We start from the raw sequence: 230,686 nt of genomic DNA on the forward strand, positions 1-230,686 counted from the left end.
TTCTAAGTTGCGTATATGCATACTTACTCCAGGCTGTGAAAGGTTTAATAATTCTGCTGCACGGGAGAAGTGTTTCTGTTCAACGACAGTAACAAAAATTTTTAAAATGTCTACGTTCATATAATGGGCTCCTTTCTTTTTCTATCATCTTATCATAAGTATTTCTAATGATAGATATTTGGTATTGGTATTAAACTTATTATAGAAACTCTCTTATAATGTAAGTAGAAAGAACATGCATGTTCCAATACGATTATTGGAGTGGTTCAAAATGGAACAAACACTTGTTATACAAAAGAAGAAGCGTTTTGGATTTTCGCAAGGAATTGGGATTACATTATTAATCGCAATTGCCGCGAAATATTTAGCAGAGCTTCCATTTTTAAATATTATGGGACAATTAGTAATTGCTATTCTAATTGGGATGGTTTGGCGCGCTGCAATTGGAGTCCCTCAAGATGCGATTGCAGGGACGAACTTTGCGAGTAAGAAGTTGCTGCGCTTTGGAATCATCTTACTTGGAATGCGATTAAATCTTGTTGATATTGCGAAGGCAGGGCCGAAAGTATTGGTCATCGCAGCGGTTGTTATTACATTTACGATTTTCGTTGTATATGGACTAACGAAAGTATTTAAGGTAGAAAAGAAACTTGGGATTTTAACAGCATGTGGTACAGCAATTTGCGGGGCGGCAGCGGTCGTGGCAATTGCGCCGCAAGTGAAAGCAAAAGATGATGAAACGGCAGTTGGGGCTGCAATTATTGCTATTTTAGGTACGATATTTACGCTTATTTATACGTTATTATATCCAGTGCTTGGCCTATCTCCATATGGTTACGGTGTATTCTCAGGGGCCACGCTGCATGAAATTGCTCATGTTATCGCAGCTGCGGCGCCAGGAGGAAGTACAGCTGTAGACATCGCAGTTATCGTGAAGTTAACGCGCGTTGCAATGCTCGTACCAGTAGCAATTTTAATTGGATTATGGTTTGGAAAGAGTGAAGGAAGCAAGGAAAAAAGATCGTGGCGTGATCTTCCGATTCCGTGGTTCATTTTCGGATTTTTAGCGATGAGTGCAGTGCATTCGCTCGGGATTATTCCAGAAGTTGTTGCGGGATACATTGTTGTCATTGCTTATATGCTAATCGCAATGGCGATGGCAGGACTTGGTTTAAATGTAGAGTTTAAAACGTTCCGTAAGTTAGGAAGCAAAGCGTTCGTGGCGGGGCTGATTGGCTCGGTTTGCTTATCGGTTCTTGGATACGTTCTTGTATATGCGCTAGGATTTATGTAGTAGAGGAGAAAGCTGTTCCCGAAGGTATTTGGGGACAGCTTTTTCTTATGATTATAGTAGCGCTACGGATGTCGATATTTGTCGGTAAGTCGATATATTTAAAAAATCGCCGATATAAATGGAGTTGCGCTGATATATTTAAAAAATCGCTGATATAAATTGAATTACTCTTGTACTTCGTTAGAGTAGATGTTTAATGAAATATTTTTCTAAAATTTGTAAAGATATCTTTACTTATAACTGGAAAATATTTATAATTTAAGTAAAGATATCTTTACTTTTGAAGGTGGAGCCTATGGGTGTGAAAAATAAAATAAAAGAGTTAAGAAAGCAAAATCATATAACGCAAGTTGAAATGGCAAAGGCGATGCAAGTGACGCGGCAGACGATAGTGGCGATTGAAAACCATCATTACAATCCGAGTCTAGAGTTATCTTTAAAAATCGCCAAGTATTTTGGAGTGAAGGTGGAGGAAATATTTACGCTGGAGTAAGGAGAAAGAAAATAAATGATAAGCTTGAGAGATTTCAATTAGAGTAAACGTTTAAATATATAAGGATTGGTTTTGATTTATTAATTAGTATCGCATCAACGAGCGTGTTAGCAACAAAGAATAATAGATAGAAAAAGGGGAACTGGGATGGGATTACCGGTATTATGTGTCGCTACGGCTATTTTTGCTTTGTTTTGGGGAATGCAGAACTTCTCTCGTAATCCAGTACCGAGTATTTGTATTATGCTTGGCACTGTAGGTTTATCATATTATTTATTAGTGTCAGCTCATTATCATAAAACAGCAACGAGTGTTGTCGTTGGAGCACTTATTTTATTTTGTGGGCGCGCTGTACAAAAAGGATTACTTCCGTAAAAGCTGTTTATACGAAGAGTATAAACAGCTTTTTGTATTTTTTTAACAAAACGCTTGAAAGTTACGTAACGTCATCTTTTATAATGAGAGGGAAGAGGTGATGGTAGTGATTTCAATACAAGAATTGACGAAAGAAACAGGGGTTACAGTACGTACACTACGTTATTATGATCAAATAGATTTATTAAAGCCGAGCGGAAAAACAGAGGGTGGACATCGTTTATATAGTGAAGCTGACGTAATACGTCTCCAACAAATTTTATTTTTAAAGGAAATGGGATTTTCATTAAAAGAGTCTGCGAATATGTTAGTAAAAGGTGAGCTTAACTTAAAGGATTCGCTTGAAAAACAACTTCGATTTGTACAGGAAGAACAAAAGAAATTCAATCGAATGGAGCGCGTTTTACAAGCAGTTGTTTATTCGGTAGATGTGGAGGGAGAGCTCGATTGGAAAGTTATGTTTGAACTGATCCAGCTTTCGAAACAGTCTTCTCGTATACGTGAAATATTTCAAAATGATGTATTTTCAAAGGAAGAACAAAAATTGCTTCATAATTTGCCAAATATGAGTGAAGAAAATCCGAATGTTTTAGAGTGGGTAGATTTATTAAAGCAATTTCGCACTTTTATGAAAGATTGTAAAGAAACTGCAAATGATGAGGTACAACGGGCAACGAAGAGATTAATGCAGAAGTGTTTAGAAATGGCCAATGGTGATGAAGCATTTTTAGATAAGTTATGGGAAGTTAGAAAATCGAAGGAAGATTCACAGAAAATGAGCATGTATCCAATTGAAGAAGAACTTTTATTATATATGGATGAAGCTTTTCGTATATATGATGAAAAGGAGAAGGATAAATGAGTATACTTGCAGAATATCGTTGGTATTTTTTAATTGGGGCAGAAATTGTATTTTGGTTATCAGCTATCGGTTTCTTTTTACTCCGTTACGGATTCCGTTTGAAGAAGGCAAGCTTTATTATGGGGATTGTACTACTCATAAATGAAGTATTTATTTTAACTTTAGGGGTAGTGGACTATTATCAAACAGGAAAGTTCTCTAACTTTCAAATCATTACGGTAATTATTTTATTGTATGCAGTTTTCTACGGGAAAAAGGATTTAAAGAAGCTTGATATATTTGTACAAAAATCAGTTGCGAAATGGCGTAATGAACCGGCGCCTATTATTGAAGAACAGGTAGAATTAACAGGTATGGCCTATGCAAAGCAGGAAATAAAAAATTGGGTATTACATCTTGTTTTATTCGTTGGTGTGCACATATTCTTTTTCTTCGCGTATGGATTTATTCCATTTGAACAATGGGGTAATTGGTTAGAATCGGGAATCGTTTTAAATAAAGCTGCAAGTCGCGTGAGTCAAGTGTGGGCGATTATATTTTTAGTTGATACAGCGATTTCATTTTCATATGTGATTTTTCCGAAGAAGGAGAAAGGAAAAGAAAAGCTACTTTCATAGTTGAAAGTAGCTTTTCTGGTATACAAATAATTTTTATAGGAGGGGATGACAATAGGAAAAAGAACCAGTTTTATAAGTCTATTTCTCTTTAGTTTAGTAGCATGTTCACCATCTAGCACTACAATTGATAAGAAGAATGATGTCATTGTAAAGGAAGCAGGAATTCTCAATCTAGATAAATTTGAAAAGTTCGTTTTGAATGTCGAGCAAAGGGAAGTTGATAAAATAAGAATTGTACAGTATACCCTTGAAGGGGACCCGATTTTTCAAACGTTAGAGTATAGTGGGAACGATATATTTTATGTGTCAGATAATAGAAAAGACAAATTTGCTGGGAAGGATAAAGGGTTATATAAAGATAGTTGTAAAAGTATTATTAAAGAGCAGCGCGAATCAGAAAGTACTTATCGGCTAATAGATTGTATGAATGAAGCTGGGCGCAATGGATATGACTTAGTATATGTACCTAAAAAATAGAACTAGTAGAGGAAGGAGGTATTTACTCCTTCCTTTTTTTATGTGTATATTGTCGAAAACTTTACCGAATATCTGTTCGTTTTTTTAGGTTTTTTATAGGTATTCGTGGTAAAATAATAATACAGATTTTTATGAGGAGGTCGGATTTTCTTGGAACGTCAATTTGAAATTGTCTCAGCGTATTCCCCGCAAGGTGATCAGCCGGTAGCTATAGAGAAGCTTGTAGAGGGAATTAATAGTGGAAAGAAAAAGCAAGTGTTGCTTGGAGCGACAGGAACGGGTAAGACATTTACGATTTCAAATGTCATTAAAGAAGTGCAAAAGCCAACACTTGTTATGGCTCATAATAAAACGTTAGCAGGGCAGTTGTATAGTGAGTTGAAAGACTTTTTCCCGAATAATGCAGTTGAATATTTTGTTAGTTACTACGATTATTATCAGCCAGAAGCGTATGTGCCGCAAACAGATACGTTTATTGAAAAAGATGCGCAGATTAATGATGAAATTGATAAATTGCGTCACTCGGCAACGTCTGCATTATTTGAACGGGACGATGTAATTATCGTTGCGAGTGTTTCGTGTATATATGGCTTAGGTTCTCCAGAAGAATACCGCGAGCTAGTTGTTTCGCTTCGAGTTGGTATGGAAAAAGACCGCAATCAATTGCTTCGTGAACTTGTTGATGTACAGTATGGACGTAATGATATTGATTTCAAGCGTGGTACATTCCGTGTACGCGGAGATGTAGTTGAAATCTTCCCGGCATCACTTGATGAGCATTGTATTCGAATTGAATTTTTCGGTGATGAAATCGATCGTATTCGTGAAGTAAATGCGTTAACAGGTGAAGTATTAGCAGAACGTGATCATGTAGCAATCTTCCCAGCATCTCACTTCGTTACACGTGAAGAGAAAATGAAGGTCGCTATTGAAAATATCGAAAAAGAATTAGAAGAGCGTTTAAAGGAGTTAAATGATAACGGTAAGTTGTTAGAAGCGCAGCGTATAGAGCAACGTACACGTTATGATTTAGAAATGATGCGCGAGATGGGCTTTTGTTCAGGTATTGAAAACTACTCCCGTCATTTAACACTTCGTCCAGCGGGGGCAACGCCGTATACGTTATTAGACTATTTCCCGAAAGATTTCTTAATCGTTATGGATGAGTCGCACGTATCAGTACCGCAAGTAAGAGCGATGTATAACGGTGACCAAGCACGTAAACAAGTGCTTGTGGATCATGGATTCCGTCTGCCATCGGCTCTAGATAATAGACCGCTTATGTTTGATGAGTTTGAAGAGAAAACAAATCAAGTTATTTATGTTTCAGCAACGCCAGGACCGTACGAGTTAGAGCAGTCACCAGAAGTAATAGAACAAATTATTCGTCCAACAGGACTTTTAGATCCGCCAATTGATATACGACCAATTGAAGGGCAAATTGACGATTTATTAGGAGAGATTCAAGATCGCATTGCAAAAAATGAACGTGTATTAATTACGACTTTAACGAAGAAAATGTCAGAGGATTTAACGGATTACTTAAAAGATGTAGGAATTAAAGTTAACTATCTTCACTCTGAAATTAAAACGTTAGAACGTATTGAAATTATCCGTGATCTTCGCCTCGGTAAATTTGATGTACTTGTCGGCATTAACTTATTACGAGAAGGATTAGATATTCCGGAAGTATCACTTGTAGCTATTTTAGATGCTGATAAGGAAGGGTTCTTGCGTTCAGAACGTTCATTAATTCAAACAATCGGTCGTGCCGCGCGTAATGAAAACGGCCGCGTTATTATGTATGCAGATCGTATAACGAAATCTATGGGAATTGCGATTGAAGAAACGAAGCGTCGTCGTAGTATACAAGAAGCTTACAATGAAGAGCATGGTATTACGCCGAAAACGATTCAAAAAGGCGTTCGTGATGTTATCCGTGCAACGACAGCTGCTGAAGAGACAGAAACATACGAAGCAACTCCTGCTAAGAAAATGACGAAAAAAGAGCGCGAAAAGACAATTGCGAAGATGGAAGCAGAGATGAAAGAAGCAGCAAAAGCGTTAGACTTCGAGCGTGCAGCTGAACTAAGAGATTTACTATTAGAATTAAAAGCGGAAGGGTGAAAAAAGTGAGTAAGAGCAAGGATTTTATCGTTGTAAAAGGTGCTAGAGCACATAACTTAAAAAATATTGATGTAACCATTCCGAGAAATCAGCTTGTCGTTGTAACGGGATTGTCTGGTTCGGGGAAATCATCATTAGCATTTGATACGATTTATGCAGAAGGGCAGCGCAGATACGTAGAATCATTATCTGCGTATGCGCGCCAGTTTTTAGGACAAATGGATAAGCCGGATGTGGACACGATTGAAGGATTGTCACCAGCGATTTCAATCGATCAAAAAACGACGAGTCGTAATCCACGTTCAACTGTCGGAACGGTAACGGAGATTTATGATTATTTACGTTTATTATTTGCGCGAATTGGTACGCCAATTTGTCCAAATCATGGGATTGAAATTACATCACAAACAGTAGAGCAGATGGTAGACCGTGTTCTTGAATATCCTGAACGTACGAAATTACAAGTGTTAGCTCCTATCGTGTCTGGGCGTAAAGGTGCACATGTGAAAGTACTTGAAGATATTAAGAAGCAAGGATATGTTCGTGTACGTGTTGATGGTGAAATGCTTGATGTATCTGAGGATATTACGTTAGATAAAAATAAGAAGCATTCCATTGAAGTTGTAATTGACCGTATTGTTGTAAAAGAAGGAATCGCAAGCCGTCTTGCTGATTCACTTGAAAGTGCATTAAAGCTTGGCGGAGGCCGAGTGTTAATTGATGTAATGGGAGAAGAGGAACTTCTATTTAGTGAACATCATGCTTGTCCGCATTGTGGTTTTTCAATCGGAGAATTAGAGCCGCGTATGTTCTCATTCAATAGTCCGTTCGGAGCATGTCCTTCTTGTGATGGACTTGGTTCAAAGCTAGAGGTAGATTTAGAGCTTGTTATCCCGAACTGGGATTTATCATTAAATGAACATGCAATTGCACCTTGGGAACCGACAAGTTCACAATATTACCCGCAACTTTTACAATCTGTATGTAATCACTACGGCGTTGATATGGATGTGCCTGTGAAAAATATACCGAAAGATTTATTTGATAAAGTGTTGTACGGAAGCGGGGAAGAGAAGGTTTATTTCCGCTATGTAAATGAATTTGGTCAAGTAAAGGAAAATGAGATTTTATTTGAAGGTGTTATTCCAAACATTGAACGTCGTTATCGTGAAACGAGCTCCGATTACATTCGTGAGCAAATGGAAAAGTATATGGCAGAACAAGCTTGTCCGAAGTGTAAAGGTGGACGCTTAAAGCCTGAGAGCTTAGCTGTATTTGTTGGCAATAAAACGATTGCTGACGTAACGAAGTATTCAGTTCAAGAAGTACAAGAATTCTTCTCGAATGTAGAGCTAACGGAGAAGCAACAAAAAATAGCTCATTTAATTTTAAGAGAAATTCAGGAGCGCGTTGGGTTCTTAGTGAACGTTGGTTTAGATTATTTAACGTTAAGTCGTGCCGCAGGAACTTTATCAGGTGGTGAGGCGCAGCGTATTCGTTTAGCGACGCAAATTGGTTCTCGTCTAACTGGCGTACTTTATATTCTTGATGAACCTTCAATTGGTTTACACCAGCGTGATAACGATCGTCTTATTCGTACATTGCAAGAAATGCGCGATTTAGGTAATACGTTAATTGTTGTTGAACATGATGAAGATACGATGATGGCTGCTGACTATTTACTTGATATAGGGCCTGGTGCAGGTATTCACGGTGGACAGGTCGTTTCAGCAGGGACGCCGGCTGAAGTTATGCAAGATGATAATTCATTAACAGGGAAGTATTTAAGCGGTAAAGAGTTTATTCCAGTTCCACTTGAAAGACGTAAAGGTGATGGACGTAAAGTAGAGATTGTCGGCGCAAAAGAGAATAACTTAAAGAATGCGAAAATGTCATTCCCGCTTGGTACGTTTGTAGCGGTAACAGGGGTATCTGGTTCTGGTAAAAGTACGATGATTAATGAAGTACTATATAAATCGCTAGCTCAAAAGTTATATAAAGCGAAAGCGAAGCCAGGTACTCATAAAGAGATTAAAGGTCTTGAACATTTAGATAAGGTAATTGATATTGATCAATCACCAATCGGTCGTACACCACGTTCTAATCCAGCGACGTATACAGGTGTATTCGATGATATTCGTGATGTGTTTGCACAAACGAATGAAGCGAAAGTGCGCGGATATCAAAAAGGACGTTTCAGCTTTAATGTAAAAGGTGGACGTTGTGAAGCGTGCCGTGGTGATGGAATTATTAAAATCGAAATGCACTTCTTACCAGACGTATACGTTCCGTGTGAAGTTTGTCATGGTAAACGTTACAACCGTGAAACGTTAGAAGTGAAATATAAAGATAAGAATATTTCTGAAGTGTTAGGGATGACAATTGAAGATGGAGTAGAGTTCTTCGCTAATATCCCAAAAATTAAGCGTAAACTTCAAACGCTTGTAGACGTTGGGCTTGGTTATATGAAATTAGGTCAACCAGCAACAACATTATCTGGTGGGGAAGCACAGCGTGTGAAATTAGCCTCTGAATTACACCGTCGTTCTACAGGACGTACGTTATACATTTTAGATGAACCAACGACTGGTTTGCATGCGCATGATATTGCACGTCTTCTAGAAGTGCTGCAACGTCTTGTTGAGAGCGGTGAGACGGTACTTGTAATTGAACATAATTTAGATGTGATAAAAACAGCTGATTATATAGTTGACCTTGGACCAGAGGGTGGAGATAAAGGTGGACAAATCGTTGCTTCCGGAACGCCAGAGCAAGTAGTGAAAGAAGAGCGCTCGTACACAGGTAAATATTTAAAAGAGATTTTAAATCGTGATAAAGCAAGAATGAAAGAGAAAATAAAAGAAGTAGAATTATCGCAATAAGTTTATTGATGAAAACCGGGTGGAAATGACGCTCGGTTTTTATTGTATAGGGGGAGAAGATGAAGTTTTTAGAGGTGTTAAGGAAGAAAAATATGAAAGTAAGAGAGTTTCGAAGTTGGGGTGTATATTTTCGAAAGCGCTGGGAGGATCACTTTGCAAATCATTTAAGTGATGAAGAAAAAGAAGACATTTTTCTTTATGGAGATAAGTATGGATGTGGGTATCTTTGGCACATATTTAGTTATGAGAAAAAGAAGTGTTTAGAGGGTAAAGAAGCAAAGAACGCGTTTCATAATGAAGTGAAAAAGGATTGCTACATTTTCTACCAACACTGTGATGAGGTACTGTTAATAAAGGATGCGAGTTTGTTACATATGGATGATATATTGTGTGAGAGGGACGATATGTATAAAGGTGATATCTATATTGTAGATAAGGAGTTCACTTGGACTTTTGTAAAAACTCATGAACATAGATGGTGCGGCCCTTATTTTACTAAGAAATGTTAGTAGGTATACAAGCATGAAAGATAGAATAAGTTGATATAAGTGTTCGTATCATACTTGCGTTTCTTATCTATTAGCGTATGATGAAATATATATGTTTAAAAGGATGTGTAACGAAATGAGATGGATTGTATCACTTCTTGTAAATAGCGTTGTGTTAATCGCTGTATCGGGACTTTTAAAAGGGATTGCACCAGATGCATTTTACGTAGCAAATATACAAACTGCAATTATTGCGAGTATTATATTGGCGGTTTTAAATGTGTTCGTAAAGCCATTTTTAATTTTAATTACGCTACCAATTACTGTTGTAACTTTCGGCTTCTTCTTAATTGTTATTAATGCGATTACGTTAAAAATAGCAGATTCATTATTAGGAGATGCTTTTAATATATCAGGATTTGGTGTAGCGATTGTTGCGGCAATTTGTATTTCAATTTTTAATATGATAATTGAAAAGGCAATTGTTGAGCCTCTATATGAAAAAAAGAGAAAGTGACAAAAAGAAAAACATTTCATTATTCGTATGAAATGTTTTTTTCTATTTATTAGAAACCGTATTTCTTGTTTTCAGAAAAAAATGGTACAATATCCGATAGAATGGAATTTCACATCAAACGAGACTGAACCCGCAGCGGAGTGGAGGTTTATACATATGCCGAAAGTAAGGACAAAAGATTTAATTGAACAATTTCAATTGGAGTTAATTAGTGGTGAAGAAGGTATTCATCGTCCAATTGATACAAGTGATTTATCACGACCTGGAATTGAAATGGCAGGATTTTTTACATACTATCCAGCAGATCGTGTGCAGCTTCTTGGTAAAACGGAGCTTACTTTCTTTGACACGTTAACGTCAGAGCAAAAACAAGAGAGAATGAAAGCGCTTTGTACTGAGGAGACGCCATGTATTATTGTAACTCGCAATCAAGATGTACCAGATGAGTTATTACAAGCATCACGTGAATCAGGTATGCCTTTATTACGTTCTTCTCAAACGACAACGAGATTATCAAGTCGTTTAACAAACTATTTAGAAGGTAAGTTAGCACCAACAACAGCTGTTCATGGTGTGTTAGTAGATATTTACGGCGTTGGTGTTTTAATTACAGGTCAAAGTGGTGTTGGTAAAAGTGAGACAGCTCTTGAGCTTGTAAAGCGTGGTCACCGTCTTGTTGCGGATGATAGTGTAGAAATTCGTCAAGAAGATGAAGACATGTTAGTCGGAAGTTCACCAGATTTAATTGAGCATTTATTAGAAATTCGTGGTCTAGGCATTATTAACGTTATGACGTTATTCGGTGCAGGGGCAGTGCGAAATTATAAGCGTATTACACTTGTTATTAATCTTGAAATTTGGGATCAAAAGAAAAATTACGATCGCTTAGGTCTTGATGAAGAGAAGATGAAAATTATTGATACAGAACTTACGAAGATTACACTTCCAGTTCGTCCTGGTCGAAACTTGGCTGTTATTATTGAAGTAGCAGCGATGAACTTCCGTTTGAAACGTATGGGAGTCAATGCAGCACAGCAGTTCTCTGAACGATTAATGAGTGCAATTGAGTTAGGAAATCAGGAGTAAACTTTGGAGAGGGAGGTCATATACATATGCTGTTAGCTTCTGTACCACAGCTTGACCGTGTAGCTATCCAACTTGGGCCGTTTCCTGTGTATTGGTACGGGATTATTATCGGTACAGGTGTGCTATTAGGTCTTTGGCTGGCAACTCGCGAGGGAGAAAGGCTAGGTATTCCAAAAGATACATTTGTTGACCTTGTATTAATTGCAGTACCGATCGCTATTCTTTTTGCGAGAATGTACTATGTTATTTTTGAATGGGAATATTACGCACAAAATCCGAGTCAAATTATTAATATTCGTCAAGGTGGTTTGGCGATTCATGGTGGTTTAATCGGAGCTGTTATTACCGGAATTCTTTTTGCGAAGCGACGCGGGGTTTCCTTCTGGAAGTTGGCTGATATTGCTGCACCAAGTATTTTACTAGGACAAGCAATTGGCCGATGGGGAAACTTTATGAACCAAGAGGCGCATGGTGATGAAGTAACGAGACAGTTTTTAGAAGGTCTTCATTTACCGGATTTCATTATTAATCAAATGTATATTGAGGGTGTGTACTATCATCCGACGTTTTTATATGAATCATTATGGAATTTTGCAGGTGTAATTTTACTACTTGCATTAAGAAAAGTGAATTTACGTCGCGGGGAGTTATTCTTCACATATTTAATTTGGTATTCAGTAGGACGCTTCTTCGTAGAAGGCTTACGTACAGATAGTTTAATGCTAGGACCACTTCGTATTGCACAAGTAATGTCAATTGGACTTGTTGTTATTTCTATTATTTTCATTATTGTGAGACGAAAAATGGGGCAAGCTGATAAAAGATATTTAGAAAATTAGAGACAAGTAGCATCTTATTATAAGATGCTGCTTCTTTCATATTCAGGAAGGCGAAAGGACTAAGGCGATGAGAATAAATACCGTGTTATTTGATTTAGATGGAACTTTAATTAATACAAATGAACTTATTATTTCTTCGTTTTTACATACTTTAAATACATATTATCCAAATCAATATAAGCGTGAAGATGTGTTGCCATTTATCGGTCCATCTTTGCATGATACTTTCAGCAAGATTGATGAAAGTAAGGTTGAAGAGATGATTACTAGCTATCGCAAATTTAACCATGATCATCATGATGAATTAGTAGAAGAATATGAAACTGTATATGAAACAGTTCGAGAGTTGAAGAAGCAAGGTTATAAAGTTGGTATTGTTACAACGAAAGCGAGACAAACCGTTGAGATGGGATTACAGTTGTCAAAGCTTGATGAATTTTTTGATGTTGTCGTGACAATTGATGATGTAGAGCATGTGAAACCACATCCGGAGCCACTTCAAAAAGCGCTTGAATTATTAGATGCAAAACCAGAAGAGGCATTGATGGTTGGGGATAATCATCATGATATTGTCGGTGGTCAAAATGCGGGGACGAAAACAGCTGCGGTTTCATGGACGTTGAAAGGTAGAGCGTATTTGGAGGCTTACAAGCCGGACTTTATGCTAGATAAAATGAGTGATTTGCTACCGATTTTGTCTAATATGAACCGTTCATAAAGGTTCAAGTAAGTTAGTAGAGGAGCGAGCTAAGTGCGACGGACAACGCGCTATCCTGTTTCAGGAGAAAATTCGTTATGGAATGTGTATAAAACAGTATCTTTTTGGAAGGTAATGAAAAACTTTATTATTATCCAAATTGCGCGTTACACGCCATTTTTATCCGTAAAAAATTGGTTGTACCGCACTTTTTTACGGATGAAAGTAGGAAAGAAAACATCATTTGCGCTTATGGTAATGCCGGATATTATGTTCCCAGAAAAGATAACTGTGGGAGAGAATTCGATTATTGGCTATAACACAACGCTTTTAGCACATGAATATTTAATTCGTGAATATCGACTTGGCGAAATCGTCATTGGAAATGAAGTAATGATTGGAGCGAATGTAACAATATTACCAGGTGTGAAAATTGGAGACGGTGCGACTGTCTCAGCTGGCACACTTGTTCATAGAGATGTACCGAGCGGTGCTTTCGTAGGTGGAAATCCAATGCGTATTATTTATACGAAAGAGCAAATGACCGCAAGAGAAGGTTCATGGTGAAAATGTAACATTTCTCCTCTTTTTTTATGAATAAAAAGGAAATAATTGAGTATAATATACTGTTTTGTTTTTTACGGAATCGTTTATACTTATAGATAGAAGAATGTGTGAACGAAGAAAACAAAAAACTGGAGGATATATGGGGAAAAATCAAAGGATATATAAGGAGAACGGACAAGTTATCTCTTTTAATCAATTAGCGGACTTCTTTTATAAAAAAGGGATGAGAGCTTACAAAGGACAAAAATTGCAAGATGCAATTAAATATTTTCGAAGAGCGGCACAAAGTGAGAAGGAGCCGTTTATTTTATGTCAATTAGCATCAGTATTATCTGAGGCTGGTGAATATCAAGAATCGAATCAAATCTTCTTAAAGTTAGTTAGATCTAATCCAGAACTTGAACAGTGCTATTATTTTATTGCAAATAATTATGCATATATGGGGTTATTTCAACAGGCTAAGAAATATGCAGATCGTTATTTAGAAGTTGCAAAAGAGAAGGAATTCGTAGAAGATACATTAGAACTTCTTGAGATTATGGAAGAAGAAGCAATGGGTGCGGAAGAGATTGAAGATGAAGATGATTTAATTGTTATGCAGGAAGAAGCGAATCGCTATATTCGTAATGGACAATTGGAAGAAGCAATTGCTACATTAGAAATTGTTACGAAAGATTATCCGGAATTTTGGTCAGGTCATAATAATTTAGCCATTGCACATTTTCAATCTGGTAATGTAGACAAAGCACTGAAGTTAACAGAAATGATTTTAGAGAAAAACCCTGGTAATATACATGCGCTTTGTAATACGCTTATTTTTCTATATTCAATTGGAGAGCATAAACAAGTAGAGGCATTAGCGGGACAGCTAGTTTCGGTATATCCGATTTCATTTGAACATCGTTTGAAACTGGGAACTACACTCGCAACAATTGGTTATTTCGAGCATGCATATAAGTGGTTCAAACTATTAAAGCGTCAAGGATATGAGGGAGACGTTAGTTTTTATTATTGGTTTGCATATTCTGCGTATATGGTGAAAGACCAGCAACTAGCTGAAAAAATGTGGCAATATGTCGTGGAATTACATCCTGATAAAAAGGGAAAAGAACCGTGGAATGCGCTGAATTTAGCAGATGAAGGGCAAAACGTGTTATTTGAAGAATTACGAAAATCATTTCAGCAAAGTGCGACGCTAGAAGAACAAATGCTAGCTTTATATTTAATGAATGAATTGTCAACGCCGGAGAAGGTTGGATTCTTCTTTGATATAACGCAAGCGAAGAACGGTGTTCCCATCGTATCGCAACTTGCAAAGTACTTCTTTTTACTTAATAGTCATAAGAGTATTCCAGCTGATTTACAGCAATTTGAGCAGTGCGCGAGAATTGCGGATGCATTATACAATTATACGAAAAAAGATGATGAATTAATTGAAGAGTGTTTACACTTTTGGTTTTGTACGTTCATACGTTTATATACATCTGGAGACATATTTACAAATGTGTACGGCTGGTCAGCTGCGATTGAATACATTGTACGCGGCGAACAAGGAAATAAAATGACACAGTCGGAGCTTGGAGATGTATATAATGTATCTGTAGCGACTGTCCGAAAGTATGTGCAAGCTGTTAAGCGTACGCACACATAAGATAAGCAAATCATTGGGAAAAAAATGATGCTAACAGTATAATGAGGGTAACTTAATTGTGTAGGAATGGATAGGAGTGAATAGTGTGTCAGAAGAAAAAATTTATGATGTCGTTATTATTGGTGCAGGACCAGCTGGTATGACAGCTGCAGTATATACATCTCGTGCAAATTTAAGCACATTAATGCTTGAGCGTGGTATTCCAGGTGGCCAAATGGCAAACACGGAAGATGTAGAAAACTACCCAGGTTATGAGTCTATTTTAGGACCAGATTTATCAAATAAAATGTTTGAGCATGCGAAGAAATTTGGTGCTGAATATGCATACGGTGATGTGAAAGAAGTCATCGATGGTAAAGAATACAAAACAATTATTGCTGGTAAAAAAGAATATAAAGCACGTGCAATTATCGTTGCAAGCGGTGCAGAGTATAAAAAAATTGGTGTACCGGGTGAAACAGAACTTGGCGGCCGCGGTGTATCATATTGTGCAGTATGTGACGGAGCATTCTTTAAAGGAAAAGAGCTTATCGTAATTGGTGGCGGAGATTCTGCTGTTGAAGAGGGTGTGTTCTTAACACGCTTCGCATCAAAAGTAACGATCGTTCACCGTCGTGACACGCTTCGTGCACAGAAAATTTTACAAGACCGTGCTTTCCAAAACGAAAAAGTAGATTTCATTTGGAATCACACTATAAAAGAAATCAACGAAGCAAGTGGTAAAGTAGGAAGTGTAACACTTGTGGACGTAAATAGTGGAGAAGAGAAAGAAGTCAAAACTGACGGCGTATTCGTATACATCGGTATGTTACCTTTATCAAAACCATTTGTTGAACTAGGTATTACAAATGAAAATGGTTACCTTGAAACGAACGAGCGTATGGAAACGAAAATCCCTGGTATTTTCGCAGCTGGTGATGTTCGTGAAAAAATGCTTCGTCAAATTGTAACTGCAACAGGTGACGGTAGTATTGCAGCGCAAAGTGCACAACATTACGTAGAAGAATTATTAGAGGAATTAAAAACTGTATCAGAAAAATAAGGGATAATATACCTTTTGAGAAGAAAGCTACCGACAGGAGCTTTCTTCTTTTTTTGTGTGAAAATGTCAAAGTTTTGTCAAAAAATATAAGGATTATAAGCTTTCTTATTGATATACTGGACTTTACGGAAAAAATCACTATAAGAAATGAGGAATTTATTCAGTATGGAATGGCGTAATATATATCGTGGATTTTGTATGGGCGTTAGTGATTTAATTCCTGGTGTGAGCGGCGGTACAATCGCTGTTGTGTTAGGGATTTATGAACAATTGCTTGCGGAAATTAGTGGATTCTTTAGTCGTGAATGGAAAAAACATTTAGGATTTTTAATTCCCCTTGCAGCTGGTGTGGCAGCTGCATTTTTAACGTTAAGTCACGTTATTAAATATTTACTTGCAAATCATTATGAACCGACTCAATTTTTCTTCCTCGGTTTAATTATTAGTATATTACCGATGTTAATGAGGGAAGCTGATGCAAAGTCGTCGTTTAAAGGTAAGCACATCGTTTTATTAATAGTTGCAGCAATTCTTGTTGCGATTACAGCTTTCTTTAAACCAGATAAGGCAGCAGATCCGATTACGACGTTAACAATTTTAAATGCAATTGGTTTATTTTTCGCAGGATGGATGGCTAGTATGGCCATGCTGCTTCCTGGGATTAGTGGATCGTTTATTTTATTAATTATTGGTGTGTATCCAACAGCAATTAACGCTTTAACTACACTTAACTTACCTTTAATCGTGGTTATCGGTGCTGGTGTTATGGTTGGATTTGTTGTAAGTAGTAAAGGTATTAGTTTTTTATTAGATCGTTATAAAAGTATGACATTTGCGGCAATTATTGGACTTGTAATCGGTTCGATTGTAATTGTATTCCCAGGGATTCCGACTGGTGGATTTTCAATTATAAGTTCAATCATTACCTTTATTTTAGGATTTGCGATTGTTACTTATTTCGGTAAGAAATAAGGGCTTTAATCCCCTTGGCGATAAAAATCGTTAAGGGGATTTTTCATGCTATTCATTAAAAGTATAAGCATTTACATTGCTTGTTATAGAAAGCTTTTTAAAATTGCTGAGTAGCATATGCTTAGCGAAAGAGGACTGGCTCCTTCGTTGTAGCAAACTGTTTTTGATAGTATAATGAAAGAAGTATGCAGTGAGGAATTTTACTGCAAGTAGCTGAGGTGAAGAAACATGCAAAGAGTGACAAACTGTGTGTTAATTAGAGATAATGAAGTACTCTTACTCCAAAAACCTCGCCGAAATTGGTGGGTTGCACCAGGCGGGAAAATGGAGCGTGGTGAGACTGTAAGAGATTCCGTTGTTCGCGAATATCGCGAAGAAACAGGTATTTATTTGAAAAATCCAGCGTTAAAGGGGGTCTTCACCTTTGTCATCCAAGAAGGTGATAAAGTTGTTTCTGAATGGATGATGTTCTCCTTTTTAGCGACAGATTTTGCAGGAGAAAACAAACTAGAGAGCGAAGAAGGCATCATTGGTTGGCATACATTTGATAAAATTGATGATTTAGCAATGGCGCCAGGAGATTATCACATTATTGATTATTTAATTAAAGGAAATGGCATAATCTACGGTACATTTGTATATACCCCAGATTTTGAGTTGCTTTCATATCGATTAGATCCGAGTTAAACCGTCAAGGAGAGGATACGATGACAGAGAATAATGATATAAAAATGGTAATTATTACAGGGATGTCTGGAGCTGGAAAAACAGTAGCTTTACAAAGTTTTGAAGATTTAGGATATTTTTGTGTAGATAATTTACCACCGATGTTATTGCCAAAGTTTATTGAGCTTATGGCGGATTCAAAAGGGAAAATGAATAAAGTGGCACTTGGTATTGATTTACGTGGCCGCGAGTTTTTCGAACATTTATGGGGAGCACTTGATGATTTATCAGAACGTACATGGATTATTCCTCATATTTTATTTTTAGATGCGAAAGATAGTACGCTTGTAACTCGTTATAAAGAAACGAGACGTTCGCATCCACTTGCACCAACTGGTTTGCCATTAAAGGGAATCGAAGCAGAGCGCAATTTATTAACAGATATGAAGGCACGAGCGAATATTGTGCTTGATACATCGGATTTAAAACCAAAAGAATTACGTGAAAAAATTGTTCACTTGTTCTCAACAGAAACTGAGCAAGCATTTCGTGTAAATGTTATGTCATTTGGATTTAAGTACGGTATTCCAATTGATGCAGATTTAGTATTTGATGTTCGTTTTTTACCAAATCCATATTACATTCCACACATGAAGCCATTAACAGGACTAGATGAAGAAGTTTCTTCGTATGTACTGAAATTTAATGAGACACATAAGTTTTTAGAGAAGTTGACGGATCTGATTACTTTCATGCTGCCTCATTATAAAAGAGAAGGCAAAAGTCAACTTGTAATTGCAATTGGATGTACAGGTGGACAGCATCGTTCTGTTACGCTTACAGAATACCTTGGGAAACATTTGAAACCAGAGTATAGTGTTCATGTATCTCATCGTGATGTGGAGAAGAGAAAGGGCCATTAAGGGATGAAAAAAGAGAGAAAGCCTAAAATTGTCATCATGGGAGGCGGAACTGGACTCTCTGTTTTATTAAGAGGATTAAAGCAATATCCTGTTGATATTACAGCAGTTGTTACAATCGCTGATGATGGTGGTAGTTCGGGTAGATTACGTGATGAGCTAGAAATTCCACCTCCAGGTGACATCCGTAACGTACTTGTTGCGTTATCGGATGTAGAGCCACTGGTGGAAGCTTTATTTCAGCACCGTTTCACAACAGGAGACGGACTGAAAGGTCATGCGTTAGGAAATCTATTGTTGGCAGGTATGACCTCGATTACAGGCGACTTTTTCCATGCAATTACAGAAACAAGTAAAGTATTAAATGTCAGAGGACGTGTATTACCAGCAGCGAATCAAAGTGCGGTACTTCATGCGGAACTTGAAGATGGAGAAATTGTAACAGGTGAATCAAAGATTCCTTATTACGGAAAGAAGATTAATCGCGTCTTTTTGACTCCAGAAGATGTAGAGCCATTGCATGAAACGTTGGCTGAGATTAAACGAGCTGATTTACTTGTTTTCGGCCCAGGAAGTTTGTATACGAGTATATTACCCAATTTAGTTGTTAACAAAATTGGAGACGCTGTTCTTGCTGCAAAGGCGAAGAAGGTATATGTATGTAACGTTATGACACAAGCGGGTGAAACGATGGGATATACTGCTTTTGATCATGTGCAGGCGTTACACGATCATTTAGGGCAACCATTTATCAATACTGCAATTGTAAATAACCGTGAGATTCCTTGTGAATTACGTAAGTTATATGATGAAGAAATGTCTACACCAGTTGTAGTGGATGAAGAACGTTTTGTTGAAAATAATATTGATGTTATTCAAGAGGGATTAGCGAAGTATGATGATCATGTTGTAAGGCATGATACGTTAAAGTTAGCTTCGATTTTATATTCATTGTTATAAATATGCGTTGCCTCGTTTGAGGTAGCGCTCCTCATTCATATAGGACAAGAATTTTGTTCCGCAATAATCGTATAAGGAGGTGTTGACTGTGTCATTTGCATCAGAAACAAAGAAAGAGTTGACGAATCTTGAGATGAAGGAATGCTGTGAGAAAGCAGAATTATCAGCGCTACTTCGAATGAACGGGTCGCTTTCTTTTTCAAACCGTCGTCTATCTATCGATATTCAAACGGAAAATGCGGCAATTGCAAGAAGGATTTATACGCTTTTGAAAAAAGGATATGACGTGACGGTAGAATTGCTTGTTCGTAAAAAAATGCGCTTGAAGAAAAATAATGTATATATTGTGCGGCTTGTTGAGAAGTCTCGTGAAATATTAGCTGATCTTCATATCGTTCGAGATGACTTTTCATTTATTCGAAATATATCACAAGAATTGATTGAGAAGAAATGTTGTAAACGATCGTATTTACGCGGAGCATTTTTAGCAGGTGGTTCAGTAAATAACCCAGAAACATCATCTTATCATTTAGAAATCTTTTCGTTATATAAGGAACATAATGATGCTATATGTGAACTGATGAACGGATTTGATTTAAATAGTAAGACGCTGGAGAGAAGAAAAGGGTACATTACGTATTTGAAAGAAGCAGAAAAAATTACAGAGTTTTTAAATATTATAGGTGCTCATAATGCACTTTTAAGATTTGAAGATATTCGAATCGTACGTGATATGCGTAATTCTGTAAATCGTTTAGTGAACTGCGAAACAGCTAATTTAAATAAAACAATTGGTGCAGCACTAAGGCAGATTGAAAATATTCGTTACATTGATGAGACAGTTGGTCTTGATATATTGCCGGATAAACTACAAGAGATTGCACAATTACGAAGAGATTATCAAGATGTAACATTGAAAGAGTTAGGTGAGATGGTATCCGGGGGGAAGATTAGTAAGTCGGGTATTAATCATCGTTTGCGTAAAATCGATGAAATTGCAGAGAAATTACGCGCGGGGGAAACGGTAGCAAAAAAATAAGAGGTTAAAGGGGAAATGGAGCTGTGGTTCAAAAAAGAGTTCAGGTTTCATTAAAAAACGGTTTACAAGCACGTCCGGCTGCGTTGTTTGTACAAGAGGCAAATCGCTTTCATGCAGATATCTTCATCGAGAAAGATGGAAAGACAGTAAATGCAAAGAGCATAATGGGGATTATGAGCTTAGCAATTGGAACTGGAAGCATGATAACAATTACAACAGAAGGTTCAGATGCAGAAGAGGCTTTAGAAGCATTAGCTGCATATGTACAATAAAAAGCTATCGCGTATATGCGATAGCTTTTTTGTTTTGTTGTCTGTACGAATTAGCGGGGAGGGGTATTTAAGGAGAATGTGCTTGTCGAGGATTGTCGGTAAGTCGATAAGTGGTGTCGAAACGTCGATATATTAAAATAATCGCCGATATAATCGGAGTTACGGTCGATATATTTGAAAAATCGCTGATATATTTAGGTAAATACCAGGGTGGGTATCCAGACGGAGGTGCATGATAATAAAAAAGCGCCCTGTAATAGGGCGCTTTTTTATGTATCTAGCTTCAGCGGCTAGAATCTCCGGTTGTTTCGCCCCTTCATTCGAGGCAAAAAGCGCCTCGGAATCAGGTGCTCCATCGCCCTGCGATTCTAAACGAGCCGCTTTCGCTTTAAATTAATTAACGATTTGTAAAGATTTTATCGATTAAACCGTATTCTAAAGCTTTTTCTGCTGTCATGAAGTTGTCGCGGTCTGTGTCGCGTTGTAGTACTTCAAGTGGTTGACCAGTGCGGTCAGCAAGAATTTGGTTTAGTTTTTCACGTAAGAATAGGATACGTTTTGCAGCGATTTCGATTTCAGTCGCTTGACCTTGTGCTCCGCCAAGTGGTTGGTGAATCATTACTTCACTGTTTGGAAGTGCATAACGTTTTCCTTTTTCACCTGCTGCAAGTAAGAATGCACCCATAGATGCTGCCATACCGATACAGATTGTTGATACTTGTGGCTTAATAAACTGCATTGTATCATAGATTGCCATACCTGCTGTGATAGAACCACCAGGGCTGTTGATGTAGATGTGAATATCTTTTTCTGGATCTTGAGATTCCAAGAATAAAAGCTGGGAAACGATTGAGTTAGCTACGTTGTCATCAATTGCACTACCAAGCATAATGATGCGGTCTTTTAATAGTCGAGAGTAAATATCGTAAGCGCGTTCTCCACGATTTGTTTGTTCAATTACTGTAGGAATTAAATTCATCTGTTATTTCCTCCTTATAAAGCTTTCTTAGTCTTATAATACAATTATGGTCAATAAAGGTCAAACGAAACCACTTTAAATCAAAAAAATATGTAGTTGTACCATGAAATATTCGCTATGTTTTCGAAATTCCCTGCTTATGTATCTTCAACATCATAACCGAATTACATAAATTTAAACGTTATGAAAACTGGAGAAAAAAGAAAAGAACGCCTTTTAACTGAAGCGTTCTTTCGATAATTAGTCTTTTAAAAGATAGGTTACTTTATTTAAAATCTTTTCGATTTGTTTCGCGTTTTTACTATACATTTCGCTTGCTGATTTCGACTTTGTTTCTAGGGAAAATAGTTCAAGATCAGCATGACATTTTTTTAAAGATGCTAATAATAAAGGTTTGTTTTGAGGAGAAGGCATTTGGAGTTTGTCATTGTAAATGTCGATAGTAAGTTGTCCGTATGAATCCACTTGACCGAGGAAGACATTTTCAATAACAACACCGAGTTTTTCTAATTCTGAATGTAGCCAAGCGCGGTTATGTCCGCTTGCTGAAAGAGGTTCATCTAGTACATTTCCATCCATAATAACAGTTTGTGGTTCTTTCTCGTTTGGTACTTTTAAACCGATATCTTTTGCTGTAAGTGGCTGGGAATCTTTCTTTAATAATACATTTAATTCTCCGCTCGGTTCTAAGACAGCAAATTCGACTTCAGCTACGCTGAACGCACTTTTTCCACGGAGAAGTTCCAGTAATTCGTCACTCGTATATTTTTCTTTCTTTAAGTTATCTTCGAGTATCTTTCCGTCTTTTATTAATACGGTAGATTTCCCTTCAAAGAAGTCCCGAGCTGTTTTGTTCTTTAAAGAGAGGATTCCTGTTAAAAAAGGTACCACAGCGAAAATGAGTATCGCAAAGACGCCGTGAAAAAATTTTGAATCGAGCCCTGTAGATACTTGGGCAGCGATGTCACCAATCGTCATTCCGGCTATGTATTCAAAAAAGGAAAGCTGAGAGATTTGTCTTTTGCCTAACCATTTCGTAATAGCGAATAAAATAATTAATATGAATACAGAGCGAAGAATGACAAGTGTCCATTCCGGCAGGTGAGACATAGTCGTTTCCTCCAGTCTACTTAAAACCCTTTATATTGAGGTTCTTCACGTTCTAATACTGAAATTCTATCCTTTAAATCAGCGATGACGCTGTCCATTTCTAACATACATTCATGAAATACGCGTTTTGATTCTTCGTCTTGTGAATTTAATGAAAGGGAGCTTAAACTTGCTTGAGCGCCCCTTACACTAGCAAGGCAAGTTTTTACGCTAGCGATAACAGTCATATAAACACCTCTTATCCTTTCGGTTTGAATAACAATGCTCCAATGAAGCCGAAAATAATAGCCGCTGATACACCGGCGCTCGTTACTTTAAACATGCCGGTAATAACGCCAACGATGCCATGTTTTGCAGCTTCTTCCATTGCGCCATGAACGAGGGCATTACCAAAGCTTGTAATAGGTACAGTTGCCCCGGCTCCAGCGAAATCAATTAATGGCTCATACAAATTAAATCCATCTAATATAGCTCCAGCAACAACGAGTGTTGCCATTGTATGAGCAGGTGTTAGTTTGCCGACATCAAACATAAGTTGGCCGATTACACATATAAGTCCGCCAATGACGAAAGCCCAGAAAAAAATCATTGCGTTGCACCTCCAAATTCAATCGAAACGGCGTGAGCGATACACGGAATCGTTTCTTCTTGTTGGAATGTAAGTGGAGATAGTAAAGCGCCTGTCGCAACGACAAGTATTTTTTTGAACTCTCCTCTTTTCATTCGGTTTAATAAATGACCGTATACGACTGTTGCGGAACATCCAGGTCCGCTAGCACCAGCTATGACAGGTTGTCCTTCTCTATAAATGATAATTCCGCAATCTTGAAATTGTTCGCTCGTTACTTTCGTTCCGTGTTTATGTAGTAAGTCATAAGCAATTTCGCGTCCTACATGTCCGAGATCGCCTGTTACGATTAAATCGTAGTAAGAGGCATCAATTTGACGTTCACGTAAATGGGCTTCAATTGTATCAACTGCAGCTGGAGCCATTGCGCCTCCCATATTAAACGGATCCGTTAATCCCATATCAACCACTCGGCCGATTGTTGCAGAGGTTACTCTTGGACCGTGTCCAGTATCGCTTAAAATAGCGGCTCCTGCTCCGGTTACTGTCCACTGTGCAGTAGGCGGCTTTTGTCCACCGTATTCGGTAGGGTAGCGGAACTGTTTTTCTACAGCTGTATTATGGCTTGAAGCTCCAGTTAATAAATATTTTGCACCTTTTGCATTTACGATACTTGCCCCAAGTGCTAAACCTTCCATAGAAGTAGAGCAAGCCCCGAATAATCCGAGATAAGGAGTCCCAAGTGTGCGGCAAGCAAAGCTTGTTGGAGTAATTTGATTAATTAAATCTCCTGCGAGTACGAATTGAATATCATCTTTACGAAGCTCTGCTTTTTCAGTAGCGCGACTACAAGCTTCTTCGAATAAAATCTTATGTGCTTTTTCATAGGAATCTTGTCCGAGCCATAAATCTTCATGAAGGATATCGAAGTCTTCTGGGATGTTCCCCTTTGCTTCAAATGGTCCACCGACAACCCCTGTTGAGATAATGACTGGTTTGTTTTCAAATACCCACGTTCGGTGTCCTTGTAACATTTATAGCCCTCCCCATTGAACGAGAATAGTTTTAATAAGCGCGATGACGAAAGCGGAAAATACACCAAATAAAATAACAGAACCAGCTAGTTTAAACATATTGCCACCAACGCCAAGGACAAATCCTTCCGTTCGATGCTCAATACATGCGGCAATAACAGAATTACCAAATCCAGTAACAGGTACAGCTGTACCAGCACCGGCAAACTGTCCAAAACGATCGTATATACCAAATCCAGTTAGTAACATGGAGATGAAAATGAGCGTTGCGACTGTTGGATTGCCTGCTGAGCGTTCAGTGAAATCAAAATATGTGATGTAAAAAGTAGAAATGAGTTGTCCGATGAAGCAAATAAAACCACCGACGAAAAAGGCTTTTATACAATTTTTTAAGACAGGTCGTTTCGGTTCGCGTTCTTGTTCGAATTTTTTATACTCCTGTTGTACAGGGGTTAAGTTTTTATCTTTACTAGACATTGCAATCCTTCCTTTTCTTTTAAAAAGCGTTAAGTGTTAGACTCCATTTTTTTACCAATGAATTTTAATTGTTTATTAATTTCATCTTTAGATACTTCTTTTTCCTTAATTTTTCTTTCGAGTTTTTCGAGTAACATAAAGATTTTTTTATCTGTACTGACACGAACATCGAAAGTAGGGTGCTCATCACTTAGTTGCTTTTGAAGTTTGCTGCGCAACGGCTTTAATCCAAACCTTTCGTGATGCTCAGGTGTAACTGCTATGTAGAGATCTAAATTTGAATTCACTGCTGTGCTTTTTATAATTTCATCCATAGCGAGAGCTCTTTTCTTCGCTCCTTGTGATATAGATTGATTAAAGGATTCCGTACTCGTCTTTGTTAACTTTGGGCCTTTTTCTTTCTCCGTTCGTTTTGCTTCTTCTTTCACTTTTTTATCTAAAGGACTATTATCACATCCGGTAAAAGAGCTAAATAGAAGTGCAAATAATGCGGTTATGAGGCCGAGTTTTCGCATAATTATCATTCCATTTCTATTGCAATATGTAATGTGATAGAAAAAGGATGACTGCATATCATCCTTTTTCTATTTCACAGCAAGATTGATTCGTTATTGCTGTGAGTATTGTGGTTCTTCTTGTTGGACTTCTTCAACACGTGGGTTTAAAGAATCGATAATCGTTTGTGTTTGCTGCGCAGCTGTTTGGAAAAGTTGCTTAGCTTGTTGGTTATCCGTATCAAGAGCGAATCCCTCTAAGCTAGCTTGTGCACTTTTTAATCCAGAAACAGTCTGCTTTAATTTTGTAATTACAGTCATTGAATGAAGCCCCCTTTGGAATATCAATTCAAAGATTATAATTTGTGAGTTGGGGAGAATTTATGATTGGAAAATTTAGGGGTGGAATGGATTTTATATGCTTTTAGCTAAGATGCATAAGGTATTACGGGGATATTTTTATTGATTTAGATGGATTTTATTGCTATTATTATGAGAAGAAAATGAAGTGTTTTCTATAATCATGCGCCCATAGCTCAGTCGGATAGAGCGGTGGTTTCCGGTACCACGTCTGGTATGGATAAGGAAGCTAATCGAGGGTTAGGCGCTATATAAAGCCGTTTGGTATTGTTTTTAACGCTTAACTTGAGCGAGAACAAACCGCAATTGTCCTACGAAGGCATTAGCGAGTTAGTGTCGCATAGTTAGGACATGCTACGGACTGTTAAATGAGAATAATGAAAATATATTTACGGAGAGCTTCCGTCTGAAAAAATTCAGATAGGGGGCTCTTTTTTATTATGTTAAAAAACAGACGAGTTGTAAAAAGACGAAGAGAAATAGTTGATTTTATCGATACTACCGAAGAATTAAGCACAGAAACGGTGATAAGAATTGTTACGCAGGCTTTTCAAGCGGAAGGGTTCAGAAAGCGTACCATCGATGATTACACAAAGCTTTTTCATTATTTTATGCGAGAGTTAAACATCGAAAAGGTTGAGATTATTACCGCGAAGCACGTGCAAATGTATATTAATAAATTACTTAGTCGGGAATTAGCTCCCGCTACTATAAATATTCGCATATCAGCATTGAAATCGGTTTTTAAGCGACTACATGAACAGGGATATATCAAAAGTAATCCTGCAGTGGACTTCGTGAAATTGCGTACTGATGAGGCACCGATCTTTACGCTAAATAATAATCAAATCAAGCGTCTCTTTCGTGTTGTAGATAAGACTACCTACGCAGGTTATAGAGATTACTGTGCTATGTTGCTTATGTTACATTGTGGTCTACGTGTGAATGAGGTTAATCAGTTAGAAGCTAATGATTTAGATTTTGATAACCTTACGATTATGTTATCAGGGGCTAAGAATAAGAATCGAAAAACTAGAGCCGTTCCTATGACAAAGAAAATTGCGGAAGAGCTACGAATGCTTATCGATGAAAGTCGGGAGTATTTCGAAGGCACTACAAATGTTTTTCTTACGCAAGATGGAAATTCGATAGATAATGATTTGTTGCGTAAGCGTATGTATCGCTATGGGCAGTTAGCGGGGCTTTCAAAAGAATGCCGTCCATCACCGCATAGTTTGCGTCATACTTTTGCTACGAACTTTTTGCGAAATGGTGGAAGTGTTAACGCACTAATGCGAATTATGGGGCATGCGGACATTACAACAACTATGCGATATGTTCGTTTAAACGACGAAGCAGTAAAAGAACAATACGAGAAAGTAGCCGCCAAGAACGACTACGGAGTATAACAACGAAAAAAGCCTCCAACCGCCATTGGAGACTCAAAACTATACATATCGAAACTAAATAACGGACAAGCCGTATCAGTCCGACCATCTACTTTGCATTCTATCGAAAAAATTCGAAGATTGCAAGGCGTCTTTAGTAATGTCTTTTTTAGGTACTGATGCGGTAAGTCAAAAAGCGGAAGCCGTACCGCTTAAAAAACGTAAAAGGTGAGCGAGAGCCGACGCAAATAAATCAGCGCTATACAACCAACATGTATCCCCTTCCGCATGCGTATAGGCTAGGTGATTGCGACCATTAACGGCAAGGAGTGGCAATACGTTGTTCTAAGGAACAGGGTGTATTATCGGGCTTAATCGTAAGATTGGGCGCATATTGGGACGTATGGATATGAGATAGTGTGTGCGAAAGTGCAGGGACGGAAGGGGCGTTACTACGATACACTACAAGCGATCCGACGCTAGTAAAACGCCTTACCCCTTATTTGCATAGATACTACGAAATTATGACAAAGTTTAAACGCTTTGTTATTTTTTATCGATGCGAATAGGGGTGAAAACTGCGCCCAACTCAACCTAGCTTCGCTCACCTCGGCTAGTCGCCGTCCACCGATTGTCAATAGCGTAAATTCGATATTGAACGCCACTAGCGGAAGTGAGTTGAATATCGGAGGGTACAGGTGCTATAAGAGGTGGAAGACTTACATATGGAAAGCAGACTTAATATAAGACAATACGCAAATAAAGGCGAAGACATAAGCGCAACATTAAATAGAATAGCGATACTGGCTAAAGAAGAAGTGGAAGATTATTACACTGGAATATGTGATAATAAGTATGTAGAAAAAATCGAAGCTCATTACATACCGTTGATTGAACGCTTAGCTAAAAATAATTGGTATAAGACAAATAACGAGGTACACTTTATCGATGATTGTTTTCGTAGGATAAGATATGCGATTAGAACTTTTGATATAAATAAGGGCGATTTCGATAAGAGGGTTAAGTGTTTTATTTATCAGGCTTTACGTAAATATTGTGGAGAAAGAGGAAAAAGAAGAACGGTACTAACACTTATAAGTGATATAAACGTACTTGAAACGCTAGAGGTTTGTGCAGAAAATGCGGAAGAGAAAGCGATCTGCAATATAATGACTACCCGAGATACTTACGCAAAGCTATATGAAAACATATGCAAGAAGAAAATAGATTTTATTGTACTAGATACTATGATACATACGGCAGAGAATTACAATAGGGTTACAGAAGCCGAAATCTCTAGAGTATTATCGAAAAAGACGGGGCGATCATTTGATTCCGCTAGAAGTACGGTGAGAGGATTTAAGCAGAGAATCCGAAAAAGAAATATTAGAAAGGAAGATAGGGCGTGAAGGATAGAAAGAAAGAGAAAAATACAAGGGTGAATCTGTTAATAGTTGCATTTGTATTGCTGGTTGTTACAAAGATAATTGGAAACGTCATTATAGGTGGGGTAGCAGTATTGTTTGCGATGGCTGTAGTCGCATCGGTTATTACTGCGAGAATAGGGGGCTTTATGCGGAAGAAGAAAGAAGAAGAAGAAGAAGAAGAAGAAGAAGAGGACATATAAAGATTTGGAAAAGATGGAGGAATTATGCTATGAGGAACAAGCGTAAAGAGAGATATTTAATTATATTCGCATTTTTATTTATGTGCGCAGCGAAGGCATTCGGAAACCTATATGTAGCAGCATTCGGTGTTGTATTTGGATTATCGGTAGGTTTGGCATGTGTTACTGAGATGGTTGGCGATTTTATACGCAGGAGGAAAGGAGAAGGAGACGCCTGATGAATTGATTTAATAAAGATTGTGGTGAATACATAAAGGGTAATATCGAAGTATGTTACGTATGGGAATTTGAGTGTCCTTTTTGAAATCTACTATTAATATATAACAAATTAACATAGGTTGATTGATATGCATTAAAATACACGGGGGAATTACTATGAAGCCATTGAAGAAAGTAGTTTTATTAGGTGTGGCGACAATGTCAATCTTTAGTGCTTGCTCTACGAAAGAAAAAGCGGATTATGAGCCATATAAGAAACAAGAATCTGTTGAAACTGCGCAAGGAGAAGAGGAAACATCCAATCCGTCTAAGGTCGAGAGGATTGAAGATGAACCTACGAAGGATGAGAAACCGCAACAAGTGGAGGAATCCACGAAGGAAGATGCGGAGATTAACGACAGACGTCCATATTATAAAGATGCAAATAACGACGCGCCAACCGTATCACTAGAACAGTATGACGGCATCAAGGTCGGAATGTCTGCGAATAAAGTCAAGGAGATAGCGGGAATGCCTAGATTCATCGAGAAATATAAGTCGTTCTCTATCTACGGATATTTAGGGCGTGGTGGAGAAGGCACGATGACTATAACGTTTAATCCTGATGGTAGTGTAACGAAGAAAGAGCAAGATGGTCTTAGAAATACTCAAGTTAATGAAAATAGTTCAACTGGTAATGGTGACCGTAATTCTAAACCTGCTACGAAATCTAGTACTAAAATTCCGAACGATTACTGCGGACATGGGCACGATGAAACGAAGGAACCAGAGCATGACTGCGATAAGATTATTGATGAAGAGGCACACCGAAGACATCTAGAGCAACAGGAAAGAGAATATGAAGAACAGCAACGTAAGGAAGCGAAAAAATACCAAGATGAAATGACTGAAGAGGATAAGGCGAGAATCTTACGTCAAGAAAAACGTTGGAATACGCCTAGCGGTGGTATTGGTGCTACTTGGCAAGATGAATTAAAAGAAATAGAAGAGAAGGAAGCGCAAGAGAATGCACAACAATAGCACATTACAACGGGCGGTGGGAACTGATTTTTTGTGACTGGCGGAATAAAAGGGGGATGTATAATGGACGTAATTTCAAAATGGACTAATCATCATATGAGCATTAGGGGAAGAAAAAATTTGGTTTCCTCTGATGAAATGTGGAGTGAAAAGTTTATAGATTTACAAAATAATAAAGGTAATTTAGAAATTGTTAAATCAAATACTTTGCTATTCAGGGTTCATAATGGTGGGAATGATGAGCCAGATTATGATGATTATGATGATCGGGGAGAAAATCAAAACGAGGAGTATGCGTATAATTATAATAACTGGCTAGATGAGAATAATGTTGAGCGTATTCGTTTTGATAATCATTGGGTATCATTTACAAAAAGTGTAGATGTTATCGGTTCAAATTATTTTGGTGAAAATGGACGCAGAGGATTTGTTATAGTGATTTCTTCTGATAAGGCAATTGATATTTCTTCTTTGAGAACTAGAGGATTCGATGAGCAAGAAGTTGTTGCTCCAATGGATAGAAAAACACTAAGAGAAATATTGAATTTCAAAGACTTCATAAAGAAGTATGGTACTGGAAATTCTGATTATGAAAAAAGCGAAAAATACCAAGACGAAATAAAGGGAATGGAGATTCAGAAATAAAATAACGTAGCCGACGCAAAAGAACGCATAATAGCAAAGGCAAAGGCAAAGGCAAAGGCAAAGGCAAAGGCAAAGGCAAAGGCAAAGGCAAAGGCAAAGGCAAAGGCAAAGGCAAAGGCAAAGGCAAAGGCATTTGCGTCGGTATATGTGTAGCGAGAGTATTGCGCATGTGCAACGCCAGTTGTTGTTAAGTTGTTGTTAATTGAGCGTTTTGTATTGAAATGTTGCTTAGAGCAACGTTATAATAGGAATATGGATGCATTGGCAGTGCATTGTAAAAGCAGAGGCTAAAGCAAAAGTATTGCAAACGCAAACGTAAAAAGCAGACGCTTAAATGTATACAAAAGCCAGAGCGTTTTATAATATGCAGAATATTTACTGGCATTTAAGGAATACTATATAAAGAAAAAAGTCTCTCAAGTGCTACCAACACTGAAAGACTTTAGATAAAAATATTACTTCTTTCCTTTGCTCATGTTAATCATTCCCATAACAACCATGAGTAAAGAGCAAACCGCAGTAACGGTGATTGCATCCATATGTATTCACCACCTTACGAAGCTTGTCGTACTACCAATACGACGGGCTTTTTTCGTATATTCGTATTATAACCCAACTTGGTTATAGATTCCAAAAGTTATTTTCTATACAAAAAACTAAATCTTTATTTTGAAACTAATAGGAACAAGCCTAAAGTAATCATGAACTACTATGCTTTGAGGTATGCGAAATTGTATAATAATTTCCTAACACTTCTAAGCGAAGCGGTACGCATTAATTTGCGCCCACTTCGTTTTTTTGTTTTATTGTTTAGTAATGTATCTCGCCATTCTTTCTATAAATTACCAATAATTAGGCGATATGCAAAAGCTGCTTTTTACTTTCTCATTTTTTCTTTTCTTGTCAAAATATCTTGTTTATAAAATAATTTATCGCGAGTTGTCTCTTTAATCGGTGTTATTTTCCCCTCTTTTACCAATTTGTTTAAATACTGTCTAGAACACCCGAGAATATCTAATGCTTCCGATGAATTTAAAATTTCATCTTGTATAAATTTTGTTAGTTGTTCTTTTGTTTCAAATTTAAACATTCTTCTTCTCCTTTATATACAGGATAATTATATTAACCAACATTAAAAATACAGCTATTCCAGTAAAAATAATGTAGATATAACTCCCCGTATCTAGATTGTTATAATCAAGGGTTGTTAAAACAAAAATTAAAAATATAGCAACAGGGACATTTGTCCAGATGAATTTTTTCATAATTAGTATGAATGTGTTATAATCTTAGGTATAGGAGAGGCTTCTCTCTCCCTGTGGTTACTTTGAGTCGTCTTCTTGGTGGGAGCGACTCTTTTCTCTTTAACCTTGTAGTATATGTATCTACACTGTTTTCACTTAGTAATGATAACTGGCTCAAGGCTACTATTACAGCACCTAAGACTATCCACAAATTCATGCTTTCACCTCCATTTCCTTATAACCTTATTATACAATATAGTTGATATGAGGCAATTGATTCGTATGCTTTTTCCTTAAGTTGATTAAAAACGCAAGTAGCGAAAATCTATTTCTCTTAAAAGAATACTAAATAAATGATAAAAGGGTGCTAGGTTGATTAGTCTATTTACTATTTTCCACCTTTCCCGCATTTGTTTCGTACCTCTGTTTATTTATATTTCATACTGTATAAATCGAATGTTAATATTAATGTAAACTCGTGTAATATTTCCGATGAAACGGCGAATCCCTTGCGAGAGTAAGGTTTACGTTGGTTACGTCTAGTGAAGATAGTTACAACCGTTTACGTATATACGACCTCATAGGGATTGGTACACTTCGCTACATTTCGGTAGTTATCGCTAGTGATTTATGATAGATTGCGTATAGTGAGCGTTTTACATCAATACATATGTGTAGTACTTTGTGTAGATTTGTAGTTATAGCTATACATCAGCAGAAGCTGATTGTGGAGGTCTATTCGAAATTTCAAGGGGTGAAGAAGTCAGCACATAATAAAAAGACACCGACCTATTCTGTCGATGCTTCTTGCTGGTCACGTTGCTTTCTAGCGAATCGTTGTAGCGTACTCATGCTAATACCCGTTGCTTCCGATAGCTGGCGGAATGAGTAGCCCATTTTCTCTTTCATACGCATAGCTTCGACTAGTTTTTTATCTGAATGCGACTTCGGGCGACCTTCCTTGTAATTCGGATTCTGTCTAGCTACTATTTTACCTTCTTGTGTTCTTTCTAAGATTAGGTTGCGCTCCATTTCTGCGACTGCTAATAACGTTTGTAAGAAGAATCGCCCCATTGTCGTATCTTCTAGTAGTCCTACGTTGAGAACGTGAACCCTTATACCTCTTTTGAATAGCGCTTCAATTATCTCGATACCTTCCTTTGTATTACGTGCAAGGCGATCTAGCTTCGTTACTGTCAGTGTATCTCCTTCGCTTAATACTGTGAGTACCTTCGATAGTTCGGGGCGATCTGTAGTCGTTCCCGTGAACTTTTCCGAATAAATGACATCGCATCCTTCTACTTTTAACGTTTGTAGTTGTGATTCTAAATCTTGAGTTACCGTTGAGACACGAGCGTATCCATATTTCATAATTAATCCGTCCTTTCTGCGCCATCACTTTTGACATAGAGTTACGACATAATAAGATGATGCTATATTACTACACTTTAAAATCTGTGTCAAATCTCGAGAGTTATGACATAAATATGATGACATTGCACCAATTACCCACGGACTTATAAGAATAGAAATACCCCGCTATATGTTTTATATTTTCACAAGTCTGCACATCATTCGACCAATAGCCCGCATCATATTACCAAACCATCGATACATAATTGCAATACCCCGACGCATTTAACCCGTCATACCATACCGCCACAATGCGCACCATATAGGCTCATATAGGCGCTTCTATCTGCGTATGTCGTAAGTATTCTAAGTAATTAACGACTCGTTCGCGAAGTCCTAGACGTTGCTAAATGATGACCTATTCCGTAATACACCACGCCAATACCATCGGCACACCACACGATACCACGGCGGTATGATACGATACCACAACGCAATGATGTGATAAGGCAATGGCGTGAAGAGTTACGTTGTGTTTGCGCGAAGAACTTCGATTGAATTATTCTGCTGAGAACTTTCGTGGAGAAGGACTTCGAAACTCAAGGGGTTGAAAAAGAATGCGACGAAAACTTTATGCAATCTTTTATTCATCTTCTTCGAATCGAATGCGAAAGAAGAATGCTTTCAAATCAACGTTTCTTTTAATGCATAAAACTTTTATCGAAATGAATGTTCGTCGAAAGTGCGAAGAAAGTTATTAAATCAACGTTTCAAAACAACTTCCGAAAGTAACACAAAGTCCTTCTGTTGCATTCGTTATTCATTCGATTGAATATCGCATTCACCAAGCCGACATCCCATTCCCCGAAATCTCACAACCCCCAAGCCCACCGTCAACACCCCCTGAAGCAAGCCCCTACAAAAAGTACCCGCAATTTTTGAACTGAGGGCGTTGTTCTTGACGCAATCACTTACGAAATCCTTCCGCATATCTATTAACAATATTACGCAATGTATTGGTGTTTATATATACGAAGGGACAAACAATCTTATTAACGGACGTAGCGTCCTTATTATATTGTAACTGACGCATTGCGTTAGATTACTATCACTGGTGACGGCTTCCCCACCGTCCCTCTTTCTTCTATATAAAGAGTATCGGCGCTTCGCTTCGAGTGTTCGCACTGCTCTCACTATCAACTATATTACTGCGTTATTTATTAAAGAGATTATCGCATTCTACAAATAATACTGGGAGCGCTAGCGAGTAGTGATGGAGCGCAATCTTTCTATTTGTGCGTAGTCATAATTAGTTATCAGTCGTTGTTATGTAGTTGATGCGTAAAAATAAACATACCCAAGATATACAATAATAAGAAGGGATTCAGACCTATAAACAGCGAAATCCCTTGTGGGAGTAAGAGTGAAGTCACTTTTGTACATTGCACATTTTGGGCATGATTTGAGTATTTTGTTGCACATTTTGGGCATCTGTTTACACCAGCCTATAGTGTATATCTGATTGCTTATGAATAAAAAGTAGCATATTTTGTGTAATTTCCACACGATATACAAAAAACACTCCTTTGGACGGGTTAATAAGTGTAAGGGATTAAACATCTTTTATAAACCACCACAAAGGAGAATGGACAATATGGACTTAAATAACTTAGGAAATCAACTAATAACAACGGACGGCGAAATTATCGATATAGAGTCGTTAAAAGTAGCGTTAATCAACGGTGTGATTAAAGCACAGAACCGCCAAAAGGACGGTTATAAAAAGGCGTTACGAAAAAAGAAAACACGAGATGGACGTGCATTCGCGAAGGTAGCGAGAGCGATCTCAGAGCAAAACGATGACCTGAAGGGCGCAGATTTAGGCGTACTACTCGATTTAATGCAACATATCTATTATGAGCGTGGCGGATTATTAATGAATAGTAGCTGTCGTGGAAGGCGTGAACTCGACCCGATGACGATTAAAGATATTATGAACGTTACGGGGAAAAGTCGCAGGGGTATCGACCAAATTATCGCTAGACTAGAAGAGAAAGACATCGTAATTGTCGATAGAACTAATAAGACTGCGAAATATTATCTAAACGAAAAATACATCGCTTGCGGAAAAGGCGACATGGAGGATGATTATGTAATGGTATATAAAACGCACACGAAACGAATCATGGACAGATTAGCGGACGCAGAAAAAGGAATCATATTTAAACTATTACCGTACATTCATATGGAATCCTGCCTACTCGTTGAAAATCCAAGTGAGCGTGACTTAACGAAGATTGAGCCATTAACTATGAGCCGTATCGCAGAAGTTACGGGATTAAGTAGGAAATCAATCACGAATCGCTTAAAAACAATGATTAATGCGGGGGCTATCGCACGAATCGAATGTAGCAGAACTGCTTACTCAATTAACCCACGTGTAGCATGTCGAATCCCTAGTGAAGACGTACCAAGTGATATTATGATGCAATTCGATATCTTAGAATCTAAAGTTCAAAACTAATAATGCGGAGGGCTTAACGGCTCTCCTATTATTTAAAATAAATTAAAGAACTTTGCGTTAGGTATGCAAATAAATGGCTGTTAGCCACCGATACAGTATGAAGGGGTAAAAATACTTTATCTAAACTTAAAACATATAAAATACATGGTTTTTATATTACTAACTTAACTTTGCTCTGTGTTCACCTGCACTGAGCTGATTCATAGGGGGACAGGTATGTCAATCCTGTCTCCGCCTCCATTTTAATTTGGAACCATATCAAGTATATGGTAGTAATATCAATCGATTAAATATAAGGAGTTGATAGAAAGTGAGCGAAACAGCTAAACGAGCAAATGCGAATAGGATACGTCTCATCAGAAAAATCCTTGGTATGACTCAAAAGGAGTTCGCAAAGCAATTCGGAGTACAACCACTTGCAGTAACTCGGTGGGAAACTGCGAAGCAGGTCCCTAACGGTTACCGAATGCGTAAAATGGAACAATTAATCGGTAGTAATAACTTATATAAGCTAGACATTCTTATTAGGGATATAGCGACAAAAGGTGCAAGACAGGCGGTATCATCAGAAATTAAAAAGCTGAAACAGGAGGGGAGCGATCAAAATGACGAAGTCAACGAACGTAAATCGACCGATTCTAGTAACGAATATTCATAAATTACACGGTAAAGAGTTTCTAGTTTCGTATGTCTATGATTTTGGTAAACAAGTAGCTGAATTCGTAGTGCCAGTCGATGAAGTGCGTCATTTACCAACACAATTCCGAGAGTACGTACATAAGAACTGCAAGGCGCATAATCCAGCGTTTGATTTATTAACCTGCACCGAAGAAATATTCAAAATGTGTATCAATGAAACGGATGTCTCACAATTCTTCAAACATAAGTCGGAAGTGAGCGAAACATTCCGCACAATGGAACATCCGAAAGTTACTAATGCGTTATGTAGTATTTACGAATTAGTACCCCCTGAAGAAATACCAAAGAAGAAAGTATCTAAAGCAGAGAAATTCTTCATTAAAGTATTAAACAAAGTAGCGGAAACACTTAATAAACTGACTAAATTAATCAAAGGAGATGTTGAGTAAAATGGAACTAATGCGTTGGGATGGGAAAACTAGATGGCTATCGAAGAACACTAAGGAGAATGAGTTTGACGCGAAATACAAAAAGGCTGTAGCAGAAGCCAAAGAATCCGTGAAAAAAGCGACCGAGAATTACGAAGCTATCTTATTGAAAGAGTTTGCAGGTGATGATGTAGTTGCTGATAAAAAGAAAGCGTTGGTGTCCATTGAAAAGGCGAATAAGATACTAAAGATCGCCGAAGACGAATTAAAAAAAGCAGAGGAATATTCGTCAGTAAATCTAAGGGATAACATGACTATCGATGAGTTAGCGGATAGTTGGTGGCAATATAGAGCTGAAGTTCGTGCGACACAATTAGCGCCGATTATTGAACGGCAAAGAAACGCATTGAAAGAGTTTTATGAATCCCTAATAGAGTATGAGAAATTCGCAGATAAATATGAAGAAGACCACAAGTGGGCTAGTGACTTAACGCGTAGAATTAGAGGGGAGAAGGGCTATTATTCCCTAGGCAGGATAACAGATAGGCGCGATATTATATATCCTTCTGACAAAGAGTTAGAACTAGCACGAGTACAGAGACGTGTACCAACTAGATTACTAAAAGGAGATGAATAATATGAACTCAATGAATCTAAATGAAATGAGAGCAGATATTCTTAATAAGTTACGAAATGGTGTGGAATTAACACAAGGAGACATGACAAGCGCAAGCCGTGTTGCATCAAGTAGTGGGCATATTAACGATAAGGTTACATATGTAACGGTTAAAAATACGTTACAGTCTCAATTAAAGAAAAGGGGTAAGTAAGGTAAGTACGATTTAAACAAATAAAGAACAGCGATTAGGACGTTATCCGCAGAGGGTAGCGTCTTTTTGTTGCATTTAAACAATGAAGGGAATGAGGAATATGTCAGCATCAGCAGGTGAAGTCAGGGCAAGGCTTGTCCTAGATAACGCTCAATTCCGTGCAGGGGTTGCACAATCTCGTGCGGATATGCAAGGACTCGACAGAGGTTCTCAAAGTACATCGAAAGGAATGTCAGCACTAGGAAAGGCGTCGGCTATCGCAGGAGTTGCGATGGTGGGCGCTATTGGTGCTTCGATTAAATCTGCGATGAACTTCGAGCAATCTATGGCGAAGGTTAAGGCGATATCAGGAGCAACGGATAATGAGTTCGCTCAATTAACGAATACAGCGAAGCATTTAGGTGCTACCACACAATTCAGCGCAAGTCAAGCAGCGGAAGGTCTATCGTTTCTATCGATGGCAGGATTCAAAGCGCAGGACAGTATGGACGCACTTCCATCCGTTCTTAACCTTGCAGCGGTCGGCGGAATCGAACTCGGAAAGAGTGCCGATATCGCATCGAATATCATGACAGGGTTCGGATTGAATGCGAAAGACACCGACAAGGCAGTCGACGTTTTAGCGAAGACAATGACAACGGCGAATACCGATCTTGACCAGTTAGGTATGGCGATGAAATATGTAGCGCCAGTTGCGAAGTCATTAGGATGGGGAATCGAAGACTCGGCGACAGCAATTGCGAAGATGTCCGATGCTGGTATTCAGGGTTCGCAAGCAGGTACGTCATTGAGGGCAGCCCTACTATCGTTAGCGAATCCGACAGGACAAACCGAGAAAGCATTCAAGAAATTAGGGATTTCCGTAGTAGATGCGAATGGACAGTTCAAACCACTTCCTGAACTAATCGGACACATCAGCGGAAAGATGGAAGGAATGACAGATGCGCAGAAAACCGTAACCGCAGCCCAGTTAGTAGGGACGGAAGCATCAGCAGGTTTCCTTGCATTATTAGACCAAGGACAAGGTTCATTACAAAAGTACAAGAACGAACTAGAACTGTCAGGTGGAACAGCCGAACGAGTAGCGAGAATTCAGCAAGAAACACTTCAGGGGGCATTTACGCAACTACAATCCGCAACGGAAGGCGTAGCAATTGCAATAGGTGAAGCAATGCTTCCTGCGTTCACGAACCTAGCAAGCGGTATGACATCGATGGTCGGCGTTCTCGGAAAGCTAGACCCGCAATTCGTATCATTCGGATTAACACTCGGAGCAGTTACGGCAGGAACGGCGCTTATCGGTGTCGGAATCTACAAAATAATTACCGCAATGAGAGCATTATCTGTCGCTATCGTAACGAACCCAGCTACGATGTGGATTGCAGGTATCTCAGCAGGTCTTGGAGTACTGATGGCTGCGATGGTGCATGGCAAGAGCGAAGCGGAACAGTATAAAGCGGTCAGTATGGATACGTATAGGGAAATCGGCGAACAAGCACGTACAGTCGACGACTTAGCGACTCAATTCGATGAAATGCGTGGGGAAATCAACCTAAGTAATGACGAGTTACTTCGTTACAGGGACGTAATGAAAGAGGTTGAGAGAGTTGAAAATCCTGAAAAGAAAAAAGCACTAGTTGATGAAATGGATAGACTCGCTAAAGCGTCAGGTGTATCGCATGAAGAATTGAAAAAGTTCTTAGGCGTCAATGACGAAATGATTGCGAAAGCACCTGCCACGGCGCAAGCATACAGCAAAAACGGCGAAGCTATCGCATTAAGTGCGGACGCAGCTCGTGAGTTGGTTTCCGCCCTTAAAGAGAAGCAGAAACTCGAATTAGACCAGCAGTTAAACCAGTCGTACAAGAACCAAGCGAAAGACCTGAAGGACTACGCGCAAAATGTCAAGGAAGGAAACGAGAAAATCGCCAATCGTAAGAATCTCGTTAAAGACGTAGAAACGCAACAGAAGAAAGTAAATGAACTAGAAGCAAAGTACAACGAAGCGGTTGATAAAGGACAAAAAGGTAAAGCGCACATGCTCAAGAAGGAGTTGTCTCATGAAGAAGCGATCTTGGGCAAGAAGAAGGAAAAGATAGATGCGAATGAACTCGCAATCTCCCAGCACCGTACCGAGATTCAATCGATTGTAGACAAACGAAAAGAAGCGGAAAACATCGTACGTACTCGTGTAGCTGAAGCGATGCAAGCAACGAAAATCTCGTATGAAGTCGGAAAGGAAGTCGAAGCAATCGATAAGGCTCTCGAAGGTCATAATAAAACGATTGCATCTTACGAGAAGAAGCAAGCCAATCAGCAGAAGATTACCGAGAAACAACAGGAAGAGTACGAGAATGCGGTAAAGAATAAGGGTGTGTTAGAAGAGACAAAGAACTCTATCGGAGAGTTGCGAGAGAAGCATGCGAAGAATACCGAAGAGTACGATAAGCAACTCGAAAAGGCTGGGAAGTTGAACGAGAAGACGAAAGAGCCTGTCGATAAGAAGGTGAATCTCGAAACTGACGAAGCTAAGTCGAAGAACAAAGAAGTCGAAGGTGAAATCGAAAAGCAGAAAGACAAAAAGATGGGAGTGGACGATAAGCAAGCACAAGACGGTATCAAGAAAACCGAGAAAGATATCGAGAATAAAAAGGATAAGAAAATGGGCGTCGATAAAAAGGACGCTGAGAAGGGAATCGCCGATATCGATAAGAAAGCGGTAGCCGAAAAAATCAAGAAAATCTTCGGTAACACGACAGCAGCGAAGCTACTTATCGACCTTCTCGACAAGCAAGCAACGGCAGAGAAAACGAAGAAAGTCAAGGCAGACAAGTCGCAAGCTGACTCGGCAATTGCGGATACTGACCGCAAAGCCCTAGCAGAGAAAGTCAAGAAGATTCTCGGTGACGGTAAGATGGCGGACGCAGTAATCAAAGAACTCGATAGTAGTGCGGAGAAGAAAAAGACAAAGCCGATAGATGCGGATACGTCGAGCGCAGATTCAAAGCATGAGACATTAATGGGCAAAATCGTGAAAACAGCAACGAAGCGAATCTCACTGGAATGGCTGGGCGATCTTAATCCGCTAAAGTACTTCCATTCAGGTGGAACGGTCGGTGCATCTCCTTCGAATAGGTCTACTCGACCAAAGTATCACAGTGGCGGGAATCCTCGTGGACTAGTCGGCAAGGGAGCGAAGTTCGACGAAGTAGATGCGAGATTACTGAAGAACGAGATGGTACTTACGCAAGCACAACAGTCGAATCTATTTAACTTCATTCGTACTGCGAATCGACCTTCGACAATGGGCGCAGTAGCGCCGAATAAAGGTGGAGGACAGGTCGGAAATACTATGATGACTGTAAACGTCAATGTCGCAGAAATGAATGTACGTGACGACCAAGACTTACCGAAGTTGGCGAAAGAAATCAGTCAAGAGATGGCTAGAATGGAACGACAAAAATCAAGAGCGAGGGGGCAATGGTAGCAGGGGAGAAATGGCGATGCTTAACGGTGTCGCCTTCTTTTTGGCGAGAAGAAGGTCGCCGAGAATCGCAATTCTATCGATTTATCTTTTATTTCGTGGGTAGTAGGGTATCTAATTGCGTCAGAATCGCACCCTAAAGCTCGTGTAGAAGAGATTTTTATGCTTGCCTATTAGGATAGCGTCAGGATATAATATCCATATGTAAAGAAGCGAACGTCTATGTGTTGGTGTTCGTATCCTACGTTTAACTTTCGATAAGAACAAATCGGAAGAAGACGGAGGCAAACCGTTGATATTATCATAATCTCATGCGCCCATAGCTCAGTCGGATAGAGCGGTGGTTTCCGGTACCACGTCTGCCGGGGGTTCGAATCCCTCTGGGCGCGTTATATAAGCTTTAATATTATTTTGTGCAGAAGCCCTTTGTGTGGTAAGTAAAAATACCACGTGCAAAGGGCTTTTTTGATGTTATTGTTAGCCTATTATTGTTTATTTACTGTTGAATCCGGAGCTGAAATTCCTAACTTACATTTTGTAGGTTAGGAATTTTTTATTTTAAAAATGTTAAAAATATGCAATTTTGCGAAGTTACCTAAAAACTTTGAATCTTGTAAATTTATAACTGTAGAGAACAACAAACAAACAAATAAATAAATAGAAAAATAAAAGGAGGAATGAAATGGTAAAGAAATTTAAATTTACAAAAGAGGAATTAGTAGCAGCATGGAAAGACCCACAAGTAAGGGAGAAATCAAAGGATTTACCGAACCATCCATCAGGGAAAGTACTAAACGAATTAAGTGAGGAAGAGTTAGCGGAAGTCCAAGGAGCATCAGATGTGCAAGTAGCTACAACACCGATGTGTGTAAGGTTAACGGTTTTACCTGCAACATCAATTAAACTTTGTAAATAAAAATAAAAAAACAAAACGAGAGGATGAATGAAATGTCAAAAGGATACAAGTTCACAAAAGAAGAGTTAGTAGAGGCGTGGAAAGATCCACAAGTAAGAGAAAAGCTAAAAGACTTACCGAAACACCCATCTGGAAAAGCGCTAAATGAATTAAGTGAGGAAGAATTAGCGGAAATCCAAGGGGCATCAGATGTACAACCAGAAACAACACCACTTTGTGTGGGAGTAATTATAGGATTAACAACGTCAATTAAGATTTGTAAATAAAATAAAAAAACAAAACGAGAGGATGAATGAAATGTCAAAAGGATACAAGTTCACAAAAGAAGAGTTAGTAGAGGCGTGGAAAGATCCACAAGTAAGAGAAAAGCTAAAAGACTTACCGAAACACCCATCTGGAAAAGCGCTAAATGAATTAAGTGAGGAAGAATTAGCGGAAATCCAAGGGGCATCAGATGTACAACCAGAAACAACACCACTTTGTGTGGGAGTAATTATAGGATTAACAACGTCAATTAAGATTTGTAAATAAAATAAAAAACCAAAACGAGAGGATGAATGAAATGTCAAAAGGATACAAGTTCACAAAAGAAGAGTTAGTAGAGGCGTGGAAAGATCCACAAGTAAGAGAAAAGCTAAAAGACTTACCGAAACACCCATCTGGAAAAGCGCTAAATGAATTAAGTGAGGAAGAATTAGCGGAAATCCAAGGGGCATCAGATGTACAACCAGAAACAACACCACTTTGTGTGGGAGTAATTATAGGATTAACAACGTCAATTAAGATTTGTAAATAAAATAAAAAACCAAAACGAGAGGATGAATGAAATGTCAAAAGAATACAAGTTCACAAAAGAAGAGTTAGTAGAGGCGTGGAAAGATCCACAAGTAAGAGAAAAGTTAAAAGACTTACCGAAACACCCATCTGGAAAAGCGCTAAATGAATTAAGTGAGGAAGAATTAGCGGAAATTCAAGGGGCATCAGATGTACAACCAGAAACAACACCACTTTGTGTGGGAGTAATTATAGGAATAACGGCATCAATTAAAATTTGTAAGTAGATAGGTTTCATTCGAAAGGGGTGTTCATCTCCTTTTGAATGAAACAGATTCCAATATTCGAATGCGAAAAATCGAATGTTGGAATCTGTTTCCCCTGAAGGGGGCCAATTTATTGGAATATGGATTTTAAAATAAGGAAGGGGATTAAATTATTATGTTAATTCACTCATATATAAATGAAAAGGCATTTGCGAAGAGTCTTAATTTGAAAGAGCGTTATAAAACGCTAAAGAGTAGAAGAGATTTATTATTATCGGAGGATTTAAATTTAGCCCAATTAAATAAATGGATAGATAAAATGTTTAGAAGTAATAAAGCTGATTTTGATTTTAAATTAAAAATGAATGAAATGACAAAAGAAGATTTTGCGAGTTTAATTGAGAAAATCCCTGAATCAAAAGAGCATTTATATATAGATGAATTAAATGAACATGTGAATTTGCGCGTGTTAGAAATAGGAATAGAGTTGTGTGAAAGTAAGCCATTAAGTTCAGAGGAAGATTTAGGGTTTATAGAATTTGTTAGGCCGTTTGCACTTTATGCAGCCGAAATGATAGATAGTTCGTTGAAATATAGATTAAATAAGATACGTTATGAGCATGAAGAGATTAAAGAAATGCTAGTGCGATCTTTAGTAGAAGAGTTATTAAATAATGCGGTGCGATCACTAGTCTTAGAATTTAATATTGCAAAACTAAGGGAAGAACTAGTAGGAGAGACTCCAGAAGAGCGATTTCTTTCCTTTGTCAGAGAGAAAGCTAGAAATAAGGAGAATTTAATTGCGTTCTATGAGGAATACGCAACATTAACACGAAGGTTAATTTTGAGAACAGAGTATTTTATACAAAATGTTCAAATGTTACTATTTCGTTTGAATGAAAATTGGCTACAATTACAAAAAGAATTTCAATTGCAGGATGTATCATTAAGCGAAATTAAGGTTGGATTAGGAGATACACATCAAGAAGGGAAAACAGTTGTTCAGCTTGTATTCTCTTCAGGTAAAGAAATTTTATATAAGCCAAAGTCTATGGAAATTACAAAATCGTACCATGCATTTTTAGAATGGATGAATGAGGTAAGTGGAAGTATACAACTTCCATCATATAAAGTTTTAGACTTTGGTGAATATGGATGGGAAGAAAAAATATTGTATAAACCGTGCTCTTCTAAAGAAGAGGTGGAGCGCTACTATTTACGTTTTGGTAAGTTGATTGGTTTAATGCATATGTTAAAAGGTGCTGATTTGCATTTTGAAAATATAATTGCTCATGGAGAGTATCCATACATTATTGATTCGGAGACGATTTTTCATCAATATCCAAAACTGAATTTTCCGGATAGTGCGGAAGTAAAATTGAAATATGAACAAAGCGACTCAGTGATAGGATCTGGATTGTTACCGCAAGCTATGTTTCAAAACATCGATGGAAAAGGTATAGATTTAAGTGCTTTAAATGGAAAAGAGCAAGATTTGCCGTTTAAGGTGTTGGCTTTAAATCAAAATAGTAAGGATGAAATGGAATTTACTATGAAAGAAGCCAAAAGTCAAAGTGCTAAAAATCTACCGAAACTTGGAGTAGAAGAAATTTATGTAGAGGATTATTTAACCTTTATTATTGATGGTTTTCAGGAAATGTGTAAATTTTTTATCGAGTATAAGGAAGAGATTTTATCAGAAAGAGGACCTTTAATTATATTTAAAGAAAATAAAATTCGCATTGTTGCTAGGGCGACTCAACAATATTGTAATTTCTTACAAGAGTCTACACATCCAGACTATATGAGAGATTCAATTTTGTTGGAACAATTATTTGAAAGAGTATGGTATTACCCATATGAAAATAAGGAACTGGTCATTCATGAGATTCAAGACTTATTACGTGCGGATGTTCCTATATTTACGACTTTTACAGATTCACGAGATCTATATAGTAGTACAGGTGAAAGGATGGAAGACTTTTTTAAGGAGAGCGGTTATGAGCAAGTATATAATAGAATTTATCATTTTGATGATAAGGAATTGGAAAAGCAACGAGGATGGCTGAAGTTGGCAATACAGGGAAATAGAGATGTTGATATTAAAGTGGGAAGAAAAGGGGAGTATAGAAGTGAATTGTTAGAAAATCATCAGGAGACAATCTTGCAGGAAGCTATAAATATCGGAGAGGCTTTAGTAGAGAATGTAGTATTATCAGATGATAAAACAACGGCTTCATGGTTACAAGCAAATGTTATTCACGACAAGTGGTATGTTGCCCCTATGAAGCAAAATTTATATGACGGTTTAGGTGGCGTAGCACTATTCTTATTGTATCTAAATAAGGTTACAGGAAACGAAAAATATTTAGAGGTTGCTCATAAGGCGTTGAAGTCAGCGATGAACCCTTTATCGAAAGCGAAGGGGCTTCTATCGACATTCTTGGGTAAATATTCATTGTTATATCCATTAGCACATTTTCAATCTATAAGTCCTAGAAAAGAATATCAGGATTTTTTAGAAGAAATAAAAGTAGAATTAAAAGAAAGGCTCAAAGAAGAAGAAGAGTTTGATTTGTTAAGTGGCTCAGCAGGAGTTATTCAAGTGGCCCTTAATTTATTTGAAATGACAAAGGATCAAGATTATTTAGATCTTGCTGATATGTACAGTAAGCATTTGGTGGAAAATGTATCAATATTAGAAAGTGGAGTAGCGTGGAAGAATAAACATACTAACAGTTATTTAGGCGGTTTTTCTCATGGGACGAGTGGTATCGCTTGGAGCTTATGGCGTTCAGGGATTATGAATAGGAATCAAGAATATATTGATTTAGCTAAAAAAGCATTTGCTTATGATCGATCATTGTTTGAAAAAGAAGAAAGTGCGTGGAAAGACACAAGAGAGAGTGAGAAGAAGTGCTTACATCAATGGTGCCACGGTTCCACTGGAATAGGATTGAGTAGAGTTTTAGTAAGAAGCTATGAAGAAGATGTAGAAATGGACGAAGAAATTCGAGTGGCTGTAGATAATGTACGAAAGTATGGATTTAAAAATAATGATACATTATGTCATGGGAATATGGGGGACACGGAATTACTATTGGCTGTTTCACAGTTATATGGTAATAAAGAATTGTATGAACAGGCGTTACAAATTGGCATACAAGTTATTAATAATTATAGAGAAACTGGTAGTTATCAATGTGATGCACCAGATGATATTCAATCATTTGGTATGTTTGTAGGGATAGCAGGAGTTGGTATGCAGTTGTTAAGACTATTACAGCCGAATGAAATTCCATCCGTTATGACATTAGAAAATGTAAAAGGATAAATGAAAAGACATTCTACCTTTTGGTAGAATGTCTTTATTATACATTTACATTTATTATACCTTTTCGAACAGCTTCAGCTAATGCTTCAGAGCGAGAACTCACCTTGAACTTTTTAAACAGTTTCGTTAAATTATATTCAACAGCCCTAGAACTCATATATAATTCATCTGCAATTTGTTTATTACTTTTTCCTTTCGCGATGGATTCAAGAATTTCTAATTCTTTTTGTGTAATTGTAACATGGCTTGATGCTCTTTTCGTATCTAAGTTATCAACAGTCATATCTTCAACTCGAAGTTGTCGCAATAAAGAAATTGGAATTAAAGTATACCCATTTAAGACGGCCCGAATAGCCATTAATAACTCTTGCTGTGATGCTGATTTGCTAACAATACCGCTAATACCAGAATCTATTAATAAATTAAATTGTGATAAATATTCGAAGCCTGTGTAGAGAATGATTTTGGCATCTGGTTGTATGTGTAAAAGTTTTTGAGCCACATCAAGTCCACTATAATTAGGCATGTTCATGTCTAAAAGATATATATCAAAAGGTGTTTTTGAACTTTGAGAAATTGCTTCCTGTTCGTTTAAAATGTATGTTGCTTGAATATCTTCTTCTAATTCGATCATATTTTTCGTACCTTCACCCACTATTTGGTGATCGTCTACAATCAAAACGTGTATCATTTTATTCACCTCGGTATAGTAATATTTACTTGTAGTCCATTTCCTATTTCTGAAATAAGCTGAATTTCGCCTCCTATTCCTTGAACGCGCCCTTTGATTCCAGATAAACCCATATGTTTATTTGAAGAATAGGGGGCTTGGGTATTAAAACCGATGCCGTTATCACGATAGTCTAGATAAATACAATTATTTTCTTCCCATAAAAATATATTAATTAAGGTTGCATTAGAGTGCTTATCAGCATTATTTAATAATTCTTGGATAATACGATAAATAGATAAAATTTTATCAAATTCGTAATGATTCTCCTGTATTGAGTCATATTCAAATTGAATTCGGAAATTAGTACGTAGTTGCATTTGTGCTAATAGCTCTTTAAGTGCACCTATAAGTCCAATTTCAGATAGAAGAGCAGGTTTTAATTCATTACAAGTGTCACGAATTTGTTGAATAACATCAAACATACCGAATTTTATTTTTTCTAATTGTCCCTGCAATTCACCTGGTACAGTATGTTCTTTTAATACGGTTTCTAGTTTACGATACCAGACAATTTGGTCTTGCAGGGCAGCGTCATGAAGATCCGCAGCAAGCCGACGCCTTTCAGTTTCTGAGATTTGAAATAGTAGGCGCGAAAGAGTTGCTGAGTGTGTTTTATTTGCTATGCTTTCTTTTTCTAAAGATTGAATGATTTGGTTAACTGAATTTAGGTTTTCATAAACTAGACGTACATATTTTACGATAGCAATAAACCAAGTTTTTTCATTGATATTAAATTTAATATTGTTGGTTTTATTTCCAACCCAAATGTAATGCTTTGTGTTTTGGGTAGAATATAAATAAATACCGATGCATCCGTCATCTTCTAATAAATCATTTATATACCCTGATTCCATTCCCCATTGTTTCTTTTTCGAAAGATTAAATTTTTCTGTTTCTCCGTAACTTTTATAACAATTGTATGTATTTTGTTTTGTATCAAACTCAATAAATTGTATAAAACACGGTTTTAGTAGGGAGATAATTTCATTCATAAATTTTTTCTCTAAATCTTTTACTTTCATAATGGAAGAAAGTTGTTGTGCGAATTGATCAATACTTACATGTAAATTGGTTTTGCTTCTGAATAATTGATTGCGAAATGTGAAATCTAATCGTTCTTTTATTACAAGAAACAGTATGTTTAAAGGGAAAATGATAATGAAATTTTGCATGAGTCTAATAAAGAATCGTTCGTCAGGATTAATACCCCAGCTTATAATTAATGTAATAATGATAGTTGGAAGTAATGAAAGCAAAGAGTAGTACCGAACACGATCAAACATAAAATCAATATCAAAGATTTGCTTTGTTAATATTAAATAAAAGTAGCCAATTGGAATGCAAAATAGGAATAATGCTGCAATATCAGCCCTAATAATGGCTGCATTAAATAATATCCTTGGAAGAGCATATAGCATTATAAATGGCCCGAAAGAAATACATTGGATAACTAACATAAATTTAAAAAAAGGTCTGTGTAAAGTATTTCTATATTTTATGTATCCTTTTAAAAGGAAATATACACTTAAAAGAATACTAAAACATAAATAAGCTAAATCTGTATAAGCGGAGACTTGTTGCAAATTTGGAAGAAAGGTAACGGATAATAAGCCGGTAGTAATAACGGTCATGTATAGGAAAATGTGAAATCTAATCACATTTTTATGTATAATAATAATTTCCTTCCGCTTAAACAGCTGATATAAAAATAAAGTAAGAAATAAAGATACACTTTGAAAAGAGATACTTATAATTAAGAGTCCGCCAAAATCAGATTTACTAGATATAGAAGAGGCGGAAAGGCTAATAGAGGTTGCTAATAAAAAAAGCATAAAATAACGCTCTTCTCGCCTTATAGCTTTATTTCTATAGACAATAAAGCATAAGCTTAAAATGGTCAGAGAAAAAATCATTGGTAGATATAATGTAATAATTAGCTCTTCGTTGTCTGAAGTAGCTGTTGTGCTATAAGTAGAAATCCTATCATTCTGTATAGTTTGAATTTCAGTTGCATTTAAAAATTGATTTTGGTACCGCTTGAAAACCCCTAAATAAGGATTCGCCCCATCCACTTTGTAAATTTCATCACCTGCTTTTAAGGCTGTTTTTGCAGCCCAACCCGACGTATCAATTTGACTGATTGTATATGTATTATGTTTTTCTTTAGAAGCGATAATGCCACTGTAAGGCTGATAAAACTTGTAGAGAATGTAACTTTGTATAATTAAGTAAAAAATTATTAATGAAATTACGAAATAAATTGGACGTTGTTTAATCATTGCTAGAATTACCTCACTATCATATATAATTTCGGAATCCCGCAATAGGATTGCGGATAATAGCAAAAGAATATGTAATAATATAAAACTATAAAAATTGGTGGGGTGAACGATATATGATTAGAGAATTAGTTGAACGTATATTAGAAGATATTCAATTTAAAAATGTGTGTAGTCAAGGAACAATAGCCATTGATGGTATATCAAAACAAGAATTAGAAATTATTTTAGGTACTTTAAATAAATCGTCTTTACTTAGTAAAGCTGCTGAGACATGGAAGTAAACTAAATCAGAGTATCAATTAACCTATCCTTATTTGCTTGACTGAGTGAAAGTTGTTCGATGTATCCTTTTGATTTGTATACATATAGGTTCTGCATAACGGAGCAGTACTCCATTGATCCACCGTACAGTAATATGTGTTTTAAAGAATCTAATGTTTGATTATTTAATTCATCATATTGTATCTCTTGATTAAAGAACTTTTTTATAAGTATAAAGTTATCATTTTTACTATTTAAATAATATAGTATTGGTAAAGTTTTCTTTAAATTAAGAAAATCATTTTTCTTATCCCATTGCATAATATCACGCATGTCGTTTTTTATTTGATTAATAACGCCTATACATAGTGCGTAGTTTTCAATTAAAGAACGCTGGATAGGGTTGATATTCCCTGTTCCTAATAAGCATGCAAGTTTAATTAGATATCCAGATTTGTGAGTTACCATATCAATATAATCTTTCTCGGAATGGATTTCATTTTTAAGATCTAGTTGTTGTCCATTAATAGAGTTTAAAATAGAAGAGTGTATTTCATTTTTGAGCCAGTTTTTCATTTGAATTGAAAGGGAAGCCTTGTCAATTTCTTGCAAACAAATAAGTAAAAATCCCATAATTATATTGAGATTTGTGGCAATTGGATGTTTTGTCCAAGGTCCTTCTAAGAAATCTTCGTCTTGAATATCATCCATAATATCTAGAGCGAGCATAAGTAATTCTATAATTGTTAGCAGTAATTGTTTTTCCTCTTCATTTTGGTTATCTTGAAATATTTCATAATGTACGAGAGTGATGTTAGCAAAACGAGTAGAATCATTGAATTTGTATTCAATATATTCTGAAGAACATTGACGTAATGTAGATTCGAAAAAATGTCCATAAACCAGTTTTTTTGCACGCAAAATTAATTCATTTTGTAATGAATAAATCACTCGCAGCTCCCCTTTTGTAAAAATTCGGAATATTCCAATTGTAACATAAGAGGGACATCTTCACAATTAAGCATATCGCAAATGCGATGTGTTTTTTTTATGAAGATGTTGCGGAGAATCCCGCTAATTTGTTTGCGGTAACTACAACATGCATTGCGGACAATAACGTTTAAAAGAAGGATATGATATGAGTACAGATTAAGACAACACAGTTTAATAAACGAGAAAAAATAATCTAATATGGATTGAGAATAAAGGAGGAGAATGATGAAGAAAGTTTTAAGTGGTCGAGAAAAAGAAGTAGCTGTGTTGATTGCACGAGGTTTGAAGGATGTTGAAATAGCAAGGGAGTTATTTATTAGTAGAAGGAGAGTGGGGGAATTAGTAGCCTCAATTAAAAGAAAGTTAGAAATACATTCAAGGGTCCAAATTGGAATAGCTGCATATTTTTTAGGATTAATTACATTTGAATTTAATTTTAATCATGGTAACCATGAGGGTGTTGCTATGATTAATAGTTAAAGAGATAGGGGGGAATAAAATGACAAAGGTGCCCTTTATAGAACAGATGGAACATAGCGAATGTGGATTAGCCTCATTGGCGATGGTCTTTAGTTTTTATGAAAAGCATGTTTCGTTAGCTGAATTAAGAGAAGAGTTTGGTGTTCCAAAAGGTGGTACATCTTTATACCAGCTTATGCATATTGCTAGGAAAAATGGTTTTCAAGTAAAAGGATATAAAGCTGAATATGAAGCTTTAAGTGAAGTTAAATTACCAGCAGTTATCCATTGGGAACATAAACATTATGTAGTCCTAGAGAAAGTGACAAAAAAGGGGGCTATAGTTATAGACCCTGCTTACGGAAGAAATAAAATCTCTAAAAAAGAAATGGAGGAAAAGTATTCTGGATTTGTATTAACACTAGAACCAGATGAGTCATTTCAAAAACAAAAAGGTGTCTCTCATTTGCAATTCTTTTTATCGTTTGTGTTAGGGAAAAAGAAATTAATAGCTTTAATTGTATTAGCCTCTTTGATAATTCAGGCTTTTGCGCTGGTGATTCCATTTGTCACAAGTTGGATGACTGACCATGTAATTATTCCGAGAGATCCGAGCTATATGAATATGATAGGTTACAGCATTTTAGTATTGCTAATAAGTTATCAAGTATTTGCTTCGTTAAGAGGTTTCCTAATAGCGAAGTTGCAAACGGCAATTGATATGTCTTTAATGCAAAGTTTTATAGAAAAACTATTAAGTCTTTCTTATAACTTTTTTGAGAATCGCTCTATGGGAGAACTGTTATTTAGAGCAAATTCCAATGTATATATTAGACAAATATTATCTACTAAGGTAATTTCCTTTCTTATAGATGGAATTCTGCTTTTCACTTACTTATTTTTCATGTTTCGTTATTCGACCTTATTAGGATTCGTTGTGTTAGCAGTTGGGAGTGTTATATTCGCCCTACTTGTCATGAGCACGACTGTTTCTAAGAAGTTAGCTGATAAAGAGGTTTCGGCTCAAGCTCAAGTTCAAAGGATTTTGTCTGAGAGTATTAATGGGATTAGTGACGTGAAGGTTATGGGATTGGAAAAGCAAGTATATAAAGAATGGCAAGAACGCTTTGGTTCTCAGCTTATTCATGCAGAGAAGAGATCTATATGGACGGCATTGATGAATACATTAGCGGGTTCTATTCAATTTATCTTACCGTTGTTTCTACTTTGGTTCAGTGGACAACAGGTGCTAGCTGGAAATATGACATTAGGAAGTGTACTCGGCTTTAATGCGTTAGCGATTTCGTTTATAACTCCGATTATTTCCATTGGGAGTGGCTATGGTGAATTGATTTATATTAGCTCCTATATTCAGCGGATTTACGATGTAATGCATGCAAGATCGGAGAGAGAGGTCAATCAATTTTCAGGAATTAAGAAACTGAATGGTGATATTGAGTTTGACAATGTTTCTTATCGTCACAATTATTTCAGTGAAGATGCAATTCAGAATGTTTCATTTAAAATCAAAGCTGGTGAGAAGGTCGCAATTGTTGGGGCGTCTGGGTCTGGAAAAAGTACAATTGTAAAAATGCTTCTCGGACTATATACACCAACGAATGGGAAAATTCGATTTGATGGGATTGAAAGTGAAAAGTTAAATTTGAAATTTTTAAGGAAATCAATAGGGGTTGTTTTCCAAGAAGCGAGATTGTTTAACAAAACGGTAGGAGAAAATATCATTGCGCAAAGGAAAGGGGTGCCTCCGAATGGAGTAATTGAGGCATCGAAGCAAGCGAATATATTAGAAGATATTATGATGCTACCATTAAATTTTCAAACGATGGTATCTGAATTTGGAGTTAACTTCTCTGGTGGGCAAAGGCAAAGATTAATATTAGCTAGAGCATTGGTAACAAACCCATCTATTCTAATATTAGATGAGGCGACAAGTGCACTTGATACATTGTCTGAAAGAGTTATTGATGAGAATTTAACTGATATGTTATGTACAAGGATTGTCATTGCACATAGGTTAAGTACGGTTAAGAATGCAGATAAGATTATTGTTATGGATAAGGGAGCAATTGTAGAGATAGGATCACATACAGAATTACTTGAGAAGCAAGGGTATTATTATCAATTGTCAAAAGCTCAGGAAGTAAAAGGAGGGATTAAAAGTGAAAGATTGGCCTAAATATCGAAACACTATAGCGAAAATAGGTGCTGGAATTACAGTAGGATTATTATTAAACCTTCCTATAGTTGGAGTTAGTACGATAAGCGCTGAAGAAATGAAACATAATCAAATTAAAGAAAATTCGTATGTGTTTACATTGAGGCAAGGTGAAAATACGGATGAGATGATAAAGGAAATTAGAGATAAATATCCCGATTTAAAGCTAGAAGTAATAAAAGAAATTAAGATGCTGAATATCGAAGGTGATAATTTAGAAAGAGTGCAAGAAGCGAAGCAGTATTTATTAAAAAATTATAAAGGGATAATTGAAAAAGCAGGTAGAGAGGATGTAGTGGAATTAAAGCCGCCCGCTATAGTAAAGAAACCTTCGAATATAACAAAATACGCACCTTCACAACTAGAACAAGAAGAGGTCGATTATAGCAAATGGAAATGGGATGTCGATAAGGTAACAGAAAATGGAGAGAGCTATAAAATTGAACAAGGAAATCATAGTGTAAAGATTGGTGTTATTGATAGTGGGATTGATGTAAATCATCCTGCGCTAAAGGGAAATATAGTTAGTCAGGGGAAAATTTTAGTTCCGAATGTAGAATCAATTGAAGATAATATTGGTCATGGAACAATGATTGCGGGGTTAATAGCTGCTGATGGGAAAATAAAGGGAGTAGCGCCCAAAATTGGGATTGTACCATACAAAGTATTTCAAGGTAGTTCTGCGGATTCAAGCTGGATTATTAAAGCTATTGTAGAGGCTGCAAATGATGGTATGGATGTTATTAATTTAAGTTTAGGAACATACAAGTCCATTAAAGATCCAGAAGAAGGAGCTGTGTACTTAGCTTATAAAAGAGCAATAGAGTATGCGAATAGTAAAGGGAGTTTGCTAGTGGCTTCCTCTGGAACAGAAGGATTCGATATTTCAAATCCTTTTCAATTAGCTAAGCAAAGAGGATATGAAAACGACTTGCAACTTCATATGCCAGGAGGTTTACCGGGGGTAGTAACTGTTGCGGGAACAAATAAAGATGATCGATTAGCTTATTACTCTAATTATGGAACCAATGTTGATATTGCAGCTCCATCAGGAGATTATGGATCTTTGTGGGAAAGTGAAAAAGTGGGAGATGAAACAGCTATGGTATTAACCACATATCCTACAAACCTTCCGCAATCCCAGCTAAGTGAATGGTTAGGGTTTGATAGAGGGTATGAGCTAATGATTGGAACGAGTCTAGCAGTTCCTAAAGTGTCTGCTACAGCCGCGCTTGTAATTGCGGAATATAAAGAAAAATTTAGGCTGAAGCCTAGTAATGGATTTGTTAAAACAAGGTTATATCAGGGGGCCAAACCCGCATTAGATGACGGAAAAAAGTACTTTGGAAAAGGTATTGTAAATGCGAAGGGTGCACTTGATTTTCGAAATACAAATTTCAAAAAATGGGAGAGATAAAGATGAATTTTAAAAAGTTTTTACTTATGATTGGTGGAATTGCTTTAGGGATGGCAGTTATTTACTTTATTAAACAGTAAAGGGGATGTTATATATGGCATTTGAAATTCAAGGATTAAATAAAACATTTGGTGAATATAAAGCCGTTAATGATTTAAATATACGTGTAGAAGAAGGTGGAATTTTAGGGATGCTGGGCCGAAATGGTGCTGGTAAGACGACAACGATTCGTATGATCTTAGATTTAATCAAACCGGATAGCGGCCAAATTCTATGGAATAATCGCCCTTTTTCAAAGAAAGACCTATCTATTGGCTATTTACCAGAAGAGCGTGGATTATACCCGAAAATGAATGTAGTGGAGCAATTGGTGTATTTCGGCAAGTTAGAAGGAATGCCAGCTAATCTTGCAAAAAGGCATGCGTTACAATGGCTAGAAAAATTAGAAATGACACCACATTTAAAGAAGAAAACAGAGGAATTGTCAAAGGGAAATCAACAAAAAATCCAATTGATTTCAGCGATATTGCATAATCCGGAATTCATCATACTAGATGAACCATTTAGTGGATTGGATCCTGTAAATGCAGAGATGTTAAAAAATGTTGTGCTTGAGTTAATTGCGCAAAGAAAAACGATTATTTTTTGTAGTCATCAAATGGACAGTGTAGAAACGTTCTGTGAGGAAATTTGTATTATGAAAAACGGTCAACTTGTATTATCGGGTGCTTTGTCAGATATTAAGAAAAGTTATCAATATAAATATATGACGTTGCAAACGGAAGGGGATATTGAACCTATTCTTAAGAAGAAAAATTTCAATTTTGAAAAAGTTAATCGTACGTTCATGATTAAAGTTAATGATGGAGAGGATGCATTTTCGCTGCTTGAAGATATTAAAACTAAACAATATATCCGAGATGTTTCTATTAAAGAACCTTCTTTACATCAAATCTTTGTTGAAAAGGCGGGTGCATAAGTAATGAGGAATTTCTGGATTGTTTTAGGGCAAACATACTGGGACCGTGTGAGAACGAAAATATTTATTGGGATGACATTGTTATTAATAGGAGGAGGGATATTCTTATTCTCTTTTCCAACTTTAGTACAAAAGTTTTCTGGGGAGAAAGAAAAAGCAAAGGTTGTATTTATTTCTGAAGCACCCAATGTTACGGTGGATCAATCTAATCTTAGTAAAGCTCTGCCAGAATGGGATTGGTCTTTAGGAGATAAAACAAAATTAAATCAATATAAGCAACAATTGTTAGATAAGAAAGTCGAAGCGCTCTTTATATTAAAAGAGGGTGCGGGTGCTGAACCAGTATTAGATTACTTTATGAAGCTAGATAATCCTAAGTTGATTCAAAGTGCACAGGTATTTGTACAAAATCAGTATTTTCAAAGTGCGGTAGTTAAGCAGCAGTTATCAGAAGAGGCTGTGAAATCATTGACGATGAACGTGCAAGCGACAAAGCAAAACTTAAATAATGAAGAAACAAGTTCATTTTTACTAGTATATTTATTAGTAGCGATTATGTACTTAGCGATCACTTCATATGGAAATGCTATCGCGACAGCAGTTGCATCAGAGAAAGCCTCACGTGTTATGGAAGTGATGGTTACAAAAGTATCTCCTGTCCATATGGTTTTCGGGAAAATTTTAGGAGTCGGTCTTGCTAGTTTGACACAGTTATTTATCTTCTTCTTTAGTATGGCGCTATATATTAAATCTGGAATTTTTAAGGTATCGGATTCGTTTTTTGGAGTGAATATTGATGTAAATATGATTACAGGTGAGCACGCTGCATATTTCTTGTTATATTTTGTTCTCGGTTACTTCGTTTATGCGGCACTTTTCGCAGTGTTTGGTTCTATGGTAAGCAGGCCAGAAGAATTATCTGGAACAACGATGCCAATTACTCTTATATTGATGGGAAGCTTAGTGGTGGAGTTATTAGTAGTACTTGATAACCCTGAAGGGCTAGTATCAAGAGTGACATCATATGTACCGTTTACAGCTCCAATTAGTATGGTAGTTAGGATTATTAATGGATCCGTTGGGAGTTTAGAAATTATTACATCTATGGTTGTATTATTAGCTAGTATCAGCTTAATTGCTATGTTTGCAGCGAAGGTCTATCCGAAAGGCGTGTTAAGAAGTGGTAAGAGCCTTAAATTTAGTCAATTGTTAAAAAATAATTAATTGTAGGGGGGAATAAATAATGAGATTTTTTTCGAAAAGAAAACAAAAAATGATGGATAGTAGTGGCGAGAGAAGCGTGAAAAAAATAGTTGAGTTGTCTGTGGAAGAGATGAGGGGAATTCAAGGAGCGTCTAGTGAATCAAATGATTATCTCTATGATTCCTATGTAATTAGGAATCAAAGTTCCTTAGCGTTGAATAAAAGGTTTCTTCCTTAATAAAAATCACAAAAGAGTAGTTAGGCATAGTGAAGCGTCACTATACCTAAACTGCTCTTTTTATTTTGGAATTGAACAGAGAGAAATTTAATGTTGTTATATATAAAATTAAGAGTTACTATTAGTATGTGGTTATAAAGAAGTTTATCCCGCATTAACGGGCAGTCCGACCCCCACCTCAAAATTCAGCGGAAGCAAAGAAGTTAGGTGGGGGTCGGACTGCCCGTAAAAGCCCGATTGGTAAGGGCTAATAATCAGTGGGGATGGACAAAACCCCCCACTGATTAAAGTTTCACTTTATTATTTTCTTTCAATATTATTCAAATTTCGGTTGTAAGTTGTAAATCTCATTAATACATATAAATTAATAATATTTTGGAATGGGTGTCTGCGTGAGGATTCTCCTTTTACCAAACTTATTGTACAATAGAAACAAGGGGGAGATTAGTTTGAAGGCAAGTCTTTTACAAGAACAAAGCTTACGTTTGGCAATGACACAAGAGTTAAGGCAAGCGATTACAATGCTCCAGTATAATGTACAAGAATTATCTGAGTTTTTGTATGAGCAATCGTTAGAGAATCCCCTTATTGAGTTAGGTGGTTTTGAGAGGGAGAAGAAAAAGAGCTCTAACAACAGTAAAAGTACCAGCAAACAAGTCGAGAATCAGATGGAGATCTACAGTGTGGATTCTACAACGATTCAGCAACATTTATTAAATCAAATACAGTATTATAAAATAGATGAAGAAGAGCGAAAAGTAGCTTCTTTCATTATTATGAACATGGATGGAAATGGATATTTACAAGAAACGAATGAAGAGTTAGCAGAGCTCCTTTCTGCACATATTCATGTAGTCGACCGTTCTGTAGAGCTTGTCCAATCACTGGAGCCAGCAGGGGTAGGGGCGCGTAATATTCAGGAATGTTTAACCTTGCAATTGAAGCGCTTACAAAGACGTAATGGATTAGCAGAAGAGGTTGTAGAAGATCATTTCGCTTATTTTGTGAAGAAAGATTGGCGAAAGCTCGTTCAAGTGTTGAAGTGTAGTAATGAGGAATTGCAGATTGCGGTAAATTGTATAACGTCATTACAACCAAAACCAGGTCTTGCGTTTTCTTCAGATAAACCACTTTACATTGTACCTGATATGGCGGTGAAAAAAGATGGCGATCGCCTCGTTTTACAAATGAATGAGAGAAATATGCCGAGAATTGAAATTCATTCCGAATATAGTGCGCTTCTTAATAATAGTGAAAGTGAAGTAGCATCTTACGTATCAGAAAAGTATCAGCATGTGCAGTGGATTATGCGCAGTTTGAAGCAGAGAAAACAGACATTGCTGCAAGTAATGACTATTATTATGGAAAAACAACGTGATTTCTTCTGGAAAGGTCCAGAGTATTTAAGACCTCTCGCTTTAAAAGAGGTAGCGGAAGAGTTAAGTGTGCATGAATCGACAATTAGTCGTGCGACGCGAAATAAATATGTGCAAACACCACACGGGTTATTTGAGATGAAATCGTTCTTTAGCAATGCCGTTTCGACGACTGAAGATGAAGCAGTTTCTACAAAACGTGTAAAACAATTTATTCAAACGCTAATTGGGGCAGAGGATAAGAAAAAGCCACTTTCAGATCAAAAGATTTCAAAATTATTAGAAGAAGAGCATGAAATTGTTATTTCTCGAAGAACAGTGGCGAAGTATAGAGAACAAATGCATATCCCAGCTTCGTCATTACGAAAAACGATCGGATAGGTGAAGAAGATGAAAGTTGTACTGTATACTAAAAAAGATTGTGGCCTTTGCGTGAAGGCAAAACAAGTTTTACAGGAAGTACAATGTGAATATTCTTTTCAAATCGAGGAAATAGATATATATGAAGATAATGACCTTTTAGAAAAATATCACTTAATGATTCCGGTTGTAGAAATGGACGGAAAACAAGTAGAATATGGTAACATTCACAAAGGTGTCATAATAAACTATATAAAGAATGCAGTTAAGAGTTGAATAAGTTTCTATCTCCTGTTACAATAATACACGTAGCAGGGATTATTTTTTTAACCTATGTGGGACACAAAATGTCACTACGGGACGTAAAGTGACCACGAGGGAAAATGAACCGATGTAGTGAGGAGAAAAGATATGCGCTCATGGATTCAGAACACAAAAAAATTATTACCTGATCTGCTACCTGTTATGCAAACGAGAATGCAAATTCTTCAATACATTAGGCTCATGCAGCCGATTGGAAGAAGAAACTTATCAGCAAGTCTCGGTATGACAGAACGAGTATTGCGAAGTGAAGTTCAAGTTTTGAAAGAACAAAACTTAGTTCACGTCGCTTCTTCTGGAATGACTTTGACAGAAGAAGGAACAGCTTTAGTTCTTGCTTTGGAAGACTTTATGAAAGAAATTTCCGGGTTAAAGGTTTTAGAAAAGCAACTTAAGGAAACATTAGACTTGGATGAAGTTTTCGTTGTCCCTGGTGATAGTGATGAATCACCTTGGGTCAAACTGGAGATGGGCCGTGCTTGTGTGACTTGTATAAAAGACCGTCTGACAGCGAATAATATCGTTGCTGTGGCTGGAGGAACTACGCTAGCTGCTGCTGCGGACATGATGCAACTTGATTGCAAAGATTTACATATGCTGTTTGTCCCAGCACGTGGTGGAATTGGAGAAGGTGTTGAATTAGAAGCCAATACCATTTGTGCCAAGATGGCGCAAAATACGATGAGTAATTATCGCTTATTGTATGTTCCAGACCATGTTAGTAGCGAAGCATATGCGTCTATTGTGACAGAGCCTTCCGTGAAAGAAGTTCTTGAGTTGATTCGATCTTCCAATATCGTCATTCATGGAATAGGTGATGCGTTAACAATGGCACGTCGCAGAAGTACTTCAGAAGCAGATTGGTTAAAGATTCAGGCAAGCGAAGCAGTTGGCGAAGCTTTCGGTTACTACTTTAATGAAGAAGGAAATGTTGTTCATAAAGTAAGAACAGTTGGTATGCAACTAGAGGACTTACAAAATGTATCTCATGTTGTTGCAGTCGCTGGAGGTTCTTCAAAGGCAAAAGCAATACAGGCTGTAATTAAACAAGGGCACACTTCAATTCTAATTACAGATGAAGGTGCAGCAAAACAGTTAACAAAGGGTTTTACCCTTTAATATAATCCCCCAAGGAGGAAATTCAAATGACTAAAATTGGTATTAATGGATTTGGACGTATCGGACGTAACGTATTCCGCGCAGCTCTTAACAACTCTGAGGTAGAAGTAGTAGCAATCAACGACTTAACAGATGCTAAAACATTAGCTCACCTTTTAAAATATGACACAGTTCACGGAACTTTAAATGCAGAAGTATCTGCTAACGAAAACAGCATCGTTGTTAACGGTAAAGAAATTAAAGTTATCGCTGAGCGTGACCCAGCTCAATTACCATGGAGCGACTACGGAGTAGAAGTAGTAGTAGAATCTACTGGCCGTTTCACTAAAAAATCAGATGCTGAGAAACACTTAGGTGGATCAGTTAAGAAAGTTATCATCTCAGCTCCAGCTTCTGACGAAGATATCACTGTAGTTATGGGTGTTAACCACGAACAATACGATGCAGCTAACCACAACGTAGTATCTAACGCTTCTTGTACTACAAACTGTCTAGCTCCATTCGCTAAAGTATTAAACGAAAAATTCGGCGTAAAACGCGGAATGATGACAACAATTCACTCTTACACTAACGACCAACAAATCTTAGACTTACCACACAAAGATTTACGTCGTGCTCGTGCAGCAGCTGAAAACATGATCCCAACATCTACTGGTGCAGCTAAAGCTGTAGCATTAGTATTACCAGAACTTAAAGGTAAATTAAACGGTGGCGCTGTACGTGTTCCAACTGCTAACGTTTCTCTAGTTGACTTAGTTGTTGAACTTGACAAAGAAGTAACAGTTGAAGAAGTAAATGCAGCATTCAAAGCAGCAGCTGAAGGCGAATTAAAAGGTATCCTTGGATACAGCGAAGAGCCATTAGTATCTATCGACTATAACGGATGTACAGCTTCTTCTACAATCGATGCATTATCTACAATGGTAATGGAAGGTAACATGGTTAAAGTACTTTCTTGGTACGATAACGAAACTGGTTACTCTAACCGCGTAGTAGACCTAGCAGCTTACATGACTTCAAAAGGTCTTTAATTCTTAATTATATAAGTTATCAATGACAAAACGAGGGAGAGGGTTTGTTCCCTCTCTCTCTTCTTTCGTTTTAAAAGCAAATGTGTTAAGCTTTTGAGTGGGTTTTGTCAATCCTAACTAGTAGTCGGAGGGAAATCCAATGAACAAAAAATCAATTCGTGACGTAGATTTAAAAGGTAAGCGTGTATTTTGCCGCGTTGATTTCAACGTACCTATGAAAGAAGGCAAAATTACAGATGAAACTCGTATCCGTGCAGCTCTTCCTACAATTCAATATTTAGTAGAGCAAGGTGCGAAAGTTATTTTAGCAAGTCACTTAGGCCGTCCAAAAGGTCAAGTAGTAGAAGAAATGCGTTTAACTCCAGTAGCAGCACGTTTAGGCGAGCTTCTTGGTAAAGACGTTAAAAAAGCGGACGAAGCATTCGGACCAGTTGCACAAGAAATGGTTGCAGAAATGAACGAAGGCGACGTATTAGTTCTTGAAAACGTACGTTTCTATGCGGGCGAAGAAAAGAACGATGCAGAACTTGCGAAAGAATTTGCAGCACTTGCTGACATCTTCGTAAACGATGCATTCGGTGCAGCTCACCGTGCTCACGCTTCTACAGCAGGTATCGCAGACTACCTACCAGCAGTATCTGGTCTGTTAATGGAAAAAGAGTTAGATGTACTTGGTAAAGCACTTTCTAACCCAGAACGTCCATTTACAGCTATCATCGGTGGTGCGAAAGTAAAAGATAAAATCGGTGTAATTCGTCATCTATTAGACAAAGTAGATAACTTAATCATCGGTGGTGGACTTGCTTACACATTCGTTAAAGCTTTAGGTCATGAAATTGGTCTATCTCTATGTGAAGACGACAAGATCGAACTAGCTAAAGAATTTATGCAACTTGCAAAAGAAAAAGGCGTAAACTTCTACATGCCAGTTGATGTTGTAATCACTGAGGAATTCTCTGAAACTGCAACAACTAAAATCGTTGGTATCGACTCTATCCCTTCTAACTGGGAAGGCGTGGACATCGGTCCTAAAACACGTGAAATTTATGCAGATGTAATTAAAAATTCTAAGCTTGTTGTATGGAATGGACCAATGGGTGTATTCGAAATGACTCCATTCGCAGAAGGTACAAAAGCAGTAGGACAAGCATTAGCAGATGCAGAAGATACATACTCTGTTATCGGCGGTGGTGACTCTGCAGCAGCTGTTGAAAAATTCGGTATGGCTGATAAAATGAGCCACATTTCTACTGGCGGCGGTGCGTCATTAGAATTCATGGAAGGTAAAGAGCTTCCAGGTGTAGTTTGTCTTAACGACAAATAAGTAGCAGCCAAAGAAAAAGGACGGTGCAAAGCATGCGTAAACCAATTATCGCAGGTAACTGGAAAATGAATAAAACTCTATCTGAAGCAGTTAGCTTCGTAGAGGAAGTTAAAGGTCAAATCCCAGCAGCTTCAGCTGTTGATGCAGTAGTTTGCTCTCCAGCTCTATTCTTAGAGCGCCTTGTAGCAGCAACTGAAGGAACTGACTTACAAGTAGGTGCACAAAACATGCACTTCGAAAAAAATGGTGCATTCACTGGCGAAATTAGCCCAGTAGCACTTAGCGACTTAAAAGTTGGCTATGTAGTACTTGGCCACTCTGAGCGTCGTGAAATGTTTGCTGAAACAGATGAGTCAGTAAACAAAAAGACTATCGCAGCATTTGAACATGGTTTAACACCAATCGTATGTTGTGGTGAGACTTTAGAAGAGCGCGAAAGCGGAAAAACATTTGATCTAGTAGCAGGTCAAGTGACAAAAGCACTTGCAGGTTTAACAGAAGAGCAAGTTAAAGCAACTGTTATCGCTTATGAGCCAATCTGGGCTATCGGTACAGGTAAATCTTCTTCTTCTGCAGATGCAAACGAAGTATGTGCGCACATCCGTAAAGTTGTTGCAGAAGCTGTTTCTCCAGAAGCTGCAGAAGCTGTTCGTATCCAATACGGCGGTAGCGTAAAACCAGAAAACATTAAAGAGTATATGGCACAATCTGACATCGACGGCGCTTTAGTTGGCGGTGCTAGCTTAGAGCCTGCTTCGTTCTTAGGTCTTCTGGGGGCGGTAAAATGAGAAAGCCAACAGCTTTAATCATTCTTGACGGTTTCGGACTTCGTGAAGAAACTTACGGGAATGCTGTAGCACAAGCTAAGAAACCTAATTTTGATGGCTACTGGAACAAATTCCCTCACACAACGCTTACAGCTTGTGGTGAGGCGGTAGGTCTTCCAGAAGGTCAAATGGGTAACTCTGAGGTTGGTCACTTAAATATCGGTGCTGGCCGCGTAGTATATCAAAGCTTAACACGCGTTAACGTTGCAATTCGTGAAGGTGAGTTCGATAAGAACGAAACTTTCCAAAATGCAATTAAAAGTGTAAAAGAAAAAGGTACTGCACTTCATTTATTCGGTTTACTTTCTGACGGTGGTGTGCACAGTCACATGAACCATATGTTTGCTCTTCTTCGCCTAGCAGCAAAAGAAGGCGTGGAGAAAGTTTATATCCATGCCTTCTTAGACGGCCGCGATGTTGGACCACAAACAGCAAAAGGTTATATCGATGCAACGAATGAAGTAATTAAAGAAACAGGAGTAGGACAATTCGCGACTATCTCTGGTCGTTATTACTCTATGGACCGTGACAAGCGTTGGGATCGCGTAGAAAAATGTTACAGTGCTATGGTGAATGGTGAAGGCCCTACTTATAAATCAGCAGAAGAGTGTGTAGAAGACTCTTATGCGAACGGTATCTATGATGAATTCGTATTGCCGTCTGTAATTGTTAACGAAGATAACACGCCAGTTGCAACAATCAATGATGATGATGCAGTTATCTTCTATAACTTCCGTCCAGACCGTGCAATTCAAATTGCTCGTGTATTTACAAACGAAGACTTCCGTGAGTTCGATCGTGGTGAAAAAGTACCTCACATTCCAGAATTCGTATGTATGACACACTTCAGTGAAACTGTAGATGGTTACGTGGCATTCAAGCCAATGAACCTTGATAACACTTTAGGTGAAGTTGTTGCGCAAGCGGGATTAAAGCAACTTCGCATCGCGGAAACTGAAAAGTATCCGCACGTTACATTCTTCTTTAGCGGTGGTCGTGAGGCTGAATTCCCAGGAGAAGAGCGTATCTTAATTAACTCACCGAAGGTTGCAACGTATGACTTGAAACCTGAAATGAGCATTTACGAAGTAACGGACGCTTTAGTAAATGAAATCGAAAATGATAAACATGATGTTATCATTCTTAACTTTGCAAACTGTGATATGGTTGGCCATTCTGGGATGATGGAACCAACAATTAAAGCAGTAGAAGCAACTGACGAATGTTTAGGAAAAGTTGTAGAAGCGATTCTTGCAAAAGATGGTGTAGCACTTATTACTGCTGACCATGGTAATGCTGATCAGGAGTTAACTGCTGATGGCGGTCCTATGACAGCTCATACAACTAACCCGGTTCCTTTCATCGTTACAAAAAATGATGTAGAGCTTCGTGAAGGTGGTATTTTAGGAGATATCGCTCCAACAATGCTTACACTTTTAAATGTGGAACAACCGAAAGAAATGACAGGTAAAACAATTATTAAATAATTTGCTTATATAAAAAGGAGAGAATTTATTATGTCAACAATTATTGATGTTTATGCTCGCGAAGTCCTTGACTCTCGTGGTAACCCAACTGTAGAAGTAGAAGTTTACACAGAAAGCGGCGCTTTCGGACGCGCTATCGTACCAAGTGGTGCATCTACTGGTGAGCACGAAGCAGTAGAATTACGTGACGGTGACAAATCTCGTTACCTTGGTAAAGGTGTTGTTAACGCAGTAAACAACGTTAACGAAATTATCGCTCCAGAAATCGCTGGTTTCGATGTAACTGACCAAGCTGGTATCGACCGTGCTATGATCGAATTAGATGGCACTCCAAACAAAGGTAAACTAGGCGCTAACGCTATCCTTGGTGTATCTATGGCAGTAGCTCACGCAGCAGCTGACTTCGTAGGTCTTCCATTATACCGTTACCTTGGTGGATTCAATGCAAAACAATTACCAACTCCAATGATGAACATCATCAACGGTGGTTCTCACGCTGATAACAACGTTGACTTCCAAGAGTTCATGATCTTACCAGTTGGTGCTCCAACATTCAAAGAATCAATCCGTATGGGTGCTGAAGTATTCCATGCACTTAAAGCTGTATTACATGACAAAGGTCTTAACACTGCAGTAGGTGACGAAGGTGGATTCGCTCCAAACCTTGGTTCTAACCGTGAAGCTTTAGAAGTAATCATCGAAGCTATCGAAAAAGCTGGTTACAAAGCTGGCGAGAACGTATTCTTAGGAATGGACGTTGCTTCTTCTGAGTTCTACAACAAAGAAACTGGTAAATATGACCTTGCAGGCGAAGGCCGTACTGGCTTAACTTCTGCAGAAATGGTTGATTTCTATGAAGAGCTTTGCAAAGACTTCCCAATCATCTCTATCGAAGATGGTTTAGACGAAAACGACTGGGATGGTCACAAATTATTAACTGAGCGTATCGGTGATAAAGTACAATTAGTTGGTGACGATTTATTCGTAACTAACACTCAAAAACTTGCTGAAGGTATCGAAAAAGGTATCTCTAACTCAATCTTAATTAAAGTTAACCAAATCGGTACTTTAACTGAGACTTTCGAAGCTATCGAAATGGCTAAACGTGCTGGTTACACAGCAGTTGTATCTCACCGTTCTGGTGAAACTGAAGATGCTACAATCGCTGACATCGCAGTTGCAACTAACGCTGGCCAAATCAAAACTGGTTCTATGAGCCGTACTGACCGTATTGCTAAGTACAACCAATTATTACGCATCGAAGACGAACTAGGCGAAATCGCTGTTTACGATGGTATCAAATCTTTCTATAACATCAAACGATAATTGTAGAAAATAAACGACAGACCGTGAGAAATCACGGTCTGTTTTTTTATGCTAAAATTGTTCACCCGTCATAAGTGACATGAAATGTTTGAAGAAGCGGTTATAGTCAAAATCAATTGCGATTTGATGAACCGGCCAATCAATAAATGGCTTCTGGTTCACTAGAGAGCGAAATTCCCCTATGCTTGCTCCTTGTGCAGAGGATTCTGTCATGACAACAATAGGTGATTTATGATACGTGAACATAGAGTTATCAAATAAAGCGAGTATTGGCATTGTGTCATGGAAAGGGCTGCCTTTTAAATGTGGTAGGGCGTCTTTATAATATCCGTAGTAATAATGATCGAATAAAGGTTTGAGAAGTGGGGCTTTTCCTTTTGCTTCAATATACTCTGCCATTTCTGGTGTAATGACGGAATATTGGGTAACGTTTAATGGGTATATGTACATGTTAGCTGTAGATTGAAGGACTATATTAGCAGCAGTAGGATCGCCATAAAAGTTTGCTTCGGAAATAGGGGTAACATTACCAGGATGTAAAAAGGCACCGCCCATTACGTAGTAAGATTTAACTTGCTTCATTAACTGTTTACATACGATGAATAAAATTGCTAGGGAGGTAAGTCTTCCTAAACTTACAATGATTAATTCATCTTTATACTGTTCAATAAGAGGAATGACTTCAAAAAAATTCTCCATTTCTCCGTTAGTCACATTCACCTTTGGAATAATTGGACCGAGCCCCTGTTTCCCATGTACATCCGTAAAAAACGCAGGTGGGGCACCTGTAAGGGGACGTTCTGAACCACCGAATATCTTGATATTTCTATTCTTTGTTTCGTTATTAAAAAAATGAGCATTTTCTACGGCCATTTTTTTTGGAACATTGCCGTAATCAGCAACGATACCGACGATTTCTATTTCATCGATAAAGAATGCTAAGAGGAGAGCCATCGTATCATCAATCCCAGGATCACAAAAAATGAGAACTTTTTTGGGCATATGTTCACCACCTATCTTGTTTATCCGGTACAAATCCGCTTGGTGAGGGATAATAATTAATGGGGATGAGGAAAACCTCAATGATTAAAGTTTCACTTTATATATATGTAAGTTTAAGGATAAAAAGATTATTTTATTGAAATAATAGTCTTTTAAATTCAGAAAATAAAAACTTTTTATATTAGGTCAAGGTTTTTGACGTAATTTTCGTTTGAAAATGCAGTCATATCAAGGTTGTAAGCGTATAACATAGGCTGTTTTTGCTGTCAAGTTGATAAATTGCAGCTTTTTACAATTTATACTATGATAAAGATATTAACAGAAGATCGTATAAACATGAGGGATGATGAACATGAAATTTACAAAGATTCTTGTCCAAATTGCTGCTCTTTACGTGTTTTATATGGTTGGAACTTGGGTGCAAGAAATGTTAAATATTCCGATTCCAGGAAGTTTGATTGGAATGTTCCTCTTACTTGTTTTACTTAGCCTAAAAGTTCTTCCAGTGAAATGGTTCGATTTAGGAGCAGAAACACTCGTTGCTATTATGCCGTTTTTATTAATTCCGCCAACGCTTGGCCTAATGAATTACGGTGCTTTTTTTATGAGTAAAGGAATTTCTCTTTTCATTACAGTTGTAGCGAGTACATTTTTAATTATTATTGTCGCAGGACATACAGGACAATATCTTGCGAATAGGAAGGAAAGAGAGTCGCGATGAGCCAAATATTAATCGGAGTCGGTTGGGTTCTTTTTACGGTGCTATTATATCAATTATCTAAAAAAATCTATAAATTATTTCCAACACCATTCACCATTCCAATGCTTGTAGCAACTGGATTAATGGCTTTCCTATTTATCGTGCTTGATATACCATATCAACATTATATGGAAAGTGGTGGTGGCTGGATTGCAAAGCTACTTGGACCCGGTGTTGTAGCATTTGCAATTCCTCTTTATAAACAACGTCATGTTCTGCAAAAATATGTTGTACCGATTGCTGGCGGGGTATTAGTAGGTACAACAGTTGCAATCGCTAGTGATTTTGCGATTGCTTCACTTATGGGAACGGATAAAAGCTTAATCTTATCGTCATTACCAAAATCGGTGACAATGCCAGTTGCGATGAGTGTTTCTGAACAAGTTGGTGGTGTACCTTCCTTAACAGCAGCTTTCGTTGTTATCGCAGGTATTACTGGAACGATTACAGGCCCACTTTTATTAAAATGGAGCCGTGTTACAAACTCAGTTGGTAAAGGTATCGGATTTGGATGTGCTTCTCATATTATGGGCGTGATGAGAGCAATGAAAAATAATGAGCATGAAGGTGTTATTGGATCGGTAACAATGACATTAACAGCAATTTTGACATGTTTACTTGGACCGTTATTTGCGATGATGTTTATGTAATAGAAGAAAAGCGAGAGCGCCTCTATAGCTCTCGCTTTTCTATAGAATTTATGCTACAGTTACAATAACTGAATCTTTGTAGGAGGTACGCCAAGTGCATACGTTATTATCAGTTTTACTTATTATTGTATCGATTTTAATGATTGTTATGGTACTTATGCAATCTAGTAATAGCTCAGGCCTTTCAGGTGCAATTTCAGGCGGTGCGGAGCAATTATTTGGTAAGCAAAAGGCACGTGGAATTGAAGCGGTATTAAACCGTATTACAATTGTTTTAGCTGTATTGTTCTTTGTATTAACAATTGGTGTTACGTACTTCAATTTATAGAATTGAAAGAAGAAGCGTTAGTGAATGGTACTAATGGTTCTTCTTTTTTTGTTTTACTATTTGAAAGATGTTTCTAATTAGATTATAGAAATACAAATATGGTACACTAGATATAGAAAGAATACGACTAGATTACAGAAGAGAAAGAGGAGAAATACATGATGAAATTAGCATCTCCGAAACCATTTACATTTGAGGGTGGAGACCGCGCTGTTTTATTACTACATGGATTCACAGGGAACTCAGCTGATGTACGTATGTTAGGGCGTTTCTTAGAAAAGAAGGGCTATACTTGTCATGCGCCAATTTATAAAGGGCACGGTGTACCACCAGAAGAGCTTGTTCATACAGGGCCTGAAGATTGGTGGCAAGATGTAGCGGAGGCATATCAGCTTTTAAAAGATAAAGGTTTTGAGAAAATTGCTGTTGTTGGATTGTCACTTGGCGGCGTATTTTCTTTAAAATTAGGTTATACAGTACCGGTTTTAGGTGTAGTACCAATGTGTGCACCGATGTATATTAAGAGCGAAGAAACGATGTACCAAGGTATATTGGCATATGCCCGCGAATATAAAAAACGTGAGCAAAAATCACCTGAACAAATTGAACAAGAAATGTTGGAATTCCAAAAGACACCGATGAATACATTAAAAGCATTACAACAATTAATTGCTGACGTACGTAACAATGTGGATATGATTTATGCGCCAACATTTGTTGTACAAGCACGTCATGACGAAATGATTAATACAGATAGTGCTAACATTATTTATAACGGTGTAGAATCTACGTTAAAAGACATTAAATGGTATGAAGACTCTACGCATGTCATTACACTTGATAAACAACGTGACGAGCTACATGAGGATGTATATAACTTCTTGGAGCAACTAGATTGGTAAGATCTAGTTGCCTCTTTTTTTCATAAGGAATTTTTTGTGAAAACTGTAAAAATCATAAGGGGAGTATTGAAGTTTCACTTTATACATCCCCTATCTTTCGGATACACTAAATAATATAAGGTTTTAAAGGAGGTATTTTTGCTTGGAAGAAATCATACAAGAACATATTGATAAGTTGTTATTATTTATGAGAGAAGAAGCGTATAAACCGCTAACGATACAAGAGTTAGAAGAGGCATTTGGGATTGAAGGTTCTGAGGGCTTTAAAGATTTCGTAAAGGCACTTGTAACGATGGAAGAAAAGGGACTTGTTATTCGTACTCGTAGCAACCGTTACGGTCTTCCTGAAAAGATGAATTTAGTAAGAGGTAAGTTAATTGGACATGCACGTGGTTTTGCATTCGTTGTACCAGACGAGAAGAAAACGGGAGACGATGATCTTTTCATCCCGCCTACAGAATTAAACGGTGCACTTCATGGCGATACAGTATTAGCACGCCTTAGTTCTCAATCGAGCGGTTCGCGTCAAGAAGGTTCAATTGTACGCATTTTAGAGCGTGGAACGAAAGAACTAGTTGGTACATATACAGAATCGAAAAACTTTGGATTTGTTATACCTGACAATAAGCGCTGGACGAGTGATATCTTTATCTTGAAAAGCGCATCAATGGGTGCTATAGAAGGTCATAAAGTAGTTGTGAAAATTACGAGCTATCCAGAGAATCGTTTAAGTGCAGAAGGTGAAGTTATTCAAATTCTAGGTCATAAAAATGATCCAGGAGTAGATATTTTATCTGTCATTCATAAACATCATTTACCTTTAGCATTCCCTGAGGAAGTGATGGAGCATGCAAACAGTGTACCAGAAACGATTTCAGAAGAAGATTTAAAAGATCGCCGCGACCTGCGTGATCAAATGATCGTAACGATTGATGGTGCAGATGCGAAAGACTTAGATGATGCTGTTACAGTAACGAAGCTTGAGAACGGTAACTACAAGCTAGGCGTTCACATTGCGGATGTAAGTCATTACGTTCAAGAAGGCTCTCCAATTGATGTTGAAGCAGCGGAAAGAGCGACAAGTGTGTATCTTGTTGACCGTGTAATCCCGATGATTCCGCATCGTCTATCTAACGGTATTTGTTCATTAAATCCGAAAGTAGACCGTCTGACATTATCTTGTGAAATGGAAATCAACAACTTAGGTGATGTTGTTAAACACGAGATTTTCCAAAGTGTGATTAAAACGACAGAGCGTATGACGTATGCTGACGTAAGAAGCATTTTAGAAGATGAGGACGAAGAGTTAATTAAGCGTTATGAGCCGCTCGTACCGATGTTTAAAGAGATGGGGCAATTGGCACAAATTTTACGTGAAAAACGTATGCGCCGTGGTGCAATTGACTTTGACTTTAAAGAAGCGAAAGTATTAGTGGATGAAGAAGGAAAACCGACTGATGTTGTTATGCGTGATCGTTCTGTTTCAGAGAAGTTAATTGAAGAATTTATGCTTGTTGCGAATGAAACAGTAGCAGAGCACTTCCACTGGATGAACGTACCGTTTATGTACCGTGTCCATGAAGATCCGAAAGAAGATAAGCTTGAGCGTTTCTTCGAGTTTGTAACGAACTTCGGATATGCGGTAAAAGGACGTGCGAATGAAGTGCACCCTCGTGCGCTGCAACAAATTCTTGAAATGGTTCAAGGACAGCCAGAAGAAGTAGTTATTTCAACAGTTATGCTTCGTTCTATGAAGCAAGCTCGTTACGATGCGGATAGTTTAGGACATTTCGGTTTATCAACTGAGTTCTACACACATTTCACATCACCAATTCGTCGTTACCCAGATACAATCGTTCATAGATTAATTCGTGAATACATTATTAATGGTAAAGTCGACAACGAAACGCAAGCAAAATGGCGTGAAAAATTACCTGAGATTGCAGAGCACTCTTCTAATATGGAACGCCGTGCTGTTGAAGCAGAGCGTGAAACAGATGAGATGAAAAAAGCAGAGTATATGGTTGATAAGATCGGTGAAGAGTATGACGGTATGATTAGCTCTGTAACAAACTTCGGTTTATTCGTAGAGCTTCCAAATACAATTGAAGGTCTTGTACACGTTAGCTACTTAACGGATGATTACTACCGTTATGACGAGCAACATTTCGCTATGATCGGAGAACGTACAGGAAACGTATTCCGCATCGGTGACGAAATTACAATTCGCGTTATTAACGTAAACAAAGACGAGCGTGCAATCGACTTTGAAATCGTTGGCATGAAAGGCACACCTCGCCGTAAGTTCAAAGATCGTCCAGTCGTTATCGAGCAGCCAAGAACAGGCAGAAAGAAACGCGGTGGACGTAGCGAGCGCAGTAATGAGCGCGGCGGTGAACGTGGCACAGGTAGAAAATTTGACCGTGGTGGTAAAGGAAAAGGAAGAGGATCTGCATCCGCATCCGCTTCTGCTAGCCAGCCAGGAAAAAAAGATGGTAACGGTAAGAAGAAAAAAGCATTCTTCGAAAACGTACCAGGATTCAAGAAGAAAAAGAAAAAGCGTAAGTAAGAAAAGAGTGGCTTCGCTTTGATGAAAAGCGGGGCCTTTTCTTTTTTCTTCGTGGCTTAAGAGCGAGCCACTTTCGCTTTTTGTTGGAATCCAGCTACAGTGGCTAGAATGTTCGGCGGCTTCACTTCTTCCCCAGAGGCAAAGAGCGCCTCAAGGTCAGAAGCTCCATCCACCTCACATTCTGAACGAGCCACTTTCGCTTTTAATGGAATCCAGCTACAGTGGCTAGAATGTTCGGCGGCTTCGCTTCTTCCCCAGAGGCAAAGAGCGCCTCAAGGTCAGAAGCTCCATCCACCTCACATTCTGAACGAGCCACTTTCGCTTTTAATGGAATCCAGCTACAGTGGCTAGAATGTTCGGCGGCTTCGCTTCTTCCCCAGAGGCAAAGAGCGCCTCAAGGTCAGAAGCTCCATCCACCTCACATTCTGAACGAGCCACTTTCGCTTTTAATGGAATCCAGCTACAGTGGCTAGAATCTGTTGGCCATTTCACTCCCTCGGCCGAAGCAAAAAGCGCTTCTCTGTCGGGAGTTCCAATGTCCAAAGATTCTGAGTGAGCCACTTTCGCTTTTAATTGGAATCCAGCTACAGTGGCTAGAATGTTCGGCGGCTTCGCTTCTTCCCCAGAGGCAAAGAGCGCCTCAAGGTCAGAAGCTCCATCCACCTCACATTCTGAGCGAGCCACTTTCGCTTTTTATTAACATTTGTTACAATAGTAAAAATAGAGGAGGGACGTTATATGCCAAAGGGTACAGGTAAGGTTATTGCACAGAATAAAAAAGCATTTCATGATTATTTCATCGAAGAAACATACGAAGCAGGGCTTGTCCTTCAAGGAACGGAAATTAAGTCGATTCGCGCTGGACGCGTAAACTTGAAAGATGCGTTTGCACGTGTACATAATGGTGAAGTATGGGTTCATAATATGCACATTAATACGTACGAACAAGGGAATCGTTTCAACCATGATCCACTTCGTACGAGAAAATTACTTCTGCATAAAAAAGAAATTGATAAACTAGCGGGCGCTGCGAAAGAAACAGGTTACGCATTAGTTCCACTTAGAATTTATTTAAAAAATGGATTTGCAAAGATGGCACTTGGTTTAGCAAAAGGTAAGAAGCAATACGATAAACGTCACGATTTAAAAGAGAAAGAAGCTAAACGTGAAATTGCACGCGCGTTCCGTGATCGCCAAAAGATGTAATACAGATATTTACATTTGTAAAATGGAGCGCGTATGTTATAATAACTTATGTAAGGTTGTTGCACATTGAAAAACAGCTCTTAGTAGCTATCACGATATTTTCTTCGTATGCTCCATTTTTATCATGGGGACGTTACGGATTCGACAGGGATAGTTCGAGCTTAGGTTGCGAGTCGAGGGGATCGGCCTCGTTAAAACGTCAAAGCCTATAATTGGCAAACAAAACAATCTTTCTTTAGCTGCTTAATTGCACTAAAGGTTCCTCCCTCCATCGTCCATGTGGTAGGGTAAGGGACTCAAACTAAGTGGACTACGCCGGAGTTCGCCGTCTGAGGACAAAGGAAGAGAATAACCAGACTAGCAACTTGGAAGCCTGTCGATAGGCCGAAGAGTTCGCGAAATGCTAATATATCGACTACACTCGTAGAAGCTTAAGTGCCGATATTTTTGGACGTGGGTTCGACTCCCACCGTCTCCACCAATACATATTTGGTGGTTTTTTATTTTGTATGATATGAACCATAATTTTGCCAGGTTGGTGAGGTTATGGTTCTTTTTGTTTGTGGTTTTATAGAATGCTGAAGTCGATGGGACGGTATCCCTGAAAGAGAGAATAAAAAATGGTTATTGATGATAAGCGGGTAGATACTATAGCAGATTGTAAACGCTCAATTGTTAAGTAGTTATTATTTTTTTACTTTATTCGAATCTTCATATGTTTTGTGTTTTTATCCATACCTATTGTAAGATTATATAGAGTTCTCCTAATAAACTGTTTTAATGGATTATTTAGGGGTTTTAAATTTATAAATCTTAAATTATTTTTTCGGGATAATTTTTTTATCTAAATAATTTATATTGAAGTAGAGGTGAACCATCGGTGAAGCAGGTGTTGGTGATTAAAAATGAACGGTCTTCAGCAAAGAAAATCGTAAGCGGTCTAACGCAAGAAGGCTATTTCATTTTAAAACTTCACAATGAAAACGAAGGTTTAAATATAATATATGAACAAGATTGGGATATTATCATATTGGATTGGGATTCATTAAGTATATCAGGACCAGAAATTTGCAGACAAATACGACTTGTTAAAACGACACCGATCATTATTGTGACCGACAATATTTCTAGCAAGGATTGCGTAGCAGGGTTACAAGCAGGAGCGGATGATTATATTAGAAAACCATTTGTGAAGGAAGAATTAGTAGCGAGAGTTCAAGCTATTTTAAGAAGAAGTGACTATAACCAGCAAAATGAGACAAACTTTTTTCAGTTTAAAGATCTCTTTGTTGATGCATCTAGCAATATTGTGAAAAAAGGTGGCAAAAATCTCTCGCTTACGAAGCGCGAGTACGATTTACTTGTATTTTTAATTAAGAATAAAAATACGATATTAAGCCGTGAAATGCTTTTGAATCAAGTTTGGGGATATGACGTAGTAGTAAATCCGAATGTAGTAGACTTATATATTGGGTATGTAAGAAAAAAGCTAAAGTGCGAGAAGAAAGATAGATATATTCAAACGATACATGGCAGAGGCTATTCAATGGTTGAATGATAAAAATAAGATAATAAAGTAGTTTCTGTGAAATATTAGCTATTACTGCGCGTATTTTGTAAGGGAAGGTCTCTGTCCCGTATTTGTTGAGAAAGTATTTAATGAAGGTTAATCAACAGTCCTGACCGCACATATTACTTTTTATGCCTGATTTTATGAATTCACACCATTCACAAGATTTTCACAGAATTAATGACTATACTAATTAACAGGATGTTCAAATGAAAATGATTATCAATAGCGATTCAATTGAATAAAAGTTACTTTCTAATTCAATCTATGGATGTCATCATTTTCGAAATAAATCACACTATAAGGAGTATACATATGAAAAAATCTATGCTTTTAAAATTAGTGAGTATTCTAGCAATTTTTACTTTAATGTTAGTGGCTTGCTCAGATTCAAGTAAAGAAACTTCGAAGGCTAATAATAAAGATAATGGTAGTGATAAGCCAAAAACGGTTGAAATCACTGATGCTCATGGAACTGTTAAAGTACCTGTAAACCCAAAGAATGTAGTTGCTTTGGATAACAGAACTTTTGAAACTTTATCTGATTGGGGAATTAAATTAGCGGCTGCTCCAAAGGATATCATGCCTGCTGATTCAGCATATAAAAAGGATGAAAAAGTTCAAAATATTGGGAATCACCGTGAACCAAATCTAGAAATTATTGCAGCGGCAAACCCTGATCTTGTAATCGTTGGTCAAAGATTTGCTGATCATTATGAAGAAATCAAAAAATTAGTGCCAAATGCAGCTGTTATTGATCTTAATTTTGATGTTTCTGAGAAGGCTACTAAGCCTGGAGAAAACTTAGTAAAAGGACTTAAAGATTCTACAACTACTTTAGGTAAAATCTTTGCTAAAGATAAAGAAGCTAAACAATTAGTAGCTGATTTCGATAAATCTATTGAAAAGGCAAAATCTGCTTATAACGGAAAAGATAAAGTTATGAGTGTTATCGTTACTGGTGGAAATATTGGCTTTGCTGCGCCGCACTCTGGTCGCGTTTGGGGACCTATGTATGACATTTTCGGTTGGACTCCAGCATTAGAAGTTTCGAATTCTACTGCAGGTCATAAAGGTGATGACGTTTCTGTTGAAGCTATTGCACAAACAAATCCTGATTGGCTTTTCGTATTAGATCGTGATGCTGCAACATCTGATGCAGCTAAGTCAACACCTGCTAAGGATGTTATTTCTAAATCACCTGCTCTTCAAAACACAACTGCTGTTTCTAAAAAACAAGTTATTTATGCACCAGAAGATACTTACACAAATGAATCAATTCAAACTTATATAGAGTTATTTGGAAATATGGCAAAAACTTTAGCTAAGTAGTGTAAAGGGGTACGAAACAGTGTCAAAAAATATGATTTCTAGGGTTGAGAATATTTCTCAACCCCAGTTTTATAATCAAAATAAAATATGGACAAAACCTTTTATAATAGCAGTTATAGTTGTTATAATTTTAGGGATTATATCACTGTTTACTGGAGTTTATGATATACGTGGACAAGAGGACGGAATGGAGATGTTTTTCATCACTCGTGTTCCAAGAACGTTTGCATTAATGCTTACTGGAGCTGCGATGGCGATGGCAGGGCTCGTCATGCAACTTATTACACAGAATCGCTTTGTTGAACCTACTACAACGGGGACTATTGAATGGTCAGGCTTAGGCCTGCTTTTTGTGTATTTATTATTTCCTGCCCCGACTTTAGTTCAAAGAATGACTGGTGCAATCATTTTTTCTTTTATAGGAACTATGATTTTCTTTCTATTTTTAAGAAGAGTTAAGCTTCGTTCGTCTTTAATTGTTCCGATTATTGGATTGATGCTTGGAGCAGTAATTTCTGCAGTGTCTACTTTTTTAGGACTCCTTTTTCAAAAGACGCAAAGTATTGAAACTTGGTTTGTAGGTTCATTTGCTAACATTCAGGTGGGAAGATATGAATATTTATGGCTGATTGTTATCATTACTTTTCTTATTTTTATGTATGCTAATAGATTGACTTTAGCTGGACTAGGAGAAGATGTCGCAACAAGTCTTGGAGTTAATTACAATAGAATTGTTCTTTTTGGGACTGCTCTTATCTCGGTTGCAGTTGGAATTGTTGCAGCTGTTATTGGACACTTACCTTTCTTAGGATTAATTGTGCCAAATATCGTTTCAATGTTTAGAGGTGATGATCTTAGGAGTAATTTACCTTGGGTTTGTGTGATCGGAATGGGATCAATAACTGCCTGTGACATCATTTCTCGAACAATTATACAGCCTTTTGAATTACCTGTTTCTTTAATACTTGCAACAGTGGGAGCAGTCGTGTTTATTACTATTTTATTGAGAAAAAGAAAACCAAGGAGGCTACGATGATCACATTAGAATATAGAAAAAAAGAAAATGTCGAGATCGATTCTAGCCTTCATAATGAAAGTAGATCAGCTAGCGCTTTTCGGTCTAAGAAGGAAGCAAGACGTTATTGGATTTTACTGATAACATTGATTGCTTTAGGTCTTCTTTCTTCATATGGACTTTTAGTTTATAACAATCCAGTTCCGATAGATTCACCTTCTTTTATCCCAGTCGTTAAGAGAAGGATAGTAGCTATTGTTGCAATGATTATTGCTGCGGTTTGCCATAGCTTGTCGACAGTTGCTTTCCAATCTATTACGAATAATAAAATTATTACTCCTTCACTTTTAGGTTTCGAATCACTTTATTCAGCAATTCAAACGAGTACAGTATTCTTCTTTGGTGCTAGTGCGTTAATAAATTTTAATGGAATTGGATCATTTTTATTCCAAGTTGTTGTTATGGTCTTCATGAGTTTAATACTTTATGGATGGTTACTTTCCGGTAAATACGGGAATTTACAACTTATGCTTTTAGTTGGAATTATTATTGGTACCGGGCTAAATTCTGTGTCAACTTTCATGAGAAAACTACTTGCGCCTTCAGAATTTGATATTTTACAAGCAAGATTATTTGGTTCTGTTAATCATGCAGATCCTGCATATTTTCCTATTGTAATTCCTATGATCATAATTGTAGCGGTATTAATTTTTGCTCATTCTAAGAATTTGAATGTTTTGTCACTAGGAAAAGATGTTGCTACTTCTTTTGGAGTTAAATATCAACCTAGTGTAATTTATACGCTTGTATTAGTAGCTATTTTGATGTCTATTTCAACAGCTCTAATTGGGCCACTTACTTTCTACGGCTTTTTAGTAGCAACTTTGAGTTATCAGGCAGCGGCAACTTATGATCATAGATATATTTTTCCGATGGCTTTTGCTATAGGATTTTTAATAATGACGAGCGCATACTTTTTAATGTATCATGTATTCCATGCTCAAGGTGTAGTTTCAGTTATTATTGAATTATTTGGTGGAATTATATTCTTAACTATAGTTTTAAGGAAGAGGGCTTTATGATAAAAATTGATAATGTTAAAAAGTTCTATACTGATAAGGTAAAAATAGGACCTTTGGATATTGAAATACCAAAAGCAGGCTTTACTTCTTTAATTGGACCAAATGGCGCTGGAAAGTCCACGACACTTTTGATGATTGGCAGACTTTTAGATATGGATGAAGGCCAAATTCAGGTAGCAAATATGGATGTTTCTGAATCCAAATCAAAAGACTTAGCAAAAGTTTTGACTATATTGCGACAAGAAAATCATTTTGTAACTAGACTTACAGTTAGACAATTAGTTGGATTTGGGCGCTTTCCTTATTCAAAGGGAAGATTGACTAAAGAAGATGAGGTTATCATTTCTAAATATATCGATTTCTTAGATTTAACTAGTTTAGAGAATAGATATTTAGATGAGCTTTCTGGTGGTCAAAGACAAAGGGCATATGTAGCGATGGTATTGTGCCAAGAGACGGAATATGTACTTTTGGACGAACCTTTGAATAACCTTGATGTTGCTCGTTCTGTTCAAATGATGGAGCATTTAAGACGTGCAGCTAATGAATTTGGACGAACAATTTTGACTGTTATGCATGACATAAATTTTGCAGCTAAATACTCGGATAAAATTTGTGCTATGAAAGATGGACAAATTGCTGCTTTTGGAACAGTAGAAGAGGTTATGGACTCAACACTTTTGACAGATATTTTTGAAACAAAAATAGAGATTATTAATGGTCCTTATGGGCCGATCGCTGTTTATTAGTTATAAAATGTGAAAAAATACTGTAGCTTGCGTAGATTATGCAAGCTACTCTAGGTGAAGTTGCTGTCTGTATTTTATAGGCAGCGGCTTTTTTATGTGACTACTCATAAAATGCAAAAGAATGCTTCACCTTTTCAAATATGTACTAAACGAAAAAAATATCCCTGTATAACTTTTTAAAAGAATTCAGCTTGTTTTTTGATATGTAATATTGCATATCAGAGTGTATTGATAAAAGTGTAAGGGGTCACTATAATGAGGGCATAAAGATAAATCACATTTTCGTAGCAATAAAAAGGAGGAAATAATATGGAAATCGCAATGGCAGTTTTAAAATTTGTAGGTGGCGTAATCCCGTTAATTCAAGAACTTTTAAAAGCATTTATGTAAGTTTATTAGTTAGCTATCATTTATCAATCATTATCATATTTTACTAAAAAAAGAACGGGGTGATTTTTCTGAATATTAAGAAAAACACTAAAAGAAGAAAGTTCCTTGCATGTTTATTAGTTAGTCTATGCACTATTAATTATTCATCTATTTCCTTCGCAGAAACACAAGCAAGTAATGTAACTGATGTAACCAAAAATGCTAGTGGCATTAATACTGGTATAGCAAATCTTAAATATAATAATCAAGAGGTTTTAGCTGTAAATGGTGATAAAGTAGAAAGTTTTGTTCCGAAAGAAAGTATCAATTCAAATGGTAAATTTGTAGTAGTGGAACGTGAAAAAAAATCACTTACAACGTCACCAGTCGATATTTCAATTATTGATTCTGTAGTGAATCGCACGTATCCAGGAGCTGTACAACTTGCAAATAAAGCTTTTGCAGACAATCAACCAAGTTTATTAGTGGCTAAGAGAAAGCCTTTGAATATTAGTATAGACTTACCGGGCATGAGAAAAGAAAATACAATCACTGTCCAAAATCCGACATATGGTAATGTAGCTGGAGCAGTAGACGATTTAGTATCTACTTGGAATGAAAAGTATTCTACAACACATACGTTACCTGCAAGAATGCAGTATACGGAATCTATGGTTTATAGTAAATCACAAATAGCAAGTGCTCTTAATGTTAACGCTAAATATCTTGATAACAGTCTAAACATTGATTTTAATGCGGTTGCAAATGGAGAGAAAAAAGTGATGGTAGCGGCGTATAAGCAAATATTTTATACGGTAAGTGCTGAACTACCTAACAATCCATCCGACCTTTTTGATAATAGCGTTACTTTTGACGAGTTAACTCGAAAAGGCGTAAGTAATTCGGCTCCACCTGTTATGGTTTCAAATGTAGCTTATGGTAGAACGATTTATGTAAAATTAGAAACAACATCTAAGAGCAAAGATGTACAAGCTGCTTTTAAAGCCTTACTTAAGAATAACAGCGTTGAAACAAGTGGACAGTATAAAGATATTTTTGAAGAAAGTACCTTTACTGCTGTAGTATTAGGCGGAGATGCGAAAGAGCATAACAAGGTTGTTACTAAAGATTTCAATGAAATCCGAAATATCATTAAAGATAATGCTGAATTAAGTCTTAAAAATCCAGCATACCCAATTTCATATACAAGCACTTTCTTAAAAGATAATGCAACTGCTGCTGTTCATAACAATACAGATTATATTGAGACGACAACTACAGAATATTCAAGTGCTAAAATGACACTTGATCATTACGGTGCTTACGTTGCTCAATTTGATGTATCTTGGGATGAATTCACATTTGACCAAAAGGGTAACGAAGTACTAACACATAAAACGTGGGATGGTAGCGGAAAAGACAAAACGGCTCATTACTCTACAGTTATCCCTCTTCCACCGAACTCAAAAAATATAAAAATTGTAGCAAGAGAATGTACAGGTCTTGCATGGGAATGGTGGAGAACAATTATTAATGAACAAAATGTTCCATTAACAAATGAAATAAAAGTTTCAATTGGAGGAACAACATTATACCCAACAGCTAGTATTAGTCATTAAGTATAAAACAAGCGTCCTATAAGTAGGGCGCTTTTTACTTGGTCACAAATTTTATTTTGTATCGGTATGTTTTTAAGTTTTGTAAATCATCAACTATAAGGTGGGAATATTGTGCAGACGAAAAGCTACATGTTTTTCGTCTTTTCGTTCTCTTGCTTAATAAGAAAGATCCTGTAACTCAGTACAGGATCTTTAATCAAACGTTTTTAAAAGCTAAATTGTGGTTTCATATCACCTTTATAAGGTTCATGTTCAACAAATATAGTTATATCCTTACCAGCTTGGTCTTTACCAGTTCTCTTATACGTAAATTTATTCTTATTTAGTTCAGTAAGTTCAAGAGCAGCACCGTATTTGTTATTTCCAATTGAAACATGGGCTCTTATTTTATTTTCGTGTACAACATCGAAGTAGCCATAATCACCGCGGCTTTGACCTGTTTCGCTATTGAAAAACTCATATTTATTAGATTTGTCATCAAATTTTGCTAGACTTATAAAATTCGAATTAAACTGTGTTACATCGTTACCAGCTTCGTCTAATACCTTTGTTCCGTGCCAAAGGGTACCGCCCAAAATTTTATCTCCATCAACGTTTTTAACAATATCTCCTGTAGTCGTGTTCAGCTGCTTGTCCGGATCAGTGAAAGAAAGTTCTTTTTCTTTATATGGAACATGTTCAACGAAAACTTCTACATCTTTACCGTTAGCGTCTTTCCCTATTCGTTTATAAGTAAATACATTTTTATTTAGTTTTGTCATGTCAACGACAGCTTGATACTTCATTGATTCTGAAATTAATATTCTCTTTTTCCCATCATTTGTGATAAAGAAAGTTCCTTTATCGCCACGACTTGCACCTGTTTTAGCATCAAAAAATTCATATCTGCCGGACTTCGCATCATATTTTGCAAGACCGATGAAGTTTGCATTCTCTTTTGTTAAGTCATTCTTATCTTTGTCATACACTCGTGTACCTTGCCAATTTGTCTCGCTAAGAATATTAGCCATTTTTTGCCCTTTAGTTAATTTATTTTCCTTGTTTGTTTCTTTAGCAACTTGTTCTTGCTTTTGTTTCCCATGATTTTCTTCAGCTTTAGTACCAGCACACCCTGTTAATGCTAATGTGAATCCGAGCAGTATGGATGATAGTGTTTTTGTTTTTTTGTTCATGTTTTATCGTCTCCTTATTTTATGATTTTAGGTAGTACGGTTAGCGATTATAGTAGCAGTGCGTCATATATAAACTTAATTGCTACGTTTCTTATGTTAATCCCCGACTATAAACTGCCTCTAAATAAAACATTAAAAAAAGATAAACTAATTCCTAAAATTTGTTCATACTTATAAAAAGGTTTTTTACATGGGGTGAATGTAAGTCTCTCATTTTGAAACTGGCGTAATCACATTGGGGTATACACATTATGCTTACAGTGCGATTTTAGATGTGGTGTTATACTGTGTATAAGATTTTATGTGCGTATGTTGTGTCGGTTTTTGTCGGTAAGTCGATATATTTCGAAAATCGCTGATATATTTGGAGTTGCGCCGATATATTTCGAAAATCGCCGATATATTTGGAGTTGCGCTGATATATTTGAAAAATCGCTGATATATTTTGGAGGGGGATAAAAATGATTGTGAAAGAGCGGAAACTGCCCGTATATTTGCTGCAATTAGAAGCTTTACTTAGAAGATTGCCTGCTCATCATCCAAAAAGGAATGTGGTGGTTGAAAGTCTAGCGAAATTTATGGCCGGCTATAAAGGAGAGCAGGCGATTGAGTATCCACTTAGTTTTTTACCCGAAGCAGAATACCATATTTTACATGATATTAGGTTATTTGATCAAAAACATTATTTCCAAATTGATACTCTCATAGTTTCATCTTATTTTCTTCTTTTTCTTGAAATAAAAAATATTATTGGTACATTAATTTTTGATGCAAATTTCAATCAGCTTATTCGAATAGCAGATGGTACTACGGAAGAAGGATTCCCAGATCCGCTTTTACAACTGAAACGGCAAGAGATGCAACTGAGAAAATGGCTGAATCTACATGATTTACATAATATTCCGATTGAATTCCTCGTTGTAATTAGTTCCCCTCGCACAATTATTAAAACTTCAGATGAAATACTGTCTAGTAAAATTATCCACAGTGCAAATTTACCTAATAGAATAAAACAGATTAAAAATCAATATAAAGAAAAAGTGATTGATAATATAAATGGACTTATAGGCCAGATTATGAATGAGCACATTCCGCAACGTCAAAATGTTCTTGCGCAATATAAAATTAAAAAAGAGGAGTTGCTAAAGGGTGTACAGTGTGAGGAATGTTTTACAATGGCAATGTTAAAAGAAAAGCAGGGATGGCGTTGTTCAAACTGCAATAGTATGTCTAAACATGCTCATTTACGTGCTGTACAAGATTACACACTTCTGTTTAGTATAATAACTACTAATAGCGAATTGAGGGAATTTCTTAATATGGAATCTAGTTCTGCGGTTAAAAGACTCCTCCAAACAATGAATATCCCCTTCACTGGCAACAACAAAGGACGAATATATGATTTAACTTCTTTCCAATCGTAATTTTGCTATAATAAATAAGTACTTATACGAAGGGGAGTCTAAAGAGAAAATGAAGTCATTTAATATCGATCATGTTATAGCTAGTGTTTTGCAATGGATATTAAATATAGCCTTAATTATATTATCCATTGTGTTATCAATTTTCTTAGTGAATGAGACAATTACGTTCGTGCAGTATATTTTTTCGGCAAAAGAGTATACGTCTTATAAATTGGTTGAAAGTATCATCGTCTATTTCTTATACTTCGAGTTCATTGCATTAATTATTAAGTATTTTAAATCGAATTATCATTTCCCGTTACGTTATTTTATTTATATCGGAATTACGGCCTTAATTCGATTAATTATTGTGTCTCATGAGGAACCGATGGAGACGTTATTATACGCAGGAGCAATTCTTGTTTTAGTTATTGCTTTATACATATCAAATATGAGAGATTTGAGAAAAGAGTAGTAGTGCAGACATAAGTTTGCACTACTTTTTTACATCTTGACCTTCAAGTTGCTTGAAAGTTTACAATGAAATTAGGGCGTTTGAAATCGAAAAAAATTGAGAAATTAAGTGAAGAGGTTTCTTTTACTTGGAGGTTATAGGAATGAATCAGGAATTGAAGTTACGTCCATTAGAACGAGAAGATTTAAAGTTTGTACACGAACTGAATAATAATGCGCATATTATGTCGTATTGGTTTGAAGAGCCGTATGAGGCATTTGTGGAGCTGCAAGACTTATATGATAAACATATACATGATCAAAGCGAACGCCGATTTATCGTTGAGAAAGACAATGAAATGGTTGGATTAGTTGAGTTAGTAGAAATCGATTATATTCACCGTAGAACAGAATTCCAAATCATTATTGATCCGAATTATCAAGGATATGGTTATGCAGTGGATGCGACGCGTTTAGCAATGGATTACGCTTTTTCCGTACTAAATATGCATAAGATTTATTTAGTTGTGGATAAGGAAAATGAAAAGGCAGTACATGTTTATAAAAAAGTTGGGTTTATGGTAGAAGGTGAGCTTATCGATGAGTTTTTCGTTGATGGTAACTATCATAATGCGATAAGAATGTGTATGTTTCAGAAGCAATATTTTGAAAACAAGTAGTTGAAAGATTCGGAAGTAATGTTGACGCGTCGTAAAACCGTATGCTAAAATCCTTTTTAAGTATTAAGGAAGGTGCATAATATGCTTTATATAAAATTTGTAAAACTCATTAGAAAACTTTGCTCCGCACAAATGTATACGGTGAAGCGTTGTACGGAGCTTAATCAAGGGGCATAAATCCCCTATATTCATCGGCTGAATAACTTTTCTAAAAAAGTATAGTTTATCTATGCTTATTTCGTTATGGTTTTTCAGCTGGTGTATAAAATAGATTAAGGGGCCATAGACAATGCTTTGTCTATGGCCCTTTGTGTATATTATTCCGATGAGTCTTTACTATAAATTGGAGTAGTATAGGAAAAACCACGAAGCAGAGGGCTAGTGTCGAATGACGCTATCTCTCTGCTTTTTTTAATTTCAGGAAAAGAGGAATAAAAATGTGTTTACTTAAAGTGGAAAGTTTATCACATAGTTTTATAGATAAAGTATTATACGAAAATGCTTCTTTTGATTTGCATAAAGGGGAGCATATGGGAATTGTTGGACAGAATGGTGCAGGAAAAAGCACATTAATGAAAATATTGGTGGGGGAAATTATTCCTGATAAGGGAGACATAAAGTGGCAACCTAATATTCAAATTGGACATCTTGATCAATACGCAGAAATTGATGAGGGTTATACCATTTCACAATATTTAAAGAGAGCCTTTTATGATTTGTATGAAATGGAAAAGAGAATGAACAAGTTATATGAAGAAAGTGCGATGACTGGAGATGAAAATCAACTATTGAAAGCGGCAGAAATTCAAGGACTGCTCGAGGCTCGTGATTTTTATTCAGTAGATAGTATTACGAATAAGGTGGCAGCCGGTTTAGGTATTGATGTGATTGGGATGAATCGTGTGATTGGTGAATTAAGCGGAGGGCAGCGTGCAAAGGTAATTTTAGCGAAGCTCTTATTAGAAGAGCCTAATATTTTATTGCTAGATGAACCGACGAATTTTCTCGATAAGGAGCATGTGGAGTGGCTTGCTAATTATTTAATGAATTTTGAAGGAGCGTTTATTGTCGTATCACATGATTTTGATTTTCTGGAAAAGGTAACTTCTTGCATATGTGATGTAGAGTTCGGAACAGTTAAGAAGTATTACGGCAAATACTCAGATTTTGTAAGACAAAAGGAGCATTTGCGAAAAGATTATATTCGCCAATATTATGCACAGCAAAAGAAAATTGAAAAAACGGAAGAGTATATTCGTAGAAATATTGCTGGGGTGAATTCAAAAATAGCGCAAGGTCGTAGAAAACAATTACAGCGTATGGAAAGAATTGCGCCACCAAGTTTTACTCATAAACCGTCTATTCATTTTCAGGAACTTCCCATTTCAGTTCAGACAGTTCTTGAAGTAAATAATCTTGAAGTTGGTTACGACTTCGCTCTCTTACCAAAGTTGAATTTTTCAGTAATGGGTGGGCAAAAACTTGTCATTACAGGTTTCAATGGAGTAGGGAAATCTACTTTATTAAAAACAATCGTTGGAAATATTGCTAGTATTTCTGGAGAGTTTCACTTTTCAGAGCAAATAAAGATTGGATATTATGAGCAAGATTTAAATTGGAGCAATGATTCTTTAACGCCGCTTCAAATTATTTCAGAACAGTTTTCTAAACTGAATATGAAGGAAATACGCCATCATTTAGCTGCGTGTGGAGTGAAGGATACGCACGTTTCGCAAGAAATTCGTACGTTAAGTGGTGGTGAACAATCGAAGGTGAAACTGTGTGGATTATTACTATCACCTTGTAACTTCTTAATTTTAGATGAGCCGACAAATCATTTGGATGCAGAAGCGAAGGAAGCTTTGCAAAAGGCGTTAATTAAGTTTAAGGGCAGCATTATACTCGTATCTCACGAAGCAAGTTTTTATCTTGATTGGGCAGATAGCATCTTTCATATAGAGACGGGATTAGTTAAGGGGGTGTGAAACATATGAGTGAAAACAATTGGAAAACGAAAATTATATTATTTTTGACCGCTCAAACTATTTCGTTGTTCGGTTCCTCTCTCGTGCAATACGCGATTATATGGTATATCACCCTTACAACATCATCAGGAGTGATGTTGACTATTTCAACTGTTTGCGGTTTTCTACCACAAATTGCGATATCTTTGTTTGCAGGTGTTTGGATTGATCGTTATGACCGTAAAAAGATGATTATGTTATCGGACGGGATTATAGCGATTGCGACGTTAGTCTTAGCAATTTTATTTTTAACAGGATATAAAAGTATTTGGTTACTTTTTATTGTGTTACTCATTCGTTCAGCTGGAACAGGAGTACAAACGCCAGCTGTGAATGCATTAATTCCGCAAATCGTTCCGAAAGAGTATCTTATGAAAGTAAATGGAATAAATAGCAGTATTACATCTTTAATTATGTTTCTTTCTCCAGCAGCAAGTGCTGCGATTCTTTCTATTGCCAGCATTGAAACAACATTTTTTATTGATGTTATTACAGCTATGATTGGAATTAGTATTATGTTTGTCATTCATGTGGAAGGACATGTGAATGTAGAAAGTAAGCAAAAATCTAATCTACAAGGAATTAAAGAAGGGTTCACTTATTTAAAAGAAAATGTATTTATTAAAAGGCTAATCGTTTTATTGATTATCGTCATGATTTTAATAAGTCCAGCTGCTTTTTTAACACCTTTAATGGTAACTCGTTCTTTCGGGGCCGAAATGTGGAGACTTACTGCTAGTGAGATGACCTTTAGTGCGGGTGCGGCAGCTGGTGGCGTATTGATTGCAGCGTGGGGAGGTTTTCGTAATCGTATGCATACAACAGCGCTAGCTTGTGCATTATATGGACTGCTTATGATTGGACTCGGAATAGCACCGATATTTATTATGTATTTAGTCTTTAATTTTTTAATTGGTATAACAATGCCGTGCTTCAATACACCAGTTACTGTGTTATTGCAGGAGAAAGTAGAACCATCAATGCACGGACGGATGTTTAGCCTTGTACAAATTGCGAATTCATGCGCGCTTCCTTTAGGAATGATAATATTTGGTCCGTTGTCGGATATGTTTAGTGTAGAGATTTTGTTAATTTATGCTGGGATATTCGTGCTATTTTGCGCAATGTATATTGTATTAAGTAAGAGGTTTGAAGTGTAAATATTTATAATTTAGAAGGTTTGCGAAGTGATTTAAGATGCTTTGCAAACCTTTTTGTTGTTTGTTTAGTCAATAATTATTTATTGTTTAACAATAAATAATTATTGACTGTTAATTCTTTTTTGGATAATATGATGGTAAGAATCTAAGGGGAATTACATAAGTAGAGGAGAATGTGAAATGAAAAATAAATACGTAGTAGCTATTTCTTTCATGATTTTAGCGATTATTTCTTTAACGATACATGCTTCAAACAGTAAAGTAGGAGCGGATGGATTCCTTGAAGAACCTTTCTTTTTCCTAGTACCGATAAGTTATATATTGTTCCTTAGTGGTATTGGTATATTGCTATTTGGATTTATTACTTCAAAGCTGAAAAAGGGCAATAGATAGGGACAAAACACTCACTATGAAATAGAAACATACCATATGGAAGAAAAAGAATAAGTGAGATGAATCATGATGAATCATTATTTTTATAATGGTAGACAAGTAGGGGCAGCTATTACGCTGGCTGGGGCACAAGGGACAATTCATGCTGTGAATCAAACTATTCAAATGCAGCAACAAGCATATTTTGCACAAATGATGCAAAGTCAGTATATGCCCTATTCACAACTTCCGATGCAAATTGTACATTACGATGTACATCCAGCTGGTTTATTTTCCATTCCATATGGCGGGACATATTTCTTATGAAAGAAAGCGACTCAATAGAGTCGCTTTTTTTATATTCCGCCTAGCTTCATTCCAAGGAAGGCGAAGAGGATACCAATTATGTAAGTAGCACTTAAATATAAAAGGAAGATGTATAGCTTTTTACGATTGAGAAGCTGAACAGATTCTAATTTAAGCGTAGAAAATGTAGTGAATGCGCCCATAAATCCAGTACCTAATAATAGTTGCCAGCCTGTAGTAACTCCGTTGCCGATTATATATCCAAGTAAAAATGCCCCTGTTATATTAATAAGGAATGTAGCAATTGGAAATTGTGTTTTATTTCTTTTCTTAAACCAATTGCTAATTGCAAATCGTGTAATCGCACCGAAAAATCCTCCTGTTGCGACTAATAAAGCTTCTATCATGAGTAATCACCTTCCGTAAGAGATTTCTTAATTAAGAAATCTCCAAGTGTATAGCCAAGGCCAGACATAATGAGGCCACCAAGTATGCTACATGATACATATAAGAAGGCTATGCTCCACTCAGAATGATTGATTAATTGCACAGTTTCTACACTAAATGTTGAAAAAGTCGTAAAGGAACCGATGAATCCAGTTCCGATGCCTGTGATAACCTCTGAAGGTAAGATGTTTAGCCGAGCGATATAAGTAGTTAGCCACGCTAAGAAAAAGCAACCGATTAAGTTAATGAGTAATGTTGCCAATGGAAATGAATGATGCCAAAATGTGTTGATATTAAGACCTAAATAATAACGAGAAAGAGCTCCTAATATACCAGCAATGCCGACGATAATATAAATCAATTTTCTCACCTCTTTAAATAGCTTGCTCAAAAAAATAGACTCCTACCAGTATCCATACTGGTAGGAGTCATTAGCTAAGCAGCGTTTATGGCGAACTCCATCGCCTATGATTATTACATATAGTGTACTAAATATACCGTTTAATTTCCAGTGAGGAGGAGGGTGTAACTTTTCTTTTTTTGATGTCTGAAGGCTTTTTAAGTAATTAAAATGGGATCGATTACTTATCAACTAAATATAGTGATATACGGTTTTAATTATGATAAAATGTTTCTTATGTGTGTCGTTTTGTTTTATTTGACTGAAAATAAAGAAAAATAAATTTGCGTGAAAAGGAGTCATTTATTTGAAGAAATTTTTAAAAATCGTATTTACATGTGTTTTAGTAGTAGCGGGCATTGTAGGAGGATTTCTAGCTTATATGACACTTACTAAAGAACAGCCTGCTGATGTTATAAGCTTGAAGGTGGAGAATAATAAGGAGCGCGTATTAGCGACTGGGAATGAATTTAAAGTTACAACATTTAATATTGGATATGCTGGGTTAGATAAGGATCAAGATTTCTTTATGGATGGTGGAAAGGGATCTGGTTCAAGTAGTAAAGAGCAAACGGAAACTAATTTAAAGAATATGCTTTCGTTTTTACAAAATGAGAATAGTGATTTTGCGCTATTACAAGAAGTTGATATAAAGTCACTTCGTTCATTTGATGTAAATGGACATGAATTTTTGAAAAAAGGATTACCTGATTATGTTTCGTCATTTGGCAAGAACTACGATACGAAATGGGTTCCAGTGCCAATAACAAATCCAATGGGATATGCGGAGGCTGGATTAAGTACGTTTTCTAAATACACTGTTCAAGAAGCGAAGAGGTTCCAGCTGCCTGGAATGGAGCCTTGGCCAAAGCGTTTGTTTGATTTAGATCGAGCAATTGTGGAATATAAAATTCCTGTTAATAATGGAAAACATGTTAGACTCGTAAATTTACATTTGTCTGCTTATGATGAAGGCGGGAAAATTAGAAAACAGCAAGTAGAGTATTTAAAAGAATATATGAACAAGCATTATGAAAATGGTGATTACGTAATAATGGGTGGAGATTGGAATCAATTGGTTTCGAACGCTCAATTAAGTGATCCGAAGTTCGTGAAAGAGCGTCCTGAGTGGTTAGTAGAGTTACCGAAGGACTTTACAGACGGTGGCTTTAAGTGGGCTGTAGATCCGTCTGTTATGACTGTAAGAGATGATGTAAAGAAATATGTAGAAGGTGAAAATTTCGTCACTATTATTGATGGCTTTATCGTTTCACCGAATGTAGAGATTGTAAATGTACAAGGGAAAGATTTAAAGTTTGAAAATAGCGATCATAACCCAGTAAGTGCGGTATTTAAACTGAAGTAATTGATATGTATAAGTAGAAGGTGGGGCTTCATATGGAGTGGTTAAAGAGGACTTGTTTTTCTAACCTTGAGAAAGAATCACAGAAAAATCATTTATTACTGTTTATAACGATTTGTAGTTTCTTCCTTGGGATAATCGCGATTGGGTATTATGGATATATTTTTACAGAGAGAGCAATAGCATTTTGGATTTGTGGTATTTCTGTCGTTGCATTTGGAACGCTTTTTACTTTTATAAAAAGTATGGAATCAGTGTATAAATATATCATGACATTTATGTTGCTTACAATGTCTTACATTATGGTACAAGCTTTTAATGAAAGCCCGGCTGTATTTCAAATGGTCTATTTTACATTAGCTGTTTCACTTATTTACTTAAGTGAGCGCCTCATTTTAATTCTTGGCGGGATAGCTGTTGTGATCACATTTATCCTTTGTAGCTATTGGCCGGAGCAATTTTTTGCTTATACAGCCTCGTCTGAAGCTGCTAATTTCGCAAGTTTGTTAGCGATTGTAACAATCGCTATGTGGGGCGTCACGAAAATCGGTTCTAATCTGCTCCTTCGTTTAAGTGATGAGAAGCAAGAAGTAATGAGAAAAGCTCAGGAGTTAGAAGAGACGCAAAGACTTATTGAAGAAACAGTTGTGAAACTAGATAGTAATTTCAATCATTTAAGACAAAATATGAACACGTCGATGGAATCGATGAGTGAAATTAATTTTGCCTTTGAAGAGGTGGCAGTTGGTACACAATCACAATCAGAGATGATGTATCGTTCGGTAGAAGTATTGAATGATATGGAGGGAAATATTGAAAAAATCATCTCTCAAGTAAGAACTGCATCGGCTCATGTGGATGAAAGCTTAGAAATTTCAAAAGGTAGTGTACATACTCTAAGAAATTTTGAAACTAACATGAGAAGTTTAAATGATGTTGTTTCACAGTCTGGAATTATATTTAGAGATTTAATGATGCAATCGAAACAAATTAATGAAATTGTAGATGTAATAACGAATATTTCAAGTCAGACGAGTTTGCTAGCTTTAAATGCAAATATTGAAGCTGCGAGGGCAGGCGAGCATGGAAAAGGTTTTGCTATTGTAGCGAGTGAAGTGTTAAAGCTTGCTGAAGAATCAAATCGTTCTGCGGGAAGAATTCAAGGGATTTTGAAGGAGTTTAGTAATCAAGCAAGTAAGGTAGAAGTGCAAGTAGAGAAGTCAGAAAGAGTACAAGAAGAATGTAACGAAATGTTAGCAAGCGTTTTAACAAATGTAACTGATTTAGGGAAGTTTATTGATGCGATTAATGAAGTAATGCGAGAGGTTGTTGTTCAACAAGAAAGTTTCCAAGTTAAAACGACGAATATTGTAAAGGATGTTACGCATGCTTCTAACGTAATTCAGCAAACTTCTACAGCTACAGAAGAAGTGCTAGCGAGTGTGGAAGAAGAAAAACATCGAAATGATACGTCAGTGAAGACGTTACAAACTGTTAGCGAGCAAGTGAAGTTGTTAGAAGATATTTTAGAAAAGTAATATTGCTTAGAAAGAGCACGAGTGATGTGCTCTTTTTTCATTGAAACGAATACTTGATAGGAATTTAATTGCTTTTCTGCGCGTTTTCTGCCAAGCTTAAGGAGATAAAGTGAGACTAGTACATACTGATTATTAGCCCTCACCAATCAAGCTATCCGCAAATAGCGGAATAAAATACTTCAAAGAAAGAATTATATAGGTGACGCATATGATCGAAGTTAAGACTTCTGAACTTAGTGATGGAGAATTTAATAGAGGTGTATTTGCAACTCGTGATATTAAAAAGGGTGAGTTGATACACGCAGCACCAGTTATCTCTTATCCGAATGAACAGCATGAACATATTGAGAAAACGTTACTTGCTGATTACGCATTTGAGTATGGAATCAATCATACGGCAATCCTTTTAGGATATGGTATGTTATTTAATCATTCATATACACCGAATGCAACGTATGACATCGTTTTTGAGAATCATACATTTAACTTCTATGCTTATAAAGATATAAAAGCAGGAGAAGAAATTTTAATCAATTATAATGGTGAAGTTGATAACGATGAGCTGTTATGGTTTGATAAAGAAAAAGAAGAGAACGAAAAGTAATATAAAGAGTATAGAAAGAGCACATTCTGTGGGATGTGCTCTTTTTTATTGATGTAAATAAAGTAAAAAGTACAAAAAAATACCACTTTCTTTTTATATGGTATAGTAAGATACTGAGGGATAGTGTTTTGAAAAAGTCACATATTTTACAAATTGTTGTCTTTCTGATGACATGTCAAGTTTAGTAGTCCATTTGGGTTGCTTTATTATGCAATATATATTTTAATATGATTGGCACCTCTTATAAATTAAGAGGTTTATAGGTGTCTCGAATTGATTTTGGGTACACTGTATCCACCACTTTAGGTTCTTTCATGTACGTGGGGATATTATGGGCCCGTATAACGGGATAAAATGAATATAGAAATAGAGGAATCGTAAAATGAATATGCAAGAGGTTTATAAATATTTAAGTACGGTATTGCCTGAAGGACATGTTAAACAAGATGAAATGTTAAAGAATCATACGCATATTAAAGTTGGCGGAAAAGCAGATGTTTTTGTTGCGCCTACAAATTATGATGAAATTCAAGAAGTTATTAAATATGCGAACGAATATAATATTCCAGTTACGTTTTTAGGAAATGGATCGAATGTCATTATTAAAGATGGTGGAATTCGCGGGATTACAGTAAGTTTAATTCATATTACAGGTGTTACTGTAACAGGAACGACGATTGTAGCACAGTGTGGTGCAGCAATTATTGACGTATCACGTATTGCCTTAGACCATAACTTAACGGGTCTTGAGTTTGCTTGTGGTATTCCAGGTTCAGTTGGCGGAGCATTATATATGAATGCTGGTGCATACGGCGGTGAAATTTCGTTTGTATTAACAGAAGCTGTCGTAATGACAGGTGATGGAGAGCTACGTACTTTGACGAAAGAAGCATTTGAATTTGGATATCGTAAGAGTGTATTTGCGAACAACCATTACATTATTCTTGAAGCGAGATTTGAACTTGAAGAAGGTGTACATGAAGAAATTAAAGCCAAAATGGATGATTTAACGTTTAAACGTGAGTCAAAACAGCCTCTAGAATATCCTTCATGTGGTAGCGTATTTAAGCGTCCACCAAATAACTTTGCTGGTAAGTTAATTCAAGACTCAGGACTACAAGGTAAGCGAATTGGTGGAGTAGAAGTTTCTTTAAAACACGCTGGATTTATGGTGAATGTTGATAACGGAACAGCACAAGATTACATCGATTTAATTCACTTCGTACAAAAGACAGTTGAAGAGAAATTTGGCGTGAAGTTGGAGCGAGAAGTAAGGATTATTGGAGAAGATAAAGAATAACGAAATACGTATGAAGATATGAATTATTTTAAAATAACATTTGGGTATTGTTGACAATTTGTTTTCAATTCAATATAATGGCTAATAATTTAACAAATAACATACGTTGAAAGAGCCCAGTAGCAGTTTGTCACTGTTAACGAGAGAGCTAGGGGTTGCTGGAACCTAGCACAAACAAACTTGCGAATTACACTCTGGAGTATCTTAGGTAATGCTAAGCGGACTAGCAATCGATATTATTGCTAAGAGTGGTATGAGTAGCTATGCTATTTATGCAAACTGGGTGGTAACACGGTGAATAATCGTCCCTATGTCTATCGTAGACATAGGGGCTTTTTTGTTTTTTTAAAATAAAGGGGATGACAAAAGATGAATATTATTGATGAATTAGAATGGCGCGGCGCCGTTAATCAGCAGACTGACGAAGAAGGCTTACGTAAGCTAGTAGAAGAGAAAAAGATTTCACTATATTGCGGAGTTGATCCAACTGGTGATAGTATGCATATCGGACATTTGATTCCGTTTATGATGATGAAGAGATTCCAATTAGCTGGCCATCATCCTGTTATTTTAATTGGCGGGGCAACAGGAACAATTGGTGATCCGAGTGGACGACAATCAGAGCGTCAGCTTCAAACGTTAGAAGTGGTTCAGCATAATGTAGATGCGTTAACAGCACAAATGAAAAAGCTATTTGATTTTGGTGGAAATAGCGAAGTGAAGATGGTAAATAACTATGATTGGACACATGAAATAAATATTATTGAGTTTTTACGTGATTACGGGAAAAACTTTAGCATCAATAGCATGTTAGCGAAGGATATTGTAGCAAGCCGTTTAGATACAGGTATTTCTTTCACAGAATTCACGTACCAAATTTTGCAAGCGATGGATTTCCACCATTTATACACGAAAGAGGATGTTCAGCTGCAAATTGGTGGTAGTGACCAATGGGGAAATATTACGAGTGGTTTAGATTTAATTCGTAAGTTAGAAGGTCATGAGGCGAAAGTATTCGGATTAACGATTCCGTTATTATTAAAATCGGACGGTACGAAGTTTGGTAAATCAGCGGGTGGTGCGGTTTGGCTTGATCCTGAAAAAACGACACCGTTTGAATTTTACCAGTTCTGGGTAAATACAGATGACCGTGACGTAATTAAATACTTGAAATACTTTACGTTCTTAACGAAAGAGCGTATTGATGAATTAGCAACGAAGGTAGAAGCGGAACCTCATAAACGTGAAGCGCAAAAAGTGTTAGCGGAAGAAATGACGAAATTTGTTCATGGAGAAGAGGCGTTCCTGCAAGCTGAGAAAATTACAGCAGCGTTATTTAGCGGAGATATTAAATCGTTAACAGCTGATGAAATTGAACAAGGCTTTAAAGAAATGCCAACATTCCAGTCTTCAAAAGAGACGAAAAACATCGTAGAGTGGCTAGTCGATTTAGGGATTGAACCATCTAGACGACAAGCACGCGAGGACATTAATAATGGTGCGATTTCTATGAATGGTGAGAAAGTAACAGATGTGGGTACAGATGTTACTGTAGAAAATTCATTTGATGGAAGATTTATTATTATTCGTAAAGGGAAGAAGAACTACAGTTTAATTAAATTGGGATAATGAGTAAGGCTGGAAAATATATCGGCGATTTTTCGAATATATCGACCGTAACTCAAATTATATCGGCGATTTTTGAAATATATCAGCGCAAATCCGAATATATCAGCGATTTTCCCAATATATGAATTTACCGACAAAAAGCGACAATAAGAGCTGTTCCGAACGGGACAGCTTTTATTGAAAAAGTCAGTATATTTAGATAAATTTAAAGGGTATATAATTTTTTTGACGAATAAATAAGTTAGAGAAAATTACGGATAAAAAATAGCCCGAACCATGCAGGGCATGATTCGGGCTTATATTCAGCTTAGTAAGCTAAGCTGAATAGACCTTTAATGTGTGATAAGTAACGAACGTTACTTGCTTCTTTCATTAATGATGCTGGTAAGCCTTTAAGTGGAGTATTGCTTGCTCCAATTGTAGCAACCGCATCTTTACGTCCTAGACTAGCAAGTGTTCCAGAGTTTACAGGTGCGAACTCTTCCAATGCTTTGCCTTCTAGTGCTGCGTATAAGTTGTATCCAATTAACTCACCCATTTGCCAAGCGATTTGTGCAGTTGGTGGGTATGGACGTCCGTCTGGAGCGAAGACAACAGCGCTGTCTCCAGCAACGAATACGTCTTTGTGAGAAGTAGATTGTAGGTATGCATCAACTGTTGCACGTCCACGGTTAACTTCAAGACCTGATTCACCGATTAATGGGTTACCTTGTACGCCGCCTGTCCAAACGAATGTGTTAGCAACAAGTTTTTGACCGTCTTTTAAGTCGATTTCATTGCCAGCAACGTTTGTTACAGGAAGACCAGTTAAGAATGTAACACCGCGTGCTTCTAGGCTAGTAGTTGCACGTTCGATTAAGTGGTCTGGTAATACTGGAAGGATTTTTGGACCTGCTTCAACAAGAAGAAGTTTCACTTCTTTTGGATTTACGCCGTGGCTTTTTGCAAGTTTAGGCATAATGTCAGCAAGCTCACCAACTAGCTCAACGCCAGTTAATCCGCCACCACCGATTACGATTGTAGCATCAGCTTCGTTTTTCGTTTTCGCGTATTCACGAATACGGTCTTCAACGTGTTTGTAGATTTTGTTTGCATCAGCAGCCGATTTTAATACCATGCTGTTTTCTTCTAGTCCTGGAATACCGAAGTAAGCAGTTTTACTTCCTAAAGCAACTACAAGTGCATCGTAAGATAAAGTAGTGCCACCAGCTAGTTTGATTTCTTTGCTATCAACTGAGAATGACTCAACTGTTGCGATTTTAAGATCGATGTCTTTCCCTTTGAAAAGCTTTGTAAGTGGCATTGCAACTGCTTGCTCAGACACGTTACCAGCTGCAAGGCGGTGTAGTTCAGTGATGATTTGGTGTGTTGGGTATTGGTTAATCACTGTAACTTGTGCTTCTGATTTGCTGTAATATTTACGTACGTTTAAAGCGGCAAGAAGACCGCCATAACCAGCGCCTAAGATGACAATTTGTTTTGACATAGTATGATATCCCCCGTCTTTACTAATTGTTGTTATAAGTTAAATTATTTATTGTTACGTTCTGCACTAATTTGAAGATATGCGTTCACAAAGCGGAACATTTTTTGTGCTTGTGGATCTTTTAGTAATTTTAACAGACCGAATAGGCCGATAACTTCGTTGCTTTCTTCAGCACGATCTTTCGCTTCGATTGCAGTTGCAGCCATGCTTTTCACTGTATCTTTTACAGGTTCTACAAGCTCTGTAATTGCACCAACAGTGTCGCTTTTTAATACTTCATCAGTAGCAACAGTTTGAGCGAAGTCATAAGACTTAGTTAAAATGTTAACAAGCTCAGTTAATTTTGGAAGCTGTTCTACTAGTGTTGTTAATGATTCTTGTACCTCAGGTTTTAACAACTGATCAAGTACATCAAGTTGTCCTTGGCTAGCAGAAATTTGTACAGTTTCTTGTTCTGGCTTTGTTTGAGTCATAGTTTCTGGCATCTCCAATTCTCCTTTACGATAGCAATACTCTTATTTTTTATAAGTAAGATAGTAAACGTTTACGAAACTTTATACAAAGTTTCACAAAACACAATAAAATGCCTTTAAATTTATGACAGCAAGTAAGCTGCAAACATAAATCTAAAACCATAACGTCTTACCTATTATTTATGAACTGTCCGATACATGGCTTGTCCGCATAATGGAAAAGCTCCGTTACCGGAAAGTGTATATAATATATATCCTATATTATATACTATATACACCTATGTTAACATAAAAATGATTCCTAATTATTTGATATTGAGTGTATAACGTAGTGCTGACAAGGTATGAAAGCGTATAAAATATTTTGTTCCAGTTAGAAATGTATATACATATAAAGAAAAAAAGGAAAAAATGAACAAATTCATGTTCGTTTTTTCCTTTTTCCTATTATTCACCTTCTACAATTAGCATCGATGTGTTACCGCTTTTTTCAAGATGGCATTCGCCCCAAGTACAAAGAGAATCAAGAATGGACTCTAAAGACCAACCGTATTCTGTAAGTGAATATTCTACTTTTGGTGGTACTTGATTGTATACCTTTCTTTGAATAACCCCATCGTCTTCTAATTCACGTAATTGCTGAGTTAACATTTTTTGTGTAATCCCAGGCATTAAACGTTTTAGTTCACTCGTTCTTTTTGTGCCTTTCGTTAGATGACAAAGGATAACAACCTTCCATTTTCCACCGATAACCTCTAAAGTCGCTTCAACGGGAATATTGTATTTCTTCATATAAAAATCTCCTTTGATGAATGTAGATTTAAGTTCTCCAACAAAAGAAGCTAAACAATTAAATGTTACTAAAAAGTGCCTATAGCACTTTAAAGTACGTACTTTTTATCATGTTGAATATGTTCCATAATAGCATACGTAAGAGAGAAATGAGTAGTACGGTACTAAAAAGTGCCTATGTTACTTTTGGGTACCTATCGTACTTTTAAGTGCGTTCTTCAAAAAAAGAGTAAAGCCATTCATAATAGCATATATCAACAGTAAAGTTATTTTTGTAGAAGATAAAAAGGCCTTTTTATCATACTATTATGATTGGATTTCTCGCATTAAGGAGGAGTTCAATTGAATTCATATACAGTATCTTCTTCGGTTATGCAGACGAATCGGAGAAGTATGTTTGCTTTATTAGCACTAGCAATTAGTGCGTTTGGAATTGGTACAACTGAATTTATTAGTGTCGGCTTATTACCATCTATCTCAGAGGATTTACATGTTTCTGTTACAACAGCGGGGTTAACTGTTTCTTTATATGCATTAGGAGTAGCGTTTGGTGCTCCAGTATTAACGTCATTAACAGCTAGTATGTCGCGAAAGACGTTATTAATGTGGATTATGATTATTTTCATTATTGGTAATGGAATTGCGGCGGTAGCAACAAGTTTTACTGTGTTACTTATTGCGAGGGTTGTATCTGCATTTGCGCATGGTGTTTTTATGTCAATTGGATCTACAATTGCGGCTGCGCTTGTACCTGAGAATAAACGTGCAAGTGCAATAGCATTTATGTTTACTGGTTTAACTGTTGCGACTATTACAGGTGTACCAATTGGAACATTTATCGGTCAACAATTTGGCTGGAGGGCCTCGTTTATTGTTATTGTGGCCATTGGAATCGTTGCTTTAATCGCCAATAGTATGCTAATTCCTTCTAATTTAAAAAAAGGTACGTCTGTATCATTTCGCGATCAATTTAAGCTGATTACGAATGGAAGACTGTTACTTGTATTTATTATTACTGCATTAGGATACGGGGGAACGTTCGTAACATTTACGTATTTATCTCCGTTATTACAAGAAGTAACAGGATTTAAAGCAAGTACCGTTACAATTATTTTGTTAGTATACGGAATTGCAATTGCGATTGGGAATATGGTCGGGGGAAAATTATCAAATCATAATCCGATTCGAGCGTTATTTTACATGTTCTTTATTCAAGCGATTGTATTATTTGTTTTAACATTTACAGCGCCATTTAAAGTCGCTGGATTCATCACAATTATTTTCATGGGACTATTCGCATTTATGAATGTTCCAGGGCTACAAGTGTATGTTGTTATATTAGCTGAGAGGTTTGTACCTAGCGCTGTTGATGTAGCATCGGCGATTAACATTGCAGCATTTAACGCAGGAATTGCTCTTGGTGCTTACTTGGGCGGTATTGTAACGAACTCGTTAGGATTAATTCATACGGCTTGGGTAGGTGGAATTATGGTAGTAGGTGCTGTTGTTTTAACTGCGTGGAGTATGACATTAGAAAAAAGAGATCAAGTAAAATAAAAGGAGAGAAAATAAAATGAAAAACTTACAAAGTAAAACAGTATTAAATAATGGTGTAGAAATGCCTTGGTTCGGTTTAGGTGTATTTAAAGTAGAGGATGGACCAGAACTTGTAGAAGCAGTGAAATCGGCGATTAAAGCAGGATACCGCAGCATTGATACAGCTGCAATTTACGGAAATGAAAAAGCTGTAGGTGAAGGAATTCGCGCAGGTATAAAAGAAGCAGGCATTTCTCGTGAAGATTTATTCATTACTTCAAAAGTGTGGAATTCGGATCAAGGATATGAAACGACACTTGCTGCATATGAAGAAAGCTTAAAAAAATTAGAGCTGGATTATTTAGATTTATACCTTGTTCATTGGCCTGTAGAAGGGAAATACAAAGATACGTGGAGAGCGTTAGAAACACTTTATAAAGAAAAACGCGTACGTGCAATTGGGGTAAGTAATTTCCAAATTCATCACTTACAAGATGTAATGAAAGATGCAGAAATTAAACCAATGATTAACCAAGTAGAATACCACCCTCGTTTAACACAAAAAGAATTACAAGCTTTCTGTAAAGAACAAGGTATTCAAATGGAAGCATGGTCACCACTTATGCAAGGTCAATTATTAGATAATGAAAAATTACAAGAAATTGCTGAGAAACACGGTAAAACAACAGCGCAAGTTATTTTACGTTGGGATCTTCAAAATGGAGTAATCACTATTCCAAAATCAACGAAAGAACACCGCATTATTGCAAATGCCGATATATTTAATTTCGAATTAACGAAAGAAGATATGGAAAAAATCGATGCGTTAAATCAAAATCACCGTGTTGGTCCGGATCCTGATAACTTCGATTTCTAAGATTAAAGTAAGAAAGAAGAGTGCGTAAAAGCACTCTTTTTTTGTGCATAAAAATAGTTTCTAAATAAATACTACTTAGTATTAAGTTTGTGATAAGGGGCTGTAAACATGAATATAAAGCAATCGTTCAAGATTTTAGCTATGTTTTTAAGTGTTTTATTTGTGTTATTCCCGCTTCAAAAAGCATTTGCAGAAGTTATGGACCATACAAAGTATGAAATGAATTGGAGTTATAGTAAGTCAAAGAAGAAACCAATTCGAACAGAGCTTATTAAAACCGCAGATGGCAAAATTGCTTTTTGCTTAAATGTAGATTTGAAATCTCCAAGCGGTCAAGATTTACCGGAAATGGGGAAAGTGGATATTAACGTATACCGTGTACTATTGAATGGATATCCACAAAAGAGTCCACAAGAATTAGGTGTTTCTGATTGGAGAGAAGCACATTACGCAACGCAGCTTGCAGTGTGGAATGCGTTAAAACAAATCGATATTAATGATTTAGATTTCCGCAATAAAAATGTAGAGAAAGTAACGAAAGACATCGTTGCAAAAGCAAGCGCTAGTGAAGAGTTACAAGAAATTACGATGAGTGTAACTCCTACAGAAGAACAAGAAGCAGTATTAAAAAATGATTTCTTTGAAACAGGTTTATATACAGTAGAAACAAATGCAAAAAGCGGAACGTATAAAGTGCAAGCAACAGGTGCGCCAGCGGGCGTGAAATTTGCAAATGAAAAAGGCGAAACAAAAACAGAATTTAATGTAGGAGAAAAGTTCCGCATTTTAATTCCGAAACAAACACCAGCTGGTGGATTTAGCTTTAAAGTATCAGGAAATTTAACGAAATTACAAGGGATTGCGCATAAAGGTACACCGACTATTCAAAATGCAGTAGTATTACTTGAGCGTAGTGAAGAAAAAACAAGTCCAGAGTTAGCGGTAAGTTGGAAAAAGGCTGAGGCTCCAAATAAACCAAATAAGCCATATACTCCAAATGAACCGCATAAACCGAATCAAAAGAGATAATGAAAAAGCATTGGCATATGCCAATGCTTTTTCATATGAATTCTTTAAAGGTATATTAAGATAATAATTAATCGAGTGAAACACTATTCTAATGTTTGAAAAAGTATTTAAAAATAATAAAATATGGAGAAATCTAAACGTTACAATAAATGGATTTTATTCACGAAATTGTAACATTATTCTAATTAGAGAGGCTATCAAACAAAGTGTAAAGCGTGTACAATTCAGTTGGAAAAACTACCTATAGATGGTCATATATGAATAAAATGTAAAATGCTATTACTGTTTTTATTTTTAGATGTATAGATGACAATACTGAAAAATATCTTTTACTATTCTCTTTTTTATGTAGCAAGAGAACTCATCACAAATAGAGAGAAGTGAGGAGGGCATATTACATAAAAATTTTACAATGTAAGAAAGCGAATACATGGAGGGAAATGCGGTAGTAATAGATACAGGTGCGCGAGGTGTTAGTCTATTCATTAAATGTTTTTATAAAAATAATAGGATTTTTTATTAAATGGATATATAGGATAGTTTCTCTAAATAAAGGAACAGGGGACACAGATTATGTCAAAGAAGAAAAAGAGTAGGGTATTAGTAGCTGGTATATGTATATCTACATTATTATCACCAGTAGCTTTCGAAGCATCGAAAGGATATGCCGCACCTTTGGAAGAGAATAAGGGCGGGAGTTTAGAAGAGGTTCAAGAGAATAAGTTTGAGCAAAGGGTATTTCAGTTGCCGGGGAAAGGGAATGTGGAAGAAGAGAGAGAGCGATTAAAACAGAAATGGAATTTATCTGCTAATGAACCAACTGGAATTTATGCAAAACCTAATGAAGAAATTACGATTGAAATACAAGGGAAAGATTCTATTAAAGCTTTTATCGGAACGAGATCTTATGATGTAGAAGGTTTTAAAGAGTTTGATTTGAAACCAGGTAAAAATGTAATTAAGTCCCCTAATGGCGGAATCTTATATTTTTATAATTTAAATGATAGTGGCGAGGTAACTGCAAAAGTTGAAAAAGGTGGTAGTCATTTCCCGTTATTTATACTAGGGAAACATACGAAAAAAGATTGGGATGAAATGCTGGAAAAGTATAAAAATCCTTACGCAGTAGAATTAAAGGGAGAGAGAAGTTTAGTTACTGCGAGTTATGATGCTGTGAAAAACCATATGGGAGATACAGACCCAGTAGAGTTAATGAAATTGCATGATAAGATTATTAGAATGGAGAACGCAGTGGCAGGTCTATCTGAAGATGTTACTGGAGTTGCAAAGTCTCCAAGCCATTATGTGCAGTTTGTTGAAAAAAGAATCCCAGAAGAAAAGGATCACATGTTCGCTAAGCACTATCATACTGGTTATGTCCCAGATGTGATGGATAAGGTGTTGAATACAGAAGAACTCACAAATAATGGATGGGGACCGTGGCATGAAGTCGGTCACTTACATCAACAAGCCCCTTGGCAGTGGACAGGTATGGGAGAAACTACAGTCAATATTTATAGTCTAGCTGTGCAAACGGCTCTTGGAAATAAATCACGGATGGAAATAGATGGACGTTATGAAAAGGCATTTGCATATTTGAATCAACTAGATGAGGAGAAGAATTTTGATAAATCAGATCCGATTATTATGTTCTGGCAGTTGCATTTAGTGTATGGAGATCAGTTCTATCCGAAACTGCATCAAATGTATAGAATAATGTCTGATGCAGATTATCCACCATTAGACACAGATCAAGTTATTACTACAGATAGAGAAAAGAAACAACAGTTTATTTATGTAGCTTCCAAAGTAGCGGGGCAAAATTTAATTCCATATTTTAAGAAATGGGGGTTACATGCAGAGTCTTACACTGTAGAAAAAGTGCATAAAATGCAATTACCTGAACCGAAAAATGAAATATGGTTATCGAGAGATAGCTCTCCTATTCGTGAAGAACAAGTAAAACCATATAAAGTACCTTACGGTGAAGCTGTCAATACGGTACCAGATGTTGTAATAGGGACAGGCTCAGGAGAAGAATTAGATGAGAAAAAAGCAAGTGAGCTAGTACAGAACTTGGGTGAAAATGTAAAAGTATCTGGGAAAATCAGATGGTCTAAACAGGAAACTGGAAAACAAATTGTATATGTAGAAATTATAGATGAAAATGAAAATGTCAATTCGATTCCTGTTTCTGTGAATGGTGTATACGGAGATAGTATGTTATTTAAAACATATTGGAACACAAACTCAGTTTTAACCTTACAGCATAAGGATAAGAAATTTAATGCGACATTAGTAAGGAACATATTGGAGCATAGTTATCGAAACCAAAAATATGTAGGTGTTACGATTTACGATGCAAATGGAAATGAAAAGAAGAGTGTTTCCGCGGAAGGGCATGAAGGATTAAAAAATTTCGTGAAAGAGTTAGATGGTATGTCGTTTGAATACGGGGACATGGTGAAGGTATACCATATCCAGCCTCAATATTTAGAATGGTACGATGATAATAAACTCGTAGACCAAGGAGAAGCTAAAAACAAAAAGGAAAAATTATTTAAAATTACCCCACAAGGATATGAATTAATAGATGGTTTACAAGAAGTCACAGCAGTACCGCAAAAAGTGGTAATTGGAACAGACGCTGAAAAATTAGAAGCAAAAAACTTTGTTCAAGTGAAAGACGGAGAAGTAGTAGGTTTTGTAGAAAAGCCAAATACAACAAAAATCGGAGAACAAAAGGTAAAGGTGGAAACGAAAGATCGCTTTGGGAATAAAAAGGTAACAGAAGTTTCATTAGAAGTGATTTACGGTGATAGTATTATGTTTTTTGGTACAAGGTATGGAGGAACAAACATTAAATCGGTTGTCACGTTAAATCATGAAGAAAAGAAATTCAGTACAACCGATTCAGAAGGTCCAATGCATACTTTATTTGCGGATGAGAAATATATGGCGATGACTGTATATGATAAAGATGGAAAAGAGAAGAAAGCTTTATCGGTAAAAGCATCTGAAAATACAAAAGGATTTGCGGAACAATTTAATGGAATGGTCTTTGAATACGGGGATATAGTAAAGGTTTATCAGAGAGAATTCGATCGTTTTAAAGTATATAAAAAGAATGAGTTCGTAGATACAAAGTATGGTGTAAATGAAGTATTCTTTAAAATTACAGAGCAAGGTTTCGAGAGAATCGAAGCTCAGCAACAAGTAACGGCAGTACCACAAAAAGTGGTAATTGGAACAGATGTTGAAAAATTAAATGCAAAAGACTTTGTTGAAATAAAAGACGGAGAAGTAGTAGGTTTTGTAGAAAAACCGAATACAACGAAAATTGGTGAACAAAAAGTAAAAGTAGAAACGAAAGATCGTTTTGGTAATAAAAAAGTGACAGAAGTTCCTGTGGAAGTGACATATGGAGATAGTTTAGTATTTAAAGGTCTCAATTATAGTACTGATATTAAATCGATTGTAACAATGCAACACGATCAGCAAAAGTTTAGTGCCACAGCTGATTCAAAGCAAGTGCATCATTACTTTAAAGAAGAGACGTATTTTGAATTTACATTGCTAGATCAAAATGGAAATGAGAAAAAGAAAGTAACTGTAAAAGGTGTTGAAAATGCGGAAGAATTCGCAAAATCAATTAATGGCTTAGGATTCGATTACGGTGATGTTGTGAAAGTATATCATGCAGAATCAGACCGCTTTAATTGGTATCAAAATAATAACTTTGTCGGTCAAGGTAAAGCGAAGATAGAAAAAGAATTACTGTTCAAGGTAACTAAACAAGGTTTTGAGAGAATGGAAGCTCAACAAGAAGTAACAGCAAAACCGCAACAAGTAGTAGTCGGAACGGAAGTAGAAAAGCTAGATGCAAAAAACTTTGTTGAAGTAAAAGGTGGAGAAGTAATCGGTTTTGTAGAAAAACCAAATACAACTACACTTGGAAAGCGAACAGTAAAAGTAGAAACGAAAGATCGTTTCGGAAATAAGAAAGTAACAGAAGTGCCAGTAGAAGTGATTTATGGAGATAGTATTATGTTCTTTGGTACATGGCATGGTGGAACGAATATTAAATCAATTATCACATTAAATCATGAAGATAAAAAATTAAGTACAGTAGGTTCAGATGGGCCGGTTCATACTCAATTTAAGGGTGAACAATATATGGGTCTCTCTGTGTTTGGTAAAGATGGAAAAGAGAAGAAGCAAATGATCTTAGAAGGAATGGAAAATACAAAAGCATTTGCGGAACAATTTAATGGTATGACGTTTGAATATGGTGATGTAGTAAAAGTATATCAAGCGGAATTCGATCGATTTAAAGTGTACAAAAAGAATGTAGAAGTGAATGCACAGTATGGTGTGAATGATGTATTCTTTAAAATTACAGAAAAAGGTTTTGAAAGAACAGAAGGTATGAAAGAAATAAAAGCTTAAAAGTAAGAAAATCTCGTAAAACATTATGTTTTACGAGATTTTTTTGTTATTCAGCTTCAGAAACTACTGTGAAGCGTTCGTTTACATGTTTTGGGTTTTCAATTTCATCAAGTGCTGCAACTGCGAAGTCTTCGTAACTTACGTAGCTATCACCTTTTGCGTTCACAAGAAGGTTGTCTTTACCAGCTTTATAAGAACCAGTACGTTTTCCTAATGCGAATAGTGCAGAAGGGCTGATGAATGTCCAAGTGATGTCATTTGTTTGTTGTAAGATTTCTAAGTTTTTACCTTGGTTTTGAGCTGTTGCAAGATATTCTTTCGGGAAACCTGGTGTCTCAAATACACGTGTTGTTTTCTCTTCGTCTACAAATAAGCTTCCAGCGCCTCCAACTACAAGTAATTTTGTATTTGGTGCACCTTTCATCGCTTCAATTAGTACGTTTCCTGCATCTACGTGAAGGTGTTCTTGTCCTGCTGGAGCACCGAATGCATTTACAACTACATCGAATGCTTGCAAGTCGTTAGATGTAAGAGAGAATACATCTTTCTCTAAAACTTTTACATTGTCTTCCTTAATTTTTGCAGCGTTTCTTACGATTGCAGTTACTTCATGTCCGCGATCTAATGCTTCTTTTAAAATACGACTTCCTGCTTTACCATTTGCTCCGATGATTCCGATTTTCATAATAAATCCCTCCAAAGTGTTTTGTTAAAGTGTATATCTGAAAGTAAATGAATGTGTTGTAATAAGGTTTGTTACAACCTGATGTAATCATTATAGTTACAGGTAGACACTTTTGTCAATGGGGTAGTTTGTAGATTTATTTTTTGTTTTAGTATGCACAGTTAGAGGGAGGGTAGTCAGTCATAAAGATATTGTTACTGTGAACCTGGCTAATATTTGGAAATTGCAAATTGTCGAAAAATGTTGATTTTTGAATGTTTTTTAAATATAATTCGTTTTATGGAGAAAAGGAGGGGTTAATTGTATGAATATTTTGGAACAATTCGTTTCGTCAACGAATACAATTCTTTGGTCATATATTCTTATTGCAATGTTAATTGGTTTAGGTCTTTATTTTTCTATTAAATTGAAATTCGTACAAATTACTCATTTAGGGGAAATGATTCGTTTAATGAGTGATGGGTTAACTGGAAAGACGCGTAAAAAAGGCAGTGTATCTTCTTTCCAAGCATTTTGTATGAGTTCTGCAGCTCGTATTGGTATAGGTAACTTAGCTGGTGTAGCGTTAGCTATTTCTATGGGAGGACCTGGAGCAGTATTTTGGATGTGGGTTATTGCGATTATCGGGGCTTCTTCAAGTTTCGTCGAAAGTACGCTTGCACAAATTTATAAAATAAAAGATGGCAGTGGATTCCGTGGTGGTCCTGCTTATTATATGGAAAAAGGTTTAAATAAACGTTGGATGGGGATTTGGTTCTCTATTCTGATTACAATTAGTTACGGTTTAATTTTCAACTCAGTACAAGCAAATACAGTTACATTAGCGTTTAAAAATGCATTTGGTATTGAGCGTTACGTTGTTGGGATTGTATTAGCAGTATTAGTTGCGGTTATTATTTTTGGTGGTGTAAAAAGTATTGCGCGTATGTCGGAAATGATTGTTCCGCCAATGGCAATTCTTTATATTGCAGTAGCGATTTTCGTTGTTATTAAAAACTTCTATTTACTACCAGATGTGTTTACAGAAATCTTTAAAGGTGCATTCGGTTTAGATTCAGCTGTAGGCGGTGGTATCGGTGCTGCGATGAAATATGGTATTCAGCGCGGGTTATTTGCGAACGAAGCAGGTATGGGTAGTGCGCCGAACGCGGCAGCAACAGCTGATGTAACGCATCCAGCCAAACAAGGTTTTATTCAAACAATCGGCGTTTTAGTAGATACATTCTTAGTATGTACATCAACAGCATTTATCGTACTATGTTCTGGTGCATATAAAGCAACGAACTTAGAAGGTATTGAATTAACACAAAATGCATTAAGTTCACAAATTGGCCCATGGGCGAGCAGTTTCTTAGCGATTATTATTTTCTTATTCGCTTTCAGTTCACTTCTAGGAAACTACTACTATGGTGAAACAAATATTGAATTTATTAAGCAAAGCAAAACGTGGTTAACAATTTACCGTATTGCGGTAGTTGGAATGGTATTATTCGGTTCTGTTGCGACGCTTCAAGTTGTATGGAATATGGCAGACTTATTTATGGGTCTAATGGTAATCACGAACTTAATTGCGATTACACTTCTTGGTCGATTTGCGTACGCAGCATTAGCAGACTATGTAAGGCAAAAGAAACAAGGGAAAGATCCAGTCTTCAGTGCAGATTCTATTCCTGGTTTAACGAATACAGAGTGCTGGGATAAGCCAGTGGTAACAGATAAAGAAAAAGCAGTGTAATTGAAAAGGTGAGCATCGAGGTAAATTCGATGCTCGCCTTTTTTGTTGTAGTAAATGATAAAAAGGGTGAGGGGTAATTATTAATATAACTTTTTTGTTTGTTCCTCTCGTTATTTGTGGGGAACGTACTGTTTTAAAAGTATGGCTGGTCGAAGAGGATAAGAGATTGAGTATTGGATAAATGCATGTAATAGCTATATTTTTATGAAAAAAACACGTATGTTAAGATAGCTAACGTATTCGTGTCATAAAACCTAACATAAAGTTCTTGATTACTAAAAGTTTTTAGAATATAATTTTCTTATTGTTAGGAAGAGGGGGCAATGCAAATATGGATTTTTTAGCTAGGGTAATTGGGGATGTAAATAATATCCTTTGGTCATATGTCATTATTGCGATGTTAATTGGGTTAGGGCTCTATTTTTCATTTCGTGTGAAATTTGTCCAAGTTCGTTACTTCGGTGAAATGATTCGATTACTTGGGGATGGAGCAAGCTCGAAAACGAGGAAAGCACAAAAAGAGAAGAGCGGCGTATCATCATTCCAAGCATTTTGTATGAGTACAGCTTCTCGTGTAGGTACTGGTAACTTAGCTGGTGTAGCTATCGCAATTTCAGCGGGTGGTCCAGGAGCAGTATTTTGGATGTGGTTAATCGCGGTAATTGGGGGTGCTTCTGCATTTGTAGAGAGCACATTAGCGCAAATTTATAAAGTGAAAGATGGGAATGCATTCCGTGGGGGCCCAGCGTATTATATGGAAAAGGGTTTAAAGAAACGCTGGTTAGGTGTTGTGTTCTCTGTTCTAATAACAGTAAGTTTCGGATTAATTTTTAATGCTGTACAGTCTAATACTGTAGCGGCTGCCTTTGATGGGGCATTCAAAACAGATAGTAGGTTAGTAGGTCTTGTTATGGCTGGTTTACTTGCCGTTATCATTTTCGGCGGAGTAAAACGAATTGCTCGCGCGGTTGAAATGATTGTTCCAGTAATGGCAATTATTTATGTAGCAGTGGCATTATTCGTTGTTGTGACAAACATTACGGCAATTCCGTATGTATTTAAAGAGATTTTCTTACATGCTTTCGGAATTAAAGAAGTAGTAGGCGGAGGATTAGGAGCTGCGATTTTACTAGGGGTAAAACGCGGATTATTCTCAAATGAAGCAGGTATGGGTAGTGCGCCGAACGCAGCAGCGACTGCGAACGTAACGCACCCAGTTAAACAAGGTTTCATTCAAACTTTAGGGGTATTTACAGATACATTATTAATTTGTAGTTGTACAGCATTTATTATTCTTTTATCAGATGTGCATAATGCAGCTGATTTAAATGGAATTCAATTAACGCAGCAGGCGTTAAGTCAACATATCGGTCCATGGGCTTCTATATTTGTAGCAGTTGCAATCTTCTTGTTTGCATTTAGTTCATTAGTAGGTAACTACTACTATGGTGAAACAAATATTGAATTCTTAAATGGAAGTAAAGTGCTATTAACAGCGTACCGCATTGCTGTACTTGGTATGGTTATGTTAGGATCTGTAGCGACAATTCAAATCGTTTGGGATGTAGCAGATTTATTCATGGGTATTATGGCTGTTATTAACTTAGTGGCGATTGTATTCCTCTCTAAGTATGCTTTTGCGGCATTATCAGATTACGTAAAGCAAAAGAAACAAGGGAAAGATCCGGTATTCTATGCGGATTCTATTCCAGGTTTGAAAAATACAGAGTGCTGGGATAAGTCAGCAGTAGCTGATAAAGAAAAAGCAGTATAATGAGGTGAGCATCAAGTGAAACTTGATGCTCATTTTTTGTTTTATCCAGTTGTTTATAGATGGTAAAAGACGAACATTTATGAGTATTTCATAATTAAATGTAATTTTTTAAAGAAAAGTGCGGATATGAGTTGTGATTTATGTTAGAATGGAAAATGCCTTTGAAACAAGAGTTTTCATGACATTTACTATCCGATCGAAGGTTACGGAGGAGAAATGGAAAGTTCGGATTATTTCTTGTTTTGAATGGTCAGACGTTCAACGTTAATGAAGAGTTAAATGGAGGATTTTATTAATGAAGTTTGTTATGTTCCTTGTAGGATTACTCGTTGTATTTGTACTCGGTTTTCTTATAAGTGCCGATCGAAAGAAGATTAAGTATAAACCAATCGCAATTATGCTTATTATTCAGCTAGCATTATCTTATTTCTTATTAAATACGCAAGTTGGTTATATTTTAGTAAAAGGAATTTCAGATGGATTTGGCGCACTTCTTGGATATGCGGAAGCTGGAATCGTTTTCGTATTTGGTGGTCTTGTTAATAAAGGAGAGGTTTCATTCTTCTTAACAGCGCTATTACCAATCGTATTCTTTGCGGTTTTAATCGGAATTCTGCAACACTTTAAAATTTTACCGATATTTATTCGTGCTATTGGTACGTTGTTAAGTAAAGTAAATGGTCTAGGAAAACTAGAATCATATAATGCAGTAGCAGCTGCCATTGTTGGACAAGCAGAAGTATTTATTACAGTAAAAGATCAATTAAGTAAAATCCCAAAACATCGTTTATATACATTATGTGCATCTTCTATGTCGACAGTGTCGATGTCAATCGTTGGTTCTTATATGAAAATGATCGAACCGAAATATGTAGTAACAGCACTTGTATTAAATTTATTTAGTGGTTTCATTATCATTCATATTATTAACCCGTACGATATTACAGAAGAAGAAGATACACTGAAATTAGAAAATAAGAAAAAACAATCATTCTTTGAAATGCTAAGCGAGTACATTATGCTTGGTTTCACGATTGCAATTACAGTAGCAGCTATGTTACTTGGTTTCGTAGCATTAATTACAGCAATTAATAGCTTGTTTGATTCAATGTTCGGTATTACATTCCAAGCTATTTTAGGATATATTTTCTCACCATTAGCATTCGTAATGGGTATCCCGCAAGCTGAGATGGTAACAGCGGGACAAATTATGGCAACAAAATTAGTATCAAACGAGTTTGTTGCAATGCTTGATCTTGGAAAAGTAGCTGGTGATTTATCGGCTCGTACAGTTGGTATCCTTTCTGTATTCCTTGTATCATTTGCGAACTTCTCATCTATCGGAATTATCGCAGGTGCAACGAAAGGTATCGATGAAAATCAATCAAATGTTGTATCATCATTTGGTCTACGCCTTGTGTACGGTGCGACATTAGTAAGTATTCTATCAGCGATTATCGTTGGTGTTATGTTATAAAAAAAGATGGTCCTAGCTCATAGCTAGGGCTATTTTTATGGTAAATTTGCATGAAAAAACCAATTTATTAGGAATATATTAACATATAAAAATCTTTTAAAATTTATATTGCATTTCGTCTAGATAACGCTTACAATTTGATTTGTAGGTGGTATCAATTTCAGACTTTCAATTATGGTAGGAGAGAAGAAGCTACCTTTTATAAATTGCAATTTATGTAAACGCTTACTGATTTTAGATGACAGTTGAATAGTTTTAGGGGTTTTAAATTTTTTTAACAACAATGGTCAGACGTCATTCGTTATACGTTATACGACCAATAACTCGTGGGAGAAGTGGAGGATTCACATATGAAGTTCGTAATGTTTCTAGTCGGTTTACTTGTAGTGTTTGTACTAGGTTTCCTTATCAGTTCAGATCGTAAGAAAATTAAATATAAACCAATTGCACTTATGCTTGTCATTCAATTGGTACTTGCGTATTTCTTACTAAATACAAAGGTCGGATTCGTATTAGTAAAAGGAATCGCAGATGGATTTGGCGCTATTTTAAAATTTGCGGAAGCTGGGGTTAATTTCGTATTTGGTGGTCTAGCAAACGATGGACAAGCACCATTCTTCTTAACAGTATTATTACCGATTATTTTCTTAGCAGTATTAATCGGGATTCTGCAACATATTAAAGTTTTACCGATTATCATTCGTGCAGTCGGTTTCCTATTAAGTAAAGTTAACGGTTTAGGAAAACTAGAATCATATAATGCGGTAGCAGCTGCAATCGTTGGTCAAGGGGAAGTATTCATTACAGTAAAAGATCAACTAAGCAAATTACCGAAAAATCGTTTATACACACTTTGTGCATCTTCAATGTCTACAGTATCGATGTCAATCGTCGGTTCTTATATGAAAATGATTGATCCAAAATATGTAGTAACAGCACTAGTATTAAACTTATTCAGTGGATTCATTATCGTTCATATCATTAATCCATATGAAGTAAAAGAAGAAGACGATATTTTAGAATTACAAGAAGACAAGAAACAAACATTCTTTGAAATGTTAGGCGAATATATTATGCTTGGTTTCTCAATCGCTGTAACAGTAGCGGCGATGTTAATCGGTTTCGTAGCATTAATTACAGCAATTAACGGTGTATTCGATTCAATTTTCGGAATCACGTTCCAAAGCATTTTAGGATATATCTTCTCACCATTAGCATTCGTAATGGGTATTCCAACATCAGAGATGCTACAAGCAGGACAAATTATGGCAACAAAATTAGTAACGAACGAATTCGTTGCAATGCTTGACCTTGGTAAAGTAGCTGGTGATTTATCAGCTCGTACAGTAGGTATTTTATCTATCTTCCTTGTATCATTTGCGAACTTCTCATCTATCGGGATTATCGCAGGTGCAACGAAGAGTATCGATGGCAAACAAGCAAACGTTGTATCATCATTCGGTTTAAAACTTGTATACGGTGCAACGTTAGTAAGTATATTATCAGCGATTATCGTTGGGGTTATGCTTTAATAAATTAAGAAAAGCAATGAGCGTAGGCTCATTGCTTTTTTGTTTAACTTGCTTTATCCAAGTCTCTTTTAAAACGTGGTTTCTCTAAATAAGTTCCCAGTCTCCACGCATATTCCACTGGCCCCATTCGGTATTTTTGGAGCCAATAGGTGCTAACGAATAATTGAATCGTATAAATTCCGATGGTTAAAAGAATACCGAAGAAATAGCCAATTTTCTCGTATAAGCCAAATCCATATGCGTAAAAAATGGTTGTTGCGATAATAGATTGCGCTAAGTAATTACTAACGGACATTTTCCCCATGTTCGCCATGTATGTTAGTAGACGGGTTGCTTTTTTGTAATGGAATAATAAAATGATTGTGCTTCCGTAAAAGAAGGTCATAGTTACTGGTGTAAGGCCATCTTGTAACATAATTAAAAGCGGGTGCTTTACGAACATAGCTAAGATTTTAATTGTAAAAGAAAAGAGACCGGTGGCAAACCATATTTTTTTGACAGCAGGTATATGTTTATTGACCTCAAATAACCAGCCTTTTTTCCCTACATACATTCCGAGTAGAAACAGTGGAGACATAAAAATTATTGCGAAAACTGATATGAAAAATAATCCGAATGCACCGTCAATTCCCATGTAATCAAAAGGATTTTCAGTCAATCTAAAGTTGACGTGATCCATATAGCTTCCAGTTTGATGGACTTTATGTTCTTTTTCGGTATAAGGTGCAAAATCATTTATATTTGTAGATGGATCAGTTTGATAAGACATAAGTGTAATAAGTGCGAGTAGAATAATCGCCCAAATGAGCAAAGTTTTCGGTTTTCGATTGATGAACATCATTAAGAAAATCCCAATTATTCCGTATGCAAATAAAATATCTCCCTCCCAAACAAAAGTGCCGTGAATGTAGCCGAGTAGTAAAAGAATGATAATACGTCTTATGTATGTGGGGAAGAATTTTTTTCCTTTTGCGATAATACTTTTTTGTAACAAAATAATGCTAAGCCCAAATAGAAAAGAAAATAGGGATATAAAGTTATGTGTGCCGAAGAATTGAATAAACCAATTAGCGCCTTTATCAAGATCGCCGAATAGATAAGTTGGTTTTTCACTGGTGAAGAACCCGAATTGAATTAATGTCATATTGACTAGTAAAATGCCAAACAAAGCGAAACCACGAATTGCATCAACAGCTTCTACACGTTGATTCATTTTTCCTCTCCTCGTATATTCGTTTTTATATTGAAAATAATACCATTTTATAGCTGGCACTATGTCAAATATGAGGAAATTTAAGGTGATTTTAAGATAGAGAGCAAACAAAAAAATCACCTTAATACATGTATTAAGGTGATTGAAATATTATTCAGCTGGAGGCGTAAATGTACGTTTCTCTAATTCAGCATCTAGCATAAACAGTGCGTTTGAATCGCTTGTAATACGTTTTAATTTTTGAATGATGCTATCGAATGAAGCTTCTTCTTCAACTTGTTCGTCAACGAACCATTTTAAGAATGTAATTGTTGCATGTTCACGCTCGTCCCAAGCGATATCAGATAAGTTGTAAATACGTTTCGTTACTTCACGCTCGTGCTCAAGTGCGACTTCAAAAGCGTTTAATACAGATTCGTATTCGTTATTCGGATTATCAAATCCAGTAATAATAGCGCGCTCTCCGCGGTCATTAATATAGTTGTAAAGCTTCATTGCGTGGAAACGTTCTTCTTCAGCTTGTACAAGGAAAAAGTTAGCGAATCCATCATAGCTCTCAGCTGTACAGTAAGCAGCCATTGCCATATAAGCATGGGCAGAGTAAAATTCAAAGTTCATTTGTTCATTTAATGCGTCGTGCAATTTTTTTGATAACATAAAATCCCCCTTAGTATTGTGACAAGAATATTATACCATAATTGATAATATTCTCATTTAGATACTTCGAACCTTTTCGAAAGCTTTGTGACGTGTGCATCCATAATGTCTTGTAAGTCTAAATCATATTTTTGCGAAAGAATAATAAGGTTAGATAGTACATCGCCAAGTTCTTCTTTTAGTTCTTGTTTTAGCTCTTCTTCTGTTTTCGCATCTTCATCAGGGCGATCGCGGCCAATTTCAATAGCACGAACGACTCGTGAAACTTCCCCAACTTCCTCGGTTAAGAAATTTAAGCGAATAAAGGCATTATACTGTGACCAGCTTCGTTTTTCGTAAAATTCCTCAACCCATCTTTGAAATGCAACGATATCCATTTCTTCCTCATCTCCTCAATATGTTGTACAATGTTCATTGTATCATAACAATATATAGTTTCGGGGTGTAGGGATGAGAAAGATTTGTGTGTTTGCAGGTTCTAATTTAGGGGAGAGACCAGAATTTAAAGAGCAGGCAATTCAGTTAGGTAAAATGTTTGTTGAGAACGACTATGAGCTCGTATACGGTGGTTCATGTGTCGGATTAATGGGAGAAGTAGCAAACGAAGTTCTTCGTTTAGGTGGACGTGTAACAGGTGTTATGCCGCGCGGTCTATTCCGAGGAGAAATTGTGCATACAGGATTAACAGAATTAATTGAAGTAGAGACGATGCACGAACGTAAAGCTAAAATGGCAGAGCTTGCAGATGCTTTTATTGCGCTTCCAGGCGGATACGGAACGTTTGAAGAACTATTTGAAGTTGTATGTTGGTCACAAATTGGTATACATAATAAGCCGGTTGGTTTATTAAACATAAAAGGTTTTTATGGACCAATTTTGCAAATGGTTGAACGTGCAGCAGAAGAAGGATTTATGAATCCATCAAATAAAGAATTGATCGTTTCAGCAGAGACAGCAGATAAACTAATTCATGCAATCCAAAATTATGAGCGTCCTGTTTTGGGAACGAAGTGGAAGCAACTATCATAGCAAATACGGAAACACATGTCGTTTTAATTTAAGATGGCATGTGTTTTTAATTTGGTTAAATATGTTAATTTTTAGATGTAATGTTTTTGGAAAAGGAGAAAGAGATGGAGGAGTTTGTGTATTTAAGACCGGTTTTTTAAAGTATTTTAGCAGCATCTATTCTTGTTATGCTAATTGTTTTGAGACAGAAGAAAGAGTTGATTAATGAATTTTCACTTTGAGTTATCTCGGTATTGTGTATCGGTGTTTCCGCGATAACGTTGTTTATGTCTGGATTCATCGTTGATGAGTATAATCTAGGTGGAGATTCACAATCGTTTTGTATGTTTATTGCGATTGGTTGTATTAGTGGTCTGAATTTCATTATTTATTACAGAAGGCAATAAAAAGAGGCATTCCGTATTACTTTGGAATGCCTTTATTATTTTGATTGCTTTGTTTTTTATACAGGTACCAGCCACCCCAGCCGCCACCAATTGCTACGACAACGAGGAAAGCATAGTCCTTAACCTCGACACGTATATTGAAAATATTAGCTATAAGTAAGAGAATCCCAACTGTTATTAACGCAAAAAATGCTCTAATTAAGTAGTCTTTCAACTGAACCACTCCCGTCATTTAAGTAGTAAATGATGAATTTGGAAAAGCTAAAGGGTGTTGCCTATATTTTAACATAGATGAGATTGTAATATATTGATAAGAGTAGGGGAGAGGTGTTTGTTAATATTGTCGTGATTTGTCGATAAGTCGATATAATTGAAAAATCGCTGATATATTGGAGGGAATCGCCGATATAATTGGAAAATCGCTGATATGTTGGGGGGAATCGCCGATATATTGGAAAAATCGCTGATATAAATTTCATGTACCAGCATGCGCGATCAATCTATAGAAAAAAGCGACTCTGAACGAGCCGCTTCCGCTTTAAAGTAATATCCAGCTCCGGTAGCTAGAATGTTCGGTGGCTTCGCTTTTTCCTGCGAGGCAAAGAGCGCCTCTACGTCAAAAGCTCCATCCCCCTCACATTCTGAGCAAGCTACCTCCGCTTTTAAGTGATATCCAGCTCCAGCGGCTAGAACAGTCGGTTGTTTCACTCCTTCATTCGAGGCAAAAAGCGCCTCGTAATCAGGAGTTCCAACACCCTCCTGTTCTGAACGAGCCGCTTCCGCTTTTAATTATTATTGATTCAAGAACGCACGTAGCATCCAAGCGTGTTTTTCTAGTTCTGTGTAGATGCCTAGTAGTAGGTCAGATGTCATTTCATCGTCAGAGTCTTGAGCGATTTCCATGCCTTTTTTCAGTTCGACTAGCATCATTTCGTAGTCTTTCATGATTGCTTCGACCATCCCTTCTGCAGTTTCTCCGTATGCTGCTTCTTGAATAGAAGATAGTTCTAAGTATTCTTTCATTGTTGCTACTGGTTTGCCGCCAATTGCTAAAATACGTTCTGCAATTTCATCGATGTGAGTAGCTGATTCTGTGTAAAGTTCTTCGAATTTCTCGTGTAATGTGAAGAATTGAGGTCCTTTTACGTACCAATGGAAGTTGTGAAGTTTTGTGAATAAAACGCTCCAGTCTGCTACTTGTTTGTTTAATACTTCGATTACTTGTTTGTTCATTATGATCAATCTCCTTTTGAGTTGTTATGTGATATCAATTACTAATTTATAATTATTATAATCTAGTAATCTCTATAAATCAACCCTTTTGCTGGAATTAATTTGAACAAATTATGAACTGTTGTAAATAAAAGGCCCTATTACGGTGAAGTAATAGGGCCTTTGTTTGTTAAACAGCCTTTTGTTTTTCTTCTACATCTTGCCCATCCCAACACTCTGTATTCTTTAAGCCAGGGATAGAGTTTGCAACGAAGACAGGATCTTTTCCTTGTTTCTTTTGCTTCAAATAGTCTACTAATGCAGCGTAAGCAAATTTGCTAAGGAATGAGATGGCAATTAAGTTTGTGAATACCATTAGTCCCATGAATAAATCAGCTAAACTCCAAACTGTTTTAAGAGCAGCGATTGATCCGAAGAATACCATTCCGACAACTGCAACACGATAAATCATTAACCATGTTTTACTTTCTTTAATGAATGCGATATTTGTTTCACCATAATAGTAGTTTCCTAGAAGTGAACTGAAAGCGAATAGGAAAATAATAATCGCTAAGAAAGTGCTTGCCCACGGTCCAATTTGTGAACTTAATGCGTTTTGTGTTAATTCGATACCTTCTAAATTTGATCCTTTGTAAAGTCCAGAACATAATACGATAAATGCTGTTGATGTACATACTAAGAATGTATCTACGAAAACGCCTAACGCTTGAACAAGCCCTTGTTTTACAGGGTGAGATACATCAGATGTTGCGGCTGCATTAGGAGAACTACCCATTCCCGCTTCTGTAGCGAATAAACCGCGCTGAATTCCGAACTTGATTGCTGCTCCAATACCACCAGCGATGGCTTGGTCTAAACCGAATGCACCATTAAATATTTCTATAAAAATGCTTGGTAACATACTGAAGTTGTTAATAACGACAAAAATAGCCACGCCGATATAAACGATTGCCATTGGCGGAACAATCATTTCTGTAATACGTGAAATGCTCTTAATGCCACCAAAAATAATAACTGCAACTAATAAGGCTAATAGAGCTCCTACGATTGTTCGCTCTAGTCCAAAAGCATTTTCAAACGCTATTGTTACTGTATTCGCTTGCACTGAATTGAAAATTAATCCGTACGCAACTGTAATAAGAAGTGAGAACCAGACGCCCATCCAGCGTTTGTTTAACCCTTTTTCCATGTAATATGCTGGTCCACCACGGAACCTACTGCCATCTTTTACTTTATAAATTTGCGCAAGTGTACATTCTACAAAACTAGTAGCTGCTCCGATAATTGCGATAAACCACATCCAAAATATTGCGCCAGGTCCACCCATTGAAATTGCTAATGCTACACCAGCTAAGTTTCCGATACCGATACGTGCTGCTGCACTTAAGCAAAATGCTTGGAATGGTGAGATGCTATCTTTCTTTTTTTCTTTTCGATTAAACCCTTTACTAATTAAGCTGACCATCTCACTGAAATGAGTAATTTGGACAAATTTTAATTTAAAAGAGAAGTAAAGACCGAAGCCGATTAGCATTGCAATAAGAATATATGACCATAAAATATTATTCGTTACCTCAAGGAATCTGCTAAAGATATCAACCATATAATACACTTCCTTTTTTTCGTAATAAGAAAATTATATGCAAAAAATATACGAGAATCAATTTTTCTAAAAAATTATGTTACTTAAAACTTTTTTATGTTATGATTATGTTACATCGTAATATTTTTAGAATTATTTACATTTTAAAAAACTAAATTTAAAGCGAGAAGGTGGGGATAATTTGAAAGAAGATTCTTTATGGAAAGTAAGCCTTCAGAGTTTGAAAATGAGAAGTAATATATTTTTTATCATTACATCTTTAAGTATCTTTTTAGGGTCCACTTATTATTACAATAAAAGATTTCCAAATCACAAATATCCTGATTGGTTAGAATTTCTAAAGTTGATTGGATGAATAAAAGACAGAAAAACAGAAAATTAAAATAAATAAGTTATGGAGGAGCTAAAAATGAATATTAGAGAAAGTGAACTTCCGGGTATTGGTTATAAGTTTCAAATCGTTACGAAAGGTAATGAAAAGATGGTAATTGTCATTCATGATGATGGTCGTAGAGAAATGTATCATTTTGATTCAGACCATGAAGAAAGCATCTCAAGTATTTCACTACGTGACTCAGAGGCAAGACAAATCGCTGCAATATTAGGTGGAATGGTATATAAGCCTAGGGCGTTAGAAAATGTTGAGATGGTTTTTGAAGGTTTAGCGATTGAGTGGTTCAAAGTGGAGAATACAGCTCCAGCAATCGGAAAAACAATTGGCGATCTTGAAATAAGAAAAACATATAGCGTAACAATAATCGCGGTTATGAAGAAGAACATGAAGAAGCTATTTAATCCAGGACCAGAAACAGTAATTGAAGAAGGAGATATGCTTGTAGTTTCAGGTGAGAGAGAAGAAATTAAAAAAATCATTAATGAATTACTTTCAAATAGGGGGGACTGATTAGATGGATACGTTAATTTTTGAAGTTGGTACAGCTTTAGTTTTAGTGGCAATTGCAGCAGTAATTGCTGGAAAATTTAAATTCTCAGTAATTCCTTTTCTAATCGTTCTTGGAATGTTAGTAGGACCGCATGCACCGACAATAGGTGTTATCGATCTCAAATTTATTGAAAGTGCAAGTGTAATTTCTTTCCTTGGACGGATTGGGGTTCTATTCCTTCTATTCTATCTAGGATTAGAATTTTCAATGAAAAAACTAATTAAATCTGGACGCTCTATTGCGATTGGCGGAACGATTTATATTTTAATTAACTTTTCACTTGGTTTGTTATACGGATTTATAATGGGATTCCCATTACTAGAAATCTTAATTATTGCGGGTATTATTACGATTTCTTCTAGCGCTATCGTTGCTAAAGTGTTAGTGGACTTAAGAAGAACTGGTAATAATGAAACCGAATTAATTTTAGGAATTATTATGTTTGAAGATATATTCCTTGCTGTATATTTATCAGTTGTTTCTGGTTTAGTACTTGGGGATCACGCTTCCTTCTTAGGTGCCCTTACTTCAATTGGAATTGCTTTAGGATATATGCTTCTATTCTTTATAGTAGCTAGAAAGGCTACGCCGTTATTAAATAAATTGCTCAATATTAGCTCAGATGAAATCTTTATTATTGTAGTATTTGCTTCTTTATTCTTCATTGCTGGTTTTTCAGAAACAATTCACGTTGCAGAAGCAATTGGAGCACTTCTTCTAGGATTAGTTTTCTCTGAGACAGAGCATAGTGACCGAATTGAACATCTTGTTGTTCCATTTAGAGACTTTTTCGGAGCTATTTTCTTCTTCAGCTTCGGGTTAAGTATTGATCCGTTCTCATTAGGCGGAGCGATATGGTTAACGTTAGGTGCTGTCCTTCTTACAATAATCGGAAACTTTGTAGCAGGAATGATTGCAGGAAGACAAGCAGGATTATCTCATAAAGCATCAACAAATATAGGATTAACCATCGTTTCAAGAGGAGAGTTCTCCATCATTATGGCTAATATCGGTATCGCCGGTGGTTTAATGTCAGTACTGAAACCATTTTCAGCACTATACGTGCTTATACTATCCATTTTAGGCCCACTTCTGACAAAGGAGTCGAAGAATGTATATAAATTCTTAAATAAAATCTTTAAGTGGGATACGAAGACTAACTAAATTAAAAAAATAAAAGTACAAGATATTTCCTGCTTGTACTTTTATTTTGGTGATGAAAACAGTAAAGAGAGGTAAATGATGTTAGGAGAGTTGATTCATTCGGTTTTAGTTTTTTTAGAAGGACTTGGTTATTGGGGAATTATGCTTGGATTAATGCTAGAGGTTATTCCAAGTGAAATCGTATTGTCTTATGCAGGCTATTTAGTATCAACAGGAAGCATTACATTTTGGGGCGCTGTCGCGTTCGGTACAATTGGTGGTGTAATTGCACAACTATTCATTTATTGGATTGGTCGATATGGAGGAAGACCTGTTCTTGAGCGATATGGAAAATATATTTTAATTCAGAAGAAACATATTGATTATGCTGAAGATTGGTTTAATCGTTATGGAACTGGCGTTATCTTTACCGCACGTTTTATTCCGGTTGTGCGTCATGCTATTTCGATACCAGCGGGTATTGCGAAAATGTCACATGCTAAGTTTATTACGCTAACTACATTAGCTGTTATTCCGTGGTCAATTGTGTTTGTATATTTAGGTTTTAAATTAGGAACAGAGTGGGAAAGTATTAATAAAGTTGCGGGGCCATATGTGAAATACTTTGCACTTGCTGCTATTGTTAGTGCAATTGGTTATTTTGTATTAAAAAAAATGATGAAAAAAAAGTGATTACAGAAAAGGAATCTATGTCGACATAGATTCTTTTTTTATTGGCATTTTTTCAAGGATGAAAGAATACGTTTAATATTTACTATATTGTGGCATACATATAGGAAAAGGGAGTTTGGAAAGGGGAATAAAGAAAAATGGAACTCCAGTTTCAAAATGTATATCAACAGGTAGAGAATTGGTATGTGTTGGATTCGGAGCTTCCTTGGGATGTCAAAAAGCTGAGAGAGGATTTGTGTTCTCTTATTGAAGTATGTAAAACACCCGTTATTTTTTGTGATACGTGTGATGCAAATGATGTACTTCTATCATTAGGGGAAGAGGAAGAAGAGTTCCTATTCCCAGTAGGTGGTTTTTATCATAAAGAAAAGAAATTAATTTTCGTTTGTATGTGGGAAGAGTATGAGCAAGTTCTCAAAACGCTACTGCATGAATTTCGCCATGCGATGCAACATAAGAGAGATATATTGTATGTGGGAAGTGAACGGTACGAAGAGCGGTGGATTGAAAAAGATGCGAGGAAGTTCGCGGAGAGGAAATTGGATGAATATAAGAGTAGAAAGTTAATGTAAAGCATAGTGGAGAAATAGCCCTGTGCTTTCTTTATGCTTATTAAAAATAAGTATTTGACTTTTATTAAGTTTAGTTCTAAACTAATGATATGAAACGAGCGAGGTGATGAAATGAAAACAGAAGATAGACTAGGGCTACTATTATGGTTTCGTTTGTCACGCTTTTATAATAAGAGTATTCGTGAGACGAATCAGCATTTGAAAAGATGGAATGTATCTGCCGCCCAGTTTGATGTGTTAGCTCAAGTTGGAGGGCATGATCGTTTAACGCAGCAAGAACTTGGAAATAAGCTATTTGTTACGAAAGGAAATGTAACGCAGCTTTTAAATAAAATGGAGCAGCTTGAGTGGATTTTGCGTGAACAAGAGGGTACTACGAAATATATTTCTTTAACAGAAAAGGGAAGAGCTTTATATGAAGAAATCGTCCCACCTCAAGAAACGTTCCAAGCAGAGAAGTTTCATAATTTAAACATAGAGGAACAAAAGCAATTATTAACACTACTAAAAAAGTTACAATAAGAAAAAAATTTAAAATAAATCTCGAATTCGAGATAGTATGAGGTGAAGGATATGTTTAGAAAAATTGATCATAAAAATATGGGCAGAGCAAATCATGGTTGGTTAAATACACATTTTCATTTTTCTTTTGCCAATTACTATAATCCAAATAACATGAACTTCGGAGCGTTACGTGTTATTAATGATGATCTAGTAGCGGCGCAAACTGGTTTTGATATGCATCCACATCGTGATATGGAGATTATTTCTTACGTTGTAGATGGTGCTTTAACACATGAAGACAGCATGGGAAATCGCGGAACAATTGAGCGTGGACATGTTCAATATATGAGTGCTGGCACGGGCGTATTTCATAGCGAGCATAATTTAGGCGATGAAACGCTGCGTTTATTACAAATTTGGATTTTACCAGACCGTGCAGATCATAAACCAAACTATGGTGAGTTTAAATTTGATTGGAGCAAGCGTGAAAATGAATGGTTCCACATGGTATCTTCAGTAGAAGGAAATGCACCAATTCAAATTCACCAAGATGCGAATTTATATTCCTTATCATTAGAGGCTGGAAAAGAAATTCATTTTCCAGTGAAAGAAGGCCGTCAATTGTATCTTGTACAAATTGAAGGAAGCAGTGTAATCAATGGTGAAACGTTTGTTATGCGGGATGCAGCAGAATCTGTAGAAGAAGATATTCACATTCAAGCCAAAGAGCAATCTCATTACTTAGCAATTGAATTGAAAAAACAATAAAAGGTTTATAGGAAAGAGGACATCCGATAGATGTCCTCTTTTTTGATTGGAATTGTCTGAAAAATGTTTCTCAAAATTTTGGTAGAGGTATCAGCTGGGAAAATAAGAATTGTATAAAAGTGTCAAAAATCTTTATGGGAATGGGGAATGTTATAGTGAAAAAGCAAGTCATTTCATCAGCATTAGCGTTAACTGTTATCGCCGGGGGATTTGGAGCGTTTGGGGCAACGACAACGAAAGCGGAAGAACAAAAAATTCAATATCATCAAGAATTTAAAACACCTGCATACATAGGTGAAGAATGGAAAGCACCGGAAGGACTAGATAAAAAAGAGACAGTCTTTCAATACTTAGAGAGTAAGAAAGATATGTTTAAATTAGCAGGAAATATTGAAAAGCATTTTAATATCGTTGGGGAAGAAAAAGATGCTGAATCTGATACGACACATGTGAAGCTAGTTGAGAAACATAATAACATTCCTGTGTACGGTTCTGATCAAACTGTTACACTTGATAAAGAGAATAATGTAAAAGCATTCTTCGGACAAGTTATTCCGAATTTAGATGATAAAAATATTCCTGCAGCTGCAAGCATTACTGCGGAACAAGCAGAAACGATTGCAAAGGCAGATATTGAGAAAGAAATTGGTAAAGTAAAGAGTTATGACGGTGTGAAAAAAGATTTATTTGTATATGAAAAGGACGGTAATTACTATCTTGCATACTTAGTTAAGGCATCGATTTCAAAACCAGCTCCAGGATATTGGCATTATTTTGTTGATGCAACGAATGGAAATGTTATTGAGAAATATAACGCTGTAGATAACATTACTGGATTTGGTTACGGAGTATTAGGTGCTAGACAATCATTTGAAATTGCTCAAGATACGAAAACAGGACAATTCAACTTGTTTGATGGTAAACGAGGACAAGGTGTTCATACATTTGATGCAGAAAATATGGACGAGAACTGGTTTAATTTATTCTCACAATGGCTTGGATATACAGGAGAAGAAGTTGAAAGTAAATCTAAGTTCTTCGAAGATAAAGCTGCAGTTGATGCGCATGTAAATGCGGGAAAAGTATATGATTACTACAAAAAGACATTTAATCGTAACTCTTTCGATGATAAAGGTGCGAAGCTTATTTCAACTGTTCACGTAGGTACAGCTTGGAATAACGCAGCTTGGAATGGTGTGCAAATGATGTACGGTGATGGCGATGGAAAAACATTCATTCCATTATCTGCTGGACTTGATGTTATCGGTCACGAATTAACGCATGCTGTAACTGAACATACAGCAAACCTTGTTTACAAAAATGAGTCAGGGGCGTTAAATGAATCGTTATCTGACATTATGGGTGTTATGGTTGAGAAGAAGAGCTGGGATTTAGGTGCTGACATTTATACACCTGATAAACCAGGCGATGCACTTCGTTCATTAAAAGATCCAGCGTCTATTCCAAACCCATTAAAACCAAGTGAAGGTTACCCAGATCACTATAGTAAACGTTATACTGGAACAGCTGATAATGGCGGCGTTCATATTAACAGTAGTATTAATAATAAAGCTGCTTATTTAGTATCTGAAGGCGGAGATCATTACGGCGTGAAAGTAACTGGAGTGGGCCGTGAAGCAACAGAAAAAATTTACTACCGTGCGCTTACGAAATATTTAACTGCAAACTCTGACTTCAAAATGATGCGTCAAGCGGCACTTCAGTCAGCTGAAGATTTATACGGTAAAAACTCTAAAGCTGTACAAGCTGTAACGAAAGCTTATGATGCAGTAGGTGTAAAATAATAAGAGAAAAGACCTGACATCCTAGTCAGGTCTTTTCTTTATCCCGCTATCCGCAAATGATGAAATTTCCACTTTATTTAGTCGCGAATACCTAATGCGATTTTTGCCATACGTGACATACGTTCTTTCGACCAGGGCGGATTCCAAACGACATTTACTTCTATTTCATTAACTTCAGGTACGTTTGTTGATAATACTTTTTTAACGTCTGATACGATTTGCCCAGCCATTGGACAACCGATAGAAGTCATAGTCATCGTAATGACAGCATTATTATTTTCATCTGCTGTAACGTCATACACTAATCCAAGATTAACGATATCAACACCTAGTTCAGGGTCAATAACAGCTTCTAAATTGGCAAGTAATTTATTTTCAAATGCTTCTTGTGACATAAGCAGCCCCTCCTACACTTTAATGATATCGATTCTCATTATAACGGAAATGAGCATAATGTGCAGGAAATGAGCTCAAAAAAATATCCCTCTTTCAAAGAAGGGATATTTTTGAACATCTATTCTGTTTTAAAATGAGATACGAGTTGATCTAACTCTTCAACTGTTTGTTTCATTTTTCTAGCAGTTACTGTCATTTCATTCATAACAATAACTTTCTGTTCAGCAGATTGTGCCGTTGCGGCAGTTTCGCTGGATACTTCAGTAGAGATAGAAGCGATGTTATTAAGTGAAGCATTCATTTCTTCAGCACTTGCAGCCATTTCTTCAGCAGTTGCTGATATATCTTGCATTTGAGTAGATACTTTATTTACTTGTTCCACAATTGTTGTGAAAGAAGTACCAGCTTCACGAATAACATTGATACCTTCAAATGCTTCAGAACGGCCTTGAGACATCATAGAGCTAGCAGTTTCTGTATCATTTTGAATTTGATGTAGTAATTGATTAATGTCTGTTGCAGCTGTTTTAGATTGTTCAGCAAGTTTTCGAACTTCGTCAGCTACGACAGCAAATCCTTTTCCGTGCTCGCCAGCACGAGCTGCCTCAATAGAAGCATTTAAAGCAAGTAAGTTTGTTTGCTCAGCAATATTAGAAATAGATTGTACAGCAGTATCAATATATTTCGTATGAGTGATTAGACGTTCAACCACTTCTGACGTAGCATTTACAGCTTTGTGTATTGTTGTCATTTGTGAAACAGATTTTTGGATAACCGTACTTCCATCGCTAGCATGTTCAGATGTGGCAACAGCAAGTTCCGCTACAGATGAAGCAGATTCAGCGATGCGCTGAACACTTACTGCCATATCATCCATTGCAGTTGAACTTTCTTCCATACTAGAAGTTTGTGATTGAATACTTGCATTTAAGTTGGACATCGAGCTTTGGACTCTTAATGTCGCCTCACGTGATGTATTCGTTTTTTCTAGCATATTTTCAGAAGCGGTTTGTACTTCCACTGATGTTTTTTGAACACGATTAATGATATGTTGTAGGTTTTCTAACATTTTATTAAATGATGTTGCGATAGCACCTATTTCATCGTTGCTATTTACTTGTAGACGTGCCGTTAAGTCACCTTCTTGAGAGGCTAATTCTTTTAGTTTCGTGTCAATTTGTTGAATTGGTTTCACAAGTTTACCAGAGAACCACCATGCAAGAATAATTGCAGCGACAATACAAATAACAAGTGATAAGAAAATAACATATTCAATTAAGAGTGCAGATTGGTCAATTTTTTCAATAGATTGTTCACGTAATTTAGCTTGTTCATTACTGTAATTTGTGAAGTCACCAATTACTTTATAGACCGTTCCGTTTTCTGAAGAAGCTACTTGTAAAGCTTCTTCCCATTTTTGTTCTTTTGCAAGAGTGAATACTTTTTCTTCAATGAACTTTCTCCAAGTAGACCCTAATTCCATTGTGCTTTTTACGGACGAAGAAAGATTTGGATTAGAAAGAAGTTTATCTTTTGAATCTTCAAGACGTTTACTCATCTGATTAAACTTGTCTAATTCGACTTGATCATGTTGTAGTAAATAACCCCTTAAAGCAGATAGCTGTACTTGATAAGCGTCTCCACGTTCTTTCAATTCTGTTGCCAGTGGAGAAATTTCTTTTTGTAATGTTTCAGCTTTACGAGATTGGTCAATAGCAAAAAATAAAATAAAAGCTAAGGCGATGCCAAATAAAGCGCAAATCGTTCCCATCATGAACATAAGTTTTTTTCTGATACTTACAAAATTCATATAATTAAAAGCCTCCTTTGTGAAATCTTAGTATTAGAATTAATAAATGTAAAAAATTGAAAGAAAGCTTTACTCCAGTTGGAATAAAGCTTTCTTATTTCCTTTAGGAATTATAGCAGACGGAATGAGAGATAGAAAGAGATATTTTAAAGTGAAAAAGGAGAACCTGTAAAACTTTCTTTCCTATACCTTTGAGCTCGTGTCATTTTCACTTTAAGCGTTTGTTTTGAAATGAGAGACGAGAACTTCAAGTTCTTGTACGATTGTTTTCATTTCAGATGATTTGTTAGCCACGATACTCATTTTGTTTACTTGATCACCAGCTGAATGTGCTGTTTGTAATGTTTCTGCAGCAACTTCATTTGAAATAGAGGCGATATTATTTAAAGCTGCGTTCATTTCTTCAGAGCTTGCAGCCATCTCTTCAGCAGTTGCAGACATTTCTTGCATTTGCGTAGAGACTTTGTTAATGTGGTTAACAATTTCTGAGAATGAAGATCCGGCAGTACGAATAACAGTAATTCCTTCAGAAGCTTCTGCTTGACCTTGTGTCATCATGTCATTTGCTATTTTAGTATCGGCTTGAATTTGATGCAGTAAATGGTTAATGTCAGTTGCGGCTAGTTGAGATTGTTCAGCAAGTTTTCGAACCTCATCAGCAACAACAGCGAATCCTTTTCCATGTTCACCAGCACGAGCTGCTTCAATAGAAGCATTTAAAGCGAGTAAATTTGTTTGCTCGGCGATATTCGAAATAGATTGAAGTGCAGTATCGATATGATTTGTATGTGTAATGAGTCGCTCAATTACTTGTGATGTAGCGTTAACAGCTTCGTTAATTGTGTGCATTTGTGTAATAGATTTCTCAATGACTTTATTCCCATCATCTGCTTTTTCTGAAGTTGTGACAGCTAAACTAGTAACAGAAGAGGCGGACTCAGCGATACGCTGAACACTTGTTGCCATGTCATCCATTGCAGTTGAACTTTCTTCAATGCTAGAAACTTGTGAACGAATATTGTGTTCAAGAGCATTCATAGTTTCTTGGGTCCTTGCGGTATTTTCCATAGAAGCAGTCGTTTCGATAAATACATTTTCGGAAGCTTCTTTTACACTTGTTGATGTTTGTTGAACTTGTTTTATTATATGCTGTAAGTTAGTGAGCATTTGATTAAAGGAATTTGCAATGTCACCTATTTCATCTTTACTTGTTACGTGTAATCTAGCCGTTAAATCTCCATCTTGAGAAGCTAATTCTTTTAACTTCTCATCAATTTGTCGAATTGGTTTAACGAGTTTACCAGAGAACCACCATGCTAATAAAATAGACGTTAATGTACATGTAATGAGTGAGAAGAAAATAATATATTGAATAAGTGATGAAGAAGACTCGACGTCAGCAATTAATGCGTCACGTTTCTCATTCTCTTCATTTGTATATTTATTAAAACGATCTAAAAGATCATTTACATAATCTGTTTGTGCTAAAGCAATTTTGGATGCTTCGTCCCATTTTCCTTCACGAGCAAGAGGTAGTACCTCATTATCTATGACGCTACGCCATTTTCCCCCCATTAAAATAGCTTCTTTCATTCCTTCTGGGAGCTTCTTGTCACTTGTTACTTTCTCTCTAGTATCAGCTAATTTTTTCCCTTCTCGGTTGAACTTATCTAATCCTTTTTGATCATGTGATAGTAAATATTCTTGTAAACCAGCAACTTGTGCTTGGAACCAATCGCCACGTTCTTTTAAAATCGTCGCTCTTTTTGATACATCATTTTTTAACGTTTCGATTTCACTTGCTTGATTCATGGCGAATGAAAGAATAACTATAAGAGCAATGCTAAATAAAGAAGAAATGCTTAAGAGTGTGAACAGTAGTTTTTTTCGAATACTAACATATTTCATCGTTACCCCTACCCTCATTTAAACTATTTATTATGATTTATGGATATTCAAAACGAAATTAATAAAAACATTATTATGAAGTTATTAATCTGTTCAATGAAAATTATAGCAGATAATGGAAGGAGTCAGATTGGTATTAGAAAAAGTTCTTAAAATGTATACATTTGCATATCATAAAATTCATAAATAAATATTAGAAATGCTATTGAAATTTGAAATGACATCATGTATACTTCTAATTAGTTGATAACGATTATCAGTATCAACTAAAACATTACTCTTCGTTATGTTGGTCATACCCCTTTTTGACGGCGTAAGTCAGAGACGAAATGTTGAAATATCTTGTGTCCTATTCTACAGAATTATGGTAATCTCCAACCTCAACTTATATGCGTGAGCATGCAAAAAGGATCCTATCCGTGAAGGGATCCTTTTTTGCATGCTGTCGCAATTATTGTATATAGACCAGGGATACGTTCTTCGATTCCTTCCGGTGCAGTAGAAGGGAAGAGCCATCTTTGATGAGGTCCGTGTTCTTCAACTAGTTTTTCAATTTTAAAATGTTCTTCCGCGAGTGTTGTAATAATTTCTCCTAACGTCCAGCGACGGATGGTTGTTTTAGGTAGCGATTCTTTCTGTGCTTCTGTAAGAAGGATGCTATAAGCAACATCATCTTCAATTAATTCTTTATCGAAATAATTTCCACTTGCTCGAAATGATGGATGGTCTACTCCTAATAGCTTTGTGTATATTGGATGGTAATCGCGAAGGATAAGTATTCCACCGGGCTTTAGTAGTTGAGAGATTGTTGTAAAAAGTGGTTTTAAATCTAGAAAGTAATGAAGTACACCAAGTTCCAGTAATACGATATCAAATGATTTGGAGAGATTTACATCTAGTACATCAGAAACGATGTAATGAATAGAGACGCCTGCGGCTTCCGCAAGTTCATTTGCATATTTTGCATTACTTGCTGAAATATCAACAACTGTTACGTCAGCTCCTAAAAGAGCGAGTGCGACAGCTTTATTTCCTTTTGAGCCGAGTAAATTAATAATACATTTTCCTTTTGGAGATTGTATGTAAGGTAAATAATGTGCTACTTCGCGCGTGGGATCTTTCATGATTTTTTTCGCATAATCAGCTGGTGCCCCGTGGCGATTCGTCCAAGCTTCATAAGCAGCTGTATTCCAGCTTTTTTCATTTATAGTGCTTAGTTGTTTTTGGTTCAATGTTATCACTCCTTTTGTGAACGTATAGTTATTCGGCAGAGGGATGGGATTTCCTTTTCTTTCTGAATAAAAGTTTGATTTTTCTGTTATTAAGTCGTACAATACTTTTTATACGTAAAAGCGTTGAAAAGGAAAAGTAGGATGAACACATTCTTTCCAGAGAGCTTCGGTAGCTGAGAAGAAGCAAGAATATTCATTTGAACAATGGCCTTTGAGCTTCGTCCTGAACTTATCAAATGATAATAGTAGGCGGCGACGAGAGTTGGTACTCGTTATCAAAACCACAGTATAAGAGCATATAGCTCCGTACTTGTTAAGGCTAATTATGTGAGTAATTGGCGAAATAAGGTGGTACCGCGACTGTTTATACAGCCCCGCCCTTATCTTTTTTAAGATAAGGGCGGGGCTTTTTATATTTAAAAGGAGGAATGTAAGATGAGTATTTTTATTGGAGGCGCTTGGCCGTATGCAAATGGTTCGTTACACCTTGGCCATATTGCGAGTTTGTTACCTGGAGATATTTTAGCGCGTTATTACAGGGCAAAAGGTGAGAATGTGCTGTATGTTTCAGGGAGTGATTGTAATGGAACACCGATTGCAATTAGGGCAAAACAAGAAGGTGTGACAGCGAAAGAAATTGCTGATAAGTATCATGAAGAGTTCCAGCGATGTTTTCGTAGCCTTGGTTTTACTTATGATTGCTATACACGTACAGATAGTGAGCACCATCATGAAACGGTTCAAAATGTTTTTTTACGTTTATTAGAAGAAGGACATATTTATAAAAAAACAGTGGAACAAGCGTATTGTGAAACGTGTACGCAGTTTTTACCGGATCGTTATGTAGAAGGAATATGTCCACATTGCCATGAAGCAGCAAGAGGAGATCAATGCGATGCGTGTTCAGCTATTTTAGATCCACTCGATTTGTTAGAAAAGAAATGTAAGTTATGTGGTAGTACACCATCCGTACAGGAAACAGAGCATTTCTATTTTGCGTTGCATACATTTCAGCAGAAAATTAAAAAAGTTGTAGAAATCGCAAAAGAAAAAGGAACATGGCGTGATAATGCAATTCAATTAACAGAAAGATATGTAAAAGAAGGGTTACAAGATAGGGCAGTATCAAGAGATTTACCAATTGGGGTACCAATTCCAGTAGAAGGGTATGAAGATAAGAAAATTTACGTATGGATTGAAGCAGTGACAGGCTATTATTCAGCGAGTAAACATTGGGTTGAAGAAACAGGGAAAGATGATCAAGAGTTTTGGGCTAGCGAAGCGAAAACATATTATGTGCACGGAAAGGATAATATTCCGTTTCATTCCGTCATTTGGCCAGCGGTATTACTTGGAATAGGGGAGGAAGCAATCCCGCGTCATATCGTTTCGAATGAATATTTAACAGTTGAAAAAAGAAAATTATCTACAAGTAAAAACTGGGCAGTATGGGTGCCTGACATATTAGAACGCTATGATCCAGATTCTATTCGTTACTTTTTAACCGTCAACGCACCAGAAAATCGCGATACTGATTTTTCATGGCGGGAATTTATTTACAGTCATAATAGTGAATTATTAGGTGCATACGGGAACTTTGTGAACCGGACATTAAAGTTTATTGAAAAATATTATGGTGGTATCGTGCCGAAAGGAAGTATTGAAGTAGAGCTGAAAGATAAAGTAGAAGGATTATATAAACAGGTAGGAGAGGCGATTGAGCAAACTAAATTTAAGGTGGCGCTAGAGACAGTATTTGATACAGTACGTTTTGCAAATAAATATTTTGATGAAAAGCAGCCTTGGAAACAAAGAGAAGATGATCCAGTTTCATGTGAAGAAACGATTTATAACTGTGTGTATCTTATCGCTAATTTTGCCCATCTCCTTGAGCCATTTTTACCATTTTCAAGTGAAAGAGTTCGAAACACATTGTCGATTGTGAAACGAAATTGGGAACCGCAAAATACGTTGCCAAGTAGAATTGATAGCGTACAGCCATTATTTGAGCGAATCGATGTAAAACAAATTGAGCATGAGATAGAGAAGCTGTATGGAGCGGTAAAATGAGATAGAGAAAAAGACCTTTCAAGTAAATGAAAGGTCTTTTGTTATGCAGTATGGTTCTCTTTCTTATCTTTCAAAAAGAAAAGTACAGCAAGGATTACAAGAATAATAGCTGCAATATCATACGTTATTTTAAATGTAGTATTAAAGTTTAAGTACTCTACGAAAGGAGTTTTCACTGCTCCTGCATATATACAAACGGGAACGAGAAGTAAATCGTAAAATTTCCTTTCTTTCATATATCTTATTAGGAAGAAGATACACATAATAGCAAAAAATATGATGCTTAAAATAGTCATTTATACCTCCAGATAAATTTACTTATTTTAATTGCAGTTATATCTTTTATATAAATTCTGTATTTTTTCAAGCGCTATGCACGCGATTGTGTTTCCTTTCTTTCCTAGCCGTAAGCAGCTGAGGAGTGAAGATCCCAACCAATATAAAAATAATACCAATCCACTGCATGAACGTTACGACTTCATGTACAAGTGTAATAGAAGCGATAATAGCAGTTGGTAATTCAGCTGCACCTAATATCGTACTAAGCCCTGTTCCAACCTTTGGTACACCGATTGAAAAACAAATGACAGGTACAACAACGCCGAATAATCCGAGGAAGAAAGCATATTTCCATAGACCGGCTTGCAAAGCACCGTCTGTTAAAAAGGTTGGCGGAAAGAATAGGCATACGATAAGAGTAGCACTTGTTGTCATAAGAAAGCTTTTTGTATAAGGCGGAACATCTGTAGCGACGCGTCCGCTTGCAAAAACATAGAATGAAAAAGAGACAGCAGCTAATAGCCCAAAGATAATCCCTTTCGTAGAAAAACTTTGTCCGAGGCCTTCAAATACACCACCTGCAAACAATGTACCAGCAAATAAAATAAGGATAGATATGATCTTATCGCGACTTGGAAATGTTCGATTTGCAATGGCTTCGATAATGACACCAATCCAAGTGAACTGAAAGAGTAGGACGACAGCGATAGATGCGGGTAGTTCTTCTACAGAAATAGCATAAAAAATCCCAGTCATACTCATTGTTGTTCCGACGGTTAGTAATGAAAAAAATTGTTTTTTTGTTACTTTATGACGTGAAAAGAAAAGAACGAGTAGAAATAGTCCAATCCATCCGAAGACATATTGTCCCCCTAGTAGTTGATGTGCTGAAAATCCATTTATGAATCCGAGTTTGAAAATAGTTGAAAGTATGCCGTAGCTGCAAGCACCGAATAAAACGAGCAATGAATATTTAAACTTTTCCATAAAAAAATCCTCCTTTTAAGTAATAAAAAACGCCCGCTATCCAAATAAGGATAACGGGCGAACGAAACAGAGTAAGACACTCTACAAAATTCCGCCACTCACACATGAAGTATGAGTTTGGGATATGTAATTATAGTAAATGTTACATTGCTTTTGGGAATACAATGGAGCATTTTACACCTTGAGCTGTGTTTTGTATCCCGTAAGGAAACTGATGTTTATCTAATATTTGTTTCACGATATATAATCCAAGACCACTACCTTGTACTAACCCGTGTTTATCAGGATTTGCGCGATAGAAAGGCTCAAATAAATGAGCAAGTTTATCTTCATCAATTTGTGAACCTGTATTTAATACTTCTAATGCGTAACCATTTGGTTTTTCATAAAGCTTTATATATACGTGTTGATGGTCAATTGTATAATGAATTGCATTTGAAATAATGTTAAAAATAGCAGTTTGAATAAATTTAGGATCAGCTAAAATTTGTACGTCGTGTTTAATATTAGATTGTACATTTAATTGTTTTACAGATACAAAGTAATCTACTTTCTTCATAACATCCTCAATAATATTAGATAAAGAAATGACTTCTAAATTCGGTTTAAATTGAGGGTTTTGTATTTTGGATAATTCCGACATTTTTTCCGTTAATATGTTAATGTCTTGCATCATCTCGTAGGAACGTTTCAAATACTTATCTCTATCTTTATAAGCTCCAATTCCGTGAATCATGCCATCTAGTTGTCCCATAACGGCTGCGATTGGTGTTTTTAATTCATGGGACACCATAGACATAAATTCTTTACGAGATTGTTCTAATTGTTGTTCCTTCTTGAGCTCGTTTCTTAAATCTTGATTGCTTGCATGTAAATTCTTCACAATATTTGGTACTTGTGAAGCAGCTACTTGCAAATTAAAATCTGTTTGATCTGTATTTTTGTTAAGTAGCTTTTTATCTGAGAAATCAAGATTCATAATATCTTTTAAAGCATCGCTCATATATTGAAAAGGTTTGGCAATTAGTTTTGTATAAATTAAAGATCCGAGTAGTGATAATGCAAGCATTGTCGCGCCAATATGTGGAGCTAATTGCTGCAACGCATCTGCTAACTTTGGATTATCCTTTGTATCATTTGTTTTACTTGCTGCATTTTGTGTATGTAAGGCATCATTATTAGCAGCTTTCTTTTCTGCTTCTGTAGGCGGATTAGAAGTGCTATTTTTCCCCGAAAGATTTTGTGTATGTTCTTTTGCCTTTACAGTTTGGCTAGGCTGCAAAAGGTGATTGATAGCTGTAGAAAGAGATTTATAATCTATAATAGAAGATTGAAAATTAGAAATGCTCCCCTCTGACACAGCTTTATTTTGCTTCGTTTTACTTCCGTCGTTTTGCTTATCTGAATCGGCCTGTTCTGTAGTCGGCGTTCCATTTTCTTTCGCAAAACGTTCTTTATCGTAGTTTGAAGCTAGAAAGTAAATAATTTGATAAAGGCAAAGTGATAAAAGAATACAAAATAATAAGGTTTTGATGAAAATACTTTTGGTGATGTTGTCTTTGCTACGATTCGATTTTGTAGCCAATGCCTTTCACCGTTTTAATATAAGGAATTCCTAATTTTTTTCTTAAGTTTTTAATATGTGTATCTATAACTCTTACATCACCATAATGTTCATAGCCCCATACCTTATTCAACAAATCACTTCTTGATAATACTTTTCCTCGATTTTGCAGTAAAGTATAAATAATTTCAAATTCTTTTGTTGTCAATTCAATTTGATTACCATGAACATAAGCTGCATATGCTGTAGAGTTTAACATCAATTCATGGAATTGTAGTATAGTTGCAGCTTCTGCTTCCTTCGTTGCTGCCCTTCTTAATACAGCCTCTACACGCTTAATAAATACAGTGTAATGGAACGGTTTCGTAATATAGTCATCAATACCTAATTCAAATCCTTTAATTTCACTTTCTTCATTATGTAAGCCTGTTAACATAATGATTGGTACATCAGATTGTCCTCGCATAATTTTACAAATACTATAGCCATCTATATCTGGTAACATTACATCGAGGAGGACAAGATCGTATGAATTTTTTTGGAAAAGAAGAATACCTTCTGTTCCAGCACCAACTACATCAACTGTAAAGTTTTGTGCCATTAGAAATTCACGAATAAGTTCTTGTATATCTGGGTTGTCTTCAATCACCAGTATATGCGTCATAGTAACACCTCCTAAATAACGCTTTTTACTGCAATATTCGAATTCATCATTTTTCGAGTGACTCAGATTGTTTATACATATAATAAGCCCCCGCTATAAAATAATCATGAAGGTAGCAAGGGGAATAGTTTAGTGTTACTGAATAGTTCAGAATTACAGTAGTTCTATTATAGTATGTATTATAAAATTTATAAAACATTATAACTGTATAATTTTAATATCTACGTTTATCAATGTTTAGATATCAGCTAATCAAATCTATTCCTATTATATATGTAAATACAGTTGTTTTGCTACTGTAAATGAATAAATAAAATAAGCCAAGACATAAAATTCTTGGCTACACATAAATCTTGTTTTTAGGCTATTTTACAGTGACAGTAGCTTGCTGCTGAACGCGCTCAAATAACCAGTGTATATCATTGTTATACATACGAATACAACCAAGTGTTGTCCATTTGCCGATTGCTTGATTATTGTTAGTTCCGTGAATCGCATAAGTTGTTCCGTAAGTTCCTGCCATATTTAATCCGAGCCAACGGTCACCAAGTGGATTACGTGGATCGCCGCCTTTAATTTTGCCTGTATAATAAGGGCGGTTTTTAATTTTATTTACGATTTGAAAAGTGCCTTTAGGTGTAGGTGTTGCAGCTTTTCCAGTAGCGACAGTAAAACTTTTTATAAATTTTCCATCCTGATAATAATCCATTTTATTTAACTGAGTGTCTACAATTAATTGATCTTTCGTTGTAGCTGCCTCTGCACTAGCGAATGGAAGAGTTAAAAATCCTAATGATAATAGTGCGCTTAATAATAATTTTTTCATTGTTATTCTCCTTTTACTATCGTAATAGTCTTACATACAATGAAGTTGTAATCCTCGTAATGCTTTATTTACATTTTCATCTAATGTTTCAAAGAATGTAGTGATTTTGCTGTTGTGTTTGTTGTTATCAATAAGTAATCTTTCATTTAATAAAAGCTCACCACGTAGTCCAAAACTTTGAACTTGAATATTTAGCTCATCTTCATTTTCAGAAATGATTGGTAAGAAATAGTGAAAAGCTTTTGTTGGAATGATGTAGCTTTTGCCAATCATGCTTTCTTGATTTGAATTAATCCATTTTTTCGTGACAATTTTAATATTCTTTTTTGAAACGATAAAAGATAGTGTTGTAGATTTTGTTAAACTTACGTCAAATTCACTTGTTTCACATATTTGTAAATTAAAAACGGTTTCATTTTGATGAGATTCAACATTTGTATTAATAAAATCGTGCATTTTATATGCTTCCATTTCGTATTCACCCTTTTTTCAATTTCGAAAAACGACTTATATTTATTCAAATTAATGCTTAGTCATATATTGGTTAAATTTTTCAACAAATTCCGATATAATCTTACAATACGTATATGAAGCTAATATGAAGTTAGCATGAGTTTGTGATGGTTTTTTATTGAGAACAAAATAAGAGAGGTTTTTTAGTGTTAAAAAATGGATAAAATCTGCATGTTATTAATGCGCCTTTTCGCTATTTCGACTTGGAAAATGATTTTTATTATTTAATAAAGAACGAAAAACATTAGTGTGACCCTTACAAAAATGTAATAAAAATGTAAGCTATTGTGATAGTTATTTCGACAATTTTTTTATACAATAATAGTAAGAAGTTGTACGTGATTGAAAGGAGAGATGACATGGAATGGATTCATGAATTATTTCAGCAATACGGGTATTATGTTGTACTTGTCGGTTTGCTGTTAGAATATATTGCACTTCCGTTTCCGGGAGAGCCAACATTAGCATATGCGGGATTTTTAGCACATAAGGGTGATTTAAGTTTACCGATTTTAATTATTCTATCCTTTATTGGGACAAGTGTAGGAATGACGATTCAATACTTTTTAGGAAATAAATTAGGTATGCCTTTCATTCAAAAGTATGGGAAATACGTATTTTTAACACAAAGAAAAATTGACTTAACGAGAATGTGGTTTGATAAGTATGGGTACTTCCTAATTTTTATTGGTTTCTTTATTCCTGGTGTACGTCATTTCACAGGATACTTTGCAGGAATTATTAATTTACCATTCCGTCGTTTTGCCATTACAATTTATTCAGGCGCTCTATTTTGGGTATCATTCTTCTTAATCGGTGGTTACTGGTTAGGTGGAAACTTACATGATATCTTTGGAGTGCTAGAAGGTCATATCGGTAAAATTATTTTTGGAGTTATTGTGATTGTAGCGGTTACGTTAGGTATTCGTTTCCGTAAGCAGTTAAAACGAGTATTACTACAAAACGCAAGCTAATATGAAATCCATTCTATGTCAGAATTTAGGAAGGCAGTGCAAAAGCACTGCCTTTTTTATTTTATTTTTAAGACTATGTTTAATGCACATTTTACATTCTTTATAGGAATTTGATACAGGATAAGAAATAAGTGTCTTGTCAATTATTATAGTCGTAATGACAATTATAATTGACAAATATAAGGATATTATTTACAATTTTAATTAAATAAATGAAAAAGAGGGAAGACATGAAGCTTCAAAATCGAGTGAGGGAATTGCGAGCAAAGCATCGTTTATCACAAGGGGATTTAGGGAAAGCGATTGGATCATCACGGCAAACGATTAGTTTAATTGAGCGTGGGGATTATGCACCATCTATCGTATTGTCGTTAAAAATCGCACAAATTTTCAATGTACCGGTGGAGGAAATATTTACGTTAGTAGAGGGGGAAGAGGACGATGAAGAGTAAGCGAAAAAAACAATTTGATTCTGTGGGGAAAATAGCATTAAGTATGATAGGAGGATTTTTAACGTCTTATATAGCTTTAAATTTACTCTCGGATGAACCGAGAAAATTATCATCCAATACATTTATGGGTATATGTACTATTTTTGGAATTTTAATGATGTACTATACTTGGAAGAATACACGTATGTTAGCAGAGGCACGCGATGAAGAAGAGAGCGTACAAGGCAGAAAATTAGGCATTATAAGTATATATTTACGTGTAGGTGATATAGTTACGCAGGCATGGTTTGTATATGCAGTTATTACATGTAGACGTGCACTGTTGCAGGATACAAATGTTTCATTTGCGGTGTGGAATTTAGTAGCTTCTATTGCTTGTTTAACTACTGTAGTAATTATCGGACTCATAACAAAAAATCGTTATAATAAGCTATATCCTGAACAAGGTGTAACGTATATGGAATCTATGAAAATGTGGACGAAAAACGCAGATGAAGGATTAAAGCACATTGTGCATGAGGCTGGATATAAAGCATATGAATTTACGAATACAATATTGGCATATGTATGGTGGGCTGCCGTTATATATACAGCTGCTAGTAATATCGATTTTGTATTAATTGGCTTAATCTCATTTATTTGGATATTGCATCTTGGGAAGTTCATGTACGAAATGCAGAGGAAAATGATTTATTAAGGGGAGAAAAAGGTGGATATTTTAAGAAGGCCAGCTGGCTCAATGACAGTGGCGCTAATTCTGTCCATTTTATACGGAGTAATCCGAGCTGGGAAATTAGAAGTAATTTTGAACCTATGGGCAATAGTTGGAATTTTTTTATTAGTGTTAGCCATTCATGAGCTAGGACATGTAGTATTTGGTGTAATAGGTGGTTTAACATTTAAATTTATGACAGTAGGACCCATTACTATTCAAAAAGAAAAGGGAAAATTACGCATTCGAGAAAATAAATTATGGGCTTACTTTGGAGGCGTTGCAACACTAGTACCACCTTCTATAGAGACACCGAATCTTTCGAAAAAGTGGGCATGGCTCACTTTAGGTGGACCGATTACGAGTTTACTGTTTGGTATTACTTCCGGTTACATATACATGGTGAGTTATTATCAATATCTTTTATATTTTTCCTTTTTCCATTTTGCAATCTTTGCGGTTACAATTGTGCCGATAAAAGGAACGCTTATGAGTGATGGGATGCAATTTCTTATTTTAATTAAAGATGATGAAAGAGCTAGAAATCATTTATATGAGATTCAAATATCGAGTGAGTTATTTAGTTATAAAAGACCGAAAGATTGGGATGAAAGATTAGTAGAATTGAGTGAGGAGAAAATAAAAGAGAATAAAGGGATAAGAGAGATAATGAGTAGACTTATGCTTGTCTTTTTTGCTCGTGCAGATCAAGAGGGAATGGAAAGAGCGATACCGTATATAGAAAGAATTGTTCAACTACCTGTAACGAAAGAAAATAAGTTTTTCGTTAGTAGTTTTCATAGTTGGTATCTTTTATATAAAGCCCTTTATGAGATGGATAGTCTTTCTTTGCAAGAAGCAAAGGAACATGCAAAGGCTATTACAAAAATGGACTTAAACGGATATTATCGTACACAAGGAATTATCAAATATTTAGAGAATGATCTAGAAGCTTCCCATACTTATATGAAGAAAGCTGATAAAGAATTAAAGAGCGCCGAGAAGAGTGAGATTGGATATTTACAATTAGAAAGAGAATGGTTTGAGCAGTTGAAGGTGAGGGTATCTTACGATGGATGAGGTATCCTCTTTTTTATATGTCATCTTATGCCGTTCCATAAATAGCCTGGGGCGAGTAAAATGAGATAAGAAGAGCAAAGCTTGGAGGAAGTAAATATGGAAATTTTATCAATTATTTTGATAGTCTTGCTCATTTATGTTGTTTTTAAAGTGGCATATGTAGCATTAAAGATACTCGCGATCCTATTAATTATCTTTTTAATCGTAGAGTTCGGCAGTAAGTTGCTTGGGGGATAGGGTATATTGTGCGTTTCGAGTGTCGAAGGTTGTCGTTAAATCGATATCTTGTGTTGAACCGTTGATATAATGAAAAAATCGTTGATATAAGTGGAGAAATGATCGATATATTTGAGAAATCGTTGATATATTTTAGTGAATACGAAGTGGGGTATGTGGAAAAGAAGTTGCCGTTGGGTAGCTTCTTTTTATTGTAGTGGCAGGGTATAGAGCATAAATAGGTTGCCGAAAATTGCCGGTAAGTCGATATCCTGTGTCGAATGGTCGATATAATGAAAAAATCGCTGATATAAGTGGAGAAATCGCCGATATATATGGAGAATCGCTGATATAATCCGGTTGGTACTGGATGGGGTATGTGAGAAAGAAGTTGCCGTGAGGGTAACTTCTTTTTATCGTGATGCGGGGATATGCAAAACAATATAAAAAGCTGGAAGAGTATCTTCCAGCTTAAGAGTTACTTTCAATTTGACGACCGCTATCTTCTTCAGTGTCTTGTAATAGGTTGAATACGTCTGCTAGGCAGAATGCAATGAACCAAGTCCATAGACCGTGGAAGAAAGCTGAGCTTAATTGAAGTGGTAATGTATAGTTTGTCATTGAGTAGGAAATACATCCACCAACGATTCCGATCATTGTTAATAACATTGTTTTTTGAGCATTTTCTTCTGGATTGAAGAGGAAGTAAATGTATCCGCCTAAAATTGAAGCGCTTACAAGTGTTTCGATTCCATTAAAGATGATATTCTCTCCAAGCTGAGTGTTTGTCCAGAAGCAGATTGTTCCGCCGATAATAGCAAACAGGACAGCTATTGTATATCGTATATATTGATTCATATGTTCATCTCCCTATGTAATAAGATGATTTGGAAGTCAAAAAGGTAGGTATAGTATATTGAAGTGAGTTTTAATTGTACGTATCTTTTTATAAAAAGATCATTGAAGAGTAACTAAGATGATCGGTTGTTTAAACCGTTACGTGTATGGTGTCTGAAATATACCCGGCTGTTCGTTTCTTTTTGCTTGTAAAATAAGAGAAACTTCCAAGTCTATATACTCTTTTTTTTGTGAGTCTGCTTTCATTATAACACATTTAGGGACATAATAATAGAATTATCTGATTTTGTAATAAGTGTAAAAAATAAAAAGCGTAAGGAAATACCATTAACGGTGCAGTTTAGTGGAAGAAGGATTTTAATTTATTATGATGAAATATGTAATCAAGGTGAGATCTAAGAATGAGGCTTAAATACTATAAAAAATGTTTTATAGCATGAATGTAAGGGAGGAGAGCTAACTTGGAGTTCACAACAGAAAGATTAATAATTAGACCTTTTAAGAGTACTGATTTACAGGATGTATTTGCTATTTATAATAGTGATGATACATGTAAGTTCCTATTACATAATAAGTGGACTCATGAAGACATGCAGAAAAGATTTAATAAGAAGCTAGCAAATAATGTACTTACTAAAGAAACAATATTAAGTTTGGCAGTTATATACAAAACTAAAGTAGTTGGTGATTTATCCGTATGGTACACAAATATGAAAGACACTGTTGAGATTGGTTATAGTTTTGCAAAGGAAGTAGCTGGGAGAGGTTTGGCAACAGAAGCAGTAAGTAGTTTGGTATTGAAATTATTTAATGAATGTAATGTACATCGTATACAGGCTAATCTTGATGCACGTAATACAGCTTCACAAAAATTGTGTGAACGAATAGGCATGAGAAAGGAAGCCCATTTCATACAAGATTTTTGGAATAAAGAGGAATGGACAGATAGTATTGTATATGGAATGCTATCCTCCGATTTGTAGTAATAAACTTAGTGATTTTATTATGCTAAAAGGTACGTTAGTTGAATAACAAAGGGCATAACATATTATATATGACTAATATGTTATGCCCTTTAATTTATTAACCTGTTTTATATGCGTTTGAAACGGCCGACAATTTCAACTGTTTCAGTAATGTTCATAAATGCTTTGTTATCCACTTGACGGATAATACGTTTCATTTCGCCTAACTCATAGCGAGTCACGACAGTGTAAATCATTTTTTTCTTATGGTTTGTATAGCCGCCGACAGCGTCTACCATTGTCACCCCGCGTATGCCGTGATGTAGTAGTGCGCTTTTTATTTCCTCGCCTTTTTCTGTAATAGTCATTATCGTTAATTTAATATGTTTCGTATGCACAGCGTCGATAACTTTGCTGACTACAAATCGACTAATTAACGTATAAAGTGTAATATCCCATCCGAAAATAAAACCTGCTGCTACAAGTAAGATTAAGTTGAATACAAATATGATTGCTCCAATTGAAACATCTCGATATTTCGCTACAATCAATCCAACAACATCAAAACCACCTGTTGAAGAAGCAAATCGGAATATAATTCCTGAAGCTGCTCCGCAGATAACACCACCGAATACAGAAGAAAGTAAAATATCGTCTGAAACTTGGTGTACCGGGATAATGTTCATCGCTAACGATGACACAGCTACAAAGTAAGCTGTTAAAAAGGTTGTCTTCTTGCCTAAGTAAAAGTGACTTAAAATAAGAAGAGGAATGTTTAGTAAAAAGATAAGTGCACCGATATTGTAGTGCATTAAATAACCGATAATCATCCCTACACCAGCGAATCCACCGCTAATCATATTATGCGGGATAAAAAACATATTCATAGAAATTGCATACAAAATAGAAGCTATAAAAATAACAACCAACTGTATCATAAATTCTAAGTGAAATGTTTTAGCTGCTGGGAAGGATAAAAAGGCGGTGTCGGGAACGTAATCGGCGTCTCCTAGTTGACCCATAGTATGTTTCATCTCCATATTCATTTTTGATTACAAGAAGAGAATAAAGGTTTTTTCAAAAACTGGCAATAGTTTTATTATAATACAAAAATTTTATAAATTTCTAATAAATCAAGCCTATTCATTGATGTGTGTGAATATGCTAAAGAAAGCGAATACAACGTTTCTTAATTATTGTTTTCTTGAGAAAATATGCAAAATACTTTTTTTGAAAATAAAAGGAAATAGAGAATATTTGCCCGATGTGCTAAAATGACCTTATTAAGGATGTGAAGCGATGGAATTTTTATTGCAGGATGCAATTCTATATATATCGTTTGTAACGACAGCACTTTGCTTATTAGAAGTTTTCTTCCTTGCTAATGTTTCTCGCTTTGTGCGTCAACAAGCATCAAGCGGTAGACAAAGAGCTTTTACGTTAGTTGATACATGTGAAGATAGTGCGGGAAATGTACCGCTATTTTCAATTTTTTATAAATATGGAATGATTCGTTCCGTACGCAGACAAGAATCAAGTGAAGAGAATGATGAGGTTGGTCCGTATACACCAATGTTTCGCTAAATAATTACGAAACATTGGAGGAATGAACATGTTAAAATCATACCGAGCTGCGCTCATTAGTTTATCAGTAGTACTTGTTTTTGTTTTATCTGGCTGCAGTAATGCAGGCACAATTGATTCACATAGTACGGGGATATGGAACCATTATTTCGTATATCCAATCTCGTATATGATTCAATTTGTTGCTCATCATATACCGGGAGCTAGCTTCGGGGTTGCTATCATTATTATGACGCTCGTTATTCGTTCAGCCATGATTCCATTAGCTGTTTCGCAATATCGCAGCCAAGCGAAAATGAAGAAAATGCAACCTGAATTGCAGAAGCTAAAGAAAAAATACGGTGATGTAAGCAAAGACCTTGAAAAACAAAAGCAGTATCAAAAAGAAATGTCAGAACTAATGAAATCAGGCGGTTGGAATCCACTTGCTGGTTGCTGGCCAATTTTTATACAAATGCCGATTTTCTCTGCTTTGTATTATGCGATTAGCAGAACGGAAGAGATTCGCACATCTTCGTTTTTATGGGTGAACCTAGGACATGCAGATCCATATCATATATTACCGATTATTGCAGCGTTAACGACATTTATTCAGATGAAAGTTTTCCAATCGAATATTACACCTGGAGAACAAGTGCAGATGCTAAAGATGCAGCAAATTATGATGCCAGCAATGATTCTATTTATGGGGTTTGCGGCGCCATCAGGACTTGTGTTGTACTGGATAACAGGTAACTTATTTACAATGACACAAACAATTGTATTAAGAAAAATAATGGAACGTGAAGAGTTACAATTACAAAAAGTATAGAGAAACACCGCTCATTACGAGCGGTGTTTTTTATTTCAATCGTTAAGGAAATTTTAAGAAACCAATATTACTATTGGCGTTGTATACGAAAGTGTACATGCTTTAGAAATATGAAGGAGGAAATTTCCTATGAAGAAGAAAACAGTTGGTTATTTAGCGATTGCAGGTGCTTTATCATTCGGAATCATTGGAGGAGTCGGTGTTCCGGCATTCGCGGCAACAAATACTCCAAAAGCTGAGCAAGCGACAAAAACAGCGAAAAAAGATTTAGATGACGCTACAAAACAAAAAGTAAAAACGATTATGGACGATACAAAGAAACAGTTACAGGAACTAGGTGTAAAGCTTCCGGAGAAAGAGAAGCGTAAAGACATGTTTGCAGGATTAGATGAACAGGCGAAAGAAAAAGCGAAGTCAATTTTAGAGCAAGAGAAATCCGGAAAACTAACACGTGAACAAGCAAAAGAGGAATTAACAAAGTTAGGCGTAAAAATGCCGGAGAAAGGTAAGCGTGGAGACATGTTTGCTAACTTAGATGAACAGGCGAAAGAGAAAGCGAAGTCGATTTTAGAGCAAAAGAAATCTGGAAAATTAACGCATGAGCAAGCAAAAGAGGAATTAACAAAGCTAGGCGTGAAAATGCCGGAGAAAGGTAAACATGGAGACATGTTTGCTAACTTAGATGAACAGGCAAAAGCAAAAGCAAAGTCAATTTTAGAGCAAAAGAAATCTGGAAAATTAACGCATGAGCAAGCAAAAGAAGAATTAACAAAATTAGGTGTGAAACTTCCAGAGAAAGAGAAGCATGAAGACATCTTTGCAGGATTAGATGAAGCAACAAAAACAAAAGCAAAAGCGATTTTAGACAATGAAAAGAAACAATTAGAGGCATTGAATGTTGATTTACCGCACCATAAGTTTTTTATGAAAAAAGATGAGAAATAATTGAATGAAGTCGTATCTTTCGTGTGGGCAACCGAAAGGTACAGACGTGAGGGGGCTTTCTTTTGAAAGACCTCCTTTTATTGTTGGCGTTTTTTGTTGGTAAATCGATATATTTGAAAAATCGCTGATATAATTTTTACAGCTACACTGCTCCAAAGATACGAGGGAATTAGAGAAATATTACAGCTTCTGTTATAATATAAGAAGATAAATATTTCCTATGTTATATAAAAAATATATTGATTTTTTCTAACAATTCAATATAATGAACAATAACTACAAAATTCGACATCAAGAAGTGATGATGAGGACACGATCAATTTTTTACGATTTCCAGAGAGGGAAGCCTTTGGCTGTGAGCTTCCTAATACGGAAAAATAGATTACCACCTCTGAACTGCAGCAGTGAACGAGCATCTAGTAATTGCTTGCCGGCAAAAACCGTTATTTAGACTTGAGAAATTGGTGAAGTGTATTACTTTACGAATTGAAACAAGGGTGGAACCACGAATACAACACTCGTCCCTTTTTTAGGGAGGAGTGTTTTTTTATTTCATTTTTGCATCACACTAGGATTGGAAGGAGGATACGCAGCATGCATCATGATGAGAAGAACAAAATTGGTTTAACAGTAGCACTTTCTATCGTAGTAGGAACGATTATTGGATCTGGTGTGTTTATGAAACCAGGGAGCGTATTAGATTACTCGGGGAGTTCTAATATGGCCATTCTTGCTTGGGTAATTGGTGGTCTGTTGACGCTAGCAAGTGGTTTAACAGTAGCTGAAATTGGAGCGCAAATCCCGAAAAATGGTGGGTTGTATACGTATTTAGAGGAGATTTACGGAAGTTTTTGGGGATATTTATCAGGTTGGATGCAAACAATTGTTTATGGACCTGCTATTATCGGAACATTAGGTTTATACTTTAGTTCTTTAATGATTAATTTTTTCTATTTAGATAAAGTGTGGAATTTACCAATCGCAATTGGAACGGTTGTGTTCCTTGGCGTTGTAAATAGTATGGGAACAAAATACGGAGGTATCGTTCAAACAATCACGACAATTGGGAAGATGATTCCGATTGTGTTAATTGTTGTGCTAGGTTTCTGGAAAGGGAATAGCGATATTTTTAACGTAGTTGTACCGATATCGGAAAATCAAAGTATCGGTATGGCAATTTTAGCAACGTTATTTGCTTATGACGGCTGGATTTTACTTGCTTCGATTGGTGGAGAAATGAAGAATCCAACAAAGTTATTACCGAAAGCAATGACAGTAGGGATTTTAATCGTAACGGCTGCTTACGTATTAATTAACTTGGCGTTATTAAATGTATTACCAGCAGCAAAAATTGTAGACCTTGGAGAAAATGCAACAGCGACAGCTGCAGGCATGTTACTTGGAGAATATGGCGGAAAAATTATTAGTATTGGTATTATCGTTTCTATTTTCGGCTGTTTAAATGGAAAGATTTTAACGTTTCCACGTATCCCAATGTCTATGGCAGAGCGTGGACAACTTCCATTTTCTAAGTTTATTGCAAAGGAAAGTCCGAGATTTAAAACACCAGCAAATGCGATTACTGTTGAAATCATTTTAGGAATTATTTTAATGATTATTAGTGATCCAAATAAGCTATCTGAGATTTCCGTATTCATTATTTATATTTTCTATGTAATGACGTTTATTGGTGTCTTCATTTTAAGAAAACGTAATAAGAATAAAGAGCGTGCATATAGTGTACCGTTATTCCCAATCGTACCAATCGTAGCGATTTTAGGTTCGTTATTTGTAATTGGTAGTGCGATTATTAACGATCCAGTAAGTTGTTTCTTATCGATTGGAATTGTATTTACGGGACTGCCGGTGTATTGGTACTTGAATAAGAAGAAAGAAACAGAATGATAAAAAGGTAGGCGTATTATACGCCTACCTTTTTTACTGTAAAAAAATTGTACTTGCTTCCACTTTCTATTTTGGTTACTATGATGGTAGTAACCAAAATAGAAAGCGTGGGGAAAGACTTGAATTTTCGTGTTTATATTTTAGCTATCGCGGCTTTTGTAGTCGGAACGGTTGAGCTAATTATAGGAGGAACGCTCGATTTAGTTGCCAATGATTTAGGAGTATCTATTAGTGCAGCTGGTCAGCTTATAACAATATTTTCGGTAGTATTTGCTTTGTCAGGTCCAGTTTTATTAGCTTTGACAGGGAAGTTTGAAAGAAAAACATTGTATGTTGGAGCATTATCGATTTTCTTAATCGGAAATATTATTTCGGCATTTAGTGTGAATTACGGAATGCTAATGTTCTCAAGGGTTATTTGTGCGGCCAGTGGTTCATTAATTATTGCACTATCGGTAACACTTGCTTCTAGTGTAGTAGAACCGCATTTTCGTGCGCGTGCAATTGGAATCATTTTTATGGGAATTAGTGGATCACTTGTACTTGGAGTACCGCTTGGTCTTGTACTCGGAAATGCATACGGATGGCGTGCACCATTTGTATTAATTTCGGTATTAACAGTTATGGCAATTGCTTGTATTTCATTATTCTTAACGAAAGTACCACCGACATCGGTATTATCAATAAAAGAACAACTTGCTACTTTAAAAGATAAAAAAATTGTAAGTGCACAGTTAACATCATTTTTGTTTTTAACAGGGCATTTAACATTGTATGCATATTTAACACCGTTTTTAAAAGATGTCATGCATGTTGAAGCAAACTGGATTAGTGTGTTTTACTTTATTTTCGGAATCGCAGCAGTAATTGGTGGCGGATTCGGTGGCTGGCTTGCTGATAAATGGGGATCGAAGAAAAGTATTATTTCTATCATTATCGTATTTGCGTGTGCAATCTTCATACTGCCATTAATGACATTCTCATTCCCGCTCTTCATCATTATGATGGGACTTTGGAGTATGCTGAGCTGGGCGATTTCACCAGCGCAACAAAACTATTTAATTGAAATTGCACCAGAATCAGCTGGTATTCAGCAAAGTTTAAATAACTCTGCCCTTCACTTAGGGATTGCGCTCGGTTCAACAGTAGGCGGAGTTGTTATTGAAAAATCATCTGTTATATATAACGCTTGGGTAGGCGGTGGCTTTATTATATTAGCTCTGCTTTGTGCGATTTTCTCGATTACAAGAGGACGTTCTACTCAGTTTGCAAAAGAAGAATCTATCGTTTGATAGGTTCTTTTTTTTGTAAAAAATTGCAGGTTTTAGTAGATGTATGGAGAACGTTGTATATAGCGAGGTGATGGATATGTATACGAATTTTTCAATTATTGGTCTTCTAATTTCAATGCTCCCTTTGTTTCTTATTATTTTTGCACTTAGATGGGTTCGTTTCATCTATCAAAATTCAGAGAAACAAGTGGAGCAAAATGAGAAAATCATTGAGCTGTTGATTGAGATAAAGGAACAAAACGAAAAGGAGTCTAAGTGAAAAACTAGACTCCTTTTTATTATTTAATTAGTATCTTAATTTCATTAACAAACTCTTAATTTCCTCATCTTCCATAAAGAGGTCATGGTGTTTCTGGGTAATCTTTGCAAGTGCAACGTCATGATAGAAAAATTCTGTAAAGAACTTTACAAATGGTTGTGACATTGTTTTCATTGCTTGCCATGACTCTTGTTCTACGCCAGCAAATAAAATTTCACGATCGTCAACGATGAGTAGCAAGTAACGCTCTAATGCATTAGGTTCTTCAGCTGGGATTAGAAAATGCATGTTTTCTAAGTTTGTTTCTACTTCTCCAACAATAAGGGATTCAATTTGAACACCTTGTTTTGCTTTTTGTTCTAGTAAAGGAAGATATTCTAAAAGAGTATCATTCCAAGCTGAAATGCGGATTGATTCTTTTGCACTTTCAATGAGTTCTTTACTTTGAACTCGAATAGAAGATTGCATTTTTAAGCTCCACACACGGTCATCTGTAAATGATTTTTTTGATATATTTGTTTCCAGTTCTTTAATATTTGATTGGAATTCTGTCGTTAATTTTTCAATTGCTAGCTTTAGTGGTAATGCTGTATACAATTTTTTCTTTTCTGAAACAGAATCCATTACCATTCCTTTATCGATTAGGCGTGCTAGCACTTCATATATTTTTGCTTTTGGAACACCTGAATGCTTCACAATTGTTGTAGCATCTAATGGTTCATTGCTTGATACGACAACTTCATAAGCTTGGCTTTCATATTGTGAGAAACCGAATTTTTGTAACATAGTTCCCTCCGAACGAATGAGATTATATTTTAAGGATAATGAACTATTTGTTTTTGCACAAGTGGTAGTCCGTTTTCTAATTGTATTAAGGTGAGAATTAATTTCAATTTTTTAATTTTATCTATTATACTTAATATAATGATTAATAAGATTTTAATTTAATGCGAAGGGGATGCTGGGGGGAAGATGTTAAGAAGTTTACGTTTAAAAATTGCGGTAGTGTTTTCAGTTCTTATTTCTATGATGTTCGTAATATTGGGTACAGCTGTGTATCAATTACAGAAAGAAAAGGAAGTGCGTTCCTTAGACGAGTATTCTCAAAATGCGATGGATCTTGTAACAGAGCAACTTACGACATTTGTTCAAAGAACGGATGAAGATATGGGGTATTACGCGAACAGTGAGATGATTCGTAATATACTTCAAGGTGGGGTTACTCCAGAAGAGGAAGCGTTTTTAACGAAAGAGTTTGCGGAGTATAAAAAGAATCATCCTGGTATTTTAGATTTATATATTGGTACGAAAGATAAAAAAACATTAAGTGCCAATCTTGCTGAAGGTGGGCAAGTGCCAGAAGGATACGATCCAACGACAAGACCATGGTATAAAGATTCAGAGGCTGATGTAAAAAAGGTCCATTGGGGACAACCTTCTTATGAAATTGCAACAGGAAAGTTAAGTGTAGGTGTTTCTAAAGCAATTACAGCTCAAGATGGATCTGTATTAGGCGTTGTTGCGATGGATGTATCGCTTGGGACGATTCAGAAGTTGCTTCACAATATTCAATACAATAATGACGGAGAAATGTTTATTATAAATGATAAAAATATGGCTCTTGTTTATCCAGAAAAGATAGGAAAAGATGTTTCTAAAGAGCCACTTATAAAGAGCTTAAATAAAGAGGTAACAAAATATGCGGTCACTACAATAAAAGGTGAAGATGTAGTTGTTTACAGTCAATCATTTGATACGATGAAATGGACGATAGGAATCTTTTATCCGAAAGAAACGATCGATGGGCTATTAAATAGTACGAGAAATACAGTTATTATAATGGCATGTATTAGTTTATTAGTTGGAATCGTAGCTTCCTACTTGTTCTCAAGAAGATTAGCAAGACCACTGCAACTATTAAAGAATCACGTGCAAAAAGTAGCAGAAGGCGATTTAACGCTGCGAATGAAAGTGACAAGTAAAGATGAAGTTGGAGAGTTGACTAAGCACTTTAATGATATGGTTGAACAAATGAATGAAATGGTAAGTAAAATTAAAAACAGCGTATCAACGGTGCAACAATCAACGAATAGTTTACACTATTTAACGAATGAAACAGTAGCGGCTAGTAGAGAAGTTTCAGGAGCAATGGATGATGTGAGTGGAGGAGCTTCTACTCTTGCGAATAGTGTGGATGAAGTTTCAGCTCAGCTCGAGAATATGGCGGAGTCAGTGGAACAAATGAATAGCTCCGTTGGTGAAATAAAAGGAGTGGCTGGCAAAGCGGAAGAGGCATCTAAGCAAGGATTAAATACAATGAGGAATTTAATCCGTACGAGGGGACAATCATCGTCGATTGTTGTTCATACAGAAGAAGCATCGGATAAGTTAGAACAAAGAGTTGGATCGATTCAAAATGTTGTTGAGCTTATAAAAGGCATTTCGGATCAAACAAATTTACTTGCTTTAAATGCATCGATTGAAGCTGCCCGTGCAGGTGAGCAAGGTAAGGGATTTGCGGTTGTTGCTGAAGAGGTTCGGAAATTAGCGGAACAATCAAAAGAGGCAACCGGAGAAATCACAACGATGATTGGTGATGTACAATTAGAAGTAAAAAGGGTTGTAGAAGTTGTAAGTAAATTGAAAGACATTGCAGATGTGCAAAATAAAGTGACGACAGAGGCGGAAATGGAGTTCCGCACAATTATGTCAGTCGTAAATACGATTAGTACTTCAGTTGAAAAAATTGTAGAAGAGGTACATAACATAGGTTACGAGCAAGGGGAAATTACAGCGGTAATGCATACAATTGCTGGTACGAGTCAAGAAAGTGCAGCTGTTTCTGAAGAGGTACATGCTGCAACGGAATCACAGGTGAATCATTTAGAAAAGGTAGCTCACACGATGGAAAGTTTGACAGAACATATGAGAGATTTAGAAAGATTAGTCGAGCAGTTTAAAGTGGAAGAGTAACATATTAGTAAAATGATGAGGATTTCGGTAAAATAGACAATGGATATATAAGAAACGATTATAGGAGGAAGACTACTATGGCAATTGTTGATGTATCGATTATTCCAGTAGGAACAGGTAATCCAAGTGTTAGTGAATATGTAGCAGAAGTACAAAAGGTGCTAGAGAAAAATGCGGATCGCGTGAAGTATCAATTAACACCGATGAATACAATTATTGAAGGAGATCTTCCTGTCATTCTAGAAGTAATTCAACAAATGCATGAAGTTCCATATACGAAAGGTGCACAGCGTGTTGCAACAACAATTCGTATTGATGATCGTCGTGATAAAGTAAGCACAATGGAGAAAAAATTAAACTCTGTTCGATCAAAATTATAAAGAAAAGCAGCGATTTTCGCTGCTTTTTTCATATAGGAGGTAAATAAGATGAGTGAAAAGTTTAACGAACAATTTGACGGGTTGTTAGAGAAATACACGGAACTGTTACTTGGAGAGAGCAATGAAGAGAGAAAAGAACAGGTACAGAAGTGGGCACTTTATTCTTACATAGCGAAGACGATGCCAGCTTTAGTGAAGCATTGGAATGAGACGTATCCCGATGCGAAAGAAGAGATGGTGCAGTTAATTACGGATATTAAAAGGCTGAATGAAGAGAAGCGAAATGAGCAATAAAAAACTTGAGGGAAATATAATCGTAAGTTTTCTGTATTAATATCCTTATATAATTTACATGGAATATTAAGGGTTTTATAGGCATGTCGAATATTTTCGACATGCCTATTTTATGCCTAGTAAACTCCATTTTTCTAAATGTCGAAAAATATTTCAGGTATATTTATAAGCGGAAATATAGGGTTTTAAATGTTTTTATAGTATTTTATAAATTATCTAAATAATTATTTGTATCCAATAATTTTAAACAATGATATAATTTTGAAGAGGGGTAAAAAACAGATAAATCAAGTCATAGGGGTGAATTACATGGAACAATTAATGCGAAATTCGTTTCTTTTCTTATCTAAAAATAAAGCGCTAACAAAACTGGCTAAAAAGTACGGTTTACGCTTTGGTGCAGGTCGCTTTGTCGCAGGGGAGACAATTGAATTAGCGACAGCAGCTATTAAGCAATTGAACAAGCAAGGACTTTGTGTAACAATCGATTATTTAGGGGAATTCGTTGATAATGAAGCGGAAGCAAATGAAATGGCTAACCAATCGATTGAAGCAATCCGTGCAATTGGAAGAGAAGGTCTTGATTCGCAGCTTTCTTTAAAGATGACTTCTATGGGATTAGATATCTCTGATGAAATCGTAATGAACAATATGCGCCGTATTTTAGAAGCGGCGAAAGAAAATGGTGTGTTCGTTACCATTGATATGGAAGACTATACACGCTGTGGTAAAACAATTGATATCTTTAAACAATTAAAATCTGAATACGATAATATCGGTACTGTTATTCAAGCTTACCTATATCGTACAGAAAAAGATATTGAAGATTTAAATGCTTATAATCCTAATTTACGTCTTGTAAAAGGTGCTTATAAAGAACCTGAAGAAGTGGCATTCCCAGACAAGAAAGATGTAGATGACAATTATAAAAAAATTATTAAAATGCACTTATTAAATGGAAATTATACTGCAATTGCTTCACATGACGAAGCGATTATTGAATATACAAAAAAACTTGCTGAAGAACACAACATTCCAAGGGATCAATTTGAATTCCAAATGTTATATGGTATTCGTAATGAGCGTCAACTTGAGCTAGTAAAAGAAGGCTACAAAATGCGTGTTTACGTACCTTATGGAAACGACTGGTATGGATATTTCATGCGTCGTCTAGCAGAGCGTCCAGCAAACGTTGCGTTCGTATTAAAAGGTATGGTTAAAAAATAACCAAGGAGAAAATACTCCTTGGTTATTTTAATTGCTGAAATGCATAATGTGCCATTTTCTTCGTATCAGGATACAGTTGCTTGCGGGTAGAAGATAATACAACATTAATGACACGTTTACCGTCTTTTTCATCCACTGTTACGACTGTATATTTGCCAAGTGCTGATAGACCGCTTTTACTTCCAATCGCATATGGATCGTCATATAGTTCTTCTCGTCCGTAGTTTGCGATGTTTGGAGAGCGTTCTGAAGTATGTAGAGTTGTACGCGTTGAATTCATATATTCTAAAACAACTGGATACTTTAATGCTTCTTTCGTAATAATAGCAATGTCATATGGTGACACTTTATTCCCAATTGCATCAGCACCACTTGCGTTTTTGAAAGTCGCATGCTTTGTACCAAGTTCCTTCGCTCTAGCATTCATCATTTTCACAAATTCATTTTTTGATCCTGCAATATGTTCTGCAATTGATTCAGCTATTGGATCTGCACTAATGATAAGCATAAGTTTTAATGCCTCATCACGCTTTAATTTTTCTCCAGCACGAAGTTTAATTTTCTTACTTTGACTTTCTGTTTTAATTGCGTTTTCTGTAACTGTAATTTCTTCATCTTCTTTTACATTCTCTAGTAAAAGAAGGGTTGTCATCATTTTGGCTATACTAGCCGGATAAGAGCGTTCGTCTTCACGTTTCCCATACAAAATTTCACCTGTGTCTGCATCGATTGTAACTCCGTATTGCCCAGTAATATTAGGTTGATCAGCTCTTACAGATTGTTGCCTTTGTGCATAAGAGAAGAAAATCATCCCTGTAAATAGTGTGGCAATCATTACAATCATAACTATTGTTCGTTTCATTATAATTCCCTCATTTGTTACAAATAAATTGGGCAGAAAAAGCAGCCATTAATCATTATGCCACGTTCTCTGCCCAAAAATATAGCGTTATTTTTCGCCTATATTATGCTTTTTATATTGTTGGTTATTACCTTGACGTCCTTTTTCCACGCCGTGGTTATGCGGACCTGCGTTTCCAGTTACACTAGCTGCGCTAATTCCAGCCTTTGAAGGGTTCTTCTTAAGTTTTGCCATATATATTCCTCCAGTTTCGTCAGATTATAAAAAGGGAAAGTGTATTTTAGTGAAGAAAATACATATATAGCATGGCCAAATGAAAGAAAAATATTTATTTCAGAAAATTTTATCAATAAATATATTGCGAAAATTTAAACAGTATCATATATTTATTAGTAGAGGCTCACTCATTGATTGCGACTTATGTCGAAAAATTGAATGAGCATTCATTCAAGAATAGGGGGAGAATTGGATGTTCCAAATTAAAAAGGCTGCTGTTCTAGGTTCAGGCGTAATGGGTTCGGGAATTGCGGCACACTTAGCTAATATTGGTATTCCGACATTATTGCTTGATATTGTACCACCCGCGCTTACGAAAGAAGAAGAAGCGAAGGGACTTACATTAGAACATAAAAGTGTGAGAAATCGTTTTAGTAATACGGCTGTGCAAAAACTATTAAAGCAAAAACCAGCTCCTCTGACAGTGAAAGGAAATCTAGCACTGATTGAAGCAGGTAACTTAGAAGATGATCTTGAGCGTCTAGCTGATGTAGATTGGATTATTGAAGTAGTAGTTGAAAACTTAGATATTAAAAAGAAATTATTTGAAAAAGTAGACGCTGTTCGTAAACCGGGCTCAATTGTAAGCTCGAATACGTCAGGCATTTCAGTTGAAAAAATGGCAGAAGGTCGTTCAGACGACTTCCAGAAACACTTCTTAGGCACACACTTTTTTAACCCACCACGATATTTAAAACTTCTAGAGGTAATACCGACGAAAGAAACAGATCCACAAGTATTAAGCTTCATGAAACTATTTGGCGAAGACGTTCTTGGAAAAGGCGTTGTTATCGCAAAAGATACACCAAACTTTATTGGAAACCGCATCGGTACGTACGGTTTACTTGTTACTCTTCAAGAGATGGTAAAACGCGGCTATAGCATTGGGGAAGTTGATTCTGTAACAGGTCCATTAATTGGTCGTCCGAAGAGTGCAACGTTCCGTACATTAGATGTTGTCGGTTTAGATACATTCGTACACGTTGCAAATAACGTATATGAAAACGTACAAGAAGAAGAGCGTGATGTATTTAAAGTACCAGCTTTCATGCATGACATGCTTGATAAAAAATGGCTTGGAAGCAAAACAGGTCAAGGCTTCTTCTTAAAACAAGGAAAAGAAATTTTAGAACTAAATCCTGAAACGATGGAATATGAAGCGCGTAAAAAATTAAAAGCTGCATCCGTAGAGTTAAGTAAACAAGAAAAAGGATTAGCGAATAAATTGAAAGCGCTTGTATACGCAAAAGACCGCGCAGGAGAGTTATTATGGAACATCATTACACCAACTCTTTTATACTCTGCAAAACTTCATAAAGAAATTGCTGACGATATCGTTGCAATTGACCAAGCGATGAAGTGGGGCTTCGGCTGGGAGCAAGGACCGTTTGAAGTTTGGGATGCAATCGGCGTTGAAAAATCTGTTCAAAAGATGGAAGAAAACGGCGTAGTCGTTCCTACTTGGGTGAAAGAAATGTTAGAGAAAGGTTTCACTACTTTCTATAAACATGATAACGGCGATAGCTACTATTACGATAATGGCGAATATAAGCTAATCGAGCGTAATAAAAAAGCAATTTCTCTTAAGCAATTAAAAGCGAAAAATGGTGTATTAAAGAAAAATAGCGGAGCGAGCTTAATTGATTTAGGCGACGGCATCCTTTGCTTAGAGTTCCATTCGAAGAGCAATGCAATCGGTATGGATATTACGCAAATGATTAACTACGCTGTTGATGAAGTAGAAAAGAATTATAAAGGTCTTGTTATCGGTAACCAATCGAAGAACTTCTGCGTTGGTGCGAACCTAGCAATGATCTTAATGGAAGCACAAGACGACAATTACTTTGAAATTGAGTTGGTTGTGAAAAACTTCCAAGATGCAATGACGAAAATTAAGTACTCTTCTAAGCCAGTTGTAGCAGCACCATACGGTATGACGCTTGGCGGAGGTACAGAAGTTTGCTTACCAGCAGCTAGCATTCAAGCTTCTAGTGAAACGTATATGGGCTTAGTAGAAGTTGGTGTTGGCTTAATCCCTGGCGGAGGCGGTAATAAAGAGCTATACATTAAACACTTAAATAAAATGCCAAACGGTGTAGAGTTTGATCTGCAAAAAGTTGCGAATAAAGTGTTCGAATCTGTAGCGATGGCGAAAGTTTCTACATCAGCACAAGAAGCTGTATCGAACAACTTCTTAGGCGATAAAGACGGTATTAGTGTGAATGGTGATCACTTACTATATGATGCGAAACAGAAAGCACTTGCTTTATATGAAGCTGGCTATAAAGCACCGATTCGTAAAAAGATACCAGTTGTTGGTGAAACAGGATATGCAACTCTTGTACTTGGTGCAGAAGCAATGCATTTATCAGGTTACATTTCTGAACATGATCTTCACATTGCGAAGAAACTTGCATATGTCATTGCGGGCGGAAAAGTGCCGTACGGAACAGAAGTTGATGAGCAGTATTTATTAGATGTAGAACGTGAAGCATTTATTAGCTTAGTAAGTGAGATGAAATCACAAGCAAGAATGCAGCACATGCTTGTAAAAGGAAAGCCATTACGTAACTAATAACGAGGGGAGATATCGTTCATGAGAGAAGCTGTCATTGTTGCGGGAGCAAGAACACCAATTGGAAAAGCAAAGAGGGGTTCATTAAAAACAGTTCGTCCTGACGATCTAGGGGCGTTAGTAGTAAAGGAAACGTTAAAGCGTGCGAATTATGAAGGACCAATCGATGATTTAATTTTCGGTTGTGCGATGCCAGAAGCAGAGCAAGGTTTAAATATGGCTCGTAATATCGGCGGATTAGCAGGACTTTCTTACGATGTTCCAGCTATTACGATTAACCGTTACTGTTCTTCAGGTTTACAAAGTATCGCTTACGGAGCTGAGCGTATTATGCTTGGTCACTCTGAAGCTGTATTATCAGGCGGAGCAGAATCAATGAGTTTAGTTCCAATGATGGGACACGTTGTTCGTCCGAATAGTCGCCTTGTAGAAGCGGCTCCAGAATATTATATGGGTATGGGACATACAGCAGAGCAAGTTGCTGTGAAATATGGAATTTCTCGTGAAGAGCAAGATGCATTTGCAGTAAGAAGTCATCAACGTGCTGCGAAAGCATTAGCGGCAGGAAACTTTGTTGATGAAACAGTACCTGTAGATGTGACGTTACGCTCGGTTGGATCAAACAATAAACTTCAAGAAGAAACAATCACTTTCGCACAAGACGAAGGTGTAAGAGCAGAGACAACGCTAGACATTTTAGGGAAATTACGTCCAGCATTTAACGTTCGCGGTTCTGTAACAGCTGGTAACTCTTCACAAATGAGTGATGGTGCAGCATCTGTACTATTAATGGATCGCGAAAAAGCAGTGAGCGATGGCATGAAGCCACTTGCGAAATTCCGTTCATTTGCAGTAGCTGGCGTACCACCAGAAGTAATGGGAATCGGCCCAATCGCTGCAATTCCAAAAGCGTTAAAACTAGCTGGCTTAGAGCTATCTGATATTGGTTTATTCGAACTAAATGAAGCATTTGCTTCTCAATCGATCCAAGTTATTCGTGAACTTGGTTTAGATGAAGAAAAAGTAAACGTAAACGGTGGTGCAATCGCACTTGGACATCCACTTGGCTGTACAGGAGCAAAACTAACACTATCTCTTATTCACGAAATGAAACGTCGCAACGAACAATTCGGTATCGTAACAATGTGTATCGGCGGCGGAATGGGAGCAGCGGGAGTATTTGAATTACTATAAAAAAAGTAGAAGCGGCTTGTTCAGAATGTGAGGGGGATGGAGCTTCAGACGTAGAGGCGCTCTTTGCCTCGTAGGAAGAAGCGAAGGCACCGAACATTCTAGCCGCTGGAACTGGATTTAAAAAAAGTGGAAGTGGCTTGCTCAGAACAGGAGGGTGTTGGAAGCCCTGACGAAGAGGCGTTTTTTGCCTCACAGGAAGGGGTGAAACGACCGACTGTTCTAGCCACTGGAACTAGATTATAAAAAATGGAAGCAACAAAGGTTTATAAAAACAAAAGGGAGAGCCAGCTTCTTTCAAAAAGAGAGAAGCGGCTCATGAAAATATGAAGGAGGAAATTTTCATGGAAAAAACAGTAGGAAATGCGGTTAAAGGCGGTAGCTTTTTAGTAGATGAGATTACGATTGATCAAGTGTTTACGCCAGAAGATTTTTCATCTGAGCATAAAATGATTGCTAAAACGACAGAGGACTTTATCGTAAATGAAGTTCTTCCAGAGCTTGAATATTTAGAGCAACATGAGTTTGATCGTTCAGTTCGTCTTTTAAAAGAAGCTGGAGAACTTGGTTTATTAGGCGCTGACGTACCAGAAGAGTACGGCGGAATTGGTCTTGATAAAGTAAGCTCAGCGTTAATCGCAGAGAAGTTCTCTCGCGCTGGTGGTTTTGCAATTACTCACGGTGCTCACGTAGGTATCGGATCTTTACCAATCGTATTATTCGGTAACGAAGAGCAAAAGAAAAAGTATTTACCATTACTTGCAACTGGTGAAAAATTAGCTGCATACGCATTAACAGAGCCAGGTTCAGGATCTGACGCATTAGGCGCAAAAACAACTGCACGTTTAAATGCAGAAGGTACACATTATGTATTAAACGGTGAAAAACAGTGGATTACAAACTCTGCATTCGCTGACGTATTCGTTGTATATGCAAAAATCGATGGAGAGCACTTCTCAGCATTTATCGTAGAGAAAGACTACGCTGGCGTATCTACAAGCCCAGAAGAAAAGAAAATGGGTATTAAATGTTCTTCAACTCGTACGTTAATTTTAGAAGATGCGTTAGTACCGAAAGAAAACTTACTTGGTGAAATCGGTAAAGGTCATATTATCGCATTCAACATTTTAAATATCGGTCGTTATAAATTAGGTGTTGGTACAGTTGGATCTGCGAAACGTGCAGTAGAAATTTCAGCACAATATGCAAACCAACGTCAACAGTTCAAACAACCAATCGCTCGCTTCCCATTAATTCAAGAGAAACTTGCGAATATGGCAGCGAAAACATATGCAGCTGAAAGCTCTGTATATCGTACAGTAGGTTTATTCGAAAGCCGCATGAGCACATTATCTGAAGAAGAAGTAAAAGATGGTAAAGCAGTAGCAGCTTCTATCGCTGAATATGCAATCGAGTGCTCTTTAAACAAAGTATTCGGTTCTGAAGTATTAGACTATACAGTAGATGAAGGTGTTCAAATTCACGGTGGTTACGGATTTATGGCAGAATACGAGATTGAAAGAATGTACCGTGATTCTCGTATTAACCGTATTTTCGAAGGAACGAACGAAATTAACCGCCTAATCGTACCAGGTACGTTCTTACGTAAAGCGATGAAAGGTGAATTACCACTTCTTCAAAAAGCACAAAAATTACAAGAAGAGTTAATGATGATGATGCCAGAAGAAGTGGGCGATGAGCCATTGGCACTTCAAAAATATTTAGTAACTAATGCGAAAAAAATCGGCTTAATGGTAGCTGGATTAGCGGCTCAAAAATATGGTAAAGCATTAGATAAAGAGCAAGAAATTCTTGTGAATATCGCTGACATCGTAAGTAATCTATACGCAATGGAATCAGCTGTTCTTCGTACAGAAAAAGCAATCAAAACAACTGGTCTTGAAAAGAATAAACAAAAAGTGTTATACACTGAAGTATTCTGCCAAGAAGCATTCAACGAAATCGAAGCAGATGCGAAAGAAACACTTATCGCAGTTGAAAACGGCGACATGCTGCGCATGATGTTATCATCATTACGTAAATTAACTCGTCACACACCACTTAACGTAATTCCGAAGAAACGTGAAATCGCTGCGAAAATTTTAGAAGATGAGCGTTACACAGTTTAATATCTTTAAAGAACAGTAGTCGTTTATACGGCTACTGTTCTTTTTTTTGAAAAAAAGAAATTTTTTAGTGACATAAAACTAATACCATTAGTATAATAAAACTAATGGTATTAGTTTTCGTGAAAAGGGAGATGGAAATATGAGAATGATACATGAACAAACGGTATATCAATTGTCATTTTTGCCAAGAGTGTTTCCTGTGAATTGTTACTTTGTGGAGGAAGAAGATGGTTTAACTTTAATTGATGCGGCTTTGCCATATAGCGCAAAAAGTATTTTACAGGCGGCTGAGAAAATAGGAAAACCAATTACTAAGATTGTATTAACACATGCGCATGATGATCACATCGGTGCATTAGACGCAATAAAGGAAGTACTCCCTAATGTTCCAGTCTATATTTCTAAGCGGGACGCAAAGCTGTTAGAAGGAGATACGACGTTACAAAAGGATGAACCAAATATACCGATAAAAGGCGGTGTACCTAAAAAGGTAAAAACGGTACCTGATGTTTTATTAGAAGATGGCGACCGAGTTGGATCGCTTCTTGCGATTATGACACCGGGACATACGCCAGGATCCATGTCGTTTCTTGATGTACGAAATAAAGCTCTTATTGTTGGGGATGCATTCCAAACAAGAGGAGGTATGGCTGTTTCGGGACAAATGAAATTTTGGTTTCCGTTTCCTGCGATGGCAACGTGGAGCAAAGAAATATCATTACAAAGTGCAGAGAAGTTAAGCGAATATGAGCCTTCCTTACTTGCGGCAGGGCATGGGGAAATGATAAAGAATCCAGGGACTGTCATAGAGCTTGCTATTAAGGAAGCGAAACGGAATATAGAAAGTAAGAAAGAGGGTTAATTTATGTCACCGAGAATCGGACTTACATTACAGAAAATTGTAGAAACAGCTGCAGAAATTGCAGATACAAATGGAATACAAGAAGTAACGTTAGCTTCATTAGCGCAAAGGTTAGGGATACGTTCGCCCTCACTATATAATCATGTAAAAGGGTTACAAGATGTACGGAAAAATCTTGGTATTTACGGAATAAAACAGCTGCATAACAAACTGGAAGAAGCGGCCGAGGATAAACATATGGATGAAGCAATTCATGCATTAGGAGAAGCGTATGTAGCATTTGTCCGAAAACATCCTGGACTATATGAAGCAACTTTTTTACGAGATGAAGAAGTAAGAAAAGCAGGTGACGGAATTGTAAAGCTTTGTCTTCAAGTATTACAACAGTATGGCTTAGAAGGAGAGAATGCACTTCATGCGACACGCGGATTCAGAAGTATTTGTCATGGATTTGCTTCGATTGAACAGCAAGGCGGATTTGGTTTGCCGTTAGATCTAGATATAAGTTTACATGTATTATTGGAAACGTTTATTAAAGGGTTACGTGAATAAGAAGCAAGGTAAACAAAAACCTTAGAAGTGATTTTTTAGTTATCTTTTTAATTGGGAATCTATATTCGTTAACAGGCGAACAGTATAAACTGGCAAATGCATGTTTATTAGCAGGAGTACTTTGTTCATATGCTTTAACTATTGTAGTTTTGAAAAGAAGATATTAGATGAGAAAGAGCCTCTAGTGGTTTAGAGGCTCTTTTTTGTTAAATGATATTATTTTGCAGGTTTGAAAAATGTGTATATGGCTAAGAAAAAGCAAACGAAACTGAATACGATAGGATCTTGATATGGACTAGGCTCAGAGCCCTTCTGGATTTCTGTAAGGAAGTCATGTGTTTTCATATTTATTGCTCCTTTATATAAGAATACGTTTAATGAAACTAATACTTACTAATAGAGTTGCACTAATAACTACTAAGAAAAACGTAGTATTACGGTTTTTATAGTTGTTAAGCGCAATGAATAAAAAACAAATGAGAAATAACATATGTAAAGGAATAGAAGTGAGTAATGGCTTTAAAGTTAATATATCAATCAACAGTTTTACATAGAGGATTGCGTAAATGATAAAGAAGATAACTTTAACATATTTTTGTATGAGCACACCTTCCTACCATGGTTTGTTTGAGGATTATGCTGTTATTATAAGGGTAGCTTTTGAATGTTTGTATTTTTCTGTAATTATAACATTTTTTTGTATTTATAAATAGATGTGACTGATTTGAAATGTAAGAAAGCTTTTTCATGAATACGATTTAAAAAGAACAGAATACTAAAGGAGAATGAAAGAAGAAAGGTAGGAGTATTCCATGCAAAATTTAACAGAGCTTGAAGTAGAAAACTTACGTCATTTAATTGGTGGACATGCAACAATTATTAATAAGTTGGAGCAGTATGCACAAACGTGTACAGATCCACAACTGAAACAAATGCTACAAAAGGATGCACAAGATGCACGAAATACGAAGCAACAATTAATGACTTTTTTAGGATAGGAGGAAGCGGAACATGAATGAAAAAGATATGGTAAATGATTATTTAGCAGGATTAAATGCAAGTTTAACAAGCTATGCAAATTATATTGCTCAGTCTGATAATGAGCAGTTACATCAAACGTTAATTCAAATTCGTAATCAAGATGAGATGCGCCAACGTAATATGTATGAGTACGCAAAGCAAAAAAGTTATTACAAACCGGCAGCACCTGCGAATCCAATGATTGTGCAGCAATTAAAAAGTCAATTAAGTGCGGAATAACGGGATGACAAAAAACGGGCGAATGAAGTCGCTCGTTTTTTGTTTTGAGCATGTCAATAAATATAAAATAAATATTTTTCCAGTTGTAACAAATATGACGAAAATAGAATATAACAATTCACAAAAAGGACAAATACTTTGTTCGATATTTCACAAAGTATCCATGGTTTCTATCGTGGGAACCTCTATAATTAGGAGTGTAAAGAGCAAAAGAAATAGATTATATGATCAATTAGGAGAGATTGCTATGAAAAGACATACAAGAAAAATTGCAATTATCGGTACTGGATTAGTTGGATCAAGTTGTGCGTATTCCATTGTAAATCAAGGAATTTGCGAAGAGCTATTATTAATTGATATAAATCATGAACGTGCAGTTGGGGAAGCAATGGATTTATCACATTGCATTAACTTTACAAATACAAGAACAAAAGTATATGCAGGAAGCTATGAAGACTGCAAAGATATGGACATTGTTATTATTACAGCAGGGCCAGCACCAAAACCTGGACAAAGTCGCTTAGATACTTTAGGAGCGAGTGCGAAGATTATGGAAAGTGTTGTTGGCGGCGTAATGGAAAGTGGATTTGATGGTATTTTCTTACTTGCATCGAACCCAGTTGATATTATTACATATGAAGTGTGGAAATTATCTGGATTACCTAGAAATCGCGTAATCGGTACTGGTACATCACTAGATTCTTCTCGCTTAAGAACAATTTTATCTGAAATGCTACATGTAGACCCTCGTAGTATCCATGGGTATTCATTAGGAGAACATGGTGATTCTCAAATGGTTGCTTGGTCTCACGTAACTGTTGGTGGAAAGCCAGTTCTGCAAATTTTAGAAGAACAAAAAGAACGATTTGGTGAAATAGATTTAGATGAAATTGTTGAGAAGACTGCAAAAGCTGGCTGGGAAATTTATAAACGAAAAGGTACTACTTATTACGGAATTGGAAATTCTCTAGCATATATTGCGAGTTCAATCTTTAATGATGATCACCGTGTTATCGCTGTATCAGCCATTTTAGATGGTGAGTACGGTGAATATGATATTTGTACAGGAGTACCCGCTATTATTACTAGAGACGGTATAAGAGAAGTTGTAGAACTCAATTTAACAGAGGATGAAGAATCTCGATTCGCAAAATCAAACGATATTTTACGTGATTATATGAAAACAATTGGTTACTAACTTATAGAAGAAGGTGAAACGAATGAAGGAATATATAATGTCTCGTGTATTTAAAGCATCTGCTGGAATCGCACAAGGTATTTTCGTATCCCTCGGAATTGGTTTACTGATCGAAAATATAGGAAGAATTGTTGATATACCATTACTTATTACAATCGGAGTTGTTGCAAAATCCCTTATGGCACCGGCGATTGGTGCCGGCATTGCTTTTATGCTCGGTGCAAACGGTCTTGTAATCTTCTCGGCGATGGTAGCCGGAGCAATTGGTGCCGGATCCATTTCAATTACTGAAGCTGGTCTAATTATTAAAACAGGTGAGCCAATCGGTGCATTATTAACAGCAACTTTAGCTGTATATATTGGTAAACGTTTAAGCGGAAAAACTGCGTTAGATATGATGCTCGTTCCATTTGCAGCAATATTAGGTTCTGGTTTAGTTGGTATTTGGTTATCTCATAATATTACTCCTGTTTTAAATGCAGTTGGAGCGTTTATTAAAGATAGCTCGGCTGGTAGCCCGTTTATCGCTTCTATCGTCATTGCAGTAGTTTGGGGGCTATTACTTATCTCTCCAGCTTCATCAGCTGCGTTAGCAATTGCACTTAGCTTAGACGGTGTTGCAGGTGGTGCTGCTCTTGCTGGATGCGTCGCTCAGTTTATCGGATTCTCTGTCATCTCAGCGAAAGAAAACAATTTAGGTGGCATATTAGCTCAAGCACTTTGTACTCCGAAAGTACAGTTGCCAAATATCACTAAAAACCCAATGATTCTCGTTCCAACTGTCGTCGCCAGTGCTATAGTCGGTCCAGTATCAGCATTAATTTTCCAACTGGAAGCAGGAAAGGAAATTGCAGGTCTTGGATTAAGTTCTCTTATCGCACCAATTAATTTAATTTCCAGCCAAGGGTGGGAAGTTCTCCCGGCGATGGTAATTACTTATATCGTCATTCCAGTAGCTGTTTCTTATATACTTTACATTGCTCTAAAAAAAGCAGGTCGTATTCACTCTGGTGATATGACTGTACCGCAATCTTAAGTTGAAAATCTCCTTAATAATATATAAAAGCAGACTGAGAAGCCACAGTCTGCTTTTTTGTCATGCTACATTCTATGATTTTGTTTTACTGGAACTCTTATCGGTTCTTTGGCCAATAAGAGCTGAACGCCGAAGTAAAGTATACTTGCAAGCGTCATTCCAGAAATGGCATCTACAAAGGCATGCTGCTTCGTAAATAGCGTTGATAAAATAATAAGTGTACCGAAGAAAGTAAGGATGTAATATTCAAAAGCATGCTGTTCTCTACGCTTAAAGGCAGCTAACATAATTACGAATGTAGTAAGAACGTGAATGCTAGGGAAACAGTTTACAGGTTGATCGATACTATAAATATAGCGAACTAGTTCAGAAAATACATCTGTCCCAACGACAGTCGGACGCGGTACAGTTGTTTGCCAAAAATAATAAATAGAAAAACAAGCAAGCTTTCCAAAAATAATACTACTTAAAGTGACATAATATTGCTTTCGGTCTGCAAAGCAGTAATAAATAAGTGCGCCGTATAAGTATGGAAACCAAAGTAAATAAGGAATAATAAATGCTTTTACAAATGGAATCCAATCATCTACTACAGTTGTAACGTCTACTGCGTGAACAGTCGATTTATTTAATACGTCGTAAAGGGGACTTACGAGTACGAGTAGAAGTATATAACTTAACGGAAGAAAAGATGAAAGTTTAAATTTCTTCATGTTGATCTCCTATGTTTAGTAATGTAAGTAAATTCAATTGATTATAATATAGAAACGTGAATTGGGCTATCGATTTTACTTACATTTTCTTGAATTAACCTTACGTTTTTGTCACTTGACTAAAAAGAAGGGAAGGGTGCTAAATGAAGCGTTTATCGTATTTCTTATTTTTTATATTGATATGCCTAGTTGGTGCTGGGTGTGCAAAGGATAAAGAAGGAGAGAAATTAGAATATAACGGAAGAGCACTCGTAATTGGAGTTGTTGGAGAAAAGCCGAAAGATACGTTTAGGAATGTAAAGTTTGAGGAAATGAAGTTAGAGGCACTGGAAAAGAAATCTAAGGAAGTGGATGGTTTTCTAATAATGAAAGATCACTTTCAAGAAGCCTCAACAGAGCAGTATAAAAATGTATTTTCATCGCTAAAGAAACCAGTGTTTTTTATCGGTTTACAAGATAAATCATATTCAATTTTTATTACAAAAGGGATAGAGTATAACAGTGCACGAAAAGATGTAAATGCGATGTATACGCAAGGTTTTGCGAATATCGGAAGTGGTGAAGGGCAACAATGGGCAATTGGTTTATCAAATGGTGGAAACACAGAAGAAAGTATTCATAATATGTATATCGTAGTATTTCAAACAATTGCAGATTATTTGAATAGATGATGAAGGAGCCTGTAAAAGAGGCTTCTTATTTTTTTTAATAAACGTTTGTTTAAGCTGTATGTTCGGTAGGAAGAAACCGATGTAACTCAAGGGTTAACAAAGAGAAATGGAGAATTAATCAAACGTTTGTTTAAGCTGTATGTTCGGTAGGAAGAAACTCCTGTAGTTCAAAGGTTAAGAAAGAAAAATGGAGAATTAATCAAACGCTTGTTTAAGCTGTATGTTCGGTAGGAAGAAACTCCTGTAGTTCAAAGGTTAAGAAAGAAAAATGGAGAATTAATCAAACGCTTGTTTAAGATATATGTTTGGTGAAGAATCTAAAAAATTTATATATTTATTTTTTTCTTAACAAATGGCGGAAAAATAAGAAAAATTCGCAGGATTATTAAAAATTATCACGAAATAAGTAAAAGTTTAGCGAATAATGGTTTGAAATAATAAAACGTTTTCTATATGATAAAGGTAAAGGTTAGTAAAAAAGTAGGTGAATTTATGACAGTAACATTTTATTCATATCCAAAGTGTGGCACATGTCAAAAGGCAAAGAAATGGTTTGAGGCAAACGATGTAGCATATGAGATGATTCATATTGTTGAAAATCCACCATCAAAAGAAGATTTACGTAATTTACATGAAAAAAGTGAATTACCATTAAAAAAATTCTTTAATACAAGTGGAATGCGTTACCGTGAACTGGGTCTAAAAGATAAGTTGAAAGATGCAAGCGAAGACGAAATGTATGAGCTTTTAGCATCTGATGGCATGTTGATTAAACGTCCAATTGTAACAGATGGAACGAATGTAACACTTGGTTTTAACGAAGAGCAGTTTGAAAGTGTGTGGAAAAAGTACCAATAAGGTATTTTTACATAATTAATACATTCACTGGAGGTACAGTCATGAGCATTCCAAATAATTTACGTTACTCTGAAGAACACGAATGGGTAAAAACTGAAGGTAATGAAGTTGTTATCGGTATCACTCACTTTGCACAAGGTGAGCTAGGCGATATCGTATTCGTTGAACTTCCTGAAGTAGGTGCAACAATCGAAGCTGACGAGCCATTCGGAAGCGTAGAATCTGTTAAAACAGTTTCTGAGTTATACGCACCTGTAAGCGGTAAAGTTGTAGCAGTAAACGAAGAATTAAGTGACCAACCAGAACTTGTTAACGAATCTCCATACGAGGGTGCATGGATGGTTAAAGTTGAACTTTCTGATGCAAGCCAAGTTGAGAAGTTATTAACTGCAGAAAAATATGCAGAAATGACAAACCAAGACTAATTATAGTCGACTAAAGGACAGCCTTTGTGCTGTCCTTTTTTATTTTGTGTGAAATAATGAAATTCAAGTTATATGTAAATAAATAAGCTATTATGAGAAAAACTGTTTTGTGGTAAGGTTTCATAAGTCTTCACAATCTAAACGAGCCGCTTCCGCTTTTCTTTTGCAAAAATAAACAGGAAACAACATGAAAATAACGAATATACTATATACTAAGTTCAAGGTTATATAGTATATGGTGATCGGGTGATGACATATGATTTATGTAGAAAAAGTCATTATTGTAGAAGGTACATCAGATAGAAGAAAGATTGAATCTATTATTCGTGAACCGGTGGAAATTGTTTGTACAAATGGTACAATTGGTTTGTCGAAAATGGATGAGCTCGTTGATCAGTTTTTTGATAAGGAAGTGTATGTGCTAGTGGATGCTGATGATGCTGGAGAAAAGTTAAGGAAACAATTTCGAAAAGAATTTCCGCAAGCCGAGCATATCTATATTGATCGCTCGTACCGAGAAGTGGCAACTGCGCCATCTACACACTTAGCAAATGTATTATGGGGAGCCGACATTGACGTTTATACAGAATATTTACGGTAAGGAATGATAGAAGTGATTGATTGGACAGGAGCCGAAGCTACAGCCCTAATAGAGAACGAAGAAAAAATAGTATTATATGTATATACTCCAATGTGTGGAACATGCCAATTAGCAAAAAAGATGTTAACAGTCGTTGAGATGACAATTGAAGGCCTCAAAATTGGGATGTTAGATTTAAATTATGCTCCGTATTTAGCGAAAGAGTATGGGATTGAAAGTGTACCTTGTTTACTTGTTTTTGAAAATGGGACACTGATGAAGAAGATATACGCATTTCATTCGGTTGAATATTTATATACGGAATTAAAGTAGGCGGCAAAATTTTTGCCGCCTCGACATATTTCTTGGGAAATATGTCGAGATGCAGGGTGGATACAGTATTTGTCGAGCGAAAATAACAGGATTGCTCTTTAGTGAGAGGGAATGGTATGTAATAGAAAGTGATATGAAGGATGTGATTTAGGGTGAGATTATATTCTTTGCTTCAATCATTTGTAAATTACGCTAATGGTCAATATCATTTAGAACCGCTTTTAAGACAAGAAGAAAAAACTGTTAATTTTCGCTTTGGAGATGAAAGTTGTTCGTTACAAATTTCAAGAGATTATATAGAGCTGGTACATGAGGAAAGAGGAACGGAACAAATCATTTGCTTAGATGAAAAGGATATAGAACAATTGGTGAATGGAAATGTACGATTGCAAATGTTAATGAACGATGGACGTGTACAATATTCAGGAACGTACCGAACGATGTTATTAGTGGAATCGATGTTTCATATATGTAAACCGATGTCAGTAGGTGCTTAAAATTCTGAAGTTTCATTTTTTACGAAAATTTCTGTTGACATGGTTTGTGTATATTGATACAATTCAAGTCATAAAATATAGACAATTTCATAAATTACAAATCAGACGAAAATGTAATCTGATTTCTCTTATCAAGAGAGGTGGAGGGACTGTGCCCTGTGAAGCCCGGCAACCGTCAACTTATGTTGAAATGGTGCCAATTCCTGCAAAGCAAATGCTTTGAGAGATGAGAGAGAGGGATAATGTTGTTATATACGCATATAAACCTTTCTGCTTCTCTAAAGCGGAAAGGTTTTTTTATTGTTTGAATGTGGAGGACATTCAAATAATAAAAGTAGTGATAACGGTGGACTACACGCATTAAACATAAAAAATTGCGGAGTCGATCTAAAATCTTTATGAAATCTAGCTCCAGCGGCTAGAACAGTCGGTCGTTTCATCCCTTCCTATGAGGCCAAAAGCACCTCTACGTCAGGGATTCGGGCGTCCTCTTGTTCTAAACGAGCCGCTTGCGCTTTTTATTTAAAAAAGGGGTGAACATCATGATTCTATTAGAGAACGTAAAGAAAATATATAAGGCGAAAAGCGGTGATGTCACTGCTGTAGATAACGCCAATTTAAAAATAGAAAAAGGTGAAATATTTGGTGTTATTGGATATAGCGGCGCTGGGAAAAGTTCTTTAATCAGATTGTTTAATCAGTTAGAGAAACCGACTTCTGGTCAAATTACAATTGCGAATCGTGTTATATCAGCAATTACAGGAAGTGAACTTCGTAAGGCAAGGCAAGAAATCGGAATGATTTTTCAGCACTTCAACTTACTTTGGTCACGAACTGTACGTGAAAATATAGAGTTTCCACTTGAAATTGCAGGTGTTGATAAAGCGCAGAGAAGAAAACGTGTTGATGAATTAATTCATCTCGTTGGATTAGAAGGGAGAGGAGACGCGTACCCATCTCAGCTGAGCGGAGGACAAAAGCAACGCGTCGGGATTGCAAGAGCTTTAGCTAACAATCCACAAGTGCTTTTATGTGATGAAGCAACGTCAGCTCTTGATCCAGAAACGACAGATCAAATTTTGGATTTACTATTAGACATTAATAAGCGCCTTGGTTTAACAATTGTACTCATTACACATGAGATGCACGTGATTCGAAAGATATGTAACCGAGTAGCGGTAATGGAGAGAGGAAAGATTGTAGAAACGGGTCCAGTACTTGATGTATTCCGTAATCCGAAGCAAGATATTACGAAACGATTTGTACAGCAGTTAACAGATTCTGAAGATACAAATGAAACAATTGAAAGTTTAATTGAAAAATATCCAGATGGAAAAGTAATTCGTTTGCAGTTTATCGGTGAGGCTGTAGAAAGACCAGTGCTTCAACGATTAATGCAACGCAGTGATATAGAAGTTAGCATTTTGCAAGGAAATATTGCACAAACGAATAACGGTTCTTACGGTAGTTTAGTTGTTCATTTAAATGGTGAGGAAACAGCGATCCAGCAAGCAATAGAAGGAATTCATCAAGATCAAGTAGAGCTGGAGGTGATTGCACATGGATAAGTTACTCGCAAATGTTGATTGGAATCAAATGTTAGAAGCAACTGGTGAAACGTTATATATGACGGCAATCGCAGCTCTTGCGACATTTGTTTTAGGACTAATTTTAGGATTGCTACTCTTCATGACAGCGAAAGATAATTTATGGGAAAACAAATCAATTAATACGGTGATTGGAGCATTCGTAAATATATTCCGCTCTATACCGTTCATCATTTTAATTATTTTATTAATCCCATTCACAAAGATTCTTCTTGGAACAATTCTTGGAGCAAGTGCAGCTTTGCCGGCTTTAATTATTGGAGCGGCACCATTCTATGCGAGAATGGTTGAAATTGCACTTCGCGAAATTGATAAAGGTGTAATTGAAGCTTCAAAAGCAATGGGAGCAAAAACAAGCACAATTATTTTGAAAGTGTTAATTCCAGAATCATTACCAGCATTAGTATCTGGTATTACGGTTACGACAATTGCTTTAGTAGGCTATACAGCAATGGCGGGAGTTGTTGGTGCTGGTGGCCTTGGAACACTTGCTTACTTAGAAGGATTCCAGAGAGGGAATAACGATGTAACAATCGTTGCGACAATTTGTGTATTACTAGTTGTATTTTTAATCCAGTGGATTGGTGATAGTTTAACGACTCGAATAGATAAACGATAATAAAAACGGGAGGATATTTTAAATGAAAAAATTATTACTTACGGCACTTATTTCAACTTCAATTTTTGGGTTAGCTGCTTGTGGCGGGAAAGATAAAGATGAAAAGAAACTTGTTGTTGGTGCTTCTAACGTACCGCATGCTGAAATTTTAGAAAAAGCAAAACCGTTACTTGAGAAAAAAGGAATTGAATTAGAAGTGAAAAAATTCCAAGATTACGTGTTGCCAAATAAATCGTTAGCGGATAAGGATTTAGATGCAAACTATTTCCAGCACATTCCGTATTTAGAAAAAGAAATTAAAGATAAAAAATATGATTTTGAAATAGCAGGGAAAATTCATATTGAACCAATTGGTGTATATTCTCAAAAATATAAGAGCTTAAAAGAACTTCCAGACGGGGCGACAATCATTATGAGTAATTCCGTTACTGACCATGGACGTGGTTTAGCAATTTTACAAAAAGAAGGCATTTTAAAAATTAAAGACGGAGTAGATCCAGTTAGTGCAACTCCAAAAGATATTGCAGATAACCCGAAAAACTTAAAGTTCAAAACGGATATTGAGCCAGGTTTGTTACCACAAGTGTATAACAATAAAGAAGGCGACGCTGTTTTAATTAATTCAAACTATGCAATTGATGCGAAATTAAACCCAGAAAAAGATGCAATTGCAATTGAAGGTGATGATTCTCCATATGCAAACGTAGTAGTGGTTCGTAAAGGTGATAAAGATAAAAAGGCGATTAAAGAGCTAGTAGAAGTATTGCATTCAAAAGAAATTCAAGACTTTATTACTAAAGAATATAAAGGTGCTGTACTTCCGATAAGTGAATAAATATAAGGAAAGGACTGGTAATTTTCCAGTTCTTTTTTCTTTATATAAATAAGAAGAAAGGTGTATCATAGAAAGATGTAAATGAAATACTTATATACATTTGTGAAAAAATTGTTACTTTTTTTCGTCGTTTGCGATATCATTTTATTTGATATAAGATTAGAATGAGAATAAAATGAGAATATGAACGTTTTAGGAATTTTTAAAATGTATATATAGGATTAATGGAGGTATTGAGATGGCTGGTTCTACATTAACGGTTAAAGACTTACACGTATCAATTGATGGCAAAGAAATTTTAAAGGGTGTAAACCTTGAAGTAAAAGGTGGAGAAATCCACGCAATTATGGGACCTAACGGAACAGGTAAATCAACTTTATCTTCTGCAATTATGGGTCACCCAAAGTATGAAGTAACAGAAGGTAGCATCATCATCGACGGTGAAGATGTATTAGAAATGGAAGTAGATGAGCGCGCACAAGCGGGTCTATTCCTAGCAATGCAATATCCAAGTGAAATTAGCGGAGTAACAAACGCTGACTTCTTACGTTCTGCAATTAACGCACGTCGTGAAGAAGGCGATGAAATTTCTCTTATGAAATTTATCCGTACATTAGATAAAAACATGGAATTCCTAGAAATGGATCCAGAAATGGCACAACGTTATTTAAACGAAGGTTTCTCTGGTGGAGAGAAAAAACGTAACGAAATTCTTCAATTAATGATGATTGAGCCAAAAATCGCAATCTTAGATGAAATCGACTCAGGTCTTGATATCGATGCATTAAAAGTTGTATCTAAAGGTATTAACGAAATGCGCGGCGAAGAGTTCGGTTGCCTAATGATTACGCATTACCAACGTTTATTAAACTACATCACTCCAGACTTCGTTCACGTTATGATGAACGGTCGTATCGTTAAATCTGGTGGCCCTGAGCTTGCACAACGTCTAGAAGCTGAAGGTTACGACTGGATTAAAAAAGAATTAGGTATTGAAGACGAAACAACAGAGCAAGAAGCGTAAGAGAGGAGCATAAACATGACAATCGGTACATTACCTTTCGATCAAGAAACAATCCGTCAACGCGCAAGCGAAGTAAACGAAGCTGCTTGGTTGACTGAGTTCCGCTTACAAGCTCTTGCACAAGCAACTGAACTTCCAATGCCAACGCCTGATAAAACGAAAATTGACAAATGGGACTTTATCGGAAAAGGCGACGCTGCTAAGCAAGAGCCTGTAAGTTCTTTAACTGAACTTCCAGAAGCAGTGAAAAACTTAATCGATGAAAATAACAGCGTATTAGTGCAACGTACTGGTACAACTGCATTCGTTTCTTTAGCAGACGAAGCAAAAGAAAAAGGTGTTATTTTTACAGACATTGTAACAGCAGCAACTGAGCATGCTGAACTAGTACAAAAGTACTTAATGAAAGACGGCGTGAAAGTAGACGAGCATCGTCTAACTGCACTTCATGCTGCATTAATCAACGGTGGTGCATTCGTATATGTTCCGAAAAACGTTGTTCTTGAAACTCCACTTCAAGCTGTATTCTTAGTAGACGGCGAAGAAGCTAACGTATATAACCACGTACTATTCGTAGCTGATGCGAACAGTACTGCAACTTATGTAGAAAACTATGTTGCAAATGAAAATGCTAAAGGTATTTCAAATATCGTAGCAGAAGTAATCGTGGAACAAGGCGCACAAGTGAAATTCGGTGCGGTTGATCTATTAGCAAAAGACGTAACAACTTACGTTAACCGCCGCGGCGTTGTAGGACGCGACGGCCGTATTGATTGGGCTCTAGGCCTTATGAATGACGGAAACACAATTTCAGAGAACGTTACGAACTTAATGGGCGACGGTTCATATGCTGATACGAAAACAGTAACAATTGGCCGTGGTAACCAAACACAAAACTTTACAACTAAAGTTGTTCACTTCGGTAAACATTCTGAAGGTTGGATTTTAAAACACGGTGTACAAAAAGATAGTGCAACATCTATCTTTAACGGAATTGGTAAAATTGAACACGGTGCATCTAAATCAAATGCACAACAATCTTCTCGCGTTCTTATGTTAGATGAAAAAGCTCGCGGTGATGCAAACCCAATTCTTTTAATCGACGAAGATGATGTAATGGCAGGTCACGCAGCTTCAGTAGGTCGCGTAGATCCAGTCCAACTATACTACTTGATGAGCCGTGGTATTCCAAAACGCGAAGCAGAACGTTTAGTCATCCATGGATTCTTAGCACCTGTAGTTAATGAGCTTCCAATTGAAGGAGTAAAGGCACAGCTTGTTGAGGTAATTGAAAGGAAAGTTCGCTAATGAATATTCATGAAATACGCAAACAGTTTCCAATTCTTGATCAAAAAGTGAACGGCAAACAACTTGTTTATTTCGATAGTGCAGCAACTTCTCAAAAACCAATTCAAGTCATTGAAACGTTAGAACGTTACTATAAAGAATATAATTCTAACGTGCATCGCGGTGTTCATACGCTCGGTACGAAAGCTACCGACGCGTATGAAGGTGCACGTGAGAAAGTTCGCAAGTTTATCAATGCGAAATCAATGGAAGAGATTATTTTCACACGCGGAACGACAACTGCATTAAATACAGTAGCAGCTAGCTATGGTCTTGAAAATGTAAAAGAAGGCGATGAGATCGTTATTTCTTACATGGAGCACCATAGTAACATCATTCCGTGGCAACAAGTTGCGAAGAAAACTGGCGCAACTTTGAAATACCTTCCGCTTCAACCAGACGGTACGATCTCTTTAGAAGATGTTCGTCAAACTGTTACACCGAATACAAAAATCGTTTCTATTATGCAAGTATCAAACGTACTTGGAACGATTAACCCTGTAAAAGAAATCGGAGCAATCGCACACGAAAACGGCGCAATTATGGTCGTTGACGGTGCACAAAGTACACCTCACATGAAAGTGGATGTACAAGATTTAAACTGTGATTTCTATGCATTATCTGCTCATAAGATGTGCGGACCTACAGGTATCGGCGTATTATATGGTAAGAAAGAATTGCTAAACAATATGGAGCCAATTGAATTTGGTGGTGAAATGATTGATTTCGTAGATTTACAAGAATCTACTTGGAAAGAGCTTCCGTGGAAGTTTGAAGCAGGTACACCGATTATCGGTAATGCAATCGGACTTGGTGCGGCAATTGATTTCCTAGAAGAAATCGGTCTTCATAATATTGAAAAGCATGAGCATGAATTAGCGCAATACGCTTTAGAAAGACTATCAGAAGTAGATGGCGTTACAATTTATGGTCCAAAGCATCGCGCTGGTCTTGTTACATTTAATATTGAAGACGTACATCCTCACGATGTAGCGACTGTATTAGATGTAGAAGGCATTGCAGTTCGCGCAGGACATCACTGTGCACAACCGCTTATGAAGTGGCTAAAAGCTTCTTCAACAGCACGTGCGAGCTTCTATTTATATAATACAAAAGAAGAAATTGATACATTTGTTGACTCGCTAATCAAGACAAAGGAGTATTTCACAAATGTCATTTAATAATTTAGATACGTTATATCGTCAAGTTATTATGGATCATTATAAAAATCCTCGTAACCATGGCGTATTAGAAGATAGTGTTACCGTTAACTTGAACAATCCAACTTGCGGCGATCGTATTCAACTTACGATGAAAGTAGAAGAAGGTATTGTGCAAGAGGCGAAGTTTGAAGGCGAAGGATGTTCAATCTCAATGTCTTCAGCTTCAATGATGACACAAGCAGTAAAAGGTAAGAAAATTGAAGAAGCACTTCAGCTTTCGAAAATTTTCTCTGACATGATGCTAGGAAAAGAGTACGATGACAGCATCGATTTAGGAGATATTGAAGCATTACAAGGCGTATGCAAGTTCCCTGCACGTATTAAATGTGCAACATTAGCGTGGAAAGCGTTAGAAAAGGGCTTAAACGAAGATAAGTAATGTTAAAGGTTCCTAAAAACGAGGTTATCTAAGGAGGGACACACCAACATGGCGAAGCAACTGCCAGATATCGGCGATTATAAATATGGTTTCAAAGACAAAGACGTTTCGATTTTCCGTGCTGGACGCGGTTTAACAAAAGAAATCGTTGAAGAAATTTCACGTATGAAAGAAGAACCACAGTGGATGTTAGACTTCCGTTTAAAATCACTGGATAAGTTCTACGAAATGCCAATGCCACAATGGGGCGGCGACTTAAACGACTTAGATTTCGATGAAATTACGTACTACGTAAAACCATCTGAGAAATCTGAGAAGTCTTGGGATGAAGTACCTGATGAAATTAAAGCAACATTTGATAAATTAGGTATTCCAGAAGCTGAGCAAAAATATTTAGCTGGTGTATCTGCACAGTACGAATCTGAAGTTGTATACCACAACATGAAAGAAGACCTAGAAGCTCTAGGAATCGTCTTCAAAGATACAGATAGCGCATTAAAAGAGAACGAAGATATTTTCCGTGAACATTTCGGAAAAGTAATCCCACCAACAGACAACAAATTCTCTGCATTAAACTCTGCAGTTTGGTCTGGTGGATCATTCATCTACGTTCCAAAAGGTGTTAAAGTTGATACACCACTTCAAGCGTATTTCCGTATTAACTCTGAAAATATGGGACAATTCGAACGTACGCTTATCATTGTAGACGAAGGCGCACACGTACACTACGTAGAAGGTTGTACAGCACCTGTTTACACTACTAACTCACTTCACAGTGCGGTAGTAGAAATCATCATTAAAAAAGATGCTTATTGCCGTTATACAACAATCCAAAACTGGGCGAACAACGTATACAACCTAGTTACAAAACGTGCGGTTTGTGAAGAAAACGCAACGATGGAATGGATTGACGGTAACATCGGATCTAAATTAACGATGAAATACCCAGCAGTTATCTTAAAAGGCGAAGGCGCTCGTGGTTTAACATTATCTATCGCGATTGCTGGTAAAGGCCAACACCAAGATGCTGGTGCGAAAATGATTCACTTAGCACCAAACACGTCTTCAACAATCGTTTCTAAATCGATTGCGAAGCATGGTGGTAAAGTAACTTACCGTGGTATCGTACACTTCGGACCAAAAGCGAAAAACTCTCGCTCTAACATCGAGTGTGACACGTTAATCATGGATAACCAATCTACATCTGATACAATTCCTTACAACGAAATCAAAAACGATTACGTTTCACTTGAGCACGAAGCGAAAGTATCTAAAGTATCAGAAGAACAATTATTCTACCTAATGAGCCGTGGTATTTCTGAGCAAGAAGCTACAGAAATGATCGTAATGGGCTTCATTGAACCATTCACTCGCGAACTTCCAATGGAATACGCAGTTGAAATGAACCGCCTAATCAAGTTTGAGATGGAAGGTTCTATTGGTTAAATAGAAATGCGGAGCCGACTGTTCAGACCCGTTGGCTAAGGTTCTTTCGCACAGAAGATGCTTTTTATCTTCTCGTGCGGAAGGTTCTTAGACATGAGGGGCTAGGAGGCAAAGCTGGATAATATATGCATGAAGAAAGCGCCCTGCACAGCAGGGCGCTTTTTTGTTTTGCGGATTTGTCTTGGCTTGGGAGAGGATACCCGGGTGGGTGTTCAGTTAAATATATCAGCGATTTTTCAAATATATCGACCATAACTCGGAATATATCAGCGATTATTTCAATATATCGACGATTCGACAAGGGATATCGACTTATCAACAAATTACGACATAGCAAGAGGAACGAATACCCCGCACCCTTCAAACAGGAAAGGAGCATTTATACATAAAGAGGGCGACTGGAAGTAATTTAGATTAAAATAATGACAAATGCAGCAAAGAACTTATGTGAAAATCCCCACGGCTAACTTTCTGACAAATCCCCGCTCTACCAACTAATCCCCACACTGGCAAAAATAAAGTTTCTCGTATAAAAAGGACAATCTTTTGCTTTTTCTCACAATGCGAGTACAATGTAAAATAGCAAGAAAAGACGAAAAGTATTTACAGGATTATTGTGTGCGCATAGCGTAAATGGCAGTAAGGAACTGAGAGGAGGTTTTTTCTCTGAATACAAATAAAGAAACAATCATCCACCTTTATCATACAAACGATATACATAGTCATTTTGAAAATTGGCCGCAAATTTCTCGGTTTGTTCTAGGGGAGAAAAAGCGAAGACAGGAAGCGGGAGAGACTGTTTTGACGGTTGATATCGGCGATCATGTGGATCGTTTTCATAGTATTTCGGAAGCGACGAATGGACTTGGGAATACGAAGCTTTTGAATGAGGCGTTATATGATTATGTAACGATCGGAAATAATGAAGGAATTACGTTAGCGAAGGAGCATTTGAATCGGCTCTATGATGATGCTGGATTTGAAATACTTGTCGCAAATTTATTTGAAAAAGAAGGGGTACGTCCGTCATGGGCAAGGCCTTATAAATTGCATACAACGACGGATGGGATTACCATTGCTTTTATCGGATTAACGGTAGCTTATCCAGAGTTTTATCAGATGCTCGATTGGCATATTGAAGATCCCATTATTCATTTAGAGTCTATTTTAGAAGAAGTGAAAGATGAGGCTCATATTACGGTTGTCCTTTCTCACCTTGGAAAAAGTATGGATGAGTATATGGCAGAGCATTATGATATAGATGTTATTTTAGGAGCACATACGCATCATTTATTTGAGCGTGGTATTCTACTGAATAATACTTTACTTTGTTGTTGTGAAAAGTGGGGACGTTACGTTGGTCACGTGCAGCTTACTGTGGATATCGAAATGAAGAAATTGCTGAAAAAAGACGGTAGAGCGATTAAGACGGAACGGTTAGGTGCTTATAGCAAGCCGTTATCCACAATTGAAATACTGCAGGAAGAAAGTGAGCATATAATGGCAGAGTCTGTCGTTCATTTAAAAGAGTCATTACCGGTTGATTGGTTTCAGGAGACGCCGTTTTCTCACATGTTAGCAAGTGCGCTGAAAACATGGTGCAATGCAGAGATTGGCATGGTGAACGCTGGTGTACTTCTTGAAGGGTTAGAAGAGGGTGTTGTAACGCGCGGAGATATTCACAGAATTTGTCCACATCCAATTAATCCGTGTGCTTTGAAAGTTCCAGGAAAGATATTAAGAGAAGTTATTTTGAAAGCACGTAAGCCGAATATGGAGAATCTTGAGGTGAAAGGATTCGGATTTCGGGGAAAAGTGATGGGGAAAATGATTTACGCTGGTGTAGAAGTCATTCCAGATACGATTCCCGGGAATAAAATTTTACTCGAAGATGTATTAATTAACGGGGAATCGCTGGAATTAGATCGTATATATACAGTAGGAACGATTGATATGTTTACATTTGGCTACTTATACCCAGAGCTATCCACACTTTCTGACAAACAATATTATATGCCAGAACTACTTAGAGATGTGTTAACAGATATGTTAATAACTTATACATCTTCCGTTAAACTATAGGCTAGTTAACTTGTAACACTCATTTTTCTCTTGTCATACAGATAAGAAAGAGAGGAGTGTGAACTATGGTTAATGTGGAGCCAATTATAATTGATAATTATACGTTTATTGCAGTTAGCGTGAAACTTCCAAAGACGAATTTGCTAGCTGTAATGAGCGATAAAGGATATATTATGTGTGGTGCATTAGATGTAGGTCTTTTAAATGAGAAGTTAGGTGATCGCGGAATTATTGCTGGCCGTGCGGTTGGTGTAAGAACGATTGAACAACTTCTTGAAGCGCCACTAGAATCGGTAACGACTGGAGCTGAAGCATTAGGCATTCCAGCAGGTACGATTGGAAAAGAAGCATTATTAAAAATGAGATAAGCATATATCGTCCCTCCTTCTTGCATAGAAATGATATAAGAAGGAGGTTTTTTTATGAGTATATTTCGCTCGAAAAACTCGCGGTTTCGAAGGGGACCTATTGCCTTTCGGTATATACTGCTTATGTCGTTTATTCTTTTTGTTATATTACTTACGCAAGGGTTGTGGATTGTGAATAATAATATTCAGCCGACCTTAATTAAATATGGGGAAGTAGAGACACATAAAATGGCGACGGCAATTATAACGAAGGCAGTAAAGGATCGAATTAATGAAGGATTCGATGTAGATTCATTAATGAAAGTACAGAATGATAAAAACGGAAAAGTATCCACAATTAATTTAAATACAAAGCAAGTAAATGAAATTGTAACATCAACGACCACATACATAGAAAAATATTTGCAGCAAGTAGAACAAGGGAAGTTGAAGGAGCTAGGTATTGCTGAAAAAAACGGCGCGACTATGGCAGTTCCTTTTGGGCGTGTAACTGATAATGCACTTCTTGGTAATATAGGACCAGATATTCCGATTCATTTCACGCCAGTTGGACATGTGAATACAGATATTAAACAAAAAATTGAGCCGCATGGGATTAATACTACAGCGATTCAAATTGTTATGGAAATGGAAGTAACATTGCAAGTGATTATTCCATTTCATACGAAAGAGATAAAGGTGAAACAAAATGTTCCGATTGCGACGCGTATCGTTCAAGGGGAAGTGCCTACGTATTATGGAAGCGGAAGTGTTGCTGTACCTGATAAAAAGAAAACAGATAGTTAGTTGTAAATAAAGTGAAACCCGGCTCAGTCAGACTTTTACTGGATAAAAAATAACCGTAGCAATGCAGCTACGGTTATCGTTTTGTATTTGCTCGTTCTTTGCGCTCCCAAAGGCTTAAATGCATGTATGGATCGAAGGCCCATTCTGTATAGCCATTGTCTTTATACATGCCAAAATGTAAGTGGGGCGGAAATTTTCCGGCTGTACCAGGAGGTCCATAACCAGTGCTACCAACAAATCCGATTACTTTCCCTGGCTCAACAATTTGTCCAAGCTGTATTTCTTTTGAAAACCCGCCTAAATGAGCGTAATAATGGTAATTGTTATGAAGGTCGCGAATACCAATGCGCCATCCACCAAGGCGGTTCCAACCTTTCGTTTCAATAATGCCATAGCAAGTCGATCTTACTGGCACGCCATATCCGGCAAAAATATCGGTTCCTTCATGAATCCTTCTGCCGCCAAAACTTCTTCCAGCACCGAAAGTACTACGGTAGCTATGGTCACTACGGATCGGAAGAGGAAAAGCATTTCCTTCTAAATTAATACGTCCATAATGTTTATAAATTTGGGCGTATTCGCTAATTAAATCAACTGTTTTGGCACGTCTATAATATTCCCAGAGCATAATTTTAATACGGTCTTCTGATGTTCCTTGTTTCCTTAAAATAGTCGCTGCGGTATGCAGAAGATCACGGTCGCTATTTGCATTTGCAAATCCATCTTTGTCACCATCTAAACCTATTCCGCCAAATAGAGAAATTGTATGGGGAAGAGTATCGTTACTATTAATAGGTCCAGCCCATATTTCTGGTTTGAAATAAAGGGAAATGATGGCATCTGGTTTTTTCGGAATATCTTTTCTTACGCTCCGTATATTTCTTTCATATTGATCCATTGCAGCTAAGTAATACCATGGAATGCCTGAAGACTGCTCGGTTTCTTTATATAGTGCCATGCGCTTTTCGTATATGCTTTGCTGATTATCTTCACCGTAAGCGATGTTTTGGTGGAGAAGAAAACAAATAGAAAGCAAAAGAGAAATTTTTCGAAGCATGAAATAGACTCCTTTCACAACATCACTCTTTTTAGTGTGGGATATACGGAGTATTTCATTATAGGGAACGATTGGAAAAAATCTTAGAATCTTCATTTGAGCAAATCGCTTTCATACGTTAGAATAGATATGTTACATTGAAAGAAGCGAACACGGTAAACTATTTCATATTGTGCGGAGTTGATAACCATGACAAAACAAACAGAATATAAGCGCAAGCCCGAATGGTTGAAAATTAAGTTAAACACGAATGAAAACTATACAGGCTTAAAGAAAATGATGCGTTCTAAAAATCTTCATACCGTTTGTGAGGAAGCAAAATGTCCGAATATTCATGAATGCTGGGCTGTAAGAAAAACAGCAACATTTATGATTTTAGGTGCGGTTTGTACACGTGCTTGTCGTTTTTGTGCGGTTAAAACAGGCTTACCAACTGAGCTTGATTTACAAGAACCAGAACGCGTGGCAGATTCAGTAGTACAAATGGGCTTAAAGCACGTTGTTATAACAGCGGTTGCACGTGATGATTTAAAGGACGGGGGAGCAGCTGTTTTTGCTGAAACAGTACGAGCAGTACGTCGTAAAAACCCATTCACGTCTATCGAAGTATTACCATCTGATATGGGTGGAGTAGAAGAAAACTTAAAAATGTTAATGGATGCAAAACCAGATATTTTAAACCATAACATTGAAACAGTACGTCGATTATCTGACCGAGTTCGCGCTAGAGCAAAATATGAACGTTCATTAGAGTTTTTACGTCGAGCGAAAGAAATGCAGCCTGATATTCCAACTAAATCGAGCATTATGGTGGGCTTAGGTGAAACGAGAGAAGATTTAATTGAAGCAATGGATGACTTACGTGCAAACAATGTGGATATTTTAACTCTTGGGCAATACCTACAACCATCTAAGAAGCATTTACCAGTTCTTAAATATTACCCACCAGCAGAATTTGCAGAGCTTAAAGAAATTGCACTTAGCAAAGGATTTAGCCACTGTGAAGCTGGCCCACTTGTGCGTTCTTCTTACCATGCGGACGAGCAAGTACGTTCTGCAAAAGAAAAAACAGCAGAAGCTAAATAATGAAAAAAGAGAGCTAACGATTAGCTCTCTTTTTGTTTATACTCTAAAACGGTATTTGGACATGTTAATAAAATCTTTTTTAATTCTTCTGTGGATAATTCAATTGTAAATTCAGGTACACCAGGTGTAATTAAAATTTTATCGTACGTATAAATAGCGTTATCCACAATAATTGTTACATCGTGTGAATATCCGAAAGGAGCCACACATCCCGGCGTACAACCAGTTTTGTCTCGCAGTTCATCAGGAGAACAGAGAGATAACCGTTCTCCTGTTAGTTCTTTCATTTCTCCCCGGTTGAGTCTTGTGCCCTCTAACGTAAAAAATACGTAATAATCTCCAGACTTTGATTTTAAAAATAAGCTTTTACTTGGAGTGCCTTGTAAGCCGAGTCTCTCACGTACAATCCTATCTGTCTCATAATCGAGTACTGGTTCGTGTTCAAATTTTTCATAAGAAACATTTGTTTTATGTAGTAGAGCAAGTACATCTTCGTACATATGGAGTGATACCCCTTTCTATTATTAGTACAGTTTCTTCTCGTGGCGTCAACTGAATGTTTTGGAAAGGGATATTACTTAGATGATGCTTCCCATAAGCGTTTTATGATACATTGTTCGTCGATTGTAATTTCGTAAATATCAGGATTCGTTAAAGTTCTCCATTCATTAAAGCCAATCGTATGATCAAAATGCTTTAAAATGAGCGTAAGTAAATTGCCATGTGTAACAAGTAGTGTTGTTGTATGGTTTAATTGTAAAACGTCTTGAATAAGCGATATGGCACGGTCTGTTGCTTGTTTTGTTGACTCTCCGCCTGAAAAGGCAATATCTATATTTGTAAAAGTAGATTCTAGTTTTTGCATCCAATCATCCATTGGAACGTTGCTCAATATGCGTTCAGTTAATCGTTCATCTTCTTGGATAGATAAGTTAGCTTGGAGCGCATAGGGCCGAATGGAATCGATAGCTCGGACAAACGGGCTTGAAATAATATGATCGATTTGTAGATGATTTTCTAAGAGGAATGTAGCAAGGGTATTTGCTTGGTCTTTTCCATCGGTCGTTAATTCAGCATCACGTTTTTGCCCAGTTGCTGAACAATGTCGTATTACAATAATTTTCTTCATAATTCATCCCCATCTTTCAAGTTGACGCTATATACTTCGACAAATGTGGAAATAATTCCTTTTTCTTGTAAAACGGCATATGGATTTAAATATGTGGAAAAGTAATGTGGATAATGAACATTTGAGGTGCAATCATGAATAAAATGATATGTATTGTAGTTAGTCTTTGTTTTTTTATACACTTGTCCACAACTTATGCAGAGTCGAATCAAAAAGTAAATTATCCAAGCAATCGAAATAAGTCATTTGTGAGTGAGGATATTTTTTATAAACAGTTAGATAAGAAAATCTATAAAGAATACAATAATGCAGCATATAGTGTTCGAAAAAAAATCTTATTTAAAGAAGTGCCCGATGAAGAATTTTATTTCCTACAGAAAACAGCCGTGGGTTGTCGGAGTAGTGTGATGCTTCAAGATTTTTTTGTTCATCCTGATCGCCAAGTTTATTTTTTTGCTTCCTTTTCTCAAAATGAAGTAGAAGAGTTTCATAAATATATCGTTATAGATGCAGAAACAAAGAGGGAGCTGCAAGAAGGAAAAAGCTATCATCATTGCGACAATCCATAAAAAATAAACCACCAATCGGTGGTTTATTTTTTACTCCGGTACACTCATTAATTTCGCTTTCATTTTGCGAATAAGAACGACAGCGCCAATTGTACAAAGAAGTGTAATTCCTTCTGCAACGAAGATATTGATTGTTTTTGTTTGGTAAAGTGCCGCGAAAAAGTCTACAAATGCGTGGAATAGTATAGCGTATACTAGGAAGATATATTTCTTCTGTTTTACTGCGTATAAAACAAGCATTGTAAAGGCAATTTGAAGCACGAGTGCCATAATTCTTTCTAAGCTACCAAGGAAGTATAAGTAGGCAGGTTGCTGAATTAACATGTCCTGTAAAATGCTCAGCTCGGGTTTTTGTTCAATCAGTCGAGCGAAGCTACCATCGTTAATAGAATTAGCAAAGATTAATGCTTGTAATGCAGAAAAACCGCCAATTAAAATAGATTCAATTCCGCCGTGACCAATTCCATAAGCGAAGCCATCTTTATATTCTAGATATTTTTTTAGTAAGAAGAAGAAGGCAACGAAGCGTCCTAATTCTTCAAAAATACCAGCAGTCAATCCGCCATAAATTGCGAAGACAAACGGATTTTCTAAAAATGGAGCGATTGTTGGATTACCGCGCATAAATAGGTGGAATGGTGTTTCAAGAATTTGGGTAAATCCGATAAAGATAAGAACACCAATGCCGACCACTTTCCAATTCATATTATATTTTTTACGGAAATAAACGAGTACAATAATTGGGACCAGAATCGAGACAATGAGTTGAAAGATGATGCTGGCAATTACAGTATTTGAAACCATACTTTCACCGCTTTCTAATATATGTACATAACTATTATGCATCAAATATAGGAGAGATGAAACTTTTTAAGATAAAATGAATTTACTTATTGACTCTAACGTTGCGTCATACTTTATCGTATGTACTAAGGGGGAGATACAAATGACAATGAGAGTAAAAGAAGTAGCTGATTTAGTTGGAATTAGTGTGCGCACACTGCATCATTACGATGAAATTGGGTTGTTAACCCCAGACGAGACGACAGAGTCTGGATATCGTCTGTATTCCAATGAAAATTTAGAGACATTGCAGCAAATTTTGTTTTTTAAAGAGCTTGGCTTCCCTTTGAAAAAAATTAAAGAGATTATCATGAGTCCATCATTTGATCGCGAAGAGGCACTAGAGCTTCATAAGAAAATGCTTCTTGAAAAGCGTGCTAGATTAGATAAAGTGATTGCGACGATTGATAAAACAATTCAGCATACAAAAGGAGAGATTGAAATGACGAACAAAGAGAAATTTGAAGGATTCGATTTCAGCCATAACCCATATGAAGAAGAAGCACGTGAAAAATGGGGAGACGCAGCTGTAGATAAAGCGAACGAATATGCAAAAGGTATGTCAAAAGAGAACCAAGAGGAGTTTAATGCTATTTATAGAAATTTAGCAGCGCTTAGACACGGAGCACCAGATTCTAAAGAGGCGCAAGAAGCAATTGGAGTGTGGTACGATTACTTGCAAAACTTCGGTGCATATTCATTAGATGCTTTTAAAGGACTCGGTCAAATGTACGTCGCTGATGAGCGCTTCACGAAAAATATCGATAAGTTTGGTGAGGGGTTAGCGCAATTTATGTGTGATGCGATGGAGGTTTATGCGAATCGTAATAAAAAATAAAAAATAAAAAGTAAAACAGGTGGAGATTTTCTCCACCTGTTTTACTTTTTAATCATATCATTCAAAGTCTGATCTCCCGTATTGTTCAAATGAGGATTTTTACTCATTTCACGTTTTAGCATATCGAGGCTTTGCGTATATTCTGTATCATTTAATGCGCCAGATTGAAGACCTTGAATTTGGGAAATCAACTTTTGGTCTGTTGATACATATCCTTTATAATAGCGAGGGACGATGGACAAAGCAGCTCTATATACTTGATCTGCTACGAGTTTTGGATCCGTTGTGTTTGCACGGTATACAACAAATACTTCATCATCGGTAACGAGCGTAGCGGCGTTTGTAACGTCAGGAAGTTTGACTGTCATACTTGTAATCATTTCAGCAACTTTCTCACGGTTAATGGCTCCTACTTGTTTGTTAGATACTTCATGCTTTTGTTTAGATGAATAGCCGACCCTTGTGAGCCGTGTATTTGTATTTTCCGTATGATACATGTCGTTTTTATTGGAAACAAGAACACGGCTTCCTTCTTCACGTTCCATTTCAGCTTTGTTCGCTGATTGGCAGCCTGCAAATAAGGAAATAGTGAGAAGGGAAAGTAAAATTTGTTTTTTCACGATGTATCACCTCCTTCTCCATAGCATGTACTAATTTGCAATTTTTTGTATTTGAAATTGTTGGTTGTTATGCTTTGTGATACGATAAAAAGAAGAATGCTTAGAGAGGAAGTTAATGATGGAGCAAAAGCAAGAGATTCATGCTACGGTGAGCATTAATAATGTGCAGTACGAAGTAATTAAAAACTTTCGTGACGGTTTTAGTGAAGAAGCATTTAAAGAGCGCTATGCAGAAATTTTAAATAAATATGATTATATCGTTGGAGACTGGGGATATGAGCAACTTAGACTGCGCGGATTCTTTGATGATAGTAACCAGCGTGCGACATATGATACGAAAATTAGTACGTTAACGGAGTATTTATACGAGTACTGTAACTTCGGTTGCGCACACTTCGTATTACGAAAAATGAAGAAATAAAAAAATCCTCTTACGATTGTAAGAGGATTTTTTGCATTATAAACAAATCGAGATATAATCTCCTTCAGATAGTATTGTATTTGGTTTCATTTGTTGTCCGTTCAATTGAATATCTCCGTTTTTAATTTTATCCACAATGCGTGTACGGCTCCAGTCGGAAATATATGTGGATAAGGCTTTATCCATTCGGTGGGAACCGAAAACGATATCTAATACAATTGTAATTTCAGCTACGCCACTTTCTTTATGCTGTGTAATGGAAATGGTAGTAGTTGTTTCCGTTTGATCTTGCTGAGGCATATCGACTGTTTCCACATGATCAGTAAATGATTTATAAATACGAAGTTTTTGATTCCACGTATGATCTTTCGGACATTTATAAATGGCAAAGCGATATATGTTTTTTCCGTTGGCGTTATGCCTACGAATATTTGTGTCGGTAAATAGGGTAGTGCGTCTGCAATTTTTACAATACTTTTCGATTGTGTTTTGTTCATTTTCATATAAACTCCAAGAAAGTTGTACTTTCTGCATTTTCCTTCACCTCTTATAGTAGTGGCAAAGGAACGTAATACAGCTATTTGGATGTCTTGTAGTATGAAGACATGAGAAAAAGACAAAAATAAAAGGAGGTTCCCTTAGGAACCTCCGTAAACATCATACTACAGATGCGTTACGTTCCTTTGTAATGGGAATGGGCAGACTACTCCCTTGAAAAAGCGTGGTGCTTTTTTGAGAGTAATGCTATCCAATTGCTGGTCCATTACAAAGTAAATGTTGGCATACGTAGATAACGTCCTTTCTATCCAAATAGATTTATTCTTAATTATAACATATTAGTTTGAAAATTAAAAATACTTACAATGAAAAAACACCAGCTAAAACAGCTGGTGCCTAAGATAAATTATATAAGTTCAAATAAAAATGAGCGTAGTTCTTCTGCAATTTCTTCAGTCATAGAAAATGCGTGCTCTAAGTAGCCTGGTTCGTTTAAATCGTCAGCGCCGATGATTGCAAATTTATTGCGCTGCATATCAAGGACAATTGTTTTACCGTAATGACGATCAGAGTATAAAAGCGCTAAATCGTGACGCTCATTTTCTCCCATAAAGCTAACGAAACGCGTTTTTGTAGCGACAGTATCGTCGTACAGAAAGAAACGTTCTTCCATACACATGGCTCCTTTATTAAATATCTAAGTTTAAGTGTGGCTTATGATCTAAATGGTGATGCGTTTTAATGAATCGTACTGTTCTTGTTTTGTAACGCATTACGATAGAATATGTTTCAGCTAAATCTCCACCAAGGAATTTAACACCGTCTAATAACTCACCAGCAGATACACCAGTTGCTGAGAAGATTGCATCATCCCCAGATACTAAGTCATCTAACATAAGAAGTTGACGAGGATCTTCTAATCCCATTTCACGACAACGAGCTTCTTCTTCTTCGTTCATTGGAACTAAACGAGCTTGCATTTCACCTTCAAGGCATTTTAATGCTGCTGCAGAAATAACACCTTCTGGAGCTCCGCCAATACCTACGAATAAGTCGATACCCGTTCCAGGTAGTGCTGTTGCGATTGACGCACCAACATCACCGTCACCAAATAATTTTACGCGTGCACCTTTTGCACGAACACGGTCAATAATATCTTGATGACGTTCACGTTCTTGAACGATAACTGTTAGATCGCGAATCTTTTTATTGTTAGCTTCTGCTACAATTTCAATTGTTTTTTCAATTGGATCATCTAAGCTAATTTTACCAGCTGCTTTTGGACCAACCGCGATTTTTTCCATGTACATATCAGGAGCATGAAGAAGGTTCCCTTTGTCTGCGATTGCAATAACTGCCATTGCATTTGCAAGACCTTTTGCAACGATGTTTGTACCTTCTAATGGGTCAACGGCGATGTCTACTTCTGGACCGTTACCTGTTCCTAGTTCTTCACCAATATACAGCATCGGTGCTTCATCAAGTTCTCCTTCACCAATTACAACTGTACCTGCCATGTTTACTGAATCGAACATATCACGCATTGCTGTAGTTGCTGCATCATCTGCTTCATTTTTCTTTCCGCGGCCCATCCACTGTGCGGATGCTAATGCTGCTGCTTCTGTTACACGGACAATTTCTAGTGCGAGTTCACGTTCCAAGATTTCATTCCTCCAATTTCAAAAATCATACAAATATAACTATAACAAATAACGGAGAAAAGGTGAATTCGAAAAATTGTCGATTTTTTCAGAAGAAAGCGTTACAATTAAAATGTAAATGCTTTAATTTCCAGGTAGGTGACATTCATGTATTTTGTAGACAGAAAGAAAATAGAACAAATGCTAGTATGTTTAGAACGAGCAACAAGTACATTTCAAGAGAAAAAGATATATGAAACCGAGTTTGAATTTTACGCATTAGAGCGCATAGCCCATCTTATTATTGATTGTGTATTAGATGCCGGGAATGCGATGATTGATGGATTTATTATGCGCGATCCAGGAAGCTATGAAGATATTATTGATATTTTAATGGACGAGCGAGTGATAAGTGAAGAAGATGGACAAGGGATGAAAGAAATTATCCTTCTTCGAAAAATGCTTACACAAGACTATATTCAAATGAATCATGATGAATTATATAAGACGATTCAAAAACATATTGCAGTGGTAGAGAAATACCCAGCAAATGTTCGCAGTTATTTAGAAAAGGAATTAGGACCTGTATCTGCATTTGTACCAGAATAATTATGCTTATAAGATCCCCAGAGAATGCCTTTTGGGGATCTTATATTGTATGTGAGAAAGAAAAGGGAGAAGGGTGAAGTATGGGGGAAGCACGTACTACGAAAGACGAAATTGTACAATTGTTGAAAGTAAAGGGAGAGCACACGGTAGCGGAACTAGCTGACGTTTTAGAGATTACAGAAATGGCGATCCGAAGACATTTAAGTAATCTTGAGAAAGACGGACTTATTTATTCTAAGATGGTAAGGCAACATGTCGGAAGACCAACTTATTTGTATGGATTAAGTGAAAAGGGAGAAGATACATTCCCGAAAGAGTATAAGCAATTTGCGATTGATATGCTAGAAGATTTAGCTCGAATGGGTGATGAAAAAATACTTCGTTACGTTTTAAAAGAGAGAACGAAGCGAATGGAAGAACAGTTACAAAAGAGAGTGAGTAATCAAAAGAATTTAGCATATAAAGTGCAAGAGATAGCAGCTATGCAAGAGAAAAACGGTTATATGGTTCAAATAAAGAGAGATGGAGAGAATTCTTTCGTAATTGAAAAACAAAACTGTCCGTTAAAGGAAATTGCAGAGAGATTCCCGCAAGTATGTAAAGATGAAAAAGAGATGTATAAGCGTTTATTTGCAGGAGCAGATGTAAAGACGTTAGCAAATATGTGTGAGGGCGATTGTAGTTGTTCTTACCAAGTAAAAGAGAAAAAATGAACGTTATGGGGCGCTTTTAGGTAAAGCGTTTTTTTCTTTGGAAAAAGCGGGTAATATAAGAGTGGTATGATAAGGTGAGAACGTTAGCATAGAAGGAGAGACATAATCGATGTATAAAGGTTACTTAATTGACTTAGACGGTACGATGTATCGCGGAGAAGAACAAATTGAAGAGGCAAGCGACTTCGTAAAAGCATTAGGAGAGCGCGGCATTCCTTATTTATTCGTTACGAATAACTCAACGCGTAAACCAGAACAAGTGGCAGAAAAACTTGTTCGTTTCGATATTCCAGCGAAAGCAGAGCAAGTATTCACAACGAGTATGGCGACTGCGAACTTCATTTATGAACGTAAACAAGACGCAACTGTATATATGATTGGTGAAGAAGGTTTACACGATGCACTTGTGGAAAAAGGATTTGAACTTGTGGATGAAAATCCTGATTTCGTTGTTGTTGGTTTAGATCGTGACATCACATATGAAAAGTTAGCAAAAGCGTGTCTTGCTGTGCGTAACGGGGCAACGTTTATTTCCACAAATGGAGACATTGCCATTCCGACTGAGCGCGGATTATTACCAGGTAACGGCTCATTAACATCAGTTGTAGCAGTATCAACAGGTGTGGATCCAATCTTTATCGGAAAACCAGAATCAATTATTATGGAACAAGCTTTAAAAGTACTTGGCATAGAAAAAAATGAAGCATTAATGGTTGGGGATAACTACGATACAGACATTTTAGCAGGAATAAATGCTGGCATGCATACCCTTCTTGTCCACACTGGAGTCACAACTGTGGAGAAGTTAACAGAATACGAAGTACAACCAACGCAAGTTGTGCATAACTTGACGGAGTGGATTGAGAAGATGTAATGAAGAAAGCTGTTCCAAACTTTGGAACAGCTTTTTTTCTAATATTTGTGGGCAGCCCGATTGGTGTGGGCTAACATTCGGTTGTGACTAGTGTCGATTTTTGTCGGTAAGTTGATATATTTGAAAAATCGCCGATATAATCTGAGTTGCGCCGATATATTTAGAAAATCGCTGATATAATCTGAGTTGCGCTGATATATTTAGAAAATCACTGATATAATTTTATTAGAACGCACGATTCACAACGTCTTTAACCTCTTCAAGATATTGCTTACGCACACTGTTATCCACAGAAGGAACACTTGTATAGAATGTATGCTCAATTGTTTCAATGCCTGTAAATTCAAAAATACCAACATCCGCTGTTTTCTTCATTGCATCAAACATGCCGCCTGCTGTGTATGCCTCTTTCGTATTACCCATTGTAGATAATAACAATCCTTTTTTACCGCTTAATAACTTTTCAATGCCGTTTTCACCGTAAGCATAAGCAAATCCATGGCTAAACACACGGTCAACGTATCCTTTTAAAATAGCAGGAAGTCCCGCCCACCAAACTGGATAAATAAATGTAATGCTGTCAGCCCAAGAGATATGCTCTTGTTCTTCTTTAATATCTTCTGGTGTGTTTCCTTGAGAAAATGAGATGAAATCGGAAGCGCCTAATACTGGATTAAAGTTTAATTCGTATAGATCGCGAACGCGAACTTCGTGACCTTTTCCTTCTAATTCACTTTTTACTGTTTCTAAAATCGCATGGTTGAAGCTTTCTGTATTTGGGTGTGCATAAACGATTACATGTTTCATTTTTCTTCCTCCTATTTGTGGATATGTGAATGGTTATTTGTATATATGTAACTATTATGGTTACTACCTTTATAGAAGTCAAGTAATACATATGTATGTATAAAAAGACGCCCGAAAATCGCCTTTTTATACCCCGCTCATACAAAGTACAAAGAAGACAAATAAAATAATGACAAGCCCGATGCCGAAATTAAATACGAGAGTGCTATCCATATATGTAGCCTCCTTGTTTGAAAGTAAAAAGCACTCTAGTTAAGAGTGCTTTTTTATTTTGAATCTACTTTATAACTTTTAGAAAGTAGATTCATGCGTGTAATGATTTACATTATTTTATGTATTTATACTTTGAAATGAGTAAGTCCTTGTTGAATATAGAAAAAAAGACACTCGTTGGAGTGTCTTTTAAGATGACAAAATGTGCCAATTGCTTGAGGTTGATAAGACGCTAATTTCCGTGTTAACGCCTTTTCTCTAATCAAGAAGTGTAGCAACAGCGATTCAAATAAATTGTACCACTTGTTTAATCGCGGTGCGTATGCAATTGTGCATATTATGATCATGGGGTAGGTAATGAACTGTGAATAATTTGAAGTGATTTATTTACGATTTCTTCTGCGGCATATATGCCGATTGCGTCTGTTTTTAAAATATGAGGTTGTAAGTTATCATGCATTGCCCCTAACTCACCATGAAGTGGTGCGAAGGCATGGTTCGCCTTTTCAAGCATGCATAAATCAAGTAAAGAATCCCCAGCTGTAATAATCGTATCTATTTGCAAAATTTCTTTTATATATTGCACGGCGTCCCATTTGTTAATTGGTTTTGGTACAAAGTATAGCTTTCTACCTTGAAGTGAATGATTCCAGCCTTGTTTGTCTAACCAGGAAGTGAAAGATGATAATTCATCATAAGGAATGTTCTCCCGTTTAATAATGCAATAATGGAATAGATCATCAGCTGTTTTTTGTGATATAACCCAATCTTTATGAGCTATTTGTCCAAATTCCTTTAGTATGTCGTTTCCCTCTATACATTCAAACGATAGTCTTTCTTTTACTATCCTGTTCCAAGTACCATCTTGTTTACCGTTATGAAGAATATTACCGCCGTTACTTGTAATGGCGTATTCGGGAATGATTTCGTCTTGGAATAAAGAAATACGCTGAAACTGCTCAATAGTTCTTGTTGTAACTGGGATGAAATGTGAGTGCAGTTGCAATTTTTTTAGTAGTGAAATGGTTTTATGTGATATGAAAGAAATTTCTTTCCCATCTAAAGTTTCAATGAGTTGAATTGATTCATCTTCTATAGGGGCACGAAACGATTTCCGGGAATAAATAAGCGTCTGATCAAGATCACTGGCGAAAATCATATCGTTTCCCTCTTAAGAGGCTTAATGAGCCCGCAACATGAATAAGCCATATTCTCATAGATTTCAATAGGGACATTCTTTTCTTTAGCAAGAAGTAAAATATGCTTTAAATCGGGATTGTTTTGCTTACGTATTAAAATTTTCCACGGTATTCTCCGGAGTAATACGCGAGTTGTTTCACCGATTCCTGGTTTAATTAAGTTAATATCGTCAATTTCAAAGTGATTTTGGATAGACTGTATATCTTTTAATCCTTGCCAAGAGGGATCAGTGTAAGTTGAAGTAATATAACGTAATTGATTATCTATATGAGAATGAACAGAAGGGAATAAATCTGTTACCTCATCAACGAAGAAATTTGATAAGTCTTCTTGCTCTAGCTCTTTATAATATTTAACACCATGAAAATCATTTGGACCGATATAGGTGTCATTTAGTATAGTGCGGCTAATTAGTCCAGAGACTGTTGCATTTAAGCAAGCGCTAGGAATAAGAAAATCTTCACGTGTACCGTAAATTGAAGTACAGTAACCGGGATCAGCAAGTACAGCCATACAATGAGAAATGTGTGTATTATTTCGTTCGTTAAATGTGTGTACTGCATATTCTAATTCTTTTTTTATTGCACCTTTTCCAGTCCACCCATCAATGAATTGAATTGTTTCTTTAGGGTGATGTTCCAAAATATAATGGAGTGCATTTTCATCAATACCGCGTCCGCGAACAATAGAAATACAATAGTGAGGTACATCAAGGTTGTATTGATAGCGTATGTAGCGTTTGATAAGAATGCCAATAGGTGTACCAGCACGAGCTAATGAAACGAGGACAAGGTTAGTTCCTTTAGTTTGTATAATCTGTTCGGCGACAACTCCAACAGCGATGGCTAGTTTGTGTTTGTATTGTTGCAGGGAAGAAAAGAATAAATCCATATACGCTTTAGAGGGTTTATATTCCATTGGTAACATTTCGGAATAATGTGTGCCAGCTTGAATTGCTTGTTCTCTAGTTTCCGTGGAACTTTCTTTCATTAAATCACTAATATCTTTTAATAGAAAAATAGCATCATTTGGATTGTAACTACTAATATGAGAATTTACTTTTACCATAATTATCAACCTTCCTTTTCTATGCTATTTGAAAATGAGACGATATGAATAAAAGGAATAACTGTTTGTAACTGCTGTAGAAGAGGAAACAGGGCTTCTTCTCCTAAATCACGCTCAATAAAAACAAATACTTCATCGTAATCATGAGGTGAAATATTATAAAAGTAATTTGTAATAGTAGAATCTTCAGGACTTGGATATGAGAAATGATTATGAATGGCATAGTTCACATCATTTGAAACAGGATGGATAGGGCTTCTCGTTGTAGATTGATATAAAATATTTTCACCCATTTCAGCAGCAATTTTCATTGGGATATACATAAATTCACCCGTTCCGAGACAGAGTGTTCGTTTTCCCATTCTTTCTCTTTTTAAAGTTTTTCCTGCTTCTTGGGCGAAAGAATGAATGTGCTTTTGTTCATATGCTGAAATGCCAAATCGCCCAGTATATTTTATATAATTTGATGTATAGGGTGATTTTGGGCAGGTAAGGGTATGTTTTTTGAAATCAGGTTTTGTTTCTTCAATTTGAATCTCTGTTTTTGTAATATTTAATGGTTGGCCAGTTGTATGAATACTGCCTTCTAATAAAGAAATAACATGAACCTTAATTTGAAGTTCTTCTTCTAATTGTTTAAATTGTTTTCTATTAGTATGAGAACGCCAGTCTAACAAAGAAGCAATTATATATTCTTCTCGTGGGAATTTATTTTGAATAGATCTAATAATATTTAATGCTGTTTTTCCTGTTGTCATCTCATCATCTACGAGAACAATTGGATTGTTGTTTTGAAAAAAGCTTTCATCTACATAACAACGGTGTGATGTTGCATGAGAATGTTCTTCCTCAAATGTAATGACAGATTCTAGGTGGGGTATCGATTCCCTAGTTGTATGTACATACTTTGCATTTTGAAAGCATTGAAACATAGAATGACCAAGTGATGTCGCTGTTTCAGCAAATCCGATGAACAAAACTTCTTCTTGCAGAGGATATTGATAACGAAATACTTCCTCTGGGATTTCATCAATTTCTAATGAAATGAGATTTAAAATTTCTTTTTGAAATGGATGAGAAATATTATGTAGTATTTCCATATATCTTGCAGCGAGAGCAACTCCACTTGATAGAGAGACTGCAGGTTTAATAGGAAGATGCTTTCCAAGGATTGTACTCACAAATAAAAAACTACGTTTCTTATTTATTCTCGCAGCCATTTGAAAAAGATTGTCTAGAGCTAAATTATATGGATTATCACGTACTTCTACATGAACTTGTATATTATTTAAAACGTTATACGTGTTGCTTTGCGTTTGTAATAAGGAGATCGGTGAATTGTTTGTTTTCATGTAGCACCCCGTAAATATTAGATTTTAAAATGGTTTTGCGAGCCCAGCCATAATGAGGTTTTACTTCATTCATCTTGTTAGAAAAACTGCTTTTTAGCACTCCATTATACGTATCTGCATTTTGTAAAATTAATCTCGCATCTAAATAATCTTCCATTGTGACAATGTGCATTGCCTGTACAACTTTAATATGAGATGGATGAATAACTGTCTTTCCGATTAAGCCATTTGCATGGTCAAGTGATACCTCTTGAATAAGCCCTTCTTCATGATCATTAGAAAAATATTCCCATACACATCCTGAAATAATATATTCATTTGTTGCCCTTGAGAAAACGTTAATAATGTCTGAAATACAATCACGGACAACAGTAATATGATAGATAGGTGTGTATTTATTGCGCCGAATACTAAATATACTTGAAAAATCAGTAGCACCAATACGTACATTTAAGATGTAATCGTGATAAGAATCTAGTAAATCCTTTATTTGTAATAATGATTCTGCCCGTGTTTCCTTATACATAATTTCGGGTGATTCTAAAATCGGCATGCCATATAGCGATAATGAGTATAACTCGTTTATATATGCAAGCTGATCGATATAAGTCTTTCCGTTAATTGGTGTGAATTTTGGAAAGACAAAACCACATAAACAATGAACAGCACTACCTAATTCAGTAACAATTTTCTTCATTTGACTTGGCTGTCGAACTCTAATAAAAAGAAGTGGGATGTCTGCTTGATTTAGTATGTTGGCACTGACTAAGTTAGCGATTTGCTGTATTTGAACGACGATGTTTTGCTCTGCAAGTTTTACTTCCTCATCGCTGATAGCGTCCTCTAGACAAAGAATAATTGAGATAGCATCCACATGTTTCCTTATAATTATATCTTCCGCAATCGTTTCTTTCGTGCCAGGAGTATATAGTGTGGCACCTAGTGCGTAAGCTAGTTGTTCTTTCCCTATATTTTTTGAAAAATTAAGAGGTTCTTTATAGAAAAAATTTTGCCGTTCTTCTGAGGAGAGATAAGAAAAGTAATTCAAATTGTCACCACCTTATTTATAATGATTCTGTTTAATCGTAACATAATAAGAAAAATCTTCCATAAAAATGAAGCAAGAAATTAAAAAAATATATTGAGAAAGATGAATTATAAGATGAATATCGAATATTGTTAATAGAAATATAATAGGGGGAAAGAGAAAGTGGATATACATAAATTAACAGAGGAAGAAGCAAATGAGATAAATACTTGGACGTACGAGGAACCATATAATTTATATAGTTTTTCAGGCGAGAAAGAAGTAATGGAAGAGCTATTAGATGGAACGTATTATGGCTGTTGTGATGATCAAGGAGACTTCATCGGTTATTTTTGTTTTGGAGCAAATGCACAAGTACCAGGTGGAAGAGATGCTCATTTATATGGTGGAGAAGATGTGATTGATATCGGACTTGGCATGAAGCCGGCGTTAACCGGGAAAGGAATGGGGAAAGAATTCTTCCAAGCTGGAATAGCGTTTGCCACGAAAGAGTTTAATGCAAAAATGTTTCGATTAAGCGTAGCGACATTTAATACAAGAGCGATTACGTTATATAAAAATATCGGATTTAAGCAAGGGCCTATTTTTTTGAGTCGCGGAAGAGAATTTATGCTGATGGAATATGAAAGACCGTCAGCATGAACCTGACGGCCTAGAAAACACTATTATTCTGAGTGCTCAGCTCGGTGCGCTAAACGGCTTGAAGCAGCGGCAGCGATTCCGCCAACGATATCATCAAGGAACGTATGCACCTTTCCAGTTGATTTATCATTTAAGTATTCTAAAATACCAGGTTTTAATTTATCAATATATCCAAAGTTCGTGAAACCGATAGAGCCGTACACATTCACGATAGAAAGTGCGATAACTTCATCAATTCCGTATAAGCCTTCATCACGTTTTACAATATCTTGTAACGGTTCACTTAGCATTCCCTTTTCAGCAAGGACATCAAGCTCGATACCAGTAATCAGTGCGTTTTGTACTTCACGTTTTGATAGTACACGTTCTACATTGTAACGGCATTCTGACATCTCTAAATTTGGATGATATTTTTTTTGAAGAAAATGAACAAGTTCAGCAATATCGTCAATTGTTACACCGCGTTCTTGTAATAGTTTTAATGCTCTTTCTTGTAGTTGATTTGATTCTTTCATGTTTATCACCTTTTTTTCTTTTTAGTATTTGTATACGTTTCGTTGCTTTATCATGTGCATAGGAATGAAAGGCGAGCACAAGCTCATATATATAAAGAAAAACCATAGGTGGCGACTGCGATGATTCAGCATATTTATGAGCATTATCACATGCATGTTAAAGAATTAATCCCCCTTGGCCCCTATAAAAGCTTTTGGATTCGCAACAAAATTTATGTACTTGTTCCAATTGGAGAAATGGAGGAAGAAGTACTTGTAGAGATGAAAAAGCTCAGTGATTATATGAACCAGCAAGGGGATATAACTGTAGCGACTTTCGTTCCGACTATACACGGCTACTATGTAAGTGAGATAGAAGAACAAAATTACTGCTTATTAAAAGGTATGCGCACGTTAGAACGACATGCTATGTCATTAGGAAGTGAGCTTTCTATATTCCATAAACGAGGTGCATTCTTTCCAGAAGAAATTGAGCAATTAAGCCGAATTGGTGAATGGAAAGCGTTATGGGAAAAAAGGCTCGATCAATTAGAAAAGTTTTGGCAATCACAAGTGATGAACCACCCTTCAGATGTATTCGATCAATTGTTTATTGAATCCTTCCCGTATTACTTAGGAGTTGCAGAAAATGCCATTCAATATGTTGTCGATACAGAAATGGATGATACGCCGCAACTAACGGATGCAGCAACAATTTGCCAAGAACGATTCACACCTTTATTATGGCATCAAACGAAGCGTCTCAAACTTCCTTTTGATTGGGTGTATGATCACCCGAGTCGAGATATTGCAGAATGGATCCGCCATATGACGATAGAAAAAAAGAAAGACTGGGAGCAAACAATCGTTCAATTTGTTACGGATTATGAACGGAATTATTCGCTATCCTCATTTGGCTGGCGCTTATTATTTGCAAGGCTCCTGTTCCCGCTGCACTATTTTGAAACGGTCGAACGATATTACCAAACTGGAAACGAAGAACAAAAAAGCATATATAGAGATCGCTTAGAAGCCATTTTACACGATGTGAACCGCTCAGAGCAATTTATGAAGCATTTTTATGGTTCACTTCGTTTACCAGTAGATAAGCTCGGGATTAGAAAATTAGATTGGTTATCTTAAAAATATAAAAAAGAGACCGAGTAAGGTCTCTTTTTTATATACCACAATTTTATGTAATACATTATGCCCCTACCTGTTGATCTGCACATATATTTAAAACGAATTGATGCCCTTCGAGTTTTTCATTTACTTTACCCAATAATTCTTGCTGAATTTCTTTAAATAAAAATTGATAGCTTGTATTCCATGTTGGTATAACGGATGAAAGGCCTAATAAATATTCTTTTTTCTTTTCTAGTTCTTGAATTGTTAAAAAAGTGTTCCCCATTTTTGGCATCTGTCGTCCCCCTATGTTTTTTACTTTATATGTGTGAACGATTCACTATATAGTATTAATTATCGCATTTTTTGAGAGGGATTTCCAATTTTGTTTTATGATGTTAACGGATAAATGTGATTTGAATAAAAAAGGAGACCAAATTTGGTCTCCTTTTAGCAAGTGACTTTGAACGAGCCGCTAGATAATATCCAGCTCCAGCGGCTAAAATGTTCGGTGGCTTCGCTTCTTCCTGTGAGGCAAAAAGCGCCTCTTCGTCAGGAGCTCCAATGACCTCCTGTTCTGAAAGAGCCGCTTCAGCTTTTAATTAAAATACTTGTTCTACTTCGATAACGCCTGGTACTTCTTCAAGTAACGCGCGCTCGATACCAGCTTTTAGTGTGATTGTAGAACTTGGGCAGCTTCCGCATGCACCCATAAGGCGTAGTTTTACGATACCTTCTTCAATGTCTACTAATTCAACGTCTCCGCCATCGCGAAGTAAGAATGGACGTAATTTATCTAATACTTCTAATACTTGTTCTTGCATATGTGGGTTTTCCATTTTTATCGACTCCTTTCATCAGTTTTATTATAATCAAGATAGAGGGGAAAATCTATTTTTTCTCTTCTTGTTTTATTGTCGAAATTTTGTATCGTGTTTTTTCAGTATAGGGGTATGGAATAAGTTTGTAAAATGATGTGCTTATGTAATAAGACATCTGAATATACTGTTGGGACAAGAAGTGGGGGAGAAGAAATGGTTAATGTTCAAGTGTATGGGACGAAAGTAATTTGTGCGAGCTGCGTTGGAATGCCATCTTCAACAGAAACGTTTGAATGGTTACAAGCGGCAATTGGTCGTAAATATGAAGGACAAGAAAATAAATTTAATTTCGAGTATATTGATTTCCAAGAAGAACAAGAAGATGCGGATAAAAAAGCATTCGCAGAGCGCGTAGTGGAAGAAGATTTATTTTATCCGGTCGTTCTTGTAAATGGAGAAATTGTTGGAGAAGGAAATCCTCGTTTGAAGGATGTTTACGAAGAAATCGAGAAATATTTATAAAACAAGAAGTCTTTGCGAATTTGCAAAGGCTTTTTTTATTGGAGGGATAGATATGAAAAATGGAGTGAAGCATGCGTTACCAACGGAAGTAGAGCAGTTAATGGAGCGGTACACAGTAGAATTAAAAGAAATTTTTTTGGATGAAAAAATAGTCGGGGTATATATTTACGGATCCATCGCACTAGGTGCATTTCATAAGGAAACGAGCGATGTTGATTTTGTTACAGTGATAAATGATTCCGTGAATGAAGCTGAAAAACAGCAGCTTGTGGAACTACATAAGAAACTTAGTGATAATATGCTAGGTAAAAGAATGGACGGTATGTATATTCCGCTTGCTGACTTAGGGAAATACAATGATGAAATGAACGAGTACGTGTATTGTGCAGATGGTAAAGCTAATGTTGGTCATTGGGACATTAATGCGGTCACATGGTGGACGTTGAAAAATCAAGGCATTACAGTTACAGGAAAAGAAGCAGAAGATCTTCCGCTGCAAATACAATGGAATGATGTAGTAAATACGATGAAATACAACGTAGAACAGTACTGGAGTGAAAAGGCGAAGAAGCCATATTTATTTTTTATAGAAGAGTGGGTAGAATCAGCTGTCGTTACGATGGGACGTATTTTATATACACTAGATCATAAAACAATCGTTTCAAAAGATAGAGGCTTGCAATACTTGTCAGAACGTTCAGCGGAAGAATGGGAGCTTTTATTAAAAGAAGTAGCGAGAATACGGCAGAACCCAAAAGAAAAGCGAATGCTCTCAAGGTGGAGAAGGGCAGATATGACGAAGAGGTACTTACTGCATTTAATTGAGATGTGTAGAGAGAAATGGTAGGGAAGAAAATGGACAATACAGTTGAGGTATTGTCTTTTTTTACGTTTTATTTGGTATATAATGGTTAAAAAGGTTTAATTATACTGGAGGGGATATAATGGAAACGGAATTAGCTACATATGAAGAAAAGAATGAACAAATGAGTATGCGCCAAGTAATTAGCATTCTATTAATTATTTTTGGGGTCATGCATGGAATTGGTTTTTTGAACCTTTTATATGATTCTTCCTTATACCCATGGTATGTAGATCATCTTATTCCACCTTTCACGTTTTGTATGATTATCGTAATGTATGCACCGGCAAGAAATTGCTGCTTACATTTAATAAAATCATTACAATTCAATAATCTTAAACATTATGTAACGATAGTAATAACAACGATTGTAATGCTTATGTATCTTGCGGTATTAAATGTAGTTTTACCACATGGGCTTGGTGTGGATGAATCTAATATAGTAATAGAACCTACTACAAGTGAAATCATTCTATACGTAGTTGTGCTCACAACTTTTGCGCCTATTTGGGAGGAAATTGTATTTCGAGGTATGTTTTTTATGAAATTATCTCAGCGCTTCTCTACACTTAGTAGTGCTGCTATAAGTGCTTTCATATTTACTTTAGGGCACCCCCTTACAGTAGGGAGTATTTTATATATTTTTGGTATGGGCATATGTTTGGCATACACATATAAGAAAACGAAGAATTTACTCGTTCCAATTGGGATTCATTTATTAAATAATTCGTTTTATTTATTAATAAATTTTCAACTATAAAAAGACGCCTTTTAAAAAGGCGTCTTTTTTATTTTGTAGTAGATAGAAAAGTATTTACAAGTATTGTGTAGAGGAAAGATAATACAAAATATAGATAGTTTCATGTGAAACATTTTATTATCAAATATGTAAAATGCTTAACTTAGTGTATTAAAGATATGATACATGATTATTTTAATATATTTAAAAGTAAAATGAAATAAGAAACGGATAATTGTCGGAATATATTCGATTTCCGTTCATTTTTATGAAATATGTGTACTTTTTGTTAGATTCCTTCATTTTGTGCATATACAATAAATGTATATAGAAATAAGAAAAGGATGATGTACGTGAAGGACACTGTTTTACAAGAAACGATTTCTCCACAAGAATTACATAAAGTTGTTCAAAAGAATACAGCTTATTATGACTTTAAGTGGGGTAAAGTAGAAAATCCAGCGCAAGGGAATACATGGAATTGGGTAGCCTTTTTCTTCCCAACTTTTTGGTTAGCTTATCGAAAAATGTATAAGTTATTTATTATATTTGCGTTATTGGCTATACCTAGTATAGTTATACCCCCTTTTATAGATATTCCAGATGGGATTTATGTAACATTTAATTTAGCTCTTCAATTAGGAATGATGATATTTACTGGATGGCAAGGAAACCGTTTATATTACAAGCATGCTGTTCGTGTTTTTCGTAAGGGAGAAGATGCGTCTGATCATGAGAAGGCGTATTTCTTACAATCAAAGGGTGGCGTGAGTATTGCTGGTATGATTGGTTTACAAGTTATAGTCGGGATTGTGTTTGGGTTAGCTGCGTTCGGGCTGTCCTTTTTACCAACTGAACCGAATATTAAAAACGTTGTTCGTTCAAGTGGTGAAGGGGTTACGTTAGAGATTATGACTGATAATCCAACTTGGAAGTTTGTGAAGAAAGAAAAAGATTATGACGTAGTAGAGTTTACTGGTTATGATTATACAGAGAAGAAAAACGTGAAAATTAAATTTGCTGTTTATTTCGATGAAGATTATTTCGAGTGGCAAGAGATATATGAAAATAATAAGAAGTTAAGTGAAGAAGAATTAGAAGAATATCAAATTTACATTGAAGAAAATAATTGGGGGTTCTAGAGGGAACTCGTTCATTTTGAAAAGAAGAATCTTGCGAAGGTTCTTCTTTTGTTTATCAGGGGGAGAGAAATGATTTCAGCATGAATAGAAGCTCTAATAGGATCTATTAGTTTAAGTACGGGTTTACACACGAAAAAGATTGATGTTAACATACGTTACTTGCAGCAGTATGAATGGTTTCTAATGATATATGAAGACGAGAAGTATTGAAAGTTATTTATTACGAACTACAAAGTTCGCTCATATTTACAAAGTAAGCTAAGAGTTCGATTGCTCGTAAAAAATAAAAATGCACAACGAAGATTTTTAAAATTAGTAGAAGAGCAAATAGAAAAACGGCATACAAATTGAAATTTTGTAAAATACAATAAAAAATGAGAATTTGAGGTAGGGTTGTCAATAACGTGAGACTATGGCACTATAAAGAAATGCTATACAAATTTTATTTATCGAGATGTAAACATCATTTTTGATTTTTACGTATAAATAATGAACGGAGGAAATGGATTTATGGCTACTTTACCAAATTGTCCAAAATGTAATTCAGAATATACGTATGAGGATGGCGTTCTTTTCGTATGTCCAGAATGTGCTCATGAGTGGGGCCAAGAAGCAGAAGCTGAAAATAATGATGGTGCAAAAGTTGTAAAAGATGCGAACGGAAACGTTCTTCAAGATGGCGATGCTGTTACTGTTATTAAAGATTTAAAAGTAAAAGGAACTTCTTCAGTTGTGAAGATCGGTACGAAAGTAAAGAGTATCCGTCTAGTTGATGGCGATCACGATATCGATTGCAAAATCGACGGTTTCGGAGCTATGAAGTTAAAATCACAGTTCGTTAAGAAGGCGTAAGTAAATAGAAGAGGAGGCGAATAGCCTCCTCTTTTTATTATGTCACTTTTTGTCGGTAAATCGATATTTCGTACAAAATCGTTGATATATTCTGAGTTATGATAGATATATTTGAAAAATCGTTGATATATTGCAAGTTATGATAGATATATTGAAAAAATCGTTAATATAATTTCACTCACCGAGAACTACGCACGATTTACCTCGCATCATAGTCAACCTCTTTCAATTGACATCGCTTATTAAAGAACGTTTTATATCCAAGCTGTAAAAAGATAATGACAGCAAAGGCAGTACTTCCAGAAATACCGAGTATGATGGCGATTTGATATTGAATGGCTGTGAATGGTGATACACCGGATAATATTTGGCCAGTCATCATGCCTGGTAAGCTTATAATTCCCATTCCGACCATAGAATTAATTGTTGGTAAAATAGCAGAGTCAAAAGCGTCTCGAATGAGCGGAGCAGCAGCTTCTTTCGGTGTTGCTCCGAGCATAAGTGCACCTTCAATTTGACCTCTTTGCGATTTCATATTGTTTAAGAACGTATTTGCACCAAGAGAAACACCAGTCATGGCATTCCCAACTAACATTCCTGTAATAGGGACGATATATTGCGGAGCATACCAAGGGTCATGACCGATAATAACAAAGATAAATAGTAGAAGTGGCCCAATTGATCCGGCGACCATGGAAAGGGCGGCTACTCGTTTTAATTCTTTAGACATTGGGATGTTAACCCGTTTATAAATATTAAAAATTGCAAAGGTAGTAATAGAAGTGATGAGAGCGATTGTATAAAATGGATTACTGTTTTCAAATACGTATGTAAGGACATATGCAACAAGTACGAGCTGAATGGTCATACGGAATGTTGCGAGCGCGATTTGTTTTTCGCGAGGTATTCCTTTTAATTTTACAAGTCCAATTAAAATAAGAATGAAAATATAGGCAGCTGCAAGTTGCCAAATTTGGAGTTCAATAACGCCCTTCAACTGAGAGCACTTCCTTTCTAGTTGCACCCTTTGTTTTGCTAATTTCAATAATATCGTCTGCAATTTCTTCTGGAAGTTGTTGTGAGTGTGTGATGAAGATAACTGTTTTTTTCTTTTTTCGTGCTAGATCAGTAAATTGTTTCATAACGCGGCGTTCTGTATCACTGTCTAATGCTGAAGTTGGTTCATCTAATAAATAGACAGGCGGATCCATAAGTACGATACGTGCAAAGGCAAGTCTTTGTTTTTCACCGCCGGATAATGAGGAGGTGCTATCTTCTAATTGCTTGTCTAAGCTAACGGTTTGTAATGCACTCCGCAGGGCATCATCATTTGGAAATGGTTTTTCAGAAAGACGAAGTCCCATTAATAGGTTGTCTTTAACGGCTCCATCAAAAATAGGTGGAGTTTGCCCAAGCATAACTACGTCACGACGTAATTGAATAGGGTGATAATCAGAAATTAATTTTCCGTTATATTCAATTGTACCGGATGTTGGGGATTGTAAATCGTTTAACATGCGAAGCAACGTGCTTTTTCCGCTTCCGCTTTCACCGATAATACAAGTAATCTTTTCTTTTCGAATCTGTAAATAAGGAATGTGTAGTATATCTTTATATATAACGTCTTTTAATATAAACATAAATCGCTCCTTTCTGATTCTAGTTATATCGTATCAAAAAAAGAGGGGAAAATGGTTATAACGAACAACGTTTTTTCTTCGTCTTGAGTTTTATTAATAAGTTAAGTAAACAATCTAATTCTTGGCTGAAAGAAATCACTTTATCATGAGTGAATCCGTATCGTTCAACGAGATAGATTAGCTCTTTCTTTTTCGCTTCTATTCGATTGTTTAGTTTCGATAAGTTCATAAGTGGAATGTAATGCCTCCTACAAAAGTATTTATCACATGAAAAATAAGACCGAATGAACTCGGTCTTAAAGGAAGTAATAAAACAACTTACAAATAGCATACAATGTTTATCAATATTTTTTAATATAAAAATGAAAAATAAATCATTATAAATATTGAGAAAGATGTGTCTGATAATTTTTAAAAACTGATGCAAAGAGGCTGCCTACATAGTAGACAGCCTGTAAGGTATTAACCTTTATGATATTTGTACATCCAAAGAAGACCAGATTTTAATAATCTCGGTACACGTCCCATTAATGGTTGGTTTGCTAGTAAACCAAAACCGTGCTTCTTACCAAGAGAACCGAGAACACCTTTTAATTTAATTACAGGTAGTTCATCCGGGAGTGATTCATTATTCCAACGTTTTAATAATATTTGGACAATTTGTTCTCCTTGACCTTCAGCAAGTTGGGCAGATGGTGCATGTGGAAGTGCTGCGCAATCTCCTACAACGTAAACATGATCGTTATTTGGAATATTATGATATTTAGTTAAGACAACCCGTCCGCTACCATCTTGTTCAACTGGAAGGTTTCGAACAACTTCATTTGCTTGAATACCAGCTGTCCAGACGATTGCATCACATTCAAGTGGTTCATCGTGGTTGTACACAATATTTGGTTCTACTTTTGTAATGTTAGAGTTTCGTATGATGTTAACTTTATGCTTTACAAACCATTCTTCTACGTATCTACTTAATTTCTCTGGATATGGGAATAAAATTCTATCTTTTCGATCAAATAAATAGATTTTTAAATCAGAACGGCTTTCACGAAGTTCACTTGCTACTTCAACACCACTTAAGCCAGCACCAACGACAGCTACTGTTGCATTTGGTTCTAGACTATTTAATTGTTCATATGTCTTACGTGTTTGTTCAATTGATTGTAGACTATGTGTATATTCTCTAGCTCCAGGAACGTTATGATATTTATCTTCACAGCCAAGTCCGATAATTAAATCATCATATTGGATCGCTTCGCCGCCATCAAGATGAACAGCTTTTTCTTCGAGGTCAATATTTGTTACTGTGCCGTATTGAATATTGAGGCGTGGGTGTTCAGGAAACGGTATACGAATATGCGTTTCTGAAATAGTACCCGCAACTAATGCATAATATTCAGTTTTGAAGCAATGATATGGTACTTTGTCGATTAATGTCACTTGTACATCATCTGGAAGTTGGTTGCTTGGAAGTAGCCTTTGCAGAATTCTCATTCCACCGTAGCCGCCACCTAGTATTACGAGGTGTTTCATGATGGATTACCCCTTTTCTGTTGAAATATCCCCTAATCATAAAATTTTATATTAATAAAATATTTTGACTTTACTCAATCAAATTATATCGAATTTGTGAACAAATAACAATGCATGAATGAATACTCTGTTGTACAATAAGAAGAAAAGTAAACTGTTTTTCTTTTTAAGTTACTCTTTCATTGTAAGTAGCATGTTATATAGAAGAAATCATCTACTTTGAAGTGAAGTAATGAAGTAACTAAATAGTTTAGACTGTGTAACGAAAACAACAAGAAACAGCTTAGTTTTCTTCTTATAGATAAAGTGAAAAGGTAATTTGTTTTGTAGTACAGGGGGGAGAATTTTGATTAAACCATTAATTGAATTTTGTGTAGGTAACCTTGCAAGTGGTTCACAAGCAGCTCTAGAAAAATTAGAAAAAGATCCGAATTTAGATGTAATGGAGTATGGTTGTTTAGGATATTGTGGCATTTGTTTTGAAGGACCATTTGCACTTGTAAATGGTGAAGTTGTACAAGGTGCAACAGTAGAAGAGCTTGTTAATAATGTATATGAGTATTTGGATGAAAATCCAATGTTTTAAGGTGTTGCGAATTAGCAGCACCTTTTTCATTAGATAAAACTTTATTTCGTGGGGAAGACTAATAATGAGTATTAGTCTTCCCCAATCGAAAATAGTAGGATAAATAAAAAAAGGCCCTTTTTAGAAGGGCTTTTTTCTTACACAAATTGTGTAAGAGTGGCTCATCGCCAAACGTTGTCAAATATGAGAAACGGGGGACATTCATATTGTGTTCTAAAAGCATGCATTTTATACTTAACATAACAAATTATTTTGGAGTGAATATAAATGAGCCAATTTTCTTTTACAAAAATGCATGGTCTTGGCAATAGTTATATATATGTAAATATGTTTGAAGAGCAAATTCCTGAAGAAGATTTAGCCCTTGTGGCCGAAAAGGTTTCAAATATTAATACTGGTATTGGAGCAGACGGGATGATTTTAATTTGCCCTTCAGACGTAGCTCCGGTGAAGATGCGTATGTTTAATAATGATGGTTCTGAAGGAAAGAGCTGTGGTAACGGTTTACGCTGCGTAGCGAAATATGCGTATGAGCATAAACTAGTAGAAGAAACAGTTTTCACAATTGAAACGTTAGCTGGTATTGTAACGGCTGAAGTAACAGTAGAAGATGGTGTCGTGACATTAGCAAAAATCGATATGGGAGCACCTCGTCTAACACGTGCAGAAATACCGATGCTTGGTGAAGGTGAAACACCATTTATTCGTGAAAACTTCTTATACAATAATCATCGTTATGCATTTACAGCTGTTTCAATGGGAAATCCGCATGCGGTTATTTTTGTTGATGATGTAGAAAAAGCACCTCTTACAACACTTGGACCAGTTCTCGAGACACATGAAATGTTCCCAGAGCGAGTAAATGTTGAGTTTATCGAAATTTTGAATAATGACGAGATGAACTTCCGCGTTTGGGAACGTGGATCTGGTGTAACGCAAGCTTGCGGAACAGGAGCGTGCGCTGCAGTTGTAGCTGCTATTTTAAATGGAAAGATGGAACGTGGTAAGGAAATTACAGTCCATTTAGCTGGCGGCGATTTAATGATTGCGTGGACTGAAGAAGGAAACGTGTTGATGAAAGGACCTGCGGAAGTAATTTGCCGCGGAGTGTATGAGTACAAGATAGAAGCGTAAAGATGTATAATGGACTAAGAACAGAAAGGAAGGTGTATTTCATGATTGAAGTAACAGAACAAGCAGCTTTTCAAATTAAAGATATGTTAAAAGATGCTGAAGATGGAGAGAAGTATGTGCGCCTTGCTGTACACGGCGGCGGATGTAGCGGTCTTTCTTACGGCTTAGGATTTGAAGTAGAACCAAAAGAAGACGACACAGTTCTTGAGTTTTTCGGTGTTGAATTTGTTATCGATACAGAAAGTGCTCCAATTGTTAAAGGAGTAAAAATTGACTATAAACAATCTATGCTTGGCGGCGGATTCACAATCGACAATCCAAACGCAATCGCATCATGCGGATGTGGATCATCTTTCCGTACAGCATCGAATGCTGGTAAGCCAGAAGAGTGCTAAGTTTTTAGCCAAAATAGAAAAGGCCTTTTTAGCGATGGAATAAAATCGTTAGAAAGGCCTTTTCTTTTTGCGTTAAAACAGAAAATGCATGTAAAGTTACTTTAGATTTTAATTTAAATGTTATTATATATGGTATATATGATTAATGCTGTGAATTCGAGATTCATATTGTTCATTTTAAGATAAGATTATGTAGAAAAAATGTAAATGATTAGCAAAAATATACTATTTATTAATTATATTTAATGTTAATATTTGTAACGAAGATGATTGGCGAGGGCTGATTAAAGTTTCACTTTATACAAAAAAGGGGCATGAGGGAGAAGGTTATAGCAAATTGTATAGAACTGAATAGTTCCGTATTAATTAAAATACGTTGATTACTAGATATAAAAAAACACCGGGGGGATTAGAGTGAAGTCATTTAAGAGGGTACTTATAGTAGGGATGGCGTTGACTACAGTATCGATTTTGGGAGCTTGTTCTAGCGATACAGACGTATTAACAAAAGCAGGAGCAAAGCAACCAGCGAAGGCGGAAGGTGAAGTACTAAAAGATCAGAAGAAAACACCTATGACTACGAGCAAACGTGAAAGTATTAAAAATGAGGATGCACCATCATCACAAAAGCGTTATATTTCTCATGATGAATCTCAAAAGATTGAGGAAGGTATGACGTATACGGATATTCTTAATACGATTGACTATGGTGGTGAGAACATAAAACATTATAATAACCATGAAAAACGCGTATTTTATACTGAAAAAGATACGGATGGTACATATGAAATTATGGTTGAATTAAATACATATGGTTATGTTGTAAATATTGAACGTACTGCTATAAAGGATGAAGATAAAGATACAGATAAAGAGAATCAGGTATTTACGAAACGTAGTGAAGAGCCTGTAAAGGAATATGAAGAAAAAAACGATCGTGTACCGTGGTATAAAGATATAAATAACAATTCGGCAGCAGTAAGTTACAATCATTATTTGAAAATCAAAAAAGGTATGGCCGCGAATCAGGTAAAAGCTGCAATTGGACAGCCACATGTAATTGAGAAATATAAATCATATTCAGTATATGACTATACTGGTTATGGTGGAGAAGGATCATTACGTGTAATCTTTGAACCGAATGGAACTGTTACGGATGTAGTGGAAGACGGTTTACCACGATAATAAATTAGTTACAGGAAGAATTGTAGTAAAGTTGTCTTTGATTTTATAAAGTTTTTGGGAGCATCTCCGAATATAGGTGAAAAAATAATTCTCTTAGCCATGTTAACTACAGTATTAGTATTTACCGAAGTTTCTTCCAAATTCAATAGCGTTATCGTGGATGTTGTTGTCGTATTATCTTTGTTGATATATACCGCAGTAGGGCAGCAATTGTAACTGGACGTAAAAGGACGCGGAGGAGTAGCAGCTTCCTTTTAAAAGAAGGAGGAAAATATGATGGAGGATATTCTTGAATTTATAGGGAGATACGTAATTAAACCTATTATTAGTTTAGTGAGATATCTTGTAATAGAGATTATAATTGAGGGCATAATAGAAGGCGTAATAAACGGTATAAGGAAATTACGTGATAAGTGGCGAAATTGGCGTGAAAGACGTTATTGGCGGTAGTGTAGCTGATGAGCGTGAGAAACAAAAACGTTATACAGAAGCTTAATGGAATGACAATTTCTAAAGTGAAGAAATAATTATTATCTTACAAAAGTGTAATGTTCATGTCATGTTTTTGAATTTCTTCTTTAAGCTCCGGGCTTTAAGATAAGAATATAAGAAAAAACATATGAGGTGAAGGAAATGAAAAGATACATTGCACTATTTAGTATTTTAGTTGTATTTGCAAGTTTGTTAGTTGGTTGTGATTTAAACCGTATGGGTAAAGATGAGTATTATGTTCAAATTACAGTAGATGGAAAAGAATTTGATAGTAAAGATAGTAATGGGCAGAAATTTAAAGATTATGAATATAAACTGACTGGCTTTGATAAAGACGGTAAAGAGAAAGAATTAGAATTCATAGCTCAAAAAAATCTTCGTAAAGAAGCATTCCTACGCGTATACCACTCAGATAAAAAAGGTGTAACAGCTTGGGAAGAAGTGAAAAAAGACGAGCTTCCAGCGAAAGTGAAAGAAAAACTAAGTGTGAAATAAGACAGATAAAAAGGAATTGACGAACAGGGTCAATTCCTTTTTTTGTTTTCAAATTCTTCTTCTGAAATGACTTTAAATCCGTGTCTTTTAAATAAAGCAGTTGTCACTCCGAAACCAGTTTGCTTATTACCGTTAAATTCTCCAGTGTAAATCGTAGAACTACCACAAGATGGGCTGCGTTCTTTTAAAATAATATATTCTGGGTGTAAATCTTTAATTTGTTCTAATGCTTTATAAGCACCATTTACGAAAGCTGCTGTGACATCTTCACCATTTTTTGTTATCACTTTCGCTTTTCCGTCTAAAACGTCGTCGCCATTCCCGCCAATAATTTCAGCGGAAGGACGAGGTGTTGGTAGTCCTCCTAATACTTCAGGGCAAATGAGGACTGTATCTTCTTTTTGCAGAAGCTCCTCTATTTTTGAAACAAGATTGTCATTCCCGTCATAACGGCAAGCAATCCCACCTAAACAAGCGCTAATTACGATCATATTTTCATCTCCATTAAAAAATATTAACTATCACGCCAATTTCGCTTCCTGCCTCTTACTTATAAATGAGGTGATATAAATGGGAAGCTTATATAATTTAATGAAACCATATAGTGAATTTCGAAGTAAAGAAGAGTTTAATACATATCAAAAACAAGTTTTGAAGTGCTACCGATTTCAATTGAATAAAACTGATTCTATCATTATTCATTTTTTAGGAAAATATGCGGTGAATGAGAAACAAAAAACAGTAGGAGTCGCTTGTCCATTAATGGGGACGATTGCGACGAATGTTGGAAAGAGTATTCGTACAGTACGCCGTTCAATTGCAAAGTTAGAGGAACTAGGAATTATAAAGCGTGTTGCAACAAAAGAAAGGCATAAACGCGGCGGGTATAGTGCGAACTTATATGTATTTCTTACATCTGCGATTGACCGCATGGATGACCGTATGAAAATGTCCGCTTGTAAAACTGAGGATAATGCAACTGGCTGGAGTAAAAATGAGCAAAAAATTGCTGGGAAAACAATTCTTTCTAAAAACATTTCACAAATAAAAGAGAAAAGAAAAGGAACGTATGAGCTTGATGAGACGTATTGCCGTCATGATATACCGAAGCCTTTTATATACGCACTGGTGCCGATGACGAGTAATCCGAAGAAAATTAATATATTTTGGAGTAAGGTCGAGCTTGCGTATAAAAAGAGTGGGTTACTAGAACAAGGTGTTTTACTAGAGCAAATATTAGCTGACGAAGAAGTGTATGGAAATTTAATTTGGCGCGTGAAAAGTGTTGTAAGAGCATATAAATATGGGGAAATTCGTAAAGACATTGGGGCACTTTTATACAGTACAGTGCGAGATTTATTTTTAGAGGTTGGATTAGAATGGGGAGCAGCATTAAGGAGAAGTAAGGGAATATCACTATTTGATCCATTCAAAAAAGAGTCATGCGTATAATACATGACTCTAAGTGGCTAATCGAACTTCCTTACAACTGGAATACGAATCGCTACAAATAGTACGAAGACGATAACAGCTATTGCACCACTTTTCATAACGGTTACGATTGGAATTCCCATTGCAAGTGCAAGTGATGTGAATGCATAAGAGAGCGGGATAAAGCCCATTGATGATAGCATAAGTAAACTCATTACGCGTCCCATCATTTCTTCTTTTACTGTCGATTGAATCATTGCCATAAGCGGTACAATCGCCATTGCGATTGTAATACCATAAAACATGCCGGCTAATAGTGCTTGCCAAAGTACGGTGCTAAAGTTGATGGCTAAGAAGAATACACCAGACAATAGCATCATGATAATACAAAATAGACCGCGTCTACGATTAATATTTTTTAAACCTACAATGATAGCACCGATTGCCATTCCGCCGCCTACAGATGCTTCTAAGTAACTAAACTGGAGCGAATCACCATGCAGAACGTTTTTAACAAAAAGAGGGAAACCAACTTGCATCGGGCCGATTAAAAATAAGTTTAAAAAAGCGCTACAAATAAGGAAAGTTGAAAGGAATGGCGATTCCTTTACATATAAGATTCCTTCTTTAATGGAAGTGAACATACCTTTATCTGTATCTTTTTGTTCTGGCATCGTAAATTGTATTTTTTGAACGAGTATGGCAGCGACAATCAGTAATAAAATCGTAATGGAAAAGATTGTCTCATAGTTCGTAAATTTAATGAGAATACCACCAAGTACAGGGCCTAAGATGACCGATGCTTGGTTCGTCATTTGTGTAAGCGAATTTGCTTGTGTTAACCGGCTTTTTTCTACCAATTCCGGTAAGATAGATCCATCTGCTGACCAGAAGAAAGCATCAGCAAGTCCAAAGAATAAAGCGAATAAAGCAAATGTATATAGTGTTACATCACCAACGATAAACCATGTGAGAATGGTTGCGACAAGAATCGCTCGAATGATATTGGAGTAAAACATAATGTTTTTTTTCGGGAATTTATCAGCTACAGCGCCGCCGACAATCATAAAAATAAGCCTTGGAACACTAAGAGCTACGAAAACAACACCGAGTGAAGCTTCAAGGTTTAATGTTTTTGCTATGTACCACGTTTGTGAAAAAGTAAAAAAGGCTAAAGCAAAGCTTGAAAAAAGAGTAGCTGCCCAAAGAAAAAGGAAATTCGTATTTTTTAATAACGGTTTTCCGCTTCCTTCTAAAGCAGTTTTATTTTGTTGTAGTTCCTCCATATTGCTTCCTTTCTATGTGACGAATTTAAACTAAAAAACTTATTAACAATCGTTTTATACAGTTTCTAATATTTCTATACTGCACTTTCTCATTGTAGACAATAATAATGAATTTGCCCAGTAGCTATTTAACGACAAAAAAAGATGCCGAATGGGCATCTTTTTTTAGGCTAACGCAATATAAATATCCAATTGAACGTTGTTTGGATCTAACGCTCTTTCATCGTAAAGCTCAAAGTCTGTTGTGAAGGCACGTTTATTTTCTTTCGACCATTTCCAAATATATTCCCAAGCTTCACAAACGACTTCGGCAACTGGTCCCTTTCTTGTTGTAAATACCGCATATGTAGCGGCAGGTATTGTTAAAGTTGTCATATTTTCAGGAACGTCTTTTAGTGAAGAAACTGGCATACCGATTGTAAATGTATATGTACCAGTTTCATCTGATTCGTAGTTTGAGTAGAAAGCGAATGTTTCTTTCGTTTGTTGATTTGGGATGTGATGCATCATTTGTTCTTGAAAGTATCGGTTCCAAAGTTGTGGAATGTTTCCTTCAGTAGATGCCTCTTTTTCATTAGTCGTCGTAACCGAAACGCCGATTGCGTGGAAAGCTTCTTTTTTTACGATAATAGGTTCGTGTAGCATAAAAAATTCCTCCTTCTTTTAAAAAAAAGAACGTTTGTTCTTGTTTTAATATAACATATTTTTACATGTAACGGTTGTTATTTTTAGAAAATTTTAATCATAAAAAACAAACTGAAAAATAACTAAAAAATGGTAAATTTTCTATTGTATGTATAAATAGGATGAGGAGTATGTTAAAATTTTTAAGTATCCTTTAACTGTTATATAAACCTATACAGCACGGTGTTTTTACTATATTAAAAATATGGTAAAGGTTTGTATAAGTGTCCGATATATATGCTATTTTTGATAAATTAAAATAGTAATATTCTATGAGATTTATATTGTTGACATTGGGATTTCAACGATACATTTTCGTAGGTCGGATTGTTGCGAGTGGATATATATTGCTATGTATTCGTCTACTAAATGAAAGGGTTACTGCAATTTAGTAGACGGATAGCAAGTATATAGAAAGGAGAAAGGTAGAAAATATGAAGCAAGTATTGAAGTGTTTTAATGTCGTAACAATGATCACACTTCTTCTATCCATCATATTGCCTTCGCCCAGTGCTTTTGCTACAGAGATAAATAAAAAAAGCTGGGATGAGTTACAAGGAAATGATGTGAAAATTAAGGCAGATCAAGTGAATGCTGAAATGTATAAGGGAGAAGTAGCGGAGAGGGAGCACGTATTTCAATATAAGATTGAAAATACGGGAGATACACCAATCCGAGAATTAGTAATTAAACAAAATAATGACAATGGAATTGAGTTTCTTTCGCAATCTGTGAAAGTAAACGGAGAGAAGTTACTTGAAAATAAGGTAGCGGATTTCTATGTAGAGGAAAAAGATAATGGAGGAAAGGTTCTTTCTTCTAATCTTAAAATTCAAGATTTAAAATCACATGAAAAAATGACTGTATTAATAAAAGCTCGTCGTGCGCAACATTTTAATAAAGAGTATAAGCAAAAAATTAGTGTGCAAAAGGATCAACTACAAATAGGAAACATGTCTGTAGATGTTGAAGGGCTTCCTTCTGAAGAGAAGTTAGAAGCTAATACCGATGATGAGGCTGACAGTAGTAAGAAAGCTATCGGATCAACAACTGATTCAAAAACTAAAGAAGTGGATGGAAAATTAAAAGTATCTGTAGAAGATAAAAATACATCTGCACAAAAAACAGAAATAGAGAAGATAAAACAACCTGAGGCTGAGAAGCAACTAGAAAAAGAGAAAAAGCAATCACCTTTAGCAGTAAAGCAGAGTGATGCAGAAGTACAAGCTGCATCAGAAAATGCTTCGAAGGTTCAAATCCAAACAGGAGATAAACAAGGATTTGGAGACCCGTTGTATTCTACAATTGCTCCTGGTAATTTAGTACAGACTGGTAATGTGACGCTTGGTTTGACAGATAATCATTATACTAGGCAAAGTGTTGGTGGAAAAACCAATAAAAAAGCTGTAGATGTTGATAATGATGATACTACATTTAATTCATCAACAGGTGCATTTCCTAACATTCCTGCTGGAAGTAAAGTGAAAAAGGCATATTTATTTTGGACAGCAGCTATGGGGACTCCAAGTGATGCAAGGACAGATTATAGAGTTAGCGATGAAGATGTAAGAGAACCCGTTAAAATGAAGATGGGAAATAAGCAATACGCTGAAATAAGTGCTGATAGTATACGAAAAGCGGATTATTTACCGTATATTGCAAATCACTATGGCAGTGGTGCAGGGTACGTAGCGTATGCAGATGTAACAAATGTAATTGCACAGCAAGGTATTTCTCAAACGGTGACAGTTGCAAATGTGCCACAAATTAAATTTGAAAAAGGTAGTGGCTATTACTGGGGTAACTGGAATCTTATATTAGTTTATGAAAACTATAAAGAAACAGTAAAGGACATGAAGATTTGGGAAGGGCTAGTCTCTCAAAAAAGTACAGCCTGGACAGATATTAGTGTTAATAAAATAAACACACCAAAAGAAGGCGCTTTTAAGGCGAAATTTAGTTATTTTTCATCGCAAGGTGATCCAGCTGATAATGATGGATATGCCTATGATTATGGAGAGTATGATTTTGGGTTAGGGTATCAAAAGTTTAAAAATATTAAAGGTAAAGATAATGATGTTAATGACTCATCTATGACAGAAGTACAAGTAGAGGGTACTAACGAATTTGTTACGAAAAAATACCCAGGATATAATCCAGATTGGACAAATTCTTTCAGTACAGATATTCATACGTATCACCTTGAAGGACCCACTCAAGTGAAAAATGATTTAAAAGAAGCAAAAATGCGTTTTAGAGCATATGGTGGTGGCGGTGATATTTACGTATTAAATAACGCTACATTCGTTACAGAACATAATGCTCCAAACTTACAAGTTGATAAAAAGGCATTAGATAGTGCTGGAAAAGAAATTAAGGACGTTAAAGCTGGTGAAGAGTTTACGTATCAAATTGAAGTGAAAAATGATACGAAAAATAACCAAGCGCCGGTATCAAATGTAAAAGGTTTTGATAAATTAGATGATCGTTTAGAGTATGTTCCAGGGTCTATTCAATATGTTTCTGGAAGTAATAAAGGAAATAAAACAGATAATGCAAGCGATGATGAAGCAGAGTTTGTAAATAATCAAATTGATTTTCGTGTTGGTGAGGGTGCAGATGCTAAAAACGGTGGTGTTTTAAAGCCGGGTGAAAGTACCGTTATTACATTCAAAGTAAAAGTGAAAGATTCTGTACAATCAGATACAACAGTAAAAAATGTCGTTGTTGTAAAGGGACAAGATAGTGCCGAGATAAAGTATGAAACTGAGGACGATGCAAATGTTACGGTTACTACCCCAAAAGAAGTTCCAGGGGAAATAGAGGCGAGAAAAATAGCTTCTAATAAAACACCGAGGTTAGGTGATGAGGTAGAGTATCGTATTACATTTAAAAATAAGATAAAAGATGGACGTCTAGATGTATTGACGATTGAAGACGAATTACCAAGTAGTCTTGAATACGTGAAAGATAGTTTGAAAGCCGAAGGTGTAAAACCAGAGCCAGTAGAGCTGAAGTTTGAAAATGGCAAAGTAATTGCAAAGTATCCAGAAATTATGGATATGGAAGAAAGAAGTATCGTCTTTAAAACAAAAGTAAAAGAAACTGCAAAAATTGGTGAAGAAATTGTTAACAAAGCAACCGTTAGTGATAAAACAAATCCACCAAAGGATCTAGAAGAGAAGATTACACCACAGCATAAGGCCGGTAAAATTGATGCAAAGAAAAAAGCAACAAATAAGAAGCCGAAGCTAGGAGAAGAATTTGAATATCAAATTAGCTTTAAAAATACGGTGGAAAACGGAAAACTAGATGCAATTACAATAGAAGATGAAATTCCAGCTAACTTAGAATTTGTTCAAGGCAGTGAGAGAGCTGAAGGTACTGAACCAAATCCAGTAGAGTTAAAAGTAGAGAATGGTAAGGTAATCGCAAAATATCCAGAAATTACGGATACAAAAGAGCGAAGCATCGCCTTTAAAGTGAAAGTAAAAGAAGAGGCAAAAGCGGGAGAAACGATTGTTAATAAAGCGGTTGTGAGTGAGCCAAATGGACAGTCTGAGCATCCAGAAGAAAAGATTACGCCGGATTATAAATACGGTAAAGTGGATGTAGAAAAAAACGTAACGAATCAAACACCAAAACTAGGAGAAGAAGTGGAATACCGAATTACATTTTATAATACGGTAGAAAACGGAAAACTAGAAACGGTGTTAGTAGAAGATACACTACCTAAAGGTGTTGAATACGTGAAAGATAGTTTGAAAGCTGAAGGTATAAAACCAGAGCCAGTAGAACTAAAAGTGGAAGATGGCAAAGTAATGGCAAAGTATCCAGAGATTATGGATACAGAAAAAAGAAGTATTGTTTTTAAAGTGAAAGTAAAAGATTCGGCAAAGGTAGGGGAGGCAATTGTAAATAAAGCAATTGCAAAAGATCCGAAAAATGAGCCTGTTGAATCGAAGGTTGTTATTACACCGCAAAGTAAAAAAGGTGAAATTGCTGCTACAAAGGTAGTTAATAATAAGAAGCCGAAGTTAGGTGAAGAAATCGAGTACCGCATTAGTTTTCATAATACGGTTGAGAACGGAAAACTAGAAACGGTGCGAGTGGAAGATACAATTCCAAAAGGTCTTGAATATGTAGAAAATAGCATCAAGGCCGAAGGAGAAGCACCTGGACCAGTAGAATTAGCTGTTGAAAATGGGATAGTCAAAGCTAAGTATATCGATATTATGGATATGAAAGAAAGAAGTATCGTCTTTAAAGTAAAGGTGAAGGAAGAAGTAAAAGTAGATAAAGAGATTGTCAATAAAGCAATTGTTGATGATACGAAAAATCCACCGATTGAACCGGAGGAAAGAATTACTCCGCAACATAAGGATGGAATAATTGATTCGAAGAAGACAGTAGATAATCCATCACCAAAACTAGGAGAAGAAGTAGAATACCGAATTAGCTTTAAGAACACGGTAGAAAACGGAAAACTAGAAAAGGTAATAATAGAGGATACAATTCCTAACGGTTTAGAGTATGTAAAAGGCAGTGAAAAGGCTGAAGGTGATAAACCAGCTCCATTAAAGTTAAGTGTGAAAGATGGAAAAGTTATTGCTGAATACGACAATATTACGGATATGAAAGAAAGAAGTATTGTCTTTAAGGTAAAGGTGAAGGAAGAAGCGGAAGTGGGGAAGGAAATCATCAATAAGGCAATTGTTGATGATATGAAAGATCCGAAAGAACCAGAAGCGAAAATTACACCATTACACAAAGATGGAAAAATTAAAGCGAAGAAAATCGTAAATAATGAAACACCGAAGTTAGGAGAAGAAGTAGAATACCGAATTAGTATGAAAAATACGGTAAAGAACGGAAAGCTAACAGACGTGACAGTAGAGGATACTTTACCAGAAGGTTTAGAGTATGTAGAAAATAGTTTGAAAGCAGAAGGTGCCGGAATAGATTCAGTAGAGCTGAAATTTGAAAACGGTAAAGTAATGGCAAAATATCCAGAAATTACGGATACAGAAGAAAGAAGTATCGTTTTTAAAGTGAAAGTAAAAGAAGAAGTAAAAGTCGGTAAAAAAATCATTAATAAAGCAACTATTGATGATTCGCAAAATAAGCCAGTTAATCCGACAGCGGAAATTACTCCTCAGTATAAAGATGGAAAACTTGAAGCAAAAAAGATAGTAAATAATGAAACGCCGAAGTTAGGAGAAGAAGTGGAATACCGAATTAGCTTTAAAAATACGGTAGAACATGGAAAGCTAACAGAGGTAAAAATAGAAGATGATTTACCAAATGGATTAGAGTATGTGAAAGATAGTTTAAAAGTAGAAGGTTCTAAGCCAGATCCAGTGGAATTAAAATTTGAAAACGGTAAGGTAATGGCAAAGTATCCTGAGATTACAGATACAAAAGAGAGAAGTATTACCTTTAAAGTGAAAGTAAAAGGTAAAGTGAGCGATTCAATTGTTAATGAAGCGATTGTGAGCGATACGAAACATCCGCCAGAAACACCGACAGCAGAAATTATTCCGCAACATAAAGACGGAAAAGTGAAAGCGAAGAAGACGGTAAATAATGAAACGCCGAAGTTAGGAGAAGAAGTAGAATACCGAATTAGTTTTAAAAACACGGTAGAAGACGGAAAACTAGCAGAGGTAAAAATAGAAGATACTTTACCAGAAGGTTTAGAGTATGTAGAAAACAGTGTGAAAGCAGAAGGTACTAAGCCGGATCCAGTAGAATTGAAAATGGAAAATGGTAAGGTAATGGCGAAGTATCCAGAGATTACGGACACAGAAGAAAGAAGTATCACTTTTAAAGTGAAAGTAAAGGAAGAAGTGAAAGTCGGTAAAAAAATCGTTAACAAAGCAATTGTTGATGATACGAAAAATGAACCAGAAACACCGACGGCAGAAATTACTCCGCAGCATAAAGACGGAAAAGTGGAAGCGAAGAAGACGGTAAATAATGAAACGCCGAAGTTAGGAGAAGAAGTAGAATACCGAATTAGTTTTAAAAACACGGTAGAAAACGGAAAGCTAGCAGAGGTAAAAATAGAAGATAATTTACCAAATGGATTAGAGTATGTGAAAGATAGTTTACGAGCGGAAGGTACTAAGCCGGATCCAGTAGAACTGAAAGTGAAAGATGGAAAAGTAATCGCCAAATATCCAGAGATTACGGATACAGAAGAAAGAAGTATCGTCTTTAAAGCGAAAGTAAAAGAAGAATTTAAAGTTGGTGAAGGCCTTGTCAATAAAGTAGTTGTTGATGATACAAAAGATCCAACAACTTCAGAAGTAACAATTATGCCAGAATATAAAGACGGTAAGCTTAAAGCAGAGAAATTTGTAAACAATAAAAAACCGAAATTAGGAGAAGAAATAGAATACCGAATTAGTTTTAAAAATACGGTAGAAAACGGAAAACTAGTAGAGGTTAAAGTAGAAGATGAAATTCCAGCTGGATTAGAGTATGTAGAAAACAGTTTACAAGCAGAAGGATCTAAGCCTAGTCCGGTAGAATTGAAATTTGAAAACGGTAAGGTAATGGCAAAGTATCTAGAAATTACAGATACAAAAGAAAGAAGTATTATCTTTAAAGTGAGAGTAAAAGAAGAGGCAGAAATAGGCAAGGAGATTGTTAATAAAGCAATCGTAGTAGATACAAAAAATGAGCCCGAAGAGCCTCATGTGGAAATTACTCCGCAATATAAAGATGGTAAAATTGCTGCGCAGAAAGTGGCGAATAATCATAAACCGAAACTAGGAGAAGAAGTAGAATACCGAATTAGTTTTAAAAACACGGTAGAAAACGGAAAACTAGCAGAGGTAAATATAAAGGATGTATTACCAAATGGTTTAGAGTATGTGGAAGGCAGTATCACGGCAGAAGGTTCTAAACCGAAACCAGTAGAGCTACATGTGAAAAATAATAAGGTAATGGCAAAGTATCCAGAAATTACAGATACAGAGGAAAGAAGCATTGTCTTTAAAGCGAAGGTAAAAGAAAGCGTAAAAGTGGGAGAAGAAATCGTAAATGAGGCAATTGTAGATGATACAAAGAATCTGCCAGAAGAGCCTTATGTACCGATTACACCACAATATAAAGATGGGAAAATTGAGGCAAGAAAAGAAGTAAGTAACCATGAACCGAAGTTAGGTGAGGAAATCGAATATCGAATTATTTTTAATAACACGGTGAAAGATGGAAAACTAGCAGAGGTAAAAATAGAAGATAAAATTCCAGCTGGATTAGAGTTTGTAGAAGGAAGCGAAAAAGCTGAAGGTGAAGAGCCAAAACCAGTGGAGTTGAAAGTAGAAAATGGTAAGGTAATGGCAAAGTATTCAGAGATTATGGATACGCAAGAAAGAAGTATTGTCTTTAAAGTGAAGGTAAAAGATTCGGTTACAATAGGGAAGGACATTACAAATAAAGCGATTATCCATGTTGATGATCCGAACCATCCAGTAATTGATCCGACAGCAAAAATTACACCACAATATAAAGATGGTAAAATTGCTGCTCATAAAAAGGTGAATAATCATAAACCGAAGCTAGGTGAAGAAATCGAATATCGAATTTCATTTAATAATACGGTGAAAGATGGAAAACTGGCAGAGGTTAAAATTGAGGATGAAATTCCGTTTGGTTTAGAGTATGTGAAAGATAGTCTAAAAGCAGAAGGTGATAAGCCGGCCCCAGTAGAGTTGAAAGAAGAAGCTGGTAAGGTTAGTGCGAAGTATGAAAATATCACTGACATGAAAGAAAGAAGCATTATCTTTAAAGTGAAGGTGAAAGATTCTGTTGAAGTGGACAAGGCAATTGTAAATAAAGCAATTGTTGATGATACAAAAAATCCACCAGAGCGACCAGAAGTAGATATTACACCGCAGCATAAAGATGGTAAATTTAAAGCTGATAAAAAGGTAAGTAAAAAAGATCCAAAGCTAGGAGAAGAAGTAGAGTACCGAATTAGTTTTAAAAATACGGTAGAAAACGGAAAACTAGCAGAAGTGAAAATTGAGGATCAATTACCAAATGGATTAGAGTATGTGAAGGATAGTTTAAAAGCAGAAGGTAATGAACCAAATCCGGTAGAGTTAAAAGAAGAAGCTGGAAAAATTACAGCGAAGTATGAAAATATTACTGATACAGCTGAGCGTAGCATTATATTTAAGGTAAAAGTAACAGAAGCAGTAAAAGTCGGGAAGAAAATCGTGAATACGGCAATTGTGGATGATGATAATCCGAAGAATCCTCCGCAAAAACCAGAAGCGATTATTACACCGGAGTATAAGAATGGAAAAATAAAAGCTGAGAAAACAGTAAATAACCCAGCTCCAAAATTAGGAGAAGAAGTAGAGTATCGAATTACGTTCCGTAACGTAGTTGAGCACGGAAAATTAGCGAAGGTGAAAATTAAGGATGAATTACCAAACAGTTTAGAGTTTGTAGAAGGTAGCGAAAGAGCTGAGGGGGATAATCCAAAACCGTTGCATGTAAAAGTGAAAAACGGCATAGTACTCGCAGAATATCCAGAAATTACGGATACGAAAGAAAGAAGTATCGTCTTTAAAGCAAAAGTGAAAGAAAAAGCTAAAATTGGCGAAGCGATTGTGAATACGGCGGTTGTGGAAGATACTATAAATCCACCAGAGAAACCGAATGTCGCGATACAACCTCAACATAAAGAGGGTGTATTACAAGCTGAAAAGACAGTGAGTAACCATGAACCGAAGTTAGGAGAAGAAGTAGAATATCGAATTAGTTTTGAAAATACGGTAGAAAACGGCAAACTAACTGAGGTGAAAGTAGAGGACGAAATTCCAGCTGGTTTAGAATACGTACAGGATAGTATAAAGTCTGATGGGCCGGAACCAAATCCAGTAGAACTTAAAGTTGAGAATGGAAAAGTAACAGCAAAGTATCCAGAAATTACGGATACGAAAAAAAGAAGTATCATCTTTAAAGTGAAAGTACAAGAAACGGTACAAGTAGGAAAAGAAATTATAAACAAGGCGGTTGTGGATGATAATAATCCGACAAATCCACCAGTTGAGTCACTTATACCAATTACACCTCAATATAAAGATGGGAAACTAGAGGCAAGGAAAGAAGTAAGTAACCATGAACCAAAGCTAGGGGAAGAAATCGAATATCGAATTACTTTTAACGGCACAGTAGATGGCGGGAAGTTAGTTGATGTAAAGATTGAAGATGAAATTCCGTCTGGTTTAGAGTATGTGAAAGAAAGTCTGGAGGCCGTAGGTGATAAGCCTGTGCCAACAGAACTTAAAGTCGAGAATGGAAAAGTAACAGTGAAGTATCCAGAAATTACGGATACGAAAGAAAGAAGTATCATCTTTAAAGTAAAGGTAAAAGAATCAGTAAAAGTTGGAGAGGAAATAACAAATAAAGCGATCATTCATGTAGATGATCCAGATCATCCAGTTATGGAACCGACAGCGACAATAAAGCCAGAATATAAAGATGGTAAGTTAAAAGCGACGAAGACAGTAAATAATAAAGAACCGAAGCTAGGAGAAGAAGTAGAATACCGAATTAGTTTCAAAAATACGGTAGAAAACGGCAAACTAGCAGAGGTAAAGGTAGAAGATGAAATTCCAGCCGGTTTAGAGTACGTGCAAGATAGCATTAGATTTGAAGGGGCTGAACCAAATCCAATAGAGTTAAAAATGGAGTTTGGAAAAGTAATAGCAAAGTATCTAGAAATTACAGATACGAAAGAACGTAGTATTATTTTTAAAGTGAAGGTAAAAGCAGCACCAAGTAAAGGGATAACAAATAGAGCGGTAGTGGACGATAAAATAAATCCACCACTTGAGCCTACAGTTACAATTTTACCGAAAACAAAAGAAGATCTTAAGATACCAGAAGAGCCGAAGGAACCAGAAGATCCGAAAGAACCGAAGGAACCAGAAGTGAAACCGGAAGATCCGAAAGAACCGAAGGAACCAGAAGTGAAGCCGGAAGATCCGAAAGAACCGAAAGAACCAGAAGTGAAGCCGGAAGATCCGAAAGAACCGAAAGAACCAGAAGTGAAGCCGGAAGAGCCGAAAGAACCGAAGGAACCAGAAGTGAAGCCGGAAGAACCGAAGGAACCAGAAGTGAAGCCGGAAGAGCCGAAGGAACCAGAAGTGAAGCCGGAAGAGCCGAAAGAACCGAAGGAACCAGAAGTGAAACCGGAGGATCCGAAAGAACCAAAAGAACCAGAAGTGAAACCGGAGGATCCGAAAGAACCAAAAGAACCAGAAGTGAAACCAGAGGATCCGAAAGAGCCGAAGGAACCAGAAGTGAAACCGGAGGAACCGAAAGAGCCGAAGGAACCAGAAGTGAAACCGGAGGAACCGAAAGATCTGAAGAAACCAGAAGTGAAACCGGAAGTAAGACTGGAAAAGTTAATTAAAGAACCGCAAGCAAAAGTAGAAAAAGAATTACCGAAAACAGGGGCAGCACATTCATGGATGATGTCAGTTGGTGCGGGAATTTCATTCTTAGTTGGCGGAGTATTATTCGTATTAGGTAGAAGAAGAAAACAATAATTTTTTAGACGAAAAGCACACTGAGTTCGATAGTTTATTGGACTCAGTGTGCTTTTATGTTATATAAAAGGAAAGCTCCTTCCACGTATGGAAGGAGCTTTATTTTTGCATATTAAAACATACTTGAGCTATGCATCGGTTGAAGTTTTGCATTTGGATCGAAGTAAGCTTTTGCATTATTTACTGCTGTCGGTGCTTCGCCAAATCCACAAGCGATAAGTTTTACTTTTCCTTCATATGTACAAATGTCACCAGCAGCGTAAATGCCAGGAATATTTGTTTCCATTTTTGAATTTACAAGGATGCTGTTTTTTTGTATATCTAAGCCCCAGTTTTTAATTGGGCCAAGAGAAGAAACGAAGCCGTAGTTTACGATTACGTCATCAACATCGATGATAATTTTTTCCTCCGTTTTTACATGTTGAAGAACGACTTGTTCAATCTTGTCATCACCAATGAGTTCTACTGGAACGTATGGTGTACTTACTTCTGCACGAGAATTCATTAAGCTTTCTACGCTATGTTCATGCGCACGGAATTTATCACGACGATGAACGATTGTAACTTTTTCAGCAATCGGTTCTAACATCATTGTCCAGTCTACTGCTGAGTCGCCACCGCCAAATACTACGACGCGCTTACCAGCAAATTTATTCATATCATCAACGAAATAATGTAAGTTTTTCTTTTCGTATTTCGCTGTACCTTCTAATTCTAAGCGGCGTGGTTGGAAAGCACCATTGCCAGCAGTAATGATAACTGATTTAGAATAGTGAGTTTGCTTATTCGTAACAAGTTTAAATATACCGTCAGCTTGTTTCTCAAGCGTATCGACAGCTTCTTCTAAACAAACAGTTGGGTCAAATTTCTTCATTTGCTCTTTTAAGTTATCAACTAATTCTTGTGCGCGTACTTTTGGAAATCCAGCCACATCATAAATGTATTTTTCAGGGTAGAGTGCGGATAATTGTCCGCCAAGTTGAGGTAAGCTTTCAATGATTTTTACACTTGCTTGTCTCATACCGCCATAAAATGCTGTGAACAGTCCCGTTGGACCACCACCAATAATTGTTATGTCGTAAACTTTTTGATTTTCTGCCACTTTCATTCCCCCTATAGATGGAATTTTGATATTGATTTCATATATTGTTCATATGTACACGAAAATCCTGCAAATGATGACACTTTCAAATAAATGATAGCATATTTGAGTTCATAATACTTCTGAAAACGACTGAATTGTGTGTAAGTTTTCGCATAGGTTCTTTTTTATTGTATAAAATATACAGAAAGGAAAATACATGAAAAAAAGGCTAAAAAACCCTTGAAAACGCTATGTTATTTTAAAATATTGATAATTCTCCAGACGCTTGAATTCTGGAATAAAACCGACTAATATAGGGAAGTATTATGTTAAATTTCTATGACAAAATTCGTACGATTTTTTGACTGCGTTTTGTTATGATATAGAATGTGATAAATTCCACATTCTTGACAAATAGAGTTTTTAGTACTTGGTATTATTTTTCATTACTATTATATAAAGAAAAGGGTTGTGATTTGGTGAAGACTCCAAAAATCGTAGTTTTAGGTGCAGGTTATGGCGGGATGATTACGACTGTTCGTC

General features: G+C 36.4%; 232 protein-coding genes, 1 tRNA gene, 1 other RNA gene, 4 pseudogenes, 2 riboswitches and 3 other annotated features (2 of these 243 cut by a window edge). Of the genes and pseudogenes, 167 read left to right on the plus strand and 71 right to left on the minus strand.

Translation table 11 applies throughout. The features are described 5' to 3' along the window. Positions 1-120, minus strand: the beginning of a protein-coding gene (locus tag AU379_RS19050) for a LysR family transcriptional regulator (RefSeq protein WP_061139630.1). 774 nt of this gene lie to the left of the window's left edge; 120 of the gene's 894 nt are visible here — the first part of the coding sequence; it begins with the start codon at positions 118-120; the stop codon falls past the left edge of the window. A 151-nt stretch (positions 121-271) separates the two neighbouring features. Here AU379_RS19050 and AU379_RS19055 point away from each other — a divergent pair, with 151 nt between their 5' ends. From AU379_RS19055 to AU379_RS19160, 22 genes are all read left to right on the plus strand, one after another. Then, entirely contained in the window at positions 272-1,294 is a 1,023-nt protein-coding gene (locus AU379_RS19055) for a YeiH family protein (protein WP_000438439.1), read from the plus strand. A 295-nt stretch (positions 1,295-1,589) separates the two neighbouring features. Continuing rightward, a complete protein-coding gene (locus AU379_RS19060) occupies positions 1,590-1,787 on the plus strand; it encodes a helix-turn-helix transcriptional regulator (RefSeq protein ID WP_000538364.1) in 198 nt (65 codons plus the stop codon). Between the two features lie 147 nt (positions 1,788-1,934). Then, positions 1,935-2,162: a hypothetical protein gene (locus AU379_RS19065; protein WP_000524125.1), complete on the plus strand. Its 228-nt coding sequence runs from the start codon at positions 1,935-1,937 to the stop codon at positions 2,160-2,162. A gap of 100 nt (positions 2,163-2,262) precedes the next feature. Beyond that, positions 2,263-3,024 carry a MerR family transcriptional regulator gene (locus AU379_RS19070; RefSeq protein ID WP_061139631.1) on the plus strand — a complete coding sequence of 254 codons (762 nt, stop codon included), beginning with the start codon at positions 2,263-2,265 and terminating at the stop codon, positions 3,022-3,024. Beyond that, a complete protein-coding gene (locus AU379_RS19075) occupies positions 3,021-3,641 on the plus strand; it encodes a hypothetical protein (RefSeq protein WP_000025194.1) in 621 nt (206 codons plus the stop codon). The genes AU379_RS19070 and AU379_RS19075 overlap by 4 nt, the downstream gene beginning before the upstream one ends. 45 nt (positions 3,642-3,686) lie before the next feature. Next, positions 3,687-4,118, plus strand: coding sequence for a DUF4362 domain-containing protein (locus AU379_RS19080; protein WP_000151999.1), 432 nt, complete (start codon positions 3,687-3,689; stop codon positions 4,116-4,118). A gap of 150 nt (positions 4,119-4,268) precedes the next feature. Continuing rightward, positions 4,269-6,245 (plus strand): excinuclease ABC subunit B, encoded by a 1,977-nt coding sequence (uvrB, locus tag AU379_RS19085; protein WP_000441054.1) that lies wholly within the window; start codon positions 4,269-4,271, stop codon positions 6,243-6,245. A gap of 5 nt (positions 6,246-6,250) precedes the next feature. Continuing rightward, the gene (gene uvrA / locus AU379_RS19090) at positions 6,251-9,127 is read left to right on the plus strand and encodes an excinuclease ABC subunit UvrA (protein WP_000045583.1); all 2,877 of its coding nucleotides are present in this window, start codon (positions 6,251-6,253) and stop codon (positions 9,125-9,127) included. 59 nt (positions 9,128-9,186) lie between these two features. Then, a complete protein-coding gene (locus AU379_RS19095) occupies positions 9,187-9,636 on the plus strand; it encodes a DUF4275 family protein (RefSeq protein WP_000670208.1) in 450 nt (149 codons plus the stop codon). A 115-nt stretch (positions 9,637-9,751) separates the two neighbouring features. Next, positions 9,752-10,132 carry a phage holin family protein gene (locus tag AU379_RS19100; protein ID WP_001267308.1) on the plus strand — a complete coding sequence of 127 codons (381 nt, stop codon included), beginning with the start codon at positions 9,752-9,754 and terminating at the stop codon, positions 10,130-10,132. Between the two features lie 156 nt (positions 10,133-10,288). Next, the gene (hprK, locus tag AU379_RS19105) at positions 10,289-11,218 is read left to right on the plus strand and encodes an HPr(Ser) kinase/phosphatase (protein WP_001127250.1); all 930 of its coding nucleotides are present in this window, start codon (positions 10,289-10,291) and stop codon (positions 11,216-11,218) included. 26 nt (positions 11,219-11,244) lie between these two features. Next, complete coding sequence (lgt, locus tag AU379_RS19110) at positions 11,245-12,057, plus strand: prolipoprotein diacylglyceryl transferase (RefSeq protein WP_000922848.1); 813 nt, start codon at positions 11,245-11,247, stop codon at positions 12,055-12,057. A gap of 67 nt (positions 12,058-12,124) precedes the next feature. Then, entirely contained in the window at positions 12,125-12,775 is a 651-nt protein-coding gene (ppaX, locus tag AU379_RS19115; RefSeq protein ID WP_002097946.1) for a pyrophosphatase PpaX, read from the plus strand. Between the two features lie 33 nt (positions 12,776-12,808). Then, positions 12,809-13,321 (plus strand): DapH/DapD/GlmU-related protein, encoded by a 513-nt coding sequence (locus AU379_RS19120; protein WP_001255070.1) that lies wholly within the window; start codon positions 12,809-12,811, stop codon positions 13,319-13,321. A gap of 139 nt (positions 13,322-13,460) precedes the next feature. Further along, the gene (locus tag AU379_RS19125) at positions 13,461-14,972 is read left to right on the plus strand and encodes a tetratricopeptide repeat protein (protein WP_000517720.1); all 1,512 of its coding nucleotides are present in this window, start codon (positions 13,461-13,463) and stop codon (positions 14,970-14,972) included. Between the two features lie 85 nt (positions 14,973-15,057). Beyond that, positions 15,058-16,014 carry a thioredoxin-disulfide reductase gene (gene trxB, locus AU379_RS19130; RefSeq protein ID WP_001288078.1) on the plus strand — a complete coding sequence of 319 codons (957 nt, stop codon included), beginning with the start codon at positions 15,058-15,060 and terminating at the stop codon, positions 16,012-16,014. A gap of 165 nt (positions 16,015-16,179) precedes the next feature. Continuing rightward, positions 16,180-16,986 carry a DUF368 domain-containing protein gene (locus AU379_RS19135; protein ID WP_061139632.1) on the plus strand — a complete coding sequence of 269 codons (807 nt, stop codon included), beginning with the start codon at positions 16,180-16,182 and terminating at the stop codon, positions 16,984-16,986. Between the two features lie 228 nt (positions 16,987-17,214). Beyond that, the gene (locus AU379_RS19140; RefSeq protein ID WP_001190080.1) at positions 17,215-17,673 is read left to right on the plus strand and encodes an 8-oxo-dGTP diphosphatase; all 459 of its coding nucleotides are present in this window, start codon (positions 17,215-17,217) and stop codon (positions 17,671-17,673) included. A gap of 20 nt (positions 17,674-17,693) precedes the next feature. Beyond that, entirely contained in the window at positions 17,694-18,575 is an 882-nt protein-coding gene (gene rapZ / locus AU379_RS19145; RefSeq protein ID WP_000138459.1) for an RNase adapter RapZ, read from the plus strand. A 3-nt stretch (positions 18,576-18,578) separates the two neighbouring features. Beyond that, the gene (locus AU379_RS19150; protein WP_000712186.1) at positions 18,579-19,532 is read left to right on the plus strand and encodes a YvcK family protein; all 954 of its coding nucleotides are present in this window, start codon (positions 18,579-18,581) and stop codon (positions 19,530-19,532) included. An 88-nt stretch (positions 19,533-19,620) separates the two neighbouring features. Beyond that, positions 19,621-20,571, plus strand: coding sequence for a DNA-binding protein WhiA (gene whiA, locus AU379_RS19155; protein WP_000006560.1), 951 nt, complete (start codon positions 19,621-19,623; stop codon positions 20,569-20,571). A gap of 23 nt (positions 20,572-20,594) precedes the next feature. Beyond that, complete coding sequence (locus AU379_RS19160; RefSeq protein WP_000250307.1) at positions 20,595-20,843, plus strand: HPr family phosphocarrier protein; 249 nt, start codon at positions 20,595-20,597, stop codon at positions 20,841-20,843. A 397-nt stretch (positions 20,844-21,240) separates the two neighbouring features. Here AU379_RS19160 and clpP read toward each other — a convergent pair whose 3' ends face one another. The 8 genes from clpP to AU379_RS19205 form a co-directional block, all read right to left on the minus strand. Next, positions 21,241-21,822, minus strand: a complete 582-nt coding sequence (gene clpP, locus AU379_RS19170; protein ID WP_001049162.1) for an ATP-dependent Clp endopeptidase proteolytic subunit ClpP — start codon at positions 21,820-21,822, stop codon at positions 21,241-21,243. A 240-nt stretch (positions 21,823-22,062) separates the two neighbouring features. Next, positions 22,063-22,932 (minus strand): DUF421 domain-containing protein, encoded by an 870-nt coding sequence (locus AU379_RS19175; protein WP_000018924.1) that lies wholly within the window; start codon positions 22,930-22,932, stop codon positions 22,063-22,065. 20 nt (positions 22,933-22,952) lie between these two features. Next, positions 22,953-23,159, minus strand: coding sequence for a DUF1657 domain-containing protein (locus tag AU379_RS19180; RefSeq protein WP_000215909.1), 207 nt, complete (start codon positions 23,157-23,159; stop codon positions 22,953-22,955). 11 nt (positions 23,160-23,170) lie between these two features. Next, entirely contained in the window at positions 23,171-23,521 is a 351-nt protein-coding gene (spoVAE, locus tag AU379_RS19185; protein ID WP_000575919.1) for a stage V sporulation protein AE, read from the minus strand. Beyond that, the gene (gene spoVAD, locus AU379_RS19190) at positions 23,518-24,534 is read right to left on the minus strand and encodes a stage V sporulation protein AD (RefSeq protein WP_000938972.1); all 1,017 of its coding nucleotides are present in this window, start codon (positions 24,532-24,534) and stop codon (positions 23,518-23,520) included. Before spoVAD ends, spoVAE begins: the two co-directional genes overlap by 4 nt. Then, positions 24,535-25,011, minus strand: coding sequence for a stage V sporulation protein AC (gene spoVAC / locus AU379_RS19195; protein ID WP_000095399.1), 477 nt, complete (start codon positions 25,009-25,011; stop codon positions 24,535-24,537). Positions 25,012-25,040: 29 nt separating this feature from the next. Beyond that, positions 25,041-25,526 (minus strand): YhcN/YlaJ family sporulation lipoprotein, encoded by a 486-nt coding sequence (locus AU379_RS19200; protein ID WP_001228546.1) that lies wholly within the window; start codon positions 25,524-25,526, stop codon positions 25,041-25,043. Between the two features lie 93 nt (positions 25,527-25,619). Beyond that, positions 25,620-25,826 (minus strand): DUF1657 domain-containing protein, encoded by a 207-nt coding sequence (locus tag AU379_RS19205; RefSeq protein WP_000216166.1) that lies wholly within the window; start codon positions 25,824-25,826, stop codon positions 25,620-25,622. A gap of 479 nt (positions 25,827-26,305) precedes the next feature. On the opposite strand from AU379_RS19205, the gene AU379_RS19210 reads away from it, so the two are divergent. From AU379_RS19210 to AU379_RS19235, 6 genes are all read left to right on the plus strand, one after another. Further along, a complete protein-coding gene (locus tag AU379_RS19210) occupies positions 26,306-27,274 on the plus strand; it encodes a tyrosine-type recombinase/integrase (RefSeq protein WP_000916954.1) in 969 nt (322 codons plus the stop codon). Between the two features lie 704 nt (positions 27,275-27,978). Continuing rightward, entirely contained in the window at positions 27,979-28,662 is a 684-nt protein-coding gene (locus AU379_RS19215) for a hypothetical protein (RefSeq protein ID WP_000445878.1), read from the plus strand. Further along, complete coding sequence (locus tag AU379_RS19220) at positions 28,659-28,880, plus strand: hypothetical protein (RefSeq protein WP_061139633.1); 222 nt, start codon at positions 28,659-28,661, stop codon at positions 28,878-28,880. The genes AU379_RS19215 and AU379_RS19220 overlap by 4 nt, the downstream gene beginning before the upstream one ends. Positions 28,881-28,909: 29 nt before the next feature. Further along, positions 28,910-29,098: a hypothetical protein gene (locus tag AU379_RS19225; protein ID WP_001244915.1), complete on the plus strand. Its 189-nt coding sequence runs from the start codon at positions 28,910-28,912 to the stop codon at positions 29,096-29,098. 157 nt (positions 29,099-29,255) lie between these two features. Beyond that, complete coding sequence (locus tag AU379_RS19230; RefSeq protein WP_061139634.1) at positions 29,256-30,119, plus strand: hypothetical protein; 864 nt, start codon at positions 29,256-29,258, stop codon at positions 30,117-30,119. 63 nt (positions 30,120-30,182) lie between these two features. Next, a complete protein-coding gene (locus AU379_RS19235) occupies positions 30,183-30,764 on the plus strand; it encodes a hypothetical protein (RefSeq protein ID WP_061139635.1) in 582 nt (193 codons plus the stop codon). An 877-nt stretch (positions 30,765-31,641) separates the two neighbouring features. Here the strand turns inward: AU379_RS19235 and AU379_RS19240 are convergent. Together AU379_RS19240 and AU379_RS19250 are read right to left on the minus strand one after the other, a co-directional pair. Continuing rightward, the gene (locus tag AU379_RS19240) at positions 31,642-31,854 is read right to left on the minus strand and encodes a DNA-binding protein (RefSeq protein WP_000472089.1); all 213 of its coding nucleotides are present in this window, start codon (positions 31,852-31,854) and stop codon (positions 31,642-31,644) included. Positions 31,855-32,797: 943 nt separating this feature from the next. Next, complete coding sequence (locus tag AU379_RS19250; RefSeq protein ID WP_000873669.1) at positions 32,798-33,379, minus strand: recombinase family protein; 582 nt, start codon at positions 33,377-33,379, stop codon at positions 32,798-32,800. 599 nt (positions 33,380-33,978) lie between these two features. Here AU379_RS19250 and AU379_RS30325 point away from each other — a divergent pair. The 14 genes from AU379_RS30325 (at position 33,979) to AU379_RS19315 (ending at position 46,556) form a co-directional block, all read left to right on the plus strand. Beyond that, on the plus strand, positions 33,979-34,122 hold the full coding sequence (locus tag AU379_RS30325; RefSeq protein ID WP_157462696.1) for a hypothetical protein: 144 nt from the start codon (positions 33,979-33,981) through the stop codon (positions 34,120-34,122). An 893-nt stretch (positions 34,123-35,015) separates the two neighbouring features. Continuing rightward, entirely contained in the window at positions 35,016-35,885 is an 870-nt protein-coding gene (locus AU379_RS19255; protein ID WP_232487795.1) for a hypothetical protein, read from the plus strand. A 310-nt stretch (positions 35,886-36,195) separates the two neighbouring features. Beyond that, positions 36,196-36,543 (plus strand): helix-turn-helix domain-containing protein, encoded by a 348-nt coding sequence (locus AU379_RS19260; protein WP_000004753.1) that lies wholly within the window; start codon positions 36,196-36,198, stop codon positions 36,541-36,543. Next, entirely contained in the window at positions 36,491-36,973 is a 483-nt protein-coding gene (locus tag AU379_RS19265) for a hypothetical protein (protein ID WP_061139637.1), read from the plus strand. Before AU379_RS19260 ends, AU379_RS19265 begins: the two co-directional genes overlap by 53 nt. 1 nt (position 36,974) lies before the next feature. Then, positions 36,975-37,589: a hypothetical protein gene (locus AU379_RS19270; RefSeq protein ID WP_061139638.1), complete on the plus strand. Its 615-nt coding sequence runs from the start codon at positions 36,975-36,977 to the stop codon at positions 37,587-37,589. 1 nt (position 37,590) lies between these two features. Next, positions 37,591-37,782 (plus strand): hypothetical protein, encoded by a 192-nt coding sequence (locus tag AU379_RS19275; RefSeq protein ID WP_001087498.1) that lies wholly within the window; start codon positions 37,591-37,593, stop codon positions 37,780-37,782. Positions 37,783-37,882: 100 nt separating this feature from the next. Continuing rightward, a complete protein-coding gene (locus AU379_RS19280; protein WP_232487796.1) occupies positions 37,883-41,269 on the plus strand; it encodes a phage tail tape measure protein in 3,387 nt (1,128 codons plus the stop codon). A gap of 310 nt (positions 41,270-41,579) precedes the next feature. After that, a tRNA-Arg gene (locus tag AU379_RS19285) sits at positions 41,580-41,655 on the plus strand. Positions 41,656-41,948: 293 nt separating this feature from the next. Beyond that, complete coding sequence (locus AU379_RS19290) at positions 41,949-42,182, plus strand: mersacidin/lichenicidin family type 2 lantibiotic (RefSeq protein WP_000239231.1); 234 nt, start codon at positions 41,949-41,951, stop codon at positions 42,180-42,182. 32 nt (positions 42,183-42,214) lie between these two features. After that, entirely contained in the window at positions 42,215-42,448 is a 234-nt protein-coding gene (locus tag AU379_RS19295) for a mersacidin/lichenicidin family type 2 lantibiotic (protein WP_000033704.1), read from the plus strand. 31 nt (positions 42,449-42,479) lie between these two features. Continuing rightward, positions 42,480-42,713, plus strand: a complete 234-nt coding sequence (locus tag AU379_RS19300; protein WP_000033704.1) for a mersacidin/lichenicidin family type 2 lantibiotic — start codon at positions 42,480-42,482, stop codon at positions 42,711-42,713. 31 nt (positions 42,714-42,744) lie between these two features. Beyond that, a complete protein-coding gene (locus tag AU379_RS19305; protein ID WP_000033704.1) occupies positions 42,745-42,978 on the plus strand; it encodes a mersacidin/lichenicidin family type 2 lantibiotic in 234 nt (77 codons plus the stop codon). Positions 42,979-43,009: 31 nt separating this feature from the next. After that, positions 43,010-43,243, plus strand: a complete 234-nt coding sequence (locus AU379_RS19310) for a mersacidin/lichenicidin family type 2 lantibiotic (RefSeq protein WP_000032577.1) — start codon at positions 43,010-43,012, stop codon at positions 43,241-43,243. A gap of 154 nt (positions 43,244-43,397) precedes the next feature. Continuing rightward, positions 43,398-46,556: a type 2 lanthipeptide synthetase LanM family protein gene (locus AU379_RS19315; protein WP_048568714.1), complete on the plus strand. Its 3,159-nt coding sequence runs from the start codon at positions 43,398-43,400 to the stop codon at positions 46,554-46,556. Between the two features lie 37 nt (positions 46,557-46,593). On the opposite strand, the gene AU379_RS19320 is transcribed toward AU379_RS19315, so the two are convergent. Next, entirely contained in the window at positions 46,594-47,247 is a 654-nt protein-coding gene (locus AU379_RS19320) for a response regulator transcription factor (RefSeq protein WP_000582194.1), read from the minus strand. Positions 47,248-47,252: 5 nt separating this feature from the next. Next, a complete protein-coding gene (locus AU379_RS19325; RefSeq protein ID WP_000595466.1) occupies positions 47,253-49,568 on the minus strand; it encodes a sensor histidine kinase in 2,316 nt (771 codons plus the stop codon). A 116-nt stretch (positions 49,569-49,684) separates the two neighbouring features. Between AU379_RS19325 and AU379_RS30645 the strand changes: the two genes are divergently transcribed. Further along, positions 49,685-49,852, plus strand: a complete 168-nt coding sequence (locus tag AU379_RS30645) for a hypothetical protein (RefSeq protein WP_000617614.1) — start codon at positions 49,685-49,687, stop codon at positions 49,850-49,852. Between the two features lies 1 nt (position 49,853). On the opposite strand, the gene AU379_RS19330 is transcribed toward AU379_RS30645, so the two are convergent. Further along, positions 49,854-50,783 (minus strand): polyprenyl synthetase family protein, encoded by a 930-nt coding sequence (locus tag AU379_RS19330; protein ID WP_000640553.1) that lies wholly within the window; start codon positions 50,781-50,783, stop codon positions 49,854-49,856. A gap of 267 nt (positions 50,784-51,050) precedes the next feature. Here AU379_RS19330 and AU379_RS19335 point away from each other — a divergent pair, with 267 nt between their 5' ends. The 14 genes from AU379_RS19335 (at position 51,051) to eno (ending at position 66,528) form a co-directional block, all read left to right on the plus strand. After that, positions 51,051-51,305 carry a helix-turn-helix transcriptional regulator gene (locus AU379_RS19335; RefSeq protein ID WP_000757187.1) on the plus strand — a complete coding sequence of 85 codons (255 nt, stop codon included), beginning with the start codon at positions 51,051-51,053 and terminating at the stop codon, positions 51,303-51,305. 19 nt (positions 51,306-51,324) lie between these two features. Then, on the plus strand, positions 51,325-53,481 hold the full coding sequence (locus AU379_RS19340) for a peptidase domain-containing ABC transporter (RefSeq protein ID WP_000170097.1): 2,157 nt from the start codon (positions 51,325-51,327) through the stop codon (positions 53,479-53,481). Beyond that, positions 53,465-54,937: a S8 family serine peptidase gene (locus tag AU379_RS19345; RefSeq protein ID WP_061139640.1), complete on the plus strand. Its 1,473-nt coding sequence runs from the start codon at positions 53,465-53,467 to the stop codon at positions 54,935-54,937. The genes AU379_RS19340 and AU379_RS19345 overlap by 17 nt, the downstream gene beginning before the upstream one ends. Before the next feature lie 94 nt (positions 54,938-55,031). Continuing rightward, positions 55,032-55,916 (plus strand): ATP-binding cassette domain-containing protein, encoded by an 885-nt coding sequence (locus AU379_RS19350; RefSeq protein ID WP_000863493.1) that lies wholly within the window; start codon positions 55,032-55,034, stop codon positions 55,914-55,916. Between the two features lie 3 nt (positions 55,917-55,919). Continuing rightward, positions 55,920-57,140: an ABC transporter permease gene (locus tag AU379_RS19355; RefSeq protein WP_001243609.1), complete on the plus strand. Its 1,221-nt coding sequence runs from the start codon at positions 55,920-55,922 to the stop codon at positions 57,138-57,140. Between the two features lie 19 nt (positions 57,141-57,159). Continuing rightward, positions 57,160-57,357 carry a hypothetical protein gene (locus AU379_RS19360; protein ID WP_001210632.1) on the plus strand — a complete coding sequence of 66 codons (198 nt, stop codon included), beginning with the start codon at positions 57,160-57,162 and terminating at the stop codon, positions 57,355-57,357. Between the two features lie 449 nt (positions 57,358-57,806). Beyond that, entirely contained in the window at positions 57,807-59,114 is a 1,308-nt protein-coding gene (rpoN, locus tag AU379_RS19365) for an RNA polymerase factor sigma-54 (protein WP_000647952.1), read from the plus strand. Between the two features lie 9 nt (positions 59,115-59,123). Further along, a complete protein-coding gene (locus AU379_RS19370) occupies positions 59,124-59,369 on the plus strand; it encodes a glutaredoxin family protein (protein WP_000869730.1) in 246 nt (81 codons plus the stop codon). 135 nt (positions 59,370-59,504) lie between these two features. Further along, positions 59,505-60,533: a gapA transcriptional regulator CggR gene (gene cggR, locus AU379_RS19375; protein ID WP_001258185.1), complete on the plus strand. Its 1,029-nt coding sequence runs from the start codon at positions 59,505-59,507 to the stop codon at positions 60,531-60,533. A 26-nt stretch (positions 60,534-60,559) separates the two neighbouring features. Further along, positions 60,560-61,564 carry a type I glyceraldehyde-3-phosphate dehydrogenase gene (gene gap, locus AU379_RS19380; protein WP_000161236.1) on the plus strand — a complete coding sequence of 335 codons (1,005 nt, stop codon included), beginning with the start codon at positions 60,560-60,562 and terminating at the stop codon, positions 61,562-61,564. 139 nt (positions 61,565-61,703) lie between these two features. After that, a complete protein-coding gene (locus AU379_RS19385; RefSeq protein WP_061139641.1) occupies positions 61,704-62,888 on the plus strand; it encodes a phosphoglycerate kinase in 1,185 nt (394 codons plus the stop codon). 32 nt (positions 62,889-62,920) lie between these two features. Continuing rightward, positions 62,921-63,676, plus strand: a complete 756-nt coding sequence (tpiA, locus tag AU379_RS19390) for a triose-phosphate isomerase (RefSeq protein ID WP_001231038.1) — start codon at positions 62,921-62,923, stop codon at positions 63,674-63,676. Continuing rightward, positions 63,673-65,202 (plus strand): 2,3-bisphosphoglycerate-independent phosphoglycerate mutase, encoded by a 1,530-nt coding sequence (gene gpmI, locus AU379_RS19395; RefSeq protein WP_001231158.1) that lies wholly within the window; start codon positions 63,673-63,675, stop codon positions 65,200-65,202. The genes tpiA and gpmI overlap by 4 nt, the downstream gene beginning before the upstream one ends. A gap of 30 nt (positions 65,203-65,232) precedes the next feature. Next, a complete protein-coding gene (eno, locus tag AU379_RS19400; protein ID WP_000103951.1) occupies positions 65,233-66,528 on the plus strand; it encodes a phosphopyruvate hydratase in 1,296 nt (431 codons plus the stop codon). 51 nt (positions 66,529-66,579) lie between these two features. Here eno and AU379_RS19405 read toward each other — a convergent pair whose 3' ends face one another. Further along, on the minus strand, positions 66,580-67,530 hold the full coding sequence (locus AU379_RS19405) for a nucleoside hydrolase (RefSeq protein ID WP_001125053.1): 951 nt from the start codon (positions 67,528-67,530) through the stop codon (positions 66,580-66,582). Positions 67,531-67,882: 352 nt separating this feature from the next. Here AU379_RS19405 and AU379_RS19410 point away from each other — a divergent pair, with 352 nt between their 5' ends. From AU379_RS19410 to rnr, 5 genes are all read left to right on the plus strand, one after another. Next, entirely contained in the window at positions 67,883-68,251 is a 369-nt protein-coding gene (locus tag AU379_RS19410) for a CidA/LrgA family holin-like protein (RefSeq protein ID WP_000673222.1), read from the plus strand. Next, positions 68,248-68,940, plus strand: a complete 693-nt coding sequence (locus AU379_RS19415) for an LrgB family protein (RefSeq protein WP_000078309.1) — start codon at positions 68,248-68,250, stop codon at positions 68,938-68,940. Before AU379_RS19410 ends, AU379_RS19415 begins: the two co-directional genes overlap by 4 nt. A 94-nt stretch (positions 68,941-69,034) precedes the next feature. Then, positions 69,035-69,268 carry a preprotein translocase subunit SecG gene (secG, locus tag AU379_RS19420; protein ID WP_000557264.1) on the plus strand — a complete coding sequence of 78 codons (234 nt, stop codon included), beginning with the start codon at positions 69,035-69,037 and terminating at the stop codon, positions 69,266-69,268. A 161-nt stretch (positions 69,269-69,429) separates the two neighbouring features. After that, complete coding sequence (gene estA / locus AU379_RS19425; RefSeq protein WP_172794116.1) at positions 69,430-70,170, plus strand: carboxylesterase; 741 nt, start codon at positions 69,430-69,432, stop codon at positions 70,168-70,170. A 142-nt stretch (positions 70,171-70,312) separates the two neighbouring features. Continuing rightward, positions 70,313-72,739 (plus strand): ribonuclease R, encoded by a 2,427-nt coding sequence (gene rnr, locus AU379_RS19430; RefSeq protein ID WP_061139643.1) that lies wholly within the window; start codon positions 70,313-70,315, stop codon positions 72,737-72,739. Positions 72,740-72,795: 56 nt separating this feature from the next. Here rnr and AU379_RS30650 read toward each other — a convergent pair whose 3' ends face one another. Both AU379_RS30650 and AU379_RS30330 read right to left on the minus strand, forming a co-directional pair. Beyond that, positions 72,796-72,933 (minus strand): hypothetical protein, encoded by a 138-nt coding sequence (locus AU379_RS30650; RefSeq protein ID WP_082769969.1) that lies wholly within the window; start codon positions 72,931-72,933, stop codon positions 72,796-72,798. Positions 72,934-73,063: 130 nt separating this feature from the next. After that, positions 73,064-73,423 carry a hypothetical protein gene (locus AU379_RS30330; RefSeq protein WP_157462699.1) on the minus strand — a complete coding sequence of 120 codons (360 nt, stop codon included), beginning with the start codon at positions 73,421-73,423 and terminating at the stop codon, positions 73,064-73,066. 54 nt (positions 73,424-73,477) lie between these two features. Here AU379_RS30330 and smpB point away from each other — a divergent pair, with 54 nt between their 5' ends. The 8 genes from smpB to alo all read left to right on the plus strand — a co-directional run bounded on the left by smpB (position 73,478) and on the right by alo (position 81,681). After that, the gene (smpB, locus tag AU379_RS19440; RefSeq protein WP_001123919.1) at positions 73,478-73,945 is read left to right on the plus strand and encodes an SsrA-binding protein; all 468 of its coding nucleotides are present in this window, start codon (positions 73,478-73,480) and stop codon (positions 73,943-73,945) included. 126 nt (positions 73,946-74,071) lie between these two features. Then, positions 74,072-74,426, plus strand: a transfer-messenger RNA (tmRNA) gene (gene ssrA / locus AU379_RS19445). A 399-nt stretch (positions 74,427-74,825) separates the two neighbouring features. Further along, positions 74,826-75,503 (plus strand): response regulator transcription factor, encoded by a 678-nt coding sequence (locus tag AU379_RS19450; RefSeq protein WP_030029214.1) that lies wholly within the window; start codon positions 74,826-74,828, stop codon positions 75,501-75,503. 327 nt (positions 75,504-75,830) lie between these two features. Beyond that, positions 75,831-76,847: a siderophore ABC transporter substrate-binding protein gene (locus tag AU379_RS19455; RefSeq protein ID WP_000749435.1), complete on the plus strand. Its 1,017-nt coding sequence runs from the start codon at positions 75,831-75,833 to the stop codon at positions 76,845-76,847. Positions 76,848-76,866: 19 nt separating this feature from the next. Beyond that, positions 76,867-77,883 (plus strand): iron chelate uptake ABC transporter family permease subunit, encoded by a 1,017-nt coding sequence (locus tag AU379_RS19460; protein ID WP_000042071.1) that lies wholly within the window; start codon positions 76,867-76,869, stop codon positions 77,881-77,883. Then, entirely contained in the window at positions 77,880-78,944 is a 1,065-nt protein-coding gene (locus AU379_RS19465; RefSeq protein ID WP_000631244.1) for an iron chelate uptake ABC transporter family permease subunit, read from the plus strand. Before AU379_RS19460 ends, AU379_RS19465 begins: the two co-directional genes overlap by 4 nt. Continuing rightward, positions 78,941-79,693 (plus strand): ATP-binding cassette domain-containing protein, encoded by a 753-nt coding sequence (locus tag AU379_RS19470; protein ID WP_000590071.1) that lies wholly within the window; start codon positions 78,941-78,943, stop codon positions 79,691-79,693. The genes AU379_RS19465 and AU379_RS19470 overlap by 4 nt, the downstream gene beginning before the upstream one ends. Before the next feature lie 449 nt (positions 79,694-80,142). Next, entirely contained in the window at positions 80,143-81,681 is a 1,539-nt protein-coding gene (alo, locus tag AU379_RS19475) for an anthrolysin O/cereolysin O family cholesterol-dependent cytolysin Alo (RefSeq protein WP_061139645.1), read from the plus strand. 206 nt (positions 81,682-81,887) lie between these two features. Here the strand turns inward: alo and AU379_RS19480 are convergent, their stop codons facing one another. Next, positions 81,888-82,853 carry a DUF4822 domain-containing protein gene (locus AU379_RS19480; RefSeq protein ID WP_001036741.1) on the minus strand — a complete coding sequence of 322 codons (966 nt, stop codon included), beginning with the start codon at positions 82,851-82,853 and terminating at the stop codon, positions 81,888-81,890. A gap of 461 nt (positions 82,854-83,314) precedes the next feature. Here AU379_RS19480 and AU379_RS19485 point away from each other — a divergent pair, with 461 nt between their 5' ends. The 7 genes from AU379_RS19485 (at position 83,315) to AU379_RS19515 (ending at position 89,272) form a co-directional block, all read left to right on the plus strand. Next, on the plus strand, positions 83,315-84,277 hold the full coding sequence (locus tag AU379_RS19485) for a nuclease-related domain-containing protein (RefSeq protein WP_061139646.1): 963 nt from the start codon (positions 83,315-83,317) through the stop codon (positions 84,275-84,277). A 49-nt stretch (positions 84,278-84,326) separates the two neighbouring features. Continuing rightward, entirely contained in the window at positions 84,327-84,731 is a 405-nt protein-coding gene (gene psiE, locus AU379_RS19490) for a phosphate-starvation-inducible protein PsiE (protein ID WP_000834708.1), read from the plus strand. Positions 84,732-84,873: 142 nt separating this feature from the next. Continuing rightward, positions 84,874-85,389: a spermidine N1-acetyltransferase gene (gene speG / locus AU379_RS19495; protein ID WP_001071092.1), complete on the plus strand. Its 516-nt coding sequence runs from the start codon at positions 84,874-84,876 to the stop codon at positions 85,387-85,389. A gap of 437 nt (positions 85,390-85,826) precedes the next feature. Next, complete coding sequence (locus AU379_RS19500) at positions 85,827-87,374, plus strand: ABC-F family ATP-binding cassette domain-containing protein (protein ID WP_061139647.1); 1,548 nt, start codon at positions 85,827-85,829, stop codon at positions 87,372-87,374. 5 nt (positions 87,375-87,379) lie between these two features. Continuing rightward, the gene (locus AU379_RS19505) at positions 87,380-88,573 is read left to right on the plus strand and encodes an MFS transporter (RefSeq protein ID WP_001293750.1); all 1,194 of its coding nucleotides are present in this window, start codon (positions 87,380-87,382) and stop codon (positions 88,571-88,573) included. Between the two features lie 180 nt (positions 88,574-88,753). Further along, positions 88,754-88,966, plus strand: a complete 213-nt coding sequence (locus tag AU379_RS19510; RefSeq protein WP_000792610.1) for a DUF3955 domain-containing protein — start codon at positions 88,754-88,756, stop codon at positions 88,964-88,966. A gap of 66 nt (positions 88,967-89,032) precedes the next feature. Continuing rightward, positions 89,033-89,272: a DUF3947 family protein gene (locus AU379_RS19515; protein WP_000980957.1), complete on the plus strand. Its 240-nt coding sequence runs from the start codon at positions 89,033-89,035 to the stop codon at positions 89,270-89,272. Between the two features lie 29 nt (positions 89,273-89,301). On the opposite strand, the gene crcB (AU379_RS19520) is transcribed toward AU379_RS19515, so the two are convergent. Beyond that, positions 89,302-89,658 carry a fluoride efflux transporter CrcB gene (crcB, locus tag AU379_RS19520; protein ID WP_000568585.1) on the minus strand — a complete coding sequence of 119 codons (357 nt, stop codon included), beginning with the start codon at positions 89,656-89,658 and terminating at the stop codon, positions 89,302-89,304. Then, a complete protein-coding gene (gene crcB / locus AU379_RS19525) occupies positions 89,655-90,059 on the minus strand; it encodes a fluoride efflux transporter CrcB (protein ID WP_000639312.1) in 405 nt (134 codons plus the stop codon). Before crcB (AU379_RS19525) ends, crcB (AU379_RS19520) begins: the two co-directional genes overlap by 4 nt. 54 nt (positions 90,060-90,113) lie before the next feature. Then, a riboswitch (Fluoride riboswitch) is annotated at positions 90,114-90,173 on the minus strand. A 232-nt stretch (positions 90,174-90,405) separates the two neighbouring features. Here crcB (AU379_RS19525) and AU379_RS19530 point away from each other — a divergent pair. From AU379_RS19530 to tyrS, 5 genes are all read left to right on the plus strand, one after another. Next, complete coding sequence (locus AU379_RS19530; RefSeq protein ID WP_000714052.1) at positions 90,406-91,464, plus strand: endonuclease/exonuclease/phosphatase family protein; 1,059 nt, start codon at positions 90,406-90,408, stop codon at positions 91,462-91,464. A 32-nt stretch (positions 91,465-91,496) separates the two neighbouring features. Next, positions 91,497-92,999, plus strand: a complete 1,503-nt coding sequence (locus tag AU379_RS19535) for a DUF4077 domain-containing protein (protein ID WP_000455086.1) — start codon at positions 91,497-91,499, stop codon at positions 92,997-92,999. A 208-nt stretch (positions 93,000-93,207) separates the two neighbouring features. Further along, positions 93,208-93,603 carry an SET domain-containing protein gene (locus tag AU379_RS19540; RefSeq protein ID WP_000573649.1) on the plus strand — a complete coding sequence of 132 codons (396 nt, stop codon included), beginning with the start codon at positions 93,208-93,210 and terminating at the stop codon, positions 93,601-93,603. A gap of 382 nt (positions 93,604-93,985) precedes the next feature. Continuing rightward, positions 93,986-94,903 carry a UDP-N-acetylmuramate dehydrogenase gene (murB, locus tag AU379_RS19545; protein WP_001057102.1) on the plus strand — a complete coding sequence of 306 codons (918 nt, stop codon included), beginning with the start codon at positions 93,986-93,988 and terminating at the stop codon, positions 94,901-94,903. 97 nt (positions 94,904-95,000) lie between these two features. Next, positions 95,001-95,216, plus strand: a binding site (T-box leader). Positions 95,217-95,272: 56 nt separating this feature from the next. Continuing rightward, positions 95,273-96,532 carry a tyrosine--tRNA ligase gene (tyrS, locus tag AU379_RS19550; protein WP_001021095.1) on the plus strand — a complete coding sequence of 420 codons (1,260 nt, stop codon included), beginning with the start codon at positions 95,273-95,275 and terminating at the stop codon, positions 96,530-96,532. A 307-nt stretch (positions 96,533-96,839) separates the two neighbouring features. On the opposite strand, the gene AU379_RS19555 is transcribed toward tyrS, so the two are convergent. From AU379_RS19555 to AU379_RS19565, 3 genes are all read right to left on the minus strand, one after another. Then, positions 96,840-98,018: an NAD(P)/FAD-dependent oxidoreductase gene (locus AU379_RS19555; protein ID WP_000043203.1), complete on the minus strand. Its 1,179-nt coding sequence runs from the start codon at positions 98,016-98,018 to the stop codon at positions 96,840-96,842. A gap of 44 nt (positions 98,019-98,062) precedes the next feature. Next, entirely contained in the window at positions 98,063-98,503 is a 441-nt protein-coding gene (locus tag AU379_RS19560; protein WP_001115311.1) for a DUF1641 domain-containing protein, read from the minus strand. A 435-nt stretch (positions 98,504-98,938) separates the two neighbouring features. Further along, the gene (locus AU379_RS19565) at positions 98,939-99,283 is read right to left on the minus strand and encodes a helix-turn-helix domain-containing protein (protein WP_000760475.1); all 345 of its coding nucleotides are present in this window, start codon (positions 99,281-99,283) and stop codon (positions 98,939-98,941) included. Between the two features lie 372 nt (positions 99,284-99,655). On the opposite strand from AU379_RS19565, the gene AU379_RS19570 reads away from it, so the two are divergent. From AU379_RS19570 to AU379_RS19585, 4 genes are all read left to right on the plus strand, one after another. After that, complete coding sequence (locus AU379_RS19570) at positions 99,656-100,840, plus strand: MFS transporter (protein WP_162840098.1); 1,185 nt, start codon at positions 99,656-99,658, stop codon at positions 100,838-100,840. A 16-nt stretch (positions 100,841-100,856) separates the two neighbouring features. Continuing rightward, positions 100,857-101,696 (plus strand): aldo/keto reductase, encoded by an 840-nt coding sequence (locus AU379_RS19575; protein ID WP_000793548.1) that lies wholly within the window; start codon positions 100,857-100,859, stop codon positions 101,694-101,696. A 108-nt stretch (positions 101,697-101,804) separates the two neighbouring features. Then, the gene (locus tag AU379_RS19580) at positions 101,805-102,725 is read left to right on the plus strand and encodes a thioester domain-containing protein (RefSeq protein ID WP_001022514.1); all 921 of its coding nucleotides are present in this window, start codon (positions 101,805-101,807) and stop codon (positions 102,723-102,725) included. A gap of 573 nt (positions 102,726-103,298) precedes the next feature. Beyond that, positions 103,299-107,174, plus strand: coding sequence for a putative mucin/carbohydrate-binding domain-containing protein (locus tag AU379_RS19585; RefSeq protein ID WP_061139648.1), 3,876 nt, complete (start codon positions 103,299-103,301; stop codon positions 107,172-107,174). Between the two features lie 46 nt (positions 107,175-107,220). On the opposite strand, the gene AU379_RS19590 is transcribed toward AU379_RS19585, so the two are convergent. After that, positions 107,221-107,859, minus strand: a complete 639-nt coding sequence (locus AU379_RS19590; protein WP_000689874.1) for an NAD(P)-dependent oxidoreductase — start codon at positions 107,857-107,859, stop codon at positions 107,221-107,223. A 304-nt stretch (positions 107,860-108,163) separates the two neighbouring features. On the opposite strand from AU379_RS19590, the gene AU379_RS19595 reads away from it, so the two are divergent. From AU379_RS19595 to AU379_RS19610, 4 genes are all read left to right on the plus strand, one after another. After that, positions 108,164-109,594, plus strand: a complete 1,431-nt coding sequence (locus tag AU379_RS19595; RefSeq protein WP_061139649.1) for an alanine/glycine:cation symporter family protein — start codon at positions 108,164-108,166, stop codon at positions 109,592-109,594. A 331-nt stretch (positions 109,595-109,925) separates the two neighbouring features. Then, positions 109,926-111,368: an alanine/glycine:cation symporter family protein gene (locus AU379_RS19600; protein WP_000346412.1), complete on the plus strand. Its 1,443-nt coding sequence runs from the start codon at positions 109,926-109,928 to the stop codon at positions 111,366-111,368. Positions 111,369-111,663: 295 nt separating this feature from the next. Then, positions 111,664-112,845, plus strand: coding sequence for a nucleoside transporter C-terminal domain-containing protein (locus AU379_RS19605; protein WP_000673839.1), 1,182 nt, complete (start codon positions 111,664-111,666; stop codon positions 112,843-112,845). Positions 112,846-113,195: 350 nt separating this feature from the next. Continuing rightward, complete coding sequence (locus AU379_RS19610; RefSeq protein WP_000673874.1) at positions 113,196-114,377, plus strand: nucleoside transporter C-terminal domain-containing protein; 1,182 nt, start codon at positions 113,196-113,198, stop codon at positions 114,375-114,377. 43 nt (positions 114,378-114,420) lie between these two features. On the opposite strand, the gene AU379_RS19615 is transcribed toward AU379_RS19610, so the two are convergent. From AU379_RS19615 to AU379_RS19625, 3 genes are all read right to left on the minus strand, one after another. Next, positions 114,421-115,590 (minus strand): DUF418 domain-containing protein, encoded by a 1,170-nt coding sequence (locus AU379_RS19615; RefSeq protein ID WP_001076354.1) that lies wholly within the window; start codon positions 115,588-115,590, stop codon positions 114,421-114,423. A gap of 150 nt (positions 115,591-115,740) precedes the next feature. Further along, positions 115,741-116,247: a ferritin gene (locus AU379_RS19620; protein ID WP_000949403.1), complete on the minus strand. Its 507-nt coding sequence runs from the start codon at positions 116,245-116,247 to the stop codon at positions 115,741-115,743. Positions 116,248-116,300: 53 nt separating this feature from the next. Further along, positions 116,301-116,624, minus strand: coding sequence for a MazG-like family protein (locus AU379_RS19625; protein WP_000355749.1), 324 nt, complete (start codon positions 116,622-116,624; stop codon positions 116,301-116,303). Positions 116,625-116,712: 88 nt separating this feature from the next. On the opposite strand from AU379_RS19625, the gene AU379_RS19630 reads away from it, so the two are divergent. Then, on the plus strand, positions 116,713-117,276 hold the full coding sequence (locus AU379_RS19630) for a TIGR00730 family Rossman fold protein (protein ID WP_002062664.1): 564 nt from the start codon (positions 116,713-116,715) through the stop codon (positions 117,274-117,276). 143 nt (positions 117,277-117,419) lie between these two features. Then, positions 117,420-117,662, plus strand: a pseudogene (locus AU379_RS30335) (hypothetical protein). A gap of 16 nt (positions 117,663-117,678) precedes the next feature. On the opposite strand, the gene AU379_RS19640 reads toward AU379_RS30335, so the two are convergent. From AU379_RS19640 to AU379_RS19655, 4 genes are all read right to left on the minus strand, one after another. Beyond that, positions 117,679-117,876: a hypothetical protein gene (locus tag AU379_RS19640; protein ID WP_000656313.1), complete on the minus strand. Its 198-nt coding sequence runs from the start codon at positions 117,874-117,876 to the stop codon at positions 117,679-117,681. Positions 117,877-118,157: 281 nt separating this feature from the next. Continuing rightward, positions 118,158-118,370: a hypothetical protein gene (locus AU379_RS19645; protein ID WP_061139650.1), complete on the minus strand. Its 213-nt coding sequence runs from the start codon at positions 118,368-118,370 to the stop codon at positions 118,158-118,160. Between the two features lie 84 nt (positions 118,371-118,454). After that, a complete protein-coding gene (locus tag AU379_RS19650; RefSeq protein WP_001041895.1) occupies positions 118,455-118,895 on the minus strand; it encodes a Dps family protein in 441 nt (146 codons plus the stop codon). A gap of 169 nt (positions 118,896-119,064) precedes the next feature. Beyond that, positions 119,065-120,498: an alanine/glycine:cation symporter family protein gene (locus tag AU379_RS19655; RefSeq protein WP_000227589.1), complete on the minus strand. Its 1,434-nt coding sequence runs from the start codon at positions 120,496-120,498 to the stop codon at positions 119,065-119,067. Between the two features lie 409 nt (positions 120,499-120,907). On the opposite strand from AU379_RS19655, the gene AU379_RS19660 reads away from it, so the two are divergent. From AU379_RS19660 to AU379_RS19690, 7 genes are all read left to right on the plus strand, one after another. After that, positions 120,908-121,402: a cation:proton antiporter regulatory subunit gene (locus AU379_RS19660; RefSeq protein WP_001026075.1), complete on the plus strand. Its 495-nt coding sequence runs from the start codon at positions 120,908-120,910 to the stop codon at positions 121,400-121,402. 4 nt (positions 121,403-121,406) lie between these two features. Further along, the gene (locus AU379_RS19665) at positions 121,407-122,606 is read left to right on the plus strand and encodes a cation:proton antiporter (protein ID WP_000380223.1); all 1,200 of its coding nucleotides are present in this window, start codon (positions 121,407-121,409) and stop codon (positions 122,604-122,606) included. A 78-nt stretch (positions 122,607-122,684) separates the two neighbouring features. Continuing rightward, positions 122,685-123,278, plus strand: a complete 594-nt coding sequence (locus tag AU379_RS19670; RefSeq protein WP_000900220.1) for a DedA family protein — start codon at positions 122,685-122,687, stop codon at positions 123,276-123,278. Positions 123,279-123,415: 137 nt separating this feature from the next. Further along, positions 123,416-123,850, plus strand: a complete 435-nt coding sequence (locus AU379_RS19675) for a DUF3920 family protein (protein ID WP_000422795.1) — start codon at positions 123,416-123,418, stop codon at positions 123,848-123,850. Positions 123,851-123,961: 111 nt separating this feature from the next. Further along, positions 123,962-124,372, plus strand: coding sequence for a MarR family transcriptional regulator (locus AU379_RS19680; protein WP_061139651.1), 411 nt, complete (start codon positions 123,962-123,964; stop codon positions 124,370-124,372). A gap of 51 nt (positions 124,373-124,423) precedes the next feature. Continuing rightward, on the plus strand, positions 124,424-125,122 hold the full coding sequence (locus AU379_RS19685) for a pirin family protein (protein WP_061139652.1): 699 nt from the start codon (positions 124,424-124,426) through the stop codon (positions 125,120-125,122). Between the two features lie 155 nt (positions 125,123-125,277). Next, positions 125,278-126,927, plus strand: a complete 1,650-nt coding sequence (locus AU379_RS19690; protein WP_033685825.1) for a M4 family metallopeptidase — start codon at positions 125,278-125,280, stop codon at positions 126,925-126,927. 77 nt (positions 126,928-127,004) lie between these two features. Here the strand turns inward: AU379_RS19690 and AU379_RS19695 are convergent, their stop codons facing one another. The 4 genes from AU379_RS19695 to AU379_RS19710 form a co-directional block, all read right to left on the minus strand. Further along, positions 127,005-127,322, minus strand: coding sequence for a metal-sulfur cluster assembly factor (locus tag AU379_RS19695; protein ID WP_000076422.1), 318 nt, complete (start codon positions 127,320-127,322; stop codon positions 127,005-127,007). A gap of 119 nt (positions 127,323-127,441) precedes the next feature. Then, positions 127,442-129,133 (minus strand): methyl-accepting chemotaxis protein, encoded by a 1,692-nt coding sequence (locus tag AU379_RS19700; protein ID WP_001012203.1) that lies wholly within the window; start codon positions 129,131-129,133, stop codon positions 127,442-127,444. Between the two features lie 213 nt (positions 129,134-129,346). Then, a complete protein-coding gene (locus AU379_RS19705; protein WP_000878437.1) occupies positions 129,347-131,041 on the minus strand; it encodes a methyl-accepting chemotaxis protein in 1,695 nt (564 codons plus the stop codon). Positions 131,042-131,454: 413 nt separating this feature from the next. Then, entirely contained in the window at positions 131,455-132,273 is an 819-nt protein-coding gene (locus AU379_RS19710) for a class I SAM-dependent methyltransferase (RefSeq protein ID WP_061139653.1), read from the minus strand. Between the two features lie 114 nt (positions 132,274-132,387). Continuing rightward, positions 132,388-132,658, plus strand: a binding site (T-box leader). Between the two features lie 50 nt (positions 132,659-132,708). On the opposite strand from AU379_RS19710, the gene metG reads away from it, so the two are divergent. Beyond that, positions 132,709-134,343, plus strand: a complete 1,635-nt coding sequence (gene metG, locus AU379_RS19715) for a methionine--tRNA ligase (RefSeq protein ID WP_000021562.1) — start codon at positions 132,709-132,711, stop codon at positions 134,341-134,343. Between the two features lie 41 nt (positions 134,344-134,384). Here metG and AU379_RS19720 read toward each other — a convergent pair whose 3' ends face one another. The 6 genes from AU379_RS19720 to AU379_RS19745 form a co-directional block, all read right to left on the minus strand. Next, positions 134,385-134,639, minus strand: coding sequence for a hypothetical protein (locus tag AU379_RS19720; RefSeq protein ID WP_061139654.1), 255 nt, complete (start codon positions 134,637-134,639; stop codon positions 134,385-134,387). Between the two features lie 67 nt (positions 134,640-134,706). After that, a complete protein-coding gene (locus AU379_RS19725; RefSeq protein WP_000410486.1) occupies positions 134,707-135,609 on the minus strand; it encodes a DMT family transporter in 903 nt (300 codons plus the stop codon). A gap of 142 nt (positions 135,610-135,751) precedes the next feature. Next, positions 135,752-137,194: a HAMP domain-containing sensor histidine kinase gene (locus AU379_RS19730; protein ID WP_000201976.1), complete on the minus strand. Its 1,443-nt coding sequence runs from the start codon at positions 137,192-137,194 to the stop codon at positions 135,752-135,754. After that, on the minus strand, positions 137,172-137,837 hold the full coding sequence (locus AU379_RS19735) for a response regulator transcription factor (protein WP_000148833.1): 666 nt from the start codon (positions 137,835-137,837) through the stop codon (positions 137,172-137,174). Before AU379_RS19735 ends, AU379_RS19730 begins: the two co-directional genes overlap by 23 nt. 364 nt (positions 137,838-138,201) lie before the next feature. Beyond that, positions 138,202-138,663, minus strand: a complete 462-nt coding sequence (locus AU379_RS19740) for a L,D-transpeptidase (protein WP_000735058.1) — start codon at positions 138,661-138,663, stop codon at positions 138,202-138,204. A 30-nt stretch (positions 138,664-138,693) separates the two neighbouring features. Beyond that, the gene (locus tag AU379_RS19745; RefSeq protein ID WP_000388768.1) at positions 138,694-139,134 is read right to left on the minus strand and encodes a DUF3978 family protein; all 441 of its coding nucleotides are present in this window, start codon (positions 139,132-139,134) and stop codon (positions 138,694-138,696) included. A gap of 401 nt (positions 139,135-139,535) precedes the next feature. Here AU379_RS19745 and AU379_RS19750 point away from each other — a divergent pair, with 401 nt between their 5' ends. The 5 genes from AU379_RS19750 to AU379_RS29465 all read left to right on the plus strand — a co-directional run bounded on the left by AU379_RS19750 (position 139,536) and on the right by AU379_RS29465 (position 142,631). After that, a complete protein-coding gene (locus tag AU379_RS19750; protein WP_000454754.1) occupies positions 139,536-140,150 on the plus strand; it encodes a DedA family protein in 615 nt (204 codons plus the stop codon). Positions 140,151-140,380: 230 nt separating this feature from the next. Continuing rightward, positions 140,381-140,602: a helix-turn-helix transcriptional regulator gene (locus AU379_RS19755; protein WP_000776168.1), complete on the plus strand. Its 222-nt coding sequence runs from the start codon at positions 140,381-140,383 to the stop codon at positions 140,600-140,602. Then, positions 140,592-141,299, plus strand: a complete 708-nt coding sequence (locus AU379_RS19760; RefSeq protein ID WP_061139655.1) for a DUF3169 family protein — start codon at positions 140,592-140,594, stop codon at positions 141,297-141,299. Before AU379_RS19755 ends, AU379_RS19760 begins: the two co-directional genes overlap by 11 nt. Positions 141,300-141,341: 42 nt before the next feature. After that, positions 141,342-142,394, plus strand: coding sequence for a site-2 protease family protein (locus tag AU379_RS19765; protein ID WP_061139671.1), 1,053 nt, complete (start codon positions 141,342-141,344; stop codon positions 142,392-142,394). A gap of 96 nt (positions 142,395-142,490) precedes the next feature. Beyond that, positions 142,491-142,631, plus strand: a complete 141-nt coding sequence (locus tag AU379_RS29465) for a DUF3985 family protein (RefSeq protein WP_000404758.1) — start codon at positions 142,491-142,493, stop codon at positions 142,629-142,631. Positions 142,632-143,081: 450 nt separating this feature from the next. On the opposite strand, the gene AU379_RS19770 is transcribed toward AU379_RS29465, so the two are convergent. Beyond that, on the minus strand, positions 143,082-143,468 hold the full coding sequence (locus AU379_RS19770) for a DUF3938 domain-containing protein (RefSeq protein WP_001077776.1): 387 nt from the start codon (positions 143,466-143,468) through the stop codon (positions 143,082-143,084). A gap of 461 nt (positions 143,469-143,929) precedes the next feature. On the opposite strand from AU379_RS19770, the gene AU379_RS19775 reads away from it, so the two are divergent. Beyond that, on the plus strand, positions 143,930-144,451 hold the full coding sequence (locus AU379_RS19775) for a GNAT family N-acetyltransferase (RefSeq protein WP_000397306.1): 522 nt from the start codon (positions 143,930-143,932) through the stop codon (positions 144,449-144,451). 110 nt (positions 144,452-144,561) lie between these two features. Here the strand turns inward: AU379_RS19775 and AU379_RS19780 are convergent, their stop codons facing one another. Next, a complete protein-coding gene (locus tag AU379_RS19780; protein WP_000530044.1) occupies positions 144,562-145,455 on the minus strand; it encodes a YitT family protein in 894 nt (297 codons plus the stop codon). A 277-nt stretch (positions 145,456-145,732) separates the two neighbouring features. Here AU379_RS19780 and AU379_RS19785 point away from each other — a divergent pair, with 277 nt between their 5' ends. From AU379_RS19785 to AU379_RS19810, 6 genes are all read left to right on the plus strand, one after another. Continuing rightward, positions 145,733-146,017: a hypothetical protein gene (locus AU379_RS19785; protein WP_000394934.1), complete on the plus strand. Its 285-nt coding sequence runs from the start codon at positions 145,733-145,735 to the stop codon at positions 146,015-146,017. A gap of 28 nt (positions 146,018-146,045) precedes the next feature. Continuing rightward, complete coding sequence (locus AU379_RS19790) at positions 146,046-146,828, plus strand: membrane protein insertase YidC (protein WP_061139656.1); 783 nt, start codon at positions 146,046-146,048, stop codon at positions 146,826-146,828. A gap of 129 nt (positions 146,829-146,957) precedes the next feature. Then, positions 146,958-147,773 (plus strand): hypothetical protein, encoded by an 816-nt coding sequence (locus AU379_RS19795; RefSeq protein ID WP_058839407.1) that lies wholly within the window; start codon positions 146,958-146,960, stop codon positions 147,771-147,773. Between the two features lie 292 nt (positions 147,774-148,065). Next, positions 148,066-148,302: a binding site (T-box leader), on the plus strand. A gap of 65 nt (positions 148,303-148,367) precedes the next feature. Further along, positions 148,368-149,678, plus strand: a complete 1,311-nt coding sequence (locus AU379_RS19800; protein ID WP_000546312.1) for an amino acid permease — start codon at positions 148,368-148,370, stop codon at positions 149,676-149,678. 107 nt (positions 149,679-149,785) lie between these two features. Next, positions 149,786-150,970 carry an MFS transporter gene (locus tag AU379_RS19805; RefSeq protein WP_033697573.1) on the plus strand — a complete coding sequence of 395 codons (1,185 nt, stop codon included), beginning with the start codon at positions 149,786-149,788 and terminating at the stop codon, positions 150,968-150,970. 76 nt (positions 150,971-151,046) lie between these two features. Further along, positions 151,047-151,229: a hypothetical protein gene (locus AU379_RS19810; protein WP_000288470.1), complete on the plus strand. Its 183-nt coding sequence runs from the start codon at positions 151,047-151,049 to the stop codon at positions 151,227-151,229. 27 nt (positions 151,230-151,256) lie between these two features. Here the strand turns inward: AU379_RS19810 and AU379_RS19815 are convergent, their stop codons facing one another. Further along, positions 151,257-152,015, minus strand: coding sequence for a TrmB family transcriptional regulator (locus AU379_RS19815; protein ID WP_000939480.1), 759 nt, complete (start codon positions 152,013-152,015; stop codon positions 151,257-151,259). A 186-nt stretch (positions 152,016-152,201) separates the two neighbouring features. Here AU379_RS19815 and AU379_RS19820 point away from each other — a divergent pair, with 186 nt between their 5' ends. From AU379_RS19820 to AU379_RS19835, 4 genes are all read left to right on the plus strand, one after another. After that, positions 152,202-154,202, plus strand: a complete 2,001-nt coding sequence (locus tag AU379_RS19820) for a methyl-accepting chemotaxis protein (protein WP_030029149.1) — start codon at positions 152,202-152,204, stop codon at positions 154,200-154,202. A 77-nt stretch (positions 154,203-154,279) separates the two neighbouring features. Continuing rightward, positions 154,280-154,582, plus strand: a complete 303-nt coding sequence (locus tag AU379_RS19825; RefSeq protein WP_001018860.1) for an MTH1187 family thiamine-binding protein — start codon at positions 154,280-154,282, stop codon at positions 154,580-154,582. A 48-nt stretch (positions 154,583-154,630) separates the two neighbouring features. Beyond that, positions 154,631-154,876, plus strand: a complete 246-nt coding sequence (locus tag AU379_RS19830) for a YusU family protein (protein WP_001290594.1) — start codon at positions 154,631-154,633, stop codon at positions 154,874-154,876. A gap of 309 nt (positions 154,877-155,185) precedes the next feature. Continuing rightward, positions 155,186-156,103 carry a proline dehydrogenase gene (locus tag AU379_RS19835; protein WP_000436772.1) on the plus strand — a complete coding sequence of 306 codons (918 nt, stop codon included), beginning with the start codon at positions 155,186-155,188 and terminating at the stop codon, positions 156,101-156,103. 22 nt (positions 156,104-156,125) lie between these two features. Here AU379_RS19835 and AU379_RS19840 read toward each other — a convergent pair whose 3' ends face one another. Continuing rightward, positions 156,126-156,965, minus strand: a complete 840-nt coding sequence (locus AU379_RS19840) for a serine hydrolase (RefSeq protein WP_044584961.1) — start codon at positions 156,963-156,965, stop codon at positions 156,126-156,128. An 87-nt stretch (positions 156,966-157,052) separates the two neighbouring features. Continuing rightward, the gene (locus AU379_RS19845; RefSeq protein WP_033697523.1) at positions 157,053-157,199 is read right to left on the minus strand and encodes a YuzL family protein; all 147 of its coding nucleotides are present in this window, start codon (positions 157,197-157,199) and stop codon (positions 157,053-157,055) included. A gap of 235 nt (positions 157,200-157,434) precedes the next feature. Between AU379_RS19845 and AU379_RS19850 the strand changes: the two genes are divergently transcribed. The 10 genes and pseudogenes from AU379_RS19850 to AU379_RS19890 all read left to right on the plus strand — a co-directional run bounded on the left by AU379_RS19850 (position 157,435) and on the right by AU379_RS19890 (position 168,044). Beyond that, the gene (locus AU379_RS19850) at positions 157,435-159,816 is read left to right on the plus strand and encodes a 3-hydroxyacyl-CoA dehydrogenase/enoyl-CoA hydratase family protein (protein ID WP_044584960.1); all 2,382 of its coding nucleotides are present in this window, start codon (positions 157,435-157,437) and stop codon (positions 159,814-159,816) included. 21 nt (positions 159,817-159,837) lie between these two features. After that, positions 159,838-161,010, plus strand: coding sequence for an acetyl-CoA C-acetyltransferase (locus AU379_RS19855; RefSeq protein ID WP_001206346.1), 1,173 nt, complete (start codon positions 159,838-159,840; stop codon positions 161,008-161,010). A gap of 341 nt (positions 161,011-161,351) precedes the next feature. Next, on the plus strand, positions 161,352-163,136 hold the full coding sequence (locus tag AU379_RS19860) for an acyl-CoA dehydrogenase family protein (protein WP_000416291.1): 1,785 nt from the start codon (positions 161,352-161,354) through the stop codon (positions 163,134-163,136). Positions 163,137-163,275: 139 nt separating this feature from the next. Further along, entirely contained in the window at positions 163,276-163,998 is a 723-nt protein-coding gene (locus tag AU379_RS19865) for an MBL fold metallo-hydrolase (protein ID WP_001242348.1), read from the plus strand. A gap of 3 nt (positions 163,999-164,001) precedes the next feature. After that, positions 164,002-164,550 (plus strand): TetR/AcrR family transcriptional regulator, encoded by a 549-nt coding sequence (locus AU379_RS19870; RefSeq protein ID WP_061139657.1) that lies wholly within the window; start codon positions 164,002-164,004, stop codon positions 164,548-164,550. Positions 164,551-164,582: 32 nt separating this feature from the next. Then, positions 164,583-164,717 (plus strand): annotated as a pseudogene (locus AU379_RS31000) (DUF2178 domain-containing protein); the annotation flags it as partial. A 645-nt stretch (positions 164,718-165,362) separates the two neighbouring features. Next, positions 165,363-165,548 carry a hypothetical protein gene (locus AU379_RS19875; RefSeq protein ID WP_001180555.1) on the plus strand — a complete coding sequence of 62 codons (186 nt, stop codon included), beginning with the start codon at positions 165,363-165,365 and terminating at the stop codon, positions 165,546-165,548. Between the two features lie 13 nt (positions 165,549-165,561). Next, on the plus strand, positions 165,562-165,810 hold the full coding sequence (locus AU379_RS19880; protein WP_001002987.1) for a spore coat protein: 249 nt from the start codon (positions 165,562-165,564) through the stop codon (positions 165,808-165,810). A gap of 4 nt (positions 165,811-165,814) precedes the next feature. After that, on the plus strand, positions 165,815-167,008 hold the full coding sequence (locus AU379_RS19885) for an L-lactate dehydrogenase (RefSeq protein ID WP_157462702.1): 1,194 nt from the start codon (positions 165,815-165,817) through the stop codon (positions 167,006-167,008). A 22-nt stretch (positions 167,009-167,030) separates the two neighbouring features. Next, positions 167,031-168,044, plus strand: a complete 1,014-nt coding sequence (locus AU379_RS19890; RefSeq protein WP_000666172.1) for a PTS sugar transporter subunit IIC — start codon at positions 167,031-167,033, stop codon at positions 168,042-168,044. A 65-nt stretch (positions 168,045-168,109) separates the two neighbouring features. Here AU379_RS19890 and AU379_RS19895 read toward each other — a convergent pair whose 3' ends face one another. Further along, positions 168,110-168,757 carry a phosphatase PAP2 family protein gene (locus AU379_RS19895; RefSeq protein ID WP_000713762.1) on the minus strand — a complete coding sequence of 216 codons (648 nt, stop codon included), beginning with the start codon at positions 168,755-168,757 and terminating at the stop codon, positions 168,110-168,112. Between the two features lie 143 nt (positions 168,758-168,900). Between AU379_RS19895 and AU379_RS19900 the strand changes: the two genes are divergently transcribed. The 17 genes from AU379_RS19900 (at position 168,901) to yunB (ending at position 183,837) form a co-directional block, all read left to right on the plus strand. Continuing rightward, positions 168,901-169,428, plus strand: coding sequence for a hypothetical protein (locus AU379_RS19900; RefSeq protein ID WP_000826876.1), 528 nt, complete (start codon positions 168,901-168,903; stop codon positions 169,426-169,428). Between the two features lie 492 nt (positions 169,429-169,920). Next, positions 169,921-170,286, plus strand: coding sequence for a Spx/MgsR family RNA polymerase-binding regulatory protein (locus AU379_RS19905; RefSeq protein WP_000218968.1), 366 nt, complete (start codon positions 169,921-169,923; stop codon positions 170,284-170,286). A gap of 41 nt (positions 170,287-170,327) precedes the next feature. After that, entirely contained in the window at positions 170,328-170,711 is a 384-nt protein-coding gene (gene gcvH / locus AU379_RS19910; RefSeq protein WP_000026896.1) for a glycine cleavage system protein GcvH, read from the plus strand. Between the two features lie 256 nt (positions 170,712-170,967). Beyond that, entirely contained in the window at positions 170,968-171,312 is a 345-nt protein-coding gene (locus tag AU379_RS19915; protein ID WP_000640870.1) for a toprim domain-containing protein, read from the plus strand. Positions 171,313-171,315: 3 nt separating this feature from the next. Next, positions 171,316-171,624 (plus strand): thioredoxin family protein, encoded by a 309-nt coding sequence (locus tag AU379_RS19920; protein WP_076774618.1) that lies wholly within the window; start codon positions 171,316-171,318, stop codon positions 171,622-171,624. A 152-nt stretch (positions 171,625-171,776) separates the two neighbouring features. Continuing rightward, entirely contained in the window at positions 171,777-172,121 is a 345-nt protein-coding gene (locus tag AU379_RS19925) for a hypothetical protein (RefSeq protein WP_001242139.1), read from the plus strand. A gap of 125 nt (positions 172,122-172,246) precedes the next feature. Further along, positions 172,247-172,354, plus strand: a riboswitch (SAM riboswitch). Positions 172,355-172,663: 309 nt separating this feature from the next. Further along, positions 172,664-173,689: a methionine ABC transporter ATP-binding protein gene (locus tag AU379_RS19930; protein WP_000601781.1), complete on the plus strand. Its 1,026-nt coding sequence runs from the start codon at positions 172,664-172,666 to the stop codon at positions 173,687-173,689. Beyond that, on the plus strand, positions 173,682-174,347 hold the full coding sequence (locus tag AU379_RS19935; protein WP_000359401.1) for a methionine ABC transporter permease: 666 nt from the start codon (positions 173,682-173,684) through the stop codon (positions 174,345-174,347). The genes AU379_RS19930 and AU379_RS19935 overlap by 8 nt, the downstream gene beginning before the upstream one ends. Before the next feature lie 22 nt (positions 174,348-174,369). Beyond that, positions 174,370-175,182: a methionine ABC transporter substrate-binding lipoprotein MetQ gene (gene metQ, locus AU379_RS19940; RefSeq protein ID WP_000735086.1), complete on the plus strand. Its 813-nt coding sequence runs from the start codon at positions 174,370-174,372 to the stop codon at positions 175,180-175,182. A 238-nt stretch (positions 175,183-175,420) separates the two neighbouring features. After that, positions 175,421-176,206 carry a Fe-S cluster assembly ATPase SufC gene (gene sufC, locus AU379_RS19945; RefSeq protein ID WP_000929160.1) on the plus strand — a complete coding sequence of 262 codons (786 nt, stop codon included), beginning with the start codon at positions 175,421-175,423 and terminating at the stop codon, positions 176,204-176,206. Between the two features lie 15 nt (positions 176,207-176,221). Further along, entirely contained in the window at positions 176,222-177,514 is a 1,293-nt protein-coding gene (gene sufD / locus AU379_RS19950; RefSeq protein WP_061139658.1) for a Fe-S cluster assembly protein SufD, read from the plus strand. After that, a complete protein-coding gene (gene sufS, locus AU379_RS19955; protein WP_001020768.1) occupies positions 177,514-178,734 on the plus strand; it encodes a cysteine desulfurase SufS in 1,221 nt (406 codons plus the stop codon). Before sufD ends, sufS begins: the two co-directional genes overlap by 1 nt. Then, entirely contained in the window at positions 178,724-179,155 is a 432-nt protein-coding gene (gene sufU, locus AU379_RS19960; protein ID WP_000009523.1) for a Fe-S cluster assembly sulfur transfer protein SufU, read from the plus strand. The genes sufS and sufU overlap by 11 nt, the downstream gene beginning before the upstream one ends. Before the next feature lie 48 nt (positions 179,156-179,203). Continuing rightward, positions 179,204-180,601 carry a Fe-S cluster assembly protein SufB gene (gene sufB / locus AU379_RS19965; protein ID WP_001118827.1) on the plus strand — a complete coding sequence of 466 codons (1,398 nt, stop codon included), beginning with the start codon at positions 179,204-179,206 and terminating at the stop codon, positions 180,599-180,601. A gap of 690 nt (positions 180,602-181,291) precedes the next feature. After that, positions 181,292-182,683 carry a bifunctional UDP-sugar hydrolase/5'-nucleotidase gene (locus tag AU379_RS19970; protein ID WP_080014583.1) on the plus strand — a complete coding sequence of 464 codons (1,392 nt, stop codon included), beginning with the start codon at positions 181,292-181,294 and terminating at the stop codon, positions 182,681-182,683. A gap of 65 nt (positions 182,684-182,748) precedes the next feature. Continuing rightward, positions 182,749-183,051, plus strand: a complete 303-nt coding sequence (locus AU379_RS19975; protein ID WP_000248466.1) for a DUF1805 domain-containing protein — start codon at positions 182,749-182,751, stop codon at positions 183,049-183,051. Positions 183,052-183,105: 54 nt separating this feature from the next. Further along, positions 183,106-183,837 (plus strand): sporulation protein YunB, encoded by a 732-nt coding sequence (gene yunB / locus AU379_RS19980; protein ID WP_061139659.1) that lies wholly within the window; start codon positions 183,106-183,108, stop codon positions 183,835-183,837. Positions 183,838-183,910: 73 nt separating this feature from the next. Here yunB and AU379_RS19985 read toward each other — a convergent pair whose 3' ends face one another. Next, positions 183,911-184,894 (minus strand): M23 family metallopeptidase, encoded by a 984-nt coding sequence (locus AU379_RS19985; protein WP_000944665.1) that lies wholly within the window; start codon positions 184,892-184,894, stop codon positions 183,911-183,913. A 189-nt stretch (positions 184,895-185,083) separates the two neighbouring features. Between AU379_RS19985 and lipA the strand changes: the two genes are divergently transcribed. Next, positions 185,084-185,980, plus strand: coding sequence for a lipoyl synthase (lipA, locus tag AU379_RS19990; protein WP_000166372.1), 897 nt, complete (start codon positions 185,084-185,086; stop codon positions 185,978-185,980). A gap of 20 nt (positions 185,981-186,000) precedes the next feature. Here lipA and AU379_RS19995 read toward each other — a convergent pair whose 3' ends face one another. Together AU379_RS19995 and AU379_RS20000 are read right to left on the minus strand one after the other, a co-directional pair. Then, positions 186,001-186,480 carry a YbaK/EbsC family protein gene (locus AU379_RS19995; RefSeq protein ID WP_000272747.1) on the minus strand — a complete coding sequence of 160 codons (480 nt, stop codon included), beginning with the start codon at positions 186,478-186,480 and terminating at the stop codon, positions 186,001-186,003. A gap of 74 nt (positions 186,481-186,554) precedes the next feature. Next, positions 186,555-187,109, minus strand: coding sequence for a histidine phosphatase family protein (locus AU379_RS20000; RefSeq protein WP_000721049.1), 555 nt, complete (start codon positions 187,107-187,109; stop codon positions 186,555-186,557). Between the two features lie 134 nt (positions 187,110-187,243). Here AU379_RS20000 and AU379_RS20005 point away from each other — a divergent pair, with 134 nt between their 5' ends. Further along, positions 187,244-187,678 carry a hypothetical protein gene (locus AU379_RS20005; protein ID WP_061139660.1) on the plus strand — a complete coding sequence of 145 codons (435 nt, stop codon included), beginning with the start codon at positions 187,244-187,246 and terminating at the stop codon, positions 187,676-187,678. A gap of 30 nt (positions 187,679-187,708) precedes the next feature. On the opposite strand, the gene AU379_RS20010 is transcribed toward AU379_RS20005, so the two are convergent. Then, a complete protein-coding gene (locus AU379_RS20010) occupies positions 187,709-188,524 on the minus strand; it encodes a YhfC family intramembrane metalloprotease (RefSeq protein ID WP_002101508.1) in 816 nt (271 codons plus the stop codon). 100 nt (positions 188,525-188,624) lie between these two features. Here AU379_RS20010 and AU379_RS20015 point away from each other — a divergent pair, with 100 nt between their 5' ends. After that, on the plus strand, positions 188,625-189,359 hold the full coding sequence (locus AU379_RS20015) for a MerR family transcriptional regulator (RefSeq protein WP_000178768.1): 735 nt from the start codon (positions 188,625-188,627) through the stop codon (positions 189,357-189,359). Positions 189,360-189,400: 41 nt separating this feature from the next. On the opposite strand, the gene AU379_RS20020 is transcribed toward AU379_RS20015, so the two are convergent. Continuing rightward, entirely contained in the window at positions 189,401-189,979 is a 579-nt protein-coding gene (locus tag AU379_RS20020) for a YhcN/YlaJ family sporulation lipoprotein (protein ID WP_000744129.1), read from the minus strand. Positions 189,980-190,097: 118 nt separating this feature from the next. Here AU379_RS20020 and AU379_RS20025 point away from each other — a divergent pair, with 118 nt between their 5' ends. Beyond that, entirely contained in the window at positions 190,098-190,400 is a 303-nt protein-coding gene (locus AU379_RS20025; RefSeq protein WP_000435942.1) for a YutD family protein, read from the plus strand. 36 nt (positions 190,401-190,436) lie between these two features. Here AU379_RS20025 and AU379_RS20030 read toward each other — a convergent pair whose 3' ends face one another. The 3 genes from AU379_RS20030 to glpX form a co-directional block, all read right to left on the minus strand. After that, positions 190,437-190,934 (minus strand): hypothetical protein, encoded by a 498-nt coding sequence (locus AU379_RS20030; RefSeq protein WP_001174572.1) that lies wholly within the window; start codon positions 190,932-190,934, stop codon positions 190,437-190,439. Positions 190,935-191,304: 370 nt separating this feature from the next. After that, positions 191,305-191,571 (minus strand): DUF3055 domain-containing protein, encoded by a 267-nt coding sequence (locus AU379_RS20035; RefSeq protein WP_000392606.1) that lies wholly within the window; start codon positions 191,569-191,571, stop codon positions 191,305-191,307. 16 nt (positions 191,572-191,587) lie between these two features. Then, a complete protein-coding gene (gene glpX, locus AU379_RS20040) occupies positions 191,588-192,559 on the minus strand; it encodes a class II fructose-bisphosphatase (RefSeq protein ID WP_000439090.1) in 972 nt (323 codons plus the stop codon). Positions 192,560-192,706: 147 nt separating this feature from the next. Here glpX and AU379_RS20045 point away from each other — a divergent pair, with 147 nt between their 5' ends. The 3 genes from AU379_RS20045 to AU379_RS20055 all read left to right on the plus strand — a co-directional run bounded on the left by AU379_RS20045 (position 192,707) and on the right by AU379_RS20055 (position 194,734). Beyond that, positions 192,707-193,147 carry a DUF86 domain-containing protein gene (locus AU379_RS20045; RefSeq protein ID WP_000274000.1) on the plus strand — a complete coding sequence of 147 codons (441 nt, stop codon included), beginning with the start codon at positions 192,707-192,709 and terminating at the stop codon, positions 193,145-193,147. 80 nt (positions 193,148-193,227) lie between these two features. Then, positions 193,228-193,860: a metalloregulator ArsR/SmtB family transcription factor gene (locus tag AU379_RS20050; protein ID WP_000503350.1), complete on the plus strand. Its 633-nt coding sequence runs from the start codon at positions 193,228-193,230 to the stop codon at positions 193,858-193,860. Between the two features lie 109 nt (positions 193,861-193,969). Next, positions 193,970-194,734 carry a TIGR01457 family HAD-type hydrolase gene (locus tag AU379_RS20055; protein WP_000276467.1) on the plus strand — a complete coding sequence of 255 codons (765 nt, stop codon included), beginning with the start codon at positions 193,970-193,972 and terminating at the stop codon, positions 194,732-194,734. Positions 194,735-194,959: 225 nt separating this feature from the next. Here the strand turns inward: AU379_RS20055 and AU379_RS20060 are convergent, their stop codons facing one another. The 5 genes from AU379_RS20060 to AU379_RS20080 all read right to left on the minus strand — a co-directional run bounded on the left by AU379_RS20060 (position 194,960) and on the right by AU379_RS20080 (position 200,422). After that, positions 194,960-195,541: an NAD(P)H-dependent oxidoreductase gene (locus AU379_RS20060; RefSeq protein ID WP_000683441.1), complete on the minus strand. Its 582-nt coding sequence runs from the start codon at positions 195,539-195,541 to the stop codon at positions 194,960-194,962. Between the two features lie 556 nt (positions 195,542-196,097). Next, a complete protein-coding gene (locus AU379_RS20065; RefSeq protein WP_000575382.1) occupies positions 196,098-196,913 on the minus strand; it encodes an HAD hydrolase family protein in 816 nt (271 codons plus the stop codon). After that, positions 196,910-198,022 (minus strand): cysteine protease StiP family protein, encoded by a 1,113-nt coding sequence (locus tag AU379_RS20070; protein ID WP_003314597.1) that lies wholly within the window; start codon positions 198,020-198,022, stop codon positions 196,910-196,912. The genes AU379_RS20065 and AU379_RS20070 overlap by 4 nt, the downstream gene beginning before the upstream one ends. Positions 198,023-198,027: 5 nt before the next feature. After that, entirely contained in the window at positions 198,028-199,374 is a 1,347-nt protein-coding gene (locus AU379_RS20075; protein WP_000856304.1) for a phosphoribosyltransferase family protein, read from the minus strand. After that, complete coding sequence (locus AU379_RS20080) at positions 199,319-200,422, minus strand: HpcH/HpaI aldolase/citrate lyase family protein (RefSeq protein ID WP_001106077.1); 1,104 nt, start codon at positions 200,420-200,422, stop codon at positions 199,319-199,321. Before AU379_RS20080 ends, AU379_RS20075 begins: the two co-directional genes overlap by 56 nt. Positions 200,423-200,584: 162 nt before the next feature. On the opposite strand from AU379_RS20080, the gene AU379_RS20085 reads away from it, so the two are divergent. Next, a complete protein-coding gene (locus AU379_RS20085; protein WP_000351145.1) occupies positions 200,585-201,064 on the plus strand; it encodes a GNAT family protein in 480 nt (159 codons plus the stop codon). Positions 201,065-201,087: 23 nt separating this feature from the next. Here the strand turns inward: AU379_RS20085 and AU379_RS20090 are convergent, their stop codons facing one another. Beyond that, entirely contained in the window at positions 201,088-201,579 is a 492-nt protein-coding gene (locus AU379_RS20090; protein ID WP_000665094.1) for a phosphatidylglycerophosphatase A, read from the minus strand. 120 nt (positions 201,580-201,699) lie between these two features. On the opposite strand from AU379_RS20090, the gene yutH reads away from it, so the two are divergent. Next, a complete protein-coding gene (gene yutH / locus AU379_RS20095) occupies positions 201,700-202,701 on the plus strand; it encodes a spore coat putative kinase YutH (protein ID WP_000614218.1) in 1,002 nt (333 codons plus the stop codon). A 61-nt stretch (positions 202,702-202,762) separates the two neighbouring features. Here yutH and AU379_RS20100 read toward each other — a convergent pair whose 3' ends face one another. Beyond that, positions 202,763-202,978, minus strand: coding sequence for a hypothetical protein (locus AU379_RS20100; protein WP_016118827.1), 216 nt, complete (start codon positions 202,976-202,978; stop codon positions 202,763-202,765). A gap of 307 nt (positions 202,979-203,285) precedes the next feature. Continuing rightward, positions 203,286-203,522, minus strand: coding sequence for a NifU family protein (locus AU379_RS20105; RefSeq protein WP_000431159.1), 237 nt, complete (start codon positions 203,520-203,522; stop codon positions 203,286-203,288). Between the two features lie 195 nt (positions 203,523-203,717). On the opposite strand from AU379_RS20105, the gene AU379_RS20110 reads away from it, so the two are divergent. The 6 genes and pseudogenes from AU379_RS20110 (at position 203,718) to phnA (ending at position 207,621) form a co-directional block, all read left to right on the plus strand. Next, positions 203,718-204,026 carry a YuzD family protein gene (locus tag AU379_RS20110; protein ID WP_000248588.1) on the plus strand — a complete coding sequence of 103 codons (309 nt, stop codon included), beginning with the start codon at positions 203,718-203,720 and terminating at the stop codon, positions 204,024-204,026. A 52-nt stretch (positions 204,027-204,078) separates the two neighbouring features. Continuing rightward, positions 204,079-204,873 carry a nucleotidyltransferase domain-containing protein gene (locus AU379_RS20115; protein ID WP_001986998.1) on the plus strand — a complete coding sequence of 265 codons (795 nt, stop codon included), beginning with the start codon at positions 204,079-204,081 and terminating at the stop codon, positions 204,871-204,873. 97 nt (positions 204,874-204,970) lie between these two features. Continuing rightward, the gene (locus AU379_RS20120; protein ID WP_061139661.1) at positions 204,971-205,648 is read left to right on the plus strand and encodes a type II CAAX endopeptidase family protein; all 678 of its coding nucleotides are present in this window, start codon (positions 204,971-204,973) and stop codon (positions 205,646-205,648) included. Positions 205,649-205,971: 323 nt separating this feature from the next. Then, positions 205,972-206,769, plus strand: coding sequence for a DUF2628 domain-containing protein (locus AU379_RS20125; RefSeq protein WP_113710572.1), 798 nt, complete (start codon positions 205,972-205,974; stop codon positions 206,767-206,769). An 84-nt stretch (positions 206,770-206,853) separates the two neighbouring features. Next, positions 206,854-207,120, plus strand: a pseudogene (locus AU379_RS31005) (hypothetical protein). A 159-nt stretch (positions 207,121-207,279) separates the two neighbouring features. Continuing rightward, entirely contained in the window at positions 207,280-207,621 is a 342-nt protein-coding gene (phnA, locus tag AU379_RS20130; protein WP_000212737.1) for an alkylphosphonate utilization operon protein PhnA, read from the plus strand. Positions 207,622-207,820: 199 nt separating this feature from the next. On the opposite strand, the gene fetB is transcribed toward phnA, so the two are convergent. From fetB to AU379_RS20150, 4 genes are all read right to left on the minus strand, one after another. Beyond that, positions 207,821-208,618 carry an iron export ABC transporter permease subunit FetB gene (gene fetB / locus AU379_RS20135; protein ID WP_000679260.1) on the minus strand — a complete coding sequence of 266 codons (798 nt, stop codon included), beginning with the start codon at positions 208,616-208,618 and terminating at the stop codon, positions 207,821-207,823. Continuing rightward, on the minus strand, positions 208,602-209,261 hold the full coding sequence (locus AU379_RS20140) for an ABC transporter ATP-binding protein (RefSeq protein ID WP_000470268.1): 660 nt from the start codon (positions 209,259-209,261) through the stop codon (positions 208,602-208,604). Before AU379_RS20140 ends, fetB begins: the two co-directional genes overlap by 17 nt. Positions 209,262-209,316: 55 nt before the next feature. Beyond that, on the minus strand, positions 209,317-209,490 hold the full coding sequence (locus AU379_RS30340; RefSeq protein WP_001054087.1) for an aspartyl-phosphate phosphatase Spo0E family protein: 174 nt from the start codon (positions 209,488-209,490) through the stop codon (positions 209,317-209,319). Between the two features lie 233 nt (positions 209,491-209,723). After that, the gene (locus AU379_RS20150; RefSeq protein WP_000682078.1) at positions 209,724-210,794 is read right to left on the minus strand and encodes an NAD(P)/FAD-dependent oxidoreductase; all 1,071 of its coding nucleotides are present in this window, start codon (positions 210,792-210,794) and stop codon (positions 209,724-209,726) included. A gap of 346 nt (positions 210,795-211,140) precedes the next feature. On the opposite strand from AU379_RS20150, the gene AU379_RS20155 reads away from it, so the two are divergent. From AU379_RS20155 to AU379_RS20175, 6 genes and pseudogenes are all read left to right on the plus strand, one after another. Continuing rightward, positions 211,141-211,380, plus strand: coding sequence for a YuzB family protein (locus tag AU379_RS20155; protein WP_000595026.1), 240 nt, complete (start codon positions 211,141-211,143; stop codon positions 211,378-211,380). Positions 211,381-211,647: 267 nt separating this feature from the next. Continuing rightward, entirely contained in the window at positions 211,648-212,514 is an 867-nt protein-coding gene (gene dapF, locus AU379_RS20160) for a diaminopimelate epimerase (protein WP_000077397.1), read from the plus strand. Between the two features lie 41 nt (positions 212,515-212,555). After that, positions 212,556-212,909, plus strand: a complete 354-nt coding sequence (locus tag AU379_RS20165) for an iron-sulfur cluster assembly accessory protein (RefSeq protein WP_000573825.1) — start codon at positions 212,556-212,558, stop codon at positions 212,907-212,909. Between the two features lie 414 nt (positions 212,910-213,323). Continuing rightward, positions 213,324-214,094: a hypothetical protein gene (locus tag AU379_RS20170; protein ID WP_000834602.1), complete on the plus strand. Its 771-nt coding sequence runs from the start codon at positions 213,324-213,326 to the stop codon at positions 214,092-214,094. A 421-nt stretch (positions 214,095-214,515) separates the two neighbouring features. Beyond that, a pseudogene (locus AU379_RS31010) lies at positions 214,516-214,584 on the plus strand (methyltransferase); the annotation flags it as partial. A gap of 143 nt (positions 214,585-214,727) precedes the next feature. After that, on the plus strand, positions 214,728-215,081 hold the full coding sequence (locus AU379_RS20175; protein ID WP_000833146.1) for a YxeA family protein: 354 nt from the start codon (positions 214,728-214,730) through the stop codon (positions 215,079-215,081). A 29-nt stretch (positions 215,082-215,110) separates the two neighbouring features. Here AU379_RS20175 and AU379_RS20180 read toward each other — a convergent pair whose 3' ends face one another. Continuing rightward, positions 215,111-215,572, minus strand: a complete 462-nt coding sequence (locus AU379_RS20180; protein WP_000635484.1) for a DUF523 domain-containing protein — start codon at positions 215,570-215,572, stop codon at positions 215,111-215,113. Between the two features lie 79 nt (positions 215,573-215,651). On the opposite strand from AU379_RS20180, the gene AU379_RS20185 reads away from it, so the two are divergent. Continuing rightward, a complete protein-coding gene (locus tag AU379_RS20185) occupies positions 215,652-216,533 on the plus strand; it encodes a helix-turn-helix domain-containing protein (RefSeq protein ID WP_061139662.1) in 882 nt (293 codons plus the stop codon). A gap of 17 nt (positions 216,534-216,550) precedes the next feature. Here the strand turns inward: AU379_RS20185 and AU379_RS20190 are convergent, their stop codons facing one another. Both AU379_RS20190 and AU379_RS20195 read right to left on the minus strand, forming a co-directional pair. After that, on the minus strand, positions 216,551-217,798 hold the full coding sequence (locus AU379_RS20190; protein ID WP_000391941.1) for an MFS transporter: 1,248 nt from the start codon (positions 217,796-217,798) through the stop codon (positions 216,551-216,553). Positions 217,799-217,963: 165 nt separating this feature from the next. Further along, positions 217,964-218,443, minus strand: coding sequence for a GyrI-like domain-containing protein (locus AU379_RS20195; protein ID WP_044797484.1), 480 nt, complete (start codon positions 218,441-218,443; stop codon positions 217,964-217,966). A gap of 473 nt (positions 218,444-218,916) precedes the next feature. On the opposite strand from AU379_RS20195, the gene AU379_RS20200 reads away from it, so the two are divergent. Next, complete coding sequence (locus AU379_RS20200) at positions 218,917-229,059, plus strand: isopeptide-forming domain-containing fimbrial protein (RefSeq protein ID WP_061139663.1); 10,143 nt, start codon at positions 218,917-218,919, stop codon at positions 229,057-229,059. A 112-nt stretch (positions 229,060-229,171) separates the two neighbouring features. Here AU379_RS20200 and AU379_RS20205 read toward each other — a convergent pair whose 3' ends face one another. Continuing rightward, complete coding sequence (locus AU379_RS20205) at positions 229,172-230,161, minus strand: NAD(P)/FAD-dependent oxidoreductase (protein ID WP_000829788.1); 990 nt, start codon at positions 230,159-230,161, stop codon at positions 229,172-229,174. Between the two features lie 461 nt (positions 230,162-230,622). On the opposite strand from AU379_RS20205, the gene AU379_RS20210 reads away from it, so the two are divergent. After that, positions 230,623-230,686: the 5' portion of an NAD(P)/FAD-dependent oxidoreductase gene (locus AU379_RS20210; protein WP_000856612.1), read on the plus strand. Its footprint extends 1,145 nt past the window's final position; only the first 64 of its 1,209 coding nucleotides appear in the window; it begins with the start codon at positions 230,623-230,625; its stop codon lies off the right edge, out of view.

The organism is Bacillus sp. JH7, assembly GCF_001563515.1.
GTDB lineage: Bacteria > Bacillota > Bacilli > Bacillales > Bacillaceae_G > Bacillus_A > Bacillus_A cereus.

What these genes read in the sequence shown, in the direction of transcription:
- AU379_RS19290 (WP_000239231.1), top strand. Translation starts at nt 41,949, where the DNA reads ATGGTAAAGAAATTTAAATTTACAAAAGAGGAATTAGTAGCAGCATGG.
- AU379_RS19815 (WP_000939480.1), bottom strand. Translation starts at nt 152,015, where the DNA reads ATGTTACAAAAATTCGGTTTCTCACAATATGAAAGCCAAGCTTATGAA.
- AU379_RS19895 (WP_000713762.1), bottom strand. Translation starts at nt 168,757, where the DNA reads ATGAAGAAATTTAAACTTTCATCTTTTCTTCCGTTAAGTTATATACTT.
- AU379_RS19350 (WP_000863493.1), top strand. Translation starts at nt 55,032, where the DNA reads ATGGCATTTGAAATTCAAGGATTAAATAAAACATTTGGTGAATATAAA.
- AU379_RS19505 (WP_001293750.1), top strand. Translation starts at nt 87,380, where the DNA reads ATGAGTGAAAACAATTGGAAAACGAAAATTATATTATTTTTGACCGCT.
- AU379_RS19585 (WP_061139648.1), top strand. Translation starts at nt 103,299, where the DNA reads ATGTCAAAGAAGAAAAAGAGTAGGGTATTAGTAGCTGGTATATGTATA.
- AU379_RS19180 (WP_000215909.1), bottom strand. Translation starts at nt 23,159, where the DNA reads ATGACTGTTATCGCTAGCGTAAAAACTTGCCTTGCTAGTGTAAGGGGC.
- AU379_RS19580 (WP_001022514.1), top strand. Translation starts at nt 101,805, where the DNA reads ATGAATATAAAGCAATCGTTCAAGATTTTAGCTATGTTTTTAAGTGTT.
- AU379_RS20165 (WP_000573825.1), top strand. Translation starts at nt 212,556, where the DNA reads ATGATTGAAGTAACAGAACAAGCAGCTTTTCAAATTAAAGATATGTTA.
- AU379_RS20070 (WP_003314597.1), bottom strand. Translation starts at nt 198,022, where the DNA reads ATGGTAAAAGTAAATTCTCATATTAGTAGTTACAATCCAAATGATGCT.
- AU379_RS19235 (WP_061139635.1), top strand. Translation starts at nt 30,183, where the DNA reads ATGGACGTAATTTCAAAATGGACTAATCATCATATGAGCATTAGGGGA.
- AU379_RS19565 (WP_000760475.1), bottom strand. Translation starts at nt 99,283, where the DNA reads ATGAAGAAATACAATATTCCCGTTGAAGCGACTTTAGAGGTTATCGGT.
- AU379_RS19615 (WP_001076354.1), bottom strand. Translation starts at nt 115,590, where the DNA reads ATGAATCAACGTGTAGAAGCTGTTGATGCAATTCGTGGTTTCGCTTTG.
- AU379_RS19065 (WP_000524125.1), top strand. Translation starts at nt 1,935, where the DNA reads ATGGGATTACCGGTATTATGTGTCGCTACGGCTATTTTTGCTTTGTTT.
- AU379_RS19540 (WP_000573649.1), top strand. Translation starts at nt 93,208, where the DNA reads ATGATCGAAGTTAAGACTTCTGAACTTAGTGATGGAGAATTTAATAGA.
- AU379_RS19125 (WP_000517720.1), top strand. Translation starts at nt 13,461, where the DNA reads ATGGGGAAAAATCAAAGGATATATAAGGAGAACGGACAAGTTATCTCT.
- AU379_RS20030 (WP_001174572.1), bottom strand. Translation starts at nt 190,934, where the DNA reads ATGCAGAAAGTACAACTTTCTTGGAGTTTATATGAAAATGAACAAAAC.
- AU379_RS19865 (WP_001242348.1), top strand. Translation starts at nt 163,276, where the DNA reads ATGAGAATGATACATGAACAAACGGTATATCAATTGTCATTTTTGCCA.
- AU379_RS19685 (WP_061139652.1), top strand. Translation starts at nt 124,424, where the DNA reads ATGTTTAGAAAAATTGATCATAAAAATATGGGCAGAGCAAATCATGGT.
- AU379_RS19830 (WP_001290594.1), top strand. Translation starts at nt 154,631, where the DNA reads ATGAGTGAAAAGTTTAACGAACAATTTGACGGGTTGTTAGAGAAATAC.
- AU379_RS19555 (WP_000043203.1), bottom strand. Translation starts at nt 98,018, where the DNA reads ATGTCAAAACAAATTGTCATCTTAGGCGCTGGTTATGGCGGTCTTCTT.
- AU379_RS19930 (WP_000601781.1), top strand. Translation starts at nt 172,664, where the DNA reads ATGATTCTATTAGAGAACGTAAAGAAAATATATAAGGCGAAAAGCGGT.
- sufC (WP_000929160.1), top strand. Translation starts at nt 175,421, where the DNA reads ATGGCTGGTTCTACATTAACGGTTAAAGACTTACACGTATCAATTGAT.
- spoVAD (WP_000938972.1), bottom strand. Translation starts at nt 24,534, where the DNA reads ATGTTACAAGGACACCGAACGTGGGTATTTGAAAACAAACCAGTCATT.
- AU379_RS19725 (WP_000410486.1), bottom strand. Translation starts at nt 135,609, where the DNA reads ATGGAAAAGTTTAAATATTCATTGCTCGTTTTATTCGGTGCTTGCAGC.
- AU379_RS19650 (WP_001041895.1), bottom strand. Translation starts at nt 118,895, where the DNA reads ATGAACAAACAAGTAATCGAAGTATTAAACAAACAAGTAGCAGACTGG.
- AU379_RS19790 (WP_061139656.1), top strand. Translation starts at nt 146,046, where the DNA reads ATGTTAAAATCATACCGAGCTGCGCTCATTAGTTTATCAGTAGTACTT.
- AU379_RS19800 (WP_000546312.1), top strand. Translation starts at nt 148,368, where the DNA reads ATGCATCATGATGAGAAGAACAAAATTGGTTTAACAGTAGCACTTTCT.
- AU379_RS30645 (WP_000617614.1), top strand. Translation starts at nt 49,685, where the DNA reads ATGATTAGAGAATTAGTTGAACGTATATTAGAAGATATTCAATTTAAA.
- AU379_RS19760 (WP_061139655.1), top strand. Translation starts at nt 140,592, where the DNA reads ATGAAGAGTAAGCGAAAAAAACAATTTGATTCTGTGGGGAAAATAGCA.
- AU379_RS19480 (WP_001036741.1), bottom strand. Translation starts at nt 82,853, where the DNA reads ATGAACAAAAAAACAAAAACACTATCATCCATACTGCTCGGATTCACA.
- lgt (WP_000922848.1), top strand. Translation starts at nt 11,245, where the DNA reads ATGCTGTTAGCTTCTGTACCACAGCTTGACCGTGTAGCTATCCAACTT.
- AU379_RS19995 (WP_000272747.1), bottom strand. Translation starts at nt 186,480, where the DNA reads ATGTACGAAGATGTACTTGCTCTACTACATAAAACAAATGTTTCTTAT.
- sufB (WP_001118827.1), top strand. Translation starts at nt 179,204, where the DNA reads ATGGCGAAGCAACTGCCAGATATCGGCGATTATAAATATGGTTTCAAA.
- AU379_RS19890 (WP_000666172.1), top strand. Translation starts at nt 167,031, where the DNA reads ATGAAGGAATATATAATGTCTCGTGTATTTAAAGCATCTGCTGGAATC.
- AU379_RS19610 (WP_000673874.1), top strand. Translation starts at nt 113,196, where the DNA reads ATGAAGTTCGTAATGTTTCTAGTCGGTTTACTTGTAGTGTTTGTACTA.
- AU379_RS19485 (WP_061139646.1), top strand. Translation starts at nt 83,315, where the DNA reads ATGATTGTGAAAGAGCGGAAACTGCCCGTATATTTGCTGCAATTAGAA.
- AU379_RS19455 (WP_000749435.1), top strand. Translation starts at nt 75,831, where the DNA reads ATGAAAAAATCTATGCTTTTAAAATTAGTGAGTATTCTAGCAATTTTT.
- AU379_RS19535 (WP_000455086.1), top strand. Translation starts at nt 91,497, where the DNA reads ATGGAGTGGTTAAAGAGGACTTGTTTTTCTAACCTTGAGAAAGAATCA.
- AU379_RS19915 (WP_000640870.1), top strand. Translation starts at nt 170,968, where the DNA reads ATGATTTATGTAGAAAAAGTCATTATTGTAGAAGGTACATCAGATAGA.
- AU379_RS19625 (WP_000355749.1), bottom strand. Translation starts at nt 116,624, where the DNA reads ATGGATATCGTTGCATTTCAAAGATGGGTTGAGGAATTTTACGAAAAA.
- AU379_RS20105 (WP_000431159.1), bottom strand. Translation starts at nt 203,522, where the DNA reads ATGGAAAACCCACATATGCAAGAACAAGTATTAGAAGTATTAGATAAA.
- AU379_RS19655 (WP_000227589.1), bottom strand. Translation starts at nt 120,498, where the DNA reads ATGGTTGATATCTTTAGCAGATTCCTTGAGGTAACGAATAATATTTTA.
- AU379_RS20185 (WP_061139662.1), top strand. Translation starts at nt 215,652, where the DNA reads ATGGGAAGCTTATATAATTTAATGAAACCATATAGTGAATTTCGAAGT.
- AU379_RS19250 (WP_000873669.1), bottom strand. Translation starts at nt 33,379, where the DNA reads ATGAAATATGGATACGCTCGTGTCTCAACGGTAACTCAAGATTTAGAA.
- AU379_RS19295 (WP_000033704.1), top strand. Translation starts at nt 42,215, where the DNA reads ATGTCAAAAGGATACAAGTTCACAAAAGAAGAGTTAGTAGAGGCGTGG.
- AU379_RS19875 (WP_001180555.1), top strand. Translation starts at nt 165,363, where the DNA reads ATGCAAAATTTAACAGAGCTTGAAGTAGAAAACTTACGTCATTTAATT.
- murB (WP_001057102.1), top strand. Translation starts at nt 93,986, where the DNA reads ATGAATATGCAAGAGGTTTATAAATATTTAAGTACGGTATTGCCTGAA.
- AU379_RS20025 (WP_000435942.1), top strand. Translation starts at nt 190,098, where the DNA reads ATGGAGCAAAAGCAAGAGATTCATGCTACGGTGAGCATTAATAATGTG.
- AU379_RS19515 (WP_000980957.1), top strand. Translation starts at nt 89,033, where the DNA reads ATGATGAATCATTATTTTTATAATGGTAGACAAGTAGGGGCAGCTATT.
- AU379_RS20035 (WP_000392606.1), bottom strand. Translation starts at nt 191,571, where the DNA reads ATGGAAGAACGTTTCTTTCTGTACGACGATACTGTCGCTACAAAAACG.
- gcvH (WP_000026896.1), top strand. Translation starts at nt 170,328, where the DNA reads ATGAGCATTCCAAATAATTTACGTTACTCTGAAGAACACGAATGGGTA.
- metG (WP_000021562.1), top strand. Translation starts at nt 132,709, where the DNA reads ATGAGTATTTTTATTGGAGGCGCTTGGCCGTATGCAAATGGTTCGTTA.
- AU379_RS20100 (WP_016118827.1), bottom strand. Translation starts at nt 202,978, where the DNA reads ATGCCAAAAATGGGGAACACTTTTTTAACAATTCAAGAACTAGAAAAG.
- AU379_RS19470 (WP_000590071.1), top strand. Translation starts at nt 78,941, where the DNA reads ATGATAAAAATTGATAATGTTAAAAAGTTCTATACTGATAAGGTAAAA.
- AU379_RS19700 (WP_001012203.1), bottom strand. Translation starts at nt 129,133, where the DNA reads ATGAATTTTGTAAGTATCAGAAAAAAACTTATGTTCATGATGGGAACG.
- AU379_RS19270 (WP_061139638.1), top strand. Translation starts at nt 36,975, where the DNA reads ATGGAACTAATGCGTTGGGATGGGAAAACTAGATGGCTATCGAAGAAC.
- AU379_RS20195 (WP_044797484.1), bottom strand. Translation starts at nt 218,443, where the DNA reads ATGCTACACGAACCTATTATCGTAAAAAAAGAAGCTTTCCACGCAATC.
- AU379_RS19060 (WP_000538364.1), top strand. Translation starts at nt 1,590, where the DNA reads ATGGGTGTGAAAAATAAAATAAAAGAGTTAAGAAAGCAAAATCATATA.
- AU379_RS20110 (WP_000248588.1), top strand. Translation starts at nt 203,718, where the DNA reads ATGGTTAATGTTCAAGTGTATGGGACGAAAGTAATTTGTGCGAGCTGC.
- clpP (WP_001049162.1), bottom strand. Translation starts at nt 21,822, where the DNA reads ATGAATTTAATTCCTACAGTAATTGAACAAACAAATCGTGGAGAACGC.
- AU379_RS19405 (WP_001125053.1), bottom strand. Translation starts at nt 67,530, where the DNA reads ATGCCCAAAAAAGTTCTCATTTTTTGTGATCCTGGGATTGATGATACG.
- AU379_RS19605 (WP_000673839.1), top strand. Translation starts at nt 111,664, where the DNA reads ATGAAGTTTGTTATGTTCCTTGTAGGATTACTCGTTGTATTTGTACTC.
- AU379_RS19370 (WP_000869730.1), top strand. Translation starts at nt 59,124, where the DNA reads ATGAAAGTTGTACTGTATACTAAAAAAGATTGTGGCCTTTGCGTGAAG.
- AU379_RS19465 (WP_000631244.1), top strand. Translation starts at nt 77,880, where the DNA reads ATGATCACATTAGAATATAGAAAAAAAGAAAATGTCGAGATCGATTCT.
- AU379_RS19920 (WP_076774618.1), top strand. Translation starts at nt 171,316, where the DNA reads ATGATAGAAGTGATTGATTGGACAGGAGCCGAAGCTACAGCCCTAATA.
- AU379_RS19150 (WP_000712186.1), top strand. Translation starts at nt 18,579, where the DNA reads ATGAAAAAAGAGAGAAAGCCTAAAATTGTCATCATGGGAGGCGGAACT.
- AU379_RS19215 (WP_000445878.1), top strand. Translation starts at nt 27,979, where the DNA reads ATGGAAAGCAGACTTAATATAAGACAATACGCAAATAAAGGCGAAGAC.
- AU379_RS20000 (WP_000721049.1), bottom strand. Translation starts at nt 187,109, where the DNA reads ATGAAGAAAATTATTGTAATACGACATTGTTCAGCAACTGGGCAAAAA.
- yutH (WP_000614218.1), top strand. Translation starts at nt 201,700, where the DNA reads ATGATTCAGCATATTTATGAGCATTATCACATGCATGTTAAAGAATTA.
- AU379_RS19360 (WP_001210632.1), top strand. Translation starts at nt 57,160, where the DNA reads ATGAGATTTTTTTCGAAAAGAAAACAAAAAATGATGGATAGTAGTGGC.
- gap (WP_000161236.1), top strand. Translation starts at nt 60,560, where the DNA reads ATGACTAAAATTGGTATTAATGGATTTGGACGTATCGGACGTAACGTA.
- AU379_RS19765 (WP_061139671.1), top strand. Translation starts at nt 141,342, where the DNA reads ATGACAGTGGCGCTAATTCTGTCCATTTTATACGGAGTAATCCGAGCT.
- AU379_RS20005 (WP_061139660.1), top strand. Translation starts at nt 187,244, where the DNA reads ATGAATAAAATGATATGTATTGTAGTTAGTCTTTGTTTTTTTATACAC.
- tpiA (WP_001231038.1), top strand. Translation starts at nt 62,921, where the DNA reads ATGCGTAAACCAATTATCGCAGGTAACTGGAAAATGAATAAAACTCTA.
- AU379_RS19810 (WP_000288470.1), top strand. Translation starts at nt 151,047, where the DNA reads ATGTATACGAATTTTTCAATTATTGGTCTTCTAATTTCAATGCTCCCT.
- speG (WP_001071092.1), top strand. Translation starts at nt 84,874, where the DNA reads ATGAATCAGGAATTGAAGTTACGTCCATTAGAACGAGAAGATTTAAAG.
- AU379_RS19705 (WP_000878437.1), bottom strand. Translation starts at nt 131,041, where the DNA reads ATGAAATATGTTAGTATTCGAAAAAAACTACTGTTCACACTCTTAAGC.
- lipA (WP_000166372.1), top strand. Translation starts at nt 185,084, where the DNA reads ATGACAAAACAAACAGAATATAAGCGCAAGCCCGAATGGTTGAAAATT.
- AU379_RS19825 (WP_001018860.1), top strand. Translation starts at nt 154,280, where the DNA reads ATGGCAATTGTTGATGTATCGATTATTCCAGTAGGAACAGGTAATCCA.
- hprK (WP_001127250.1), top strand. Translation starts at nt 10,289, where the DNA reads ATGCCGAAAGTAAGGACAAAAGATTTAATTGAACAATTTCAATTGGAG.
- AU379_RS19900 (WP_000826876.1), top strand. Translation starts at nt 168,901, where the DNA reads ATGAAGCGTTTATCGTATTTCTTATTTTTTATATTGATATGCCTAGTT.
- AU379_RS19745 (WP_000388768.1), bottom strand. Translation starts at nt 139,134, where the DNA reads ATGGAAGCATATAAAATGCACGATTTTATTAATACAAATGTTGAATCT.
- AU379_RS19325 (WP_000595466.1), bottom strand. Translation starts at nt 49,568, where the DNA reads ATGATTAAACAACGTCCAATTTATTTCGTAATTTCATTAATAATTTTT.
- AU379_RS19500 (WP_061139647.1), top strand. Translation starts at nt 85,827, where the DNA reads ATGTGTTTACTTAAAGTGGAAAGTTTATCACATAGTTTTATAGATAAA.
- AU379_RS19860 (WP_000416291.1), top strand. Translation starts at nt 161,352, where the DNA reads ATGGAAAAAACAGTAGGAAATGCGGTTAAAGGCGGTAGCTTTTTAGTA.
- AU379_RS20175 (WP_000833146.1), top strand. Translation starts at nt 214,728, where the DNA reads ATGAAAAGATACATTGCACTATTTAGTATTTTAGTTGTATTTGCAAGT.
- AU379_RS19785 (WP_000394934.1), top strand. Translation starts at nt 145,733, where the DNA reads ATGGAATTTTTATTGCAGGATGCAATTCTATATATATCGTTTGTAACG.
- AU379_RS19095 (WP_000670208.1), top strand. Translation starts at nt 9,187, where the DNA reads ATGAAGTTTTTAGAGGTGTTAAGGAAGAAAAATATGAAAGTAAGAGAG.
- AU379_RS20075 (WP_000856304.1), bottom strand. Translation starts at nt 199,374, where the DNA reads ATGAAAACAAACAATTCACCGATCTCCTTATTACAAACGCAAAGCAAC.
- sufU (WP_000009523.1), top strand. Translation starts at nt 178,724, where the DNA reads ATGTCATTTAATAATTTAGATACGTTATATCGTCAAGTTATTATGGAT.
- AU379_RS19880 (WP_001002987.1), top strand. Translation starts at nt 165,562, where the DNA reads ATGAATGAAAAAGATATGGTAAATGATTATTTAGCAGGATTAAATGCA.
- AU379_RS19335 (WP_000757187.1), top strand. Translation starts at nt 51,051, where the DNA reads ATGAAGAAAGTTTTAAGTGGTCGAGAAAAAGAAGTAGCTGTGTTGATT.
- AU379_RS19315 (WP_048568714.1), top strand. Translation starts at nt 43,398, where the DNA reads ATGTTAATTCACTCATATATAAATGAAAAGGCATTTGCGAAGAGTCTT.
- AU379_RS19265 (WP_061139637.1), top strand. Translation starts at nt 36,491, where the DNA reads ATGACGAAGTCAACGAACGTAAATCGACCGATTCTAGTAACGAATATT.
- psiE (WP_000834708.1), top strand. Translation starts at nt 84,327, where the DNA reads ATGAAGTCATTTAATATCGATCATGTTATAGCTAGTGTTTTGCAATGG.
- AU379_RS19850 (WP_044584960.1), top strand. Translation starts at nt 157,435, where the DNA reads ATGTTCCAAATTAAAAAGGCTGCTGTTCTAGGTTCAGGCGTAATGGGT.
- cggR (WP_001258185.1), top strand. Translation starts at nt 59,505, where the DNA reads ATGCGCTCATGGATTCAGAACACAAAAAAATTATTACCTGATCTGCTA.
- AU379_RS19665 (WP_000380223.1), top strand. Translation starts at nt 121,407, where the DNA reads ATGGATACGTTAATTTTTGAAGTTGGTACAGCTTTAGTTTTAGTGGCA.
- phnA (WP_000212737.1), top strand. Translation starts at nt 207,280, where the DNA reads ATGGCTACTTTACCAAATTGTCCAAAATGTAATTCAGAATATACGTAT.
- AU379_RS19750 (WP_000454754.1), top strand. Translation starts at nt 139,536, where the DNA reads ATGGAATGGATTCATGAATTATTTCAGCAATACGGGTATTATGTTGTA.
- AU379_RS19590 (WP_000689874.1), bottom strand. Translation starts at nt 107,859, where the DNA reads ATGAAAATCGGAATCATCGGAGCAAATGGTAAAGCAGGAAGTCGTATT.
- AU379_RS20150 (WP_000682078.1), bottom strand. Translation starts at nt 210,794, where the DNA reads ATGAAACACCTCGTAATACTAGGTGGCGGCTACGGTGGAATGAGAATT.
- AU379_RS19845 (WP_033697523.1), bottom strand. Translation starts at nt 157,199, where the DNA reads ATGGCAAAACTTAAGAAGAACCCTTCAAAGGCTGGAATTAGCGCAGCT.
- AU379_RS19080 (WP_000151999.1), top strand. Translation starts at nt 3,687, where the DNA reads ATGACAATAGGAAAAAGAACCAGTTTTATAAGTCTATTTCTCTTTAGT.
- AU379_RS19780 (WP_000530044.1), bottom strand. Translation starts at nt 145,455, where the DNA reads ATGGGTCAACTAGGAGACGCCGATTACGTTCCCGACACCGCCTTTTTA.
- AU379_RS19255 (WP_232487795.1), top strand. Translation starts at nt 35,016, where the DNA reads ATGGACTTAAATAACTTAGGAAATCAACTAATAACAACGGACGGCGAA.
- AU379_RS19075 (WP_000025194.1), top strand. Translation starts at nt 3,021, where the DNA reads ATGAGTATACTTGCAGAATATCGTTGGTATTTTTTAATTGGGGCAGAA.
- AU379_RS19600 (WP_000346412.1), top strand. Translation starts at nt 109,926, where the DNA reads ATGGATTTTTTAGCTAGGGTAATTGGGGATGTAAATAATATCCTTTGG.
- AU379_RS20055 (WP_000276467.1), top strand. Translation starts at nt 193,970, where the DNA reads ATGTATAAAGGTTACTTAATTGACTTAGACGGTACGATGTATCGCGGA.
- AU379_RS19385 (WP_061139641.1), top strand. Translation starts at nt 61,704, where the DNA reads ATGAACAAAAAATCAATTCGTGACGTAGATTTAAAAGGTAAGCGTGTA.
- rapZ (WP_000138459.1), top strand. Translation starts at nt 17,694, where the DNA reads ATGACAGAGAATAATGATATAAAAATGGTAATTATTACAGGGATGTCT.
- metQ (WP_000735086.1), top strand. Translation starts at nt 174,370, where the DNA reads ATGAAAAAATTATTACTTACGGCACTTATTTCAACTTCAATTTTTGGG.
- AU379_RS19100 (WP_001267308.1), top strand. Translation starts at nt 9,752, where the DNA reads ATGAGATGGATTGTATCACTTCTTGTAAATAGCGTTGTGTTAATCGCT.
- AU379_RS19310 (WP_000032577.1), top strand. Translation starts at nt 43,010, where the DNA reads ATGTCAAAAGAATACAAGTTCACAAAAGAAGAGTTAGTAGAGGCGTGG.
- tyrS (WP_001021095.1), top strand. Translation starts at nt 95,273, where the DNA reads ATGAATATTATTGATGAATTAGAATGGCGCGGCGCCGTTAATCAGCAG.
- AU379_RS19975 (WP_000248466.1), top strand. Translation starts at nt 182,749, where the DNA reads ATGGTTAATGTGGAGCCAATTATAATTGATAATTATACGTTTATTGCA.
- dapF (WP_000077397.1), top strand. Translation starts at nt 211,648, where the DNA reads ATGAGCCAATTTTCTTTTACAAAAATGCATGGTCTTGGCAATAGTTAT.
- crcB (WP_000568585.1), bottom strand. Translation starts at nt 89,658, where the DNA reads ATGATAGAAGCTTTATTAGTCGCAACAGGAGGATTTTTCGGTGCGATT.
- AU379_RS19140 (WP_001190080.1), top strand. Translation starts at nt 17,215, where the DNA reads ATGCAAAGAGTGACAAACTGTGTGTTAATTAGAGATAATGAAGTACTC.
- AU379_RS20015 (WP_000178768.1), top strand. Translation starts at nt 188,625, where the DNA reads ATGACAATGAGAGTAAAAGAAGTAGCTGATTTAGTTGGAATTAGTGTG.
- AU379_RS19985 (WP_000944665.1), bottom strand. Translation starts at nt 184,894, where the DNA reads ATGCTTCGAAAAATTTCTCTTTTGCTTTCTATTTGTTTTCTTCTCCAC.
- AU379_RS19595 (WP_061139649.1), top strand. Translation starts at nt 108,164, where the DNA reads ATGAATATTTTGGAACAATTCGTTTCGTCAACGAATACAATTCTTTGG.
- AU379_RS20180 (WP_000635484.1), bottom strand. Translation starts at nt 215,572, where the DNA reads ATGATCGTAATTAGCGCTTGTTTAGGTGGGATTGCTTGCCGTTATGAC.
- AU379_RS19410 (WP_000673222.1), top strand. Translation starts at nt 67,883, where the DNA reads ATGAAATTTACAAAGATTCTTGTCCAAATTGCTGCTCTTTACGTGTTT.
- AU379_RS19570 (WP_162840098.1), top strand. Translation starts at nt 99,656, where the DNA reads ATGCAGACGAATCGGAGAAGTATGTTTGCTTTATTAGCACTAGCAATT.
- AU379_RS20010 (WP_002101508.1), bottom strand. Translation starts at nt 188,524, where the DNA reads ATGCATAATAGTTATGTACATATATTAGAAAGCGGTGAAAGTATGGTT.
- AU379_RS19240 (WP_000472089.1), bottom strand. Translation starts at nt 31,854, where the DNA reads ATGTTTAAATTTGAAACAAAAGAACAACTAACAAAATTTATACAAGAT.
- AU379_RS19820 (WP_030029149.1), top strand. Translation starts at nt 152,202, where the DNA reads ATGTTAAGAAGTTTACGTTTAAAAATTGCGGTAGTGTTTTCAGTTCTT.
- AU379_RS30325 (WP_157462696.1), top strand. Translation starts at nt 33,979, where the DNA reads ATGCGACGAAAACTTTATGCAATCTTTTATTCATCTTCTTCGAATCGA.
- AU379_RS19755 (WP_000776168.1), top strand. Translation starts at nt 140,381, where the DNA reads ATGAAGCTTCAAAATCGAGTGAGGGAATTGCGAGCAAAGCATCGTTTA.
- AU379_RS19885 (WP_157462702.1), top strand. Translation starts at nt 165,815, where the DNA reads ATGACAAAAAACGGGCGAATGAAGTCGCTCGTTTTTTGTTTTGAGCAT.
- AU379_RS19175 (WP_000018924.1), bottom strand. Translation starts at nt 22,932, where the DNA reads ATGTCTCACCTGCCGGAATGGACACTTGTCATTCTTCGCTCTGTATTC.
- AU379_RS20190 (WP_000391941.1), bottom strand. Translation starts at nt 217,798, where the DNA reads ATGGAGGAACTACAACAAAATAAAACTGCTTTAGAAGGAAGCGGAAAA.
- AU379_RS19935 (WP_000359401.1), top strand. Translation starts at nt 173,682, where the DNA reads ATGGATAAGTTACTCGCAAATGTTGATTGGAATCAAATGTTAGAAGCA.
- AU379_RS19840 (WP_044584961.1), bottom strand. Translation starts at nt 156,965, where the DNA reads ATGAAACGAACAATAGTTATGATTGTAATGATTGCCACACTATTTACA.
- sufD (WP_061139658.1), top strand. Translation starts at nt 176,222, where the DNA reads ATGACAATCGGTACATTACCTTTCGATCAAGAAACAATCCGTCAACGC.
- AU379_RS19680 (WP_061139651.1), top strand. Translation starts at nt 123,962, where the DNA reads ATGAAAACAGAAGATAGACTAGGGCTACTATTATGGTTTCGTTTGTCA.
- AU379_RS20115 (WP_001986998.1), top strand. Translation starts at nt 204,079, where the DNA reads ATGAAAAATGGAGTGAAGCATGCGTTACCAACGGAAGTAGAGCAGTTA.
- AU379_RS19510 (WP_000792610.1), top strand. Translation starts at nt 88,754, where the DNA reads ATGAAAAATAAATACGTAGTAGCTATTTCTTTCATGATTTTAGCGATT.
- AU379_RS20090 (WP_000665094.1), bottom strand. Translation starts at nt 201,579, where the DNA reads ATGAAAGAATCAAATCAACTACAAGAAAGAGCATTAAAACTATTACAA.
- AU379_RS20045 (WP_000274000.1), top strand. Translation starts at nt 192,707, where the DNA reads ATGTATTTTGTAGACAGAAAGAAAATAGAACAAATGCTAGTATGTTTA.
- AU379_RS20125 (WP_113710572.1), top strand. Translation starts at nt 205,972, where the DNA reads ATGATGTACGTGAAGGACACTGTTTTACAAGAAACGATTTCTCCACAA.
- AU379_RS19230 (WP_061139634.1), top strand. Translation starts at nt 29,256, where the DNA reads ATGAAGCCATTGAAGAAAGTAGTTTTATTAGGTGTGGCGACAATGTCA.
- smpB (WP_001123919.1), top strand. Translation starts at nt 73,478, where the DNA reads ATGCCAAAGGGTACAGGTAAGGTTATTGCACAGAATAAAAAAGCATTT.
- AU379_RS19770 (WP_001077776.1), bottom strand. Translation starts at nt 143,468, where the DNA reads ATGAATCAATATATACGATATACAATAGCTGTCCTGTTTGCTATTATC.
- AU379_RS19225 (WP_001244915.1), top strand. Translation starts at nt 28,910, where the DNA reads ATGAGGAACAAGCGTAAAGAGAGATATTTAATTATATTCGCATTTTTA.
- AU379_RS19835 (WP_000436772.1), top strand. Translation starts at nt 155,186, where the DNA reads ATGGAACAATTAATGCGAAATTCGTTTCTTTTCTTATCTAAAAATAAA.
- AU379_RS19210 (WP_000916954.1), top strand. Translation starts at nt 26,306, where the DNA reads ATGTTAAAAAACAGACGAGTTGTAAAAAGACGAAGAGAAATAGTTGAT.
- AU379_RS30340 (WP_001054087.1), bottom strand. Translation starts at nt 209,490, where the DNA reads ATGAACTTATCGAAACTAAACAATCGAATAGAAGCGAAAAAGAAAGAG.
- AU379_RS19795 (WP_058839407.1), top strand. Translation starts at nt 146,958, where the DNA reads ATGAAGAAGAAAACAGTTGGTTATTTAGCGATTGCAGGTGCTTTATCA.
- AU379_RS20140 (WP_000470268.1), bottom strand. Translation starts at nt 209,261, where the DNA reads ATGTTTATATTAAAAGACGTTATATATAAAGATATACTACACATTCCT.
- AU379_RS19670 (WP_000900220.1), top strand. Translation starts at nt 122,685, where the DNA reads ATGTTAGGAGAGTTGATTCATTCGGTTTTAGTTTTTTTAGAAGGACTT.
- sufS (WP_001020768.1), top strand. Translation starts at nt 177,514, where the DNA reads ATGAATATTCATGAAATACGCAAACAGTTTCCAATTCTTGATCAAAAA.
- AU379_RS19200 (WP_001228546.1), bottom strand. Translation starts at nt 25,526, where the DNA reads ATGCGAAAACTCGGCCTCATAACCGCATTATTTGCACTTCTATTTAGC.
- AU379_RS19695 (WP_000076422.1), bottom strand. Translation starts at nt 127,322, where the DNA reads ATGTCACAAGAAGCATTTGAAAATAAATTACTTGCCAATTTAGAAGCT.
- spoVAC (WP_000095399.1), bottom strand. Translation starts at nt 25,011, where the DNA reads ATGTCTAGTAAAGATAAAAACTTAACCCCTGTACAACAGGAGTATAAA.
- spoVAE (WP_000575919.1), bottom strand. Translation starts at nt 23,521, where the DNA reads ATGATTTTTTTCTGGGCTTTCGTCATTGGCGGACTTATATGTGTAATC.
- estA (WP_172794116.1), top strand. Translation starts at nt 69,430, where the DNA reads ATGAAATTAGCATCTCCGAAACCATTTACATTTGAGGGTGGAGACCGC.
- yunB (WP_061139659.1), top strand. Translation starts at nt 183,106, where the DNA reads ATGAGTATATTTCGCTCGAAAAACTCGCGGTTTCGAAGGGGACCTATT.
- AU379_RS20050 (WP_000503350.1), top strand. Translation starts at nt 193,228, where the DNA reads ATGGGGGAAGCACGTACTACGAAAGACGAAATTGTACAATTGTTGAAA.
- AU379_RS19070 (WP_061139631.1), top strand. Translation starts at nt 2,263, where the DNA reads ATGGTAGTGATTTCAATACAAGAATTGACGAAAGAAACAGGGGTTACA.
- AU379_RS20120 (WP_061139661.1), top strand. Translation starts at nt 204,971, where the DNA reads ATGGAAACGGAATTAGCTACATATGAAGAAAAGAATGAACAAATGAGT.
- AU379_RS19280 (WP_232487796.1), top strand. Translation starts at nt 37,883, where the DNA reads ATGTCAGCATCAGCAGGTGAAGTCAGGGCAAGGCTTGTCCTAGATAAC.
- AU379_RS19660 (WP_001026075.1), top strand. Translation starts at nt 120,908, where the DNA reads ATGAATATTAGAGAAAGTGAACTTCCGGGTATTGGTTATAAGTTTCAA.
- AU379_RS19055 (WP_000438439.1), top strand. Translation starts at nt 272, where the DNA reads ATGGAACAAACACTTGTTATACAAAAGAAGAAGCGTTTTGGATTTTCG.
- AU379_RS19720 (WP_061139654.1), bottom strand. Translation starts at nt 134,639, where the DNA reads ATGACTATTTTAAGCATCATATTTTTTGCTATTATGTGTATCTTCTTC.
- AU379_RS19905 (WP_000218968.1), top strand. Translation starts at nt 169,921, where the DNA reads ATGACAGTAACATTTTATTCATATCCAAAGTGTGGCACATGTCAAAAG.
- AU379_RS19675 (WP_000422795.1), top strand. Translation starts at nt 123,416, where the DNA reads ATGGAACTCCAGTTTCAAAATGTATATCAACAGGTAGAGAATTGGTAT.
- AU379_RS19355 (WP_001243609.1), top strand. Translation starts at nt 55,920, where the DNA reads ATGAGGAATTTCTGGATTGTTTTAGGGCAAACATACTGGGACCGTGTG.
- eno (WP_000103951.1), top strand. Translation starts at nt 65,233, where the DNA reads ATGTCAACAATTATTGATGTTTATGCTCGCGAAGTCCTTGACTCTCGT.
- AU379_RS19300 (WP_000033704.1), top strand. Translation starts at nt 42,480, where the DNA reads ATGTCAAAAGGATACAAGTTCACAAAAGAAGAGTTAGTAGAGGCGTGG.
- AU379_RS19275 (WP_001087498.1), top strand. Translation starts at nt 37,591, where the DNA reads ATGAACTCAATGAATCTAAATGAAATGAGAGCAGATATTCTTAATAAG.
- AU379_RS29465 (WP_000404758.1), top strand. Translation starts at nt 142,491, where the DNA reads ATGGAAATTTTATCAATTATTTTGATAGTCTTGCTCATTTATGTTGTT.
- ppaX (WP_002097946.1), top strand. Translation starts at nt 12,125, where the DNA reads ATGAGAATAAATACCGTGTTATTTGATTTAGATGGAACTTTAATTAAT.
- AU379_RS19620 (WP_000949403.1), bottom strand. Translation starts at nt 116,247, where the DNA reads ATGTTATCAAAAAAATTGCACGACGCATTAAATGAACAAATGAACTTT.
- AU379_RS19870 (WP_061139657.1), top strand. Translation starts at nt 164,002, where the DNA reads ATGTCACCGAGAATCGGACTTACATTACAGAAAATTGTAGAAACAGCT.
- AU379_RS19855 (WP_001206346.1), top strand. Translation starts at nt 159,838, where the DNA reads ATGAGAGAAGCTGTCATTGTTGCGGGAGCAAGAACACCAATTGGAAAA.
- AU379_RS19735 (WP_000148833.1), bottom strand. Translation starts at nt 137,837, where the DNA reads ATGACGCATATACTGGTGATTGAAGACAACCCAGATATACAAGAACTT.
- AU379_RS19205 (WP_000216166.1), bottom strand. Translation starts at nt 25,826, where the DNA reads ATGACTGTAATTACAAAATTAAAGCAGACTGTTTCTGGATTAAAAAGT.
- AU379_RS20065 (WP_000575382.1), bottom strand. Translation starts at nt 196,913, where the DNA reads ATGATTTTCGCCAGTGATCTTGATCAGACGCTTATTTATTCCCGGAAA.
- AU379_RS19740 (WP_000735058.1), bottom strand. Translation starts at nt 138,663, where the DNA reads ATGAAAAAATTATTATTAAGCGCACTATTATCATTAGGATTTTTAACT.
- AU379_RS19305 (WP_000033704.1), top strand. Translation starts at nt 42,745, where the DNA reads ATGTCAAAAGGATACAAGTTCACAAAAGAAGAGTTAGTAGAGGCGTGG.
- AU379_RS19560 (WP_001115311.1), bottom strand. Translation starts at nt 98,503, where the DNA reads ATGCCAGAAACTATGACTCAAACAAAGCCAGAACAAGAAACTGTACAA.
- AU379_RS19415 (WP_000078309.1), top strand. Translation starts at nt 68,248, where the DNA reads ATGAGCCAAATATTAATCGGAGTCGGTTGGGTTCTTTTTACGGTGCTA.
- AU379_RS19340 (WP_000170097.1), top strand. Translation starts at nt 51,325, where the DNA reads ATGACAAAGGTGCCCTTTATAGAACAGATGGAACATAGCGAATGTGGA.
- AU379_RS19135 (WP_061139632.1), top strand. Translation starts at nt 16,180, where the DNA reads ATGGAATGGCGTAATATATATCGTGGATTTTGTATGGGCGTTAGTGAT.
- AU379_RS19575 (WP_000793548.1), top strand. Translation starts at nt 100,857, where the DNA reads ATGAAAAACTTACAAAGTAAAACAGTATTAAATAATGGTGTAGAAATG.
- AU379_RS20200 (WP_061139663.1), top strand. Translation starts at nt 218,917, where the DNA reads ATGAAGCAAGTATTGAAGTGTTTTAATGTCGTAACAATGATCACACTT.
- AU379_RS19320 (WP_000582194.1), bottom strand. Translation starts at nt 47,247, where the DNA reads ATGATACACGTTTTGATTGTAGACGATCACCAAATAGTGGGTGAAGGT.
- gpmI (WP_001231158.1), top strand. Translation starts at nt 63,673, where the DNA reads ATGAGAAAGCCAACAGCTTTAATCATTCTTGACGGTTTCGGACTTCGT.
- AU379_RS20060 (WP_000683441.1), bottom strand. Translation starts at nt 195,541, where the DNA reads ATGAAACATGTAATCGTTTATGCACACCCAAATACAGAAAGCTTCAAC.